Origin of the sequence: Neisseria sp. P0014.S002 (assembly GCF_051958295.1) — a bacterium.
GTDB lineage: Bacteria > Pseudomonadota > Gammaproteobacteria > Burkholderiales > Neisseriaceae > Neisseria > Neisseria flavescens_B.
Map to the genome: position 1 here is coordinate 1 of NZ_JBQCVO010000004.1, position 173020 is coordinate 173020.

Genomic DNA, 173020 nt, shown 5'->3' on the forward strand with positions numbered 1-173020 from the left:
AAACAAAAACAGCCGAAAATCTTTATTTAGGTTTCGGCTGTTGGGGAAAAGGAATTTTGCAAAGGTCTCGGCCTTTTTATTACGCTTTATACAATGAAAAATGCCGGAGACTTAACCATCTCCGGCATTTTTGAATAAGGTGGCGAGCCGAACCCCCGGCACTGGCTCATCAGAGTGGGCTGCTGGCTTCCGCCCCTGACCCGGTGTTCCGAATTACCATGCGGGGAGACCCGCCATAGAAGAAACGCATTATAGCGGTTTTACAGAAAAACTCAAGCGATAAAATCTATCAGGCCGTCTGAAAACCATTTACACGACAAGATTGTAAACAATATTGCCTAGTTGCAAATCATTCCCATTGAAATGTTTATTGTCTTTTCCATTGAAAAATATCGAAAATTACACTACATTAACACTTTACGCCATCAAGAAGAATTTGCATTTTTCAGACGGCCTTTAATATAAAAACATTACATCCATCAACGGAACACGACCATGACCACGACTACTGCCCCTCAGCGTATTCGAGAAATTCCCTATAACTATACTTCTTATACCGACCGCGAAATCGTCATCCGACTGTTGGGCAACGAAGCGTGGCAAATCCTGCAAGATCTGCGCGGTCAACGCAAAACAGGACGTTCGGCACGAATGCTGTTTGAAGTATTGGGCGATATTTGGGTGGTCGTGCGCAATCCGTATCTGGTCGATGACTTGTTGGAGCACCCGAAACGCCGTACCGCGCTGGTGCGTGAAATGCGCCACCGTTTGAACGAGATCCGCAAACGCCGCGACGACAATCAGCAAGTAGATGTCTTAGTTGCCGCAGCAGAAAAAGCAGTCGAGCGTTTTGATAGCAGTTTTGATGAAACCATCCAAAAACGCCATCAGATTTTGGAACGCTTAAGCAAAATCACCAAACCGCACAACATCATGTTTGACGGCTTGGCTCGCGTAACGCACGTTACCGATGCAACCGACTGGCGTGTGGAGTATCCGTTTGTTGTCGTCAATCCTGATACCGAAGCAGAGATCGCGCCTTTGGTCCGCGCCTTAATCGAATTGGACTTGGTCATTATCCCACGCGGCGGCGGTACGGGTTATACCGGCGGCGCAGTGCCTTTAGACGCAAACAGCGCAGTCATCAATACCGAAAAACTCGACAAGCATCGTGGTGTCGAATACGTTGAGCTGGCAGGCTTGGACGGCAGACATCCGATTATCCATTGCGGCGCAGGCGTAGTAACCCGCCGAGTAGAAGAAACCGCGCATCAGGCAGGTTTGGTGTTCGCCGTCGATCCAACCTCCGCCGATGCATCTTGCGTGGGCGGTAATGTGGCGATGAACGCAGGCGGTAAAAAAGCCGTACTGTGGGGTACTGCCTTGGACAACCTCGCCTACTGGAACATGGTCAACCCTCAAGGCGAATGGCTGCGTATCGAACGCGTGCGCCACAATTTCGGCAAAATCCACGACGAAGAAACCGCCGTGTTTAACATACATACGCTGGATTCAGATGGCCGCAATATCGTCAATACCAAACGTTTGGAAATCCCCGGACACAAATTCCGCAAAGTCGGTTTGGGCAAAGACGTTACCGACAAATTCTTGAGCGGCCTGCCCGGCGTGCAAAAAGAAGGCACGGACGGCATCATCACCAGCGTCGCCTTCGTGTTGCATAAAATGCCGAAATACACGCGTACTGTATGTATGGAGTTTTTCGGTACGGTTGCCACCGCTACGCCGTCCATTGTCGAAATCCGCGATTTTCTGCTTGCCCATGAAAGCGTACGATTGGCCGGTTTGGAGCATTTAGACTGGCGTTACGTCCGCGCCGTCGGTTATGCCACCAAAGCGGCAGGCAAAGGCCGACCTAAAATGGTCTTGCTGGCAGACGTCGTTTCCGATGACGAAGCCGCCGTACAGGCAGCCGCCGAACACATCTGCGAACTCGCCCGCGCCCGCGACGGCGAAGGCTTTATCGCCATATCTCCTGAAGCCCGTAAAACCTTCTGGCTTGACCGCAGCCGTACCGCCGCCATCGCCAAACACACCAACGCCTTTAAAATCAATGAAGACGTGGTAATCCCACTCGAAAGGCTCGGCGAGTATTCAGACGGCATCGAACGCATCAACATTGAGCTTTCCATCCAAAACAAACTCAAACTCTGTGCTGCCTTGGAGCAATATCTATCCGGCAAACTCCCCATCGACAAAATGGGAACAGACCTGCCAACCGCCGAACTGTTGGGCGAACGCGGCAAACACGCCCTTGCCCACGTTTCCTCCGTCAAAGAACGTTGGGACTGGTTGCTCGCCAATCTCGATACGCCGCTTGCCGACTATAAAGCCCGCTACGGCAAAGCCGTCCATGCCGCGCCCGAAGCCAAAGACGACGAGAGCTGTTTCACCGCATTCCGCGACTTCCGCCTGCGCGTTTCCGTCAAAGACGACGTAATGAAACCGCTCGCCGAAATATTCAGCGGCAAAACCGACACCAAGATCATCGAAGGTTTGGGCAAAATCCATGCCAAAACCGTGCGCGGCAGAGTCTTCGTCGCCTTGCACATGCACGCCGGCGACGGCAACGTCCACACCAACATCCCCGTCAATTCAGACGACGCCCAAATGCTTCAGACCGCCTACCGCTCGGTAGAGCGCATCATGAAAATCGCCCGCTCGCTCGGCGGCGTGATTTCCGGCGAACACGGCATCGGCATCACCAAGCTCGAATTTTTGACCGATGAAGATTTGCAGCCGTTTTGGGACTACAAAAACCAAGTCGATCCCAAACACACCTTCAACCGTCACAAACTGATGAAAGGCTCGGATTTACGCAACGCCTACACGCCGTCTTTCGAGCTGTTGGGCGCGGAATCGCTGATTATGGAAAAATCAGACCTCGGTACCATCGCCGATTCCGTCAAAGACTGCCTGCGCTGCGGCAAATGCAAACCTGTCTGCTCCACCCACGTCCCGCGTGCCAACCTGCTGTACAGCCCACGCAACAAAATCCTCGGCGTGGGATTGCTGACCGAAGCCTTCTTATACGAAGAGCAAACCCGCCGCGGCGTTTCCATCAAACACTTCGAAGAACTCATGGACATCGGCGACCACTGCACCGTGTGCCACCGCTGCGTCAAACCTTGCCCCGTCAACATCGACTTCGGCGACGTAACCGTAGCCATCCGCAACTACCTTGCCGATTCCGGCCACAAACGCTTTGCACCCGCCGCATCGATGGGCATGGCATTTCTGAACGCTACCGGCCCGAAAACCATCAAAGCCCTGCGCGCCGCCATGATACAAACCGGTTTCCCTGCGCAGAACTTCGCTTACAAAATTGGCAAACTGCTGCCCGTCGGCACCAAAAAACAAAAAGCCGAACCGAAAGCCACCGTCGGCACCGCTCCGGTTAAAGAACAAATCATCCACTTCATCAACCGTCCTTTGCCTAAAAGCGTGCCCGCTAAAACACCGCGTTCCATGCTCGGCATCGAAGACGACAAAAGCATCCCCATCATCTGCAATCCCGCCGCGCCCGAAGATGCCGAAGCCGTGTTCTACTTCCCCGGCTGTGGTTCGGAGCGTCTGTTCAGCCAAATCGGACTCGCCGTCCAAGCCATGCTCTGGCACGTCGGCGTACAAACCGTCCTGCCACCAGGTTATATGTGTTGCGGCTATCCGCAAGACGCGGGCGGCAACAAGGCAAAAGCCGAGCAAATGAGCACCAACAACCGCGTCGCCTTCCACCGCATGGCGAATACCCTCAACTACCTCGACATCAAAACCGTCGTCGTCAGTTGCGGCACCTGCTACGACCAGCTCGAAAAATACCGCTTCGAAGAAATCTTTCCCGGCTGCCGCATCATCGATATCCACGAATACCTGCTCGAAAAAGGCGTGAAACTGAACGGCGTGAAAGGTCAGCAATACCTCTACCACGACCCCTGCCACACCCCAATCAAAACCATGAACGCCACCCAAATGGCAAGCAGCCTCATGGGGCAGAAAGTCGTCTTAAGCGACCGCTGCTGCGGCGAATCCGGTATGTTTGCCGTCAAACGACCCGACATTGCCACTCAGGTCAAGTTCCGCAAACAAGAGGAAATTGAGAAAAACCTCAAAGAGCTGCCGCAGGGCGAACCAGTCAAAATGCTTACCTCCTGCCCAGCCTGCCTGCAAGGCTTGAGCCGCTACGCCGACGACAACAATATGCCTGCAGACTACATCGTTATTGAGATGGCGAAACACATCCTCGGTGAAAACTGGCTGGATGAGTTTGTGAAAAAAGCCAATGACGGCGGTGTAGAAAAAGTATTGCTCTAAGGACTTAGACAAAACTTTGGGCCTGTAATAAATGCCGTCTGAAAATCTTTCAGACGGCATTTTTATTCAAAAGAATCAAGATAAAATAATCAAATCAGACGCCTTTGCAAATAACAATGCCACACCAGTAGTATTCAATAAAAAATAAAACCTGAGGCCTTTTATTCCTCAGGTTTTATTTATCAAGCCTTATGCTTTTTCTTTCTGGAGTTTCTCTGCCATCAGTTGATGCAGCGTTTTCTTAGCCGGTTTCATCGGAACACGGTTATCCGTCCAGCCCAGCTGCTTGCTAGGCGTCAATGCACGGAATTTAGTGGCTGTCCAACCGAATGCACGGTAAGCTTTACTGCCGCTGAAAATACCGTCAAACGTACGCCACGCCATTTGTTCGCCGAAAGTATGCGATGCGCCTTGACCACGGATAGGATGCGGAACGATTTCGGTTGGCGAACGTTGCGCTTCAACACGCAGACGTTGCATTTGTTCGGTAATCGGAATGCGTACCGGACAAACCTCAACACAGGCACCACACATGGTACATGCAGTCGGCAGATCACGTGTCGCATCCAAGCCCAACAAATGCGGAGAAATAATCTCGCCAATCGGGCCGGGATAAGTCGTACCGTAAGCCGCGCCACCGATACGGGTATAAACCGGACAGTGGTTCATACACGCACCGCAACGGATACATTGCAAAGTACGGCGCATTTGATCTTCTGCATAAGCTTGGCTACGGCCGTTATCAAGCAGTACCAAGTGCATTTCTTGAGGGCCGTCCAACTCTTCGCTACGGCGAGGGCCGGTAATCATATTGAAATAAGTGGTAATGTTCTGACCGATGGCGGAGCGTGGCAACAGACTGTACAAAGGCGGAACATCCGACAGCTTCGCAACCACTTTTTCAATACCGGTAATGGCGATGTGCACAGGCGGTACAGTGGTACTCAAACGGCCGTTGCCTTCGTTTTCGACCAAACACAAAGTGCCTGTTTCAGCAACGGCAAAGTTTACACCGCTCAAACCGACATCGGCAGTGCTATAAATATCACGCAGTGCTTTACGCGCAAATCCGGTCAACTGGTCTACGTCGTCTGTCAATGGCGTGCCGAGATTTTGGTGGAAAAGTTCGCTTACCTGCTCTTTGGTCTTATGAATGGCAGGCATCACGATATGGGTTGGTTTCTCGCCGGCCATTTGAACGATAAACTCGCCCAAGTCGCTCTCAACCGCTTTAATGCCTTGATCTTGCAGATAATGGTTCAGCTCAATCTCTTCGCTGACCATAGATTTGCCTTTCACCATCAACTTGCCGTTTTTATCGGTAATGATGTTGTGAATGATTTGGCAGGCTTCAGCAGGGGTTTCCGCCCAATGGACTTTAACACCCAACTTGGTCAGGTTTTCTTCCAGCTGTTCCAATAATGCAGGCAATTTGGACAACGAACGTTGACGGACATGTTCACACAAGTCACGCAGGCTTTGCAGCTCTTCTTCATCTGTCAAAACGGCTTTGCGCTTGGTCATCAGCATATCCATCGCTGTGCGCAAGCTTTTACGAAGAGGCTTATCTTGCAAAGAAATCGCAGCGTTTTGCTTGAACGTTTCCGGCTTCATATGGAACTTAATGGTTTGAGAACTCATGCTTTTTCCTCCAAATCGGCAGGGGAAATATGATCAGGCAGAATGGCCAAAACCACCAAATCGCGCGGGCCGTGTGCACCATAGGCCAAAGTCAATTGAATATCGGCAGTCTTAGACGGACCGGAAATCAAAATAACGTTGGTAGGCATGCCTTTTTCCACCAGTTTTTCACCTTCAACAGCATTATGGAATTCGTTGTACATTTTGCTGGTGTCAAACAGGCAGAAATGCACAGGCGGAACCAAACTCAGACTGCGCGGCTCAAGAGGGCTGGACTCCAGCATAATCGTACCGGTACGGGCAATACCGCATTTAGAGCCGCTAAAACCAGCTTCAATATCGGTAAAGAATTCGTTTTTCCAGTCGTCGATTTTTCGCTCAAAACCACGAGGTTCAATATTGGTATCGGCCAAAGCTGCACGAGCCAGCTGACCATGTTCTGTTTCCAATGGGAGCAGAATGTTTTTCAAGCCTTTGCCTTCGGCTGCTTGACGGAATACTTGCGGCCAGTTGGATTTGGTAACCCAATAGATTTCAGTTTTGACGGCACGCATGGCAGCCGCCCAATGTTTCAAACGCTCGACATCGTTTGCCCAAGAAACACCCATTTCACGGTAATAATCGAAAACCGGCGGCTCTTCCATCGGCAAGGCATCAGCTTTTTTCAATTTCGCTAAAATATTTTCGCGCGCGCTCATGCTTTACCTCCGGTACGTTCCAACAGGAAAGATGCAATATGTTTCGGACGTGGCATATTGGGTTCATCTTTGGCAATTTTGCCGCCGATATTCATCATGCAGCCGCAGTCTGCGCTGATGATTTCAGTTGCGCCTGTTTCTTTCAGGGCTGCAACTTTGTCGGTTACCATCGCGCCGGAAATATCAGCTTGTTTCACAGAGAATGTACCGCCAAAACCGCAGCACTCGCTTTCATGGTCGTGAACGATACGTTCAACATTTTCCATGCCGTCAATCAGCTGCCAGCCTGACAAATGGACATTCATCTCACGACGCGCGGCGCAGGAAGTATGAACGGCCACTTTAACCGGCTCGCCTTTATCTTCAGGTTTGTAACCAATCGCCAGCAGGAAGTGGGTAAATTCGATAATACGGTTGGCACAATCAATCGCTTTTTGCTCGTACTCGGTGCCTTTGAACAAAGTTGGCCAGTGGTGTTTCATCATGCCGCCGCAAGAACCGGAAGGCACGACAATCGGCCAATTTTCAGGGAATAAATCCAGTTGCGCTTTGGCAACATCAAAAGCTTCTTTAGGATGGCCTGACGAATAGGCCGGTTGGCCGCAGCAGCTTTGCTCCATAGGATAATGGATACGAATGCCCTGTTGTTCGATTAAAGTGATGGCATCCATGCCTGCTTCCGGCATGAAAAGGTCGAGAACGCAAGTACCGAAGAAATAAGCATCGGTTGGCTTGCTGTCGAATACGGTGATTTGTGGTGGTTTGATTGCGCTCATTTTTTTGGAACGGGACAACCCGTTTTCTTGTGTAAAAATAAGATGGGTACTTTAAGTAATTGCTTGTAACGGGTCAAGTCTAATTTTAAAAAATAATATTAAAAAAGCATGACAAACCAGACAAAAACCTTTCCTTTATTAACTTGATAATCTACATAATAACCACTATCAATAAGAAAACTAATGGATTCATTTTTTAATAAATGAAACTCGTCCATCCCCTCTCTCTTCAAATCAGAATAACTGCCTCTTTATCGAATCTTGATTTACATCAGAAGTCATAAATTTAATCGCTATGACACGTTTTTAGACGAAACAAGCAATCCGCTATGCTATACATATGTTTCAGACGGCCATATTGGAATAAAAAAATGTCTAAGATAATAAAAATAAAAGTTTTTCTCACAAGACTCAGGTCGTCTGAAAGATAAGTTCGTCAAAAGGCCACTTTCCATATGCTCAACCTTACTTTTAATCAAAATCAAACACTTGAAAAATCGTCCTTCTTAAGCTTGAAAACCCTATGCACACTCAAGCACTTCCAGTATCATTGAGACAGTTTCTTGACGTAAAATTACAGTCTTAGCCGCCCACAATCGGCATGGATTTTCAAAAGAAGTGAAACCAAGCTTCAAAACAATTTTACCTTAACTTCGGAGTAGGCATTATGTTGACCCAGACTCAACAGGTTGATTTGACCTTGCATCACCTTAAAGAACGCACCCTATCGATTTATACCCCCGAACAGCGTGCAAGCATCGAGACATCTGAAGACTGGAAACAGTTTGACAGACGACTTGAGGAACACTTTCCAAAACTGATGCACGAGCTGGACAATGTTTACAACAATAACGAAGCCGTCCTCCCCATGCTGGAGCAACTGATTGCCCAAGCATGGCAAAGCTATTCCCAACGCAACTCATCCTTAAAAGAAATCGATATCGCGCGCGAAAACGATCCTGATTGGATTTTGTCCAACAAACAGGTTGGCGGCGCGTGCTACGTCGATTTGTTCGCAGGCGATCTGCAAGGCTTGAAAGCCAAAATTCCTTATTTCCAAGAGTTGGGCCTGACCTATCTGCACCTGATGCCCCTGTTTAAATGCCCTGAAGGCAAAAGCGACGGCGGATATGCGGTCAGCAGCTACCGCGATGTCAATCCGGCACTGGGCACAATAGACGACTTGCGCGATGTCATTGCCGCCTTGCACGAAGCAGGTATTTCCGCCGTTGTCGATTTCATCTTCAACCACACTTCCAACGAACACGAATGGGCAAAACGCTGCGCCGCCGGCGATCCGCTCTACGACAATTTCTACTACATTTTCCCTGACCGTTGGATGCCCGACCAATACGACCGCACCCTGCGTGAAATCTTCCCCGACCAACATCCGGGCGGCTTCTCCCAACTGGAAGACGGACGCTGGGTATGGACAACATTCAACTCCTTCCAATGGGACTTGAATTACAGCAATCCATGGGTATTCCGCGCCATGGCAGGCGAAATGATGTTCCTTGCCAACTTGGGCGTTGATATTCTGCGCATGGACGCCGTTGCCTTTATTTGGAAGCAAATGGGCACAAGCTGCGAAAACCTGCCTCAGGCACACGCCCTGATTCGCGCGTTTAACTCCGTCATGCGTATCGCAGCGCCAGCCGTGTTCTTCAAATCCGAAGCCATCGTCCATCCTGACCAAGTTGTCCAATACATCAGCCAAGACGAATGCCAAATCGGCTACAACCCTCTGCAAATGGCATTGTTGTGGAACACCCTAGCCACACGAGAAGTCAACCTGCTCCATCAGGCACTGACCTACCGCCACAACCTGCCCGACCACACAGCATGGGTCAACTACGTCCGCAGCCATGACGACATCGGCTGGACGTTTGCCGATGAGGACGCATGGCAGTTCGGCATCCACGGCTACGACCACCGACAATTCCTCAACCGCTTCTTCGTCAACCATTTCGACGGCAGCTTCGCTCGCGGTGTACCGTTCCAATACAATCCAAGCACAGGTGACTGCCGTGTCAGCGGTACAGCAGCAGCATTGGTCGGCTTGGCGCAAAACGATCCATATGCCGTTGAGCGCATCAAACTCTTGTACAGCATCGCCCTAAGTACCGGCGGCCTGCCGCTGATTTACCTAGGCGACGAAGTCGGTACGCTCAATGACGACGACTGGTCGAACGACAGCAACAAAAGCGATGACAGCCGCTGGGCACACCGTCCTCGTTACAATGAGGAGTTGTACAAGCAACGTCATGACAGCTCGACCACTGCCGGTCAAATCTTCCAAGGTTTGCGCCATATGATTGCCATCCGCCAAAGCAATCCGCGCTTTGACGGCGGCAGGTTGGTTACCTTCAATACCAACAACAAACACATCATCGGCTATATGCGCAACAACGCACTATTGGCATTCGGCAACTTCAGTGAACATCCGCAAACCATCAGTGCGCATACGCTGCAAGCCATGCCGTTTAAAGCACACGATTTGATCAGCGGTCAAACCGTTTCCCTGAATCAGGATTTGGTACTGCAACCCTATCAAGTCATGTGGCTTGAAATTGCATAAGCCGAAATTTTGATATACCACTCAAGGCCGTCTGAACAAATCAGCGTTCAGACGGCCTTTTAAGAAATAAGATGTATTTTGTATTTTGGGCAGTTTCGCTTAGAATGCATGCTTTAATACCAGATGACACACTAAAAATCAGGAGTAAAAATCCATGTTGAAAAAATTCATACTCGGCACCATCACTGCAGTAGTTTTGGCAGCCTGCGGCGGCGAAGGCAGCAACTCAGCTTCTTCTGCACCGGCCCAATCCGGCGCGGCTTCCGGCTCACTGATTGAGCGTATCAACAACAAAGGTACCATCACTGTCGGTACGGAAGGTACTTACGCACCATTCACCTACCACGACAAAGACGGCAAATTGACCGGCTACGATGTCGAAGTAACCCGCGCAGTCGCCGACAAACTGGGCATCAAAGTTGAATTTAAAGAAACACAATGGGACTCTATGATGGCAGGTTTGAAAGCCGGCCGTTTCGACGTGGTTGCCAACCAAGTCGGCCTGACCAGCCCTGAGCGTCAAGCGACTTTTGACAAATCCGAGCCTTACAGCTGGAGCGGTGCCGTATTGGTTGCCCGTAAAGACAGCAACATCAAATCCATCGACGACATCAAAGGCGTAAAAACCGCACAATCCCTGACCAGTAACTATGGCGAAAAAGCCAAAGCAGCAGGAGCTGAACTCGTACCGGTAGATGGTTTGGCACAATCTCTGACCCTGATTGAACAAAAACGCGCGGATGCGACTTTAAACGATGAATTGGCAGTTTTAGACTATCTGAAGAAAAACCCGAATGCGGGCGTGAAAATCGTTTGGTCTGCGCCTGCCGATGAAAAAGTCGGTTCCGGCTTGATTGTCAATAAAGGCAATGACGAAGTCGTGGCGAAATTCAGCACGGCAATCAACGAACTGAAAGCCGACGGCACGCTGAAAAAACTGGGCGAACAATTCTTCGGAAAAGACATCAGTGTTAAATAATTTCCTTGCCTCTCTGCCGTTTATGACGGAAACACGCGCTGATATGCTCATCAGCGCGTTTTGGCCTATGGTCAAAGCCGGCTTTGCAGTATCTTTGCCTTTGGCGATCGCTTCTTTCGTTATCGGCATGATTATTGCCGTAGCCGTTGCTTTGGTGCGAATCATGCCCTCCGCCGGCATTTTCCAAAAATGCTTGCTGAAGCTGGTTGAATTTTATATTTCCGTCATTCGCGGTACGCCGCTGTTGGTGCAGTTGGTCATCGTATTCTATGGCTTGCCTTCCGTCGGCATCTATATCGACCCGATTCCTGCCGCCATCATCGGCTTTTCGCTCAATGTCGGCGCATACGCTTCCGAAACCATACGTGCGGCAATTTTGTCCGTACCTAAAGGCCAATGGGAAGCCGGTTTCTCCATCGGTATGACCTATATGCAGACTTTCCGCCGCATTGTCGCACCGCAGGCATTCCGCGTTGCCGTGCCCCCTTTGAGCAATGAATTTATCGGTTTGTTCAAAAACACCTCGCTTGCCGCCGTGGTAACGGTAACCGAGCTTTTCCGTGTTGCCCAAGAGACAGCAAACCGTACTTATGACTTTTTGCCCGTTTATATCGAAGCTGCATTGGTTTATTGGTGCTTCTGCAAAGTGCTGTTTTTGATTCAGGCGCGTTTGGAAAAACGTTTCGACCGTTATGTCGCCAAATAAGGAGTTGTCATGATTAAAATCCGCAATATCCATAAGACCTTTGGCGAAAATACCATTTTGCGCGGCATCGATTTGGATGTCGGCAAAGGACAGGTGGTGGTTATCCTAGGCCCTTCCGGCTCAGGCAAAACCACATTTCTACGCTGTTTAAACGCTTTGGAAATGCCTGAACAAGGTCAGATCGAGTTTGACAATGCGCAGCCGTTAAGCATCGATTTTTCCAAAAAACCAAGCAAACACGATATTTTGGCACTGCGTCGCAAATCAGGCATGGTGTTCCAACAATACAACCTCTTTCCGCACAAAACTGCGTTGGAAAACGTCATGGAAGGGCCGGTTGCCGTACAAGGCAAACCTGTCGCCAAGGCCCGTGAAGAGGCAGTCAAATTGCTTGAAAAAGTCGGTTTGAGCGATAAGATTGACCTCTATCCCTACCAGCTTTCCGGCGGTCAACAGCAACGCATCGGCATTGCCCGCGCATTGGCGATTCAGCCTGAATTAATGCTGTTTGACGAACCGACTTCCGCGCTCGACCCTGAATTGGTACAAGATGTTTTGGATACCATGAAGGAATTGGCACAAGAAGGTTGGACCATGGTTGTCGTTACGCATGAAATCAAGTTTGCCTTGGAAGTGGCAACCACCGTCGTCGTAATGGACGGCGGCGTTATTGTCGAACAAGGCAGCCCGCAAGATTTGTTCAATCATCCCAAACATGAGCGGACACAAAAATTCCTGCGCCAAATCCGTGCGGACAATACCGATCTTCAAATTTAATTGAAACAACAGACAATTTGAAAGCATTTCCGACTGTCATTTCATAAAGGCCGTCTGAATAAGTGAAATAGAAATCGTTGATTTCGTTTTCATACTTGTTCAGACGGCCTTTTATATATCTTTTCAGGTAAAATAACGCCTTTCGTTTTACTTATCCCCTTACCTGCCATCATGATAGAAATTAAAAAACTCACCCTGCAACGCGGTTTGAAAGTCCTGCTCGATAAAGCCGATGCCGTAATCAACCTTGGACAACGCGTTGGTTTAATCGGTAAAAACGGTACGGGGAAATCCAGCCTGTTTGCGCTGATAAAAGGTGAAATCACACAAGATGGCGGCGAAATCCTTATTCCCAAAACATGGCGTCTGGCTTCCGTCTCTCAAGAAACGCCTGATTTAGATATTTCCGCTTTAGACTACGTCTTGCAAGGAGATGCCGAATTACAGGCTTTTCAGACGGCCTTGGCCCAAGCAGAAGCGCAAAACGACGGCATGAAGCAAGCTGAATATCACGCCAAACTTGAAGAAATCGATGCCTATACCGCTCCGGCACGCGCCGCCAAACTGCTTAACGGCTTGGGTTTTGCACAAGAAGAACATACTCGTCCCGTCAAATCCTTCTCCGGCGGCTGGCGTATGCGCCTCAACCTTGCCCAAGCGCTGATTTGTCGTGCCGATTTACTGCTCTTGGACGAACCGACCAACCACTTGGATTTAGAAACCGTGTTGTGGCTGGAAAACCATCTCGCGTCCCTGTCCTGTACGCAAATCATCATCTCCCATGACCGCGACTTCTTGAATGCCACCACAACGCACACCATCGAACTGTCGCAACAAAAACTAACCCAATACGGCGGCAATTACGATTTCTATCAAGCCGAACGCGCCCAGCGTCTGGCGCAACAACAAGCCGCCTACGTCAAACAGCAGGCGCAAATCAAACATCTGCAATCCTTTATCGACCGTTTCAAAGCCAAAGCCACAAAAGCCGTACAAGCCCAAAGCCGCATGAAGGCATTAGCCAAACTCGAGCGCATCGCTCCTGCGCATTTGGATAGCGAGTTTTCCTTTGAGTTTGCCAATCCGACACACCTGCCCAATCCATTATTGAAACTCGACCATGCCGACTTAGGTTATGGTGACAATACCGTTTTGCACGATATCACCTTGTCTCTGGAAAGCGGCGCACGTTACGGCCTGTTGGGCGTTAACGGCAGCGGTAAATCCACATTTATCAAAGCATTGGCAGGAAAAATCGATTTACTTTCCGGCAATATCGTCCGCTCCGAAAAGCTCAATATCGGCTATTTTGCTCAGCACCAACTGGACACATTGCGCGCCGACCAAAGTCCGGTTTGGCATATCCAACAACTCTCTCCTGAAGTCCGCGAACAGGAAATCCGCAACTTTTTAGGCGGTTTCAACTTTGTTGGCGATATGGCAATTCAAAAGACCGAGCCGTTCTCCGGTGGGGAAAAAGCGCGGCTCGCCCTTGCCATGATTATCTGGCAAAAACCTAATCTGCTGCTGCTTGACGAACCGACCAACCACCTAGACTTGGATATGCGCCACGCCCTGACACTTGCCCTGCAAAGTTTCCAAGGTGCATTAATCGTCGTTTCGCACGACCGCAGCCTGCTTGAAGCGACTACCGACAGCTTCCTCCTTATCGACAAAGGCCGTCTGAACAACTTCGACGGCGATTTGAACGACTACCGTCAATGGCGATTGGCACAAGAAAACGCCGCAGCAGCTCCCGCCGCTTCTGCACAAAGCCAAAGCCGTAAGGATACAAAGCGTATCGAGGCACAAATCCGTCAGGAAAAAGCCAAACGCAGCAAACCGATTCAGCAGAAAATCGACAAAGCCGAAAAAGAAATCGCACGATTGACTGACATTCAGACGGCCTGTGAAGCATTTTTGGCACAAGAATCTGCTTATTCAGAAGAAAATAAACCCAAATTGCAAGAGACACTCGCACAATTAACAGAAACTAAAGTAAAATTAACGCAACTGGAAGAAAACTGGCTGCAATGGCAGGAAGAGCTTGAGCAAATCCAAGTTGATGTTGAAGCCGAGTTTTCCCAATAAAAATAGAGCCATCAGGCCGTCTGAAATAAAACACAATACGGAAAAACATGACTTCAACCATCAAACAAGCCGGATACTTCCTCGTATCCTCTTTCGTCTTGGGCATTTCTCTTCATGCAGCCGCCGCAGTTTATTCCTGCGGCAACGGCAGCTATACTTCCGAACCCAAATCCTCCTGCGCACAGGCCGAATTACCTAAAATCAGCGGCCATCAAGGCAGCGGTTACCATCTCAACATCCGCAGCCTCAATGCCTCTGATGAACGCACAAGCGCAAAGCCTAAGAAAAAGGCACGCGTGGGAAAATCCGATAAACAAGAGAAAAAAGCCGACAAACCGAGCAAAAACAAAAACAGTGCAAAAGCTAAAAAACAGCAGCTCATGCCGTCTGAACAAGAATAAAATGCTCAACTGCAACGAATCAGCCCTACCTGAATCATGAAAAAATATCTGCTTACCCTATCCCTGCTTCCGCTTGCCGTTTTCAACAGCCAAGCACACGCCGCAAAAATCTACACCTGTGAAGTCAACGGCTCGATTGTCTATACCTCACGCCCAAGCGGCAACTGCCAAGCCGTCAATGATTTGCCGATTGTCGGCAAATACAGCAGCAGCCGATACGACGCCCCGGTTAGCGATGCGCCGACACTCGATGCACCGATATCACAAACTGCTCCGGCAAAAAGCAAAAACACAGCGGCAAAATCCAACCATAAGGCAACACCCAAACCAGCCCCTGTCCGCACTGCTTCTGAAACGGCTCCTCCTCCGGTTCCCAAATCCTCCGGCGTCAACAGCCGCCGCTCTATTTTGGAAACCGAGTTATCCAATGAACGCGCGGCTTTGGCCGATGCCAAAAAGCAACTGAGCCAAGCGCGGACAGCCAAAGGCGGCAGCGTCAATCAACAGGCCATCAGCACATTGCAAGGTGCGGTTTTGGATAGGGAGAAAAATATTCAAGCCCTCCAGCGCGAACTGGGCAGAATGTAAGTCCAAATCAATCAAAACATCAGGCCGTCTGAACAGGTGTAAACGAAATTCAAAATTTTCGTCACGCCAAACAGACGGCCTGAATCCTATAATGATTACGCCCGTTTCAATTTCTTGTGCCTAGTAAATACGGTATAATTTGCCCTTTACGCACATTACCTCCGGTCTTTTCAGACGGCCTTTATCTCATGACTGCAAAATCTTCTAAAACCCAAACAAAAAAACGCGTCTCTACCAAACCGGCAGCCAAACCGACCACACGCAAATCCACTAAAGCACAAACTCAAGCCGACAATAAAGTCTCCCAACGCCTGAAAGCCGCCAAAGAGCTGCAAAGAAATGAAGAAAAAAAAGCGCGTCCTGAGCATGTCGTCAACTTAATCAATGACGCTTTATGGCTGTTTGGCTTGGTTATCACCATTTATCTGGCCATTTCCCTGGCCAGCTTCAGCATGGACGACCCTGCATGGTCGCGCAGCGTGCCCAAAAGCAACGATGTCGCCAACCTCGGCGGCCTCTTCGGCGCATATCTTTCCGATGTCGGATATTATCTGTTCGGCTTATCGTTTTGGTGGTGGATAGTCGCCTCTTGCGTTTTCCTCTACAAAAACTTCCGCCCCATGAAAAAGCAGGAAAACCACAAGCCCTACAATCACGGCGTAGCCGCTTTGGCATTGTTCCTCCTGCTGGTGTGCAGTCCAATTATCGAGCATTTCCTGTTTGACAATGCATTGAGCGAATCCCTTCCCGTCGGTGCAGGCGGCTTGGTCGGCTTGCTGGCGGGTTCAGGCTTGGCTTGGCTGCTGGGTAAGTCAGGCAGCCTGTTGATTATGCTGGTGATGCTGCTGTTGTCCATTTCCCTGCTGGCTCAGGTGTCATGGTTGGAAGTCATGGCCAAATCCGGCAGCCATATGGGCGGCCTGTTTGGCAATTTGATGAAAAAACTGTCTCAATTCCAAAATAAAAAAGAAGATGTCCACTCCGAGGCTTTGGAAACCCAAAATACGCGCCGCATGGTGAAAGAGGCCAAAACCATTACCGCCACTCCAGTTGCTCCGTTGGCAGGCAGCAGCAGCAACCGTAAAACCGTTGCCGTATCCGTTGCGCCGCCCCCTAAAATCCAAACTTCCCTATTTGACGATACTGAACTTAAAAACAACGGCGAATATCACAAGCCCAACATGAACCTGTTGCGTATGCCGTCTGAAGAACCGGTTGCCGTCAATCCGGATGAATTGCAACAGACCGCAGAATTGATCGAAGCCAAGCTGGCTGAATTCGGCATCGGCGTACAGGTTGTTTCCGCCACTTCCGGCCCCGTGATCACCCGCTACGAAATCGAACCAGCACAAGGTGTCAAAGGCAGTCAAATTGTCGCCCTGTCCAAAGATTTGGCGCGCTCGATGTCTCTGCAAGCGGTACGTATTGTAGAAACCATTGCCGGTAAAAACACCATGGGCATTGAATTGCCCAATGAGAAACGCCAAGACGTCATGTTGAGCGAAATCCTCTCTTCACCCGTGTTTACCGATGCCAAGTCCAAACTGACTGTTGCTTTGGGTAAAGATATTGCAGGTACGCCCGTTGTCGGCGACTTGGCAAAAATGCCGCATCTTTTGGTCGCTGGTATGACCGGCTCGGGTAAATCCGTCGGCGTGAACGGCATGATTATGTCCATGCTCTTCAAAGCCACGCCCGACGAAGTCCGCTTCATTATGATTGACCCGAAGATGCTGGAATTAAGCATTTACGACGGCATTCCGCACCTGCTCTGCCCGGTGGTGACCGATATGCGCGAAGCGGGACAAGCGTTGAACTGGTGTGTTGCCGAAATGGAAAAACGCTACCGCCTGCTTTCCCATGCCGGCGTGCGTAATTTGGACGGTTTTAACCAAAAAGTCGAACAAGCCAAAGCGGCAGGCAAGCCGTTGCTCAATCCGTTCAGCTTAAATCCTGACGATCCTGAGCCTCTGGAAAAACTGCCGTTAATTGTGGTTGTTATCGACGAGTTGGCAGACTTGATGATGACCGAACGCAAATCCGTTGAGCAGCAAATCGCACGCCTTGCCCAAAAAGCGCGTGCAGCAGGCATTCACATGATTGTCGCCACCCAACGCCCGAGTGTCGATGTGGTTACCGGCCTGATTAAAGCCAACATTCCGACACGTATGGCCTTTACCGTACAAAGCAAAATCGACAGCCGCACTATTCTTGACCAAATGGGTGCAGATGAATTGCTCAAATACGGCGACTCATTATTCCTGCAACCGGGCAGCGCAGAACCGACACGTCTGCAAGGTGCGTTTGTTTCCGATGATGAAGTGCATCAGGTCGTCAATTTCGTCAAAGAACAGGCTCCAACCAACTATATTGAAGGTCTGCTCAGTGGCGAAGCGGCCATCGAAACCACCAATATTGTCAATCCGAACGCAAACAGCGATGAGTTATTCGATCAAGCCGTTGCCTTCGTATTGGAGAGCCGGAAAACTTCCATTTCTGCACTACAACGCCAATTGCGCATCGGCTACAACCGTGCCGCTAATTTGGTAGATGCCCTTGAAAATGCCGGTGTTCTCTCTCCGGCAGACATCAACGGCAGCCGACGGATTCTGGCGCAAAAAGACCAGCTGTAAAAAACATCAATATCGAAATGAAAAGGCCGTCTGAAAAGAATTTCCTACTTTTCAGACGGCGTTTTTATGTTATTCATGAAACATTGTGTTATACTAAGCAGCTAAATTTTGACCTTATGCACGCTTCCGAAATTCTTCGGAATACTGGTCATAAGGATAACCGTTTAAACACAACAAATTTAAGGGCTTACGATGAGCGTAACTGTTGAAACTTTAGAAAATCTGGAACGCAAAGTAGTATTGTCTCTGCCTTGGTCCAAAATCAACGCAGAAACTGAGAAAAAACTGAAACAAACCCAACGCCGTGCAAAAATTGACGGCTTCCGTCCGGGTAAAGCACCGTTCAAAATGATTGCCCAAATGTACGGCGCAAGCGCACAAAACGACGTTATCAACGAATTGGTACAACGCGAATTCTACGAAGTTGCCGTTGCTCAAGAATTGAAAGTTGCCGGTTACCCACGCTTTGAAGCCGTTGAAGAACAAGACGATCAAGAGTCTTTCAAAGTTGCCGCTATTTTTGAAGTTTTCCCTGAAGTAACTATTGGCGACCTGTCTGCCCAAGAAGTAGAAAAAGTTACTGCGACTGTTGGCGATGCCGAAGTTGACCAAACTGTAGAAATCCTGCGCAAACAACGCACCCGCTTCAACCATGTTGACCGCGAAGCCCAAAACGGCGACCGCGTCATCATCGACTTTGAAGGCAAAATCGACGGCGAACCTTTCGCTGGCGGCGCGTCTAAAAACTACGCTTTCGTATTGGGCGCAGGTCAAATGTTGCCTGAATTCGAAGCCGGTGTTGTCGGCATGAAAGCCGGTGAAAGCAAAGATGTTACCGTAAACTTCCCTGAAGACTACCACGGTAAAGATGTTGCCGGTAAATCTGCCGTATTCACCATCACTCTAAACAACGTTTCTGAAGCTACTTTGCCTGAAGTTGACGCTGACTTCGCTAAAGCTTTGGGTATTGAAGACGGCGATGTTGCCAAAATGCGTGAAGAAGTGAAGAAAAACGTTGGCCGCGAAGTTGAGCGCCGCATCGGTGAACAAACCAAAGAATCTGTAATGAACGCCCTGCTCAAAGCAGCCGATTTACAAGTTCCTGTTGCTTTGGTCAACGAAGAAGCCGCCCGCCTGGCAAACGAAATGAAACAAAACTTCGTTAACCAAGGTATGGCTGACGCTGCCAACTTGGATCTGCCTTTGGACATGTTCAAAGAACAAGCGGAACGCCGCGTTTCTTTGGGCCTGATTTTGGCTAAATTGGTTGAAGAAAACAAACTTGAGCCAACTGAAGACCAAATCAAAGCCGTTGTTGCTAACTTCGCTGAAAGCTACGAAGACCCTCAAGAAGTTATCGACTGGTACTACGCAGAGCCTTCCCGCCTGCAAGGTCCGACTTCTTTGGCAGTAGAAAGCAATGTTGTTGATTTCGTTCTGAGCAAAGCTAAAGTAACTGAAAAAGCGCTGTCTTTTGACGAAGTAATGGGCGCACAAGCTTAATTGCTCTAATGCCGTCTGAAACAGACAATCAAAAGCACCGAAGCGCTTTAAATGGCTTTGGTGCTTTTCCATCATTAACAGGAGACAAAAATGTCCTTCGATTTCAATAATTACCTTGTCCCTACCGTTATCGAACAAAGCGGTCGCGGCGAGCGCGCATTCGACATCTACTCACGCCTTTTAAAAGAGCGCATCGTTTTCTTGATCGGCCCGGTGACTGACGAATCTGCCAACTTGGTTGTTGCGCAATTACTGTTTTTGGAAAGCGAAAACCCTGATAAAGATATCTTCTTCTATATCAACTCTCCGGGCGGTTCGGTTACTGCCGGTATGTCGATTTACGACACCATGAACTTCATCAAGCCTCATGTTTCTACTTTATGCTTGGGTCAAGCAGCAAGTATGGGGGCATTCCTGTTGTCCGCCGGCGAAAAAGGTAAACGCTTTGCCCTACCAAACAGCCGCATCATGATTCACCAACCGCTCATCAGCGGCGGCTTGGCCGGTCAGGCTTCCGATATTGAAATTCATGCTAAAGAGCTGCTGAAAATCAAAGAGAAACTGAACCGCTTACTCGCCAAACATTGTGATCGCGATTTGGCCGACTTGGAACGCGATACCGACCGCGACAATTATATGTCTGCCGATGAAGCTAAAGAATATGGTTTGATTGACCAAGTTTTGGAAAACCGCGAATCTCTACAAGCCTAATCGTTATAATTTTTAAATTAAAAGGCCGTCTGAAAAGTATATATTCAGACGGCCTTTCTTCAATCTTACTTCGTGTTTTCTTTGTTATTCACTTGAACCGGATACAGCAAAATCAAAGGATTCGCTTTCACTTGACTCCAGAAGCTCTTCAGCAGATTACGCATACTGCCCAAACGCGTACCGCGAGAACGAAGCGCAACAGCCAAAGCCAAAGAAAAGCTGACCACCAGATTCACCATGCCGATTGCCAATACACTTGCCAAGCCAAGAATAAAAGTGAATATATCTGTATGACCGCTAATCGCGGCATAACCCAAATTTGCCGAAGAGAACGCCACATGGCGAATATCCAGCGGCAAGCCGAAAAGATGGCCAAAATAGCCGGTCATACCCAAAAGCATACCGAAAATAAAATTGCCCATAAGCGATCCGTAATGCTTATGAATATAAGCGGCCAAATGGCGGCGCGGCTGTGGACGCATGATTTTTCGTAAAAACGGATTAAATGGCAGACGCTGACGCAGGTTCAGATAATCGGAACGGTTGTCAAAGAAGCCGGCAATAATCCCCGAGCAAAACAACCATACACCGGCAATAGCGGCATACCATAAAGTCGGCTGGGTAAAAATCTCAATAGATTTAAGCTGGTAGGCTGTAACCGCTTCGTTCAACAAGGGCTGGCCATGCGTGTAGGCATAACCCCAAGCAATCCCCGCCGCCAACAATACGGCAATCGATACATTGCCAAACACGGCAACACTTTGCGAACGGCACACATCAATCAGCAGTTTTGCCAACTTGTTGTCCACCGCTTTGCTGCCTTCATTTGAGTCCACCTGCTCGGCAAAGCTCGCCGCCGTCATGGCAGGCTGCTTGGTCGCAACTGTGCAGTGCAGCATATGAATCAGCATAAAGCCTAAGCCGTAGTTAAGTCCGGCAAGGAAGGAAGTAGTAAACTCGCTGAATCCCAAAGACGCAATATGGATTTTATTCAATGCCATCAAAGCAATAATTACGCCACCGCCTGCTGCGGAATAAAACATTTTGAAATATTCGCTACGGTTGCGCGTAATGTAATGCTCACCATGATGGCTTTTGTTTTCCGTAATACTACGCGCCAGCATTCGGATACTGCTTTTACGCAAGTGGCTGGTGCTGTATTGCTCTACCGCCGCATAAATCATCGCATTCATCAGATTGATGGTTAAGCGGGTACGGCTGCCGGTTTCAATTTGAATATTGGTCAACAGTTTCAGACGGCTGATAGTTTGTTGCAAACGCTCCAGCAAGTGCGCCACTTTCACTGACGAACCAGACCCTGCTCCTGTACCACGACGACGCAGATACTCAATTTGCTTGTCGCACTGGTCAAACATGACCTCCAAGTGCGCCGTATCGTAAGTTTCTTCACTGTGGCGATAGTGTTCAACCAATTTTGCAATTTCACGTTGCAAAGCAACAAATGCCGAATCCGCCTCCAATAAACGGGGGGCGATCCGTATTAAATCCGGCTCAATCGCTTCGGAAGCAATCCAAATAGACAGCATTTCTACCGCTCGCAAACGGGCATCCGCCAACTGTCGGCTGGCCATCTGAAGCAAAGCAGGATCCGCTTTACCCTGCAACAATTCATACATGCTCAACCATTGGCGCAAACTCAGGGTTTGCAACCATTTATCATCGTTTTTTGAATGAAAAAGATATAAAAATACTTCGCGCAGATTGGAAAAATCTTTATAAGACGGGCTAAAACGTTCGTAAATCCGTATGCCCATCTCCCGAGTAAAACTATGGCGCGAGAAAATACCCAGCTTAATCAGCGCAGGATAGATGTGAACTTTGGACAACCAGGTATAGAAACGCAGGCTAAATTGACGGCATAAAGCATCGTCTTGTTTTAAAGTAGATAAAATCAAATCGAAACGTTCAGAAGCCTGTTTTTTGCCTCCTCGGCGCAAAAATTTGATTAATGCATTGAGAATAAGAACAAAGTCGGTATCATTTAAGCGCTCCGACAAAACAATGTGAAGATTTTGATTAGTCAGTTTTTGCATTGTAGTATTATTACACAAAATGAGATATTTAGCAAGAACCTCGGCAAACAGGTCGGATTATATCGCATTCTTTATCAACCGATGGCACAAGATTTTCGATTAATATTCTCTAAAATTCAATGAATAATCAAATTACATAACAAATATATGATGTGAATCAATAACTAGGAAAGGCCGTCTGAAAGAATTCAGACGGCCTTTTACAACAACATACTACATTGTTTTAACCTTATGCAAACAAGAGCTTACCACCCTCTTCTTTAACATGGATTGTGCTATCAGGTGCATATTTGCCTTCAAGCAATGCTTTTGCCAGCGGGTTTTCGATTTCTGACTGAATGGCGCGTTTGAGGGGGCGGGCACCATACACAGGGTCGAAACCGGCTTTAGCAATCAGATCCAAGGCAGCTTCATCAACTTTCAGATGCAGATGTTGTGCTTCCAAACGTTTTTCCAAACCTTTAAGCTGGATTTTCGCAATGCTGCGGATATTGGCCTGATCCAAACCGTGGAACACGACTACTTCATCAATACGGTTGATCATTTCAGGACGGAAATGATCTTTCACATCCTCCATCACAACTTCTTTCACCGCTTCATAGTCCTGAGTACCCATTTGTTGGATATGTTGGCTACCGATATTGGAAGTCATCACGATAACGGTATTTTTGAAGTCCACGGTTCGACCTTGTCCATCAGTCAAACGGCCGTCATCCAATACTTGCAGCAAGATGTTGAATACATCCGGATGGGCTTTTTCCACTTCATCCAAAAGAATCACGCTGTATGGTTTGCGGCGGACTTGCTCAGTCAGGTAACCGCCTTCTTCGTAGCCGACATAGCCGGGAGGCGCACCGATTAAGCGGGCAACAGCATGTTTTTCCATGTATTCAGACATATCGATACGAATCAGATGATCTTCGCTGTCAAACAGGAAGCCTGCCAATGCCTTACACAATTCGGTCTTACCCACACCGGTCGGACCTAAGAACAAGAAGCTGCCATAAGGTTTATTCGGATCGGCCAAACCGGAACGGCTGCGGCGGATAGCGTCAGACACGGCACGCACGGCTTCGTCTTGACCAACCACGCGGCGGTGCAATACTTCTTCCATTTTCAACAGCTTGTCGCGTTCGCCTTCCATCATTTTTGACACGGGGATACCGGTCATGCGGGAAACGATTTCGGCTACTTCATCCGCGCCGACTTCAGTACGGAAAAGTTTGTTTTGTTTTTTGCCGTCGGAGTTGCTTTCCGCTGCCTGCAACTGTGCACCCAATTTCGGTAACTCACCGTATTCGAGTTCGGACGCGCGGGCAAAATCGCCTTGGCGTTTGGCCTGCTCGATTTTGACTTTGATGTCGTCCATCTGTTTCTTGATGTCGGCAGTGCTGGATGATGCCGCCTTTTCAGCTTTCCAGATTTCGTCCAAATCGGCGTATTCTTTTTGCAGACCGTCGATTTCTTCGTCTATCAATTCCAGACGTTTTTTGCTGGCATCATCAGTTTCTTTGGCAACGTGCATTTTTTCCATTTTGAGCTGGATAATGCGACGGTCAAGTTTATCCATCTGCTCAGGCTTACTGTCCAGCTCCATTTTGATGCGGCTGGCGGCTTCGTCAATCAAATCAATCGCTTTGTCGGGTAGGAAGCGATCGGTAATGTAGCGGTCACTCAATTCTGCGGCGGCAACGATGGCGGGGTCGGTGATGTCGATGCCGTGGTGGATTTCGTAACGCTCCTGCAAACCGCGCAGGATGGCGATGGTGTCTTCCACGCTGGGTTCGCCGACCAATACTTTTTGGAAGCGGCGTTCGAGTGCCGCGTCTTTTTCGATGTATTGGCGGTATTCGTCCAAGGTGGTCGCGCCGATGCAGTGCAATTCGCCGCGTGCCAAAGCCGGTTTCAACATATTGCCCGCATCCATCGCGCCGTCGGTTTTACCCGCGCCGACCAAAGTATGGATTTCATCAATGAAAATCAGGGTGTTGCCGTCGTCTTTCGCCAAGTCGTTCAACACGCCTTTCAAGCGTTCTTCAAATTCGCCGCGGTATTTCGCGCCGGCAATCAATGCCGCCAAGTCCAAAACCAGCAGGCGTTTGTTGCGCAGGGATTCGGGCACTTCGCCGTTGACGATGCGTTGCGCCAAACCTTCGACGATAGCGGTTTTACCCACACCCGGCTCGCCGATCAACACGGGGTTGTTTTTGGTGCGGCGTTGCAGCACCTGAATCGCGCGGCGGATTTCGTCGTCGCGGCCGATAACGGGGTCAAGTTTGCCGTCGCGGGCGCGCTGGGTCAGGTCGAGCGTGTATTTTTTCAGCGCATCGCGTTGGTCTTCGGCATTGGCATCGTTCACGTTTTGTCCTCCTCGTACCGCGTCAATCGCGGCATTGATGTTTTGTTCGGTCGCACCGGCTTCTTTCAGGATTTTGCCGATCGCATCGTTCTGCTGCACCAAGGCAAGCAGGAAAAGTTCGCTGGCGATATAGGCATCGCCGCGTTTGGTTGCCGCTTTGTCCATCAGGTTCAACACTGCCTGCAATTCGCGGCTGGGCAGAATATCGCCGCCCTGACCGGACACTTTCGGCAAGCTGTTTAAATGTTGTTGCAAACGCTGCTTCACCTGTGGCACATTCACGCCCGCATGAGCCAAGAGCGCGGCGGCTCCGCTGTTTTGGTCGTCAAGCAGGGCTTTCAGTACGAATCCCGCTTCCAGATAGCTGCTGTCTGCAGCCAACGCCAAACTTTGACCTTCTTGCAGAGCTTGCTGGAATTTAGCAGTCAATTTATCAAATCTCATTTTACGTTCCTCTTCAAATATATTCTGTTAGAGCCTATATAAGCGCAAATGTGGATAACTCAATAGTTATTTACTCCATTAATCAAAAATTTTTACTATATTATTGTTTTATAAAGTTTTATTTTTACAATTTTATGTGTATAACTTTTATTATCCAGTTACCCTTTGCTCAAAAGGCCATCTGAAAAATCAAGAATAATCAGGTATAATCGGCACCATATTTATTTTCAGACGGCCTTTGTGCCGAAGGATACTTTCATGAGCAAAAAACGAGTTTTAACAGGCGTTACCACAACAGGTATTCCACACTTAGGCAACTATGTCGGTGCCATCCGCCCTGCTATCCGCGCGGCGCAAGATTCCAATACTGAATCATTCCTCTTTTTAGCCGACTATCACGGCATCATCAAATGTCATGAGCCGGAAATGATTCATCAATCTACTCAAGCTGTTGCTGCCACATGGCTCGCCTGCGGACTTAATCCGGAACAAACCACTTTCTACCGTCAAAGCGACATCCCCGAAGTCATGGAGTTGAACTGGATTCTGACCTGTATCACCGCAAAAGGCCTGATGAACCGCGCCCACGCTTATAAAGCTGCAGTACAGGCAAATACTGAAAACGGTCAGGAAGATCCGGATCACGGCGTGGAAATGGGCCTGTACAGCTACCCTATCCTCATGACTGCCGACATCCTTATGTTCAATGCCCATGAAGTTCCAGTCGGTCGCGACCAAATCCAACACGTTGAAATGGCACGCGATATTGCCGGCCGCTTCAACCACCGCTTCCAAGAGCTCTTCACCCTGCCAGAAGTGAAAATCGACGAAAATGTCGAACTCTTGGTCGGCTTGGACGGACGCAAAATGTCCAAGTCCTACGGCAATACCATTCCGCTTTGGGAAAACGACAAGAAAACCCAAAAATCGGTCAACAAAATCATCACCAATATGAAAGAACCCGGCGAGCCGAAACAGCCTGATGAAAGTCCTCTATTTGAAATCTACAAAGCTTTCTCCACGCCGTCTGAAACTGCTGAGTTCACGCAAATGCTGGCCGAAGGCCTTGCTTGGGGTGAAGCTAAGAAACTCTTGGGCGCAAAAATCAATGCCGAACTCGCAGAGCCGCGCGAGCGTTACAATGAATTGACCGCCAAACCCTCTCAAATTGAAGACATTTTGCAGGCCGGTGCACAAAAAGCGCGTAAAGAAGCACGCGAATTGTTGGATAAAGTACGCGATGCAGTAGGTATTCGTCCGTTGAAATAATAGTAAGGCCGTCTGAATATTTCAGACGGCCATAATATCGTTTATCATTTGAAATATAATCGTTTTCTAGGGTTTCTCATATGAAAAAAACCTTCCCCCTTATCTTGCTCAGCCTTTCATTGGCTGCCTGCGGCGGTAAATCTGAAGATACTGCAGCCAATGATGCTGCTTTAGGCAAAGCGCCCAAGCCTACCTTCAAAGTTAAATATATCGATGAACAAGCCATAGCCGGTTTGGATTTGGGTACAGCTCAAGAAGGCGAAACCAAAGAAGGTAAGAAACAACGCACCTATCCGATTAACGGCATAGAGGGCGGCGTCATCAATCTGATTGGCAAGCACCCTACCGACTTAGAAGCCATCAGCGGCCAATGCATGGAAAAAAATGAAAAAGGCGTTTCAGCCGGCTGGTCAGCCAACGGCGTCTGCCACACTGCCTTTGCAAAAATAGTGGACAATATTGCCCAAGACAGCAGCAAACTGACCGACTATCTGATTTCACACGCTGCTTTGCAGCCTTATACCGAGGGCAAAAGCGGTTATGCCGCCGTACAAAACGGCCGCTATATTTTAGAAATTGACAGCGAAGGCACGTTTTATTTCCGTCGCCGTCATTACTAAACTCTTGACTATCCTATTTCCCCACTGACACAAGGACTGAATCATGGCTCAAGTTACTTTCCAAGGCTCACCTATTTCTACAAACGGCAATTTGCCCGCTATCGGCCAAGTTACACCCGATTTCACATTGGTAGCAGCAGACCTATCTGAGAAATCATTGGCTGACTTTGCAGGCAAACGCAAAGTGCTGAATATTTTCCCTAGCATTGACACAGGCGTATGCGCCCAGTCCGTCCGCACTTTCAACAAACGAGCCTCTTCTTTGGACAATACCGTCGTTTTGTGTATTTCTGCCGATTTACCGTTCGCACAAGCCCGTTTCTGCGGTGCAGAAGGTTTGGAAAATGTAGTGACACTTTCTACATTCCGCAGCAGCTTTTCTAACGATTACGGTGTTACACTGACAGAAAGCCCATTACGCGGCCTGACTGCCCGTGCAGTGGTGGTTTTGAACGAGCAAAACCAAGTTCTTCACGCTGAGTTGGTTTCTGAAATTGCGAACGAGCCTAACTACGAAGCAGCTTTGGCTGTTTTGTAATTAACCAAATCAAATCAGGCTGTCTGGAAATTTTCAGACGGCCTTTTGCTTATCTTCAAAATAAAAACGGTAGCTTTAAAGCTACCGTTTTCTGTTTCAAACCTTATACAGATTTATCTGTTTTGTCTGCTTCTACTGACTCAGTATTCTGAACCTCATTTTGCTCAACAGGTTCAACAGCTTCAGCAACAGGCGCTTCAGGCTCTTCTACTTTGTCATCACGGACATTGTGGCTGTAATCTTTAGGCGGGCTAGGTTGTTTACCGGCCATAATTTCCAAAACTTGGTCTCGATCGATGGTTTCCCAATCCATCAGTGCTTTGCACATGGTTTCCATCTTATCGCGATTTTCATCCAAGATTTTGTAAGCGACTTGGTATTGCTCATCCAAAATACGGCGGATTTCCGCATCGATATCTTGTTGTGTTTTCTCGGAAATATTTTGAGAACGGGTTACGCTGCGACCCAAGAATACTTCACCTTCGTTCTCAGCATAAACCATCACACCCATTTTGTCGCTCATACCATAACGCGTTACCATCTCGCGTGCCATTTGAGTTGCACGCTCAAAGTCGTTAGATGCACCGGTAGAAATACGGCCAATAAAAATATCTTCAGCAATACGGCCACCAAACAAGATTGAGAGCTGACTCAGCATTTGGTCTTTGTACATACTGATGCGGTCACGCTCAGGCAGCTGCCAAGTCAAACCCAATGCACGGCCACGAGGCATAATGGTTACTTTGTGAACCGGATCGGTAAACGGCAGGCTTTCCGCTACGATGGCATGACCGGCCTCATGATAGGCTGTCGCACGTTTTTCATCTTCGTGCATCACCATGCTGCGACGCTCCGGACCCATGTAAATTTTGTCTTTAGCATCTTCAAAGTCGCTTTGATCGACTTTCACTTTATTGCGACGACCGGCAAACAAAGCTGCTTCATTGACCAAGTTTGCCAAATCGGCACCTGAAAAACCAGGGGTACCGCGTGCTAAAGAAGTCAAATCTACGGATGCATCCAAAGGTACTTTTTTAGCGTGTACTTTCAAGATTTGCTCACGGCCACGGATATCAGGCAATGGAACAACGACTTGACGGTCAAAACGGCCCGGACGCTGCAACGCAGGGTCAAGTACATCAGGACGGTTGGTTGCTGCGATCACAATAACGGTTTGGTTGCTTTCAAAACCATCCATTTCAACCAATAATTGGTTCAATGTTTGCTCACGCTCATCATTACCACCGCCCAAACCGGCACCGCGCTGACGGCCAACCGCATCAATTTCATCAATAAAAATAATACATGGCGCGTTTTTCTTAGCCTGCTCGAACATATCACGGACACGGCTCGCACCGACACCGACAAACATTTCTACGAAGTCAGAACCTGAAATACTGAAGAATGGCACACCGGCCTCACCAGCAATCGCTTTAGCCAGCAATGTTTTACCCGTACCAGGGCTACCGGCCAACAAAATACCGCGCGGTACACGACCACCCAGACTTTGGTAACGGTTAGGCGATTTCAGGTAATCCACGATTTCTTGTACTTCTTCTTTTGCCTCATCACAACCGGCAACATCGGCAAAAGTAACTTTATTGGAATCTTTGTCCAACAAACGTGCACGGCTCTTACCAAAAGAGAATGCGCCGCCTTTACCGCCACCGCCGCTTTGCATGCGCATGAAGTAGAACCATGCGCCAATCAACAACAAAACAGGCAACAGGCTGTAAAACAGACTGGCCAACATGCTTGGTTTTTCTTCCGGAGTCACTTTGACGCGTACTTTGTTGTCCAATAGTGTTTTAACCAAGTTGTCATCCAAAGGCGCATTGGTGTAGAAGGAAGTTTTATCGGTGCGCTCACCTTTAATCAGATAGCCGCTGACAACAGATCCTTCAATATTGACATTGGATACTTCGCCACTATTAACTTGCTGAATAAATTGAGAATATTCGATTTGCTGTTTATCTTCCTGCTTATCGCTGAGCGCATTGAATGCTGCTAAAAGCATAGCACCACCCACTACCCAGACTAATATGTTTTTAATGGTATTCCCCACTGAACAGGCTCCATGGTTACAAAATAAATAAAATCAAGGGAAAGAATTTTAAAGCACCCACCCTACATTGTCAGCGTTTATTTTTACCTAATAGGTAAATCTCACTGGAACGATTGCGGGAAGCATCCGGCTTTCGAGTTTGTACACTGGCAAAAATTTCACGCATAGCCGCCGTATACTCTTGATAACCCGCGCCTTGAAACACCTTCACTAAAAAACTGCCCCCGGTTTTCAAATGTTGGGAGGCAAAATCCAAAGCCAGGTCACACAAATAAAAACTGCGTGCCTGGTCTGTTACGGCATTGCCTGACATATTGGGTGCCATATCGCAGATTACAAGGTCTAACGGACGATTATCCAATAAGGCTTCAAACTGTTCCAAAACAGCATCTTCCCTAAAGTCGCCCTGAATAAACGACACGCCTTCAATAGCATCCATCGGTAAAATATCCAAAGCAAACACAGCCCCAGTTTTACCGACCAGCTTGGCCGCCACCTGTGACCAACTTCCCGGCGCACTGCCCAAATCCGCCAAAACCGTACCTGGCTTGATTAATTTGTCTTTCTGATTAATTTCCAATAATTTATAAGCCGCTCTGGCACGATATCCGTCCTTTTGTGCCATATGGACATAATGATCGTTGACGTGCTCATGCAGCCATGCTTTTGAAGATTTTGAGCGTACAGCCATCTTGATTTGAAATGCTTAAGTTAAAATCAGCATTGTACGTTATTTCCCCCGTAAATGTTCTAAATCGCGTACAATATAGCCATTATTCTTTTTAATTGGATACTTATTAATATGAGCGACAACAAATTAAGCACCAAAGAAATTTTGGCCTTGAAAGCCCAAGCACACCACCTCCACCCTGTCGTTATGGTTGGCCAACAAGGCTTGACCGACTCGGTCATCAAAGAAACCGATGCCGCATTGACAGCGCACGAATTGATTAAAGTCCGTGTTTTTGGCGATGATCGTGCTGAACGTATTGAAATTTGTGATGCCCTGTGTGAAACACTGGGTGCCCAACTGGTGCAACATATTGGTAAATTACTTGTTTTGTGGCGTAAAAAACCGGACGATGAATAATTTAAACTGAATAAACAGCAGAAGTATTTTCTCAACCCACTTTATCACACCCTTCTGTTGTATTTATGCAGCATAAAACAAATTATTCCATTATTCTAAGTATAAAAATACAAATACGGTTGTCTGTTTTTGTAAATAACCTCAAAATTACAAAATCATAACGGCCGCACCTTGTCGGCCGATAATTTTATTCTTAATCCTTCACAAAATATAAAAGCAAACCGATGAATGCTCAACAATATGAAGAATCTTTTCTGCTAGCAGAAAAATTAATCACTCAAGACCCACCTGACTTTGCACGAGCCATTCCATTGCTCTGCGAAGCAGCAGAAGCCGGGCATATTGAGGCTGCATTTCAGCTGGCAGGATGCCTGATCGAACACCATGAAAATGAGCAAGATTTAGTAATTGCAGTTGAATATTTAAAACAAGCTGCAAGAGCTGGTCATCCATATGCCCGCTATAATCTTCTCCAGTTACAAGAAAATAATGGAATAGAAGTAGAAAAGCTCATTGCAACCTATCAAGAGCTTGCCGAAGAAGGATTGGCTCCTGCCCAACTGCGCCTGATGCGTTTATACGCAGACAATGGCAATGACCAAGAAGCAGTCAAATGGGCATTAAAAGCTGCCGAACAACAAAATCCTCAGGCACAATACTTCTTAGCCCAACATTACCAATACTCCAGCTCTCCTGATTTGGAATATTCCCATAAACTTTATCAGCAATCCGCTGCACAGGGATTTATTGCGGCACACTGGCAACTCGGCCTTCAATACAAATTGGGGCAAGGTGTTGCACAAAATCCTGAAAAAGCCATCGAACATTTGCGTATTGCCGCCGATTACGACATTGTTCCGGCGCAAACTTCTCTTGGAGAACTCTTAGCCGCATCAAATTCTGCTGAAGCATTGAAATGGTTCGAAAAAGCTGCCGAACAAGATGACAGTAATGCGCATGTAGCACTTGCCGAAATATATCTATTGGGTAAAAACACCGAACGAGACCCTCAAAAGGCCTATCAGCACGCTAAATTTGCAGCAGATCAAAATGATCCGGAAGGCTTGCGCCTTTTAGGTGATATCCATCGCTACGGATTGGGACGAGCAGTTGATGCAGACATGGCCCGTCAATATTATCAACGCTCGGCTGATTTAGGTAATCTTGTTGCTTACCAAAAACTTCTGTCTGACAGTGCATTGAATAACCAGCAAAACTATGAGCTGACGAAAGAAATCGCCCTCCAACGTCAGGAAGCTGAACGTTTGTACAAGCTGGCATTTGCAGCGCACTATGGCTTAAAACGCCAACAGAATTACGCTGAAGCACTGGATCTATACCATCAGTCCGCAGAACGTGGACACAGCAAATCCCAAACCAATCTTGGCATGATGTATTACAGCGGACAAGGCGTACCTGTCGACTATACCCAAGCTGCAAAATGGTTTGAAGCGGCGGCCAGACAAAGAGACACGATGGCTCAATATAATCTTGCCTGCCTGTATTATCACGGCATGGGTGTAGAAAAAGACATCAACAATGCTTGTTTCTGGTTGCAAGAAGCCATCCAACATGGACATGAACAGCAAGACGTTCTCAAAGAGCTTTTGGCTCAATGGAAACAATTCGCTCAAAAAGGCTCTGCCGCTTAAAGGCCGTCTGAAATTCTAACTTCCTACATAAATGACATGTCAGCGCTAAAATAGCCTGTACATGTCATTTTTTTTCATTTACCCTTCCTCTACAATCGCCATTTTCAAATCCCATTTCTCCTTAATCTCTTTAGAGTCTTCAGACGGCCTATTCTCTTTGTAAAAAACCAGATAATCTAAATTTAATTTTCTATTTACAACAAAATTTGAAAAATATTTTTCGTATTCGAATAAACTTCCTCAAATATCTGATATTTTTTACTGTATCCACTCAATATCTCGATTTAAAAACAAGCTCCATAACTCTTTAAAAAACTCTTTAAAAAAAAATCCTAATTTCAACCTCTACATCCTATCAATATCTACAGCATGATTTGCCAGTTTGCCCAATTACTGATAGCATTTGCAGGTTAGCTGGTTCGCAAAAAGTTCAATTCTTTCTGATTTTTCATCAACGCTTATAACGTATTGAAAATATTTCAGTAATTAAAACTTTTTCGAATTTGACTCTAGGAATTTTCGTTTTTAACTCACATCTGTTCGCAAACGAAAATATCGGAGTAATACTCCGTCATTGAAAAACACTCAACACAAGGATAGATATTATGTCCACCCAATTACACGATGTTGACCCAATTGAAACCAAAGAATGGTTAGACGCGTTAAGCTCTGTTTTAGAATATGAAGGCAGCGAGCGCGCCCAATACCTGCTGGAAAGTTTGGTCAAATACAGCCGTGACAAAGGCATCCGCATGCCTCACGGCACCACTACTCCATACTTGAACACCGTTTCCGTTGAAGACGAAAAAGGCATCCCTGGCGACCAAAACATCGAACACCGCATCCGTGCATTCGTTCGTTGGAACGCTGCCGCTATCGTTTTGCGCGCGGGTAAAAAAGATTTGGAATTGGGTGGACACATTGCATCTTTCCAATCAGCCGCCACTATGTACGAAGTCGGCTTCAACCACTTCTGGAAAGCTAAAGGTGAAGGCGAAGAAGGCGATTTGGTATTCTTTCAAGGCCACGTTGCCCCTGGCATCTACGCACGCGCGTTCGTTGAAGGCCGTCTGACTGAAGACCAATTGAACAACTTCCGTCAAGAAGTTGACGGCAAAGGTCTGCCTTCTTACCCTCACCCTCACCTGTTGCCTGACTTCTGGCAATTCCCAACCGTATCTATGGGTCTTGGCCCATTGATGGCGATTTACCAAGCACGCTTCCTGAAATACTTGGAATCTCGCGGTCTGGCTAAAACCAAAGGCCGTAAAGTATGGGTATTCTGTGGTGACGGCGAAATGGACGAACCTGAAAGCCAAGGTGCTATTGCTCTGGCTTCACGCGAAGGCTTGGACAACTTGGTATTCGTCATCAACTGTAACCTGCAACGTTTGGACGGCCCAGTACGCGGTAACGGCAAAATCATTCAAGAGCTGGAAGGCAACTTTGCCGGCGCCGGCTGGAATGTTGTGAAAGTCATCTGGGGTCGTCGTTGGGACCGCCTCTTGGCAAAAGACAAAGACGGCATTCTGCGCAAACGCATGGAAGAGTGCCTGGACGGTGACTACCAAACTTACAAATCCAAAGACGGTGCATACGTTCGCGAACACTTCTTCAATACACCTGAACTGAAAGCATTGGTCGCCGATATGACCGATGAACAAATTTGGGCATTGAACCGTGGTGGTCATGACCCTCAAAAAGTGTACAACGCTTACGACCGCGCTGTGAACCACGCAGACGGCAAACCTACTGTAATCTTGGCTAAAACCATTAAAGGTTACGGTATGGGCGCATCCGGCGAAGGTCAAAACGTTGCCCACCAAGCCAAAAAAATGGATAAAGCGTCTCTGAAACAATTCCGTGACCGCTTTGACATTCCGGTAACTGACGAGCAAATCGACAGCGGCGACCTGCCTTACCTGACTTTTGCTCCTGACAGCGAAGAATACAAATACCTGCACGCACGCCGTGAATCTTTGGGTGGTTACCTGCCTAAACGCAACCCTACCCAAGACGTTCTGGAAGTGCCTGAGCTGTCAGCATTTGATGCTCAACTGAAATCCAGCGGTGACCGTGAATTCTCAACCACCATGGCTTTCGTACGCATCCTGTCTACTCTGCTGAAAGACAAAAAAATCGGCAAACGCGTTGTACCTATCGTTCCTGACGAAAGCCGTACTTTCGGTATGGAAGGTATGTTCCGCCAATACGGTATTTGGAACCCTAAAGGTCAACAATACACCCCTCAAGATAAAGACCAACTGATGTTCTACAAAGAATCTGTTGACGGTCAAATCTTGCAAGAAGGTATTAACGAGCCAGGCGCAATGGCTGACTGGATCGCGGCTGCAACCAGCTACGCCAACAACAACTTTGCGATGATTCCTTTCTACATTTACTACTCTATGTTCGGTTTCCAACGTGTCGGCGATTTGGCATGGGCTGCCGGCGATATGCACGCACGCGGCTTCCTGTTGGGTGGTACTGCCGGCCGTACAACACTGAACGGTGAAGGCCTGCAACACGAAGACGGCCACAGCCACATTCAAGCCGATTTGATCCCGAACTGTGTTTCTTACGATCCGACCTTTCAATACGAAGTAGCTGTTATCGTACAAGACGGTCTGCGCCGTATGTATGCCAATAACGAAGACGTGTTCTACTACATCACCCTGATGAACGAGAACTACGCTCATCCTGACATGCCTGAAGGCGTGGAACAAGACATCCTGAAAGGTATGTACTTGCTGAAAGCCGGTGACAAAGGCGACAAGAAAGTTCAATTGATGGGTTCCGGCACCATCCTGCAAGAAGTGATTGCCGGTGCCGAATTGCTGAAAGCCGACTTCGGCGTAGAAGCAGACATTTGGTCTTGCCCGTCCTTCAACCTGTTGCACCGCGACGCCATCGAAGTAGAACGTTTCAACCGCCTGCATCCGCTGGAAGCTGAAAAAGTGCCTTTCGTTACCTCACAACTGCAAGGTCATGACGGTCCGGTTATCGCCGCTACCGACTATATCCGCAGCTATGCCGACCGTATCCGCGCGTACATCCCGAACGACTACCATGTCTTGGGTACCGATGGTTTCGGCCGTTCCGACAGCCGTGCCAACCTGCGCCGCTTCTTCGAAGTGGACCGCTACAACGTTGCCGTGGCAGCATTGAGCGCATTGGCAGAGCAAGGCAAAGTCAGCAAAGAAACCGTTCAGCAAGCCATTGAAAAATACGGCATTAATGCCGATGTGGCTCCAAGCTGGAAACGCTAATTGATGTTTCAGACGGCCTGTTTGCTTTATTCAGACATCAGGCCGTCTGGAAACCGAATGCTTGAATGGCTTGAACAAACTGTACCGATGCCGTAAGAAACAGTTTTCAGACGGCATCAAACTGAAAATGTTAAAGGAACTCAAATGAGTATCGTAGAAATCAAAGTCCCTGATATCGGCGGTCATGAAAACGTCGACATCATCGCCGTAGAAGTCAAAGCGGGCGACACCATCGCCGTTGACGACACCTTGATTACGTTGGAAACCGACAAAGCCACTATGGATGTGCCTGCTGATGCAGCCGGCGTCGTGAAAGAAGTTAAAGTGAAAGTTGGCGATAAAATCTCTGAAGGCGGCGTTATTCTGACCGTTGAAACCGGTGCTGCCGCTGCTGATGCCGCTCCGGCTCCTGCAGCAGAAGCTCCTGCTGCTCCAGTTGCTGCGCCCGCAGCCGCTCCTGCCGGTGGCGCTACCGTACAAGTTGTTGTACCTGATATCGGCGGTCACTCTGACGTAGACGTTATTGCTGTTGAAGTTAAAGTCGGCGACACTGTTGCCGTTGACGACACCCTGATTACTTTGGAAACCGATAAAGCCACTATGGACGTACCATGTACCGAAGCTGGTGTGGTTAAAGCCGTATTCCTGAAAGTTGGCGACAAAGTATCCGAAGGATCCGCCATCATCGAAGTAGAAACTGCTGGCTCTGCTGCAGCAGCTCCAGCTCCTGCCGCTCAAGCTGCCGCACCTGCACCAGCTGCCGCTCCAGCTCCTGCTGCACCAGCCGCTGCGCCTGCACCTGCTGCTCCTGCTGCTGCCAAAATCGACGAAGCTGCGTTTGCCAAAGCTCACGCAGGTCCTTCTGCTCGTAAACTGGCTCGCGAATTGGGCGTAGATTTGGGCCAAGTCAAAGGTACCGGTCTGAAAGGCCGTATCATGGGCGAAGACGTTAAAGCCTTCGTTAAATCCGTTATGCAAAGCGGTGCAGGCAAACCTGCCGCTGCTTCTTTGGGCGTTGGTCTGGACTTGTTGCCATGGCCTAAAGTTGACTTCTCTAAATTCGGCAGCGTCGAAGTTAAAGAACTGTCTCGCATTAAGAAAATCTCCGGTCAAAACCTGTCTCGCAACTGGGTTGTGATTCCTCACGTTACCGTACATGAAGAAGCGGACATGACCGAATTGGAAGAATTCCGCAAACAGCTGAACAAAGAATGGGAACGCGAAGGCGTGAAACTGTCTCCATTGGCGTTCATCATTAAAGCCTCTGTTGCTGCGCTGAAAGCCTTCCCTGAATTCAACGCCTCTCTGGATGGCGACAACTTGGTGCTGAAAAACTACTTCAACATCGGTTTCGCTGCCGACACGCCAAACGGCTTGGTTGTTCCAGTCATCAAAGACGTAGATCAAAAAGGCTTGAAACAAATCAGCCAAGAGCTGACCGAATTGTCTAAAAAAGCCCGCGAAGGCAAGCTCAAACCTCAAGAAATGCAAGGCGCATGCTTTACCATTTCCAGCTTGGGCGGTATCGGCGGTACAGGCTTCACGCCAATCGTGAATGCTCCTGAAGTTGCTATCTTGGGCGTGTGCAAATCCCAAATCAAACCGGTTTGGAACGGCAAAGAATTTGCTCCTCGCCTGATGTGCCCGTTGAGCCTGTCCTTTGACCACCGTGTCATCGACGGTGCCGCCGGTATGCGCTTCACCGTATTCCTGGCTAACCTGTTGAAAGACTTCCGCCGCATTACTCTGTAATCCGAGCATTTTCAGACGGCCTCAAATAAAAAGGCCGTCTGAAAAAAAGAAGTCCGAACATCATTCAGAAAGATTAGACATGAGCTTAGTTGAATTGAAAGTGCCCGACATTGGCGGTCACGAAAATGTAGATATTATTGCGGTTGAAGTAAATGTGGGCGATACCATTGCTGTGGACGATACCCTGATTACTTTGGAAACCGATAAAGCGACTATGGACGTACCTGCCGAAGTTGCAGGCGTAGTCAAAGAAGTTAAAGTTAAAGTGGGCGACAAAATCTCCGAAGGCGGTTTGATTGTTGTCGTTGAGGCCGAAGGTGCAGCTGCTGCTCCTCAAGCCGAAGCGCCTGCCGCGCCTGCACAAGAAGCACCTAAAGCAGCCGCTCCTGCACCGCAAGCCGCGCAATTCGGCGGTTCTGCCGATGCAGAGTACGACGTGGTCGTATTGGGTGGCGGCCCTGGCGGTTATTCTGCTGCATTTGCCGCTGCTGATGAAGGCTTGAAAGTTGCCATCGTTGAACGTTACAAAACTTTGGGCGGCGTTTGCTTGAACGTCGGCTGTATCCCTTCCAAAGCGCTGTTGCACAATGCTGCCGTTATCGATGAAGTACGCCACTTGGCTGCCAACGGTATCAAATACCCTGAGCCTGAACTCGATATCGATATGCTGCGCGCCTACAAAGACGGCGTTGTTTCCCGTCTGACTACCGGTTTGGCCGGTATGGCTAAAGGCCGCAAAGTGGACATTATCCAAGGTGACGGCCAATTCTTGGATCCGCACCACTTGGAAGTTTCTCTGACGACCAGCGAAGTGTACGAACAAGCGACTCCTACCGGTGAGAAAAAAATCGTTGCCTTCAAAAACTGTATCATTGCAGCAGGCAGCCGCGTAACCAAACTGCCTTTCATCCCTGAAGATCCACGCATCATCGATTCCAGCGGCGCTTTGGCTCTGAAAGAAGTACCGGACAAACTGTTGATCATCGGTGGCGGTATTATCGGTCTCGAAATGGGTACAGTTTACAGCACTCTGGGTTCTCGCCTGGATGTTGTTGAAATGATGGACGGCCTGATGCAAGGCGCAGACCGCGACTTGGTTAAAGTATGGCAAAAACAAAACGAATACCGTTTTGACAACATCATGATCAACACCAAAACTGTTGCTGTCGAGCCTAAAGAAGACGGCGTTTACGTTACCTTCGAAGGTGCAAATGCGCCTAAAGAACCACAACGTTACGATGCCGTACTGGTAGCTGCCGGTCGTGCGCCTAACGGCAAACTCATCAGCGCTGAGAAAGCCGGTGTTGCCGTAACTGATCGCGGCTTTATCGAAGTGGACAAACAAATGCGCACCAACGTGCCACACATCTACGCTATCGGCGATATCGTCGGTCAACCGATGTTGGCACACAAAGCCGTTCACGAAGGCCACGTTGCCGCTGAAAACTGTGCCGGCCACAAAGCCTACTTCGACGCACGCGTTATTCCGGGCGTTGCCTACACTTCTCCTGAAGTGGCATGGGTTGGCGAAACCGAGTTGTCTGCCAAAGCCTCCGGTCGCAAAATCACCAAAGCCAACTTCCCATGGGCTGCTTCCGGCCGTGCGATTGCCAACGGTTGCGACAATGGTTTCACTAAGCTGATTTTTGATGCTGAAACCGGCCGCATCATCGGTGGCGGTATCGTTGGCCCTAACGGCGGCGATATGATCGGTGAAGTCTGCTTAGCCATCGAAATGGGCTGTGATGCAGCCGATATCGGTAAAACCATCCACCCACACCCAACCCTGGGCGAATCCATCGGTATGGCTGCGGAAGTGGCATTGGGCGTATGTACCGACCTGCCTGCTCAGAAAAAGAAATAAGTTCACTCAAATAAAATTTGAACGAACTTGATGGAACAAAGGCCGTCTGAATGTTTCAGACGGCCTTTTCGCAAACAAGGAGACTCAATATGAAAAAAATCGAAGCTATTATCAAACCTTTCAAACTCGACGATGTACGCGAAATCCTGACTGAAATCGGTATTACCGGCATGACTGTCAGCGAAGTTAAAGGCTTCGGCCGCCAAAAAGGCCATACGGAAATTTATCGTGGGGCAGAATATGCTGTTGATTTCCTGCCCAAAGTAAAAATCGAATTGGTATTGTCTGACGACAAAGTCGATCAGGCTGTTGACGCCATTGTGGAAACCGCACATTCCGGCAAAATCGGTGACGGTAAAATCTTTATTTATCCGGTTGAAGAAGCCATCCGTATTCGTACCGGAGAACGCTCAGAAGCAGCACTTTAATAGAAATCGTAAAATACAGAAGACAAATGCCGTCTGAAAATAAGTCGTAGCGTGGTTTACTTAGAACTTATTTTCAGACGGCATTATTTTCACAATTACAGCCACAACTTTTCTGAGACCTCGAACCATCACTATCTGCCTGAATAAACATAGAAACCATAGACAATAAAAATACCACTTATCACTCAAGCGGCATTTTATGTATCAGTTTTCTATGATTGACTTAGGTTCAATCTGCGGAAAATCTCACACTATCAAGCATTGAGAAATTCGAGCAGATTTTTTCCGCCTACTTTCAGAGCATCTACGAATGTGTTGACTTTCTCTTGTTGCTCTTGAGTATGACTTACCGTATACAGCCAGCCTTCCGGTGTGATTGTATAGTTGATGCCCAAGCCGCCCACTGAAGTCGGTGCAAAAGCAAAGTTTACTACCGTACTGTTGCCACCTACGGTTGAAATAGAAAGAAAATCGGTAGTAAAGGTTTGATAGCCTTCATCTTTATAGAATTCAGGAAGCTTGCCGCCTGCTCTAGCTGCCATCAATTTGAGACCCAGCAAGTGACGGTTTGGACCTTGACCGAGTTTGCAAGCTTTAATGCGTGCTTTGTGTTCGGCTAATGCGGCATCCAGTGCTTCACGAGATGGATTTCCCTGCAGCAAAGTACCAACAAATGCCAGCGATTCTTCTGAAACAGGACGAATGCATTCAGTGCGGCCGTTTTTAAAGTGACTGACATCCACTGCTTCGTATGTGTCATCCCCTATTCTTATTGCCGCTTTACTTTTCAGACGACCTCTTTATCCAAACTCCGTTATAATGACGGCTTTAAAATTAATTCATCCCCAAGACGGTTTTATCATGAAACACATCCACATTATCGGTATCGGCGGCACATTTATGGGCGGCGTAGCAGCTATTGCCAAAGAAGCAGGTTTTAAAGTCAGCGGTTGCGACGCAAAGATGTATCCGCCGATGAGCACCCAGCTCGAAGCCTTGGGCATAGACGTACACGAAGGTTTTGATGCATCTCAATTAGACGAATTTAAAGCCGATATTTACGTTATCGGTAATGTTGCCAAACGCGGCATGGATGTGATTGAAGCCATTTTGAACAAAGGTCTGCCTTATATTTCCGGCCCACAATGGCTGGCTGAAAACGTATTGCACCAACACTGGGTGCTCGGCGTGGCGGGGACGCACGGCAAAACGACTACCGCCTCCATGCTCGCATGGGTCTTGGAATATGCAGGTCTCGCACCAGGCTTCCTGATTGGCGGCGTACCGGAAAACTTCAGCGTTTCCGCCCGCCTGCCGCAAACGCCGCGCCAAGACCCGAACTCAAAATCCCCATTCTTCGTTATCGAAGCCGACGAATACGACACTGCCTTTTTTGACAAACGCTCCAAATTCGTACACTACCGTCCGCGTACCGCCATTTTGAACAATCTGGAATTCGACCACGCCGACATTTTTGCCGATTTGGGCGCCATTCAAACCCAATTCCATCATTTGGTACGCACCGTGCCGTCTGAAGGCCTCATCGTCTGCAACGGCCAACAGCAAAGCCTGCAAGACACTTTGGACAAAGGCTGCTGGACGCCCGTAGAAAAATTCGGTACCGAACAAGGCTGGCAGGTTGGTACCGTTCATGCCGACGGCTCGTTTGATGTACACCATCACTGCGAAACAGTCGGATACGTCGCTTGGGAACTAATGGGCGAACACAACCGCATGAACGCCCTCGCCGTCATCTCTGCCGCACGTCATGCCGGAGTTGATATTCAGACAGCCTGTGAAGCTTTGAGTGCATTTAAAAATGTCAAACGCCGTATGGAAATCAAAGGCACGGTAAACGGCATCACTGTTTACGACGACTTCGCCCACCACCCGACCGCCATCGAAACCACCATCGAAGGCCTGCGTCAGCGTGTCGGTAACACACGCATCCTCGCTGTCCTCGAGCCGCGTTCCAACACCATGAAACTCGGCACCATGAAAGCTGCGCTGCCCGAAAGCCTCAAAGATGCTGACCAAGTGTTCTGCTACGCCGGCGGCGTGGACTGGGACGTCGCCGAAGCTCTCGCGCCTTTGGGCGGCAAGCTGCACGTCGGGCAAGACTTCGATGCCTTCGTCGCCGAAATCGTGAAAAATGCCGAAGCAGGCGATCATATTTTGGTGATGAGCAACGGCGGTTTCGGCGGGATACACGGGAAGCTGCTGGAAGCGTTGAAATAAGGTTGGTTTAAAGTTTGGAATGATTGAGGTCGTCTGAAAACCGGAGTTTGGTTTTCAGACGACCTTTTTTGAGAATTAATTATGGAAGCATATTGGCTGCTAGACCGATATTTTGGGTGTTCTATAGATTTTATTGAGACATATCACAACTTATACTTCCTGCGTTGTGTTTAGCATGTGGATTTTTAATTGACAAATAGGCTGATTATATGCAATTAGAAAACTTACTTCTAACTGGTTCTTCAAAGATTCGTCTTAAATCCTCCAAAAGAAAATCAGCTTCAGATTCTAGTATTTTCCCCAAATCTGCAGCTAACGCATATAAACAAATCACACCTCTTTTTTGAATTACTTCAAACATTAGTGTTAATACATACATTCTGCTTTGTAACGAGAGTATTTTCTCGTGCTCTTCTCGCTGTTTATAGTTGTAATATCCAGTGTCCCAATTCATATTGTTTACATTGTAAAATACAATTAATAATTTGATAAAAACAATGGGATTCCAATTTAATTTTATTATATCATAATGAGATAGTTTTGTTGGTAGGTAGGTAGGTATTATTCAGAAGATGTACAGCTTGAAATACTAAGTTATTATACGCAACTCTTCTGTACACAGGATCTAATAAATCAGCCATTTCAACAAAAGTTTGGATAGGTAATAAGGTTTGTTGGTCTATCCATTTTGAATTTTTATTAAATCTCCAATAGCAATATGAAATCACTATTAATATAATAAAAACTATCAGTAGAAAAATTTCCATAGTATCTCCTAAGTATTTAAATATTTATTATGCATTATATCATAATTAATTAAGATACATTACATTTTGTAAATGATATTTAGAGTTGGTAAATAGGCAAGTCTTAGTGATCCGATATTTTGATATTGCAGATACATTCCACAGTTGTTTGGTTGATAGCTTACTATTTTGTAGTTTCTCGAGTACTGACATCATATTCGATGCTTCTGTTGTTTGAACCATAGTCCAAACATACAAAAGGCCGTCTGAAAGAGTTTCAGACGGCCTTTTACCTAACCCTCTTTATTTAACCGCAACCGCCGCATTTGCCGCAGCCGCTGCTGCAGTCGCGTTTTTTCGGTTTGAACACGAATTTTCGCAAGAGAAAGAATACGCAGGCGAGCATAATCAAGCCGACGATAATATATTGAGTCATGATGATAGTATCCTTGAAGAAATTTGGTAAACCACGAATGCGGCAAAATAAGCCATCAGGAACAAATAGCCTGTAATCATAAGCATATTTTTCGTGGATTTGGTTTCGCGTTTAATTACGGTCAAAGTCGCGGCACACATCGGAGCATACACATACCAAGCCAAGAAGGCAAAGGCGGTCGGCAGGCCCCAGTTGTTGTGTATGATGGGAATTAATGCGTTTTGTACGGCATCTTCAGACGACGCGCTGACGGCATAAACGGTACCCAATGCGGCAACGACCACTTCACGCGCGGCAATACCCGGAATCATGGCGATACACATTTCCCAAGTAAAACCCAAAGGTGCAAAAAACGGCTGAATAGCATGACCAAGCGTACCTGCCAAGCTGTAATCGATGGCGGCACCGGTTGCGCCTTCAGGCGGTTGCGGCCAGCTTACCAAGCCCCACAGAACCACGGCCAACGCAAAAATGATGGTACCGGCGCGTTTCAGGAAGGCTTTAACCCTATCCCACAAGCTGGTCATGATGTGTTTGAAGTTAGGCGTACGGAAAGTCGGCAATTCCATCAAAAGTGGGAATTGTTGCACATTGCCTTTCATCCGCGCCAAGCGTTTCATGATATACGCTGCCAATGCAGCCGACAGAATGCCTACGATATAAAGAATAAACAATGTCAGGCCTTGCAGGTTGAAAATCCCACCCACTGTACGGTCAGGAATAACAGCGGCGATAATCAGCGCATACACTGGCAAACGTGCGGAACAAGTCAGCAACGGCGCAACCGCGATGGTAACAAGGCGTTCGCGCGGGTCGTTAATGGTACGCGCCGACATCACGGCAGGAACGGCACAGGCAAAGCTGGACAAAAGGGGAATAAACGAACGGCCGGACAAACCGCTTTTTGCCATGATGTTATCCAGCAGGAAGGCTGCACGCGGCAGATAGCCTGAGTCTTCCAATAGCAGGATAAAGGCAAACAAAATCGTAATCTGCGGCAGGAACACCAACACGCTGCCCAAACCGGCAATGACGCCGTTGACGAGCAAGTCGCTGAGGATGCCCGGCTCCATGTTGGCGCCTATCCATTCGCCCAGCGCGGTAAAGCCGCCTTCGATGGCGTCCATAATCGGCGCCGCCCATGTGTAAACCGCTTGGAACACCATAAACAGGATGACCAGCAGCATAATCATGCCCCAGACGGGGTGCAGCACGATGTCGTCGAGTTTTTTGTGCCATGCGGGCAGCGTCATCTGGGTGCGTACCACTTGTGCCAAAATCGATTCGACTTCTTGATAAAGTTTGTCGCTATCCAGCGCATCGAGCGTGCGTTCGGCAGAGGCGGGGTTTGCGGGGAAAGAGCGTTTGCGCGGCAGCTTCGCCACGGCTTCGCGTACAGCCTGTACACCCGACGCGCTCACTGCAACTGTTTCCAAAACAGGTGCATCCAACAACTCGCTCAGTTTGGCCGCGTCGATATTCAAGCCCCTTTTGCGGGCCACGTCGCTCAAATTCAGCGACACCACCATAGGCAGTCCCAGCGTTTTCAGTTCCAAAATCATGCGCAGGGTCATACGCAGGTTGGTCGCGTCGGCAACGGCAATAATGGCATCGGGCGGAATGCCCATCTTGCCTACCATTACATCTTTCGCCACCGCTTCGTCGGGGCTGGTCGTGCGTAGGCTGTATGTGCCCGGCAGGTCGATAATGCGGACGGCCTCGTCGTCGAGGAAGGCGCCCTCGCGCTTATCGACAGTTACGCCCGGATAATTGGCAACCTTGGCATGTGAGCCGGTCAAACCGTTGAACAAAACGGTTTTGCCGCAGTTTGGCGCGCCAATCAAGGCAAAATAGCTTAGTTCCATCATTTTTCCTTATTCTTTCAGACGGCCTTAAACGGCCTCAACGATACGACACATAATCTTCCCAGCCTCTTCCAAACGCAGGGAAAATTGAGATTGGTTACCCAAACGTACCGCAAACGGGCCTCTCCCAAAACCACCCACTGCAATCACTTGCAACGGCATTCCGCTGGAAAAACCCAAATCTGCAAGGCGACGGGTTACCAAGGTATCCAAATCACCAAAAACAGGATTGGAAACGATGGAATCAATATGTACGACTGCGCCTTTTTTCAGGCGCGACAAAGGAATGGTAGACATAAGCCTCTCTTTTCATTTGTTTTAAAAAATCAGATTATTAGAAATGTGAGAAGTGCTGACGAATGTGTGGCACATTTGAAAGGTTGGTTATGAGTGGCTATTCGCTACTTCTTTCAATAAGTGCGGTTTGTTTTAAGTATTGTTATTTTCTTTGCTAATGATAAATCTTATTGATGTAAAAATCAAATGTAACAAGATAAACTAAAAAGGCTGAAATCCTTTTATCATTAGGATTTCAGCCTTTTTATACACTCAACAAACTAAAGGCCGTCTGAAAACTTTCAGACGGCCTTCAAAATAAAAAACCGAATCAAATCGGTTTTTTATTCCCATTCAGGGAAAGACTCTAAATTACAGAGCGTCTTTCAATGCTTTACCGGCACGGAATTTAGGAGTTTTAGCAGCAGCAATAGTCAAAGGCTCGCCAGTTTTAGGGTTGCGGCCTTGACGTTCGGCGCGTTCGCCGACGTAGAAAGTACCGAAACCGACCAGAGTAACAGTGTCGCCGTTTTTCAATGCGTTGGTTACGGCATTAGTAGTAGCATCCAAAGCTTTTTGCGCAGCAGATTTGGAAATGCCGGCTTCTTGAGCAATTGCTTCGATCAATTCAGACTTGTTCACAATTAGTCCCTTCCTATCGTAAAAAATGATGAAATGCCCGAATACTCGGGGCTTAAGCACTTTTAAAGCACATACGCACTTTATAGCAATTCTGAAATTATCATGTCAAGTAAAAGATGTGGAATTGCCCTATTTTTGTGGCATTCAGGGCAAAACCACATTTTTTGCAACATCAGACGACCAACTTAATGCTTGGTTGCTTTTGTTCTTGACTTCGCCTTAGAAGTTTGCGGGGTCTCGGCAACTGCCAATTCAGCCGCCCATTGCTCAGGCTGAGCTTCCAAACCCAAAGCCAACACTTCATCAATCCATTTGACCGGATGAATGGTCAGACCGGTTTTGACATTTTCAGGGATTTCTTCCAAATCTTTGACGTTGTCTTTTGGAATCAATACATGCTTGATCCCGCCGCGCAAAGCAGCCAGCAGTTTTTCTTTCAAACCGCCGATCGGCAAAACTTCGCCACGCAAAGTGATTTCGCCGGTCATCGCCACGTCCGCACGCACCGGAATTTTGGTGAAGGCAGAAACCATCGCCAAAGTCATGGCGATACCTGCGCTCGGACCGTCTTTCGGTGTCGCACCTTCAGGCACATGGACGTGAATGTCTTTTTTCTCGTAAAAATCAGGAGCCAGACCCACTGACTCAGCACGGGAACGGACAACCGACCATGCGGCAGATACCGATTCTTTCATGACATCGCCCAGTTGGCCGGTACATTGAATCGTACCTTTGCCCGGCAAGGCAACCGCCTCAACAGTCAACAACTCGCCACCGACTTCCGTCCAAGCCAGACCGGTTACCTGACCGATGCGGTTTTCGCTTTCTGCCACACCATAGTCGAAACGGCGTACGCCCAGATAGTCATGCAGATTTTTCTCAGTAACTTTAATCGCTTTAGGCTTGGCCTTGCTTACTGTTTTGGATTTGGACGCTTTTTTCTTGTCCTCATTCAAGGTAACCTGCATGACTACTTTGCGGCAGATTTTGGCAATTTCACGATCCAACGAGCGGACACCGGCCTCGCGGGTGTAGTAACGGATAATATCGTGTACCGCACTTTCATCAACCACCAACTCGCCCTCTTTCACACCATTGCGCTTCATTTGTTTCGGCACAAGGTATTGCATGGCGATATTGATTTTTTCATCTTCCGTATAACCGGACAAACGGATAATTTCCATACGGTCAAGCAGCGGAGTCGGGATATTCAAGCTGTTTGAAGTGGCAATAAACATCACGTCGCTCAAATCATAATCGACTTCGGCATAGTGGTCGGCGAACTTGTTGTTTTGCTCAGGATCAAGCACCTCAAGCAAAGCACTGGCCGGATCGCCACGGAAATCGCTGCCCATCTTGTCGATTTCATCAAGCAGGAACAATGGATTTTTCACACCCGCTTTCGCCATGTTTTGCAGGATTTTGCCCGGCATAGAGCCGATATAGGTACGGCGGTGGCCTCGGATTTCGCTTTCATCACGCACGCCGCCCAACGCCATACGCACATATTGTCGGCCTGTGGCTTTGGCAATCGACTCACCCAAGGAAGTTTTACCCACCCCCGGAGGACCAACCAGACACAAAATCGGGCCTTTGAGCTTGTCCATACGTTTTTGAACAGCCAAATATTCCAAAATGCGCTCTTTGACTTTTTCCAAACCATAGTGGTCGGCATTCAAAATCAAATCAGCCTTGGCAATATCTTTGCTGACACGGGATTTTTTCTTCCACGGCAACTCAAGCAAAGTATCGATATAGTTGCGCACGACGGTAGATTCCGCAGACATAGGCGGCATCATTTTCAGTTTTTTCAATTCAGACAGACATTTTTCTTCAGCCTCTTTGCTCATGCCTGCTTCTTTGATTTTGTTCTCCAGCGCATCCAGCTCACCGCGCTCGTCTTCTTCGCCCAACTCTTTCTGAATCGCTTTCACTTGCTCATTTAAGTAATACTCGCGTTGGGATTTTTCCATTTGACGTTTCACGCGGCCACGGATGCGTTTCTCAACCTGCATGATGTCGAGTTCGGCTTCCAACTGCGCCAGCAGAAATTCCAAACGGTCAACAATACCGGCAGTCTCCAATACATATTGACGCTGCTCCAATTTCAGCTGCAAATGCGCGGCAATGGTATCTGCAAGGCGGCTGTTGTCATCAATACTGCTGATGGTGCTGATGACTTCGGCAGGGATTTTTTTGTTCAACTTCGCATATTGCTCAAATTGAGTCAGCAGAGTACGGCGCAAGGCCTCAATTTCAGGATTATCCTTGTCGCTATTCTCATCAATCGCCTCAACATGGGACAAAAACAATCCGCCTGTTTCATCAACCGTCAATGCACGCGCACGACGGATACCTTCTACCAATACTTTAACGGTGCCGTCAGGCAGCTTCAAAACCTGCAAAACTTGGGCAACCGTACCGGTCTGGTGCAAATCCTCAGCTTTAGGGTCTTCTGTATTAGGGTCAAGCTGGGCCAACAGGAAAACCGGATCATCATTGGCCATTGCCGCCTCAAGGGCCGCAATCGATTTAGGACGACCGACGAACAGCGGCAATACCATATGCGGATACACCACGACATCGCGTAAAGGCAAGGTAGCCAGCGCACTGTATTCCTCGAAATATTTGTCTTTTGTCGGCATAGTTAGAAATCTCAATCATTGTTAAATCAGAATGTAGCTCAAAATTGGGCTGAAGCGCTGCATTTCAAGACTTGAAAACAGCTTATCCGCACCTATTTTCGAAAACATCATTTTTAATAGCCCGATATGGACGTTTACGATAAAATATATCGGATTTCGGGCCGTCTGAAAACTTTTCAGACGGCCCGAGTAAACCAAACAAGGCAGTAAACCATGACAGACTCAACTGAAAAAAAATCACTGATTGAATTCCCCTGCACTTTCCCCTTGAAAGTTATGGGTGCAGTTCATCCCGAATTTGAATCCGCCATCTTGGAAACCGTGCGTAAACACGCTCCCGATACCGAGCCGCACCACATCACTACGCGTCCAAGCAGCAAAGGCAACTACACTGGCGCAACCGTCAAAGTAAATGTCGACAACCAAGAGCAGCTCGACAATATCTACCGCGACCTGACTGCACACGAATTGGTAAAAGTGGTGCTGTAATGAAAATCGTGCACAAAGGCTTGGTCGATTACCTGCCGACTTTCGAAGCCATGAAGGCATTTAATGCCTCGCGTGACGAAAATACCGAAGACGAATTATGGGTGGTCGAACATCCGCCCGTATTTACCCAAGGCTTGGCCGGCAAGCCCGAACACCTCCTCATCCGCGACGATATTCCCGTTGTCCAAATCGACAGAGGCGGTCAAATTACCTATCACGGTCCAGGTCAATTGGTCGTCTATACGATGATCAATTTCAAACGCCGTAAAACCAGCGTTCGCCATATCGTTTCCGCACTTGAAAACAGCATCATCGCCACTTTGGCAGAATACGGCATCGAAGCAGCCGCCGACCCCAAACGTCCCGGCGTTTATGTTGGCGAGCGTAAAATCGCTTCCCTGGGCCTGCGTATCAAAGACGGCTCCGTTTACCACGGTTTGGCTCTCAATGTGAACATGGATTTAAGTCCGTTTACCCATATCAACCCCTGCGGTTATGCCGGTATGGAAATGACCCAAATTGCCGACTATGTCTCTCCGGCACCCAGTTTGGCAGAAGTTGCAGACAAACTGACCAAGCATTTACAAAAAGAGCTGGCATAAGGCCGTCTGAAAATATTCAGCCCCAACGCCATCCTTTAACAGCCCCTCTGAACCCACAAGCCCTTAGGCCATAAAGGTCGCAATCAGCTTTTCAGACGGCCTTTATAACGACAGAAAGAACACATCACCATGAGTGAAGAAGTAAAACACGACCCCAAACGTGGCATCAAACTAAAAGGCGCAGACAAAACTGCACGTATTCCGATTAAAGTTGTTCCATTGGAACAAAAATTGAAGAAGCCCGAGTGGATCCGCGCCAAATTACCGGGCAAGAAATTCTTTGAAATCAAAAATATTCTTCGCGAACAAAAAATGCATACCGTGTGCGAAGAAGCATCTTGTCCAAACATCAGCGAATGCTTTACCAAGGGTACAGCCACATTCATGATCATGGGCGATATTTGTACCCGCCGCTGCCCGTTCTGCGACGTTGGTCACGGCCGCCCCAATATGTTGGATCCTGACGAGCCTAAACACTTGGCCGAATCCGTCAAATCCATGAACCTGCGCTATGTCGTGATTACTTCCGTCGACCGTGACGACCTGCGTGATGGCGGCGCCCAACATTTCGCCGACTGCATCAAAGCCATCCGCGAAACCAGCCCGAATACCAAAATCGAAATCCTTGTTCCCGATTTCCGTGGCCGTCTGGACATCGCACTGGAAATCTTGGCAGAAACACCACCCGACGTAATGAACCACAACTTGGAAACCCATCCAAGCCTGTATAAAAAAGCCCGTCCGGGTGCCAACTACCAACACTCCCTCGAGCTTCTGCGCCGCTACAAAGAAATGATGCCCCATATCCCGACCAAATCCGGCATCATGGTCGGCTTGGGCGAAACAGACGAGGACGTGCGCGAAATCATGCGCGATATGCGTGCCAACAATATCGAGATGATTACCATCGGCCAATATCTGCAACCTTCAGACGGCCACCTGCCCGTCCTACGCTATGTAACGCCTGACCAATTTAAAGTTTTTGAAAAAGAAGCATACGAATTGGGCTTTACTAATGCTGCCATCGGTGCAATGGTCCGCTCCAGCTACCATGCAGACGAACAAGCAGCCGAAGCATTACGTGAAACCCACGGCGGTTGTAGCCATCACTAAGGTTTAAATCATATAAGGCCGTCTGAAAAAACAGTAGACTGTTTTTTCAGACGGCCTTTATTTATGCAAAACTCTTTAGATTTTAAAAAAATGAACTTTAGTCGGCTCCTATAAAGCCAATCTTAAGTAATACAAAAAAGCGGCTAAACAGGATAAACACTGTTTGCCGCTTTTTAATTTATTTCTTTATTTTACTTCTTCAACAATTTTGCCGCTTCAATCGCATAGTAAGTCAAAATACCATCGGCACCGGCGCGTTTGAATGCCAACAGGCTTTCCAAAATGGTTTTTTCGCCATCCAGCCAACCGTTTTGAATGGCTGCCTGAAGCATGGCATATTCGCCAGAAACTTGGTAAGCATAAGTCGGTACGCCGAACTCATCTTTAACTCGGCGGACGACATCCAGATATGGCAAACCCGGTTTTACCATTACCATATCTGCGCCCTCTTGAATATCCAATGCGACTTCGTGCAAGGCTTCGTTAGTGTTTGCAGGATCCATTTGGTAGGTTTTCTTGTCTGCCTTACCCAAATTGCCGGAGCTGCCGACGGCATCGCGGAACGGGCCATAGAACGCTGAAGCATATTTTGCCGAATACGCCATAATGCGCGTATGGATATGTCCGGCATCTTCTAAGGCTTCACGGATGGCAAGAATACGTCCGTCCATCATGTCTGACGGAGCAATGACTTGTGCGCCCGCATCGGCATGACACAAAGCCTGTTTTACCAAAACTTCAATGGTTTCATCGTTCAGGACATAGCCATTTTCATCGGTTAAACCGTCTTGGCCGTGAATGGTGTAGGGATCCAAGGCAACGTCGGTCATGATACCCAACTCTGGGAATTTCTCGCGCAGGGTTCGCACTACTGTCGGTACCAAGCCTTCCGGGTTATAAGCCTCCTCCGCAAACTCGGTTTTGTTTTGCGTTACCACGGGAAACAAAGCCAGCATAGGAATACCGAGATTCAGCGCCTCTTCAGCGGTAAACAACAATTTGTCCAAACTTTGGCGTTTGACGCCAGGCATAGACGGCACTGCCTCTTCCTGATTCTGACCTTCCAATACAAAAACCGGATAGATCAAATCATCTGCCGTCAAAGTATGCTCGCGCATCAGACGGCGTGAAAAATCGTCTTTACGCATACGGCGCATACGGGTGTTTGAGACATAACGCGGAGGGAAATTCATAATAATTGCCTTTAAATAATGAAGTCTTAAAATCAGTCTTCGACTTGACGTATGGCTTTGACCGAACGTTTGATTTCGCTGAGCGTACCGGTTTTATAACTATTACGTTCCTGTTCGGTCATACCGTTTTGATCCAATTTGGCGATATTTTTCAATGCCTCGGCATACTGGCCGTCTGAAAGTTTTTCCTGTTTGATGTGCCAACGGTTGTTCACTTCGGAAGCCGTCCATAAGCCTACTTTGTTGTAGTAGAACAAAATGCTTGCCACCAACGTTTTCATATCGCTGTCGGGCTTGGCACTGCCGATACTGCGGCCGATACGGTTGTTGCGCTGATCAACCGCTTGGTCGGCAAGGTAACGGCTGAAGTAGTCGTCTTTACCTTCTCGCAACTCCATATCCGTCAAACGCGCATTACCTGCTTTTTCGGCAATAATGCTGTCGAATTTAGAAGCAATCGCCGCCTGCCATAATGCTTGGCGTACGGCATTGACCTGTGTTCCCCTGCTGTCGCCGTTTGCTTTGTCGTCCAAACCTGTACGCTCGGCAAAACGTGCGACATTGCTGGTCATATTGATTAAACCTTCGTCTTCCATGCCGATAACTTGGGCGGCCACGGGATGGTTCAGCGCGAATTGAGCCATTTTACTGCGGCGGCTTTGATCTTCCTGATACGATTGACAGCCGGACAATATTAGCATACCGAGAACGGCGCATTGAATGTGTTTTTTAATATGTTTCATGATGTAACTATCGATATTATTGTGTGAGTTCAACTTATTGTTTAACATAGAAACGCCCGTAAGCGCAAAATAATTCCCATACGGCCAAATCGGCGCATGAATGGTTATTTTATAATAAAAATAAGGCCGTCTGAAAATTTTCAGACGGCATAAGTATTTTTAACCTACCAAACTGCGAATCTGCGGCCAGTAAAACAGGCAGGCTATCGAGCAAATAGCAATGCTGATACCGGCTGCATTAATGCTGCTGATTTTTTCTTTAAATATTGCCGCACCAATCAGCGTACCCAATACAATCACGCCAATATTCATACCGGCAAATACCAAAGTCGGATTATCCTTCATGATTTGGTGTGCCGAGATGTAGGTAACAATATTCAAAAAGTTCAGGCAACCCAAAATCATACCGCCCACTATGCCCTCTTTGGTCCATTTGCTTCCTTTGGCAAACAGGTAGCCAAACATCAAGATACCGGCCAAACAAAACGCCACCAGCAAATTACCGGCAAAAGCGGTACCGCTTTTCGCCACTTGTTTGAACAAAATATCGATGACGCCGTAGCCGCACCAAACGCTCAAAAGCAGCATTACTTGCGTGCTGAAGCCGCCGGATTTCTTGCCGCCATCGCTTTTCCAAAGCAAGAAAAACAGTGCCGTAAATGCCAATACCAAACCAATCAGACGGCCTTCAGTCAACTGCTCATGGAAAAGCGTGAATGAAGCGACAATCGGCAGAAACAGCGATAATCGTTGCGCTGAGTCCGACTTGACGATACCTGCCGCATCTACGGATTTGCCCATAATGACAAACACGCTTGGCAGCAATATACCCAAGGCCGCAAAAAGCCACCAAGTCGGTAAAAATACCTGCGGATTGCTCAAATCAGGCTTTAATACCAGCATGGTCAAGGTTATAGCAACGATATAGTTCACCGCCACCGCCTGCTCGATATTGATTTTTTGCTTGCGCGCCACTTTCAGCAATACGGAAACCAACACGCTGCAAACGATACTTGCCAATAAATATGCCATGCTTTAGAACCATCCTTGAGTGGAGACGGGCTTATCTTCATTCAGTTTAATCAGTCCGATGACTACACGGTAAATAAACCAAATGGCAGTTACCAACAGAATCAACCAACCAATTAAGATAAGTGTAGTAAAAGTTCCCAAAACCGTACCCACCAAAGACACCCAAAATGTCTTAATCAAATAATCGATATGGCTGGCGTAAATGCTACCTTGAGCCTCATCGCGTTTAACATACGCCATAATCACACCGACAACGGGGGTAAACAAAATTAATAAGCCCACAGCATATGTAACATAAGCAATAAAAACATAGTTTTTCACGTCAGAGTTGGGCGTATTGACCACATTTGTCGCCATATTAGTGAAGTTGTCGGTATTGGTTTCCTGACGCTCGTACTGCATAGCCGCATCATAAGCCAGACGTTTTTCCGGATGAGACAATACTTCAAATGCCTGTCCGATGGCTTTAAACCGCTCCGCATCTTTCTGAATATCCGGATTGGCCACTAATTTGCCATAAGCCTCGCGGATAACGTTGATATCAGCATCCTGAGACACGCCTAAAACTTCGTATAAATTTACTTGTTCCATCTGTTTTCCAGTCCTTTATGAATCTACTGCAACATGAACATCTTGCGGATTGAGCGTCCGCAGGTTTTCAGGCTTCATGCCTACGATAAACCCACGCTTGCCGCCATTGATAAAAATCTCGTCCAAAGCCCAAATGCTTTCTTCCATATAAACCGGCAAAGCGGTTTTCATACCGAATGGTGATGTCCCGCCGACCAAATATCCTGTCCATTTCGCCGCCTGATCCGCCGTTGCCGGCTCGATGTGTTTCAAGCCCAGTTCGCGCGCCAGATTGCGGGTGGAAATATGTTTGTCGCCGTGCATTAAAACAACCAAGCCTTTTTTATGCTCATCCTGCAAGACGATCGTTTTGATGACTTGATGCTCGGGCTTCCCCGTACATTCGGCAAAAAGCGCCGTACCGCCATGTTCTTCATACGCATAAACATAAGGGACAAAATCGATTTTCTTACTGCGTAAAAAGCGCACTGCCTGCGTAACCGGATATTCTGCTTTACTCATGGTTGTTTGCCGCCACCCTGTTCAGACGGCCCCTCTTAAATGTGGAACGTAAACAACTGCAATGTTACCATACCTTCTTTTTGAAATCAGGAGACAACATGGACATCCGCTATCTTGGCACAAGCAAACGCTATTCGGAAGCCGTCGTGGCCAACGGCTTGGTTTTCCTCTCGGGCATGGTTCCCGAAAATCCTGAAGCCGATGCCAAAGCGCAAACTGAAAATGTTTTGGCACAAATCGATTCATGGCTCGCCCAATGCCAATCCGATAAAGCCCACATTTTAGAAGCCACCATTTATCTGCCCGATATGAACGACTACGCCGCCATGAACGAAGCCTGGGACGCATGGACAGCCCCCGAGCGCGCTCCGGCCCGCGCCTGCGTGGAAGCAAAACTGGCCTCACCCGACTGGAAGATTGAAATCAAAATTACCGCCCTTCAAATCAAATAAAGCACAAATATCAGGCCGTCTGAAAATGCCGCATTGACCAAACCAACTCAGTTTTTCAGACGGCCTTTATTCTTTTGCGGTACAATACCGCCCTTAAATTTTTCTATTATTTCAAAGCACAAACAGCCATGTCCAAAAAAACCAAGCAAGAATTAGAAAACAACAAACTCAGCAAACGCCTGCGCCATGCCGTCGGCGATGCCATTAACGATTTCAACATGATTGAGCCGGGCGACAAAATCATGGTCTGCCTCTCCGGTGGCAAAGACAGCTACGCCCTATTAGACATCCTGCGCCAGCTCCAAGCCAGCGCGCCGATTGATTTCGAACTGGTCGCCGTCAATCTCGACCAAAAGCAGCCGGGTTTCCCCGAAGAAGTATTACCGACCTATCTCGAAAGCATCGGTGTTCCCTATAAAATCGTTGAAGAAGACACCTACTCCACAGTTAAACGCGTGTTGGACGAAGGCAAAACGACTTGTTCGCTGTGCAGCCGCCTGCGCCGCGGCATTCTTTATCGAACCGCAAAAGAATTGGGCTGCACCAAAATCGCCTTGGGACACCACCGCGACGACATCCTTGCCACTATGTTCCTGAATATGTTTTACGGCGGCAAACTCAAAGCCATGCCGCCCAAACTGGTTAGCGACAACGGCGAACACATCGTCATCCGTCCTCTCGCATATGTCAAAGAGAAGGACTTGATCAAATATGCCGAACTGAAACAATTCCCAATCATCCCATGCAACCTCTGCGGCTCGCAGCCCAACCTGCAACGCCAAGTCATCGGCGACATGCTGCGCGATTGGGACAAACGTTTTCCCGGCCGTATCGAATCGATGTTCTCCGCCCTGCAAAACGTCGTTCCTTCGCATTTGGCCGATACCGAACTCTTCGACTTTGTCGGCTTGGAACGCGGTCAAAACCTGAAACATGGTGGTGACTTAGCGTTTGACAGCGAAAAAATGCCGGAACGTTTCTCCGACGGCAGCGAAGAATACGAAAGCGAAATCAAAATCGAACCTCAAAAAACCGAACGCAAAGTCATCAATATTTTGGCAAACAAACCCAAAAACTGCGGTATGTAAACGCGTTGAAACGTTCAGACGGCCTTTCGGTAGCTATTGACTGAAAGGCCGTCTGAATATTCATATTTGAAATTTTTTCTATTCTTTTTTATCTATTCTTTCCCCGACAAACCGTGCAGCAGCAATCCTAATATATCCTGCGGTAGCTTTTGCGGCGCAGCGGCATAAAGCGCAACCAGTTGCGGATGGTACATCAATATATCTGCCTGACGGATAAACAGATCGATGAGCTCCACCGGCAAATCGGGCTGAATCAGGCGGCGTTGTTGTAGAGTATGGAAGAAGCCGCGCATAAAAGCGTATTTTTCTTCGTTCAATTCGTGGAAAAATCGCTCCAGCTCCAAATCGGTATTCTCTTCAATGTCGCGCAGGAAGGCGGAGGAATAGAGTTCTTCAAACGATTGTTTTTGCAAGGCAAAAACGGTTTCAGCAGCTTCACGCAGGCTACATTGCCGTGCAAGCAGATTTTCAAATTCGGCACGGACTCGGTTTTTCTGCTCGGTAACGATTTCCTGCAGGAGCGCGTTTTTACCGCTGTAATATTTGTAAAAGGTAACACGGCTGACGGCGGCCTCGGCGCAGATGCTGCCCACAGATACGGCGGAAAAACCTTGTTCGCGAAACAGTCGGTAGGCAACATCGATGATAATTTGTTGTTTGCTGGCGTTCATGACGTTAAGAAGATTTTGTTCATAAAGGGCTTTCATTAAATTTATCCGTAAGCAGGATACTCATCATATTTCCCCACAGCGTCAATGGCAATACGGCGGCGTTTCAGACGGCCTCTTTCCTTGTTCCTTCACTGCCCTACTGAATAGAGGCTGTCAGATGCTTAGTAGGCCAAATTCATAAAGGTTACAGAATCACTCTCCTCCCTAAAATAGAGAAGGAATTTTTTTAGACAATTTATTATAAGAGAGGAATTAAAGTGAATGATAAACACTTGCATTCCTGTTTTTTATTTCTTATACTTTACATTAATAGTTTGTTTTATGTAAATGTGTAAACACAAATATTTGCATACTGCCGAAGCGATTGGATTATCTGATGTTCAATCAGCTCCGACGTATGCCGTCTAAAAGGATAAGGAAATGCAGAAACCCTCCCTCCGCCGCCTGCCTCTATTGATTGCCGCCACCTTTGCTTCCGAATGGATTTATGCCGCTGATGCGGCGCAAGATGCGGAACAGGTGCAGTTAGAAGAAGTCGTCGTAACCGGCGAACGCACCAACCGCAGCGGCTTTGAAACCGCCACGTCCAACCGCGTTTTCACCACGCCGAACATTGACCGCAGCGGCCACAATCTTTCCGCGACCGACCTGCTCAAACAGACCGTGAACACGGTGGACTTGGGCAGCGGCAACGATTTGCCGACCGTGCGCGGCGTAGACGGCTCCGGCCCCGCCGTCGGCGCGGTGGCGTTTTTCGCGGGCACGAGGCCGCGCCTGAACCTGTCCATAGACGGCCGTTCTGCCACTTACAACGAATATGCCTTCGGCACGCAGTCGCTGTGGGACATGCAGCAGGTGGAAGTCTTGCGCGGGCCGCAAAGCCATGTGCGCGGGCAGAATGCTGTGGCGGGTGCGGTGGTGATGCGTTCCAAAGACCCGACCGACGAATGGGAAGGTGCGCTGCGCTTGGGTTTGGGCAACCAGAAAACGCGCAACATCGCCGGCGTAGTATCCGGCCCGATTGTGAAAAACAACCTTGCCTTCAGATTGAGCGCGGAGCGGCAGCAGCGTGAAAGCTACGAGCCGTTCGTGTCCTACGAGCCGACCGGCAACCCGCGTCGAGTGGAAAACACCAACGTGCGCTTCAAACTCCTGCTCACGCCCGAAAACCATCCCGATTTTTACAGCCGCCTGACGCTGAACCACATCCGTTCGCGCGCGCCGCAAAACGAAATCATGGGCAATACCGCCAGCCGCCGTTTTTTAAAAGAAAAGCCCGTGTTCGTAACCGGCTCGACATCGGGCATCTGGGACGTATCGTGGCAGCTTAACGACTATCTGAAACTGGAAAACAAACTAGTTTACGGCCGCTACCACAACGAGCGGCTGCACCTGCCGATGACCGTCAGCCCGCAAGGCGTGCCCGCCGAACTCAAAGGCCGCGAACTGCAATGGGAGCCGGTATTGCATTTTTCCAACAAAGGCCGTCTGAAAGGCCTTGCCGGGCTGCACTACTTCCGCAGCAAACAAGACGAATGGGTAGATATCCGTAGCATCGGCGGCCGCAACACCTTTGACGACCGCAACAGCGTGCGCGCCCTGTTTGCCGAAACCACATACAGCCCCAGCGAAAAATGGGACATCACGGCCGCCGCCCGCCTTGAAAAAGAAACGCACAAAAGAAGCGGCGGCAGCGGCGCACTGCACCTTGATTTAGACAAAGGCCAGACCGTGTTCCTGCCCAAAATCGACATTGCCTTCAAACCCACCGACCAATGGGTCAGCGGCATCAAAGCCGCACGCGGCTACAACCCCGGCGGCGCGGGTATCACCTTCGGCCGCCCCGTCGTAACCTACACTTATGAACCCGAATATGTGAACAACTACGAGTGGTACACCCGCTGGCGCAGCGCAGACCGCCGCCTGCAACTCTCCGGCAACCTGTTCCTGAACCACTACCGCGACATGCAGCTCCCCTTCTATCTCGGCACCAACTCCGTCGTCATCCGCAACGCCAAAAAAGTCCATACCTACGGCGCGGAACTTGCCGCCGACTGGCAGGCGACCGACAGCCTGAAACTCACCACCGGACTGGGGCTGCTCAACACCAAAATCAAAAGCTATCCCGACAGCGGCATCGAAGGCAACAAACTCGGCCGCGCGCCCAAATACACCGCCAACATCGGCGTGAAATACCTGAACGACAAAGGCTGGGAAGCCGGCGGCGACGTGCGCTTCTACGGCGGCTACTACTCCGCTGCTGACAATGCCGAATCAGGCAAAATCAGCGCATACAACCAAGTCAACCTCTACACCGCCTACAACTTCAAACAAGGCCGCGTCTCACTCTACGCCGACAACGTGTTCAACCGCCGCCAACCCATATTCATTTCCAGCGCCGACCGCCAAGACGCGCTCTACCAACGCCCCAGAAGCGTGGGCGTGAGCGCGGAATGGAAGTTTTAGGCGAAGCTGAAATGATGGAGGCCGTCTGAAAAAACATAGGTCGGACATTTATGCCCGACCTACCGTTTATTCCTCCAAAACACCCAAAGGAATCCCATGCACTACTTCACCCCCGCCAAAACCCTGCCCGAAGGCACCATCTACCTGACCGACCTGACCCACGTCGCCGACTTCGCCGACTGGCTGGTCGAATTCTCAACCCTGTTAGACCAAAACCGCCGCTTCGCTACCGTCTGCACACCCATGCGGCGGCAGGTAAGCGACGAACAGCGCATTGCCGACCGCAAAACCTACATCGAATGGATAAAGGCACACCGGCCGCAACTCGCCGAACACTGCGCCGCCATGCTCCTCATCGAACCCGACGCGGCGCAACTGCAATTCTTCCGCGAACAATCGTCCAAACTCGGCCCCGCATTGGGCGTGAACTATATCGTCGAAGCAGATGAAACAACCGCCCTGCTTCGCGCAGAAGAAGCGTTGAAGGCTGTCTAAAAAAATACTAGACCCATTACTTACAGGTCTTAAATACAAATCAACTATTGCTACCCAATGTGTTCAGACGGCCTTGTACCTTTATTCGCCTCATTCTCAGAAGAATCATGTGATGTTCGACAATCAGACTTCCCCAAACTCACGCGACTGGCTACTGCTTATCGGCGGCAGTACCTACAAATTCACGCTGACCGGTTTTTATCTGGTCGCGCTGGTCGCTATTTTGAAAAACCACGGTTACAGCCTGAATCAACTGAGCTGGATACATTTAATCGGCGGTATCGAAGCGGCGAAGGTGTTGTTTGCCGCGCTGATGGAGCGACGGCCGGCGGGGCGGTTCGGGCGGTTTCGCGGCTGGCTGCTGGCGGCGACACTGGGGCTTTCGGCAGTGTTCGGGCTAATAGCCTGCACCGACATAACGCAGAACTTCCCGCTGCTTCTGGCCTGCTGTGTTTTGCTCTCGGCAATGTCGGCGGTGTACGGCTGCGCGATGCTGGGCTTGTCGTGCATTGTCCTGCCACACCGCGAACGAGGTTTCGGCGGCGTGATTCAGACGATGGCGGCGCGCGGCGGCAAGATGATAGGCGGCGCGCTGGTATTGTGGCTGTATCAGGAATACGGGCAGACGGCGGCGGCAGGCTTTATGCTGGCGTTCAGCCTGCTGATGTTGCTGCAACTCTTGTGCTACCGCGAGCCGGACAGCCCGACGGCGCAAGGCAGTTGGACGGCGTTGGCAGCGCGGCTGGTTTCCTTTTGGCGGCGGCCTGAAACGGGCTGGCGGTGGCTGGTTTTACTGTTTGCCGTTGCCGCACCGTATGCGTTTGCAGCGGCGACTTTTGTACCCAAACTGGCGGATTTGGGCTTCACCCCGAAGCAGACGGGCGGGATTCTGGCGGTGGGTATTCCTGTTGCCTGCCTGATTGTTACGCCGCTATCGGGCTGGTTTTCGCGCAATTATCCGCGCCGCAAACTCGTGTTCCTGCTCTACGCGCTGCAACTGCCGCTTTTGGTGTCCATGACCGCCATCGACGTGCTCGTCCGCGTCCACCCTTGGCTGCCGCCCGCGCAAATCATCGCCCTGAGTCTGAGCTACACGCTGCTGCTGCCGGTAATACTGGCGTTGGTGATGGACAAATCCGACCGCGCCACCGCCGCACTCGACAGCAGCCTGCAATTCTCCGTGGTTCTGCTCGGCAGTTACGCGGCCGGTTTCTCCGCCCTGCAGCTGGCCAAGGCTATTGGTTATACGGATGCGTATTGGGTTGCAGTGTACTTGGCTGTATTGGTAGGCCTGCTTTTATATTTGAATAAAAATTTATTTAATTATCCACAGCGTGATTCACAATAATGAGTTCAGATATTTACCCATCAATTTTAATTGAATGCTCCTCCGGATAATTTTTCATTTTATTGCACAATCTCTCAAAAAATATAACAAAAAGTGCCCATAATACTGCCGTTATTACACTCTTAAATTCAAAAGGAACCTCATGACTGCTGTTCTCATAGTTCTCGGCTTGATCGCCATTGTTGTCGGTATTCTGGGAACGATTTACCCTGCCTTGCCCGGATTGGGTTTGATGTTTGGTGGCGCATGGCTGTTGGGTTATGCCGGCGATTATCAAGTGTTTGGCTCGGGTACGCTGACCTTTTTGGCCATCGTTGCCGTATTCGGTACTGCGATGGACTATGTGGCGGGTGCATTGGGTGCAAAATATACCGGCGCAAGTAAAACCGCGGTTTGGGGTGCGTTTATCGGCGGTATCGTCGGCGCATTCTTCTCCATTCCCGGCTTGTTGCTCGGCCCGTTGACCGGCGCGGCCATCGGCGAATTTATTGCACGCAAAGACACTTGGCAAGCAGGCAAAGTCGGTATCGGTACGTTTATCGGCTTCATCATCGGTACCGTAGCCAAAATCGGCTGTGCATTGACCATTGCGCTAACCATCCTGTTTGTTTGGTTAGCCTCATTCTTCTAAACAAAAAACATTAAAGGCCGTCTGAATTTCAAGCATTCAGACGGCCTTTTTATTTCATGATTTATTTGCCACAGCAGGCTTTATACTTTTTACCGCTGCCACATGGGCAAGGATCGTTGCGACCCACTTTTTCGCCTTCACGGCGTACGGTTTGCGGCTTATTGATGATGGCCTGCCAGTACCAGTAAATATCAAGCAGGACATGCGGTAAATCAGATTCCAGCTGGGTCAGCTCTTTTTCATTCAGATGCAAGATAACTTCGCCGTTTTCTTCATCGTCATAGATACCGCCCAAAGCCATAATCGGATAGAACAAATCTTCAAACTCTTCCTGATCGACTGCTTCAAACCAATCGGTAGGCACAATATCCAGTGCGTAAAGGTAGGCGTTACACCAAGTGTAAAAATCCGGATTGCCGGCTTCATCTTCATAAAACCACAAATCAGGCAGAATTTTCTCGTTGAGTTTCATGCGCATATCGGCGGCCATGGCCATGACCAAACGTTCGATTTCAGTGCGCTCTTTGGCATCAAACAAAGATTCCTCACCCAAAATCTCAGGCAGCCAGTTGGTTGGATTCAAAGCATCTGGGCCACTCAATAAAGCCATCATAAAACCTTGAACCTCATCACAACGCATGGTGTTGTGGGCTTCGGATTTGGCATCCAGCAATTCCATCAATCGGCTGCGTGCCGCTTCATCAAAAGTCAGTATTTGCATTTTTGTTCCTTAAAGTAAAATCGTATTATTGTTTTCAGACGGCCTCGGTATGGATACGCTGCCGCATTTGTTCAAACAGACAAACCGTCGCCGCCATCGCGACATTCAAGGATTCGGTTTGCCCCAACATGGGGATTTTGACACAGGCATCGGCCTTCTCTTTTACCGTTTCACTCACACCGCTACCTTCGTTGCCAAACACCCAAGCACAAGATTGACTGAGGTCCATTTCATACAAACCGATATTGCGACCGCCCAAGGCAGTTGCCCAAATTTGATGCTGATACGTTTCCATCCAAGCGGATAATTCCACTCGACTGAAAATCGACAGCAGAAAATGCGCACCCATCCCCGCTCGCAACACTTTGGGCGACCAGATATCCACGGAATCATTGCCGCACACGATTTGCCTGACTCCGGCCGCTGCCGCGCTGCGCAAAATCGTCCCTGCATTGCCTGGGTCTTGTACCCGCTCCAATACCACGCAATCGCCGTCTGAAGGCAAGCCTGCCTGCTGCGGAATATCAATCCAAGTCATCACATCATCGGCATCGGTCAGACTGGTGATTTTAGACAGTGCTTCGTTACCGACCCAAGTAATCAATCCCTCGTCCAACTGCGCTGCAATTTCTTGAATTTCAGGATGCTGCTGTTTCTTTTCAGGCAGATAAACCTGTTTGGGCGTACCGCCGCTTTGCAAATAAGTTTGCAGCAGATGTACGCCTTCCAATACGGTTTCACCACTTTCGTGCCTTGCTTTGGCCTGCGTCAGCAGACGGAATAAATGTTTGAGCTGTTCGTTTTGAGCAGAAGTAATCAGTTTCATGGAGCGCATTATAACTGTTTTGACTTCGTTGAAGCTATGCTTTCAGACGGCCTGACGGTTTTACTTCGGAAATAAAAAACCCTTGCAATGAAGCAAGGGTTTTACATGATTTCATTTTTTACTGTACAACAGTCTGTTGATCATTTTGCTGCTCGGTGCGAACAGTCGGACGATTTTCAAGTTTGCCGTCTTTTGCCGCATTCGGCATAACAGTCTCGCCAGGTTCGGAAGCTGCTTTTTCAACAGGCGTACCGCTTACCGGAATGATATTTTGGGCAGGCTGAACATTAGACTTCTCTGCAACTGGCATAGACTCACGAGAAGTTTGCGGTGTAAATTGCCATACTGCAACAGCAATCGCACACACGCTGGCTGCGGCCGCGAAGAATTTGAAGAAGCCGCTATTGGCCGCTTCACGCTGAGCATATTTTTCCTGTTTGCCTTCAGCTTGAGGCACTGTAAATGCTTTGCTTTGCATGGTTTCACCAGCAACACTCGCCGCCGCACCCTGACGGATACAGTCGCCGATAATGTGGTACTCATGCCAAGCGCGCAAGGCCTCCTCGTCTGCCAATACAGCATCCAGCATTTCATCAGTCAATGCTTCACCGTCCATCAATGCAGACACATACTCCAATGCTTTATTTGTTTTGTCGTTCATTTTTATCACCACCTTTGATCTTCAGAAGTATCCAACAGCGGCCGCAAATCTTTTGCAATCAGTTCACGCGCTCTGAAAATACGCGAACGTACAGTACCTATCGGACAATCCACTACCCGAGCTATTTCTTCATAAGACAAGCCATCCATTTCCCTAAGCGTAATGGCTTGACGCATATCGTCTGGCAGTTGCGCAATGCTTGCTTCGACGGTCTGCAAGATTTCCCGATTCATCATTTCAGCTTCCGGCGTATGGTAATCCGCAATCTGATCGGTTAAATCAAGAACATCTCCCTCCTCATTGGCTGCTTCCGAACTGACAAAAAACTGGCGACCCGAAGTAGTCAGAAAATTCTTTGCCGTATTGATACCGATACGGTACAGCCATGTATAAAATGCACTCTCACCTCGAAAATTAACCAGCGCACGATAAGCCCTAATCATTGCCTCTTGGGTTACATCGTGCACTTCATGCTCATCCTGAATAAAACGGGAAATCAGTCTGTTTAGCCGACGCTGATACTTGGACATCAGCATCTCGAATGCCTTATGGTCACCTTTCTGCGCGCGCTCCACCAAAACTTGATCTATTTGGCGATCGTTCATACCCAACCTTTAATCGTTTTACTGCTTTAAACCAAAAAAATAGTAAAGCGTGCTGTGCACAATAAAGACAGCATCGCTTTGAAATAGTTCCACAAGATTACATTTAATCGCAAAAGTTTATTCGTGCAGATGCTCTAATATAAGCTGTATTGCTTATTATATATACACTTAGCACAAGTAGTTAAATTACTAATACTTACTAAATTTAAAGTTATTCCCTTTACTTTTCTGCTATATATTTAGCTAACTTTTCATGAACAGGCAGATAGCCTTCCCCTATTTGAACATCGCTTCCCACCCGAAGATTAACAACAGCAAGGCACTTGTTGCCCATACTTAAGATAATCGGCCAATATTTACGGACGAGTGGCACAATATGACACTCTTGCAATAGTTTTTCGACTGATTTTTCCCTCTGCCCCGACTGAATCACATCACTCTTGACCACATTTCGGAGTACCACCTGCTTCTCCAGCTCCTCTTCTGACAAACCTCCCTTAAACGGTAATAAAACAAAACCATTTTCCAGTAAAATATCTTTCAGACGGCCTCGAACTTCGCTGCCATTACACCAAGGCAGTTTTTGAAACTCACTTTCTTGACAAACAAACAGCTTGTCCCGATATGCGACTAGTTCCCCGTCTGGCAAATTCAACTGCGCCTGATCTGCGGTTTCCAATACTTGGGCAAAATCGGCAATACTGTAATAAGACGGCAATGATTCCGTTTGCTTTCGCAAAAAATACCAAAGCAGCCGACGACGCAAAAGCGGCGTACATTGCCGCCACAGGCTGATGCTGAATATTCCGTTTGGGCTGATGCGCTGGTATTCAGACTCAATCAATTCATCTAAAAGCTGCAAATCTTCCTGCAATAATCGAACATTGGCACAAATTTGCTGCTCAAAATTCGGAATACGCTTCTGCCATTGCGGCAAAGCCTGATTTCTCATCCAATTGCGTAAATAGCCTGAGTCTTCATTACTCTCGTCTTCGACAAAATACAGCCCCCATTGTTGCGCATACTCAGCCAATTCCTGACGAGGAAATGCCAAAAGTGGCCGCCAGATTTGAATCTCTTCATTTAAATCACGCCATACCGGCATGGCCGCCATACCGCGCAATCCGCCCCCGCGCACAGCCGACAACATAAATGTTTCAATTTGATCATTGCGGTGATGGGCCAAAACAATGATTTTCTTCAGGCCGTCTGAAAATGCCTGATATCGGGCAGCCCTGGCCGCCGCTTCCAAACCTTTTCCTTGTTTTTCCACATTGACACGGCACACCCGCAAGGCAACATTCAGACACTGACAATAATCCTGACAAAATTTAGCCCAGCTGTCGGCATTGGTACTTAAACCATGATGAACATGGACGGCACGCAAATCAAAATGGCGAAATTCACGCATCCGATGCAAAAGATGCAGCAGGACGACAGAATCCAATCCGCCACTCAAGCCAACTTCAACAACAGTATGGCTCGGCAAATCAGGAAAAGCTGTTTGAAAACTTTTAAATAGGGAATCAGGGGATACTTGTGACATTTCAGACGGCCTGAAATTGTGAATGACTCAAAAATAGAACACAAAAAAAGCAAGCAGCTGCGGCATCTGCTTGCTTTTTCAACAATCAAACTTATTTATCGGTAAATTTACCGTAAGCCATGATGCGGTCGAAACGGCGAGAAAGCAAGTCAGGCATAGTCATGCTTTGCGCTTCGCTTAATTGCTGTTCCAAAACGGTTTTAACGTTTTTCATCGTGGTTTCAAAATCACGGTGTGCGCCGCCCAAAGGCTCATCAATTACTTTATCGATGACATCCAATTCTTGTAGGCGTTTGGCGGTAATACCCAATGCTTGCGCGGCATCTGCTGCTTTTTCAGCAGTTTTCCAAAGAATAGAGGCACAACCTTCGGGAGAAATCACCGAATAAGTCGAGTATTGCAGCATATTGACGTAGTCGCCGACAGCCACTGCCAACGCGCCACCTGAACCGCCTTCGCCAATGATGGTGCACAATACCGGCACATGCAGGCGGGTCAGTTCGTACAAATTACGGCCAATGGCTTCAGACTGACCGCGTTCTTCCGCGCCGATGCCCGGATACGCGCCCGGGGTATCGACAAAGGTCATGACCGGAATATTGAATTTTTCGGCAGTCTTCATCAAGCGCAGTGCTTTACGGTAACCCTCAGGACGCGGCATACCGAAATTACGGCGGATTTTTTCTTTGGTATCACGGCCTTTCTGATGACCGATAACCATCACGCTTTGGCCGTTGAAACGCGCCAAACCGCCGACAATGGCATGATCGTCAGAATAATGGCGGTCGCCGTGCAGCTCTTCAAAATCGGTAAAAATACCGTTGATGTAGTCCAAAGTATAAGGACGTTGCGGATGGCGGGACACTTGTGAAATTTGAGCCGGAGTCAGCTTGCTGAAAATCGACTTGGTCAACTCTCTGCTTTTCTTTTTCAGTCTGGCAATCTCGTCGGAAATATCGACGGCAGATTCGTCTTGTACGAATCGCAACTCGTCGATTTTATTGGTTAATTCGGCGATGGGTTGTTCGAAGTCCAAAAAAACGGGTTTCATAAAACAAAGCTCTCGGTAACGGTTGCTGACATGATACGCTAATCAGACGTATTTGACAGCATTTCTCAAAGGGAAACTGCCATCTTTTGCAATAAAAAATCTTTCAGACGGCCTTTAACAAAGAAATAGTATAGCTGCACTAAACGCATGAAGTGCCGTATCTTATGATAAACTTCAATTCAGTTCAATCATTTCAAACAGGCTATGAAAAACGATCATGACAATTCGTCCATGCGCTTGGACAAATGGCTGTGGGCCGCGCGCTTTTTCAAGACCCGCGCGCTGGCACAAAAACATATTGAGCTGGGCAGGGTTTTGGTAAACGGCTCAAAAGTGAAAAACAGCAAAAATATTTCTGCCGGCGACACCATCGACATGACTTTGAACTCCCTACCCTACAAATTCAAAGTTGCCGCACTCAATCATCAACGCCGCCCGGCACCGGAAGCACGTTTACTCTACGAAGAAGACATGAAAACGGCTGCCGAACGCGAGGCTCAAAAACAACTCGACCAAGCCAGCCGCATCAGTGCCGCTTATCCGGACGGACGCCCAACCAAACGCGACCGCCGCCAGCTTGACCGTATGAAGCGCGATAGCTGGTAAAGCGTTTCTTCCATTGTTTCAGACGGCCCTATATCCATGCCGTCTGAAAACCAAAAACAGGCAGGACACCCTGCCTGTTTTTATTTGTGATGATTAAAACTTATATTCTAACTGACCACGAATAACGTTTACGTCCTGCTTATCCATGCCGACGGTAGGCGTAACCTGTTTGCCGGCCAAATAGAAGCCTTTGAGTTTCCAGTTTTTCCAAGGAATATAAGTCGCACCGATTTGCACGCCTTGGACATTTTTGCTGTAATCCTCAACAGAAGAGACACCGGACAACGAACCGACACGGCGGTAGTTCAAGAATACATCGTAAGAATTGCGGACATTCCAGTCGGCCAATTTATAGCGTACTTCAGTGAACACACCGTCATTTTTGATTTTTTGTCCGGCATCATTATAGGCTTTTATATTGGACTTGCTGACTGCGGCCATCCAATGCCAATCGTCATTAAACTTGATGTCCGTACCGATTTCTCCGAAGACCGCATTTTTCTTCGCACCGCGTACATTGATGTCTTTCATGTAGCTGACGGTTGCGCCGACGTTGATATTCTCATTCACAGGCAACATGCTTTGAACCGCGGCAAAATGTCTGCGGCGGCCGCCAATGCCCCATACGTTGTCGTTCAGACTGCCGGTACGGCGGCCTGCATAAATTTTGGTAGGCAGGGTTTTATTGTCGAAGAAGATTTCGCCGCCGGTTACTTCGGCATCCCATACGCGGCCGTATGAAGAGAACGCGCCAAATTTACCGACACGCGCTTTAATGTTGTTGTACAAAGTACCTTCGGCATACAGTTTATTGACCGGCACATCATGATTGCCGTTGAACTTACCAGTTTCCAAATCGATATTCGGCTCGATTTGCGCCACCAATTTCCAATCTTTATACAGTTTTGCGCGTAACCAAAACTCCGCATTGAAATTGGCATTGGTATCTTCAGGCGTAGGATTGATGCTGCTGTTGTTGGCATTGATGTCTTTGGTATCTGCACGTACGCGCAAGCCACCATTCACAGTCAACAAATCATTGAAAATGCTGATTTTATCGTCATCTTTGCGAATGATACTGCCGGAATTGACGTAATCATTAGTAGTGGTCAAAGCCGCCGCATCACGTCCGCCATCAGCATTTTCTGCCAAAGAATAAGAGGATGAAGCCAATAAAATACAGGTTGCAATCAGTTTGGTTTGAAATTTCATGCCGACTCTCCAAAAGAAGGTATTGAAAGTGAAGTATTCGATAAAGCGTACAACGTTATGAATTTTGTATAAATTATTCATTTTATTTACTAATTATTTTTATCGTATGTAAATTAGTGTAATCAGTCAAGCAGATTTAAACGCTTTATCCTCTTTCAGACAGCCTCTTGATTCAGGTCAAACGGAAGCCTGCTCATCAGGCGGTTCAAACTGCCATTTCAAGGCATCGGCCAATGCCGTCCTGCGTTTTTGATGGCATCCCACAGCCTGACATAATTCCTCCGCATTTCCCCAAAACACAAATCGTTCACGTGCACGGGTAATGGCTGTGTAAAGCAGAGCCTTATCCAAACCGCGGGCTTCCTCTTCGCTTTCCGTCGTTGCAGGCACTGACGGAGGCAACAGCCATACTTCCCGATATTCCGAACCTTGGCTCTTATGCACCGTCATGGCAAAAGCCGATTCAAAATCGGGCAAACGGCTGATGGCAATTTTTTTGAATCCATCTTTCTCAGGAAAATATGCAGACAAGCCATTCAACGATTCTTTATCCGGCATAATCAGCCCGATGTCGCCATTAAACACTTCCAGCATGTAATCATTGTGCGTAATCATGATGATTTGTCCGGCAAACCAAGGCATTTCGCCCGAAACCTTGCCTTGTCGTTGCAGGTATTCTTGATAAGCCTGATTCAAATCATCCGCATCCTGCCGCCAAGCCGCCAATACCACCACATCGGCAGCATGACCATAGGCGAGTGCAACATTATTCTCTGCCACGGCCTGCCAATAATCCTGTTGCTTTTGATACAGCAAGGCAACCTGCTCTTTCAGACGGCCTGATTTCATTTCCAATTCTTTGGGGAACTTGTCAAACTGTTCGACCGCAGTTTGCTTTTCCCCGGACACCACCGCCCTTGCCAAACAACCAATACCGCTGTCTGCACCAAAACGGTGGCTGAACGTCAATTTGGCATTGTTTTGCGATAAAGCCTGTGGCTGCCCTTTAATCTCAAAGCCATGATTAGGCAGGTACACTTCCAACTTTTCAGCGGTTTCTTTATCCAAAGCCGTCGGACGCGATAATGCCGCCAACACGGCTCCCAAGCCAACCGACGGCAACTGGTTTTCATCGCCAAGCAACACCAGACGACAGCCGGTCGGCACGGCGCGCAATAAATCCAACACCAGCGGCAAATCCAACATTGAAGCCTCATCCACCACCAAAACATCCAAAGCAAGCGGATGTTCATGATTGAACGCAGGGCGCATTTGCGGAGGACGCAGTTTCAACAAACGATGAACAGTCTGCCCTTCCAAATTTTCCAAATGCGCTTTGATACTTGGAGACAAATCAAAACCATCCAAAGCACGCTGCAAAGCCCGTGCCATATGCGCAGCCGCTTTGCCTGTCGGCGCCGCCAACGCGATACGGGGCAGCTTCGTACTGTTATTACAAATCAGACCCAAAAGCTTTGCTACGGTCGTCGTCTTCCCCGTACCCGGCCCGCCGGTAATCAGCATAAAGTTTTGCAGCAAAGCCAAAGCCGCAGCATCCCGTTGCTCTTTACTGTCTTTAGTATCAAACCAATCGCTCAGACTTTTTGAAGCCGCCATAAAATTCACTTCTTTCGCCTCTGCACTGGCCAGCCGTTTGATTTCAACAGCCAAATCATGCTCCAACTGCCACATCCGCCCCAAAAACAATTTCCGGCCTTGCAGGATAAGCGGTTTGTCCACATTGCCGACCAAATTCGGCAAGTTACTTAAGGCATCAACATCCGCTTTATCCAAGTAAATAAACGAATGCCCGTTTTGCAAGGCTGCAAACAGTCGAACCACATAAGGCTCAATAACGGATGCACCCTGTACTTCGTGACGGCGGAAAAACGCTATGGCCACATCTGCGGCAGAGGAAAGGATAGAGTCGGTCGGATTCATGGCTCAGGATTGATTGATACGGAAAAAAGAAAGGCCGTCTGAAAAACAGCGTTTCCATAAATGAAAACCTATTTTTCAGACGGCCTCTATTATACCTTTCAAAGCATAAAATATTTGCCTGAAATAATAACCTTATTGCAGCACTTGCAGGCTGCCGTCTTTCATGGTCATTACCCGGTCGAAACGCTCAGCCAGCTCGTCATCATGGGTCACCACAATCAGGCTGGTGTTTAATTCGCGTTTCAAATCCAGCATCATGTCCAACACATTTTGCGCATTTTTACGGTCAAGGTTCCCCGTCGGTTCATCTGCCAATAAGCACTTCGGCTCATTAACCAAAGCACGGGCAATCGCCGCACGCTGACGCTCACCGCCGGAAAGTTCGCTTGGACGGTGCAGCATACGCTTATCCAAGCCAACCTTTTTCAGCATCTTAACAGCCTTCTCCTCAGCCATCACTTTGGGCATTTTGCCGATTAAAAGCGGCATCATGACATTTTCCAAAGCAGAAAACTCAGGCAATAGATGGTGGAACTGATACACAAAGCCTAAATAACGGTTGCGCAATTCGCCCAACTGTTTTTGGCTCAAACCGCCCAAATCCTGATCCATCAGTATCACCTTGCCTTCAGACGGCATATCCAAACCACCAAGAAGGTGTAGCAATGTGGATTTACCGCTGCCTGACGAACCGATGATACTCACGCTTTCCGCTTCGGCAACTTCAAAATCTAAATGATTCAACACTTGTACATTCAATGCGCCGTCATTATAGCTTTTGCCAACGCCAGTACATTTCAAAATTGTCTTACTCATAACGCAAAGCCTCCGCAGGTTGGGTTTTTGCTGCACGCCAGCTCGGATACAGTGTGGCAATAAATGCCAAACCAAGCGAAATGCAGGCAATAACGGCAACATCCTTCAAGTTCACATCACTAGGCAGGTAATCGATGAAATAAACCTGTGAATTAATCAAATGCACGCCAAACAGGTCTTCAAAAAACGCGACAATCTTGCCGACATTCCAACCCAGCAATACACCGCATACCACGCCTACAAGCGTACCGAAGAATCCCGCAAATGCGCCCTGCACCAAGAAAATCTTCATGACGCCACCCGGAGACAAACCCAACGTGCGCAGAATCGCAATATCGGCTTGTTTTTCCGTTACTGCCATTACCAAAGACGAGACGAGGTTAAACGTAGCAACTGCGATAATCAGCGTCAAAATGATGAACATCATGCGTTTTTCCAACTCAACGGCTTCAAAATAGCTGCGGTTATTAAACGTCCAGTCACGCACCCATACTTCATCTTTTTTAGCATCTGGAATCAACTTAGCTGTAAAAGACGGCGCATTTTGCGGATCAGCCAATCGCAAACGTAGCGCCCCGAAATTTTCATCCAATCGATACAACACTCGTGCATCTTGAATGTGTATCAATGCTGAAGTTTTATCAGCTTCATAAACACCGGTTTTCACTATACCGACTACATTAAACTGCTTTAATCGTGGTACCACCCCAGCAGGAGTAACATTACCATCCGGCGTAATTACCGTAACCTTTCCGCCAACTTCTGCACCCAACTCCTGAGCTAAAACTTGCCCTAAAATAATATTAAACTCACCTGGCTTCAAATCATCAAAGCTGCCAGTAGGCATGTTCTTGCCGTAATCAACGACATTCTTTTCTTCAGTCGGCAAAATACCGCTTATCTGCGCACCACGTACTTCACCGGAATTGGCAAGCAATGCCTGATCGGAAACCAAAGGAGCACTGGCCAATACTTCTTTTTTGCCTTTTACAAATTCGCGCAAACTCTGCCAACCCGGCGCACTGCCGACATCATAATAGCCAATTTCCGCATGAGGTGCGACGTTCAACAATTGACCTCGTATATCTTTCTGAAATCCATTCATCACCGATAACACCACAATCAGCGCCGTTACACCCAAGGCGATACCGGCGATTGAAATCATGGTAATAAATGACATAAAGCCATTGCGTTTTTTCGCACGCAGATAGCGCAGGCCTATCCAAGTTTCTAAAGAAGCCATTCAAAAATGCCTCATTCGTTTGTCAAAAAAGGCTTATTGTACCGTAAAACCGACAGGTCGTCCGATTGCCCGACTGATGTAGCATTCAGGGATAAAGTGTATGTAAAACCATGTATCTTCCCGTAAATTCCGTCGAAAAACTTGCACAATCTGCCAATCGCCCTTATTCTGAAGCTGTGACACACTTTGTCACCATCAAAAAGGAAATACACTAATGAACAGCAAAAAATTCTTGGCCCTCGTATCCGTAGCTGTAGGTTTGTCATTCAGCTTCAATGCATATGCCGCCAAAGAAATCAAAATCAGTTCAAACAATACCGCTTACTCCGACGCCGATGTTCAAAAACTGGCAGCCACTGCTGTCGGCATGGGCGTAAAAGAACCTGTCAGCCTCAACAGCGGAAACGGTGTTGTTACCGTGTCCGGCAGCAGCGCAACCAAATGCGCATTCAAAGTCGGCAACGGCGATACGCCTCAAATTCAAGGCGTCAGCTGCAAATAATCTGATTTAATCAATGAAAAGGCCGTCTGAAAGACTTTCAGACGGCCTTTTTGTATTGGCATTTAAGATTGGATATTTCTTCTATCGTAAACAGCCTGAGCCAAAGTACCGGCATCCACATATTCCATCTCGCCGCCCAAAGGGATTCCCCTTGCCAATCGGCTGACTTTATAAGGAAGATTTTTAAACAATTCCGCCAATACATACGCTGTCGCGTCGCCTTCAGCTGTGAAGTTGGTTGCAATGATAATTTCCTCAATATCACTCGCCTGCAAACGGGCAACCAGTTTATCTAACGCTACTGCCGAAATATCCATGCCCTGCGCCGGACTGACTTGCCCCATCAAAACAAAATACAGGCCATCATGGCAATTAGCCGCCTCCATACTGGAAACATCCGCCGGCATATGCACAATCATCAAGCGGCTTTTCTCGCGTTTTTCGTCCGCACAAATTTCACACAAATCGCCTTCGCAAAATGTATTACACATCCGACAATGCTGCACCTGTCTCAAGGCAAACTGCAAAGCATCCACCAACTCCTGAGCTTCTTCGCGTTTATACTGTAAAAGCTGGTAAGCCATACGTTGAGCGGATTTCGGGCCGACATTGGGCAGGATTTTTAATGCATTAATCAAGCGGACAAAGGCATCAGGATTTTTACTCATGATTTCAGACGGCCTTTAAAAAGATAGCTAAAAATAAGAAAACAGCCGGAATTCATCCGGCTGCCCTACTCAAATACTCTGCTTATTCGGCAGCATTATTAACTTGCTGTGCGCCTTGCGTACGATCGATTTTCTTACCCAAATACTGGAGTAAATTATCGAACACATTGGCAGAAAGCTGCTGAACCAAAGCCTGTTTGGCAGCCGGAATCTGTGAGTCGGCATTTTCAGGAGCAGAAACACTCTGAACTTCCATAATCACCGGTGCAGGCATACCTTCCAACAATGCATACGCAGGTTTACCGTCGACAGGGCGCGCTTTCAACAAAGCCGCATAAGCCTCCGGAGACATGGTTCTACGTGCATCTTGCGCGCTCAATTGCGAAACAGGCGACCATTGAACGTCGGCAGCTTTACCGGCTTTCAACGCAGCCAAAGTTTCTTGGGCTTTCTTCTCTGCCAGTTTGGCGGCTTCAGAGCGCAGATATGCTGCGCGGACAGTGTCTTTAACTTCTGCAAATGGTGCAATTTTCTCTTCGCGCACTTCTTTCGCACGAATGACCCAAACGGTTTCGTTATTGATGGCAATGACTTCAGAATTGTGTTTTTTCTTCAGTACATCGTCGCTAAACGCAGCATTAATCAACGTTTCAGGCAAACCGGCTTCTTTCGCACCCGCTTTGGTTACCCATTCATCCAGGTTTTCCACTTTCAAGCCTGAATTGGCGGCTGCTTTTGCCAAAGAAGATGGATCATTGAAGACATCTTCACCCAATTTTTCTTTGGCCGCGTTAAAGGCAGAAGCTGCTTTTTTCAATTTCAAGGCTGCTTCGATACGTGCTTTGGCTTGTTCCAAAGTCGGCTCAGCTTCGACATTCAAAACTTTGATGACGTGATAACCCAAAGACGATTTAACAGTATCGCTGACTTCGCCTTTGCCCAATGCAAATGCCGCTTTATCGAATTCAGGTCCAAAGCCGCTGCCGCCGCTTTTGCTTAGGTAGCCCAAATTACCGCCTTTGTTGCTGCTGGACAAATCTTTGGAGTACTTGGCCGCCAGCTCGGCAAAAGCATCTGGGTGCGCTTTGAGCTCTGCAGCCATTTTATCTACTTCGGCTTTAATTTCCGCATTGCTTGCTTCATCTCCGTTAGGTATAACAGGAATGAAAATATGCGCAATTTCGGCTCTTGGCGACAAATCTACGCTTTTGCTATCGTAAGCTTTTTGTACTTCTTCCGCACTGACGGTTTGCTTGTCAGCCAAATCTTTGATGTTCAAAGCCACATATTCCAGTTTAACGGCTTGAGGAATCAAGTAATCTTTCTTATGCGCTTCATAATACTTTTGCAAAGCCGCATCATCTACTTTTACTTGTGCCGCAAATGCTTCAGGGCTGAATGTAAATGAACGGATGGTACGGGTGGCTTGGGTCAGGTTAATCAACTGACGCGCTTGCGCATCGCTGACCAACGCACCGTTTTGCACCAAATTCAACAGATTTTGCAACTGAAACTGTTCGCGGATATCTTCAACAAACTGATCCTCTGTCATTTTGCGCTGATCCAAATACTTCTTGAGCAAATCCTGACTGAATTTGCCGGAAGCATCATGGAAATTCGGATCATCCACGATAACTTGCTTGATTTGCTCCTGAGACACAGCAATGCCCATCAGCTTGGCACCCTGCTTCAGGTAAGCACGTTGCAATAAAGATTGGAATATAGCATCACGCGAAGGTGCATTATTGCCGGCAGCCTGCTCATTTTGTATCGCAATCTGTAAAGCATGCTCGCTGACCTTCTCATCCCCGACTTTGACAATGTAATCAGAACCCGGCGAAGACAAGTTATTGGCACCGAATCCGATAAAGGTCAGACCGATGATACCTAAAACAATCTGGGCGGGTGTTTTATATTTTTCAACAATATGGAACATATTTATCCGAAAGAAAAGTTTGGCGCGGCAGCCGGAAAATGCTGCCGCAAAAATCTTAAAATCCTGAAAACAGGCTCAAAGCGCGTATTGTAACGTATTTTTTCGAGGCTTGCTTTTTCAGACGGCCTAAAAACCTAAAAATGCCTTATCCGAAAATTTCCCGATACGCTTCTACTGAAAATCCGACATGAACCTGTCCTTCTTTGACCAATACAGGCCGCTTGATGATGCTGGGATTTTCCACCATCAAAGCAATCGCTCCTTCTTTTGTGGCGGCAGATTCTTGCGCATCTTTATCCAATTTGCGCCAAGTCGTGCCTCTTTTATTGAGCAAAATTTCCAAAGCTACCTGCTCCAACCAGCCATCAATTAATTCAGCAGTCGGGGCATTTTTCTTAAAATCTACAAACTCAAACTCGATGCCGTTTTCTGCCAACCAACTGCGCGCTTTTTTAACAGTATCGCAATTGGGAATACCGTATAGTTTTATCATCTTATTTATCCTTGGTGTTATTCATAAAATCACAAATTCAGGCCGTCTGAAACTTTTCAGACGGCCTGAATTGAATGCAGCTTATTTCTTAGCAGCTTTCTTCACTTTAATCTTCACACTTTTGCCTTGAGCATTATTTTTACCTCCGGCTTTGACGGAAGCTGTTTTCACCTGCGCTTTTTTCTTGCTTGCAGCTTTAGGTTTGCTTGGCTTAGTGGGCTTAGGAGCAGGTTTACTTTTCACCTTGCTCTTCTTTGCCTTCACAGGAGCAGCCAACGCTTCATCGATTTCTTTAGCCGAAAGTTTACGCTTACGCTTTTCGACAGGTTTGTCAGCAGCTGTCGGCTTACTCACAGGTTTCGCTTTTCTACTGCCACGTTTCTTACCGACTGAACCGCCGCTGACTAAGGTCAAATCAATCTTGCTGGTATCCAAATCGGCACGCGCGACTTTTACAGTGACCGTATCACCCATGTTGAAACGGACACCGCTGCGTTCGCCCTCAATCGCCATAATTTCAGGACGGAAGTTGAAATAATCCTCTCCCAAATCACTGATATGTACCAAGCCGTCGATATGAATATCGTCCAACGTCACAAAAATACCGAAGCTGGTCATGCCCGAAATCTTGCCACTGAAGACTTCGCCGACTTTGTCGCGCATATAATAAGTTTTCAGCCAGTTTTCCACATCGCGGCTGGCATCATCGGCTCGGCGCTCGCAGAAAGAGGTATGCACGCCCAAAGCCTGCCAGGTTTTAGTGGGCTGGTAAGTTTGTCCGTTCAACACAGCCTTAATGGCACGATGTACCGTCAAATCGGGATAACGACGGATAGGCGAAGTAAAGTGTGCATATGCGCTATAAGCCAGACCAAAGTGGCCGTCGCAATGCGGCTCATAAACCGCCTGCTGCATAGAACGCAACATCATCACTTGCAACAACTCCGCATCCGGACGGTTTTTAAATTGCTCGGCAAGCACAGCATAGTCTTTCGGCGTCGGATTATCGCCGCCACCCAAACTCAGCCCCAGCAAACCAAGCTGCTCGCGTAAAGTAGCCAGTTTTTCAGGAGTCGGGCCCAAGTGATTGCGGAATAAAGCCGTATGTTTGTTCTTCAGCAAAAATTCTGCTGCGCAAACATTCGCCGCCAACATACATTCTTCAATCAGCTTGTGCGCATCATTGCGGACAACGGGAACGATCTTGTCGATTTTACCGTTGTCATCGAAAATCATCTGAGTCTCAACGCTCTCAAACTCAACCGCGCCACGCTCAAAACGTTTTTTCTGCAAGATTTTAAATAACTGATACAGAGTATCAATTTGCTGTTTAAACGGATGATCCTGGCCGTCTGAAATCCAATCCCAAACTTGATTGTAAGTCAGTCGCGCATGCGAACGCATTACTGCCGGATAGAAACGGTATTCCTTGATATTGCCGGCATAGGTAATCACCATATCGCACACCATACACAGGCGTTCAACATCAGGATTGAGCGAGCAGATACCGTTGGACAACTTCTCCGGCAACATCGGAATCACACGGCGTGGGAAATACACGCTGGTACTGCGTTCCTGAGCATCCATATCGATTCCGTCATCAGGACGGACATAATGGCTGACATCGGCAATCGCCACCACCAAACGGTAATTGCGACCGACTTTTTCAGCAAAAACTGCATCGTCAAAGTCCCGCGCAGTTTCACCGTCAATGGTTACCAAAGACAAATCGCGTAAGTCCACGCGCCCTTTCAAGTCGGTTTTACGCACATGATCAGGAATTTTCTTCGTAGCTTTGACGCATGCCTCGCTGAATTGATGAGGCAAATGGTGCTTGCGTACAGCAATTTCGATTTCCATACCGCTGTCGGCATAATCGCCCAACACTTCAATCAGCTTAGCCACAGCAGGACGATGCGCTTCAGGATACGTCTCAATTTCAGCCACAATCACTTGGCCGGATTGCGGTTTAAAGTGCGCCACGCTTTCAGGCTCTAACACGATACTTTGGCTCAAACGCTTGTCTTCCGCTTCCAAAATGGCCACGCCGCGATCCATATAAAAACGGCCGACCACTTTAGACTGCGCACGTTCCACTACATCCAAAACCGTACCTTCACGACGGCCTCTGCGATCGATACCGGCAGGACGAACGGTAACAATATCCCCGTGCATCACGCCGCGCATCTGACGCTCATACAAAACAAAATCGCCCTCGCCTGTCGGCGTTAGCGGCACGGCAAAACCAAAGCCGTCTTTATGCGCTTCGACACGGCATTTAACCAATGCCAATTTTTCTGCCGCACACACCGCGCCACGTCGGTTGATCAACACCTGACCATCGCGCGCCATCGCTTTCAGACGGCGCTCGAAGAATTCATATTCATCTTCTGTAATCGACAATTCATGTGCCAAAGCTTCGATTTTTGTCGGCACACCTTTTTGTTCCAATAATTCAATGACCCATTCACGGCTGGGCAACGGATGAGCGTAACGTTGTTTCTCCCGCTCCAAATACGGGTCTTTTTCTCGTAAATTTAAAGATTTAGTATTTTTGTTCATTTTGATAGTTGACATTCTTTTTTTAAAATATATAATAGCTGCTTCTTCGCAGTTGAGGTAGTCAACTCTACCTCAAATTGAAGAATAAAGCAAAGCCCAGGTGGCGGAATTGGTAGACGCGCTAGCTTCAGGTGCTAGTGTCCTCACGGGCGTGGAAGTTCGAGTCTTCTCCTGGGCACCAAATAATTTGGTGCTTCTTTGCTTAAGAAAATTTAAATTGCCCAGGTGGCGGAATTGGTAGACGCGCTAGCTTCAGGTGCTAGTATCCTCACGGGTGTGGAAGTTCGAGTCTTCTCCTGGGCACCACTGATAAATAATTAGTCAAGTTTTCACATTATTCTGAATAACAACTCAGGATAATAGTCCACAGAGAGGTGGATGAGTGGTTTAAGTCGCACGCCTGGAAAGCGTGTATACGTGAATAGCGTATCGAGGGTTCGAATCCCTTCCTCTCTGCCAGATACTAAAGACACCAGCTAACGGTGTCTTTTTTTCATATCTGCCCTTCTTAAAACATCAAATATTACATCACACTTTTATTTTTAGTACCCTCCAATCAGAAACCTGCCACTCATTCTTATCGTATACCAAACCTTAATGATTAAAGGCCGTCTGAAAGTTTTCAGACGGCCTCTTTCTTAAAACCTACCAAATCCCAAACCATTGTTTATCAGACTGCTTTTTATTGCCGTTCTGCTGCTCGTGGTTCTGACGGCGAAATTGCCAAGGCGCTTGCGGATTGTCTTTTTTCCATAAGCCTTTACGCTTTTCCTTGGCTTGTTTTTGTGCGGCCGAATAGTCAGTGTAAGCAGTTTTACTTTGTTGTTTTTTGGCATAACTTTCATAATGCCATGCAGCACCATCCCGTATTTGCATCAAATTCAGATCAATCGTACCGACTGATACTTGGGCAACTTCGCGCTGGTAGCGGTCGGCTTCAAACACGCGGACTTTGGCTTTTTTATTCAATGCTGCATCAATCAGATTGTCTCGTGATTGCGTACCATAAGCCTGGTTGATTTCCGGTGCATCGATATAGGCCATGCGGATTTTGTGTTTCCTGCCATCGCTATCGATAATGTGCATGGTATCGCCATCATGGATTTTGATGATTTTTCCGTTGTATGTGTAGGATTGTCGCGATGACTTTTGTTTTTGTTCCGGTTTGGGTTTAGCTTCGGCTTTGGTGTCAGATGTGGCTTTGACGACATTTTCACCCAGCCATTCATTGACCTTTTCCAAACCGATATTATCGCCTTGTGCCAATGTTGCAGCAACGCTTACCCCTGTACGAATCAACTCGGTATCGCGTGAGCTATAGCCAAGCGCACCCAAAACGGATAAAACAACGGGCAACCATTTTATAATTTTACTGATTTGCATATTTTGCCAAATTGAAGGCCGTCTGAAAGACCTGATACACTTTCAGACGGCCTTTAAGATTGATTAATCTTCATTAATCCTGACAAGGCAGGATGACTTTTGCGCCTTCTGCCGTACCCAAAACCAATACGTCGGCGGCATCGCGGGCAAAAATACCGTTTTCGAGTACGCCGGTGATTTTATTGATTTCGTCTTCCATTTTCAGGGCTTGGTCGATATTGAGACCGTGAACATCAACGATTTGGTTACCATAGAAAGTAGTATAGCCGACACGCAACTCAGGCTGTCCGCCCATGGCAAGCAGTTTGCGCGACACCAGCGAACGGGCATTTTCAACCACTTCTACCGGCAATGGAAATTTGCCCAAACGGGAAACATATTTGCTTTCATCGGCGATACAAACAAATTTATCGGATGCGCTGGCCACGATTTTTTCGTTCAAATGCGCACCGCCGCCGCCTTTAATCATTTGCAGCGCGTGGTTGACTTCGTCTGCGCCGTCGACATAAACCGCCAAACCCATCACATCATTCAGTGAAACTTCTGGAATCTCGTATTTTGCCAAAAGCTCGCTGGATTTTTTAGAAGTAGACACGGCACCCTTGATTTTCTTACCGCTTTTCCCCAAAGCTTCGATAAAGAAGTTGATGGTAGAGCCGGTACCGATACCGATGTATTCGTTTTCAGGAACAAATTCCACCGCTTTTTCAACGGCAATACGTTTGAGTTCGTCTTGAGTTGCCATGTTGTCAGTCTTTCAGTTTGAATAATAAAGTAATTTTAAGCTCTTAGGCTTTAATCAGCAATACTGCCGCTTGTGCTTCAATGGCTTCCATGCGCCCCAGATAGCCAAGTTTTTCGTTGGTTTTACCCTTGATGTTCACGCAGTTTTCGTGCAAACCCAAATCTGCGGCAATATTTGCGCGCATTGCCGGAATGTGTGGCGCAAGTTTTGGCTTTTGCGCAATTACGGTCGTATCGACATTAATCACCTTCCAACCCAACTCCTGCACGCTTTGATAAGCCTCGCGCAACAGCACACGGCTGTCGGCATCTTTGAATTCGGCGGCAGTATCAGGAAAATGGCTGCCGATATCGCCCAAACCGGCCGCACCCAACAGGGCATCGGTAATCGCATGCAAAAGCGCATCGGCATCTGAATGACCCAGCAATCCTTTTTCAAACGGAATGTTGATACCGCCGAGTATCAAATCTCGGCCTTCGACCAACTGATGGACATCGTAGCCCTGTCCGACACGGATATTCATGTTTGTTTCCTTAAATAATGTGTTTTGATTGTTCAGACGGCCTTGAGTAACAATCTGACAATGTATTCGTCTTGCGGTAGCGTCAATTTCAAATTGCGCGTATCGCCCTGCACCAAGCGCGGTCGGATACCCAGTTTTTCAACCGCTGATGCTTCATCCGTAATCTCACTTAAATCATCAACCGATAAAGCACGGTGTAACAAAGCCGTCTGAAAAAGCTGCGGCGTTTGCGCCTGCCATAATCCTGCGCGCGCAACAGTTTCATCAATATGATGAGTGCCGTCTGAGCGCTTGAGCGTATCGGCCACCGGTATGGCCAAAATACCGCCTTCATCATTCTCACCCGCTTCATCAAGCAAACGCGTTAGCGCTTCAGCAGGCAGGCAACAGCGCGCGGCATCATGAACCAAAATATTGTCTTTCGCCTCAGCCAAACCTTGCTCCAATAAAGCGGACACACCATTGCGTACCGTTTCGGCACGACTTGCCCCTCCTACTCGAAAGACGCGTACTTTCTCAGACAAGGCCGTCTGAAAAACTGAATCTTCCGGCGAAAGAATAACGGCAATTAAATCTATACGGGAGTGTTGCTCAAAGATTTCTATGGTATGTTGCAATACGGTTTTACCATTGATTTCAACATATTGTTTGGGTTTTCCTGCACCAAATCGCGCACCGACACCGGCAGCAGGAATCAAAGCAATATTGCGGCGCATCATGCTGACGCTCCGGCATTGGCCTCATCAGAAGTTTCGGCCTTTCGCCATACACACGCTTCGCCTAAATCGTCCAAATATTTCTCATGTGCGGCCAGCTCGTCTGCATTGGCTTTGATGACTTTCAACTGCGACGTACGTTTGGTTTCAGCAATAACGGTTTGTTTGACTTCGCCCTCTTCTTCCGCTTCGCCGCCCATCAAGTCGAACTGCTGACGTGTCATGGCAAGATAGACTTCACCCAAAAGCTCGCAGTCGATTAATGCGCCATGTAAGACACGTTTGCTACGGTCAACGGAAAAGCGGTTACACAACGCATCCAAGCTTGCCTTTTGCCCCGGAAACATTTCACGCGCCATGGCCAGCGTGTCAGTCACTTTGCAACCAAGCTCTTCAATAGAAGGCAAACCCATGCGGCGGAATTCCATATTCAGAAAGCCGACGTCAAACTTGGCATTATGGATAATCAGCTCTGCACCACGGATAAAGTCGGCAATCTGTTTACCCACTTGGGCAAACGGCGGAGCATTCTTCGCTTCCAATACTTCAATCGTCAAACCATGCACCTTCGCCGCTTCCTCCGGCATATCGCGTTCGGGGTGGACATATAAATGAAGGTTGGAGTCGGTCATTTGGCGGTTGATCATTTCCAAGCCGGCAAATTCGACCAGACGGTCGCCGTTTTCAGGATAAAGGCCCGTGGTTTCCGTATCGAGGATAATCTGACGTTGGCTCATGGTTGGTGGTTTCTACAATTATCAAAACGTCCTGAATCATACTGAAGGCCGTCTGAAATGTATAGTCAGCAAAACTTTAGCTGCTTTTCAAATACCCTTTTAACGCTGGATTTGTTCAGACGGCCTTTATTATTTTTTCATCTATTGGCCAGCTATTACTCCAATTTTGAGTAGAAAACCCAATTTCTACAAAATTTTTTAAATTTAATTTCTTTAATAATGAATACCTTACTTATTATTTAAATAATAGGAACAATTATCATTTGCAAATTTAAAAAATCTCCGTATAATACAACCCATCGAAACGAAACAACCGCACCACAGAATGAAAGGAGAAGAAAATGCCCGAAAGTATTTTTAAGCAAGTCTCCCTTGACATTCTGAGACTGCACCAACAAGCCATCCGCTCTTTAATCGCCACCAAGTGTTGCGATGAGTGCGAAGTACACGACGCAGTATTCATTACTTTAGATGGCCGCTATTATGTTTGGCTTCCTTGCATGGGCAAATCGCCCCAATCAGAAACCGGCATCCTGCTGATTGAAGATGAAGACGGCAATACGCGCTTAAGCTGGGTGGCCGACACACGCGAAGTCAAGCAAAAAGACAGTCTGTACAACCGCGTTGTTTCTGCCCTGCAACGAAAAATGCAGCGCACGAAAAACAAGTTTATCCAGTCGGCAAACGCCCGATTGCTCGAACTCACGCCTCAGCAAGGCCGTCTGACGACAAACAGCGAAGATTTCTCGCTTTCACCACATGACTTGATGAAAGCACTTTATCCGGCAACACATCAAATAGGAGAATTTGCCCTGTAACAGTTTTTGGTAGTGGTTTGTGTTCCTTTTGCGCCCCTTAACATTTTAAAGGGGCGATTTTTTTGCCTCTGCTTTTCAGACGGCCTCAAAACCGGTTTTCCAGTACAATAAAGGCCGTCTGAACATTTCCTACTTTTCAACCATGCAACTGCTCAAATACATCCAAGCGCAAGGCCTCGGCAGCCGCAAGCAATGCCAGTGGCTGATAGACAATGACTGTATCGCCATCAACGGCGAAATTCATAATCGTGCCAAAGACGATATCGATCCGTCTCAAGTGCATACCCTGTCTGTTGACGGCGAAGAGATTGCCGCCGTACCCATGCCCTATTTCTACATTTTGCTTCATAAGCCTGCGGATTACGAGACTTCGCATAAACCCCAGCAATATCCGAGCATCTTCAGCCTTTTTCCCGACCACATGCGCAATATCGATATGCAGGCAGTCGGCCGCTTGGATGCAGACACAACCGGCATTATTCTGATTACCAACGACGGGCAATTTAACCACCGCGTTACTTCGCCCAAACACAAAGTTCCGAAGCTCTACCGCGTTACCTTGAAGCATCCTGCCGACGATACCCTTTGCGCTACGTTGAAAAACGGCGTCCTCCTGCATGACGATAATGAAACCGTCGCTGCCGCCGAAGCAGTGTTGGCCGACCCAAACACATTGATGATGACCATTACCGAGGGCAAATACCATCAGGTCAAGCGCATGGTCGCAGCCGCAGGCAACCGTGTCGAGCAGCTCCACCGTGAAAAATTCGGCGACTGGAATGTCGACGATTTGGCCGCCGGAGAATGGAAATTCATCCAAATCTAAAAAAATTCCAAAATTTTGAGATAATTTTTTAAACAAAATGGATTTTTAATTTCTTTAAAATCAACTATCTAAACCTTATTATTTTTATTTAACAGAATTTAACACTAGAAAGACTGAACTATTGTATAATTCGCCTGTCTGAGTAACACTTGCTTCGAGAGAAGTGAGTAAGTGAGTAAGACGTTTTCCCCGTAATGTGTTTGGCCATCTATACTTTCCCCTTAGTATAGATGGTTTTTTTTATCTAAAATTTGGCAACCAAGCGGACGTACTTTCAGACGGCCCTTCCTATCTAAAGAAGCCATCATTGCTAAACCCTATCTCCACTCATTAACTTGCCATTATTACTCCTTTTCTCTTTCTCGTCTCTTCTGCATCAATCTGTGCCGTTTCCATTTCAGACAAATCGTTTTATAGAAAGAAAATCTATCTGCGACTATCCAAGCTAAGGTTACAAGATGTTATTTAGACAGCCTTTAGATAAATACCATCTTTGTTGCCGACATACTTGAAAGCACACCTTGGTGCTATCCAATCTCCTCACAACAACCCTTTCCCATATCCCACTTTTCAGACGGCCTTTATCGTTACGGCTCTTTCAATCATTCATATCGTTCAGACGAATTCTCTGTTTGCAGGTTTCAATACCAAGCAAACCAGAGAAACCCACTAAAAATTCTTCATTACATGGTTTTTTTAACTAATTTTCTTTTCAGACTTTAGTCAAGATTCGTTAAATCTTTGCGGTAAAATGTTGTCTTTATTTTTATGCATCTGAGTATTTATGTCTTCCAATCAACCCCGTCAAACCTGGTCCAACCGTTTGACTTACATCCTTACCGTTGCCGGCGCGACTGTCGGCTTTGGCGCAACTTGGCGTTTCCCGTATTTGGTTGGTGAAAACGGCGGCGGCGCGTATGTGTTTTTATTCTGTATCGCCATGCTGGTCATCGGTATTCCGATGATTTTGGTGGAAAACGTCATCGGCCGCCGTAAAGGCGTGAACGCGCTGGATGCGTTTGGCGGCTCGATGAACGGCAAACCTGTTGCCAAAGTTTGGAAAGCGGTCGGTTGGATGGGCCTGCTCGGCGCATTCGGCATCATGGCTTATTACATGGTGCTCGGCGGCTGGGTCATCAGCTACATCGTCAACATCATCGGCGGCAATTTGGACATTTCCAGCCCGGTTTCCGGCGAAGTTACCAAAAGCTTCTTTACCGAACACATCGAAAACAGCCCTTGGGAAATTGCCTTTTACACCTTCCTATTTGTCGTTGTAAACCAATGGATTTTGGTCAAAGGCGTCATCGGCGGTATTGAAAAAGCGGCAAAATACCTAATGCCTTTGCTGTTTTTATTTCTGATTGCCATGGTCGTGCGCAACGTTACCCTGCCGGGTGCGATGGAAGGGATTACTTTCTATCTGAAGCCTGATTTCAGCAAAATTACCGCCGAACTTTTCGTCTTCGTTTTGGGGCAAGTATTCTTCGCACTGAGCTTGGGTTTCGGCGTGATGATTACCTTGTCCAGCTATCTGGATAAAAACGAAAATCTGGTTCAGACGGCAGTCATTACCGCCATTACCAACACCATCATCGCCGTGTTGGCGGGCTTTATGATTTTCCCGTCGCTCTTCAGCTTCGGCGTCGCACCCAATTCCGGCCCGACTTTGGTATTCCAGAGCCTGCCGATTGTGTTCTCGAATATGTGGGCTGGACCTGTGTTCGCCGTGATTTTCTTCTCGCTGCTCCTGATTGCCGCACTGACGACTTCGCTGACGATTTATGAAGTGTTGATTACGACGATTCAGGAAAAAACCAAAATCCGCCGCACCGCTGCGATTACGATTGTCTTGGCTGCCATCTTCATCTTCGGCAACATTCCGTCTATTTTGAGCTATGGCCCGTGGAAAGACGTTTCCGTGTTCGGCAAAAATATTTTTGATGCCTTTGACTATATCAGCGGCAACATCCTGTTTATGCTGACTGCGCTTGGCTCTGCCTTGTTTGTCGGCTTCGTGATGAAAGATGAAGCGAAGGACGAATTGCTCTACAAAGGCAATCATACCACCGTCAATATCTGGTTTGCCTATGTAAAATACCTCGTGCCGTTGGTGATTCTGCTGATTTTCATCAGCAACCTGTTCTAACAAGCAAGCATATAAAAAGGCCGTCTGAAAAGTTCAGACGGCCTTTGTTTTGACTATGCTTTATTCAGCCCAGTTTTTCTTCTTACTGGTTTTACCGATACCGGGGTTGAAGCTGTTGGTCGGGTCAAGTTTTTTATAGAACTGTTTCAGCGCAGGCTTGGCTTCATACAGATGACCGACATTATGCTCGGCAGGATATTGCGCACCGCGTTGGTCAAGCAGATGGAGCATTTCATGTTCCAATGCCATACAGTCGTTGCCTTTTTTAATGATGTAGTCCTGATGGAACACATGGCACATAAAATGTCCGTAATACAATTTATGGATGATTTTATTGTCGATTTCCGGCGGCAGTGTTTCAAACCAATCACGATCATCACGACGCAAGGCGATATCGAGTGCAACCAAATCTTCTACTTCATCATCATGTACAGAACGGTAACGGATCGCGGCAGACGCCACAGCGAAGCGATGCAGCATGGCCGCCTGCGTTTCTTCGGCATTACATTCGAAGAATGCGCCGCCATGGGTTGCAAAATATTCTTTCAAGAAAGCACGCGCTTCTTCTACGCCCTCGCCACCCATTTTCAAGATCAAATGGTGTTCGTATTTGTCGCGATAATTGCGCATAGATTTCGGCAAGTGATCAGGCAAAATTTTACTGATCAGTTGCATGAATTTATCAGAGAAATGTTTCGGTAAGAAACTTATCTTTTTGCTGAATCTATCCACACGGGCTTTCAGATCAAACAGTTTCGGAAGTTGGTGGGTACCGAACGTCTTGATGATATAAAAAGTATCTTTACCATAAACGGCAGCAATATCAAAGGCATGACGATGGATATACTCACCGGAAATAGGCAGGTTTTTAAACTCGCTCAAAGCAGCACGACGAATATCGGTCAGCTCATTAATATCATTGGTGCCGATATAGAAGACGGCAGTCTGTTTTTCTTGCGGGAAAGTATCCAAGCGCACGGCAAACACCATCAGCTTGCCCGCGCAACCTGATGCTTCGTAGTGACGCGCAGGGTCGGCATTAAAACGTGCGGCAGTCGGTTCATTCACTTGGCGGACATGATCGCAGTATGCATGATCATGCCCTTTGCCTGCATTTTGCGTAATGTCTTTTCGCTGATAATGGAAACCTTGCAGATTGGTCAGAATTTCTTCAGGGGTTTCGCCCAAATCAATGCCTAGATGGTTGACCAGCTCCAGTTTGCCCTCTTCGTTGATTTGCGCAAACAGGGCCATTTCCGTATAAGCCGGGCCACGCTGTACCAAAGCGCCGCCGGAGTTATTACATACGCCGCCCAATACGGATGCGCCGATACAGGACGAACCAATCACGGAATGCGGCTCACGGCCTAAAGGTTTCAGCAGCAGCTCCAATTGATTCAGGGTAGAACCGGGCAGGCAGACAACTTGTTCGTTATTATTAATCGGCTGAATGATGTTCAGACGCATGGTATTCACAATCACGATATCGCGGTCATAATCATTGCCGTCAGGAGTCGAGCCGCCGGTCAGGCCAGTATTGGCAGCCTGCGTAATCACAATGACATCAGCCTCAACACACGCCTGCAAAATTTGCCACATTTCCAAAACCGTACCCGGACGGACAACCGCCAGCGCCTTACCCTCGCCAAAACGGTAGCCTTGTCGGTATTGCTCGGTTTTTGCCGGGTCTGTGATGATGTATTTTTCGCCGATGGTTTGCGTCAGCCGGTTGATTAATTGTGTAGCATTCATTGCATACTCCTTGAGAAATGAATATATTTATTAAATTACAAACATTGTAGTAATCCCTTTTATCAAAGTAAAGGTAAAACCCATTTTTAAATTCATCATTCAAATAAACAAAAGGCCGTCTGAAATTTTCAGACGGCCTTTTGTTTCAAGCTTGAACAATCAAATTATTCGGCTGCTTTGTCTTCGCGAGCAGGCGCTTCCAGCAAAGCTTTGATAGACAGACGTACGCGGCCGCGGTCGTCCACTTCCAATGCTTTCACGTTCACAACCTGACCTACTTGCAGGTAGTCGCTGACATTGCGTACGCGCTCGTGGGCGATTTGGCTGATGTGTACCAAACCGTCTTTGCCCGGCATCACGCTGACAATCGCGCCGACGTTGTTGTCAAGGATTTTAACCACAGTACCTTCGTACACTTTGCCCACTTCCACTTCGGCAGTGATTTCTTCGATGCGTTTTTTCGCCGCATCGCCTGCTTCTTGAGTAGTCGCAGCGATAGTGATGGTACCGTCTTCAGCGATATTGATTTCAGTACCAGTTTCAGCAGTAATCGAACGAATGGTTTCGCCGCCTTTACCAATCACATCACGGATTTTATCTTGGTTGATTTTCATGGTGAACAAGCGTGGCGCGTGTGCAGACAGCTCTTGCGGGCCTGCAACGGCGGCTTTCATTTGTTCCAAGATGTACAAACGTGCTTCTTTGGCTTGAGCCAAAGCGATTTGCATGATTTCTTTGGTAATACCTTGGATTTTGATGTCCATTTGCAACGCGGTTACGCCTTCGGTTGTACCGGCTACTTTAAAGTCCATATCGCCCAAATGGTCTTCGTCGCCCAAGATGTCGGTCAGGACAGCGAATTTGTTGTTGTCCAAAATCAGACCCATGGCGATACCGGCAACGTGTGCTTTCAAAGGCACACCGGCAGACAGCAGGCTCAAGCAGCCGCCGCAGACGGAAGCCATAGAGGAAGAGCCGTTGGATTCGGTAATTTCAGAAACCACGCGCATGGTGTAGCTGAAATCTTCAGGTTCTGGCAATACGGCCAACAAAGCACGTTTAGCCAAGCGGCCGTGACCGATTTCACGACGTTTTGGCGCACCTACGCGACCCACTTCGCCGGTAGAGTATGGCGGGAAGTTGTAGTGCAGCATGAAGCGGTCGGTGTATTCGCCAGAAAGTGCATCAATGATTTGCTCGTCGCGTGAAGTACCCAAAGTTGCAACCGCCAAAGCTTGGGTTTCGCCACGGGTAAACAATGCAGAACCGTGCGTGCGCGGCAATACGCCGGTTTGAATGTTCAACGGACGGACGGTGCGGGTGTCGCGACCATCGATGCGCGGTTGGCCGTCCAAAATTTGGCTGCGGACGACATCGGCTTCCAAGTGTTTGAAAATGCCTTTGATTTCGTTGGCTGCCAAAGTGTCGGTTTCTTCAGTAATCAACGCTTCTTTTACCGCATTCCAAGCTTCGTCCAATTTGGCAGAACGCGCTTGTTTTTGACGGATTTTGAATGCTTCTTTAATGGTTTCACCGGCAATTTCGCGTACTTTGGCCACCAATTCTTCATTGGTTTCAGGTGCTTTCCAATCCCAAACTTCCGGATTGACTTCGTCGGCAAACTCATTGATGGCATTAATGGCCACTTGCATTTGATCGTGACCGTAAACAACCGCGCCCAGCATCACTTCTTCAGACAAGATGTCGGCTTCGGATTCCACCATCAACACGGCTTTGGAAGTACCGGCAACCACCAAGTCCAATTGTGATTTCGCCAATTCGGCTTTAGTCGGGTTCAAAACGTACACGCCGTTTACATAACCTACGCGTGCCGCGCCAATCGGACCGGCAAACGGTACGCCGCTCAACACCAGCGCAGCAGACGCGCCCAGCATGGCAGGAATGTCTGAATCGATTTCAGGGTCAACAGACACGACCATCGCTACGATTTGGATGTCATGGTAGAAACCTTCTGGGAACAGAGGACGGATCGGACGGTCGATCAGACGGCTGGTCAGGATTTCTTTTTCGCTTTGTTTGCCTTCGCGTTTGAAGAAACCGCCGGGGATTTTACCTGCTGCGTAAGTACGCTCGAGGTAATCGACAGTCAGAGGGAAGAAGTCTTGGCCTTCTTTCACTTCTTTGTTGGTAGTAACGGCAACCAAAACAACAGTGTCGCCCATAGATACTTTAACGGCAGCAGCGGCTTGGCGGGCGATTTCGCCGGTTTCCAAAGTAACGGTTTGATTACCGTATTGGAAGGTCTTAACGTGTTTATTGAACATCATTGTTCCTTTCAAAATACCGCACTGCTAAAACACTAATAATGCACACTAAAATCCGAATGTGCATAGTTAGGGTTTCAGACCGTGCGGCAGGTTATAAACAAGCTTTCAGACGGCCTTTAAGGCGCTGAAAACAGCTCTCGATTATAAAGGCAACCATCCTTAAAATCCAGTATTTATACAATAAAAAGGCCGTCTGAAACATATCCTTTTCAGACGGCCTTCAAACTTAAAAATCAATCTTGAGTCAGCAAAGTCAATGCTTCCTGATATTTTTCAACTGTTTTCTGAATCACATCGGCAGGCACTTTAGGCGCAGGCGCTTTTTTGTTCCAACCGCTTTGCTCCAGCCAGTCGCGGACAAACTGTTTGTCAAAAGACGGCGGATTGGTGCCGACTTTGTATTGATCGGCAGGCCAAAAACGGCTGGAATCAGGCGTCAACACTTCGTCCATCAAAGTCAGCGTACCCTCTTCGTCCAAACCAAACTCAAACTTAGTGTCGCAAATAATGATACCGCGGGATTTGGCATATTCGGCCGCTTCCGTATAAAGCTGAATCGCTTTGGCGCGTACTTCCGCCGCCAGCTCTTTGCCGATGATGCGTTCGCATTCTTCAAAGCTGATGTTTTCATCATGATCGCCGACTGCGGCTTTGGTCGACGGCGTAAAAATCACTTCAGGCAACTGCTGCGCTTCCTGCATACCTTCAGGCAGTTGAATACCGCAGACAGAACCGGTTTTTTGATAATCTTTCCAACCGCTGCCTGCCAGATAACCGCGCACAATGGCCTCCACTTTCACCGGAGTGAGTTTTTTAGCCACGACGGCGCGTTTCTCCAAAGCTTTGGCTTCGTTTTCAGGCAAAACATCGTAAACCGTTTGGCCGGTAAAATGGTTAGGCATGATATGAGCCAGTTTTTTAAACCAAAAATTGGAAATCTGCGTCAGAATCTCCCCTTTACCCGGAATCGGATTATCCAAAATCACATCGAATGCAGACAGACGGTCGGAAGCAACCATCAACATACGTTTATCGTCAATTTCGTATAAATCGCGGACTTTGCCGGAGTAGATTTTTTTCAAGCTGATTTCAGACATTTCAGGTATCTCTTTGGTAAACAGAAGAATTTGGTATTTTAGCCCAATTTAGCATCTTTCGTCAGATTGTTTACAAAATAAAGGCCGTCTGAAACCTTATAGCTCGGTTTCAGACGGCCTTAGCCTTTGATTTTAGGGACAAACCCTAAAAACCATCATCCTATCAGATGGCAGGAGCCTGAGTCTGATCTTGGATTTGGTTCACAGCAGACAGAGAGTAGTAGTCGCCGTGGCCGGTTACTTGGTAAGTGCTACCGTCAGCAAACTTGAAGTTTTCAACTTTGTGATCGTTACCGGTGAACCAGTCATCGATGGTGATGCTGTCGTTAGTACCAACAGAAACAGTCAGGTTAGCACCTGATTTGCTCAGCAATACGTCAGAAGCTGCAACGCCTTTACCGAACAACAAGGTGTCATTACCGCTTTCTTCACGGATAGTGTCGTGACCGTAACCTTTGTCGAAGAAATAAGTGTCGTTACCGGTACCGCCGATCAGGATGTCGTTGCCGACACCGCCGTCGAGGTAGTCGTTACCGTCTTTACCCACCAGGCAGTCGTCGCCGGCCAAACCGTACAGATGGTTGTTGCCGCCGTTACCTTCGATGTTGTTGTTCAAAGAGTTACCGGTACCGTTCAGGTTTTGCATACCTTGCAAAATCAGGTTTTCAACGTGATCGGTCAAGGTGTAGTCGATAACGGTACGGACAGTATCGATACCGGCGTGTGCATTGCCGTACTCGATAACTTGGTCGTTAACGTTATCAACGAAGTAAACGTCGTTACCGTCGCCACCGCGCATGATGTCCGCGCCGGAACCACCGTTCAGGTAGTCGTTACCGGCACCGCCTTGCAGGTAGTCTTTACCATCTTCACCGTACAGAGAGTCGCCGTCGGCATCACCGTAAATGGTGTCGTTACCGGCACCGGCGTAGATTACGTCTGTACCGTTGCCACCGTAGATGATGTCTTCGCAAGCAGTACCGTAAATGGTATCTTTCTCATCAGTACCGCGGATAACGTTGCCGTCTTTGCAGTCTTCGGCTCGGATGACATTACCAGGGTTTTTATCTTCGTGACCGTATGAGTTGTTTTGGTTATGGTCGTCAACACAGTCTTTGCAGTCTGGCTCGGGTTTCGGTTCTGGTTTAGGCTCAGGTTTTGGCTCTGGCTTAGGCTCAGGTTTTGGTTCTGGTTTAGGCTCAGGTTTCGGTTCTGGCTTAGGCTCAGGTTTTGGTTGTGGTTTTGGTTCTGGTTGCGGTTCTGGTTGTGGCTCAGGTTTAGGCTCAGGTTTTGGTTGAGGTTTAGGCTGAGGTTTAGGTTGTGGTTTTGGACATGGGATCGGTTTGATCGGATTACAGTTGTAAGGTGGGCAAACCGGAACACATTTATAGTTAGGCGTTTTTGCTGGTGGGCAGAAAGCCGCAATAGCAGAAACCAAACCAGTTACCGCATTAACTACTGACACGCCGACACTGGCAATGCTAGCGATGCTGCCGATGGAAATAGAAGATTTCGCTGCAGGAGCGCAGTAGTAAGAAGAGTAGGAAGCCTTAGGCGCAGGAGCGCAGTAAGAACTAACCAGGGGTCTAGCATAGTACCCCCCGTAACAGTATGCCATAATAATTACTCCCAAAATAGTTAATAAAGATATCGAGCTAGCGGAACGAGCAAATCCGCCCTTGCTCAATTATTATTTTAGTAATATTTTTCAAAATATTTACTCAAAAATATCAAACGGTAGAATTTGCCGATAAAAGGACGGAGTCTCGCCTGTTTTTAAATTCCATTATCCTAGCAACAATAAAAACATTAACATTGATTCACACTCTCTCAAACAGCATAGATCCTTTATCTATCTTGTTAAAATCTGAATTTTAACTCTAGTTATAGTAAACAAACATAATACCGATAAGTGGTTATTATTATGGATAGATAATATCGACAATTCACCCAAATACAGTCGCCTCTGCATTTTGTTCTACGCCAATAATGTGAATTTGTCTTATTTACACTATAATGACACGAATACCTATTTAACAGCTATCAGAGGAGATACTCAACCATGCGTACTTTATTGACCGGAGCCAAAGGCCAGCTTGCCCGTTGTCTGCGCGACCGCCTGCCCGAAGATTGGGAACTGATTGCTACCGATTCTACTTCGCTGGATATTACCGATACCGAAGCTGTGCATCACATGATCAAAAACTTCCAACCAGATGCCATCGTTAATGCCGCAGCTTACACTGCCGTCGATAAAGCGGAAGAAAACGCAGAGGCTGCTTTTGCCGTCAACGCAACCGCCGTTCACAACCTAGCCGCAGCCGCTCGCGCCGCACACGCCCGCTTTATCCATATTTCCACTGATTATGTATTCGACGGCGAAGGCAAACGCCCTTACCGCGAAACCGACTACACCAATCCGCGCAGCACTTACGGTCAATCCAAAGTAGCAGGCGAACTTTTGGCTTTAGCCGCGCATCCGGAAAGTACAATTGTCCGTACTTCATGGCTGTTTAGCGAATACGGCAGCAATTTCGTCAAAACCATGCTTCGCCTTGCCAAAGAGCGTGATTCCCTCTCCATCGTTCATGACCAAACCGGTTGCCCGACTTATGCAGGCGACTTGGCTCATGCCATCATCAGTTTATTGCAACAGCCTACTTCCCCACGCGGTATCTTCCATTACTGTGGCAACAAATCGGCAACATGGTACGAATTTACCAAAGCCATCTTTCAGACGGCCCACCAATTAGATGACAGCTTCCGCATTCCGGAACTGAACGCAATCACCACCGAACAATACCCCCTGCCCGCTCCGCGTCCGGCATACAGCATTATGGATTGCTCACGCCTTGAGACCGAGTTCGGTATCAAACCGTCCGACTGGCACAAAGCCCTACGCGAAATTCTCCGCAAAATCGACTGATAAGCTGATTCATCTATATCAAGGCCGTCTGAAAACATATTTTCAGACGGCCTCTTTGTTTCTTTTATATCAAATGCTTTATCTATCCAGTCTGTCATTTGAAAAGTGCTACAATAGCCGTTTATTTTATTTTTCAGACGGCCTGACAATATGTGCAACCATCATCCCAAACATTCACACGATAATGACACCATCCGCATCCGCGGCGCGCGTACACATAATTTGAAAAATGTCGATTTGGACATTCCGCGCCACAAGCTCGTGGTGGTAACAGGATTGTCAGGAAGCGGCAAATCGTCGCTGGCGTTTGATACTTTATATGCCGAAGGCCAACGCCGTTATGTTGAAAGCCTTTCAGCCTATGCCCGTCAATTTTTGCAGATGATGGACAAACCCGATGTCGATTTGATTGAAGGTCTGTCGCCCGCGATTTCCATCGAGCAGAAATCCACCAGCCACAATCCGCGTTCCACCGTCGGCACAGTAACAGAAATCCACGACTACCTGCGCCTTTTGTACGCACGCGTCGGCACACCCTACTGCCCTGAACACAAGCTGCCGCTGTCCAGCCAAACCGTATCACAGATGGTCGATGCCGTCTTAAAACTGCCGGAAGACACGCGCGTGATGATTCTTGCGCCGGCAGTGCGTGAGCGTAAGGGTGAGTTTGTCGATTTCTTTGCCGACTTGCAGGCGCAGGGTTTTGCGCGTGTACGCGTGGATGGCGAAGTCTATCAGCTTGACGATGTACCGAAGCTGGAAAAAAACATTAAACACAATATCGATGTGGTCATCGACCGCGTGAAAGTAAAAGCAGATATCAAACAACGGCTGGCGGAAAGTTTTGAAACCGCGCTGCGCCACGGCAACGAGCGAGCATTGGCGATGGAAATGGACAGCGGCGAAGAACATTGGTTCTCCGCGCGTTTTGCCTGCCCCGTATGTTCATACAGTCTGCCCGAATTGGAGCCGCGCCTCTTTTCCTTCAACAACCCGATGGGTTCCTGCCCGACTTGCGACGGCTTGGGCAACACCAATTTCTTCGACCCAGAAAAAGTGGTCGCCCATCCCGAATTGTCGTTGGCTTCGGGCGCGATTGACGGCTGGGACAAGCGCAACCAATTCTATTTTCAAATGATTCAATCGCTGGCGCGGCATTACGGTTTCGATGTGCAGGCTGCTTGGGAAACACTACCTGAAAAAGTGAAAAAAGTCGTCTTGCACGGCTCAGGCAAGGAAGTCATTGATTTCACCTACCTGTCCGAACGCGGCACCACCTTCAACCGCAGTCATGCCTTTGAAGGCATCATCCCCAATCTCGAACGTCGCTACCGCGAAACCGACAGCGAAACCGTGCGCGAAAAACTGCGCGAATACCAAAACCACCGCGCTTGCCCAAGCTGCGGCGGCGCACGTTTGCGCAAAGAAGCGCGTTACGTTTACGTCAGCGGCGAACCCTTGCACGAAGTTTCCGCCTGGCCGCTGACCAAAACCCACCAATTCTTTGAAACGCTGGATTTGGACGGCAACAAAAAACAAATTGCCGAAAAAATCCTCAAAGAAATCACCGAACGCCTCGGCTTCCTGATTAACGTCGGACTGGATTACCTGAATTTAAGCCGCTCCGCCGAAACCCTCTCCGGCGGCGAAGCCCAGCGCATCCGCCTCGCCAGCCAAATCGGCAGCGGCCTGACCGGCGTGATGTACGTTTTGGACGAACCCTCCATCGGCCTGCACCAGCGCGACAACGACCGCCTGCTCGCCACCCTCAAACGCCTGCGCGATTTAGGCAACAGCGTAATTGTGGTCGAACACGACGAAGACGCCATCCGCGAAGCCGATTTCGTCGTCGATATGGGCCCCGGCGCAGGCGAACACGGCGGCAACGTACTGATTGCCGACACGCCCGAAAACGTCGCCCAATGCGAAAACTCCGTAACCGGACAATACCTCAGCGGCAAAAAATCCATTGCCGTGCCGTCTGAACGCACGCCCGTCAATCCCGACCGAATGCTCGTCCTCAAAGGCGCGCGCGGCAACAACCTTAAAAACGTTACCCTCGAACTGCCACTCGGTTTGATTACCTGCATCACCGGCGTATCCGGCAGCGGCAAATCCACCCTGATTAACGACACCCTCGCCAAAATCACCGCCCGCGAACTCAACCGCGCCCAAGAAGAACCCGCCCCATACGACGACATCCGCGGCCTTGAACACCTCGACAAAGTCATCAATGTCGACCAATCCCCCATTGGCCGCACCCCGCGCTCCAACCCCGCCACCTACACCGGCCTGTTCACCCCCATCCGCGAACTCTTCGCCGGCGTCCCCCTCTCGCGCGAACGCGGCTACAACGTCGGCAGATTCTCCTTCAACGTCAAAGGCGGCCGCTGCGAAGCCTGCCAAGGCGACGGCGTGATTAAAGTCGAAATGCACTTCCTGCCCGACGTGTACGTCCCCTGCGAAGTCTGCCACGGCAAACGCTACAACCGCGAAACCCTCGAAATCCAATACAAAGGCAAAAACATCAGCCAAATCCTCGACATGACCGTTGAAGAAGCCCGCGAATTTTTCGACGCCGTCCCCACCGTATCGCGCAAACTGCAAACCCTCATGGACGTAGGCCTGGGCTACATCCGCCTCGGCCAGTCCGCCACCACCCTCTCCGGCGGCGAAGCCCAGCGCGTCAAACTCGCCTTGGAACTCTCCAAACGCGACACCGGCAGAACGCTCTACATCCTCGACGAACCCACCACCGGCCTGCACTTCGCCGACATCGCCCTGCTGCTCGAAGTCATAGGCCGTCTGAAAGGTAAAGGCAACTCGATTGTGATTATCGAGCATAATCTGGATGTGATTAAAACTGCGGATTGGATTGTGGATTTGGGGCCGGAAGGCGGAGATGGCGGGGGGAGGATTATTGCTAAAGGTAGCCCCGAGCAGGTGGCGAAGATTAAGGGGAGTTATACTGGGAAGTATTTGGGAGGAATATTATAAATAAGCTATTCTTAAATAGCTCCCATTGTGTGCTATTTTTTGATAAAATAACTTATAGGTTAAGTTGCAAATGACTATCACATTAAATTCATTAACCACAATAGGACATCCAGATCCGAAAATACTCTTTCGAGTTTATCGAAATTCTTGGCGCATTTTTACTTATCATAGTAAGGACCATGATTATTATAAAATTGCAGCAGAAGTTATTCGTAAGGATAAAAAATATATAAATGATCATAGAAACTTACTTACAAACCTTGGAAATCGATGCGAATCAGGGCTACCACTAACTACTATGTATGATGAAAAAGAATTGCATGAGATTTGTAAGGCAAAATGTAGTAATTTGAAAAGTGAGTTAAAAATTTTTAGGATTAGAAAAAATGATTTGAGATTAATTTTTATATACTATCCACCCAATAAGGAAATTATTTTATTAGATTTACTTATCAAGAAAAAAGATAAATATAGTAATGGAGAATTAGATAAGATACGTCGTATTGCCTGCTCTATTTTTACAGATGATGACATTAAAAAAGAACTAAATGATGATGAAAATTATGAAGAACAACTTACCTAGCCATAATGTATTGAATAAAGACAATTTTTCTTATTTATTCGATTTTTCTGATTTTGATACTGTAGATTTATCTAAAGAAAAAATAGCTTCTAGTTTAGCAGCATTAATTTCTTATTCTGGAATTAAGAGAAAAGACCTAGCCAAAAAGCTAAAATGGAAAGAAAGCAGACTAAGTAAAGCTTTGTCTGGTAGGCAAAACCTTACGTTAAAATCCATTACAGAAATAACAGTAGCCCTTGGATATGATTTTGATATTATTTTCCATAAAAACTATGGCATAAAGCCTTATATTCAACCATGGGAAATCAATCAACATAATAGCCATGGTATTTCATCTAAGATTCCCAATACCATTACCTTTATTAATTTAAATATTAATTTTCTTGATAAGAATACAATAAGTTCTAATTTTAATGTTATTAATGGTCTAGAAAATTTGAATTCTAATTTTAATGTTATTAATAGTCTAGAAAATTCGAATTCTAATTTTAATGTCATTAATAGTCTAGAAAATTCGAATGATGGGTCTCCTTATTTATTTAAAAAAGATCTCATTACAATTAACAACTAATAACTCATTTAATTAATAGGATTGCAATTATGTCAAATAATAGTTTTAATTTCAATGGCTATCAGACTATTTTCTGCGATAGAATTATGAGAATGTCAGTCAGTGCCTCCGTGTCTAAGTTAGATTTCGGTAGTTTTACCAACGAGAATGAAAATTCATCTTTAGAAATAACGACAAGATTAGTTATTCCCACTGAAGTTTTAGTACAGACACTTCCGTTATTACTTGAACAAATATCCAATCAAGATATGAAAAATGGCCTAGTAACTGATTTAAAGAAACTAATCGATTATTTGAATAATAATTGATACCTTACATACTGAATAATCTGCAAGCCGTAGCCTGCATATCCAACCGACTGCGTGCGTCGCTGCACCATACACCCTACCTGTGAATTACGCGGAACTTCAAAACCAACGCGTAGGGTGTGTGCGGTACGCACGCACGCGGTTGTTTGATTGACGGCTTGCCGTTTTAATTTTTAACTTCGTTGAAGTTGTTTGATTGACCGTTACGTTTCAACTTTTAACTTTGTTGAAGCTAGCGCTTTCAGACGGCATGAGAAATGGCCGTCTGAAAACTGAAAAAGCTTTATCTAAAACAACCACCCTAACTCACAAAACAAAAAACGGATTCCAAATTATTGGAATCCGTTTTTCTGTAAAGCTATCCGAATTATTTAGCTTCTTCTTTAGCATCTTCAGCAGCTTCTTTTGCATCTTCCGCTGCGTCTTTTGCGTCTTCTTTAGCCTCTTCAGCAGCATCTTTGGCTTCTTCGGCTTTTTCTTCAGGAGTTTCGGCAGCAGGAACGCCTTTCAAAGCGTCCAAAGAAGTTTTACAAGTTGCATCGCGTTGGTCTGCAGGCAGGTTTTTCAATGCTTCTTTGGTTTGTTCGAAAGATTTTTGCATCATGTCTTTGGTTGCGGCATCTACGTCTTTAGTTGCTTCGGCAAATGCTTTTTCGTATTCGTCACAAACGGCAGAAGAAGATGAGCCTGAACCGCCGCCGCATGCTGACAGGGACAGGGCTGCCAACAAAGCCGCCAATAAAGCTGATGTTTTCATGTGTCTCTCACTTTTTTAAATTTAGGTTAAAGGATGTTATATGTTAATTCATTATATGAAGGTGTCAAGAATTTTTGTTTAATTTAATCAAAACTATATCATTGAAAGAGCCTGCCTATCTCAATATGATCAAGGCCGTCTGAAATTTCAGACGGCCTTAGGTTTGCAAGCAATCTTTTTCCAACGATTACGCCGCTTTACGGTGATAATGTCTGAGCGCGTGCTCTTTACGCCGTCCGTTACTGAATGCGGATACGCGCTTCAGATAGCCGATCACTCGGGTGCCGTAGTCGATGTCGTGGCTACCGCAGGCGGAACAGGCGTGCAAGGTGCGTTTGTCGATGTGGCCGCATTCGTTGCAGATGGTGATGCGTACGTTCACGCAGAAGTAGTTGCAGCCGGTTTGCGCAGCGATGTCCAAGAGCGAGCGATAGCCGGATTCGGGCAGGGCTTCGTCGAGGTTCAGGTGCAGCGCGGAGCCGCCGTCGAGCCAGTCCACCAGTTCTTTGCCGTGCAGCAGGAATTTATCGAGCGCGTTGATTTCTTCGTCTTCGACGACGTAGAAATAAGAGTTGTAGCATTCGCGGCTGACTTTGTAGCCATCGGCTTTGTCCCATTTGGCGTTTTTCACGCCGAGGTTTTCGGCGGGGACAAACTCGGTATTGAACTTCACTCCGTAATGTTTGCTGGCGGCTTGGTTGGCTTCAAATATGGTTTTCAGACGGCCTTGGACGAAGTTGATGTAGTCATCATTGTAGCCGACCTTGATGCCTTGCGATTCGGCGGCTTCCGCCATGCCGTTGATGCCGATGGTGAGGAATTGTTTGTCCAGCGTGATGAAGCCTGCATCGTAAACGGGCAGCATTCCGGTGGCTTGGTATTCTTCCATCAGTTTGCGGTAGGCGTATTGGTATTTGTGGATTTTGGCAACTTCGGCGGCAAGGTCGCGCCCGTCTTGCTCCAGCCGGTTCATGTTGATGGTGATAACGTTGATGGAACCGGTTGCCACGCCGCCCGCACCAAGTGTATAGCTGAAGGTGCGGTCTTCGATAGCGTTACGCAGGCGGCAGCAGGAAGCCAACGAATCAGGGTTGTCGGAAAGATAGACGAAGAAGGAATTGCCCTCCGCCAACTCTTTCGCCATTTCGTCGGCGAACACGGTATCTTTGCATTTACCGCCGTCGGTCAGCATTGCGGCGGTCACGACAGGGAAGGTCAAAACGGCTTTGGTGCGTTCCTGATTGAACCATTTGAGGAAGAAGTTTTGCAGCTTTGCTACGCTCGCCCAGACCGGTTTGCTGAAATCGGGGAAGACGAAATCGCCGAACATCGCGTCGAAATAGTATTGATCGTAAACGGAAATATTCCAAAACACGCTTTGATAGCCGCGAGCGGCGGCGGGCTGGTTGATGCTGTACACTACCTGCTGCATGTGGTTGGCGATTTCTTTGCCGTGGGTTTCCAAATAATCGTCGCCGTAGTCTTTGCGGGCGAAGTAGTCGAAATAAGTCAAAAATTCCACCGTCGCCACCGCGCCGGCAAACTGCGCGCTGATGGCAAACACGAGGTTGATAAATGAGCCGCAAAACGATGCCAGATGTTGCGGCGCTTTGGATTCGCCGCCGAGTTTGCTTAAGCCGTCGAGCAGGAAGGGATACAGCGTAACCGACACACAATAAGGCTTGAGGCTGGTTTCGTCGTGCACATAAATCTCGTGCGCCTCAATCTGGCGGATGTATTCGTCGGCAACGGATTGGTCGAAAATTTCGGCGATTTTGCGCGACACTTGGGCGCGGTTAATCTGCACGAAAAAGTCTTTCATGATTTCCGCTTCCATCGTGGCGATGTTTTTCTGGGTAACGTTGGCGTTGGCGTCCATTTTCGAGCCGTCCGCCGCGTTTTGCGCGCTGATGTAGTCGCGCATGAATTGTAGTTTTCCGTTTAACTGTTCGGGATGCAGCCGAATCATGTTAATTCTCCTGTATAGTTTGGATGATTTTTCAAGCAATGACGGTCAGGCCGTCTGAAACATCGCTGTCAGCGAATACAATAAATTCAATTTAAATCAGTGCAATACAGTATTGAGCTAAATTGAAGCTACTGGAAACACTTTAGGCGCGAGTTTGTCTTTGATAAACAAGCGGTTTAACACTTCGCCCGTACGCAAATCGACAAACTTCTGATTGGTGATCGGGCTTTCTAAGCCGCCCAGCTCCATCTGCCAGCGGCCGGTTTTCATATACGTCAGATAAGGTAGAATGCCGTCTGAAACCGCCTCTAACTCCTCGCGATCCAAGCCGGTGTACAAGCAGGCTTTCAAACCTTCCTGAGCAACAATAGCCAGCATTTTCTGTAAGGCTTCCGGCTGCCATTCTCCGCCCATAAACAACACGCAGCTGATTAGCCCGTGATAGCGTTTCAGACGGCCTTTTAAATAATCCTCGGTCAATTCTGTGCCGATACCCTCTTTCCATGTATCGGCACTATGGCAACCTTTGCAACGCAACGGACAGCCGGAAAACAGAAACGCCAGCGACACTTCGCCCGGCACTTCCTGCCATACAATTTGCTCAATTGTAAATTTCAAGCTGCTCATTGCAATGCCATAAAACACAAGATATGGTATGCATTAAAACACAATACTACTAGATATGGTATTTTATTTAACAATCCATCTTTATTTTTTAATAGATTTTTATAATTTGATAGATTGTAAATTTCAATAATTACATCTATACGGCTCCCTTGATAAAGGCCGTCTGAAAACAATTTCAGTGCATCAATATAAAAAAAGAAAAGCAAACTCCGTTATAACAAAGACGGTTTTAACAAATCAAAAAAGGCCGTCTGAAATCATCTTTCAGACGGCCTCAATTTCAGGTTTTAACCCCGATTCGAGCCTTTAACCATATCCATCAAAAACAATCGGCAATCCAAGTTGCCATTGAACAGCGGAATCTTACGCTTCGGAGAAAGGCGCATAAATTTCGGCATATCGCGATCGCCGGTAAACATCCCAACCAGCCAGCCTGCGTAATACTGTTTCAACCATGTGCCCAGTTGCGGATAAAGCGCCTGTAAAGCCTGAATTTCGGCAAGGCGCACGCCATAAGGCGGATTGGAAATCATAATGCCGTATTCGCCGTTTGGCCGAGCGTCCTGCGCATCTTGCACGTCAAAGCGGATGAAATTATCCACTTCGGCGGCTTGGGCATTGGCCAATGCAGCACGAATCATATAGCGGTCATTATCGCTGCCGGAAATTGGCGCGGTGGCCGGTTTGATTTGTTTTTCAGCTTCACGGCGCAGGGCTTGCCATTTTTCTTTATCGAAGTTTTGCAGTTTTTCAAAACCGAAACGGCGCATCAAGCCTGGCGCACGGTGTGTCGCAATCCATGCAGCCTCAATGGCAATCGTGCCACTGCCGCAAAACGAGTCTTGGAAAGGCTGCGTACCGTCGTAGCCAGCCAAAAGCAGCAAACCTGCCGCCAAGTTTTCCCTCAATGGCGCTTCGCCGGTATCCTGACGATAGCCGCGTTTGAAGAGTGCTTCGCCGGAAGTATCGATAAAGATTTCCACATTGCGCTCATCGATAAAGGCATGAATGCGGATATCGGGGTTGATTTTGCCCACACTCGGACGCGCATCATAAATATCACGGAAGGCATCGCAGACGGCATCTTTGATTTTCAAACCGACAAAATCCAAGCTTTTCACATTGGCGCGCTTGCCTTCGACTTTGACTTTAAAGGTCTGCTCCAGCTTAAACCAACCTGTCCAATGCAGATTTCGTGCCAGTTTGTAGATATCGTGTTCGTTGCGATAACCGCCTTTGGTCAAACGCAGCAAAACGCGGCTGGCAACGCGCGAATGCAGGTTGATACGATACACCTGCTCCATCGTGCCTTTACATGCCACACCGCCGTCAACAGCGCGGATATCCTGACATGCCATGCGTTCGAGTTCCTGCGTCAAAGGCGCTTCCAAACCGCGAGGACAAGTGATAAAAAGTGAATAAACCGTCATATAAAACCTTTCCGGGTAGAGCTATCCGAACCACTCGGATAACAAATAAAAACAATATTATAGCCGAAAAAGCAAAGGCCGTCTGAAACTTCAGACGGCCTTTGAATAAAGCTTGCTTAGTGATCCAAACTGTCGGTTTCCACCTTAACCGCTTTATCGGTTTTATCTTCCGGCAAAACCAAGTTCAACAATACCGCCATAATACCGCCGGCTGAAATTGAGTTTTGAAACAATACCGGCAGGTTTTTGAACACTTCCGGCTCAAACGCCACGCCCAAACCCAAACCGACAGAAGTAGCCGCGATGACCGCTTCACGACGGCGAATACCGTGGCTGACCAAAATCCGCACACCGGCAATCGCAATCAGGCCAAACATCAACACCATCGCACCACCCAAAACCGGACTCGGAATCGTGGTAAACGCGCGGCCAATGACGGGGAACAAGCCCAGCAATACCAAAATCGCCGCAATATATTTGCCCACATGGCGCGAAGCCACGCCGGTCATTTGAATCACGCCGTTATTTTGCGCAAAAGTAGTCAAAGGCAAAGAGCCCAACGCCGTCGCAATCACAGACACCAAACCATCTGCCAATACACCACCGCGCAGGCGTTTGGTGTATTCCTCACCCTCAATCGGTTGCTCGGAGACCATCGCAGTCGCCGTCAAATCGCCTACCGCTTCAAATACGCTCAATAAGAAAATCGCACCGGCTACGATAAACGCGTGCCAATCAAATGCAAAACCATATTTAAACGGAACAGGCAGGGTAATCAGCGGCAGATTTTGCAGGGCGGAAAAATCTACTTTGCCCAAAAACAGCGCGACAATATAACCGACAATCAAACCTACCGCGATACCGCTCATGCGCAACAATGGATTTTTCAAACAGTTAAAAACCAATACAATCAGCAACACCAGCGATGCCAAACCCAAGTTTTCCATCGAGCCGAACGTACCGTCTGCTTTCGCACCAAAGCCGCCGCCGAAATCGGTAATGCCGACATGCACCAAACTCAAACCAATCAACATGACGACCACGCCGCTTACAGTCGGCGTAATCACTTTTTTCAAATAAGGCAAAAGCCAAGCGGAGAAGCACACCAAAAACGCGCCGACAAAGGACACACCCAAAAGCGTTGAAATCATCGCATCTTCAGTCAAACCGCCCTCTTTCATGCCGGTACCGAGTGCAATCATCACGGTAACAAATGAGAAGTTGACCGACTGAATCGACAACATGCCCGAACCGACCGGCCCGAAACGGTTGACCTGCAAATAAGTGCCGACACCGGAAGCCACCATCGCCATCGATACCAAATAAGCCGTCATTTCAACCGGCAGCTCCAATGCACCGCCGACAATCAGTGCCGGAGTAATCATCGGGACAAAAATCGCCAGAAGGTGCGTAACTGCACTCAACAACGCATTCCCAAACGGCGGCTTATCTTCCAAACCATAAACCAAATCAAGCGATTCCGCCTGTTTTTCAGTCATTCCGGCCATGTTGAACCTTCTCTCAAGAATCGTTAAAAAATATTAAGATGCGTATTTTAACCAATTTGAAATGTATCAGCAAATTCAAAACCATCAGGCCGTCTGAAAGTTCCGCCCAACCGTTTTCAAACGGCCTCAAACCGCCTTAACACATTTTAATTCTTGACATCACTTCCCTATCTCAAAACAAACAAACCAATGATTTAAAAATGTATTATTCATTAAGATACTGACAAGTCGCCATTAAACGGCAAAGCCGTTTAGCGGATATGTTTCACACAAACAACAAAGTAAGCTACAATCCACTGCATAATTCACCCACACCGTAAAATTAAAGGTTTCCGTATGTTAAAAGGCAGTCTGGTTGCCCTGATTACTCCGATGAATCAAGACGGCAGCATCAACTACGAACAACTTCACGACTTAATCGACTGGCACATTGAAAACGGCACCGACGGTATCGTTGCAGTCGGCACCACCGGCGAGTCAGCCACCCTGCCTGTCGAAGAACATTTGGCCGTTATTGAAGCCACTGTCAAACACGTCAACAAGCGCGTTCCCGTTATCGCCGGCACAGGCGCCAACAATACTGTCGAAGCCATCGCCCTTTCCAAAGCCGCCGAGCAAGCCGGCGCGGACTACACCTTATCTGTTGTTCCCTACTACAACAAACCTTCGCAAGAAGGCATTTACCAACATTTCAAAACCATCGCCGAAGCCACTTCGATTCCGATGGTTATCTATAATGTTCCCGGCCGTACCGTCGTCAGCATGAGCAACGACACTATTTTGCGTTTGGCCGAGATTCCGAATATCGTCGGCGTGAAAGAAGCCAGCGGCAATATCGGTAACAACATCGAATTGATCAACAGCGTTCCTGAAGGTTTTGTCGTTTTATCCGGCGATGACCCTACAGGCCTGCCTTTCATGCTGTGTGGCGGTCATGGCGTGGTAACCGTCGCAGCCAACGTCGCACCGAAACTCTTTGCCGACATGTGCCGAGCCGCCCTTGAGGGCGATATTGCGACCGCCCGTCGTCTAAACAAGCAACTTATCCCAATTTATAACACCATGTTCTGCGAGCCCAGCCCAGCTGCGCCCAAATGGGGCCTGAGCTTATTGGGCAAATGCGAACCCCATGTTCGTCTGCCTTTGGTAGCACTGACCGAAGCCGGTCAAGCCAAAGTCCGAGCCGCTCTGGAAAAATCAGGACAAATCTGATCCGGAAATAAGGCTGTCTGAATCCCAAACACCCTTTTCAGACGGCCTCCCTGTTAAGAACTTCATCCACAGGAAAACAAGATGACCTATATCAAACCCATCGTAGTAGCCCTCGCCCTGATTAGCATGACTGCCTGTTCCGGCAGCAAAAAAGAACAACCCAAACTCGACTATCAAAGTCAATCACACCGCTTGGTCAAACTGGAAGTACCACCTGATTTGAACAACCCTGACCAAGGCAACCTCTATCAATTACCGGCAGGCAGCGGCGCCGTCCGTGCCAGCGATTTCAATAAACGCCGCACTCAAGCCGTACAACAGCCTGCCAATGCAGAAGTTTTGAAATCCGTTAAAGGCGTACGCCTTGAGCGTGACGGTAACCAACGCTGGTTGGTTGTCGAAGGCAAATCGCCTCGCGAAATTTGGCCTTTACTGAAAGTGTTCTGGCAAGAAAACGGTTTCGACATCAAATCTGAAGAACCTGCCATCGGCCAAATGGAAACCGAGTGGGCTGAAAACCGAGCCAAAATCCCTCAAGACAGCCTGCGCCGCCTGTTGGATAAAGTCGGCTTGGGCGGCATCTACTCTACCAGCGAACGCGACAAGTTCATCATCCGCATCGAACAAGGCAAAAACGGTTCGACCGACATCTTCTTCGCCCACAAAGGCATGAAAGAAGTTTATGCCGACCGTAAAAAAGACACTACGATGTGGCAGCCGGGTGAAAACGACCCTAACCTCGAAGCTGCATTCCTCGCCCGCTTTATGCAATACTTAGGCGTTGACGGTCAGCAAGCCGAACAAGCTCTGACCCAAAGCGTTGCCGCTCGCAGCAATGCGTCTGAATTGGCCCGTGTGGACAACGGCACTCTGTTGCTGGCAGGCGATTACGGCCGCAACTGGCGCCGTACCGCCCTTGCGCTTGACCGCATCGGCCTAACTGTTATCGGTCAAAATGCCGAACGTCGCGCTTTCTTGGTTCAACAAGCGCCAACCGAAGGCGAAGCAGTTGCCAATAAAAAACCGGGCCTGTTCAAACGCGTATTTGGCAAAGGCAAAGCAGAAGCGCCAAAAACTTATCCTGAAATCATCGTTTATGTTGAGCCTATCAACAATGGCGCACGCCTCCATCTGTTGAACAAAGATGGTAGCCCATACAAAGGCAGCGATGCCTCCACATTGTTGAGCCGCCTGCACACAGAATTGCGTTAATCCGTTATTCGACTTAAGGCCGTCTGAAATATTCAGACGGCCTTTTTAACGAATCTGGCATGGTTTCAAATTCCCAATCTGACGTTATAATCAGAACATTTTCCCCCTTACCCAAGCTGCCATGACCCGACAAAAAGCCTATCTGCTCCTGACCGCCCTGTTTACCCTGATGTTTATCGTACTGATTCTGTTGGGCGCTTATCTTCTGAGCATTCACAGCAAACAATTTGCCGTTGCCGCCTTTCTGTTTGCCTTTGCCGCCGTTTTTGCCCAAATCGGCAGCCTTGCCCTTTACATCCGCCACAAAGCACGCGCACAAATGGCTCGTATGCAGCAAACCGAAAACCATTAAGGAAAAACCATGTTTGAAAAAATCGTCCTTGCCAGTGGCAACGCAGGCAAACTCAAAGAATTTGCCCACCTCTTTGCCGACTTAAACATCGAAGTCCTGCCACAATCGCAGTTCAATACGCCCGAATGTCCCGAGCCGTACCATACCTTTGTTGAAAATGCCCTGGCCAAAGCACGCCATGCCGCCAAATACAGCGGCTTACCGGCACTTGCCGACGATTCCGGCATCTGCACCAACGCCTTAAACGGCGCACCCGGCATTTTCTCCGCACGTTATGCAGGCGAAAACCCCAAATCCGATGCCGCAAACAACGCCAAACTGTCTGCCGATCTTGCCGATAAAGACGATAAAAGCTGCTACTACGTCTGCGTGCTCGTCCTTGTCCGCCACGAAAACGACCCGCAACCCATCATCGCCGAAGGCATCTGGCGCGGCCAATGGCAGGCCGAAGCAGCCGGCACAAACGGCTTCGGCTATGACCCTCATTTCTACCTGGCCGAACACGGTTGCACCGCCGCCGAGCTTGACCCTGAAATCAAAAATGCCGAAAGCCACCGCGCCCAAGCATTGCGTGAATTGTTAAGAAAAATCGAGTCCTTATAAATCGATAACAGGCCGTCTGAAACCTTCAGTCGGCCTACATCACATTCCTTCCCATGCCCAAACCCTCGTTTGAAGAATTGGCAGCCTTTGCAAAACACGTTGCTGCCTTCATCCCGACTACGCCTGACGAACTTCTGCAACTTATTGACAGTCAAGAAACTGCTATCGTCTTTTTAGGCAAACCAAGCTGTTCATACTGTCGCCGTTTTGTTGCAAAACTGTCTACCATTTCCTTAAACAAACAACTTACCATCCACTTTACAGACAGCAGCAACAAAATAGCTTTAAAAACTTTTCGTGAACAACACGGCATCAAAACTGTTCCCGCATTACTCAAAATCTCACAAGGCAAAATAAAATCCGTCTGCAATTCCAAATTATCAGAAGAAGAAATTGAAGCATTTTTGAGTGTTTAGACTTTGCAAATTTCCTACTGATTACTTTCCCAGCCGACATTTCAGTTAAAATAAGACCCTAAAAATTTCAGACGGCCTCGAGCCTCAACACATATCATGACCCAAATCACCTTCCAACGCCCCGGCCAGCTAACCGCCCTGCCTCCTTTATCACTCTATATCCATATTCCTTGGTGCATCAAAAAATGCCCGTATTGCGACTTTAATTCCCACAGCCTGAAAAACGGCCTGCCGGAAGAAGCCTATATCGATGCCCTATTAACCGACTTGCAGCTTGAGCTGCCCAATATTTGGGGCAGACCGGTGGAAACCATATTTTTCGGCGGCGGTACACCCAGCCTGTTTCAAGCGGAATCAATTGACCGTTTGTTAAGTGGCGTGCGTTCGCTGTTGCGCTTACAACCTGAAGCGGAAATTACTTTAGAAGCGAACCCGGGCACATTTGAAATTGAAAAATTTCAAGGATTTAAAGACGCAGGCATTACGCGTCTGTCTATCGGCGTACAAAGTTTTAACGACGATATGCTTGCTCGATTGGGACGCGTTCACAATGGCAAAGAAGCCCTGACAGCCATTGATACTGCATTGAAATTATTTGATAAAGTCAATATCGATTTGATGTATGCCCTGCCAAACCAAACCGTTCAGACGGCCTTAAACGATGTGCAAACCGCTATCGCAACAGACGTATCGCATATCAGCGCGTATCATCTGACCATGGAGCCGAACACGCCGTTTGGTCATACGCCGCCAAAAGGATTACCGCAAGATGAAGCAGCATTGGATATTGAAGATGCCGTACACGGCGCATTAGAAAGTGCAGGCTTTATCCACTACGAAACATCGGCTTTTGCAAAAGCTAATATACAGTGCCGCCATAATTTGAACTACTGGCAGTTTGGCGATTACTTAGGCATAGGTGCAGGCGCGCACGGCAAAATTTCCTATCCTGACCGTATCGAACGTACCGTCCGCCGCCGTCATCCCAACGACTATCTTGCCGCCATGCAGAGCAATCCGCATGAAGCAGTTGAACGCAAAACCGTTGCTGCCGAAGACCTTCCATTCGAGTTCATGATGAACGCCCTGCGCCTAACTGACGGCGTACCTGCCGCAATGTTGCAGGAACGTACCGGCGTACCCACTGCAAAAATCATGGCTCAAATCGAAACCGCCAGACAAAAGGGCCTGCTTGAATCAGACCCAACAGTGTTCCGCCCGACCGAACAAGGCCGTTTGTTCTTAAACGACTTGTTACAGTGTTTTTTATAAGTGCTTTTTTTACAACAGTTGAAACATTTTTAGATTTGCTTAATTTACGACAAGAAAATACAATCAGAATAATTGTTGGGAACGACCAACCCCAGCGATTATCCACTACTCCTAATCCTACATTAAGGACAAAACAATGAAAAAAGTTCTGGTAACACTGATTGCTCTTTCCCTGCCTACATTTGCATTGGCTGATGCAACCAAAGGTTTTTATGTTCAAGCTGATGCTGGTCATGCTACTGTAAAGGGAGACGCATCAGTTAAAGGCTTTAGCCCACGCATCACTGCCGGTTACGATTTCGGCGATTTCCGTGTTGCTGCTGATTACACACATTATAAATCTAAAAAAATCAACACCTCCTTGGTTGATGCGGAAGCCAAGTACCACAGTGCCGGCGTTTCTGCTATTTATGACTTTGATCTGCAAGCTCCTGTAAAACCTTATGTAGGTGCTCGTGTGGCTGTTAATCACGCTTCAACAAAAGTTGAGACAGCTAATTCATATTATGAACGTAAAGAAACTAAAACCGGTATTGGTGCAATGGCTGGCGTAAGCTACGAAGTAACTCCTAACGTTGCTTTGGACGCTGGCTACCGCTACAACTACTGGGGCAAATTTGATGAGACAAAAATTCATACTCACGAAGTATCTGCCGGTGTACGCGTAACGTTCTAATATTTGAATGCTTGTCATGAAGCAATAATTGCCTCAAATACAAGCAAAAAAAAGGCCGTCTGAAACCTGTTGCTCAGGATTTCAGACGGCATTTTAACTTCTTTAAATATATCTAACTTTTTGCTGCTTTTACTTTTTCTGCAAACCACAGCGCCGCCGCCGTACCTGCCATATCGGCAATGCCGTCCGCGATTGAACCTTGGCGCGTAGCAGTCAAAAATGCCTGAGCCAGCTCGCTTCCTATGGCAAACAATAAAGCGGCAAACAGAATGCCTTTATAGGGAATATTCCTATTGTCTTGAATAAATATTTTTGCACACAACCATGCCTGACCGAAAAACAGCCCGAAATGACCGACTTTATCAAAATGGGGAAATGGTGGAGCGCTATTGCTGCCCTCTTTGAAAAGTAAGGCATAAATGGCGGCCACAAACCAAATACAGGCAGCGACAGTAAATTTGTTTAATGGTAAGGCTTTCATTTATCGGCCTCTTCATCCAACCATGTTTGGCAGATATCTGCCAAACGGACAAATTTCCCACCCCGCGCCTTCAAAATATCACGCCATTGTGCCACTTCTTCTGCATCCGGGGCATCTTCAATACTACATTCGTAAAGGCAGAAGTCTAATGTTTCGCCAACAATGCCTGGGGCTTCGGTCTGCATCAGGTTGGTCAGTTCATTCATATTTACTGTTTCTTTAATTGGTTTATCGCTAGTCAGATCGCGCTGCCTGTTTTCAGGCCGTCTGAACATGATGTGCAAGGCTGCCCGTTTGGTTTGGGTACGCTACTTACTGTGTAAAAAACGTGTTGCTTCTTCCCATTCGCCATTCAACACGGCCGGCAATCCTTGTAGGGATTTGGCGATGGAGTCATCAATTTGCTGTCTGTGTTCCGCTGACGGTTTATTCAACACATAACCGACAACCAGATTACGGTCGCCAGGGTGATCAATACCCAAGCGTAGGCGGTAGAAATTAGGCGTACCCAAACGAGCCTGAATGTCTTTGAGGCCGTTGTGTCCACCGTTGCCGCCGCCGAGTTTGAATTTAATACGGCCGCATGGAATATCCAGCTCGTCATGAACCACCAAGATTTCCTCCGGCTTGATTTTGTAAAACTGGGCCAAAGCGGCAACAGCCTGACCGGAGCGGTTCATAAAAGTCATGGGTTTGAGCAGCCAAACATCGCCATCAGGCGTAGTGGCGCGCGCTACTTCGCCGTAAAATTTCTTTTCGTCTTTAAAATTGACTTTCCATTTCCACGCCAGTTCATCCAACAGCCAAAAGCCGACATTGTGGCGCGTTTGTTCGTATTCTTGGCCTGGATTCCCCAAACCGACGATTAATTTAATTTTCAAGCTCATTACTGTTCTTTCAGTTTGACAGGCCGTCTGAAAAAGTTTCAGACGGCCTTTGATTTATTCTTGCTCGGCGCGTTTACGTCTTGCTTCTTTCGGATCAATCAACAATGGACGATAGACCTCAATCCTATCGCCATCGCGTAACACTGTCTCGTCTTTCACGGCTTTGCCGAAAATACCCAAAGGTGCTTGCTGTAAATCCAACTCTGGGAACTCTACCTCCAAACCGCTTTGCAGGGCAGCTTCGCGTATGGTTGCACCTTCGGCAACGGTCATGCTCTTCAACACTTGCCTATCGGCCAGCCCGTAAACAATTTCAATCTCAAGCATAGCGGCGGTCGGCCTCTTTAATAAAAGCATCCACCAGCGTGCCGGCAAGATGGCTGAATACTGGGGAAATCATGGCAGAGAGTACGGCATTGGAGAAATCGTATTCTAATCTGAATTCGACTTTACACATATCATCGCCCAAATCGATAAATTTCCAAGTGCCGCGCAGGGTTTTAAACGGCCCTTCGAGCAAATCCATGCGGATTTCCTGCCCCGGAATATTGTGGTTGTGCGTCGCAAACGACTGTTTGACGCGCATATAGTCCATAAACAGGCGCGCTTTGAGCTCGTTGCCTTTGCGTTCGATGACTTCGGTCTTGCTGTACCACGGCAAAAATTTTGGATAGTCCTCGACCTTGTCAACCAGCTCAAACATTTCCTCAGCGCTATGCAGCACCAATACGTTTTTCTCGACTTTTTTCATGTTGGTTGTAGACCTTGTTTTTGAATATTCGGGGTTCAGACGGCATAATATAGAAAAATATCTGCCCTACTTTGGGACAAAATTCCCAATTTAAACCGCTTCGCCATTTTGTTTCGCTTCCAGCCATTCCCAGCGTTCCAGCTTTTCTAAAAGCAACATCTCAATTTCTTCAGCCCTGCTTTGCAATGCGCCTGCTTTTTCGTAATCTTTGAAAATTTCAGGATCGGAAAGCTGGGTATTGATTTCAGCCTGTTCGGTTTCCAAAGCGGCGATTTCATCAGGCAGGGCATCGAGTTCACGCTGTTCCTTATAGGAAAGTTTGACTGTGCGGTTGGCTTTAGGTTTGACTTTTTCAGGCTCGGCAACCGTTTTGGGCGCAGAGGCCGTCTGAATTTTCTCTTCCCGCGATTTTGCGTCGATATAGTCCTGATAGCCGCCGATGTATTCTTTCAGACGGCCTTGTCCTTCGAAAACAATGCTTTGGGTAATCACATTATCCAAGAACATACGGTCATGCGAGACAAGGAATACCGTGCCTTGGTAATCGCGCAGTAGGTCCTCAAGCAGCTCTTGGGTATCGATGTCCAAGTCGTTGGTCGGTTCGTCCAAAACCAAAATATTGGCAGGACGGGTAAAGAGTTTTGCCAGCAAAAGGCGGTTGCGTTCGCCGCCGGAGAGCGATGAAACGGGGCTTTGTGCACGGGCTGGATGGAACAGGAAATCTTCCAAATAGCTCATCACATGCTTTTTCTTACCGCCGACTTCAACGTAATCATTACCCTGTCCGAGCGTGTAAAACACGGTGTCGTTTTCATTCAACGCGCTGCGGAACTGGTCAAAATAAGCAACTTCCTGTTTACTGCCGATACGTATTCTGCCGTAGGTCGGCTGCAATTCGCCCAAAATCAGCTTGAGGAAGGTGGTTTTGCCGATACCGTTGGGGCCGATTAGGCCGATTTTGTCGCCGCGCTGTAAGATGGCGGAGAATTTGTCCATGATGACTTTGTCGCCATAGGCAAACGAAGCGTGTTCCAATTCAGCGATGATTTTGCCGCTTTTCTCGCCGCTGTCGAGCTTGAAATTGACCTGCCCCTGCACATTGCGGCGTTCGGCGCGCTGGCGGCGCAGCTCTTCCAAACGGCGCACGCGGCCTTCATTACGGGTACGGCGCGCTTCGATGCCTTTGCGTATCCATGCTTCTTCCTGTGCGTGGAATTTGTCGAAAAGGCGGTTGTGTTCCGCTTCAACCGCCAATTCCTGCGCTTTTTTCTCGCTGTATTTGGAGAACGAGCCGGGATAGGAGCGCAATATACCGCGGTCGAGTTCGACAATGCGCGTGGCAATGTTGTCCAGAAAACGGCGGTCGTGGGTAATCACAACCAAACTGCCTTCAAACGCCTTGAGCAGGTTTTCCAGCCAGATAATCGCGTCGATGTCCAAATGGTTGGTCGGCTCGTCCAGCAGCAATACGTCGGGCTTCTGCACCCAAGCCTGCGCCAAGGCGACGCGCTTTTTCTGCCCGCCGGAGAGGTTGCCGATTTTTTCGTTTTCCGGCAAACCAAGTTCGCCCAAAGTCTGCTTTACCGCCGCATCTAATTTCCAGCCGTCCTTCGCTTCGATTTCAAGCTGCAATTCGTTGAGTTCTTTCAACAAAGCCTCACTCGAACCATTTTCCAACTCATGGCTGACGTGATGATAACGGCGCAATAAATCACGAATTTCGCCCAAGCCTTCGGCAACGGTATCAAATACGGTTGCGTCCTTATCAAAAAAGGACTCCTGCGGCACATAAACGATTTTGAGGTTGTTTTGAACAATAATCTGCCCGTCATCGAGCTTTTGTACGCCCGCAAGGATTTTTAAAAACGAAGACTTACCCGCACCATTGCGGCCGATTAAACCAATTTTCTCGCCGCTGTCGAGTTGAAAAGAAGTTTTGTCGAGCAAGGCGACATGGCCGACGGCAAAGGAAGCGTTTTCTACGGATAAGATATTCATGGGGAAACTTCAAAAAAGAAAAGGGAGACATTTTAACCGATTATCGGCAGATATTTACCGATAATCATATGAAATTGAAAGTATCAGGCCGTCTGAAAGCAGTTTTCAGACGGCCCCCATCATTATTCTTGAACCTTCAAGCCGAAATGCAGATAGGCTCGTTCGGTTGCCACGCGTCCGCGCGGTGTACGCTGCAAAAAGCCCTGCTGAATCAGATATGGTTCAATCACATCTTCGATGGTATCGGTCGATTCGCCAATCGCAGCAGCCACGTTTTCCAAACCGACAGGGCCGCCGCTGAATTTGTGCAGAATCGCCTCAAGGAATTTCCTGTCCATCACATCCAAACCCTGACCGTCCACATCCAGCATGCTTAAGGCAGCATCGGCAATTTCCGCATCAATGACGCCATTGTTTTTCACATCGGCGTAATCACGCACACGTCGCAAGAGGCGGTTGGCAATACGCGGCGTACCACGGCTGCGCTTGGCTACTTCCATCGCACCCTCCTCACCCATTTCCAACTGCAATAGTTGAGCAGAACGGGCAACAATAGTCGCCAAGTCTTTATTCTGATAAAACTCCAATCGGGATACGATACCGAAACGGTCGCGCAACGGATTGGTCAACATACCGGCACGGGTCGTCGCCCCCACCAATGTAAACGGCGGCAAATCTATTTTGACCGAACGTGCAGCCGGCCCTTCGCCTATCATGATGTCCAACTGATAATCCTCAAGCGCAGGATAAAGGATTTCTTCAACCACAGGGCTTAAACGGTGGATTTCATCGATAAACAGCACATCATGCGGCTCGAGATTGGTCAACAAGGCTGCAAGGTCGCCGGCACGTTCCAAAACCGGGCCGCTGGTTTGGCGCAAATTAACGCCTAACTCTTTGGCAATAATGTGTGCCAAAGTAGTTTTGCCCAAACCCGGAGGACCAAACAACAAAGTGTGGTCAAGCGCTTCACCACGTTTTTTTGCCGCCTGAATAAAAATAGCCAACTGCTCTTTTGCTTTATCCTGTCCGATATAGTCGTCTAGAGTTTTCGGACGTAAAGCGCGTTCAAGCAATTCTTCCTGAGCGGAAATATTTTGAGCAGTGATAATGCGCTGAGGTTGTGCAGAAGTAAGATTATCGGTTTGTAACATAATGTTTCTAAATTCTAAGACCGTTCCCGACCCGTTGTTTCAGACGGCCCGAACAATCAGACAAAGCGGTTAAATTATGATTTTGGCCATTATACCCGATAAGGCCGAGCCACTTTTCCCTCAAATCTAAATCACACAAAAATTTTCGTTTTCAGACGGCCAAAGCAACGTATAATAAACGGTTAAGTCAAATACCTATCGCATTCAGGAGAACACATGAGCCTCAAGCAAAAAGTCATCGCCATCGACGGCCCCAGCGCATCCGGCAAAGGGACGGTTGCCTCACGCGTAGCCGAAGCCTTGGGCTTTCTTTATCTAGACTCCGGTGCGCTTTACCGCCTGACCGCGCTTTACGCACAAAAACGAAATGTTGCCTGGACAGATGAAGATGCGGTCAGCACACTGGCAGAAACCTTGCCCGCACAATTTGAAGGCAGCGCCGTATTATTAAACGGCGAAGATGTATCCGAGCAAATCCGTACCGAAGCCATCGGCATGGGCGCATCTGCCGTCGCGCAGTTGCCTAAAGTGCGTACCGCCCTTTTGCAGCGCCAACGCGACTTCTTAACCGAAAAAGGTTTGGTCGCCGACGGCCGCGATATCGGCTCGGTTATTTTCCCTGATGCCGCATTAAAAATTTTCCTGACCGCAAGTGCCAATGTCCGCGCCCAACGCCGTGCCAAACAACTCGGTATCCCATGCGAAGGCGTTGCATTCGAGCGTATTTTGTCGGACATTGAAGCGCGCGACGAAGCAGACCGCCGCCGCCCTGTTGCTCCGTTGAAACAGCTGCCCGACGCCCTGCTTTTAGTTACCGATAACCTTTCTATCGAAGAAGCTGTAAAAAAAGTGCTTGATTGGTATCATAAAGTTTAAAATTTGGAGTATAATCGCGAAGTTTTCATTTCAGACGGCCTGTTAACCCTATAACAAGGCCGTCTGAAAACATTTCCCAACCTGCCGCGCCAAGGACGGCAGGTCATTTCAAACCTAACCCGCACCCCTTGGCGGTGTACCGAAAAGAGTATATATGACTATGGAAAATTTTGCCCAGCTGCTGGAAGAAAGCTTTACCCTGCAAGAGATGAACCCAGGTGAAGTGATTACTGCCGAAGTAGTCGGCATCGATCAAAACTTCGTTACCGTTAACGCAGGTCTGAAATCAGAATCTCTGATTGATGTTGCTGAATTCAAAAACGCTCAGGGCGAGATTGAAGTTAAAGTTGGCGATTTCGTTACCGTTACCATCGAATCTGTTGAAAACGGCTTCGGCGAAACCAAACTGTCCCGCGAAAAAGCCAAACGCGCTGCCGACTGGATCGCTTTGGAAGAAGCTATGGAAAACGGCGACATCCTGTCCGGCGTTATCAATGGCAAAGTCAAGGGTGGTCTGACTGTTATGATCAACAGCATCCGCGCATTCCTGCCGGGTTCTTTGGTTGACGTACGTCCTGTAAAAGACACTTCTCACTTCGAAGGCAAAGAAATTGAATTCAAAGTGATCAAACTGGACAAAAAACGCAACAACGTTGTTGTGTCCCGCCGCGCTGTTCTGGAAGCTACTTTGGGCGAAGAACGCAAAGCCTTGCTGGAAAACCTGCAAGAAGGTTCAGTTATCAAAGGTATCGTTAAAAACATCACCGATTACGGTGCATTCGTTGACTTGGGCGGTATCGACGGTCTGTTGCACATCACCGACTTGGCATGGCGCCGTGTGAAACACCCAAGCGAAGTTTTGGAAGTTGGCCAAGAAGTAGAAGCCAAAGTCCTGAAATTCGACCAAGACAAACAACGCGTTTCCCTGGGTATGAAACAACTGGGCGAAGATCCTTGGAGCGGCCTGACCCGTCGTTACCCACAAGGTACCCGCCTGTTCGGTAAAGTATCCAACCTTACTGACTACGGTGCATTCGTTGAAATCGAACAAGGCATCGAAGGCTTGGTACACGTTTCCGAAATGGATTGGACCAACAAAAACGTACACCCAAGCAAAGTTGTTCAACTGGGTGACGAAGTTGAAGTAATGATCCTGGAAATCGACGAAGACCGCCGCCGTATCTCTTTGGGTATGAAACAATGCCAAGCTAACCCTTGGGAAGAGTTTGCCGCCAACCACAACAAAGGCGACAAAATCTCCGGCGCAGTTAAATCTATCACTGACTTCGGCGTATTCGTAGGTCTGCCTGGCGGTATCGACGGTCTGGTTCACTTGTCTGACCTGTCTTGGACTGAAGCCGGCGAAGAAGCTGTACGCAAATACAAAAAAGGCGAAGAAGTTGAAGCCGTTGTATTGGCCATCGACGTTGAAAAAGAACGCATCTCTTTGGGTATCAAACAACTGGAAGGTGATCCGTTCGGCAACTTCATCAGCGTAAACGACAAAGGTTCTTTGGTTAAAGGTTCTGTGAAATCTGTTGACGCCAAAGGTGCCGTAGTTGCTCTGTCTGAAGAAGTTGAAGGCTACCTGCCTGCTTCTGAATTCGCTGCTGACCGCGTTGAAGACCTGACTACCAAACTGAAAGAAGGCGACGAAGTTGAAGCCGTTATCGTTACCGTTGACCGCAAAAACCGCAGCATCCGTCTGTCTGTTAAAGCGAAAGACGCTAAAGAAAACCGCGAAGCGCTGAATTCAGTTAACGCCGCTGCAACTGCCAATGCCGGTACTACCAGCCTGGGCGACTTGCTGAAAGCCAAACTGTCCGGCGACCAAGAATAAGGTTGCAGACATGACGAAGTCTGAATTGATGGTTCGCCTTGCAGAAGTGTTTGCCGAAAAAAATGGCAACCAGCTGCTGGCTAAAGATGTCGAATACAGTGTAAAAGTCTTGGTTGATACCATGACCCGCTCACTGGCTCGTGGACAACGTATCGAAATCCGCGGCTTCGGCAGCTTCGACTTGAACCACCGCCCTGCCCGTATCGGGCGCAACCCAAAAACCGGCGAACGCGTGGAAGTGCCTGAAAAGCATGTTCCTCACTTCAAACCGGGTAAAGAGTTGCGTGAGCGTGTAGACTTGGCATTGCAAGAAAGTGCTCATTAATACTTAGTAGCAAAACGCCGCAGAAATGCGGCGTTTTTTTGTTTTCTCAAGAAATACCAAAGCCGGCTCTTTTCACGCATACCTTAATTACACACTATTTCAACTATATTTACTACAATGCTTGTGCAAAAAACGCAGGCCGTCTGAAATCATTTATAATAGACCGACTATTCTGTAATGAAAACATCATTCCAACTACTGTCCAAACTATTGCGGATGATGTTTCAACTATCGCCAGTAAAGCATAATAAAGGTTACACATGAGCAATAGAGACCAACTATTCACACCACCTCCATTTGAAAACCACAGCCCATTGACTTGGTATCAAGCTGCAGCCGAGCAGCCCAACTTCATCCGCGATGAAGCCCAAGCGCGAGCCATTGAATATTTGGATCGCTTGTGGACTGAGCTGATGATGTTTAAACGCAAACGCAACCGTTTTCTCGGCCGTAGCTTGCGCTCCCCCCAAGTACCTAAAGGACTCTATTTTTATGGCGGCGTAGGACGCGGTAAAAGCTTTTTGATGGATGCTTTTTTCGGCTGTCTCCCTTATCGTCGTAAGCGTCGCGTGCATTTCCATGCCTTCATGGCCGAAATCCATCAACGCCTTAAAGTCTTGAAAAGCGAAGCCAATCCCTTAAAAGCCGTTGCAACAGAAATTGCCAAAGAAACACGCGTATTATGTTTTGACGAGTTCCACGTCAGCGATATTGCCGATGCCATGATTCTAGGCCGTTTGCTGGAAAACCTGTTGAGTGAAGGTGTAGTCTTGGTAGCCACTTCCAACTACGCCCCATCCGAACTCTATCCTCAAGGCCAAAACCGCAGCAGCTTTCTCCCAACCATCGCCCTTATCGAGTCCAACCTGACCGTTTTAAATGTGGATGGCGGCGAAGATTACCGCTTGCGTACACTGCGTCCTGCCGAAATTTTCTTTGTCCCCAATAATGAAGAAAACGAGCAAAAACTGGCTGCTTTATTTAAAGAAATGAGCGGAATCTCTGAATTAAACCCAGGCATCAGCATTATTCATGGACGGGAAATTCCTCATAAAGCCCAATCAGAACGCGCCATCTGGTTTGATTTCCGCGCATTATGTTTTGGCCCGCGCTCACAAGCTGACTATTTGTATTTAGCCGAACATTACGAGATGGTTTTCCTTTCAGGATTAGAACGCCTAACCCCGCAAGAAAAAGCAGAAGCACGCCGTCTGACATGGTTAATTGACGTTTTATACGATTTCCGTGTGAAATTGTGCGCTACCAGCGCAGTTGGCGTAAACGATATTTATGTCGAAGGCGATTTCGCCGAAGAATTTACCCGTACAGCCAGCCGTATGATCGAAATGCAATCCGAAGTCTATTTGGAACAACCACACCTGACTTTAAGCAAATAATGCCTTTCCCAAAAAGGGGCGAAATTTGGTAGAATACACTTCCCTTGCCTCTTGGCTGCGACAACTTACCTATCAATAAAAACAAGGACATAACATGGCCATCGAACGTACGATTTCCATCATCAAACCCGATGCAGTAGAAAAAAACGTCATCGGCAAGATTTATAGCCGCTTTGAAGAAAACGGCTTGCGCATTATTGCGGCGAAAATGAAACATCTCTCTGAGCGTGAAGCAAAAGAGTTTTATGCCGTACATAAAGATCGCCCTTTTTATGAAGACTTAGTTAAATTCATGACTCGCAATCCTGTTATGATTCAAGTATTAGAAGGTGAAAACGCCGTTGCCAAAAATCGTGAATTGATGGGCGCAACCAATCCAGCCGATGCAGCTCCTGGCACAATCCGTGCCGACTTTGCAGAATCTGTCAGTGTTAATGCCGTACATGGTTCTGACAGCGTTGAAAATGCTACGATTGAAATTGCTTACTTCTTCAGCCAAAGCGAAATCTGCCCACGCTAAGAGTAAAAGCCTGTAGCCGCTCTACGGCCGTCCGATTCATATCGGACGGCAAAACTGCTTTGTATGTCCTACAAATTAAAGGCCGTCTGAAAACACAAAGGCTTTTAAAGCAAAGTTGCACAATAAGCCCCTTTGCTTTAAAAGCTTTACTGAGAAACATAAAAATACATGAAAACCAATCTACTGAATTATGATTTAAACGGACTGACGCAACACTTTGCCGAAATGGGCGAAAAACCTTTTCGCGCCAAGCAGGTAATGCGTTGGATGCATCAAGCGGGTGCTCAAAACTTTGAAGAAATGACTGACTTAGCCAAATCATTACGCGCTAAGTTGAATGAACAAGCCACAATCGAAGTGCCTAAATTAATGATGGCACAAGAATCTACGGACGGTACACGCAAATGGTTGCTGGATGTCGGTACTGGCAACGGTGTAGAAACCGTCTTCATTCCCGAAGCCGAACGCGGTACTTTGTGTATCTCTTCCCAAGTCGGTTGCGCATTGGAATGCACCTTCTGCTCTACCGGACGACAAGGTTTCAACCGCAACCTGACTGCCGCTGAAATTATCGGCCAGCTTTGGTGGGCCAATAAAGCCATGGGCGTTACCCCTAAAAACGAACGCGTTATCTCCAACGTGGTGATGATGGGTATGGGCGAGCCTATGGCAAACTTTGATAATGTTGTCACTGCCTTGAGTATTATGTTGGATGATCACGGCTACGGCTTGAGCCGCCGCCGCGTGACTGTTTCCACTTCGGGCATGGTTCCACAAATGGACAGACTGCGTGATGCAATGCCTGTTGCTTTGGCTGTATCTTTACACGCATCCAACGATGAAGTGCGCGATCAGATTGTTCCCCTCAACAAAAAATACCCGCTTAAAGAATTGATGGCGGCCTGTCAACGTTATTTGGTCAAAGCACCCCGTGACTTTATTACCTTTGAATACGTTATGCTCGACGGTATCAACGATAAAGCACAACATGCGCGTGAATTGATTGAATTGGTTAAAGACGTACCATGTAAATTCAATCTGATTCCGTTCAATCCTTTCCCAAATTCCGGCTACGAACGTTCTACCAATGAAAATATCCGTGTCTTCCGCGATATTCTGCAACAAGCCGGCTTTGTCGTTACTGTTCGCAAAACCCGTGGCGACGATATCGATGCCGCTTGCGGACAACTGGCCGGACAAGTACAAGATAAAACACGCCGCCAACAAAAATGGCAACAGATTTTGGTCGAACAATAAGGTTAATTATGAAAATCAAGTTCGGATTCGCGTTACTTACCGCACTGACTCTTTCAGCCTGTGCGTCCTCTTCCGGCCCAAGCCCTAAAGAACGTGCCATTCAAGTTTCTAATATCAAAACTCAACTGGCTGTGGAATATATGCGTGGCCAAAACTACCGCCAAGCTACTGAAAGTATCGAAGAGGCGCTTAAGTTCAATTCAAAAAATGACCTTGCTTGGTTGGTACGTGCCGAGATTTATCAGTATTTGAAAGTCAAAGACAAAGCTCAAGAAAGCTTTCTTAAAGCGTTGTCTTTAAAACCTGATAGTGCGGAAGTTAACAACAACTACGGTTGGTTCTTGTGCAATCAAATGAATGCACCAGCCGATTCTTTGGCTTATTTTGACAAAGCACTGGCCGACCCAACCTACCCAAGTCCCTTTATTGCCAACATGAATAAAGGCATTTGCAGTGCAAGGTTAGGCCAATACTCTTTAGCCCAAGCCTATTTGGAAAGGTCTTTAGCAGCGAATCCGCAATTCTTCCCTGCTTTCAAAGAACTTGCCCGAACCAAAATGATGGCAGGCAATCTGAACGATGCCGACTATTATTTCCGCCAATACCAAAGCAAAGTTGATGTCCTGCAGGCTGACGATTTGCTTTTAGGCTGGCGTTTGGCTACCGCCTTGGGCAATAAACACGCCGCATACGAATACGAAGCCCAACTTAGGGCAAACTTCCCCTATTCAGACGAACTACAAACTGTCACAACGGGCCACTAAATGGAAAATAACGATAAAATTAGCTACGACACACAAGCCGCCAAAACATTGGGGGATGAATTACGCAAACACAGAACTGATGCCAAAATCGATATTCAAGATGTTGCTTCACGTTTGAAACTGTCTGCCGAACAAATTGATGCTTTGGAAAAAGGGGAATATTCAGGCTTTCCCGGTTTAGTCTTTGTTTCAGGCTATTTGCGTTCATATGCACGATTTCTGAAAATAGATGAACAAACCATCGCCAAACATTTGCTCTCCATTACTCCGCAACTTGAAGACCATGTATACGCGGTAACACGCAGTGCCAACACCGGCTTAAGCTACCAAGACACTGAAAAGCAAGGTTTCCCAAAATGGATATTGGGGATAGCCGCACTGGCTTTAGCTGTAGGCGGCGTTTACTTTTGGCAAAGCAAATCCAGTTTTGAAAATGAACAGGCAAATATTCAAAACAGCAAAGATGTTGCTGATACGATGAAAACGCCTGCCTTAAAAACGGATAATGTTGCCGTTAGCGAAATGACGGAAGACGGTAAAAAAGAAATTACCAATAAGCCTGAAGTGGCTAATGATCAAGCAGCTTCTGAAGCTTCTGCCGTCGTACAAGAAGAGAAGCCTGCCGTCAAAGTTGAGAAAAACGAACTTTGGATTAAAGTCCAATACCGAAGCAATCTGATTATTACAGACAAAGATGGAAAAGTAGTATTCAGCCGTATCGTTCCGGCCGGAAGCGAACAACGTCTGAGAGGTGGCGCGCCTTACAATGTTTGGATTGGTATTGCAGCCGGATCGGAAGCCAATTACGGCGGCACGTCTATCGAACCTTTGAAATACCGTGTTGCCGGTGAAAAATCCGCCTCTTTTGTTGCAGGAAAAAACTAAAATGACCACACCTAAACGCCGTCAGACACATCAAGTCAAAATTGACCACCTCATCATCGGCTCCGATGCACCCGTTCTTGTTCAATCCATGACCAATACGGATACGGCAGATGCCGCAGCAACTGCTCAACAGATCAAAGAATTGAGCGATGCCGGCTCGGAAATGGTCCGCATCACAGTCAATACTCCTGAAGCGGCTTCCAAAGTAGCCGAAATACGCAGCCGATTAGACGATATGGGCTACACCACTCCCCTGATTGGTGATTTCCATTTTAATGGCGAACGCTTATTGGCTGAATTTCCTGAGTGCGGAAAAGCCTTGGCCAAATATCGGATTAACCCGGGTAATGTCGGCAAAGGTGCAAAAGGCGATGAGAAATTTGCCTTCATGATTCGTACTGCCGCAGAAAACAATAAAGCCGTACGCATCGGTGTGAACTGGGGTTCGCTTGATCAAAGCCTTGCCAAGCGCATGATGGATGCCAACCTAGCTTCTGCTACACCCAAGCCGCCTGAAGAAATCATGAAAGAGGCTTTGATTGTTTCGGCGCTGGAATCGGCAGAAAAAGCCGTGGCTTTAGGCTTGCCTGAAGACAAAATTATTTTGTCGTGCAAGGTCAGCGCCGTACAAGACTTGATTCAGGTTTACCGCGAATTAGGCAGCCGTTGCCGTTACCCGCTCCATCTCGGTCTGACTGAAGCAGGCATGGGCAGCAAGGGCATTGTGGCTTCCACTGCAGCTTTGTCCGTATTGTTGCAAGAAGGCATCGGCGACACCATTCGAATTTCCCTTACGCCCGAACCCGGCTCCCCACGCACACAAGAAGTCATTGTCGGTCAAGAAATCCTGCAAACCATGGGCTTGCGCTCCTTTACGCCAATGGTTACAGCCTGCCCGGGTTGCGGCCGTACCACCAGTACCGTATTCCAAGAGTTGGCTCAAGACGTACAAAACTATTTACGCCAAAAAATGGCTGTTTGGCGCACTGAATATCCAGGCGTTGAATCATTGAACGTCGCCGTAATGGGTTGCGTGGTAAATGGTCCGGGTGAAAGCAAACTTGCCGATATCGGTATCAGCCTGCCAGGTACAGGCGAAACACCGGTTGCGCCGGTTTATGTAGACGGCGAACGAAAAGTTACCCTCAAAGGCGACAATATCGCTGCCGAGTTTTTACAAATCGTTGAAGATTATGTCAAAACCAACTACTGCGAAGGTGGCGCAAAACGTAAGCAAAACCGCGTTATTCCGATTCAATCTGCCTAAAACATTTTCAAGATAAAGAGGCCGTCTGAAAATATGTTGGGCAAACTGGATACTTGGCTGACTGAGCATCCCAAACGCAAGGATTTGCGTGGTTGGCGACGCTTTATTGTTGAATTTTGGTTTTTCGGTTTAAAAGAAGCGCGAGCCTGCTTATTTGCAGGCTTGTTTTTCATTGCCATGTTCCTCGTTCCGAAAACAGGCTGGTTGGGGATTTCGCGCTACGATCTGCTGCTGATTTTTGCTGTTTCCGTACAAGCAGCCATGCTGTATTTCAAGCTGGAAACTTGGGATGAAGTGAAATCGATTACGCTGTTTCACTTGGTGGGCTTTGCTTTGGAATGGTTCAAGACATCAGGCGATATCCAGTCTTGGAGCTATCCGGATGAGGCATACACCAAAATTGGCGGCGTACCGCTGTTTGCGGGCTTTATGTATGCTGCGGTCGGCAGCTATATCATTCAAGCATGGCGGCTATTTGACTTAAAAATCAAAAGCCATCCGCCGTATTGGTTGGGCACTTTGTGCGCACTGGCGATTTATATCAATTTCTTCACCCATCACTATATCGGCGACTATCGCTGGTATCTTGCAGCTTTTGCTCTCGGCCTATACGCCCGGACAACGGTCTTATACACGCCCTATGACACCACTCGCAAAATGCCTCTCCTGCTCGCTTTCGTCCTGATCGGATTTTTTATTTGGCTGGCAGAGAATTTGGGAACCTTATTCGGCGTTTGGCGCTATCCCAACCAAATCGGCGCGTGGGCAGCGGTACATATCAGCAAATGGAGTTCATGGGCGTTACTGGTGATGATGACTTTTACCATCGTTGCGAATTTAAAACACATCAAACATACCATCAGCGTATCAAAAGATTAATTGTTCAACATGTGAAAAAAGGCCGTCTGAAACATTTCAGACGGCCTCTAATTTTCAACAATCAATTAAACAAACTTAATGCTTTAACAAACACCATAATGACGCCATAGCCCAAAGGAATGCAGACCAAAGCCCAGCGCCACCATACACCGATACCGCCGGCTGATACTTTCTTGCTGATCAGATAGGCATCGGATACAACAGTTTCATCATCGGGATTGCCGCTATGTGCCGCGACCTTAATGTCTTTTTCGTGATGCTTTTCATGAACCGAACGGACACTCAAATTACACAACAAACCGACAATCAACAAACCTGCCATGATGTACATGGTAATGCTATAAGCCTCAGCAGCCGGAACACCGCTTTCAATTTGGCTTTGGCGGATATAGTTGACCAACACCGGGCCAATAACGGCCGCAGTTGACCATGCCAGCAAAATCCTGCCGTGGATTGCACCGACTTGATAAGTGCCGAACAAATCCTTCAAATACGCCGGAATTGCTGCAAAACCGCCGCCATACATGGAAATGATGACGCAAAATCCAATAACAAACAAAACCTTGTTACCGCTCTCGCCAATAGACGGAATGGCAAAATACAACAGCGAGCCGAGCACAAAGAAAATAGTGTAAGTATTTTTACGCCCGATTTTGTCGGACACGCTGGACCACAAAAATCGGCCGCCCATATTAAACAGGCTCAACAGACTCACAAAACCGGCCGCCGCACCTGCGCCAATGGCAGCCTGTTTACCGACAGAAGCTTCAGAAAACAGCTCCTGAATCATGACAGAAGCCTGACCCAAAACACCAATACCCGCCGTCACATTCAAGCACAACACCCAAAACAAGAGCCAAAATTGCGGTGTTTTCATGGCTTCGGAAACATTGACGTGATTACTGCTGACCAATTTGCTTTTGATTTTCGGCGCAACATAACCTTTAGGTTTCCAGCCATCGGCAGGTATGCGGATGGTAAACGCGCCGAACATCATCAACACCAGATAAAATAGTCCTAAAACGACAAAAGCCTGCGCTACGCCAACTGAAGTTTCACTGGAGAAAAAATTCATCAGCGACACGGATAAAGGCGAGGCTAACATCGCGCCGCCACCAAAGCCCATAATCGCCAAACCTGTCGCCATACCCGGTTTATCGGGAAACCATTTCATCAGTGTCGATACAGGCCCAATATAACCCAAGCCCAAACCGACCCCGCCAATCACACCGTTGCCCAAATAAAGCAAAAACAGATTGTGCGTATGGACGCCGATCGCCGACACAAAAAAGCCCAAGCTAAAGCAGCAGGCAGCAACAAACATCGCCTTACGCGGCCCAACGCGTTCCATCCATGTACCGAACATAGCCGCTGACGCACCCAACATCGCCAAGGCAATACTAAAAATCCAACCGACCGTAGTCAGCTTCCAATCTCCTGCAGCCGACTCGGTGATACCGATAAGCTTGGTCAGCGGCGCATTGAATACGGAATAAGCATATATCTGCCCGATGGCAAGATGCACGGCCAAAGCGGCAGGCGGTACCAGCCAACGATTAAAGCCGGGTTTGGCAATGGTCGCCTCACGGTCTAGAAATTTCATAAAATCCTCTTATGTATGTGTGTCAAACTCTGATTCCATATCATGCGGAATCAAAAAATTGTTGACAATATTTTAGCATAATCTCCCGTTTATCCTTTTTTCTGCTCCATGATAATTTTGCGCATCAGACAGAAAAAACATTCATCTAAACCATTTTTCACACTCATATCGACAAAAAGGCCGTCTGAAATTTTTTCAGACGGCCTTTTCATTCATATTGTTTTATGCGGCGAAGCGTTTGGCAACTTCTTCCCAGTTAACGATTTCCCAAAAACCTTTCAGGTAGTTAGGACGGCTGTTGCGGTAGTCGATGTAGTAGGCGTGTTCCCATACGTCGCAAGTCAACAGCGGAGTGTTTTCAGTAGTCAGCGGAGTACCTGCATTGGAAGTAGAAACCAGATCCAATTCACCGGCAGGCGTTTTCACCAACCATGCCCAACCTGAGCCGAAAGTACCGGCCGCGCAAGCATTAAACGCTTCTTGGAATTTCTCGAAGCTGCCCCATTTGGCGTCGATGGCTGCAGCCAATTCGCCGGCAGGTTTGCCTTGACCTTTAGGGGTAAAGCCCAGCCAGTAGAAAGTGTGGTTCCAAGTTTGAGCAGCGTTGTTGAACATACCGCCGGAAGATTTTTTCACGATTTCTTCCAAAGGCATTTCTTCAAACTCAGTGCCTTTGATTTGATTGTTCAAATTGGTGATGTAAGTTTGATGGTGTTTACCGTAGTGAAACTCCAAAGTTTCTTTGGTCAGATGAGGGGACAACGCATCCAGTTCATAAGGCAATTGTGGCAGCTTGTGTTCCATTTTTATGCTCCTAATTCTTGATATTTATATTTTGGTAGTGTGTGTTGTCAAATCGACAACATTGCTATTTTACCTGCTTTAGCCTAAACAAACCAATTGAACTTACACTGCGCTATAATAGTGGATTGCAATTTTCCAGCCAGAGATGCCCGTCATGAGCAATTATTCCGATATGCCGTCTGAAGACCGTGAAATCAGCGCATTGTCACTGCCGCCACACTCCACAGAAGCGGAGCAATCCGTATTGGGCGGCCTGATGCTGGAAAATTCTGCTTGGGACCGTATTGCCGATGTCGTTTCCGGCGAGGATTTTTACCGCCACGAACACCGCCTGATTTTTCGTGCAATTGCCAACCTGATTAATGAAAGCCGCCCGGCCGATATCATTACCGTTCAAGAAAGTTTGGAACGCAATGAAGAATTGGAAGCGGCTGGCGGATTCAACTATCTGATTACGTTGGCGCAAAACACGCCATCTGCTGCGAATATCCGCCGCTACGCCGAAATCGTGCGCGAACGTTCCATCATGCGCCAGCTTGCCGAAGTCGGCACGGAAATTGCACGCAGCGCATACAATCCGCAAGGGCGCGATGCAGGCCAGCTTTTGGACGAGGCGGAAAACAAAGTATTCCAAATTGCCGAAAGTACCGCCAAATCCAAACAAGGCTTCCTTGAGATGCCCGACCTTTTGAAAGAAGTAGTCGAACGCATCGATATGCTTTATTCGCGTGACAATCCTGATGAAGTAACCGGTATATCGACAGGTTTTATCGACCTTGACAAAAAAACATCAGGTCTCCAACCGGGCGATTTGATCATCGTCGCAGGCCGTCCTTCCATGGGTAAAACTGCCTTTTCGATCAATATTGCGGAACACGTTGCCGTAGAAAACAAATTACCTGTCGCTGTATTTTCGATGGAGATGGGCGGTGCGCAGCTGGTCATGCGTATGCTGGGTTCAGTCGGACGTTTGGACCAAAGCGTTTTAAAAACCGGCAGATTGCAAGACGAACATTGGGGCCGTCTGAACGAAGCGGTCGTTAAACTCTCCGATGCACCCATGTATATCGATGAAACTCCGGGTTTGACCGCGCTCGAACTCCGCGCCCGCGCCCGTCGTCTTGCGCGCCAGTTCAACGGTAAATTGAGCTTGATCGTCATCGACTATCTGCAATTAATGTCAGGTTCCGGCCGTTCTGACAACCGTGCTTCCGAGCTTGGCGAAATTTCCCGCTCCCTCAAAGCATTGGCTAAAGAATTGCAAGTCCCCGTCATTGCCCTGTCGCAGTTGAGCCGTACTGTTGAACAACGTACCGACAAACGCCCAATGATGTCCGACTTGCGTGAATCCGGCGCAATCGAACAAGATGCCGACTTGATTATGTTCATGTATCGTGATGAATACTACAACTCAGATTCACCCGCAAAAGGCTTAGCGGAATGTATTATCGGCAAACACCGTAACGGTCCCGTCGGAAAAGTATTCCTCACTTGGATGGGTCAATTTACCAAATTTGATAATGCTGCCTATGTTCCAGAATCCATGTTGATGGAAGATTGAGACAGATTGTCTTAAAAATTAACCGAATTTCATATTTCATTAGTCACGCATTACAAAATCGTTTAAAATAAATCTAATAAAAGCAAAAGCATTGCCACGAGCAAATGCAAAAAGAGAAAACGTCAGTTACCCAACACATTACTACCAAAAAACCACTCATGTATCAGACACAAAAAGGCTTCACCCTAATTGAGTTGCTGATCGTCATTACTATTGCAGCAGTAATGGCCGTCATCGCACTTCCCAATATGAATCAATGGATTGCCTCCAGACGTGCGGCATCGCAAGCAGAGCAAATTGCCAATCTGCTGCGCTTCGCGCGTAATGAGGCCGTCCGTCTCAATCTTCCCGTTTACATCTGCCCGGTTAAAATTAAATCCGATGGCTCGCCCAATAATGGTTGCGATTCCAAATATGCCGGTAATGGTATGTTGGCCTACGCCGATAAAAACGAAGACTTACGCTATCAAAACGACACAGTCGATTTATCCATCCGCTCCATTATCCTTAATGGAGATACCGACAAAGTAGACTACAGCTTCGACTATATCCCTATCGGCAACGACCGTTCTGCTCTTTCTGCTTCAGCTTCAAAAGAAGTCTGGTGGAGATTCCTGCCCAATGGTACATTTGGCCATTCAACTAATGGCAAGGATTATCAATTTTCAGACGGCCACATCAAAATCAGCCTGACAGATAAATCTGCCACCGATGCTGAAACCAAGAAAGCCCGTGCTACCGTACTTTTAATTAATGGCAATGGGCATGTCGAAATCTGTGCTAAAAATGATGAGCGCAAAATGTGCGAATACACTTCCAAATAATAACAACGGTATCTTATGAACATTACTAATCCTACTCATCTCAGATCATTTAAAGGCCGTCTGAAAACGAGCTCAACAAGCTTTACCTCAAAACTTCAATCAGGTATGACCCTGATTGAAGTTTTGATTGCCATGTTTGTCCTTGCAATCGGCGTACTCGCCCTTCTGGCTGTTCAATTGCGTACCGTATCCAACGTACGTGAGTCTGAAAATCAAACCACAGTCGCCCAAATTACGCAAAATCTGATTGAAGGCATGCTCATTAATCCGACGCTTTCTGAAGAAACCGATACTGCAGGGGAAAAAACCTCCCGTTATAAAAAATCCTATGATACCTATCTAAAATCCGACTCTAAACAAACTGCAAAATTTGAAGCCAAAATGACCAAAGCCCAACTTGCACAGGCTCAAATTGCACAGTTTAAAGCCGATTTAGCCAAAGCCCTTCCCGAAGCCCAAGTCTTCTCAACCATCTGCAAAGATTCTTCCGGAGCAGAGCCGACTTACGAAAATGGGTTTAACGCAAAATGCGATGGCAAAGGCGACACGACCATCGTGAAAGTTTTATGGTTGCAAGATGTCGAAGAAGAAAATAGCGCAAAAAATCTCAACACATCGGGGCATCACGTTGTCTATACCTACCAATCACGCGTAAGAGACTAACAATGAACAATAAACGCTTACTCAACCATATTCCCAATAAAACCGCGATGCGAGGTTTCAGTATTCTTGAATTTCTGGTTGCCAGCCTGCTCAGCATGATCGTCTTAATGGCTGTTAGCTCCACCTACTTTACTGCACGCGGATTAAACAAATCTGCCAACACCCGTATCAGTATCCAACAAGATTTGCGCAATGCCGCCAATATGATTGTCCGTGATGCGCGTATGGCAGGCAATTTCGGCTGCTTCAATATGTCGAATTCTCCTGCCTCTGCAGTGATAGAAGACAAAAGCTCGGATGAATATGCCTTGAAAACAGCCGGTGTTAATAAGCTGTTACCGGTTAAAGAAATCAATAAATTAAGCTATACCGGCTTTGTTCAAACTGGCAAAGCCTTGCTGTTCCAATACGGTATCGACAAAGCAGACTCGGGTGCAAAAACTGCCATTGCCAGCAGCTGCTTCGGTATTGCCAAACCTCACACAGAAATTAAAGATTTGGCTGCGGCAAAATTGGCTTTAAAAATTACCGACTCTGATCAAGACGGCAGTATTGCCATTATGAAACATGAAATGATTGCCTACGCTGTCGGTAAACTTGGCGAAGAGAGCGGTTTATTCCGTTTCCAATTATCAAATGATGGTTCATGGAGTAATCCGCAGCTGTTGATTAAAGGCATTACAACCATGGATATCCACTATATCTATGCAGAATGTCCTGATTCTGAAAATGCATCTGCCAGCGGATTGAATACAGAATCATTTGATTACAAAAACGCATTGGATATCTCAGCTGAGGCCAAGTCTCCGGCTTCTATCCAAATCGTACTGAATAACGGCAGTATTGACCCATCAAAAGAACAAGACAATAAAGTCGATATCTATAATATTAATGCCACCATCCGCGGAGGAAACGTATGCGCCGACCGATCACTCTAATCAAACCTGAGCGGCAGCAGGGCTATGCTTTGTTTATCGTCTTAATGATGATGGTCGTCATCGCCCTGCTCGTGGTCACAGCCACCCAGTCCTACAATACCGAACAGCGTATCAGCACCAATGATGCCGACCGTAAACTGGCAACCACCCTAGCCGAAGCGGCACTGCGTGAAGGTGAAAATCAAATTTTTGATATTGAAGGTAAAAAGACTACTTTTACCGCAAAATGTGAAAAAGGTTTATGTTCCACACCAAACGTCAAATCCAATGGCGATTTTACTGAGGAAGGCAACCCAACCGTAGATGCTTGGAAGCGCAAATGCGACAAAAGCCTGTGTATTGACGCCAATGGTACGGAATATCCTTTAGATAAAAAAAGCGGCATCGTAAATAATCCGCGCTACATCATCGAATATTTAGGTAAAACGACAGAGGGTCGAATTACCTACCGAGTTACTGCCAAGGCATGGGGTAAGAATGCCAATACCCAAGTCGTTCTTCAGTCTTACGTTGCTAGCGAATAATATAATGAATACCACCTCTACCAAACAACTAGGCTTTACGCTGGTTGAGATGATGATTGCCGTCGCCATCTTAGCCATCCTGAGTGTCATTGCCATTCCCTCGTACAACCGCTACATTGAACGCGGCTACCAATCACAAGCGCATGCCGAGTTAGTCGCCATCAATTCTGCTTTTAAAACCCAGATGGTTAAAAATCCAAAGTGGAAAACTGATGATATTAAAAATGAATTGGATGATTTTATTTCCTCATACAAAGGCCATAAAGATTTGGCAGACAAATACCAATACTCTGCTGAAATGATTAATGCCAGTAAAAGTCGGGCCTATCGTTTGAAAGCCATTCCCACAAAAACAGGCTATACCCTTTCCGTTTGGATGGATAGTTTGGGCAATGCTTACAAATGCACTGATATTAATTCTGCCAAAGATTCCAAAACTACAATGACCAATGGCAAAGGTTGCGAATCGGTTTCCAAAAAGAAATCTTTTTAGTCTGACAAACATAAAAAAGCAGTGTCATTTTATCGACACTGCTTTTTATATTTTACTGTTTCCAATCATCGTCTCGGCGTTGGCGCTTCAACAGTATCCTGACTGCGCCATCATTGCCTTGTCGAGGCTCGACATAAGCCAACACATCAGGATGCTGCATCAACCAGCGGCGCGTCATATTTTTCAAAACCGGTTTATAGCCTGCAGAACCCAAGCCGCTGCCGTGGACAATCTCGCCGCAAACGCCGCGTTTTTTCGTAAACTCAATAAACTCGTTCAATACCTGCTGCGCTTCTTCCTGCGTATAGCCGTGCAAATCCACATCCGCCACAACAGGATAATGGCCGTTTCGCAAACGCATCAAATCATTTTTACCCTGCCCGTTTTTACTGAACGAAGCCGGTGGTTCTTCCCAGCCGCCGCTACCCACATAAAAATAATCTTCCTGCTCCAAAGTCGCCATTTCTTTAGGTCGCGGCTTGATCGGAGATTTATCACGAGGCTGTTCATAATAGTTGCCGGCATTTTTCAACGGCGTAACCTTACCAACCGCCTTGCTGAAATCTACATCCTCTACCTGCTTTTTAGCCTTCGCCTCGGCTTCCCGCTCCGCGGCTTCCTTTTTCGCCTGTTTGCCCAAAGCCTTCAACGTTTCTTGAAAGTTTGCCGTCATGGTTTGTCCTTTCCAAAAAATTGATTGCGCACATTATAGCAAACCCGGCTACAAGGCCGTCTGAAAGACTCTTATCATCGCTTCTTATTTAGGGTATAGTATTAACGCATTGTCAGTCTTACAAAAGAGAGAAAATATGTTTAAACGCCCGGAAGAAATCATTGTCTTGATACTTGCCCTATTATGGGTCGCACTCAGCTACTACTTTGCCGCCATCCTGATTTCAGATGCCTACACCATTCTCCTGATTACCGTACTGACTTCCGTTTGGGCGGCCATCTGTTTCCTTTTATGGCAACGCAACTTAAGCCGTCATATTTGGCCGCTGTTCCTCGGCAGCCTGGTTGCCTGCTGGTGGCCGTACTTCACTTGGCTTGCAAGCGATGTTCCCGAAGGTACATGGTATTCAGGCTGGACATTCAAATCCATTATCGCCCTGATTCCCGTTGTTGCCGCTTATGTCTTCAAGTGGAAACAAAGCCGGAAAAACAAAATCGCCAACACCATTGCCTGATACCTCGCGCCGTCTTTTTCAGACGGCGTTTTCCATATCTGACATAACGCTCAGACTGTCAACAATCCCAATAAAATGCTATACTCTTCACACGATTTAACACCCTAAAACAGGCCGTCTGAAAGACTTATCAAGATGATCAGCAAACAAGAATACCAAGCCCAAGCCGCACAAGGTTACAACCGCATTCCACTCGTTCAAAAGCTGCTTGCCGACTTGGACACACCGCTCTCAATCTACCTCAAACTTGCCAACAAGCCTTTCACCTACCTGCTCGAATCCGTTGTCGGTGGCGAACGTTTCGGCCGCTATTCCTTTATCGGCCTGCCTTGCAGCCACTATCTCAAAACCAGCGGCAAACATGTTGACGTGTATCAAAACGGCGAAATCGTCGAACAACACGACGGCAATCCCCTACCCTTTATCGAAGCCTTCCACAACCGCTTCAAAACGCCCGAAATTCCAAGCCTGCCGCGCTTTACTGGCGGCCTGGTCGGCTATTTCGGTTATGAAACCATCTACAATTTCGAACATTTTGCTCACCGCCTGAAACATACGGCCAAAGCCGATCCCCTCGGCACGCCCGACATCCTCCTGATGCTCTCGCAAGAGCTTGCCGTAGTGGATAACCTAAGCGGCAAAATCTACCTGATTGTTTATGCCGATCCGTCTCAAGCCAACGGCTATGAACGCGCACGCGAACGTCTTGAAGACATCCGTACCCAGTTACGCCAAAGTTGCGCCATCCCGCTTTCCCTCGGCAGCAAGCAGACGCAAGCAGTCAGCGAATTTGGAGAAGAACCTTTCAAAGCCTGCGTCAACAAAATCAAAGACTACATCTTTGCAGGCGACTGCATGCAGGTTGTCCCCAGCCAACGCATGAGCATGGAATTTACCGACAATCCGCTTGCCCTCTACCGCGCCCTGCGTACGCTGAACCCATCGCCATACATGTTCTACTACGATTTCGGCGATTTCCATATTGTCGGCTCTTCGCCCGAAATCCTCGTCCGCCGCGAACGCGATGATGTCATCGTCCGTCCTATCGCCGGCACACGCCTGCGCGGCAAAACACCAGCCGAAGACCTCGCCAACGAACAAGACCTGCTGAGCGATGCCAAAGAGATTGCCGAACACGTCATGTTGATTGACTTAGGACGCAACGACGTCGGCCGCATCAGTAAAACCGGCGAAGTCAAAGTCACCGACAAAATGGTGATTGAAAAATATTCCCATGTGATGCACATCGTCTCCAACGTCGAAGGCCGTCTGAAAGACGGCATGACCAACATGGATATCCTTGCCGCCACTTTCCCGGCGGGCACACTTTCCGGCGCTCCCAAAGTCCGCGCCATGGAAATCATCGAAGAAGTCGAGCCGAGCAAACGCGGCATCTACGGCGGCGCAGTCGGCGTATGGAGTTTCAACAACGACATGGACTTGGCCATTGCCATCCGCACTGCCGTGATTAAAAACAATACCCTATTCGTCCAAAGCGGCGCAGGCGTAGTTGCCGATTCCAACCCAACCTCCGAATGGCAGGAAACCCAAAACAAAGCCCGCGCCGTCGTGCGCGCAGCTCAGATGGTACAAGAAGGGTTGGATAAATAATTTTTCAGACGGCCAGCGCTCTGAAATGACTAAACAACAAGATTATGATAATAAACGAAAAACAACTAAAATCCATCAGCAAATTCTTCAGCTTTATCTTGCGCCACCATCCCGAGCAAATCGGCATTACTTTGGATAAAGACGGCTGGGTAGATATTGATACCCTGCTGACGCAGGTAAATCATCCTGAGCGTGGTTTTACGGGCAATCCGCTGACCTACGAAGTATTGTTGGAAGTGGTCGAAAACAACGATAAAAAACGGTTTACCCTTTCCGAAGACGGCAAACGCATCCGTGCTGCGCAAGGTCATTCGACGGCACAAGTTCAAGTTGAACACAAAGTAGCGATGCCTCCACAGATTTTGTATCACGGTACGGCTGAACGCTCTGTTCCGTCTATTTTGGAGCAAGGCCTGCATTCTGCCTCGCGCCATTTTGTCCATCTGTCTGCCGATGCCGCAACAGCCGTCAAAGTCGGCTCCCGACACGGCAAGCCGGTTGTATTGACCATCGACACTGTCGCCATGCTTGCGGCAGGGCATCAATTTTATCTGGCGGACAACGGCGTATGGTTAACTGAAAACGTTCCGCCGCAATTTATCGGCAAACTTTAAAACATCAGGCCGTCTGAAGCCGTAAAACCATTTTCAGACGGCCTGCAAACACCCTACCCAATTTCTTCATAAAGCGATTATCCATGAACACATCCCCCATCCTCCCTCCTGCTATGCTCGGCATTCTTGGCGGCGGACAATTAGGCAGAATGTTTACTGTTGCTGCCAAAACCATGGGCTACAAAGTAACCGTACTCGATCCCGACCCGAATGCGCCGGCGGCGGAATTTGCCGACCGCCATTTGTGCGCGCCGTTTGACGATGAAGCAGCTTTGGAAGAATTGGCAAAATGCGCGGCGGTTACGACCGAGTTTGAAAACGTCAATGCCGACGCGATGCGTTTTCTCGCCAAACATACCAATGTTTCCCCCAGCGGCGACTGCGTTGCCATCGCGCAAAACCGTATTCAGGAAAAGGCATGGATACGCAAAGCAGGCCTGCAAACCGCGCCGTATCAAGCAGTTTGCAAAGCCGAAGACATCACTGAAGAAAGCGTACAATTTCTGCCCGGCATCCTGAAAACTGCCACTTTGGGCTACGACGGCAAAGGCCAAATCCGCGTAAAAACATTGGATGAACTCAAAGCTGCGTTTGCCGAACACGGCAGCGTGGATTGCGTTTTGGAAAAAATGGTGGACTTGCGCGGCGAAATTTCCGTCATCGTATGCCGTCTGAACAATGACAACGTACAAGCTTTCGACCCTGCCGAAAACATCCACGAAAACGGTATCTTGGCTTACTCCATCGTCCCTGCACGACTGAGTGCCGACATTCAGCAACAGGCGCGACAAATGGCGCAGCGTTTGGCCGATGAATTGAACTACGTCGGCGTATTGGCGGTAGAAATGTTTGTTGTCGGCGACACGCATGAATTGGTCGTCAACGAAATCGCGCCGCGTCCGCACAATTCCGGCCACCATACCATCGACGCCTGCGCGGCAGACCAATTCCAGCAACAGGTTCGCCTGATGTGCAACCTGCCGCCTTCTGACACCAAATTGCTGAGTTCTTGCTGTATGGCGAATATTTTGGGCGACGTTTGGAAGGAAGACGGCAGCGAACCCGAATGGCTGCCGCTGCAAAGCAACCCGAATGCCCATCTGCATCTTTACGGTAAAAAAGCCGCGCGCAAAGGCCGAAAAATGGGCCACTTTACCGTCTTGGCCAACGATGCGGACAATGCGTTCCAAACCACACAAACCTTACATCAAAGCCTGTAACCTTACCCACTTTTTCAGACGGCCTTTGATTGCCAAAGGCCGTCTGAAATCAATTTTTCCGACCATCCGCCATGAGCCTTCTGACCATCCTCCGTCCGGCAACCGAAAAAGACTGCCAAGCCATACACAATGCCCATCTGCACGCCGTTCAATACGCCTGCATCCGCAGTTACGATGAAACCATTATGCACACATGGGAAAGTCTGCTCGACATCAATAGCTATTTGGAAACCATCTCCGATAAAAACAAAGCCTTGTGGGTGGTCGAATACAAAGGGCTGATTCAAGGCTTCTTCCAAGTCGATTTCAAAGAAGCGCAACTGGACGCCTTATACGTCCATCCGCTCTTCCACAATCTCGGCTTAGGCACAGCCCTGCTCAGCCGCGCCGAAGAAATGGCACGAAATGCAGGCCTCAGCTTTCTCAAACTGTATGCCTCGCTCAATTCCGTGCCTTTTTATCGCCTCAACCGCTACGAGTCGCTCGGTACTGCCGTGTTGCAACTGAACAAAACCGTCCGCGTCGAATGCGAATTGATGCGCAAATACCTGTAATTTTCCCCTTCCGCCGTTGCTTTTTTGAAAGAAACCGATGTCCCGAATTGCTGCCCTGCCCGACCATCTTGTCAACCAAATCGCTGCCGGCGAAGTGGTCGAACGCCCTGCAAACGCCTTGAAAGAAATCGTTGAAAACAGTATCGATGCAGGCGCGACAGCGATTGATGTCGAGCTAGCCGGCGGCGGCATCCGCCTGATTCGCGTCAGCGACAACGGCAGCGGTATCCATCCAGACGACATCGAGCTTGCGCTCCACCGCCACGCTACCAGCAAAATCAAAACCTTAAACGATTTGGAACACGTTGCCAGCATGGGCTTTCGCGGTGAAGGTTTGGCCAGTATCGCCTCCGTCAGCCGTCTGACCCTGACCAGCCGTCAAGAAGACAGTTCGCATGCGACACAAGTCAAAGCCGAAGACGGCAAACTCAGCAGCCCTACGGCAGCCGCCCATCCTGTCGGCACCACCATCGAAGCTGCCGAACTCTTCTTCAATACACCGGCGCGGCGCAAATTCCTCAAATCCGAAAATACCGAATACGCCCACTGCGCCACCATGCTCGAACGCCTCGCGCTGGCGCATCCGCACATTGCCTTCTCACTCAAACGCGACGGCAAACAAGTGTTCAAACTCCCAGCTCAAAGCCTGCACGAACGTATCGCCGCCATTGTCGGCGATGATTTTCAGACGGCCTCATTGGAAATTGACAGCGGCAATGGCGCATTACGGCTCTATGGCGCGATTGCCAAGCCGACTTTTGCCAAAGGCAAAACCGACAAACAATACTGCTTCGTCAACCATCGTTTTGTCCGCGACAAAGTCATGCTCCATGCCGTCAAACAGGCATACCGCGACGTATTGCACAACGCGCTGACGCCTGCTTTCGTCCTCTTCCTCGACCTGCCTCCCGAAGCCGTGGATGTCAACGTCCACCCAACCAAAACCGAAATCCGCTTCCGTGACAGCCAGCAAGTACACCAACTCGTGTTCCACACGCTCAACAAAGCCCTTGCCGACACGCGTGCCGACCTGACCGAAAGCGTCAGCAACGCAGGCGAAGTGTTGCATGACATTACCGGCGTTACTCCTGCCCCAATGCCGTCTGAAAACGACAGCGAAAATCTGTTTGATAGCACATCCAACTACCCAACAGGCAACAAACCCGATACACGCAATGCCTTTGGTTCATCAGGCAAAACCGCGCCTATGCCTTACCAAGCCGCACGTGCGCCGCAACAACGCAGCCTGTCCCTGCGCGAAAGCCGCGCAGCCATGAATACTTACGCCGAGCTTTACAAAAAAACCGACGACATCGACCTTGAGTTAAGCCAATTCGAGCAGGCATGTTTCGGCAATATGCCGTCTGAAATGCCTACCCAAAAAACAGATACGCCGCTTTCAGACGGCCTTTCCTCCCAACCCGAACTGCCGCCGCTCGGCTTTGCCATTGCCCAATTATTAGGCATCTACATCCTTGCCCAAGCCGAAGACAGCCTGTTGCTCATCGATATGCACGCTGCCGCCGAACGCGTCAACTACGAGAAAATGAAACGCCAACGTCAGGAAAATGGCAACCTGCAAAGCCAGCGCCTGCTTATTCCCGTAACCTTTGCCGCGTCCCACGAAGAATGCGCCGCCCTTGCCGATCATGCCGAAACGCTGGCAGGCTTCGGGCTGGAACTGTCCGATATGGGCGGCAATACCCTTGCCGTCCGTGCAGTTCCCGCCATGCTCGGTAAAGCCGACGTTGTTTCGCTGGCCAAAGATGTATTGGGCGAACTCGCCCAAGTCGGCAGCAGCCAAACCATCGAAGAACACGAAAACCACATCCTTGCCACCATGTCCTGCCACGGCTCAGTCCGTGCCGGCCGCCAGCTTACCCTGCCGGAAATGAATGCGCTCCTGCGCGATATGGAAAACACACCGCGCAGCAACCAGTGCAACCACGGCCGTCCGACTTGGGTCAAACTGACTTTAAAAGAATTGGATGCGTTGTTTTTGCGCGGACAGTAATGCCAATAAAAAGGCCGTCTGAAAATGCTTTCAGACGGCCTTTTAACTTATTTGCCCTTAACGAATATCCATAGGCGCAAACGATTTCACGGTTTCATCGATTGCTTTAACACGGGTCAGGAAGTCTTCCAATTGGGCAAGCGGCAATGCGCTTGGTCCATCGCATTTAGCTTGGTCGGGATTGGCATGGGATTCGAGGAACAAACCGGCCAATCGGGTTGCCATACCGGCAAGCGCCAAGTCCAATACTTGGGCGCGACGTCCGCCTGATGCGGCGGCACCGGATTCGCGCGTTTGCAGGGAATGGGTTACGTCAAAAATAACGGGCAGGTTGTTACACGTTTTTTTCATCACGCCAAAGCCAAGCATATCGACCACCAAGTTGTCGTAGCCGAAGTTTGCGCCGCGTTCGCACAAAATGATTTGCTCATTGCCTGCTTCTTGGAATTTCTCGACGATGTTTTTCATTTGAGACGGGCTGAGGAATTGCGGTTTTTTGATGTTGATGACATTGCCGGTTTTCGCCATTGCCACCACCAAATCGGTTTGGCGTGCCAAGAAGGCAGGCAGCTGAATGACATCGCAGACTTCGGCAACCGGTTGGCATTGGTAAGGCTCGTGAACGTCGGTAATCACGGGAACGTTAAACTCGCGTTTCACCGCTTGAAAAATCTTCATGCCTTCGTCCAAACCCACACCGCGGAACGAGTGGATGGAAGAGCGGTTTGCCTTGTCGAAAGAGGCTTTGAAAACGTAAGGGATGCCGAGTTTATCGGTTACTTTAACGTATTGCTCACAGGCTTTCAGCGTAGAGTCGAGGTCTTCAAGGACATTGATGCCGCCGAAAAGGGTAAAGGGCGCATCGTTGCTGACGGTGATGTTGTTGATTTGGATATTCACGGCAAAGCCTTTCAGATAAGTTGAATTTGGGAAACAGGCCGTCTGAAATGTTTCAGACGGCCTTTGTTTGAATATTACAACACGGTGTGCGGCGGCTCATAAGAAATCACGTCGCGGATTTTATTGTTCTCATCGACGAGGACAACTTTCGGCTCATGCGCTGCAATTTCAGGTTCGGACAACATAACGTAAGACATGATAATCACGATATCGCCTTTTTGAACCAAACGCGCAGCCGCGCCATTCAAGCAAACGACGCCGCTGCCGCGTTCGCCGGGAATGGTGTAGGTTTCAAGACGTTCGCCGTTGTTATTGTTGACGATGGCGACTTTTTCGTTAACGCAAATACCTGCCGCATCCAGCAGGTCTTGGTCAACGGTAATGCTGCCGACGTAGTTGAGGTCGGCTTCGGTAACGGTGGCACGGTGGATTTTGCCGCCGAGCATGGTACGAAACATGGGTTTCCTTTTTGATTGTGGGTTGATTTGCGGTTTTAACTCCTGGGAAGTTAAAACCGCTGTTTGTGTGATTGAGAATTAGTTATTGGGAAAGTCCGCTTCGTCGAACTCGGGTTCCGGATCGCTTTGAAGGACTTTTCCGTTTAATTTCAACTCGCTGTTTTGCAAAGTCAAATGGGTTTTAACATTATTGTCTTCTAAGGTCAGATATTTCTCGCTTGCCATGCTTTTAATGGTGCTGTCGACCATCAGGCGCAAGGTCTCGTTGATATCGTCGATGCTGGCGCGGCCTGCGGCTTCATCTTCGGCATTGACGCTAAACAGGCTGCTTGCTTGGTTGACGGTGAGCTGCTCCAACAATTTTTGCGGTACGCTCATATTAAAGTCGGCTTCGGTTTTCTTCAGCATATCGCCCAAATTGTTGAGGTCTTTGGCTGCCAAACCTTTAAACGCGAGTTTGCCGCTGACATCGACATCGCCATGAGGCATGGTGAATTTGAAGGTTTTGACATTCAAAACCGGATTGTTGGTAAACAGGCCTGAAGCCTCGTTTTTGGCCGTCTGAATCAAGGAAGCCTGAATTTCTTCTTCGCTCATTTTCTTCACGGACACTTCGGCAATTTTGTTTTTCAATGCCAGAAGTGATGCGGCATCCAAATGCTCGGCAGCAACATTGATGTCCAGAGGGCCGTATTTGTCTTCGCCATAAGTCAGGCTTTCAAATTGGAAGCGGCCTTCGCTGTTGATGAATTTATCGACTTCTCCGGTCTGGGTATCGAAACGCAGTTTGCTGACTTCAATTTTAGACGGAGCAATCGTGCCGGTCGGATTGATGAATGCACCGATTTGCAGGTTGGTTACAAGGTTGACCAGTTCGTTCAACTTAACGTTGTAATCGATGTTTTCTTTCCATTGCAGCAGGAATTTATCCAGCGTAATGCTGCTCTTGCCCAAGGAAAGCTTGGTCAGGCCGTCTTCCGTTTCGGATTGGAAGCGCAGGTTTTCCAAAGACACATCGCCTTTGTCGGCCAATTTGACTTGTAAAGACGGCGCAAGGTAATCGTGGCGATAGCTTTTGAAGCCTTGGCTGTAATCGGTATTGCCGCCAAAACCTTTCCAGTTGAGCTTGATACCGGAAAGCTCTTCATAATCGAAGGCGGGAATATTGAGGCTGAGTTTGCCGTCGCCGGAAAGATAAACCGTATTGGTCATGGTCAACGGCGTTTGCTGGCCGAAGAAGCGGTCCAAAACTTTTTTGGTTTCCGGATGGTATTGGAACTCGGTTTCCACGTGGGCGCGCGTGCCGAAACCTCCGGCAAACGGGCCGTGTGTCACGTGGTTGATGACCGTAATCGGCTCTTGCAGGACGGTTTTCAAATTGTCCGGCAGATATTTTTGCGTATTTTGAAGCAGGGTCGGCTTGAGGCGGATGACGGTCGTCTCGGTTGAACTGAACCAGCCGCGATCGTATTGGTGGGACTCAACGGTCAGGAAACCGGATTCCTGCAACAGCTTTTGTTGCTCGGTCAGGCTTTCTTCCGCTTTGACACCAAGATAATAAGGCGTGCCGAGCGCAGCGGCGACAACAACGGCGGCAGTCGGGATAAGATACTTTTTCATCACTTCAAACAGATTAGGTTCAAAGCGTAAAGCATAGCATTTTTTAGCTGTTTTGTCTTATCCGCCGTTTCAGACGGCCTTTAGGTAAAGATTGTGATATTATGCAAACATAAACGATTTTTACACTTTTGGCAGACCTTACCCTGTCTGCCAAAATGTCATTAAAGGTTTGCAAATGCTTTTATTTATTGATAATTACGACAGCTTCACCTACAACATCGTCCAATACTTTGCCGAGTTGGGGCAGGAAGTTTTGGTTCGCTGCAACGATGAAATCACCATCGAAGAAATCGAAGCCCTGAAACCGCAATATCTGGTCATCGGCCCCGGCCCTTGTTCCCCTAAAGAAGCAGGCATTTCTGTTGCAGCCATGCAGCACTTTGCCGGCAGGCTGCCCGTCATGGGCGTGTGCCTCGGCCATCAAACCATGGGTGAAGCGTTCGGCGGCAATGTCGTGCGCGCGCAAACGATGATGCACGGCAAAGTCTCCCCCGTTTTCCATCACGGCACAGGCATGTTTAAAGACCTGCCCAATCCTGTCAACTGCACGCGCTACCACAGCCTGGCCATCGACCGCGCCACCCTGCCCGACTGCCTCGAAATTACCGCATGGACGGAAGACGGCGAAATTATGGGCGTACGCCACAAAGAATATGCCGTCGAAGGCGTACAGTTCCACCCCGAAGCCCTGCTGACCGAACACGGCTACGATATGCTGAAAAACTTCTTGGAAGAATTCAAAGACTATCGTCCGCAAAAATCTTAATGAAAGGCCGTCTGAAAGGAGTTTGACAGTGTTCAAACCGCATTTTCAGACGGCCTGAATCACATCGAACACGAACAAAGGAAAAAATCATGATTACCCCTCAACAAGCGATTGAACGCCTCATCAGCAATAACGAACTTTTCTACGATGAAATGACCGACCTCATGCGCCAAATCATGAGCGGCCAAGTTCCGCCCGAGCAAATCGCAGCCATTCTGACCGGTCTGCGGATTAAAGTTGAAACCGTTTCCGAGATTACCGCTGCAGCCAGCGTGATGCGCGAATTTGCCACCAAAGTGCCGCTGGAAAATGCAGATGACTTGGTCGATATTGTCGGCACGGGCGGAGACGGTGCCAAAACCTTCAATATTTCCACAACTTCCATGTTTGTCGCGGCTGCGGCAGGCGCGAAAGTCGCCAAACACGGCGGCCGCTCCGTTTCTTCATCCAGCGGCGCCGCCGATGTCATGGAACAAATGGGCGCCAACCTCAACCTCAACCCCGAACAAGTTGCCCAAAGCATCCAGCAAACCGGCATCGGCTTTATGTTCGCACCCAACCACCACAGCGCCATGCGCTATGTTGCCCCTGTCCGCCGTTCGCTCGGCTTCCGCAGCATCTTCAATATCTTGGGTCCGCTGACCAATCCTGCCGGCGCGGCAAACCAACTCTTGGGCGTGTTCCACATCGACTTGTGCGGCATTCTTTCTCGCGTATTGCAACAGCTTGGTTCCAAACATGTTTTGGTTGTGTGCGGCGAAGGCGGTTTGGATGAAATCACACTGACCGGCAAAACCCGCGTTGCCGAACTGAAAGACGGCAAAATCACCGAATACGACATCAGCCCAGCCGATTTCGGCATGGAAGTCCACCGCAATTTGGACGAAATCAAAGTAGAAAACGCGCAAGAATCCCTGCAAAAAATGAACGAAGTGTTGGACGGCAAAGCCGGTGCCGCACGCGATATCGTCGTCCTTAATGCCGCCGCCGCGCTCTATGCAGGAAATGTGGTCGCATCGCTGGCGGACGGTGTCAAAGCCGCGCAAGAAGCCATCGACTCCGGCAAAGCCAAAGCTAAAAAAGACGAATTTATCGAATTTGGCAAACAGTTTGCCTAAACTTTAAAACCATAAACAAAGGCCGTCTGAAAAATCTTTCAGACGGCCTTTTATTCTTTAAATATTAAAATTTGCTTTTAATATCATTAATCAAGCCTTCAGCTTTTTCTTTGGCTTCTTCAGCCAAGTGTGCTACTTTCTCTTTGGCTTCACCGGCTAAATGAGCTGCTTTTTCTTTAGCTTCACCTGCAAAGTTTTCTACTTTTTCTTTAGCCTCGCCTGCGAAGTGCGCCGCTTTTTCTTTGGCTTCACCTGCAAAGTTTTCTGCTTTTTCTTTAGCATCCGCAGCAACTTCTTTTGTCTTACCGACGCCTTGTTGAACTACGCCTTCAGCTTTGAGTTTGGAATCGTCAAGAACTTCGCCGGCTTTCTCTTTTACTTCACCGCTGATTTGATCTAATTTGCCAGTCATCATTTATTCCTTCTTAGTTTCATGTTGATAAGAGTAATCACTATACCCCAATAGATATTGGGTTGCAACTTAAAGTCTGTCTCAATATTAAAAACATAATAAAAATGGATTACGTCAAGTTAGCACAACTGTTTCAATATCGCTTCGGCTACTGCCTCGCCTATCATCTTGCTGCCGAACTCATTGAAATGAAGTCCATCGCACAGCATCACATCGGTCAAATCCTGCTCAAACATCAGACTGTATAAATCATTGACGGTAAAACCATATTGCCTTGCCAAATCCTCCGCCACACGGTTATAGGCCTTCAAGTCGGCCAGATAGCGGCGCGAGGGTTTGACGATATTGTGTACGCTTTCCAAAAACGGCGTACTGCTCGCCCAAATAATTTTTGCCCCTGTCTGTTTCAGATAATCGAAAATTTGAATCAGGTTGCTGCGATAGGTTTTTATATCGGCCACCGGCTCATTACAGCCTTGATTATGGCGGATGTCGTGCAAACCGCAATTGATGTGGATAATGTCTCCCACAGTCGCGCCCTCTGTCCATTGCTCGATATGTTCTAACACATCATGCGACGAACGGCAGTTTTCCGATGGAGAAACAATATCCGCCTCAGGCAAAGCGGCGCGTGTGTAAGGCTCCGATGCAAGCCGAACGGAATCGCCGATTAAGTAAACGGTCATTTTTGTTCTCCTCCCTTTATTTGAACCAACAGCAAGGCCGTCTGAAATATCACTTATATTATTATAAGAGTGCTATTTCAGACGGCCTTAACTTCAGTCAAATTCTATTGTTAAATCATAAATTAACGCTGACTGTTTTTATAAAAATCAATTAATTGCTTGGCCTGCAACATCGGCAGCCCAAAACGGTCGCTCACGACTTTCAAATCCTTCCACTCCTGACCGGTCAGATTTTGCCCGACCCATTTGAGGTTTTCCGGATTGCTTTTGATTTTCTCAAAATACGCCTGCTTGCGTTTCCAGTTGCGCGACCACACCAGCAACATGGTAAAAATACATAAAACAATCAATACAATATTGGTAAACAACATCATGTCCATACGACATACTCCCGCTTGAGTCTCGAAATCAGAAAATATGGATTAAAGGCCGTCTGAAAAAACAGTCTTCAGACGGCCTCAGCGTGACGCTCAACGTTGCATTTCCAGCATCAATGCCTGACAAGCGGCTTCATTTTCCAAAGCACAAGATTCGCTCAGTTGGTTTAAACGGCTGTCGCGGTCTGATGTATTGCCTTGCGCCATCTCTGCTTTAGTGTCTTCAAGATTGGTACAGGCATTTTCATAACCGCCTTTACAGGCTCGTTCGTAGAGTTTGACCGCGGTGGCATAATCCATGCCCAAACCGCTGGACGGATTGAGATACAGATTACCCAAAACATTACAGCCGCGCATATTGCCGCCATCACAAGCTTTTTTCAGAAACGGATAAGCATTAGCAGGCGCTTCAAGATAATCGCGCGTCCAAATGGCCGCAGTGACGCAACTCTCCAGATTGTTCCGATTACATTCTCGTATCAGCTTATCGTGCTGCTTCTCGCTGTAATCCTCAGCCTGCACGCTAAACGCAGTGGCAACCAATGCCAAGCCAAACAATAAACGAAGTGTTTTCATCTGATTATTCCTTCAAAAATACTTGATGACAGGCCGTCTGAAAAAAACAGTCTTCAGACGGCCTTTATATTATCACTCAATATTCACCCGTTTCAGGCGCAAGGCATTGCTCAACACGGAAACCGAGCTTGCCGCCATTGCCGCGCCCGCGATGACGGGATTTAAAAAGCCGAGTGCGGCGAGTGGGATGCCTAAAATATTGTAGAAGAAGGCGAAAAACAGGTTTTGCTTAATGTTCTTCAAAGTCGCTTGCGACACCAACAGGGCATCGGCGAGTTGGTTGACCGAATGTTGCATCAACGTGGCGGATGCGGTGTGTTCGGCAACGTCCGCACCGCCTTTCATGGCGAAGCTGACGTTGGCGGCGGCGAGCGCGGGCGCGTCGTTGATGCCGTCGCCGACCATCGCCACGGTTTTGCCGGCGGCTTTGAGTTTCTGCACTTCGGCAGCTTTATCGCGCGGACTCATATTACCGAAGGCGTGTGCGATACCCAGTTGTTTGGCGACGTATTCGACCGTACCTTGGTTGTCGCCGCTCATAATATAGACATCGATATTGTGTTTTTTCAGACGGCCTATGGCTTCGGCGGTATCGGCTTTCAGCGCGTCGGCGAGTGCGAATGCGCCGATGGGTTTGTTGTCAACTGAGACTGCAACAATGCTTGCAATGTCCCAAACGCCGTCTGAAAACTTCGGCAAGGTCAGTTCGGCAAATTCGGCTTTGCCCGCTTTCACCAAACCCACGCCTTCCACTTCGGCGGTAATGCCTGCGCCGACCACGGTTTGCGCGTCTTTTGCGGTGGGAATCTCCAAACCGCGCGCTTGGGCGGCGGAGACGATTGCTCGGGCAAGCGGATGAGCGGCGTTTTGTTCGACAGCGGCGGCGATGCGGTACAAAGCGTCTTCGTCAAAGCCGCTGTCAGGAACACAATAAACGGCGGCAACCTGCGGCTTGCCTTCTGTCAGCGTGCCTGTTTTGTCCAACACGACGGCATCGACGTGGGCGGCTTCTTCCATTGCCGCCGCGTCTTTAAACCAAATACCGTGTTTCACTGCTTTGCCCATGCCGACCATAATCGCGGCAGGGGTTGCCAAACCGAGCGCGCACGGGCAGGCAATCACCAAAACGGCAACGGCGTGCATCAGTGCAACCGTCCAATCGCCTTTAATCAGCCAAGTAACGATAAAAGTCAAAAGTGCGATGCCCACGACAGTTGGCACAAACACCGCCGCAGCCTTGTCTGCCACGCGCGCAATCGGTGCTTTACTGCCTTGTGCTTCGGACAGCGCATTCATCATGTCGCCAAGAAGGGTTTGGCTGCCGAGCTGCGTGGCGCGGTACACCACGCTGCCTTCGGTCATCAGCGCGCCTGCCAATACTTTGCCGCCTGCCTTTTTCTCTTCAGGATTGGATTCGCCGGTGAGGTGGCTCTCGTCCGCCCAACCGCTGCCGCTTTCAATAATGCCGTCGGCGGCAATGCGTTCGCCGTGATTGGCGCGGATAAGGTCGCCGATTTGTACTTGGTCGATGGGAAGCTGTTGCCATTCGCCGTTGCGTTGTACATTGACTTGGGTCGGCGTGAGTTTGAGCAGCAAGCCCAAGCTGTTCAGGCTGGATTTTTTGGTGCGGTGTTCCAAAAATTTGCCCAGCGACACAAAACCGATCACCATCACGCCTACTTCAAAATACACGTGTGCCATGCCGTGCGCCGCGTGCGGGCTGAAAAACAGCATATAAACGGAATACAGGTAAATCGATACCGTGCCGATGGTAACCAGCACGTCCATGTTCGCCAAGCCGCCTTTAATGCTTGCCCACGCGCTTTTGTAAAACGGTACTGCCAGCCAAAGCTGTACCACGCTTGCCAGCACAAACTGCCACAACGGCGGAATCATCCAATCGTGCCGCCCGATCATCATGCCTGCCATGCCAATTAAAAACGGAATATTGATGGCCAACAAAAGCCACAGCTTCCAGCCAATATGATGTTCTGCTTCAGGTTGCGGCAATGTATCTTCCGTCTTTTCCTTCGCGCCGTAACCGGTTTTCTCAATGATTTTGGCAATGTCGGCTGCGGAGGTTTTGCTGTCGTCAAATGTAACCTGCGCTTCCTCGCTGGCAAAGTTCACCCCTGCCGATTCGACAAAATCTTTTTTGTTCAACACTTTTTCAATACGCGAAGCACAGGCCTGACAAGTCATGCCTTCGATTTGGAAACGGACTTTTTGTTGCATGGTTTCTTCCTTCTGAATGTGGTTGGGCTACCTGAAAAAAGCGGAGCAGGGTTTTCAGGTAGCCTTTGGGGTGTTGCAGTCGATTTGTTGCGATTCGATTTACAAAGCCGCATCAAAGCCGCCGTCTTCCACCGCTTCTATCAGCGCGGCGGGGTTGGTTTGGGCGGGGTCGAATTCCACGACGGCATTCTTGTTTTCCAGGCTCACTTCGGCCTTGTCCACGCCGTTTACGCCTTCGAGGATGCTGGTAACGCTTTTCACGCAGCCGCCGCAGGTCATGCCTTCGATGTTTAATGTGATGGTTTGCATAGGGTTTCCTTTCTGTTGGAATGAGGCTGAGGTTTTAAAGCCCGTTGCAGCCAAAGCTTTCAGGTAACCTGAAATGATGGGTCTGCTCTTGCTTTCCCGCTAAGTGCCGCCACTATAAAGCTTTACCCGGAGTAAAGGTCAAGCATCATGATGAACATCAGCCAGGCCGCGGCCGAGAGCGGCCTTTCCGCCAAACAAATCCGCGACTACGAAAAGCACGGCCTAATCGCCCCGGCCGCGCGCAGCGAAGCGGGCTACCGCCGCTACGGACAGGCCGACCTTGTCCGGCTGCGCTTTATCCGCCATGCGCGGGAAGTGGGCTTTTCGCTGCCGCAGATCGGGCAGCTTTTGAGCCTGCAACACAACCCGCAGCGTACCAGCCGCGAAGTGAAAACGCTCACCGCGCGGTACATCGCCGAGCTGGAAGCCAAAATCGAACGCTTGCAGGGCATGGTGGCCGAGCTGCAACGTTGGCACGATGCCTGCGTGGGAGACGACTGCCCGGATTGTGCGATTTTGGCCGGGCTGGAGGAGCGTTAGGCGGCTTGGGCAGAATAGAAACAGGTTACCTGAAAAGTTTCAGGTAGCCTTAGTCGGCCGCTAACGGTTTGGTACAGGCCTCGTCGTAATACGGCAGCCACTTGCCGCCGCTTTGCTTCAGATATGCGCAAAAACTTTTGTTTACCCGTGTGGCGGTGTAATCCAAATAATGGCAAAAAGTAAGTGATCAAGAGACAAAGGCCGTCTGAAACGTTTCAGACGGCCTTTATTCAAAAATAAGCTTATCGGTTACAAAGCCACGTCGTAGCCGCCGTCTTCTACGGCATCAATCAGCGCGTCGGCATCTGTCTTGCTTTCATCGAAAGTAATCACTGCATTTTTGTTTTCCAAGCTGACTTCTGCTTTTTCCACGCCTTCTACGCCTTCCAAAAGACGGGTTACGCTTTTCACGCAGCCGCCGCAGGTCATGCCGTCGATATTGAGGGTAACAGTTTGCATTTGTATTTCCTTTCATTCAAACAAATATGGTTGCCAAACACTTTACTCCTTACACAAACAGCTTGCAAATTCTTCATTAAAGGCCGTCTGAAAAATGCAGATAAGCGTACAATAACGCCTTTTGCTTCATCAAACGGACATAATAATGACTTCAACATTCAAACAATGGGTTAGCGTATGCGCGCTGGCGGTGGGGGCGTTTATTTTCAATACCACCGAATACATTCCGATTGCGCTTTTGAGCGACATCGGTCAGAGCTTTGACAAACCTGCAACGGAAGTGGGCATGATGATTACGGTGTATGCGTGGATTGTTGCCCTCCTATCGCTGCCGCTGATGCTGATGACGAAAAACATCGAACGGCGCAAATTATTGCTGATGCTGTTTGCACTGTTTGCTCTGTTTCACGCGCTGTCGTTTTTTTCTTGGAACTTCAACATCCTCTTGGTCAGCCGTATCGGGATTGCACTGACACACGCGGTATTTTGGTCGATTACGGCTTCTTTGGCGGTACGGCTTGCGCCCACCGGCAAAACCAATCAGGCTTTGGGCTTACTCAGTACGGGTACTGTTTTGGCGATGGTTTTGGGCATTCCGCTGGGGCGCGTGGTCGGGCAATACTTCGGTTGGCAGCTCAGCTTCCTGCTGATCGGGGTCTGCGCTGCCGGCGTAATGCTGGTGTTGGCTAAAAATCTGCCTGCTTTACCCAGCCAAAATACCGGCTCTTTAAGCAGCCTGCCAAGTTTGTTTAAACGCCGCAACCTGATGCTGCTTTATGCCATGACGGTGTTGATTATTACGGCACATTTCACGGCATACAGCTATATCGAGCCTTTTGTGTTGCAAGTTGGCGGATTTAAGGCTGAACAAGTTACCATCGTTTTGAGCCTGTATGGTTTGGCAGGCTTCGCTGCTTCTTATCTGTTTGGCAAATGGTTTGCCAAATCGCAACGCCTGTTTATGCTTGGCGCGGTGGCGGTCATCCTGCTCTCCGCCCTGCTGCTTCTGCCGTTTGCCTCTTTCCCTTATGCGGTGTATGCGCTGGTGTTTATTTGGGGTGTGGCCATCGTCATCGTCAGCTTGGGCATGGTGTCGAAAGTCTTGGCATTCGCCTCGGATGCAACAGATGTGGCCAACTCGATTTATTCAGGTTTGTACAATGTCGGCATCGGCGGCGGTGCGCTTTTGGGACATTATGTAACCGTCTGGTTCGGCCTTTCCAATATCGGCATTGCCGGAGCCTTGCTGGCGGCGGCAGGTCTGGCCGTTTGCGGCTTGTTGTTTAAGGAACAAGACAATCTGACGCAAAATGTTTAAATCCATATAAATCAGGATGGTATTACTGACTCTACCGTAATTTTGGCAGTTTTACCGATTTGTCCTGATGCTTATTAACCCACGATGGGTCTTCATTTCGCCGGATAAGCAGTTTTCTTGCTGCTTATCCGGTTTTCATTTCATTTTTAAAAAATAATTTACAATTTGTTTACACTACATCAAATTACAAATATACTGTCGCCTATTAGTCGTCTGAACGTACGGCTGAAAAGAAAAACCAATCATGTTTCAGAGGAATACATCATGGACTTAAACGCCAAGGATAAGACTCAGCATCCTGAGAACGTCGAGCTTCTCAGTGCGCAGAAGCCGATTACCGACTTTAAAGGACTGCTGACGACCATTATCTCTGCTGTTGTCTGCTTCGGCATTTATTACATACTTCCTTATAGCCCTGATGCCAACAAAGGTATCGCGCTGTTGATTTTCGTTGCGGCACTTTGGTTTACCGAAGCCGTACACATTACCGTTACCGCGCTGATGATCCCTATCCTTGCCGTTGTACTCGGCTTCCCAGATATGGACATCAAAAAAGCAATGTCAGGTTTCTCCGACCCGACGATTTATATCTTCTTTGGCGGCTTCGCGCTTGCAACCGCCCTGCACATGCAACGTCTCGACCGTAAAATCGCTGTCAGCCTGTTGCGCCTGTCCCGCGGCAATATGAAAGTTGCCGTATTGATGCTGTTTGCCGTTACCGCCTTCCTGTCTATGTGGATCAGCAACACTGCGACTGCCGCGATGATGCTGCCTTTGGCAATGGGTATGATGAGCCACCTCGATCAAGAAAAAGAACGCAAAACCTACGTTTTCGTCCTGCTCGGTATCGCCTATTGCGCCAGTATCGGCGGCTTGGGTACCGTGGTCGGTTCGCCGCCAAACATGATTGCTGCCAAAGCGCTGAACTTGGACTTCGTCGGCTGGATGAAGCTCGGCCTGCCGATGATGCTGTTGATTCTACCGCTGATGCTGTTCTCCATGTACGTCATCCTCAAACCTAATTTGAACGAGCGCGTGGAAGTTAAAGCCGAATCTATCCCTTGGACATTGCACCGCGTTATTGCGTTGTTGATTTTCTTGGCCGCCGCCATCGCTTGGGTATTCAGCTCCAAAATCAAAGCTGCATTCGGTATTTCCAACCCCGATACCGTTATCGCCCTGATTGCCGCCGTTGCCGTCGTCGTATTCGGTGTGGCGCAATGGAAAGAAGTTGCCCGTAATACCGACTGGGGTGTATTGATGCTCTTCGGTGGCGGTATCAGCTTGAGCGCGTTGTTGCAATCTTCCGGCGCATCTGAAGCTCTGGGTCAGCAAGTTGCTTCCACGTTCTCCCATTCTCCTGCATTGCTGGTGATTTTCGTGGTTGCTACCTTTATCATCTTCCTGACCGAGTTCACCAGTAACACGGCTTCCGCTGCCCTGCTTGTACCTATTTTCGCCAGCATCGCCGCGCAAATGGGTCTGCCCGAACAAGTCTTGGTATTCGTCATCGGTGTCGGCGCATCTTGTGCCTTCATGTTGCCGGTTGCCACACCGCCTAACGCGATTGTGTTCGGTACAGGCTTAATCAAACAACGCGAGATGATGAATGTCGGCTTATTGCTGAACATCCTCTGCGTAGTATTGGTTGCTCTGTGGGCTTATGCTGTACTGATGTAAACCATCGACCTAAACAACAAGGCCGTCTGAAAGAATATTTTTCAGACGGCCTTGAAGTTTGTCATTCAGACACAATTTAACGAATGATTAAAACCGGATTCTAACGAAAGGAAACCCATGATTATCCTGCACACCAACAAAGGCGACATCAAAATCGAACTCGATTTCGACAAAGCCCCCGTTACTGCTAAAAACTTCGAGCAATACGTTAAAGATGGCTTCTACGACGGCGTAATCTTCCACCGCGTCATCAAAGGCTTTATGATTCAAGGCGGCGGCATGGATGAAAACATGAACGAAAAAGAAACCCGCGATCCGATTCAAAACGAAGCGTCCAACGGTTTACCTAACGAAAAATACACCATCGCCATGGCGCGTACTTCCGATCCGCACTCTGCCAGCGCGCAATTCTTCATCAACACTGCCGACAACGCTTTCCTGAACTTCCGTTCTAAAGAGTTGTACGGCAAAACTGTCGTCCAAGACTGGGGCTATGCCGTATTCGGTAAAGTCGTTGACGGTTTTGACGTTGTCGATGCCATCGAAGGCGTTTCTACCAAACGTCACGGCTACCACGACGACGTACCGAGCGAACCTGTCATCATCACTAAAGCCGAAGTGGTTTAATCGATTTGATTTCCCATAAAAACAGCCTGTCCGAATTGCAAACGGACAGGCTGTTTTTCAATAATGACACATACCGTCACACATCATAAGTACCGACCACGCATGCCGAATCCAAAACATGGCCTTGCATGGCAAAATGCAGCTCATTAAAGCGGAAACCGTGCGGCAAATCCAAAACGGTATCCAGCGCGTACACAATCAGTTCATAACGATGACGGTTGTTCGGTGGTGCCATACCGCCGTAAAATGAGGCCTCTTCGATTTCAAATTTACCCAACGCGCTCGCCCAAGTGTTCGCGCCCTGTGTGAAATCTGTTGCAGAAATACTTTCATTTTCTGCCACGGAAGTGCGTTTCAAATCCGAAATCAACCAATGCGTCCATACGAAACCCGATGCTGAAATGGCATCTTTGTCTTCCAACACCACAGCAAACGATTTTGTTCCTTCAGGCGCATCTTCAATCTCAAAAGGAATCGAATAAGAAGGCATACCGCTCGGGCTGAACTGGCTGCCGCGCTTGCCGTATTTGTCTTCAAATTCGCCGTTAACAATAGCTTTACTGCTGACTTTCATCTTACATCTCCCAATAGTAGGTTGGCTCATTCTAACAAACACCAAGGCCATCTGAAAGATACTGCCGTTTTCACTTTCCCGATGTCGCATTTTCAGACGGCCTCAAGCAATATTCACAATTCGATCAAACACATTTGACATTCCATAGTATAATCCGCCGCATGAAAACTACACAGGATTCGCATTATGGATTGGAAAGGTCGTGAGCAAAGCCAAAACGTAGAAGATCGCCGTGGAAGCCGTGGCGGCGGCGGTGGCGGCGGTGGCAAAACACCGGGCATACTCGGCATTATCGTGGTTTTGGTTGGCGCATATTACGGCGTGGATTTGAGCGGTTTGGTTGGCGGCTCATCTTCGATGGGCATTCCTACCCAGCAAGCTTCCCGACTCGACAGCCAACAAGAAGCCGAATTGAACGAACTGTCCCGCGTCGTCCTTGCCGATACGGAAAAAGCATGGAGCAAATATTTCCAACAACACGGACAACGCTATACACCGGCAACCATGGTATTGTATGAAGGCGGTACATCCACCGCCTGCGGTACGGGCCAATCTGCCATGGGTCCGTTTTACTGCCCGGGCGACCAAAAAGTTTATTTGGATTTGAGCTTCTACGAAGACATGCGCACCAAGCTCGAATCCGCCAGCGATGCCGCGTTTGCCTACGTTATTGCCCATGAAGTCGGCCATCACGTTCAAAACCTGCTCGGCATTCTGCCTAAAGTCCACAAAATGCAGCAGCAAGTCGGCAAGAAAGAGGCCAATGCCCTTTCTGTCAAACTCGAATTGCAGGCCGACTGTTTCGCCGGTATTTGGGGACACTACGCCGTCAACAACAATATCTTCAAAGCAGAAGACATTCAAAAAGCGATGCTGGCTGCCGAATCCGTCGGTGATGACCGCTTGCAGAAACAGGCTCAGGGCTATGTTGTTCCCGACAGCTTTACCCATGGCTCGTCTGAAGAACGCATGACTTGGCTCAAGCGCGGTTTGGAAAGCGGCGACATCAACCAGTGCAACACTTTCAACAATTGATTCGTCCAAGCAACACTGTTCTTTGATGTAACGACAAAAGGCCGTCTGAATTTTTCAGACGGCCTTTTAGCCGTGTTAGAATAAGCCCCATTATTTCCCCTTAAATTTAAAGGAAATCCACATGGCAAATATCGCCCGCGACATTTTCAAAGCCTACGACATCCGAGGCATCGTCGGTAAAACCCTGACCGACGAAGCTGCCTACTTAATCGGCAAAGCCATTGCCACTAAAGCCTCCGAAAAAGGCATTACCCGCATCGCACTCGGCCGCGACGGCCGTTTGAGCGGTCCCGGCCTGATGGCACAAATTCAACGCGGTTTCACAGACAGCGGCATCGATGTCCTTAACGTCGGCATGGTTGCCACCCCTATGCTCTACTTCGCAGCCATCAACGAATGCGGCGGCAGCGGCGTAATGATTACCGGCAGCCACAATCCGCCTGATTACAACGGTTTCAAAATGATGCTCGGCGGCGACACGCTCGCAGGCGAAGCCATTCAAGAACTTTTAGCTATTGTTGAGAAAGACGGTTTTGTTGCCGCCGATAAACAAGGCAGCGTAACCGAAAAAGACATCTCTGGCGAATACCACAACAACATCGTCGGCCACATCAAGCTCAAACGCCCGATGAAAATCGTGATTGACGCGGGCAACGGTGTCGGCGGCGCATTTGCAGGCAAACTCTACAAAGGTTTGAGCAATGAAGTTACCGAACTTTTCTGCGAAGTGGACGGCAATTTCCCTAATCACCACCCCGATCCGTCCAAACCGAAAAACCTGCAAGACCTCATCGTCGAGCTTAAAAACGGCGATGCCGAAATCGGCTTGGCATTTGACGGCGATGCCGACCGCTTGGGCGTGGTCACCAAAGACGGTAACATCATCTATCCAGACCGCCAACTGATGCTTTTCGCGCAAGACGTGTTGCGCCGCAATCCTAAAGCCAAAGTGATTTTCGACGTCAAATCCACCCGTCTGCTCGCTCCTTGGATTAAAGAACACGGCGGCGAACCTGTGATGGAAAAAACCGGCCACAGCTTCATCAAATCCACCATGAAAAAAACCGGCGCACTGGTTGCCGGCGAAATGAGCGGCCACGTTTTCTTTAAAGAACGCTGGTACGGCTTCGACGACGGCATGTATGCCGGCGCACGCCTCTTGGAAATCCTGTCTGCCTTCGACAATCCGTCCGAAGTGTTGAACAAGCTGCCGCAAAGCATTTCCACTCCGGAACTCAACATCGACCTGCCGGAAGGCAGCAACGGCCACAAAGTGATTGAAGAGCTGGCTGCCAATGCCAAGTTTGAAGGTGCGACCGAAATCATCACCATCGACGGCTTGCGCGTTGAATTCCCTGACGGCTTCGGACTGATGCGTGCTTCCAATACCACGCCGATTTTGGTATTGCGTTTTGAAGCGGATACGCAAGAAGCGATTGAGCGTATTCAAAACCAATTCAAAGCAGTCATTGAAAGCAATCCAGCATTGAAATGGCCGCTGTAAGGGTTTAGGCTAAAAAAAGCCGTCTGAAAATCATTTCAGACGGCCTTTAATATTAAAACATTGATTATTTAAAGTTTGGAAACCAAGAATATCCCGGCTTTGTTATCCGACTTGCGCCAACTGTTGACGCATTTCATCGATAACGGCTTTGTAATCCGGTTTACCAAAAATCGCCGAACCGGCCACAAACGTATCTGCACCTGCCGCTGCAATTTCAGCAATATTGTCTGTTTTCACGCCGCCATCGACTTCCAATGCGATATGGCGGCCGCTTTGCCGTTCATACTCGTCCAACATCTCGCGCACTTTGCGGATTTTCACCAGCGTATTCGGGATAAAGCTTTGTCCGCCGAAGCCAGGGTTGACCGACATCAGCAACACCATATCCAGTTTGTCCAAAACGTTTTCCAGAATATTGACCGGCGTAGCAGGATTCAATACCAAACCTGCCTGACAGCCGTATTCTTTAATCAAACCCAAGCTGCGGTCGACATGGCGGCTGGCTTCGGGATGAAAGGTAATGATATTGGCACCGGCTTTGGCAAACGCATGAATCAAATCGTCCACCGGCTCAACCATCAAATGCACATCGACCGGCACGGTTGCATACGGTTTCAAAGCCGCGCAAACCATAGGGCCGAAAGTCAGATTCGGCACATAATGATTGTCCATCACGTCAAAATGAATCAAATCCGCACCGGCGCGGATAACTTCGGCAACCTCTTCGCCCAAACGGGCAAAATCAGCGGACAAAATACTGGGTGCAATACGGTAGTCGGTCATGTTTATTCTCCTAAAGTGTGTTCCTTTGTCATTATCGCATTTTTAACCCTATGTTGTATGCCGCCGACAACATCTCTGCCGTCATTTTTATGAATTTACATTTCATATACATTAATGAAACTTATAATCATATAGTAAGACTTTGAAAATAAATTATTAGATTACATACATCTGCAAAAAAATCTAACATCATTAACAAAAGTTAACTGCATTGATACTGCCTTTCACACGCTTATCGGTTATATTTCTAAACCTGATGAAACATTAGGAAAACACCGTGTCTGTTGCACTTTCCCGCTATCCGACTTTTATTTTCTTAGCACTCGCCCTACTCTGTTCCAGTCTGCCTGCACATGCCGGACCGTTTCTGGCCACTTTGGACGACTTCCACCCAAATTGCGACATTCGACAGCTCAATTTATCCGCCGACCAACACGCCGTCTTGCGCCGCCTGCGTACCGACTTTAAACAAATCAACGATAAAGCCTACCGTAAAACCGTACGCTCTGACCGCAACCGCCGTCAAACCATCATCAAAATCCTCTCCGGCGACTCATTCGACTCAAACGCCGCCCGCGATTATGTTGAAAACCGCTACCTCTCCAGCATGGACTATGCGGTGGATGAAATGGAAATCCAATACCGCTTCTATCATCTGCTCAATCCGCGCCAACGCCAGCAATGGTTGTCTTCATGCTTGCGCTGATGGATAAATAAAAATACAAAAAGGCCGTCTGAAACCATATTCAGACGGCCTTTACTTTTTCAGCCTTAATCCAGCACTCTTTCATCCGGCAAGCGACCCGCCCAGTCGCAGGCAAACTGCCATGCCGAGCGGCCTGAGCGGCTGCCGCGCATTTGCGCCCATTGCAACGCAGCGCGCCGCGCCGTATCGTCAAAAGGCACATTGAAATCGTCCAACCAGTTCGCCACGGCAGTCAAATAATCGTTTTGATCGAAAGGATAAAAACTCAGCCATAAGCCGAAGCGGTCGGAAAGGGAGATTTTCTCCTCGACGGCCTCTTTCTGATGGATTTCTCCGCGAGTGCCCGTAGTACCGCCGTTTTCATCCATGTATTCGGGAATCAAATGACGGCGGTTGGAAGTGGCATAAACCAAAACATTGGTGCATCGTTGCGACAGTCCGCCGTCTAAAGCAGTTTTCAAGGCTTTATAGGTTTCATCGCCGGTTTCAAACGACAAATCATCGCAGAAAACGATAAATTTCTCGGGACGTTCGGACAACAGCGTCAATAAAGCCGGCAAGCTGATCAAATCGCTTTTATCCACCTCAATCAGTCGCAGGCCGCGTTCGGCGTATTCGTGCAACAACGCTTTAACCAAGGAGGATTTACCCGTACCGCGCGCGCCGGTCATCAAGACATTATTTGCAGGACGGCCTGCCAAAAATTGCTCGGTATTGCGTTTCAGCCTGTCGGTTTGCGAACCGACTGCCGCCAATCTGCTCAAAGGAAAGGTATGCGGACGCGGCAGGCTTTCCAAAATACCTTTTTTGCCCACGCTGTGCCAACGGTAGGCCAAAGCGTGCCAGTCGGTTTTACCGGCTTCGTCAGGCAGGATTAAATCAAGACGGTTTAAAACGGAATTAGCTTTTTTCAAAAAATTGGATAATTTCATTTCGGCTTTCTTTTTTTCAGACGGCCTTTTGAGCCAATACACGCATCACGGTATCGACAACGGCTTGGGTTTGCGGATCAATTTCAATATTGATGAGGTCGCCTTCTTTGCGGCTGCCAAACAGGGTACGCTCCAAAGTCTCCGGAATCAGGTGTACGCAAAATTCGCTATCGCTGACCTCGCCTATGGTCAGGCTGCAACCGTCCAAACCAACAAAGCCTTTGGTCAGGATGTAGGGCTTGAGGTTTCCCGGCAGCTCAAACCAAACGGTACGGTTGAACTCGCTGGATTCGATACGGGAAATTCGGGTAACCGCCATCACATGGCCGCTCATCACATGACCGCCGATTTCGTCGCCAAACCGCGCCGCGCGTTCCAAATTGACACTGTCGCCGACTTTCAAGCTGCCGAGATTAGTTTTGCGTAAGGTTTCGTCCATCAAATCGAAGCTGACTTTGTTACCGTCGATTCGGGTAATGGTCAGGCAGCAGCCGTTGTTGGCAACAGAGGCGCCGGTTTGCAGATTGTCGGCGATTTCGGGGGGCAGCTCGACAGTGTGGGTACGAAAGTCGGGCGAAGGTTGGGCAATGTCTGTAATTTTGCCCATGCCTTGTACGATGCCTGTAAACATGATGTCTTCTTTCCGATGGTACGATAAGGCGGATATTGTAGCATTTTCCAGGCACAAAGGCCGTCTGAAAGCAGTGATGGCGATGGTTTGGGGTATAATCGGATTTTTATTTCCGCAGCCCGATCATGCTCAGCTACCGCCACGCCTTCCATGCCGGCAACCATGCCGATATGCTCAAGCACTTTACCCTCTTCCTCGTCCTCGAATATTTCAACCGCAAAGACAAACCTTATTGGTATATCGATACGCACAGTGGTGCCGGTTTGTATGATTTGAGCGGCGATGAAGCGCAAAAAGTCGGCGAATACAAACAAGGCATTGCGCTCTTGGAACAAGCTGACAAGCTGCCTGCCGAATTGGCCGAATTTGTGGGCCGTCTGAAACAAATACTGCCGCAAGACAACCTTTACTGCGGCTCGCCTTGGCTGGCACAGGCACTCACGCGCGACAGCGACAAAATGCGCCTCTTTGAGCTGCACCCTGCCGATTTTGTCCATTTGCAAAACAATATGCGTGAAGTCCGTCCTGCGCGTAAAGCACAGGTCAGCCAAGCGGACGGTTATCAAGGTTTGATTTCACTCTTGCCTCCTCCTCCGCGCCGCACCGCCGTCTTGATTGATCCGCCCTACGAAGAAAAACAAGACTACCGCCGTGTCGTCCAAGTTTTGAAAGATGCCTTGAAACGCTTTGAAACCGGCTGCTACATGGTTTGGTATCCCTGCCTGAGCCGTGAAGAAAGCCGCAAACTGCCGGACGAACTCAAAAAAATCGCTCCCGACAATTATCTGCACGCCGAGCTCCATGTCCATACGCCGCGCAGTGACGGTTTCGGTATGCACGGCAGCGGCATGTTCGTCATCAATCCGCCCTATATGCTTGCCGAACAGTTGCAAAACAATCTGCCCGAACTTTCCAAAATTTTGGCGCAAGATGCCGGCGCGCATTATGTATTGGAAAGCAAAACGAAATAAATGCTGCCGTCTGAACGTATACCCAAGCACTTTGATTTTGCCGCCATACCCGTTCAGACGGCCTTAACCCTTTATACTTAAGCCTTTTTCCACTACAATTCACAACATAACAATTAACGGCCGTCCCTCATGAATATACGCACACCCCTAGCCTGCACGCTCCTGCTTTGCGCGTGCAGCGAATCAGCAAAAAACGAATTTAAAGAAGAATTTACACAAAGTTTCCGCACCGAATTTGTCCGCTCGGCAACCGAAGCCTGCGTAGAAAAAGCTTCCGGAAAAAGCCCGTTTGATTCCGCGACCACTGAAAAAATTTGCCGCTGCATCGGTGAAAAAACAGTCGACCAAATCAATCCTGAAGAAGCAACCTCGCTTTTGGGCGGTAGCGACTCCATGAGCGACGAGCTGAAAAAACGCATCAAAGACACCAGCATCGCCTGCACTAAAGAAGTTTTAGGTATGGCCGACAGCAAAACCAAATGAACACGCCGTTTTCAGACGGCCTGAAATTGAAAAATACCCGATTCAAACTTAGGAAAAGAGTGAAACCATGAATACACTGAACCAATTCTTAGCCCAACACCTGCCCAAACACAAACTGCCGCAAGAGCTGGCCAGCGTATTGGAATCCGTGGCTACCGCCTGTTTGGACATCAACGCCAAAGTCCGCCTCGGCGCGCTTTCCGGCGTTTTGGGCATGGCAGGTACCGGCAACATCCAAGGCGAAGACCAAAAGAAACTTGACGTCATCGCCAACAACATCATGATTGATGTTTTAAAAGCCAATGCCAACATCGCAGGCCTTGCCAGCGAAGAAGAAGACACCTATGTCGCCACACACGAAAACGGCGGCTATTTGGTATTGTTTGATCCGCTGGACGGCTCTTCCAATATCGACGTCAACATCTCCGTCGGCACCATCTTCTCCATTTTGGCGAAACCTGAAGGCGCATTGACTACCGAGTCCTTCCTACAAAAAGGCCGCGACCAAGTGGCTGCAGGTTATGTTTTATACGGTCCGCAAACCCAACTGGTACTGACTGTCGGTCATGGCGTGTTCGTCTTCACTTTGGACGATGCCAACCAATTCCTGCTAACCAAAGAAAATCCGCGCGTGCCGGAATCCACTAAAGAATTCGCCATCAATATGTCCAACCAAAGACATTGGTTCGCCCCTGTTCAACAATACATTGACGAATTGCTGGCAGGCGAAACCGGCGTACGCGGAAAAAACTACAATATGCGCTGGGTAGCCAGCATGGTTGCCGAAATCCACCGCATCCTGATGCGCGGCGGCGTATTCATGTATCCGCAAGACAAACGCGACCCATCCAAACCGGGCAAACTGCGCCTGATGTACGAAGCCAACCCGATGAGCCTGCTTATGGAACAGGCCGGCGGCGCATCAAACAATGCCATCGAAGCCATGCTCGACATCCAACCTACCGGCCTGCACCAACGTGTTGCCGTATTCATGGGCAGCCGCGAAGAAGTGGAATACGTTTATAATCTGCATCAAAAATAATCAGATGTATTCATTTCAAACCCCAAAAGGCCGTCTGAAATATGATTTTCAGACGGCCTTTTATTAAAAAATAAAAGAAACGAAAAACCAAAAGGGCAGATTCAAATCCGCCCTTAGCTGTTTCCCATCTAATCTTTATTGGATTACGCCGAACGAGCCAGCTCTTCCGCCGCTTTTTGTACCCTATCCGGCGTCAGCTTGTTCAAACAATCCGTATGCCCCAACGGACATTCGCGTTTGAAACAAGGCGAGCAATCCAAATTCAAACTGACGATTTTTGCCTTTTGGCTTAGAGGCGGCGTATGGTCAGGGCTGGATGAGCCGTAAACTGCAACCAATTTCCGATCAAGCGCGGCCGCAAGGTGCATCAGACCGCTGTCGTTACACACGACCGTATCGGCGCAAGACAACAAATCAATCGCCTCCGAAAGATTGGTTTTACCGCAAAGATTGGTGCACAGGCCGTCTGAAAGCCGGTTGATTTCATCTGCAATATCAAAATCTTTTTGCGAACCAAACAGCCAAACCTGCCAACCCTCGGCCAAATAGCGGCGGCCGAGTTCTGCGAAATGACGCGCAGGCCAACGCTTGGCCGGACCATATTCCGCACCGGGACAAAATGCCAAAATCGGTTTATCCGCCGCCAAACCATGTTTTGCCAAAGCGGCTTGACGGCTTTCAGGATCAATCGTGAAACAGGGATTATCGGAATGCCCGTTAAAATCCGCTTGGGTCGGATGCGCCAGCGCAGTATAGCGGTCGACCATCAGAGGCAACGCGGCCTTATCCAACTTGCGGATATCGTTAAGCAAAAAATAGCGCGATTCGCCGACGTAGCCCGTACGCTGCTTAATGCCCGTAGCCAAGGCAATAATGGCGGATTTGAGCGAACCGGGCAAAACAATCACTTGATCATAGCCTTCTTTTCCCAATTCACGCCCGATACGCCAGCGTTTTTTCAATTCCAATGCACCATGTCCAAAAGGGTTTTCCATCACACGGTTGATTTCAGGCATACGCTCAAATACGGCCATCGACCATTTGGGTGCAAAAGCATCAATGGTGCAGCTGGGATGTAGCTCATGCAAACGGCGATAAAGCGGTTGGGTCATGACGCAGTCGCCAATCCAGCTTGGGGTAATAATCAGGATTTTTTTGGACATAATGGAATGTGTTTTTAATTTTGGCTTATTGTAATACGATTTTTAAAAGGCCGTCTGAAACTCAGTTTAATCGCTCAGTTCAAAACGTATCAATTGATAATATCTAACATCTTCTCGAGATTTTTTGGAAACAGTTAATCCCCAAACAGCTCTACGTGCAGCAGTATCTAATCGTGAATAACCGCTGCTTTTAAAAATTTTTGCTGTATCAACCTTCCCTCCTGCTATATGTAACTCCAGAATGACAGAGCCCTCTTCTCCATTTTCTATTGATAGACTGGGATATCTTGGGGAAGGCACCTGTGCAATTTTCCTAAGCCACTGTTTCTCAGAAATAATAAAAAATTTGGCAACGCTAGGAATATTGACTTTAATGTTGGCCTGCTCCTCTGATACTTTATTCAAACAATCAAATAAAGGATCATCACTTGTTAAATCCAATGTAATATACGGATTGTCATTCCATTGTTTAAATCTATCAGGATCAATTGCTGCACATTTTTGTTCCTGCACTTCTCGCAATTTCTCGTGATATCCTTCCAAGGTATGAGCATAAACCCACTGAGGTTTGATTTGTTTAAATGAAGCAATTTTCTGTTTTGCCAATTTCATAAACTTAGAAGAAACTTTACCCTCCTCCCTCCATACTGCTTTACCAACCTTACCAGTTTCATCAACAGGTACAATAGCCCAAACAAACCCTTTTTGCACCTCAACAGGTATACTCTGAATTTTCAACACCCTAGGCAGCCTTCTTCCCGATTCTTCAATAGACTCTGAAAATGCCAAGCCTGAAATACCAAGCATAACGGCGGCAAGCAATATTCTCTTCATTTTTAAAACCTTATAAAAACAGAAAGGCCGTCTGAAATATTTTCAGACGACCTTTTTATACTGGTTTAACGATGGTAGTTAGGCGCTTCTTTAGTGATTTGTACGTCGTGAACGTGAGATTCGCTCATACCGGCAGAAGTGATTTCCACAAATTCTGCTTTCTCGTGCATTTCAGCAATATTGGCGCAACCCAAATAACCCATGCTGGAGCGCAGACCGCCGGTCAGCTGGTGGATGATGTTCACAATCGGGCCTTTGTAAGGCACGCGGCCTTCGATGCCTTCAGGAACATATTTGTCTGTGCTGTCGGTTTTGTCTTGGAAGTAGCGGTCGGCAGAACCTTGACTCATCGCACCCAACGAACCCATGCCGCGGTAAGACTTGTAAGAGCGGCCTTGGTAGAGTTCGATTTCGCCCGGAGCTTCTTCCGTACCGGCAAACATACCGCCGAGCATGACGCTGTAGGCACCTGCTGCCAGAGCCTTGGCAATATCGCCGGAGAAGCGGATACCGCCGTCGGCAATCAGGGGAACGCCTGTACCTTTCAAGGCTTCGGAAACATTGTGAATCGCAGTTAGTTGAGGCACGCCCACACCGGCCACGATACGGGTTGTACAAATCGAGCCCGGGCCGATACCGACTTTAACGGCATCCGCACCTGCAGCCACCAAATCCAAAGCAGCTTTAGCAGTCGCGATGTTGCCGCCGATGACTTGGATGTGCGGATAGGTTTCTTTGACCCAGCGCACGCGATCGATAACGCCTTGGCTATGGCCGTGGGCAGTATCGACCACAATCACGTCCACACCGGCTTCCACCAATGCTTTGACGCGCTCTTCGGTATCGCCGCCGGTACCTACCGCGGCACCGACGCGCAGACGGCCTTCGGCATCTTTGTTGGCATTAGGGAATTCGGTTGTTTTCAGAATATCTTTAACTGTAATCAGACCTTTGAGTTCATCTTGGTCGTTCAACACCAAAACGCGCTCAACTTTGTGCGCATGCATGATTTCGCGGGCTTCATCAATGCTGGTACCTTCAGGAACGGTAACCAAACGGTCGCGGGGGGTCATGATGGCAGAAACCGGCAGATCGACACGGTTTTCAAAACGCAGGTCGCGGTTGGTCACGATACCGACCACTTTGCCGTTTTCAACAACAGGCAGACCGGACATTTTGCGTTTGCGTTGTGCGCGCATTTCCAAGACTTCGCGGATCAATGCGGTCGGCGCAACGGTAACGGGATCTTTCACCACGCCGCTCTCATGGCGCTTCACTTTGGAAACGGCACGCGCTTGCAACTCCGGCGTCATGTTTTTATGGATAATACCGATACCGCCTTCTTGAGCCATAGAAATGGCCAGACGCGCTTCGGTAACGGTATCCATTGCAGCAGAAAGTAGAGGGAGGTTGAGCGTGATATCGCGGGTGAGTTTGGTTTGAAGTTTGACATCTCGAGGCAGCACGTTTGAGTGCGCTGGAACCAACAAAACGTCGTCGAAAGTATAGGCTTTTTCTACAATACGCATGATGCTCGGTCTTTCAGTTTGTGCGAGATGCACGGCATTATATCACACCGGCTTGATGCTAACATTGGCAATACATGTTTTAACGTTATTTTTTTACATGATTTGATCTGCGGTACAAAAATATGCCAACGCATTGCAGTTTCAAGTAAAATAGGTTGGATGAGAACATCATTTACATAAGGGAAACCCATGAAATCTTCCGTACTCAAAACCTGTCTGACAGCAGCCCTTCTCTCTTCCGCCGCCCTGACCGGCGCAGCCGAGGTTTACACTTGGAAAGGCGCATCGGGCAACAGCTATTCCGATACGCCAAACCGTCTGCAACCGAAGCGTTCCGGTGTGGTCAACATCCGCACGCACAACGTCAAACCTGCCGTTGCGCCTGCTGTTGCGGCATCTGAGCCGGTTGCCGAGCAGCCTAATGAGCAGGTTGCGGAACAAAACAAACAAATCGAAGAGCGCAATAAAAAAATCGAAGAGCAAAACCGCCAAAACAAGCTGGAAAACTGCAAAATCGCCAAAATCAACCGTCAAGTCGCCGAAAGCGCACGCTTGGCCAATCGCGACAGCCTGATTAAACAATACCAAAACGACGTCAACAAATACTGCAATTAAGCTCTCGAATCACAATATCAAAAAGGCCGTCTGAAATTAAATTTCAGACGGCCTTTTATTTTTCAGCCTATCAATAATACAGTTGAACCAACAACAAACCGAAAGCCAGACTAAATGCCATACTTAACAAGCCTGGAATCATGAAGCTGTGGTTGAAGATGAATTTGCCGATTTTGGTCGAGCCGGTTGTATCGAAGTCAATAGCGGCAATAATCGGACCGTAGTTCGGAATAAAGAAATAGCCGTTTACCGCAACGAATGTGCCGATAATGATGGGCGCAGGAATACCCAGTTTGATGGCGATCGGGAACAGCGTCGCCACTGTCGCGCCTTGGCTGTTGACCAATACCGATAAGACAAACAGAGCAAAGGCAAAGGTCCACGGTGCAGATTCGACCAAATGGCTGACGGTCGATTCCACTTCTGTTAAGTGACCGTTCATCAAGGTATCGCCCAACCAAGCCACGCCAAACACCGCAATCACGGCACGCATACCGGCATGGAATACCGAACCTCGGGTAATCGCATCGCCATTGGGTTTACACGCCAAGATAATCAGCGCAGAAGCAGACAACATCACGATTTCAATCGTATGCGCCATACCCATAGGCTTGATCGCGCCATCGTGTTCAAAAGCCGGACGCAACTCAGGCAGCGCACCCATCACGACCACCAGCAATGCCGCAGTCAAGAAAATACCGACCGACAATTTGGCTTTCGGCGAAATGGCGACATCGGTTTGTTGCTCCTCCACATCGATGTATTCTTTCACATAGTTCGGGTCTTTCAGCAAAGCCTGATAATGCGGATCGTCTTTCAATTCTTTGCCCAATTTGTTTACGAACACGCAAGCCAAACCGATACCCAAAATCGTGGAGGGAACGGTAACTTTCAACACGTCCGCCATTGTAATGTGTTGCGGCTCAAGCATGGTGACGCAGGCAACAACGGCTGCGGCAATCGGGCTGGCGACAATCGCAAATTGGGAAGCGATAACCGCCATCGTCAGCGGACGGGAAGGACGGATGCCATTGCGACGGCTGACTTCGGCAATCACAGGCAAGACCGAATAAGCCACATGGCCCGTACCTGCCAAGACGGTAAAGGTGTAAGTTACCGCCGGCGCGATAAAGGTGATGTATTTCGGATTGCGGTGCAACACGCGCGTGGCAATCTTAATCATATAGTCCAAACCGCCGCTGGCCTGCATGGCCGCCGCGGCAGACACTACCGCCATAATCATCAGCATCACATCAATCGGCGGGCTGGTCGGCTGAAGATGGAAACCAAAAGACAATACGGCCAAACCGATACCGCCGAGCACGCCCAAACCAATCCCACCAACCTGCGCACCAATCAGGATACACAGCAGCACAATGGCAAACTGGATAAAAAACATAGTTGACATCACAACTCCCAAAATCCGGCCTTGACCGAAATAAAATTACAAATAGTTAGATTATAGAGTAAACCCTCTTCCCTAACTATACTTTACCTAATTATACATACCAATCTACATCAAATAAATAATATTCTCATTTAACCAATAGACACATTAAAAGCACAAAAGAGGCCGTCTGAAGATTTTCAGACGGCCTCTATGGTTTAAAAAGATGATACGGCTATTTTCCGGCTACTTCTTCATCTTTTATAAAATCTGATACGCCATGAACACAGCGGATTTTACGTTCCGACAAAGTTGCCTCCAACAAGGCATCGTTTTGCGGTAAGGAATCACGCTCCGCCTCATTGTGCCAGAGGTGGTACGCAATGCCGGCAAATTTCAAATTATGGCGTTTCATCCCGTTATGATAGCAACGGGCGACAAATTCGCTGTCTTCCCTGCCCCAACCGACAAAGCTATTGTCAAACCCATTGACGGCAAGCGCATCGCTGCGGAAAAAGCCCATATTGCAAGTTTTGATGCCTTTATGTTTGCGGTTGCCTTTTCGGCCTGCCAATTTGGCCAAACAACGGCAGCGCAAGGCGGAAAGCCGTTTTTCTATCCCCGAGCTGAACATAGACAAGGCAGGTAAATCGCCTTCGTCCAAAATATCCTGCGTTTTATCCTCAGTCAAAATCACGCGGGAGCCCTGTATCAGACGGCCTTTGCGGGCGATCTTCAAATGATCGGCGATAAAAGACGGATCCAAAACCATATCGCCGTCAATCAACACAATATAATCGCTTTTCGCCTGCGCCAGCGCACGGTTGCGCGATTCGGCGGCACGAAAGCCCCTATCCGGCTGCCATGAATGCTTAACAGGAATGCTTGTCCTACGGCGGATAAAATCAACCACTTCGGCGGTTTCCTGCCTTGAGCCGTCATCCGCAACAATAATTTCATCCGGCAGACGGGTTTGCGATAAAGCCGATTTCAACACCAGCTCCAAAGCATCGGGGCGGTTGTAGGTGGTGATGATGAGGGAGACGGTTATCGTGCGGTTGCGCTCGTAGAGTTTGACATATTTGTAATACGAACCTTGTGCGTTAGAAACTGAAATCGTCAGCCCGTCCGCCCCATAGGCAAAACCGCGCTTGAGCAGGTAATTTTTCATAAACGATACGCCGCCATGCAGCAAAGCCTTAAACGGCGAACTGTCTTTCTTAAAGCGGTTTTCTTCCGCATACAGCGAGCTGTACTGCTGCATTTTCTGAATCAGCCCTTCGGCATTTTCAAAAGAATAATGTTTCAGACGGCCATCAAGTTGTTTAACCTTGGCTTCCTGCGGCAACACCAAAGACTCATGCACCTGACGGTCGGAAAAACGGGTAAATCTGCGATGATAAAGGCGCGGAATAATATCCGGATACCAGCCGCAGCCTTTAATCAGTCTGCCGTGGTAATGGTTCAGACGGGAAAGCGAAAAAATATGTTCCTTCTCATTTTCCAAAACGGCCGTACGAATCGATTCGATTAAAGTCTCATCCGCCACTTCATCGCTGTCTATGCTGAAAATCCAATCGTTTTGCGCCAGTCTGGCCGCCAGATTTTTCATCGGGCCAAATCCGATAAAGTCATGCTTGTAATAGCTGACATTGGAAAAACCCTTGGCAATTTCAAAAGTACGGTCGGTCGAGCCGTTGTCCAACAGCAGGACTTCGTCAAAGTCTTTCAGCGCACTCAAAACTTCTGAAAGATAACGTTCTGAATTTTTTACCAACATGGCGGCGGTTGCCGGAATTGTGTGCATCATAAAAAGGCCGTCTGAAAAAGGAAGCTGTATTTTAACCGATATACCGCTACAATATGTCCTCCTTTTTTCAGACGGCCTGACTCATGCAGCTTATTCTTGCCCCCATGCAGGGGCTGGTGGACGATGTGATGCGCGACCTGTTGACGCGCATCGGCGGATTTGACGAATGCGTCAGCGAATTTGTCCGCATTACGCACACGGTCCACTCACGCGCCACTTGGCTTAAATATGTTCCCGAAATCGCCCATGCCAACCGCACGCCGACCGGCACGCCCTGTACTGTCCAGCTTTTGGGCAGCGATGCGGAAAACATGGCCGTCAATGCTTTGGAAGCCGTGCGTTTCGGTGCGGACAAAATCGACCTCAACTTCGGCTGCCCCGCGCCGACGGTCAATAAACACAAAGGCGGCGCGGTCTTGCTCAAAGAGCCCGACTTGATTTACCAAATCGTCCACACCCTGCGCCAACGCCTGCCGCAAAACATTCCGCTGACGGCAAAGATGCGGCTCGGTTATGAAAACAAAAATCTGGCATTGGAATGCGCTTCCGCGATTGAAAACGGCGGCGCATGCGCGTTGACCGTCCATGCGCGTACCAAAGTCGAAGGCTACGAACCGCCGGCACATTGGGAATGGGTGCGCAAAATCCGCGATGCAGTCAATATTCCCGTTACTGCCAACGGCGATGTGTTCAGCCTTCAAGACTATCTCGATATTAAAACTGTCAGCGGCTGCGACAGCGTGATGCTCGGACGCGGCGCCGTTATCCGTCCCGATTTGGCGCGACAAATCAAGCAATATGAAAACGGCGAAACAGTGAAAGACACCGACTTTGCCGAAGTCTCCTCATGGATAGTCCAATTCTTCGACTTGTGCCTTGCCAAAGAAGCCAACAACAAATATCCGGTTGCCCGTTTGAAACAATGGCTGGGCATGATGAAAAAAGAGTTTGAACAGGCGCAGATATTGTTTGACCGTATCCGCACCGTCAAAGAAGCGGATGAAGTGAAACAGATTCTGCTGTCGTTTGAACAAGAGATGCATTCATGATTTAAAAGGCCGAGACCTTTGCAAAATTCCTTTTCCCCAACAGCCGAAACCTAAATAAAGATTTTCGGCTGTTTTTGTTT

158 protein-coding genes, 3 tRNA genes, 1 other RNA gene and 2 pseudogenes are annotated in these 173020 nt (G+C 48.2%); 86 read left to right on the forward strand and 78 right to left on the reverse strand.

Features of this window, described 5'->3' with window-relative positions:
• Positions 1-138 precede the first annotated feature (138 nt).
• Positions 139-235, reverse strand: an RNA gene (gene ffs, locus ACTHSX_RS05425) — signal recognition particle sRNA small type.
• A gap of 260 nt (positions 236-495) precedes the next feature.
• Here ffs and ACTHSX_RS05430 point away from each other — a divergent pair.
• Positions 496-4329, forward strand: coding sequence for a DUF3683 domain-containing protein (locus ACTHSX_RS05430; protein ID WP_440377039.1), 3834 nt, complete (start codon positions 496-498; stop codon positions 4327-4329).
• A 189-nt stretch (positions 4330-4518) separates the two neighbouring features.
• On the opposite strand, the gene ACTHSX_RS05435 is transcribed toward ACTHSX_RS05430, so the two are convergent.
• The 3 genes from ACTHSX_RS05435 to ACTHSX_RS05445 are packed head-to-tail and all read right to left on the reverse strand — an operon-like array spanning position 4519 to position 7444.
• A complete protein-coding gene (locus ACTHSX_RS05435; RefSeq protein WP_070591292.1) occupies positions 4519-5970 on the reverse strand; it encodes a LutB/LldF family L-lactate oxidation iron-sulfur protein in 1452 nt (483 codons plus the stop codon).
• Positions 5967-6668 carry a LutC/YkgG family protein gene (locus ACTHSX_RS05440; RefSeq protein ID WP_440377040.1) on the reverse strand — a complete coding sequence of 234 codons (702 nt, stop codon included), beginning with the start codon at positions 6666-6668 and terminating at the stop codon, positions 5967-5969. Before ACTHSX_RS05440 ends, ACTHSX_RS05435 begins: the two co-directional genes overlap by 4 nt.
• On the reverse strand, positions 6665-7444 hold the full coding sequence (locus ACTHSX_RS05445; protein ID WP_049323225.1) for a (Fe-S)-binding protein: 780 nt from the start codon (positions 7442-7444) through the stop codon (positions 6665-6667). The genes ACTHSX_RS05440 and ACTHSX_RS05445 overlap by 4 nt, the downstream gene beginning before the upstream one ends.
• A gap of 667 nt (positions 7445-8111) precedes the next feature.
• On the opposite strand from ACTHSX_RS05445, the gene ACTHSX_RS05450 reads away from it, so the two are divergent.
• The 11 genes and pseudogenes from ACTHSX_RS05450 (at position 8112) to clpP (ending at position 20411) form a co-directional block, all read left to right on the forward strand.
• Positions 8112-10022, forward strand: coding sequence for an alpha-amylase family protein (locus ACTHSX_RS05450; RefSeq protein WP_440377041.1), 1911 nt, complete (start codon positions 8112-8114; stop codon positions 10020-10022).
• Between the two features lie 154 nt (positions 10023-10176).
• Positions 10177-11001 (forward strand): amino acid ABC transporter substrate-binding protein, encoded by an 825-nt coding sequence (locus tag ACTHSX_RS05455; protein ID WP_440377042.1) that lies wholly within the window; start codon positions 10177-10179, stop codon positions 10999-11001.
• Entirely contained in the window at positions 10991-11707 is a 717-nt protein-coding gene (locus tag ACTHSX_RS05460) for an amino acid ABC transporter permease (RefSeq protein WP_191620639.1), read from the forward strand. Before ACTHSX_RS05455 ends, ACTHSX_RS05460 begins: the two co-directional genes overlap by 11 nt.
• A gap of 9 nt (positions 11708-11716) precedes the next feature.
• Complete coding sequence (locus tag ACTHSX_RS05465; RefSeq protein WP_440377043.1) at positions 11717-12484, forward strand: amino acid ABC transporter ATP-binding protein; 768 nt, start codon at positions 11717-11719, stop codon at positions 12482-12484.
• Between the two features lie 171 nt (positions 12485-12655).
• A complete protein-coding gene (locus tag ACTHSX_RS05470) occupies positions 12656-14575 on the forward strand; it encodes an ATP-binding cassette domain-containing protein (RefSeq protein ID WP_440377044.1) in 1920 nt (639 codons plus the stop codon).
• A 47-nt stretch (positions 14576-14622) separates the two neighbouring features.
• The gene (locus ACTHSX_RS05475) at positions 14623-14976 is read left to right on the forward strand and encodes a nucleolar protein (RefSeq protein WP_440377045.1); all 354 of its coding nucleotides are present in this window, start codon (positions 14623-14625) and stop codon (positions 14974-14976) included.
• A 36-nt stretch (positions 14977-15012) separates the two neighbouring features.
• Complete coding sequence (locus ACTHSX_RS05480; RefSeq protein ID WP_440377046.1) at positions 15013-15564, forward strand: hypothetical protein; 552 nt, start codon at positions 15013-15015, stop codon at positions 15562-15564.
• 188 nt (positions 15565-15752) lie between these two features.
• A pseudogene (locus tag ACTHSX_RS05485) lies at positions 15753-16455 on the forward strand (DNA translocase FtsK 4TM domain-containing protein); the annotation flags it as partial.
• Between the two features lie 101 nt (positions 16456-16556).
• Positions 16557-18197, forward strand: a pseudogene (locus ACTHSX_RS05490) (DNA translocase FtsK); the annotation flags it as partial.
• Between the two features lie 192 nt (positions 18198-18389).
• Positions 18390-19700, forward strand: coding sequence for a trigger factor (gene tig / locus ACTHSX_RS05495; RefSeq protein WP_371459146.1), 1311 nt, complete (start codon positions 18390-18392; stop codon positions 19698-19700).
• Between the two features lie 90 nt (positions 19701-19790).
• Positions 19791-20411 (forward strand): ATP-dependent Clp endopeptidase proteolytic subunit ClpP, encoded by a 621-nt coding sequence (gene clpP / locus ACTHSX_RS05500; protein ID WP_049333839.1) that lies wholly within the window; start codon positions 19791-19793, stop codon positions 20409-20411.
• Between the two features lie 65 nt (positions 20412-20476).
• On the opposite strand, the gene ACTHSX_RS05505 is transcribed toward clpP, so the two are convergent.
• Complete coding sequence (locus ACTHSX_RS05505; protein WP_440377047.1) at positions 20477-22465, reverse strand: site-specific recombinase; 1989 nt, start codon at positions 22463-22465, stop codon at positions 20477-20479.
• A gap of 229 nt (positions 22466-22694) precedes the next feature.
• A complete protein-coding gene (gene clpB / locus ACTHSX_RS05510) occupies positions 22695-25268 on the reverse strand; it encodes an ATP-dependent chaperone ClpB (protein WP_440377048.1) in 2574 nt (857 codons plus the stop codon).
• A 258-nt stretch (positions 25269-25526) separates the two neighbouring features.
• Between clpB and trpS the strand changes: the two genes are divergently transcribed.
• The 3 genes from trpS (at position 25527) to tpx (ending at position 27695) form a co-directional block, all read left to right on the forward strand.
• Positions 25527-26537 carry a tryptophan--tRNA ligase gene (gene trpS / locus ACTHSX_RS05515; protein ID WP_004520609.1) on the forward strand — a complete coding sequence of 337 codons (1011 nt, stop codon included), beginning with the start codon at positions 25527-25529 and terminating at the stop codon, positions 26535-26537.
• A gap of 80 nt (positions 26538-26617) precedes the next feature.
• On the forward strand, positions 26618-27157 hold the full coding sequence (locus ACTHSX_RS05520; RefSeq protein ID WP_440377049.1) for a hypothetical protein: 540 nt from the start codon (positions 26618-26620) through the stop codon (positions 27155-27157).
• 43 nt (positions 27158-27200) lie between these two features.
• Positions 27201-27695, forward strand: coding sequence for a thiol peroxidase (gene tpx, locus ACTHSX_RS05525; RefSeq protein WP_440377050.1), 495 nt, complete (start codon positions 27201-27203; stop codon positions 27693-27695).
• Positions 27696-27798: 103 nt separating this feature from the next.
• Here tpx and ftsH read toward each other — a convergent pair whose 3' ends face one another.
• Both ftsH and ACTHSX_RS05535 read right to left on the reverse strand, forming a co-directional pair.
• Positions 27799-29760 (reverse strand): ATP-dependent zinc metalloprotease FtsH, encoded by a 1962-nt coding sequence (gene ftsH, locus ACTHSX_RS05530; protein ID WP_440377051.1) that lies wholly within the window; start codon positions 29758-29760, stop codon positions 27799-27801.
• 70 nt (positions 29761-29830) lie between these two features.
• On the reverse strand, positions 29831-30451 hold the full coding sequence (locus ACTHSX_RS05535; protein ID WP_070591269.1) for an RlmE family RNA methyltransferase: 621 nt from the start codon (positions 30449-30451) through the stop codon (positions 29831-29833).
• Between the two features lie 111 nt (positions 30452-30562).
• Here ACTHSX_RS05535 and yhbY point away from each other — a divergent pair, with 111 nt between their 5' ends.
• From yhbY to ACTHSX_RS05565, 6 genes are all read left to right on the forward strand, one after another.
• On the forward strand, positions 30563-30850 hold the full coding sequence (yhbY, locus tag ACTHSX_RS05540) for a ribosome assembly RNA-binding protein YhbY (protein ID WP_070631077.1): 288 nt from the start codon (positions 30563-30565) through the stop codon (positions 30848-30850).
• 224 nt (positions 30851-31074) lie between these two features.
• Positions 31075-32502 carry a tetratricopeptide repeat protein gene (locus ACTHSX_RS05545; protein WP_440377052.1) on the forward strand — a complete coding sequence of 476 codons (1428 nt, stop codon included), beginning with the start codon at positions 31075-31077 and terminating at the stop codon, positions 32500-32502.
• 605 nt (positions 32503-33107) lie between these two features.
• Complete coding sequence (aceE, locus tag ACTHSX_RS05550) at positions 33108-35771, forward strand: pyruvate dehydrogenase (acetyl-transferring), homodimeric type (protein ID WP_295849213.1); 2664 nt, start codon at positions 33108-33110, stop codon at positions 35769-35771.
• A gap of 144 nt (positions 35772-35915) precedes the next feature.
• Positions 35916-37523 carry a dihydrolipoyllysine-residue acetyltransferase gene (aceF, locus tag ACTHSX_RS05555; protein WP_440372893.1) on the forward strand — a complete coding sequence of 536 codons (1608 nt, stop codon included), beginning with the start codon at positions 35916-35918 and terminating at the stop codon, positions 37521-37523.
• Positions 37524-37602: 79 nt separating this feature from the next.
• On the forward strand, positions 37603-39387 hold the full coding sequence (lpdA, locus tag ACTHSX_RS05560; RefSeq protein WP_440377053.1) for a dihydrolipoyl dehydrogenase: 1785 nt from the start codon (positions 37603-37605) through the stop codon (positions 39385-39387).
• An 89-nt stretch (positions 39388-39476) separates the two neighbouring features.
• The gene (locus ACTHSX_RS05565) at positions 39477-39815 is read left to right on the forward strand and encodes a P-II family nitrogen regulator (protein ID WP_314589097.1); all 339 of its coding nucleotides are present in this window, start codon (positions 39477-39479) and stop codon (positions 39813-39815) included.
• Between the two features lie 254 nt (positions 39816-40069).
• Here ACTHSX_RS05565 and ACTHSX_RS05570 read toward each other — a convergent pair whose 3' ends face one another.
• Positions 40070-40558 carry a choline/carnitine O-acyltransferase gene (locus tag ACTHSX_RS05570; protein ID WP_440377054.1) on the reverse strand — a complete coding sequence of 163 codons (489 nt, stop codon included), beginning with the start codon at positions 40556-40558 and terminating at the stop codon, positions 40070-40072.
• A 118-nt stretch (positions 40559-40676) separates the two neighbouring features.
• On the opposite strand from ACTHSX_RS05570, the gene mpl reads away from it, so the two are divergent.
• Positions 40677-42053 (forward strand): UDP-N-acetylmuramate:L-alanyl-gamma-D-glutamyl-meso-diaminopimelate ligase, encoded by a 1377-nt coding sequence (gene mpl / locus ACTHSX_RS05575; protein WP_440377055.1) that lies wholly within the window; start codon positions 40677-40679, stop codon positions 42051-42053.
• A 205-nt stretch (positions 42054-42258) separates the two neighbouring features.
• On the opposite strand, the gene ACTHSX_RS05580 is transcribed toward mpl, so the two are convergent.
• The 6 genes from ACTHSX_RS05580 to lon form a co-directional block, all read right to left on the reverse strand.
• Positions 42259-42507 (reverse strand): hypothetical protein, encoded by a 249-nt coding sequence (locus tag ACTHSX_RS05580; RefSeq protein WP_440377056.1) that lies wholly within the window; start codon positions 42505-42507, stop codon positions 42259-42261.
• Positions 42508-43106: 599 nt separating this feature from the next.
• The gene (locus tag ACTHSX_RS05585; protein WP_003683546.1) at positions 43107-43235 is read right to left on the reverse strand and encodes a FeoB-associated Cys-rich membrane protein; all 129 of its coding nucleotides are present in this window, start codon (positions 43233-43235) and stop codon (positions 43107-43109) included.
• A complete protein-coding gene (gene feoB, locus ACTHSX_RS05590) occupies positions 43232-45100 on the reverse strand; it encodes a ferrous iron transporter B (RefSeq protein ID WP_070615952.1) in 1869 nt (622 codons plus the stop codon). Before feoB ends, ACTHSX_RS05585 begins: the two co-directional genes overlap by 4 nt.
• Before the next feature lie 27 nt (positions 45101-45127).
• A complete protein-coding gene (locus tag ACTHSX_RS05595; protein ID WP_049344802.1) occupies positions 45128-45397 on the reverse strand; it encodes a FeoA family protein in 270 nt (89 codons plus the stop codon).
• Positions 45398-45748: 351 nt separating this feature from the next.
• On the reverse strand, positions 45749-46018 hold the full coding sequence (locus ACTHSX_RS05600) for an HU family DNA-binding protein (RefSeq protein WP_003683413.1): 270 nt from the start codon (positions 46016-46018) through the stop codon (positions 45749-45751).
• Positions 46019-46203: 185 nt separating this feature from the next.
• Positions 46204-48663 carry an endopeptidase La gene (gene lon / locus ACTHSX_RS05605; RefSeq protein ID WP_440377057.1) on the reverse strand — a complete coding sequence of 820 codons (2460 nt, stop codon included), beginning with the start codon at positions 48661-48663 and terminating at the stop codon, positions 46204-46206.
• A gap of 213 nt (positions 48664-48876) precedes the next feature.
• On the opposite strand from lon, the gene ACTHSX_RS05610 reads away from it, so the two are divergent.
• From ACTHSX_RS05610 to lipA, 3 genes are all read left to right on the forward strand, one after another.
• A complete protein-coding gene (locus ACTHSX_RS05610) occupies positions 48877-49152 on the forward strand; it encodes an HP0495 family protein (protein ID WP_250579846.1) in 276 nt (91 codons plus the stop codon).
• Positions 49152-49754, forward strand: a complete 603-nt coding sequence (lipB, locus tag ACTHSX_RS05615) for a lipoyl(octanoyl) transferase LipB (protein ID WP_049344799.1) — start codon at positions 49152-49154, stop codon at positions 49752-49754. The genes ACTHSX_RS05610 and lipB overlap by 1 nt, the downstream gene beginning before the upstream one ends.
• A 129-nt stretch (positions 49755-49883) precedes the next feature.
• Entirely contained in the window at positions 49884-50867 is a 984-nt protein-coding gene (lipA, locus tag ACTHSX_RS05620) for a lipoyl synthase (RefSeq protein WP_070591250.1), read from the forward strand.
• 191 nt (positions 50868-51058) lie between these two features.
• Here lipA and hemB read toward each other — a convergent pair whose 3' ends face one another.
• The 5 genes from hemB to ACTHSX_RS05645 form a co-directional block, all read right to left on the reverse strand.
• Positions 51059-52060 (reverse strand): porphobilinogen synthase, encoded by a 1002-nt coding sequence (hemB, locus tag ACTHSX_RS05625; RefSeq protein WP_039863499.1) that lies wholly within the window; start codon positions 52058-52060, stop codon positions 51059-51061.
• Between the two features lie 32 nt (positions 52061-52092).
• A complete protein-coding gene (locus ACTHSX_RS05630; RefSeq protein WP_440379655.1) occupies positions 52093-52803 on the reverse strand; it encodes a DUF6973 domain-containing protein in 711 nt (236 codons plus the stop codon).
• 159 nt (positions 52804-52962) lie between these two features.
• Positions 52963-53835, reverse strand: coding sequence for an EamA/RhaT family transporter (locus tag ACTHSX_RS05635; protein WP_440377059.1), 873 nt, complete (start codon positions 53833-53835; stop codon positions 52963-52965).
• 3 nt (positions 53836-53838) lie between these two features.
• Positions 53839-54426, reverse strand: coding sequence for a DnaJ domain-containing protein (locus ACTHSX_RS05640; RefSeq protein ID WP_440377060.1), 588 nt, complete (start codon positions 54424-54426; stop codon positions 53839-53841).
• 15 nt (positions 54427-54441) lie between these two features.
• A complete protein-coding gene (locus ACTHSX_RS05645) occupies positions 54442-54927 on the reverse strand; it encodes an aminoacyl-tRNA deacylase (RefSeq protein WP_440377061.1) in 486 nt (161 codons plus the stop codon).
• Between the two features lie 98 nt (positions 54928-55025).
• Between ACTHSX_RS05645 and ACTHSX_RS05650 the strand changes: the two genes are divergently transcribed.
• Entirely contained in the window at positions 55026-55379 is a 354-nt protein-coding gene (locus ACTHSX_RS05650) for a RidA family protein (RefSeq protein ID WP_049323177.1), read from the forward strand.
• A 128-nt stretch (positions 55380-55507) separates the two neighbouring features.
• Positions 55508-56467 (forward strand): tRNA 2-thiocytidine(32) synthetase TtcA, encoded by a 960-nt coding sequence (gene ttcA / locus ACTHSX_RS05655; RefSeq protein WP_440377062.1) that lies wholly within the window; start codon positions 55508-55510, stop codon positions 56465-56467.
• A gap of 92 nt (positions 56468-56559) precedes the next feature.
• Here the strand turns inward: ttcA and ACTHSX_RS05660 are convergent, their stop codons facing one another.
• Entirely contained in the window at positions 56560-57174 is a 615-nt protein-coding gene (locus tag ACTHSX_RS05660) for a helix-turn-helix domain-containing protein (protein WP_314589065.1), read from the reverse strand.
• A gap of 384 nt (positions 57175-57558) precedes the next feature.
• On the opposite strand from ACTHSX_RS05660, the gene ACTHSX_RS05665 reads away from it, so the two are divergent.
• The 4 genes from ACTHSX_RS05665 (at position 57559) to ACTHSX_RS05680 (ending at position 62078) form a co-directional block, all read left to right on the forward strand.
• Entirely contained in the window at positions 57559-59604 is a 2046-nt protein-coding gene (locus tag ACTHSX_RS05665) for a TonB-dependent receptor (protein ID WP_440377063.1), read from the forward strand.
• Positions 59605-59700: 96 nt separating this feature from the next.
• Positions 59701-60099, forward strand: coding sequence for an extensin (locus ACTHSX_RS05670; protein ID WP_295849144.1), 399 nt, complete (start codon positions 59701-59703; stop codon positions 60097-60099).
• 112 nt (positions 60100-60211) lie between these two features.
• Entirely contained in the window at positions 60212-61447 is a 1236-nt protein-coding gene (locus ACTHSX_RS05675) for an MFS transporter (RefSeq protein ID WP_440377064.1), read from the forward strand.
• A gap of 142 nt (positions 61448-61589) precedes the next feature.
• Entirely contained in the window at positions 61590-62078 is a 489-nt protein-coding gene (locus tag ACTHSX_RS05680) for a DUF456 domain-containing protein (RefSeq protein ID WP_063075298.1), read from the forward strand.
• A gap of 61 nt (positions 62079-62139) precedes the next feature.
• Here the strand turns inward: ACTHSX_RS05680 and ACTHSX_RS05685 are convergent, their stop codons facing one another.
• From ACTHSX_RS05685 to ACTHSX_RS05710, 6 genes are all read right to left on the reverse strand, one after another.
• On the reverse strand, positions 62140-62799 hold the full coding sequence (locus ACTHSX_RS05685) for a YecA family protein (RefSeq protein ID WP_049348483.1): 660 nt from the start codon (positions 62797-62799) through the stop codon (positions 62140-62142).
• 34 nt (positions 62800-62833) lie between these two features.
• A complete protein-coding gene (locus ACTHSX_RS05690; protein ID WP_440377122.1) occupies positions 62834-63625 on the reverse strand; it encodes a TrmH family RNA methyltransferase in 792 nt (263 codons plus the stop codon).
• 118 nt (positions 63626-63743) lie between these two features.
• The gene (locus ACTHSX_RS05695; protein WP_440377065.1) at positions 63744-64286 is read right to left on the reverse strand and encodes a sigma-E factor negative regulatory protein; all 543 of its coding nucleotides are present in this window, start codon (positions 64284-64286) and stop codon (positions 63744-63746) included.
• 5 nt (positions 64287-64291) lie between these two features.
• A complete protein-coding gene (rpoE, locus tag ACTHSX_RS05700) occupies positions 64292-64891 on the reverse strand; it encodes an RNA polymerase sigma factor RpoE (RefSeq protein ID WP_004519728.1) in 600 nt (199 codons plus the stop codon).
• A gap of 220 nt (positions 64892-65111) precedes the next feature.
• Positions 65112-66338, reverse strand: coding sequence for a tRNA lysidine(34) synthetase TilS (gene tilS, locus ACTHSX_RS05705; protein WP_440379656.1), 1227 nt, complete (start codon positions 66336-66338; stop codon positions 65112-65114).
• Positions 66339-66528: 190 nt separating this feature from the next.
• Positions 66529-67488, reverse strand: coding sequence for an acetyl-CoA carboxylase carboxyltransferase subunit alpha (locus ACTHSX_RS05710; RefSeq protein ID WP_250579779.1), 960 nt, complete (start codon positions 67486-67488; stop codon positions 66529-66531).
• Positions 67489-67692: 204 nt separating this feature from the next.
• On the opposite strand from ACTHSX_RS05710, the gene ACTHSX_RS05715 reads away from it, so the two are divergent.
• The gene (locus ACTHSX_RS05715) at positions 67693-68094 is read left to right on the forward strand and encodes an RNA-binding S4 domain-containing protein (RefSeq protein WP_003679090.1); all 402 of its coding nucleotides are present in this window, start codon (positions 67693-67695) and stop codon (positions 68092-68094) included.
• Between the two features lie 93 nt (positions 68095-68187).
• Here the strand turns inward: ACTHSX_RS05715 and ACTHSX_RS05720 are convergent, their stop codons facing one another.
• From ACTHSX_RS05720 to ACTHSX_RS05735, 4 genes are all read right to left on the reverse strand, one after another.
• Positions 68188-69387, reverse strand: coding sequence for a hypothetical protein (locus tag ACTHSX_RS05720; RefSeq protein WP_440377067.1), 1200 nt, complete (start codon positions 69385-69387; stop codon positions 68188-68190).
• A gap of 96 nt (positions 69388-69483) precedes the next feature.
• Positions 69484-71247, reverse strand: coding sequence for an exodeoxyribonuclease V subunit alpha (gene recD / locus ACTHSX_RS05725; RefSeq protein WP_440377068.1), 1764 nt, complete (start codon positions 71245-71247; stop codon positions 69484-69486).
• A gap of 132 nt (positions 71248-71379) precedes the next feature.
• Entirely contained in the window at positions 71380-72063 is a 684-nt protein-coding gene (gene lolD / locus ACTHSX_RS05730; RefSeq protein WP_440377069.1) for a lipoprotein-releasing ABC transporter ATP-binding protein LolD, read from the reverse strand.
• The gene (locus ACTHSX_RS05735; RefSeq protein ID WP_440377070.1) at positions 72056-73306 is read right to left on the reverse strand and encodes a lipoprotein-releasing ABC transporter permease subunit; all 1251 of its coding nucleotides are present in this window, start codon (positions 73304-73306) and stop codon (positions 72056-72058) included. Before ACTHSX_RS05735 ends, lolD begins: the two co-directional genes overlap by 8 nt.
• A gap of 214 nt (positions 73307-73520) precedes the next feature.
• Here ACTHSX_RS05735 and ACTHSX_RS05740 point away from each other — a divergent pair, with 214 nt between their 5' ends.
• Positions 73521-73808 carry a hypothetical protein gene (locus ACTHSX_RS05740; RefSeq protein ID WP_003683377.1) on the forward strand — a complete coding sequence of 96 codons (288 nt, stop codon included), beginning with the start codon at positions 73521-73523 and terminating at the stop codon, positions 73806-73808.
• 62 nt (positions 73809-73870) lie between these two features.
• Here the strand turns inward: ACTHSX_RS05740 and recR are convergent, their stop codons facing one another.
• From recR to rnr, 4 genes are all read right to left on the reverse strand, one after another.
• Entirely contained in the window at positions 73871-74476 is a 606-nt protein-coding gene (recR, locus tag ACTHSX_RS05745) for a recombination mediator RecR (protein ID WP_003679078.1), read from the reverse strand.
• A gap of 82 nt (positions 74477-74558) precedes the next feature.
• Complete coding sequence (locus ACTHSX_RS05750; protein WP_440377071.1) at positions 74559-76412, reverse strand: SurA N-terminal domain-containing protein; 1854 nt, start codon at positions 76410-76412, stop codon at positions 74559-74561.
• Positions 76413-76557: 145 nt separating this feature from the next.
• Positions 76558-76905 (reverse strand): ArsC family reductase, encoded by a 348-nt coding sequence (locus tag ACTHSX_RS05755; RefSeq protein ID WP_440377072.1) that lies wholly within the window; start codon positions 76903-76905, stop codon positions 76558-76560.
• A gap of 81 nt (positions 76906-76986) precedes the next feature.
• The gene (gene rnr, locus ACTHSX_RS05760) at positions 76987-79467 is read right to left on the reverse strand and encodes a ribonuclease R (protein ID WP_440377073.1); all 2481 of its coding nucleotides are present in this window, start codon (positions 79465-79467) and stop codon (positions 76987-76989) included.
• Between the two features lie 94 nt (positions 79468-79561).
• Between rnr and ACTHSX_RS05765 the strand changes: the two genes are divergently transcribed.
• From ACTHSX_RS05765 to ACTHSX_RS05775, 3 genes are all read left to right on the forward strand, one after another.
• Positions 79562-79648, forward strand: a tRNA-Leu gene (locus ACTHSX_RS05765).
• Between the two features lie 38 nt (positions 79649-79686).
• A tRNA-Leu gene (locus ACTHSX_RS05770) sits at positions 79687-79773 on the forward strand.
• A gap of 62 nt (positions 79774-79835) precedes the next feature.
• Positions 79836-79926, forward strand: a tRNA-Ser gene (locus tag ACTHSX_RS05775).
• A 186-nt stretch (positions 79927-80112) separates the two neighbouring features.
• Here the strand turns inward: ACTHSX_RS05775 and ACTHSX_RS05780 are convergent.
• The 5 genes from ACTHSX_RS05780 to dnaQ form a co-directional block, all read right to left on the reverse strand.
• On the reverse strand, positions 80113-80850 hold the full coding sequence (locus tag ACTHSX_RS05780) for a thermonuclease family protein (RefSeq protein WP_440377074.1): 738 nt from the start codon (positions 80848-80850) through the stop codon (positions 80113-80115).
• Positions 80851-80923: 73 nt separating this feature from the next.
• Positions 80924-81595 carry a ribose-5-phosphate isomerase RpiA gene (rpiA, locus tag ACTHSX_RS05785; RefSeq protein ID WP_440377075.1) on the reverse strand — a complete coding sequence of 224 codons (672 nt, stop codon included), beginning with the start codon at positions 81593-81595 and terminating at the stop codon, positions 80924-80926.
• Positions 81596-81638: 43 nt separating this feature from the next.
• A complete protein-coding gene (gene ispF, locus ACTHSX_RS05790) occupies positions 81639-82118 on the reverse strand; it encodes a 2-C-methyl-D-erythritol 2,4-cyclodiphosphate synthase (RefSeq protein ID WP_440377076.1) in 480 nt (159 codons plus the stop codon).
• Positions 82119-82150: 32 nt separating this feature from the next.
• The gene (gene ispD / locus ACTHSX_RS05795) at positions 82151-82837 is read right to left on the reverse strand and encodes a 2-C-methyl-D-erythritol 4-phosphate cytidylyltransferase (protein ID WP_440377077.1); all 687 of its coding nucleotides are present in this window, start codon (positions 82835-82837) and stop codon (positions 82151-82153) included.
• A complete protein-coding gene (gene dnaQ / locus ACTHSX_RS05800) occupies positions 82834-83571 on the reverse strand; it encodes a DNA polymerase III subunit epsilon (RefSeq protein WP_070748775.1) in 738 nt (245 codons plus the stop codon). Before dnaQ ends, ispD begins: the two co-directional genes overlap by 4 nt.
• Positions 83572-83912: 341 nt before the next feature.
• Here dnaQ and ACTHSX_RS05805 point away from each other — a divergent pair, with 341 nt between their 5' ends.
• The 3 genes from ACTHSX_RS05805 to ACTHSX_RS05815 all read left to right on the forward strand — a co-directional run bounded on the left by ACTHSX_RS05805 (position 83913) and on the right by ACTHSX_RS05815 (position 87364).
• Entirely contained in the window at positions 83913-84389 is a 477-nt protein-coding gene (locus ACTHSX_RS05805; RefSeq protein WP_003746951.1) for a hypothetical protein, read from the forward strand.
• A gap of 142 nt (positions 84390-84531) precedes the next feature.
• Positions 84532-85215, forward strand: a complete 684-nt coding sequence (locus ACTHSX_RS05810) for a 16S rRNA pseudouridine(516) synthase (protein ID WP_049348075.1) — start codon at positions 84532-84534, stop codon at positions 85213-85215.
• Between the two features lie 784 nt (positions 85216-85999).
• Positions 86000-87364 carry a sodium-dependent transporter gene (locus ACTHSX_RS05815; protein WP_315093626.1) on the forward strand — a complete coding sequence of 455 codons (1365 nt, stop codon included), beginning with the start codon at positions 86000-86002 and terminating at the stop codon, positions 87362-87364.
• A gap of 60 nt (positions 87365-87424) precedes the next feature.
• On the opposite strand, the gene dld is transcribed toward ACTHSX_RS05815, so the two are convergent.
• The 4 genes from dld to ACTHSX_RS05835 all read right to left on the reverse strand — a co-directional run bounded on the left by dld (position 87425) and on the right by ACTHSX_RS05835 (position 94119).
• Positions 87425-89116 (reverse strand): D-lactate dehydrogenase, encoded by a 1692-nt coding sequence (gene dld / locus ACTHSX_RS05820; RefSeq protein ID WP_440377078.1) that lies wholly within the window; start codon positions 89114-89116, stop codon positions 87425-87427.
• Between the two features lie 164 nt (positions 89117-89280).
• Positions 89281-91404, reverse strand: a complete 2124-nt coding sequence (pnp, locus tag ACTHSX_RS05825; protein WP_440377079.1) for a polyribonucleotide nucleotidyltransferase — start codon at positions 91402-91404, stop codon at positions 89281-89283.
• 233 nt (positions 91405-91637) lie between these two features.
• Complete coding sequence (locus tag ACTHSX_RS05830; protein WP_440377080.1) at positions 91638-92501, reverse strand: phosphoribosylaminoimidazolesuccinocarboxamide synthase; 864 nt, start codon at positions 92499-92501, stop codon at positions 91638-91640.
• Positions 92502-92664: 163 nt separating this feature from the next.
• The gene (locus tag ACTHSX_RS05835; protein ID WP_440377081.1) at positions 92665-94119 is read right to left on the reverse strand and encodes a calcium-binding protein; all 1455 of its coding nucleotides are present in this window, start codon (positions 94117-94119) and stop codon (positions 92665-92667) included.
• A 444-nt stretch (positions 94120-94563) separates the two neighbouring features.
• On the opposite strand from ACTHSX_RS05835, the gene rfbD reads away from it, so the two are divergent.
• The 4 genes from rfbD (at position 94564) to ACTHSX_RS05855 (ending at position 99578) form a co-directional block, all read left to right on the forward strand.
• Positions 94564-95427 carry a dTDP-4-dehydrorhamnose reductase gene (gene rfbD, locus ACTHSX_RS05840; protein WP_440377082.1) on the forward strand — a complete coding sequence of 288 codons (864 nt, stop codon included), beginning with the start codon at positions 94564-94566 and terminating at the stop codon, positions 95425-95427.
• Positions 95428-95577: 150 nt separating this feature from the next.
• Positions 95578-98424, forward strand: coding sequence for an excinuclease ABC subunit UvrA (gene uvrA, locus ACTHSX_RS05845; protein WP_440377083.1), 2847 nt, complete (start codon positions 95578-95580; stop codon positions 98422-98424).
• 70 nt (positions 98425-98494) lie between these two features.
• Positions 98495-99007: a hypothetical protein gene (locus tag ACTHSX_RS05850; protein WP_107792054.1), complete on the forward strand. Its 513-nt coding sequence runs from the start codon at positions 98495-98497 to the stop codon at positions 99005-99007.
• The gene (locus ACTHSX_RS05855) at positions 98973-99578 is read left to right on the forward strand and encodes a helix-turn-helix domain-containing protein (protein WP_440377084.1); all 606 of its coding nucleotides are present in this window, start codon (positions 98973-98975) and stop codon (positions 99576-99578) included. The genes ACTHSX_RS05850 and ACTHSX_RS05855 overlap by 35 nt, the downstream gene beginning before the upstream one ends.
• A 675-nt stretch (positions 99579-100253) precedes the next feature.
• Here the strand turns inward: ACTHSX_RS05855 and ACTHSX_RS05860 are convergent.
• The 5 genes from ACTHSX_RS05860 to ACTHSX_RS05880 all read right to left on the reverse strand — a co-directional run bounded on the left by ACTHSX_RS05860 (position 100254) and on the right by ACTHSX_RS05880 (position 106177).
• Positions 100254-100643, reverse strand: a complete 390-nt coding sequence (locus tag ACTHSX_RS05860) for a DUF5339 family protein (RefSeq protein WP_049344783.1) — start codon at positions 100641-100643, stop codon at positions 100254-100256.
• A 187-nt stretch (positions 100644-100830) separates the two neighbouring features.
• A complete protein-coding gene (nrdD, locus tag ACTHSX_RS05865) occupies positions 100831-102612 on the reverse strand; it encodes an anaerobic ribonucleoside-triphosphate reductase (protein WP_440377085.1) in 1782 nt (593 codons plus the stop codon).
• 117 nt (positions 102613-102729) lie between these two features.
• On the reverse strand, positions 102730-103239 hold the full coding sequence (nrdG, locus tag ACTHSX_RS05870) for an anaerobic ribonucleoside-triphosphate reductase activating protein (protein ID WP_440377086.1): 510 nt from the start codon (positions 103237-103239) through the stop codon (positions 102730-102732).
• 287 nt (positions 103240-103526) lie between these two features.
• Complete coding sequence (locus ACTHSX_RS05875) at positions 103527-104669, reverse strand: THUMP domain-containing class I SAM-dependent RNA methyltransferase (RefSeq protein ID WP_440377087.1); 1143 nt, start codon at positions 104667-104669, stop codon at positions 103527-103529.
• A 116-nt stretch (positions 104670-104785) separates the two neighbouring features.
• Positions 104786-106177 (reverse strand): nucleobase:cation symporter-2 family protein, encoded by a 1392-nt coding sequence (locus ACTHSX_RS05880; RefSeq protein WP_003679024.1) that lies wholly within the window; start codon positions 106175-106177, stop codon positions 104786-104788.
• Between the two features lie 336 nt (positions 106178-106513).
• Between ACTHSX_RS05880 and dapA the strand changes: the two genes are divergently transcribed.
• From dapA to ACTHSX_RS05915, 7 genes are all read left to right on the forward strand, one after another.
• Complete coding sequence (gene dapA, locus ACTHSX_RS05885) at positions 106514-107389, forward strand: 4-hydroxy-tetrahydrodipicolinate synthase (RefSeq protein WP_440377088.1); 876 nt, start codon at positions 106514-106516, stop codon at positions 107387-107389.
• Positions 107390-107515: 126 nt separating this feature from the next.
• Positions 107516-108601, forward strand: a complete 1086-nt coding sequence (gene bamC / locus ACTHSX_RS05890; protein WP_377073263.1) for an outer membrane protein assembly factor BamC — start codon at positions 107516-107518, stop codon at positions 108599-108601.
• 121 nt (positions 108602-108722) lie between these two features.
• Positions 108723-108953, forward strand: a complete 231-nt coding sequence (locus tag ACTHSX_RS05895) for an NGO_0222 family membrane protein (protein WP_003679018.1) — start codon at positions 108723-108725, stop codon at positions 108951-108953.
• Between the two features lie 9 nt (positions 108954-108962).
• On the forward strand, positions 108963-109556 hold the full coding sequence (rdgB, locus tag ACTHSX_RS05900; protein ID WP_254321897.1) for an RdgB/HAM1 family non-canonical purine NTP pyrophosphatase: 594 nt from the start codon (positions 108963-108965) through the stop codon (positions 109554-109556).
• 77 nt (positions 109557-109633) lie between these two features.
• Entirely contained in the window at positions 109634-109972 is a 339-nt protein-coding gene (locus tag ACTHSX_RS05905; protein WP_254321896.1) for a thioredoxin family protein, read from the forward strand.
• Between the two features lie 96 nt (positions 109973-110068).
• A complete protein-coding gene (gene hemW, locus ACTHSX_RS05910) occupies positions 110069-111244 on the forward strand; it encodes a radical SAM family heme chaperone HemW (protein WP_440377089.1) in 1176 nt (391 codons plus the stop codon).
• A gap of 136 nt (positions 111245-111380) precedes the next feature.
• Complete coding sequence (locus ACTHSX_RS05915) at positions 111381-111920, forward strand: opacity family porin (RefSeq protein WP_254321894.1); 540 nt, start codon at positions 111381-111383, stop codon at positions 111918-111920.
• 112 nt (positions 111921-112032) lie between these two features.
• On the opposite strand, the gene ACTHSX_RS05920 is transcribed toward ACTHSX_RS05915, so the two are convergent.
• The 7 genes from ACTHSX_RS05920 to ruvB all read right to left on the reverse strand — a co-directional run bounded on the left by ACTHSX_RS05920 (position 112033) and on the right by ruvB (position 117191).
• On the reverse strand, positions 112033-112401 hold the full coding sequence (locus ACTHSX_RS05920) for a VanZ family protein (RefSeq protein ID WP_254321893.1): 369 nt from the start codon (positions 112399-112401) through the stop codon (positions 112033-112035).
• Positions 112398-112607 (reverse strand): dioxygenase, encoded by a 210-nt coding sequence (locus tag ACTHSX_RS05925; protein ID WP_070589741.1) that lies wholly within the window; start codon positions 112605-112607, stop codon positions 112398-112400. Before ACTHSX_RS05925 ends, ACTHSX_RS05920 begins: the two co-directional genes overlap by 4 nt.
• Before the next feature lie 102 nt (positions 112608-112709).
• Positions 112710-113288, reverse strand: a complete 579-nt coding sequence (pth, locus tag ACTHSX_RS05930; protein ID WP_003683307.1) for an aminoacyl-tRNA hydrolase — start codon at positions 113286-113288, stop codon at positions 112710-112712.
• A 54-nt stretch (positions 113289-113342) separates the two neighbouring features.
• A complete protein-coding gene (locus ACTHSX_RS05935; RefSeq protein ID WP_440369349.1) occupies positions 113343-113615 on the reverse strand; it encodes an RnfH family protein in 273 nt (90 codons plus the stop codon).
• Complete coding sequence (locus ACTHSX_RS05940; protein WP_308903913.1) at positions 113608-114039, reverse strand: type II toxin-antitoxin system RatA family toxin; 432 nt, start codon at positions 114037-114039, stop codon at positions 113608-113610. Before ACTHSX_RS05940 ends, ACTHSX_RS05935 begins: the two co-directional genes overlap by 8 nt.
• A gap of 90 nt (positions 114040-114129) precedes the next feature.
• The gene (locus tag ACTHSX_RS05945) at positions 114130-116037 is read right to left on the reverse strand and encodes an ATP-binding cassette domain-containing protein (RefSeq protein WP_440377090.1); all 1908 of its coding nucleotides are present in this window, start codon (positions 116035-116037) and stop codon (positions 114130-114132) included.
• A gap of 122 nt (positions 116038-116159) precedes the next feature.
• Positions 116160-117191, reverse strand: coding sequence for a Holliday junction branch migration DNA helicase RuvB (gene ruvB / locus ACTHSX_RS05950; RefSeq protein ID WP_070712754.1), 1032 nt, complete (start codon positions 117189-117191; stop codon positions 116160-116162).
• 216 nt (positions 117192-117407) lie between these two features.
• On the opposite strand from ruvB, the gene cmk reads away from it, so the two are divergent.
• From cmk to ACTHSX_RS06000, 10 genes are all read left to right on the forward strand, one after another.
• Positions 117408-118067, forward strand: a complete 660-nt coding sequence (cmk, locus tag ACTHSX_RS05955; protein ID WP_440377091.1) for a (d)CMP kinase — start codon at positions 117408-117410, stop codon at positions 118065-118067.
• A 154-nt stretch (positions 118068-118221) separates the two neighbouring features.
• Positions 118222-119907 carry a 30S ribosomal protein S1 gene (gene rpsA / locus ACTHSX_RS05960; protein WP_003678994.1) on the forward strand — a complete coding sequence of 562 codons (1686 nt, stop codon included), beginning with the start codon at positions 118222-118224 and terminating at the stop codon, positions 119905-119907.
• A gap of 10 nt (positions 119908-119917) precedes the next feature.
• Positions 119918-120232, forward strand: a complete 315-nt coding sequence (locus tag ACTHSX_RS05965; RefSeq protein ID WP_003678992.1) for an integration host factor subunit beta — start codon at positions 119918-119920, stop codon at positions 120230-120232.
• A gap of 260 nt (positions 120233-120492) precedes the next feature.
• The gene (zapE, locus tag ACTHSX_RS05970; protein WP_049333700.1) at positions 120493-121629 is read left to right on the forward strand and encodes a cell division protein ZapE; all 1137 of its coding nucleotides are present in this window, start codon (positions 120493-120495) and stop codon (positions 121627-121629) included.
• 94 nt (positions 121630-121723) lie between these two features.
• Positions 121724-122149: a nucleoside-diphosphate kinase gene (ndk, locus tag ACTHSX_RS05975; RefSeq protein WP_440377092.1), complete on the forward strand. Its 426-nt coding sequence runs from the start codon at positions 121724-121726 to the stop codon at positions 122147-122149.
• A gap of 168 nt (positions 122150-122317) precedes the next feature.
• Complete coding sequence (gene rlmN / locus ACTHSX_RS05980) at positions 122318-123406, forward strand: 23S rRNA (adenine(2503)-C(2))-methyltransferase RlmN (protein WP_003683577.1); 1089 nt, start codon at positions 122318-122320, stop codon at positions 123404-123406.
• An 8-nt stretch (positions 123407-123414) separates the two neighbouring features.
• Positions 123415-124170 carry a type IV pilus biogenesis/stability protein PilW gene (pilW, locus tag ACTHSX_RS05985; RefSeq protein ID WP_254321887.1) on the forward strand — a complete coding sequence of 252 codons (756 nt, stop codon included), beginning with the start codon at positions 123415-123417 and terminating at the stop codon, positions 124168-124170.
• Complete coding sequence (locus ACTHSX_RS05990; protein WP_440377093.1) at positions 124171-125055, forward strand: helix-turn-helix domain-containing protein; 885 nt, start codon at positions 124171-124173, stop codon at positions 125053-125055. It begins immediately after the preceding gene.
• A 1-nt stretch (position 125056) separates the two neighbouring features.
• Complete coding sequence (gene ispG, locus ACTHSX_RS05995) at positions 125057-126322, forward strand: flavodoxin-dependent (E)-4-hydroxy-3-methylbut-2-enyl-diphosphate synthase (protein ID WP_295863038.1); 1266 nt, start codon at positions 125057-125059, stop codon at positions 126320-126322.
• Positions 126323-126355: 33 nt separating this feature from the next.
• The gene (locus ACTHSX_RS06000; protein ID WP_440377094.1) at positions 126356-127201 is read left to right on the forward strand and encodes a DUF817 domain-containing protein; all 846 of its coding nucleotides are present in this window, start codon (positions 126356-126358) and stop codon (positions 127199-127201) included.
• 61 nt (positions 127202-127262) lie between these two features.
• Here the strand turns inward: ACTHSX_RS06000 and ACTHSX_RS06005 are convergent, their stop codons facing one another.
• Together ACTHSX_RS06005 and ACTHSX_RS06010 are read right to left on the reverse strand one after the other, a co-directional pair.
• Complete coding sequence (locus ACTHSX_RS06005) at positions 127263-128804, reverse strand: L-lactate MFS transporter (RefSeq protein ID WP_440377095.1); 1542 nt, start codon at positions 128802-128804, stop codon at positions 127263-127265.
• Between the two features lie 222 nt (positions 128805-129026).
• Positions 129027-129608, reverse strand: a complete 582-nt coding sequence (locus ACTHSX_RS06010; RefSeq protein ID WP_440377096.1) for a superoxide dismutase — start codon at positions 129606-129608, stop codon at positions 129027-129029.
• A gap of 154 nt (positions 129609-129762) precedes the next feature.
• Here ACTHSX_RS06010 and dnaB point away from each other — a divergent pair, with 154 nt between their 5' ends.
• The 6 genes from dnaB to ACTHSX_RS06040 all read left to right on the forward strand — a co-directional run bounded on the left by dnaB (position 129763) and on the right by ACTHSX_RS06040 (position 134611).
• Positions 129763-131169: a replicative DNA helicase gene (gene dnaB / locus ACTHSX_RS06015; RefSeq protein ID WP_440377097.1), complete on the forward strand. Its 1407-nt coding sequence runs from the start codon at positions 129763-129765 to the stop codon at positions 131167-131169.
• Positions 131170-131327: 158 nt separating this feature from the next.
• The gene (locus tag ACTHSX_RS06020) at positions 131328-131993 is read left to right on the forward strand and encodes a Tfp pilus assembly protein FimT/FimU (protein WP_314597107.1); all 666 of its coding nucleotides are present in this window, start codon (positions 131328-131330) and stop codon (positions 131991-131993) included.
• A gap of 15 nt (positions 131994-132008) precedes the next feature.
• Positions 132009-132656 carry a type IV pilus modification protein PilV gene (gene pilV, locus ACTHSX_RS06025; protein ID WP_314597105.1) on the forward strand — a complete coding sequence of 216 codons (648 nt, stop codon included), beginning with the start codon at positions 132009-132011 and terminating at the stop codon, positions 132654-132656.
• 2 nt (positions 132657-132658) lie between these two features.
• Entirely contained in the window at positions 132659-133594 is a 936-nt protein-coding gene (locus tag ACTHSX_RS06030; protein WP_314597103.1) for a pilus assembly protein PilW, read from the forward strand.
• Positions 133573-134118 carry a pilus assembly PilX family protein gene (locus ACTHSX_RS06035; RefSeq protein ID WP_250589841.1) on the forward strand — a complete coding sequence of 182 codons (546 nt, stop codon included), beginning with the start codon at positions 133573-133575 and terminating at the stop codon, positions 134116-134118. Before ACTHSX_RS06030 ends, ACTHSX_RS06035 begins: the two co-directional genes overlap by 22 nt.
• A 4-nt stretch (positions 134119-134122) precedes the next feature.
• Positions 134123-134611 carry a PilX family type IV pilin gene (locus tag ACTHSX_RS06040; protein WP_440377098.1) on the forward strand — a complete coding sequence of 163 codons (489 nt, stop codon included), beginning with the start codon at positions 134123-134125 and terminating at the stop codon, positions 134609-134611.
• Positions 134612-134663: 52 nt separating this feature from the next.
• On the opposite strand, the gene ACTHSX_RS06045 is transcribed toward ACTHSX_RS06040, so the two are convergent.
• Positions 134664-135284 carry a Smr/MutS family protein gene (locus ACTHSX_RS06045; RefSeq protein ID WP_070632886.1) on the reverse strand — a complete coding sequence of 207 codons (621 nt, stop codon included), beginning with the start codon at positions 135282-135284 and terminating at the stop codon, positions 134664-134666.
• A 136-nt stretch (positions 135285-135420) separates the two neighbouring features.
• Between ACTHSX_RS06045 and ACTHSX_RS06050 the strand changes: the two genes are divergently transcribed.
• The 6 genes from ACTHSX_RS06050 to mutL all read left to right on the forward strand — a co-directional run bounded on the left by ACTHSX_RS06050 (position 135421) and on the right by mutL (position 141811).
• Positions 135421-135798 (forward strand): hypothetical protein, encoded by a 378-nt coding sequence (locus tag ACTHSX_RS06050; protein ID WP_440377099.1) that lies wholly within the window; start codon positions 135421-135423, stop codon positions 135796-135798.
• 135 nt (positions 135799-135933) lie between these two features.
• On the forward strand, positions 135934-137409 hold the full coding sequence (trpE, locus tag ACTHSX_RS06055; protein WP_440377100.1) for an anthranilate synthase component I: 1476 nt from the start codon (positions 135934-135936) through the stop codon (positions 137407-137409).
• A gap of 44 nt (positions 137410-137453) precedes the next feature.
• Complete coding sequence (locus tag ACTHSX_RS06060) at positions 137454-138023, forward strand: RNA 2'-phosphotransferase (protein WP_440377101.1); 570 nt, start codon at positions 137454-137456, stop codon at positions 138021-138023.
• Between the two features lie 83 nt (positions 138024-138106).
• Positions 138107-139243: a 5-(carboxyamino)imidazole ribonucleotide synthase gene (locus ACTHSX_RS06065; protein ID WP_440377102.1), complete on the forward strand. Its 1137-nt coding sequence runs from the start codon at positions 138107-138109 to the stop codon at positions 139241-139243.
• A gap of 71 nt (positions 139244-139314) precedes the next feature.
• The gene (locus tag ACTHSX_RS06070) at positions 139315-139797 is read left to right on the forward strand and encodes a GNAT family N-acetyltransferase (RefSeq protein ID WP_003678948.1); all 483 of its coding nucleotides are present in this window, start codon (positions 139315-139317) and stop codon (positions 139795-139797) included.
• A gap of 37 nt (positions 139798-139834) precedes the next feature.
• Positions 139835-141811, forward strand: a complete 1977-nt coding sequence (gene mutL / locus ACTHSX_RS06075; RefSeq protein ID WP_440377103.1) for a DNA mismatch repair endonuclease MutL — start codon at positions 139835-139837, stop codon at positions 141809-141811.
• 57 nt (positions 141812-141868) lie between these two features.
• On the opposite strand, the gene kdsA is transcribed toward mutL, so the two are convergent.
• The 3 genes from kdsA to ACTHSX_RS06090 form a co-directional block, all read right to left on the reverse strand.
• On the reverse strand, positions 141869-142711 hold the full coding sequence (gene kdsA, locus ACTHSX_RS06080) for a 3-deoxy-8-phosphooctulonate synthase (protein ID WP_036472435.1): 843 nt from the start codon (positions 142709-142711) through the stop codon (positions 141869-141871).
• A gap of 74 nt (positions 142712-142785) precedes the next feature.
• Positions 142786-143169, reverse strand: a complete 384-nt coding sequence (gene panD / locus ACTHSX_RS06085; RefSeq protein ID WP_003678944.1) for an aspartate 1-decarboxylase — start codon at positions 143167-143169, stop codon at positions 142786-142788.
• Between the two features lie 78 nt (positions 143170-143247).
• A complete protein-coding gene (locus tag ACTHSX_RS06090) occupies positions 143248-144789 on the reverse strand; it encodes a YdgA family protein (RefSeq protein ID WP_440377104.1) in 1542 nt (513 codons plus the stop codon).
• A gap of 175 nt (positions 144790-144964) precedes the next feature.
• On the opposite strand from ACTHSX_RS06090, the gene ACTHSX_RS06095 reads away from it, so the two are divergent.
• Positions 144965-145555: an aminodeoxychorismate/anthranilate synthase component II gene (locus ACTHSX_RS06095; protein ID WP_440377105.1), complete on the forward strand. Its 591-nt coding sequence runs from the start codon at positions 144965-144967 to the stop codon at positions 145553-145555.
• Between the two features lie 89 nt (positions 145556-145644).
• The gene (gene trpD, locus ACTHSX_RS06100) at positions 145645-146673 is read left to right on the forward strand and encodes an anthranilate phosphoribosyltransferase (RefSeq protein ID WP_440377106.1); all 1029 of its coding nucleotides are present in this window, start codon (positions 145645-145647) and stop codon (positions 146671-146673) included.
• A 64-nt stretch (positions 146674-146737) separates the two neighbouring features.
• Here trpD and ACTHSX_RS06105 read toward each other — a convergent pair whose 3' ends face one another.
• The 6 genes from ACTHSX_RS06105 to ACTHSX_RS06130 form a co-directional block, all read right to left on the reverse strand.
• The gene (locus ACTHSX_RS06105; RefSeq protein ID WP_003747074.1) at positions 146738-147088 is read right to left on the reverse strand and encodes a CsbD family protein; all 351 of its coding nucleotides are present in this window, start codon (positions 147086-147088) and stop codon (positions 146738-146740) included.
• Positions 147089-147204: 116 nt separating this feature from the next.
• Positions 147205-147771, reverse strand: a complete 567-nt coding sequence (locus tag ACTHSX_RS06110; protein ID WP_440377107.1) for an SGNH/GDSL hydrolase family protein — start codon at positions 147769-147771, stop codon at positions 147205-147207.
• A gap of 122 nt (positions 147772-147893) precedes the next feature.
• The gene (locus ACTHSX_RS06115; protein WP_070587765.1) at positions 147894-148151 is read right to left on the reverse strand and encodes a hypothetical protein; all 258 of its coding nucleotides are present in this window, start codon (positions 148149-148151) and stop codon (positions 147894-147896) included.
• Between the two features lie 90 nt (positions 148152-148241).
• Positions 148242-148724 (reverse strand): sel1 repeat family protein, encoded by a 483-nt coding sequence (locus ACTHSX_RS06120; RefSeq protein ID WP_107792079.1) that lies wholly within the window; start codon positions 148722-148724, stop codon positions 148242-148244.
• A 72-nt stretch (positions 148725-148796) separates the two neighbouring features.
• Positions 148797-150959, reverse strand: a complete 2163-nt coding sequence (locus ACTHSX_RS06125; protein WP_440377108.1) for a heavy metal translocating P-type ATPase — start codon at positions 150957-150959, stop codon at positions 148797-148799.
• A gap of 99 nt (positions 150960-151058) precedes the next feature.
• On the reverse strand, positions 151059-151268 hold the full coding sequence (locus tag ACTHSX_RS06130; RefSeq protein WP_003674677.1) for a heavy-metal-associated domain-containing protein: 210 nt from the start codon (positions 151266-151268) through the stop codon (positions 151059-151061).
• A 147-nt stretch (positions 151269-151415) separates the two neighbouring features.
• Here ACTHSX_RS06130 and cueR point away from each other — a divergent pair, with 147 nt between their 5' ends.
• Positions 151416-151808, forward strand: a complete 393-nt coding sequence (cueR, locus tag ACTHSX_RS06135; RefSeq protein WP_440377109.1) for a Cu(I)-responsive transcriptional regulator — start codon at positions 151416-151418, stop codon at positions 151806-151808.
• Between the two features lie 249 nt (positions 151809-152057).
• Here cueR and ACTHSX_RS06140 read toward each other — a convergent pair whose 3' ends face one another.
• Entirely contained in the window at positions 152058-152267 is a 210-nt protein-coding gene (locus ACTHSX_RS06140) for a heavy-metal-associated domain-containing protein (RefSeq protein WP_049344680.1), read from the reverse strand.
• 145 nt (positions 152268-152412) lie between these two features.
• On the opposite strand from ACTHSX_RS06140, the gene ACTHSX_RS06145 reads away from it, so the two are divergent.
• The 3 genes from ACTHSX_RS06145 to ACTHSX_RS06155 all read left to right on the forward strand — a co-directional run bounded on the left by ACTHSX_RS06145 (position 152413) and on the right by ACTHSX_RS06155 (position 155892).
• Positions 152413-153585 (forward strand): sugar transporter, encoded by a 1173-nt coding sequence (locus tag ACTHSX_RS06145; RefSeq protein WP_250579597.1) that lies wholly within the window; start codon positions 152413-152415, stop codon positions 153583-153585.
• Between the two features lie 264 nt (positions 153586-153849).
• Entirely contained in the window at positions 153850-155265 is a 1416-nt protein-coding gene (locus ACTHSX_RS06150; RefSeq protein WP_440377110.1) for an SLC13 family permease, read from the forward strand.
• A 117-nt stretch (positions 155266-155382) separates the two neighbouring features.
• Positions 155383-155892: a peptidylprolyl isomerase gene (locus ACTHSX_RS06155; RefSeq protein WP_004519830.1), complete on the forward strand. Its 510-nt coding sequence runs from the start codon at positions 155383-155385 to the stop codon at positions 155890-155892.
• A 76-nt stretch (positions 155893-155968) separates the two neighbouring features.
• Here ACTHSX_RS06155 and ACTHSX_RS06160 read toward each other — a convergent pair whose 3' ends face one another.
• Positions 155969-156466: a YbhB/YbcL family Raf kinase inhibitor-like protein gene (locus ACTHSX_RS06160; RefSeq protein ID WP_440377111.1), complete on the reverse strand. Its 498-nt coding sequence runs from the start codon at positions 156464-156466 to the stop codon at positions 155969-155971.
• 186 nt (positions 156467-156652) lie between these two features.
• Between ACTHSX_RS06160 and ypfJ the strand changes: the two genes are divergently transcribed.
• Positions 156653-157501 carry a KPN_02809 family neutral zinc metallopeptidase gene (gene ypfJ / locus ACTHSX_RS06165; RefSeq protein ID WP_440377112.1) on the forward strand — a complete coding sequence of 283 codons (849 nt, stop codon included), beginning with the start codon at positions 156653-156655 and terminating at the stop codon, positions 157499-157501.
• 121 nt (positions 157502-157622) lie between these two features.
• Positions 157623-159005, forward strand: a complete 1383-nt coding sequence (locus ACTHSX_RS06170) for a phosphomannomutase/phosphoglucomutase (protein WP_440377113.1) — start codon at positions 157623-157625, stop codon at positions 159003-159005.
• A gap of 102 nt (positions 159006-159107) precedes the next feature.
• Here the strand turns inward: ACTHSX_RS06170 and rpe are convergent, their stop codons facing one another.
• Positions 159108-159788, reverse strand: coding sequence for a ribulose-phosphate 3-epimerase (gene rpe / locus ACTHSX_RS06175; protein ID WP_003678905.1), 681 nt, complete (start codon positions 159786-159788; stop codon positions 159108-159110).
• Positions 159789-160065: 277 nt separating this feature from the next.
• On the opposite strand from rpe, the gene ACTHSX_RS06180 reads away from it, so the two are divergent.
• Positions 160066-160494 carry a Spy/CpxP family protein refolding chaperone gene (locus ACTHSX_RS06180; RefSeq protein WP_440377114.1) on the forward strand — a complete coding sequence of 143 codons (429 nt, stop codon included), beginning with the start codon at positions 160066-160068 and terminating at the stop codon, positions 160492-160494.
• 65 nt (positions 160495-160559) lie between these two features.
• On the opposite strand, the gene ACTHSX_RS06185 is transcribed toward ACTHSX_RS06180, so the two are convergent.
• Positions 160560-161426 (reverse strand): ATP-binding protein, encoded by an 867-nt coding sequence (locus tag ACTHSX_RS06185; RefSeq protein WP_440377115.1) that lies wholly within the window; start codon positions 161424-161426, stop codon positions 160560-160562.
• Positions 161427-161442: 16 nt separating this feature from the next.
• The gene (locus tag ACTHSX_RS06190) at positions 161443-162057 is read right to left on the reverse strand and encodes a riboflavin synthase subunit alpha (protein ID WP_314597066.1); all 615 of its coding nucleotides are present in this window, start codon (positions 162055-162057) and stop codon (positions 161443-161445) included.
• Positions 162058-162182: 125 nt separating this feature from the next.
• Between ACTHSX_RS06190 and ACTHSX_RS06195 the strand changes: the two genes are divergently transcribed.
• The 3 genes from ACTHSX_RS06195 (at position 162183) to ACTHSX_RS06205 (ending at position 164553) form a co-directional block, all read left to right on the forward strand.
• On the forward strand, positions 162183-163028 hold the full coding sequence (locus tag ACTHSX_RS06195; RefSeq protein ID WP_440377116.1) for a 23S rRNA (adenine(2030)-N(6))-methyltransferase RlmJ: 846 nt from the start codon (positions 162183-162185) through the stop codon (positions 163026-163028).
• 129 nt (positions 163029-163157) lie between these two features.
• Positions 163158-163511, forward strand: coding sequence for a hypothetical protein (locus tag ACTHSX_RS06200; protein ID WP_311457936.1), 354 nt, complete (start codon positions 163158-163160; stop codon positions 163509-163511).
• Positions 163512-163578: 67 nt separating this feature from the next.
• Entirely contained in the window at positions 163579-164553 is a 975-nt protein-coding gene (locus ACTHSX_RS06205; protein WP_440377117.1) for a class 1 fructose-bisphosphatase, read from the forward strand.
• A gap of 143 nt (positions 164554-164696) precedes the next feature.
• On the opposite strand, the gene waaF is transcribed toward ACTHSX_RS06205, so the two are convergent.
• The 3 genes from waaF to guaB all read right to left on the reverse strand — a co-directional run bounded on the left by waaF (position 164697) and on the right by guaB (position 168079).
• Positions 164697-165716 carry a lipopolysaccharide heptosyltransferase II gene (waaF, locus tag ACTHSX_RS06210; RefSeq protein ID WP_440377118.1) on the reverse strand — a complete coding sequence of 340 codons (1020 nt, stop codon included), beginning with the start codon at positions 165714-165716 and terminating at the stop codon, positions 164697-164699.
• Between the two features lie 66 nt (positions 165717-165782).
• Positions 165783-166550: an energy transducer TonB gene (locus ACTHSX_RS06215; RefSeq protein WP_440377119.1), complete on the reverse strand. Its 768-nt coding sequence runs from the start codon at positions 166548-166550 to the stop codon at positions 165783-165785.
• A 65-nt stretch (positions 166551-166615) separates the two neighbouring features.
• Positions 166616-168079 carry an IMP dehydrogenase gene (gene guaB / locus ACTHSX_RS06220; protein WP_003678893.1) on the reverse strand — a complete coding sequence of 488 codons (1464 nt, stop codon included), beginning with the start codon at positions 168077-168079 and terminating at the stop codon, positions 166616-166618.
• A 189-nt stretch (positions 168080-168268) separates the two neighbouring features.
• Between guaB and ACTHSX_RS06225 the strand changes: the two genes are divergently transcribed.
• Positions 168269-168694 carry a DUF4124 domain-containing protein gene (locus tag ACTHSX_RS06225; RefSeq protein ID WP_070712610.1) on the forward strand — a complete coding sequence of 142 codons (426 nt, stop codon included), beginning with the start codon at positions 168269-168271 and terminating at the stop codon, positions 168692-168694.
• 70 nt (positions 168695-168764) lie between these two features.
• Here the strand turns inward: ACTHSX_RS06225 and ACTHSX_RS06230 are convergent, their stop codons facing one another.
• Positions 168765-170093, reverse strand: coding sequence for an anaerobic C4-dicarboxylate transporter family protein (locus ACTHSX_RS06230; protein ID WP_188209555.1), 1329 nt, complete (start codon positions 170091-170093; stop codon positions 168765-168767).
• A gap of 223 nt (positions 170094-170316) precedes the next feature.
• Positions 170317-171891, reverse strand: a complete 1575-nt coding sequence (locus ACTHSX_RS06235; protein ID WP_440377120.1) for a glycosyltransferase family 2 protein — start codon at positions 171889-171891, stop codon at positions 170317-170319.
• Between the two features lie 83 nt (positions 171892-171974).
• Here ACTHSX_RS06235 and ACTHSX_RS06240 point away from each other — a divergent pair, with 83 nt between their 5' ends.
• Positions 171975-172940, forward strand: a complete 966-nt coding sequence (locus tag ACTHSX_RS06240; RefSeq protein WP_440377121.1) for a tRNA dihydrouridine synthase — start codon at positions 171975-171977, stop codon at positions 172938-172940.
• Positions 172941-173020: the final 80 nt, after the last annotated feature.

Excerpts from the sequence above, each read along its gene's own strand:
- ACTHSX_RS05430 (WP_440377039.1), top strand. The coding sequence starts at position 496 with ATGACCACGACTACTGCCCCTCAGCGTATTCGAGAAATTCCCTATAAC.
- ACTHSX_RS05435 (WP_070591292.1), bottom strand. The coding sequence starts at position 5,970 with ATGAGTTCTCAAACCATTAAGTTCCATATGAAGCCGGAAACGTTCAAG.
- ACTHSX_RS05440 (WP_440377040.1), bottom strand. The coding sequence starts at position 6,668 with ATGAGCGCGCGCGAAAATATTTTAGCGAAATTGAAAAAAGCTGATGCC.
- ACTHSX_RS05445 (WP_049323225.1), bottom strand. The coding sequence starts at position 7,444 with ATGAGCGCAATCAAACCACCACAAATCACCGTATTCGACAGCAAGCCA.
- ACTHSX_RS05450 (WP_440377041.1), top strand. The coding sequence starts at position 8,112 with ATGTTGACCCAGACTCAACAGGTTGATTTGACCTTGCATCACCTTAAA.
- ACTHSX_RS05455 (WP_440377042.1), top strand. The coding sequence starts at position 10,177 with ATGTTGAAAAAATTCATACTCGGCACCATCACTGCAGTAGTTTTGGCA.
- ACTHSX_RS05465 (WP_440377043.1), top strand. The coding sequence starts at position 11,717 with ATGATTAAAATCCGCAATATCCATAAGACCTTTGGCGAAAATACCATT.
- ACTHSX_RS05470 (WP_440377044.1), top strand. The coding sequence starts at position 12,656 with ATGATAGAAATTAAAAAACTCACCCTGCAACGCGGTTTGAAAGTCCTG.
- ACTHSX_RS05475 (WP_440377045.1), top strand. The coding sequence starts at position 14,623 with ATGACTTCAACCATCAAACAAGCCGGATACTTCCTCGTATCCTCTTTC.
- ACTHSX_RS05480 (WP_440377046.1), top strand. The coding sequence starts at position 15,013 with ATGAAAAAATATCTGCTTACCCTATCCCTGCTTCCGCTTGCCGTTTTC.
- tig (WP_371459146.1), top strand. The coding sequence starts at position 18,390 with ATGAGCGTAACTGTTGAAACTTTAGAAAATCTGGAACGCAAAGTAGTA.
- clpP (WP_049333839.1), top strand. The coding sequence starts at position 19,791 with ATGTCCTTCGATTTCAATAATTACCTTGTCCCTACCGTTATCGAACAA.
- ACTHSX_RS05505 (WP_440377047.1), bottom strand. The coding sequence starts at position 22,465 with ATGCAAAAACTGACTAATCAAAATCTTCACATTGTTTTGTCGGAGCGC.
- clpB (WP_440377048.1), bottom strand. The coding sequence starts at position 25,268 with ATGAGATTTGATAAATTGACTGCTAAATTCCAGCAAGCTCTGCAAGAA.
- trpS (WP_004520609.1), top strand. The coding sequence starts at position 25,527 with ATGAGCAAAAAACGAGTTTTAACAGGCGTTACCACAACAGGTATTCCA.
- ACTHSX_RS05520 (WP_440377049.1), top strand. The coding sequence starts at position 26,618 with ATGAAAAAAACCTTCCCCCTTATCTTGCTCAGCCTTTCATTGGCTGCC.
- tpx (WP_440377050.1), top strand. The coding sequence starts at position 27,201 with ATGGCTCAAGTTACTTTCCAAGGCTCACCTATTTCTACAAACGGCAAT.
- ACTHSX_RS05535 (WP_070591269.1), bottom strand. The coding sequence starts at position 30,451 with ATGGCTGTACGCTCAAAATCTTCAAAAGCATGGCTGCATGAGCACGTC.
- yhbY (WP_070631077.1), top strand. The coding sequence starts at position 30,563 with ATGAGCGACAACAAATTAAGCACCAAAGAAATTTTGGCCTTGAAAGCC.
- ACTHSX_RS05545 (WP_440377052.1), top strand. The coding sequence starts at position 31,075 with ATGAATGCTCAACAATATGAAGAATCTTTTCTGCTAGCAGAAAAATTA.
- aceE (WP_295849213.1), top strand. The coding sequence starts at position 33,108 with ATGTCCACCCAATTACACGATGTTGACCCAATTGAAACCAAAGAATGG.
- aceF (WP_440372893.1), top strand. The coding sequence starts at position 35,916 with ATGAGTATCGTAGAAATCAAAGTCCCTGATATCGGCGGTCATGAAAAC.
- lpdA (WP_440377053.1), top strand. The coding sequence starts at position 37,603 with ATGAGCTTAGTTGAATTGAAAGTGCCCGACATTGGCGGTCACGAAAAT.
- ACTHSX_RS05565 (WP_314589097.1), top strand. The coding sequence starts at position 39,477 with ATGAAAAAAATCGAAGCTATTATCAAACCTTTCAAACTCGACGATGTA.
- mpl (WP_440377055.1), top strand. The coding sequence starts at position 40,677 with ATGAAACACATCCACATTATCGGTATCGGCGGCACATTTATGGGCGGC.
- ACTHSX_RS05580 (WP_440377056.1), bottom strand. The coding sequence starts at position 42,507 with ATGAATTGGGACACTGGATATTACAACTATAAACAGCGAGAAGAGCAC.
- ACTHSX_RS05585 (WP_003683546.1), bottom strand. The coding sequence starts at position 43,235 with ATGACTCAATATATTATCGTCGGCTTGATTATGCTCGCCTGCGTATTC.
- feoB (WP_070615952.1), bottom strand. The coding sequence starts at position 45,100 with ATGGAACTAAGCTATTTTGCCTTGATTGGCGCGCCAAACTGCGGCAAA.
- ACTHSX_RS05595 (WP_049344802.1), bottom strand. The coding sequence starts at position 45,397 with ATGTCTACCATTCCTTTGTCGCGCCTGAAAAAAGGCGCAGTCGTACAT.
- lon (WP_440377057.1), bottom strand. The coding sequence starts at position 48,663 with ATGCCGACAAAAGACAAATATTTCGAGGAATACAGTGCGCTGGCTACC.
- ACTHSX_RS05610 (WP_250579846.1), top strand. The coding sequence starts at position 48,877 with ATGACAGACTCAACTGAAAAAAAATCACTGATTGAATTCCCCTGCACT.
- lipB (WP_049344799.1), top strand. The coding sequence starts at position 49,152 with ATGAAAATCGTGCACAAAGGCTTGGTCGATTACCTGCCGACTTTCGAA.
- lipA (WP_070591250.1), top strand. The coding sequence starts at position 49,884 with ATGAGTGAAGAAGTAAAACACGACCCCAAACGTGGCATCAAACTAAAA.
- hemB (WP_039863499.1), bottom strand. The coding sequence starts at position 52,060 with ATGAATTTCCCTCCGCGTTATGTCTCAAACACCCGTATGCGCCGTATG.
- ACTHSX_RS05630 (WP_440379655.1), bottom strand. The coding sequence starts at position 52,803 with ATGAAACATATTAAAAAACACATTCAATGCGCCGTTCTCGGTATGCTA.
- ACTHSX_RS05635 (WP_440377059.1), bottom strand. The coding sequence starts at position 53,835 with ATGGCATATTTATTGGCAAGTATCGTTTGCAGCGTGTTGGTTTCCGTA.
- ACTHSX_RS05640 (WP_440377060.1), bottom strand. The coding sequence starts at position 54,426 with ATGGAACAAGTAAATTTATACGAAGTTTTAGGCGTGTCTCAGGATGCT.
- ACTHSX_RS05645 (WP_440377061.1), bottom strand. The coding sequence starts at position 54,927 with ATGAGTAAAGCAGAATATCCGGTTACGCAGGCAGTGCGCTTTTTACGC.
- ACTHSX_RS05650 (WP_049323177.1), top strand. The coding sequence starts at position 55,026 with ATGGACATCCGCTATCTTGGCACAAGCAAACGCTATTCGGAAGCCGTC.
- ttcA (WP_440377062.1), top strand. The coding sequence starts at position 55,508 with ATGTCCAAAAAAACCAAGCAAGAATTAGAAAACAACAAACTCAGCAAA.
- ACTHSX_RS05660 (WP_314589065.1), bottom strand. The coding sequence starts at position 57,174 with ATGAAAGCCCTTTATGAACAAAATCTTCTTAACGTCATGAACGCCAGC.
- ACTHSX_RS05665 (WP_440377063.1), top strand. The coding sequence starts at position 57,559 with ATGCAGAAACCCTCCCTCCGCCGCCTGCCTCTATTGATTGCCGCCACC.
- ACTHSX_RS05670 (WP_295849144.1), top strand. The coding sequence starts at position 59,701 with ATGCACTACTTCACCCCCGCCAAAACCCTGCCCGAAGGCACCATCTAC.
- ACTHSX_RS05675 (WP_440377064.1), top strand. The coding sequence starts at position 60,212 with ATGTTCGACAATCAGACTTCCCCAAACTCACGCGACTGGCTACTGCTT.
- ACTHSX_RS05680 (WP_063075298.1), top strand. The coding sequence starts at position 61,590 with ATGACTGCTGTTCTCATAGTTCTCGGCTTGATCGCCATTGTTGTCGGT.
- ACTHSX_RS05685 (WP_049348483.1), bottom strand. The coding sequence starts at position 62,799 with ATGCAAATACTGACTTTTGATGAAGCGGCACGCAGCCGATTGATGGAA.
- ACTHSX_RS05690 (WP_440377122.1), bottom strand. The coding sequence starts at position 63,625 with ATGAAACTGATTACTTCTGCTCAAAACGAACAGCTCAAACATTTATTC.
- ACTHSX_RS05695 (WP_440377065.1), bottom strand. The coding sequence starts at position 64,286 with ATGAACGACAAAACAAATAAAGCATTGGAGTATGTGTCTGCATTGATG.
- rpoE (WP_004519728.1), bottom strand. The coding sequence starts at position 64,891 with ATGAACGATCGCCAAATAGATCAAGTTTTGGTGGAGCGCGCGCAGAAA.
- ACTHSX_RS05710 (WP_250579779.1), bottom strand. The coding sequence starts at position 67,488 with ATGAAACCCGTTTTTTTGGACTTCGAACAACCCATCGCCGAATTAACC.
- ACTHSX_RS05715 (WP_003679090.1), top strand. The coding sequence starts at position 67,693 with ATGAAAAACGATCATGACAATTCGTCCATGCGCTTGGACAAATGGCTG.
- ACTHSX_RS05720 (WP_440377067.1), bottom strand. The coding sequence starts at position 69,387 with ATGAATAATTTATACAAAATTCATAACGTTGTACGCTTTATCGAATAC.
- recD (WP_440377068.1), bottom strand. The coding sequence starts at position 71,247 with ATGAATCCGACCGACTCTATCCTTTCCTCTGCCGCAGATGTGGCCATA.
- lolD (WP_440377069.1), bottom strand. The coding sequence starts at position 72,063 with ATGAGTAAGACAATTTTGAAATGTACTGGCGTTGGCAAAAGCTATAAT.
- ACTHSX_RS05735 (WP_440377070.1), bottom strand. The coding sequence starts at position 73,306 with ATGGCTTCTTTAGAAACTTGGATAGGCCTGCGCTATCTGCGTGCGAAA.
- ACTHSX_RS05740 (WP_003683377.1), top strand. The coding sequence starts at position 73,521 with ATGAACAGCAAAAAATTCTTGGCCCTCGTATCCGTAGCTGTAGGTTTG.
- recR (WP_003679078.1), bottom strand. The coding sequence starts at position 74,476 with ATGAGTAAAAATCCTGATGCCTTTGTCCGCTTGATTAATGCATTAAAA.
- ACTHSX_RS05750 (WP_440377071.1), bottom strand. The coding sequence starts at position 76,412 with ATGTTCCATATTGTTGAAAAATATAAAACACCCGCCCAGATTGTTTTA.
- ACTHSX_RS05755 (WP_440377072.1), bottom strand. The coding sequence starts at position 76,905 with ATGATAAAACTATACGGTATTCCCAATTGCGATACTGTTAAAAAAGCG.
- rnr (WP_440377073.1), bottom strand. The coding sequence starts at position 79,467 with ATGAACAAAAATACTAAATCTTTAAATTTACGAGAAAAAGACCCGTAT.
- ACTHSX_RS05780 (WP_440377074.1), bottom strand. The coding sequence starts at position 80,850 with ATGCAAATCAGTAAAATTATAAAATGGTTGCCCGTTGTTTTATCCGTT.
- rpiA (WP_440377075.1), bottom strand. The coding sequence starts at position 81,595 with ATGGCAACTCAAGACGAACTCAAACGTATTGCCGTTGAAAAAGCGGTG.
- ispF (WP_440377076.1), bottom strand. The coding sequence starts at position 82,118 with ATGAATATCCGTGTCGGACAGGGCTACGATGTCCATCAGTTGGTCGAA.
- ispD (WP_440377077.1), bottom strand. The coding sequence starts at position 82,837 with ATGATGCGCCGCAATATTGCTTTGATTCCTGCTGCCGGTGTCGGTGCG.
- dnaQ (WP_070748775.1), bottom strand. The coding sequence starts at position 83,571 with ATGAGCCAACGTCAGATTATCCTCGATACGGAAACCACGGGCCTTTAT.
- ACTHSX_RS05805 (WP_003746951.1), top strand. The coding sequence starts at position 83,913 with ATGCCCGAAAGTATTTTTAAGCAAGTCTCCCTTGACATTCTGAGACTG.
- ACTHSX_RS05810 (WP_049348075.1), top strand. The coding sequence starts at position 84,532 with ATGCAACTGCTCAAATACATCCAAGCGCAAGGCCTCGGCAGCCGCAAG.
- ACTHSX_RS05815 (WP_315093626.1), top strand. The coding sequence starts at position 86,000 with ATGTCTTCCAATCAACCCCGTCAAACCTGGTCCAACCGTTTGACTTAC.
- dld (WP_440377078.1), bottom strand. The coding sequence starts at position 89,116 with ATGAATGCTACACAATTAATCAACCGGCTGACGCAAACCATCGGCGAA.
- pnp (WP_440377079.1), bottom strand. The coding sequence starts at position 91,404 with ATGATGTTCAATAAACACGTTAAGACCTTCCAATACGGTAATCAAACC.
- ACTHSX_RS05830 (WP_440377080.1), bottom strand. The coding sequence starts at position 92,501 with ATGTCTGAAATCAGCTTGAAAAAAATCTACTCCGGCAAAGTCCGCGAT.
- ACTHSX_RS05835 (WP_440377081.1), bottom strand. The coding sequence starts at position 94,119 with ATGGCATACTGTTACGGGGGGTACTATGCTAGACCCCTGGTTAGTTCT.
- rfbD (WP_440377082.1), top strand. The coding sequence starts at position 94,564 with ATGCGTACTTTATTGACCGGAGCCAAAGGCCAGCTTGCCCGTTGTCTG.
- uvrA (WP_440377083.1), top strand. The coding sequence starts at position 95,578 with ATGTGCAACCATCATCCCAAACATTCACACGATAATGACACCATCCGC.
- ACTHSX_RS05850 (WP_107792054.1), top strand. The coding sequence starts at position 98,495 with ATGACTATCACATTAAATTCATTAACCACAATAGGACATCCAGATCCG.
- ACTHSX_RS05855 (WP_440377084.1), top strand. The coding sequence starts at position 98,973 with ATGATGATGAAAATTATGAAGAACAACTTACCTAGCCATAATGTATTG.
- ACTHSX_RS05860 (WP_049344783.1), bottom strand. The coding sequence starts at position 100,643 with ATGAAAACATCAGCTTTATTGGCGGCTTTGTTGGCAGCCCTGTCCCTG.
- nrdD (WP_440377085.1), bottom strand. The coding sequence starts at position 102,612 with ATGATTCGGCTGCATCCCGAACAGTTAAACGGAAAACTACAATTCATG.
- nrdG (WP_440377086.1), bottom strand. The coding sequence starts at position 103,239 with ATGAGCAGCTTGAAATTTACAATTGAGCAAATTGTATGGCAGGAAGTG.
- ACTHSX_RS05875 (WP_440377087.1), bottom strand. The coding sequence starts at position 104,669 with ATGACGGTTTATTCACTTTTTATCACTTGTCCTCGCGGTTTGGAAGCG.
- ACTHSX_RS05880 (WP_003679024.1), bottom strand. The coding sequence starts at position 106,177 with ATGGCCGGAATGACTGAAAAACAGGCGGAATCGCTTGATTTGGTTTAT.
- dapA (WP_440377088.1), top strand. The coding sequence starts at position 106,514 with ATGTTAAAAGGCAGTCTGGTTGCCCTGATTACTCCGATGAATCAAGAC.
- bamC (WP_377073263.1), top strand. The coding sequence starts at position 107,516 with ATGACTGCCTGTTCCGGCAGCAAAAAAGAACAACCCAAACTCGACTAT.
- ACTHSX_RS05895 (WP_003679018.1), top strand. The coding sequence starts at position 108,723 with ATGACCCGACAAAAAGCCTATCTGCTCCTGACCGCCCTGTTTACCCTG.
- rdgB (WP_254321897.1), top strand. The coding sequence starts at position 108,963 with ATGTTTGAAAAAATCGTCCTTGCCAGTGGCAACGCAGGCAAACTCAAA.
- hemW (WP_440377089.1), top strand. The coding sequence starts at position 110,069 with ATGACCCAAATCACCTTCCAACGCCCCGGCCAGCTAACCGCCCTGCCT.
- ACTHSX_RS05915 (WP_254321894.1), top strand. The coding sequence starts at position 111,381 with ATGAAAAAAGTTCTGGTAACACTGATTGCTCTTTCCCTGCCTACATTT.
- ACTHSX_RS05920 (WP_254321893.1), bottom strand. The coding sequence starts at position 112,401 with ATGAAAGCCTTACCATTAAACAAATTTACTGTCGCTGCCTGTATTTGG.
- ACTHSX_RS05925 (WP_070589741.1), bottom strand. The coding sequence starts at position 112,607 with ATGAATGAACTGACCAACCTGATGCAGACCGAAGCCCCAGGCATTGTT.
- pth (WP_003683307.1), bottom strand. The coding sequence starts at position 113,288 with ATGAGCTTGAAAATTAAATTAATCGTCGGTTTGGGGAATCCAGGCCAA.
- ACTHSX_RS05935 (WP_440369349.1), bottom strand. The coding sequence starts at position 113,615 with ATGCTTGAGATTGAAATTGTTTACGGGCTGGCCGATAGGCAAGTGTTG.
- ACTHSX_RS05940 (WP_308903913.1), bottom strand. The coding sequence starts at position 114,039 with ATGAAAAAAGTCGAGAAAAACGTATTGGTGCTGCATAGCGCTGAGGAA.
- ACTHSX_RS05945 (WP_440377090.1), bottom strand. The coding sequence starts at position 116,037 with ATGAATATCTTATCCGTAGAAAACGCTTCCTTTGCCGTCGGCCATGTC.
- ruvB (WP_070712754.1), bottom strand. The coding sequence starts at position 117,191 with ATGTTACAAACCGATAATCTTACTTCTGCACAACCTCAGCGCATTATC.
- cmk (WP_440377091.1), top strand. The coding sequence starts at position 117,408 with ATGAGCCTCAAGCAAAAAGTCATCGCCATCGACGGCCCCAGCGCATCC.
- rpsA (WP_003678994.1), top strand. The coding sequence starts at position 118,222 with ATGACTATGGAAAATTTTGCCCAGCTGCTGGAAGAAAGCTTTACCCTG.
- ACTHSX_RS05965 (WP_003678992.1), top strand. The coding sequence starts at position 119,918 with ATGACGAAGTCTGAATTGATGGTTCGCCTTGCAGAAGTGTTTGCCGAA.
- zapE (WP_049333700.1), top strand. The coding sequence starts at position 120,493 with ATGAGCAATAGAGACCAACTATTCACACCACCTCCATTTGAAAACCAC.
- ndk (WP_440377092.1), top strand. The coding sequence starts at position 121,724 with ATGGCCATCGAACGTACGATTTCCATCATCAAACCCGATGCAGTAGAA.
- rlmN (WP_003683577.1), top strand. The coding sequence starts at position 122,318 with ATGAAAACCAATCTACTGAATTATGATTTAAACGGACTGACGCAACAC.
- pilW (WP_254321887.1), top strand. The coding sequence starts at position 123,415 with ATGAAAATCAAGTTCGGATTCGCGTTACTTACCGCACTGACTCTTTCA.
- ACTHSX_RS05990 (WP_440377093.1), top strand. The coding sequence starts at position 124,171 with ATGGAAAATAACGATAAAATTAGCTACGACACACAAGCCGCCAAAACA.
- ispG (WP_295863038.1), top strand. The coding sequence starts at position 125,057 with ATGACCACACCTAAACGCCGTCAGACACATCAAGTCAAAATTGACCAC.
- ACTHSX_RS06000 (WP_440377094.1), top strand. The coding sequence starts at position 126,356 with ATGTTGGGCAAACTGGATACTTGGCTGACTGAGCATCCCAAACGCAAG.
- ACTHSX_RS06005 (WP_440377095.1), bottom strand. The coding sequence starts at position 128,804 with ATGAAATTTCTAGACCGTGAGGCGACCATTGCCAAACCCGGCTTTAAT.
- ACTHSX_RS06010 (WP_440377096.1), bottom strand. The coding sequence starts at position 129,608 with ATGGAACACAAGCTGCCACAATTGCCTTATGAACTGGATGCGTTGTCC.
- dnaB (WP_440377097.1), top strand. The coding sequence starts at position 129,763 with ATGAGCAATTATTCCGATATGCCGTCTGAAGACCGTGAAATCAGCGCA.
- ACTHSX_RS06020 (WP_314597107.1), top strand. The coding sequence starts at position 131,328 with ATGTATCAGACACAAAAAGGCTTCACCCTAATTGAGTTGCTGATCGTC.
- pilV (WP_314597105.1), top strand. The coding sequence starts at position 132,009 with ATGAACATTACTAATCCTACTCATCTCAGATCATTTAAAGGCCGTCTG.
- ACTHSX_RS06030 (WP_314597103.1), top strand. The coding sequence starts at position 132,659 with ATGAACAATAAACGCTTACTCAACCATATTCCCAATAAAACCGCGATG.
- ACTHSX_RS06035 (WP_250589841.1), top strand. The coding sequence starts at position 133,573 with ATGCGCCGACCGATCACTCTAATCAAACCTGAGCGGCAGCAGGGCTAT.
- ACTHSX_RS06040 (WP_440377098.1), top strand. The coding sequence starts at position 134,123 with ATGAATACCACCTCTACCAAACAACTAGGCTTTACGCTGGTTGAGATG.
- ACTHSX_RS06045 (WP_070632886.1), bottom strand. The coding sequence starts at position 135,284 with ATGACGGCAAACTTTCAAGAAACGTTGAAGGCTTTGGGCAAACAGGCG.
- ACTHSX_RS06050 (WP_440377099.1), top strand. The coding sequence starts at position 135,421 with ATGTTTAAACGCCCGGAAGAAATCATTGTCTTGATACTTGCCCTATTA.
- trpE (WP_440377100.1), top strand. The coding sequence starts at position 135,934 with ATGATCAGCAAACAAGAATACCAAGCCCAAGCCGCACAAGGTTACAAC.
- ACTHSX_RS06060 (WP_440377101.1), top strand. The coding sequence starts at position 137,454 with ATGATAATAAACGAAAAACAACTAAAATCCATCAGCAAATTCTTCAGC.
- ACTHSX_RS06065 (WP_440377102.1), top strand. The coding sequence starts at position 138,107 with ATGAACACATCCCCCATCCTCCCTCCTGCTATGCTCGGCATTCTTGGC.
- ACTHSX_RS06070 (WP_003678948.1), top strand. The coding sequence starts at position 139,315 with ATGAGCCTTCTGACCATCCTCCGTCCGGCAACCGAAAAAGACTGCCAA.
- mutL (WP_440377103.1), top strand. The coding sequence starts at position 139,835 with ATGTCCCGAATTGCTGCCCTGCCCGACCATCTTGTCAACCAAATCGCT.
- panD (WP_003678944.1), bottom strand. The coding sequence starts at position 143,169 with ATGTTTCGTACCATGCTCGGCGGCAAAATCCACCGTGCCACCGTTACC.
- ACTHSX_RS06090 (WP_440377104.1), bottom strand. The coding sequence starts at position 144,789 with ATGAAAAAGTATCTTATCCCGACTGCCGCCGTTGTTGTCGCCGCTGCG.
- ACTHSX_RS06095 (WP_440377105.1), top strand. The coding sequence starts at position 144,965 with ATGCTTTTATTTATTGATAATTACGACAGCTTCACCTACAACATCGTC.
- trpD (WP_440377106.1), top strand. The coding sequence starts at position 145,645 with ATGATTACCCCTCAACAAGCGATTGAACGCCTCATCAGCAATAACGAA.
- ACTHSX_RS06105 (WP_003747074.1), bottom strand. The coding sequence starts at position 147,088 with ATGATGACTGGCAAATTAGATCAAATCAGCGGTGAAGTAAAAGAGAAA.
- ACTHSX_RS06110 (WP_440377107.1), bottom strand. The coding sequence starts at position 147,771 with ATGACCGTTTACTTAATCGGCGATTCCGTTCGGCTTGCATCGGAGCCT.
- ACTHSX_RS06115 (WP_070587765.1), bottom strand. The coding sequence starts at position 148,151 with ATGGACATGATGTTGTTTACCAATATTGTATTGATTGTTTTATGTATT.
- ACTHSX_RS06120 (WP_107792079.1), bottom strand. The coding sequence starts at position 148,724 with ATGAAAACACTTCGTTTATTGTTTGGCTTGGCATTGGTTGCCACTGCG.
- ACTHSX_RS06125 (WP_440377108.1), bottom strand. The coding sequence starts at position 150,959 with ATGCAACAAAAAGTCCGTTTCCAAATCGAAGGCATGACTTGTCAGGCC.
- ACTHSX_RS06130 (WP_003674677.1), bottom strand. The coding sequence starts at position 151,268 with ATGCAAACCATCACATTAAACATCGAAGGCATGACCTGCGGCGGCTGC.
- cueR (WP_440377109.1), top strand. The coding sequence starts at position 151,416 with ATGATGAACATCAGCCAGGCCGCGGCCGAGAGCGGCCTTTCCGCCAAA.
- ACTHSX_RS06140 (WP_049344680.1), bottom strand. The coding sequence starts at position 152,267 with ATGCAAACTGTTACCCTCAATATCGACGGCATGACCTGCGGCGGCTGC.
- ACTHSX_RS06145 (WP_250579597.1), top strand. The coding sequence starts at position 152,413 with ATGACTTCAACATTCAAACAATGGGTTAGCGTATGCGCGCTGGCGGTG.
- ACTHSX_RS06150 (WP_440377110.1), top strand. The coding sequence starts at position 153,850 with ATGGACTTAAACGCCAAGGATAAGACTCAGCATCCTGAGAACGTCGAG.
- ACTHSX_RS06155 (WP_004519830.1), top strand. The coding sequence starts at position 155,383 with ATGATTATCCTGCACACCAACAAAGGCGACATCAAAATCGAACTCGAT.
- ACTHSX_RS06160 (WP_440377111.1), bottom strand. The coding sequence starts at position 156,466 with ATGAAAGTCAGCAGTAAAGCTATTGTTAACGGCGAATTTGAAGACAAA.
- ypfJ (WP_440377112.1), top strand. The coding sequence starts at position 156,653 with ATGGATTGGAAAGGTCGTGAGCAAAGCCAAAACGTAGAAGATCGCCGT.
- ACTHSX_RS06170 (WP_440377113.1), top strand. The coding sequence starts at position 157,623 with ATGGCAAATATCGCCCGCGACATTTTCAAAGCCTACGACATCCGAGGC.
- rpe (WP_003678905.1), bottom strand. The coding sequence starts at position 159,788 with ATGACCGACTACCGTATTGCACCCAGTATTTTGTCCGCTGATTTTGCC.
- ACTHSX_RS06185 (WP_440377115.1), bottom strand. The coding sequence starts at position 161,426 with ATGAAATTATCCAATTTTTTGAAAAAAGCTAATTCCGTTTTAAACCGT.
- ACTHSX_RS06190 (WP_314597066.1), bottom strand. The coding sequence starts at position 162,057 with ATGTTTACAGGCATCGTACAAGGCATGGGCAAAATTACAGACATTGCC.
- ACTHSX_RS06195 (WP_440377116.1), top strand. The coding sequence starts at position 162,183 with ATGCTCAGCTACCGCCACGCCTTCCATGCCGGCAACCATGCCGATATG.
- ACTHSX_RS06200 (WP_311457936.1), top strand. The coding sequence starts at position 163,158 with ATGAATATACGCACACCCCTAGCCTGCACGCTCCTGCTTTGCGCGTGC.
- ACTHSX_RS06205 (WP_440377117.1), top strand. The coding sequence starts at position 163,579 with ATGAATACACTGAACCAATTCTTAGCCCAACACCTGCCCAAACACAAA.
- waaF (WP_440377118.1), bottom strand. The coding sequence starts at position 165,716 with ATGTCCAAAAAAATCCTGATTATTACCCCAAGCTGGATTGGCGACTGC.
- ACTHSX_RS06215 (WP_440377119.1), bottom strand. The coding sequence starts at position 166,550 with ATGAAGAGAATATTGCTTGCCGCCGTTATGCTTGGTATTTCAGGCTTG.
- guaB (WP_003678893.1), bottom strand. The coding sequence starts at position 168,079 with ATGCGTATTGTAGAAAAAGCCTATACTTTCGACGACGTTTTGTTGGTT.
- ACTHSX_RS06225 (WP_070712610.1), top strand. The coding sequence starts at position 168,269 with ATGAAATCTTCCGTACTCAAAACCTGTCTGACAGCAGCCCTTCTCTCT.
- ACTHSX_RS06230 (WP_188209555.1), bottom strand. The coding sequence starts at position 170,093 with ATGTTTTTTATCCAGTTTGCCATTGTGCTGCTGTGTATCCTGATTGGT.
- ACTHSX_RS06235 (WP_440377120.1), bottom strand. The coding sequence starts at position 171,891 with ATGATGCACACAATTCCGGCAACCGCCGCCATGTTGGTAAAAAATTCA.
- ACTHSX_RS06240 (WP_440377121.1), top strand. The coding sequence starts at position 171,975 with ATGCAGCTTATTCTTGCCCCCATGCAGGGGCTGGTGGACGATGTGATG.